Below are 230686 nucleotides of genomic sequence, written 5' to 3'. Positions count from 1 at the left end.
AGCATCGATTTTGCTCTTCAAAATCAATGTTTTAGTTACGCAAAATGGCGGAGAGACAGGGATTCGAACCCTGGGAAGGCTTGCACCCTCAACGGTTTTCGAGACCGCCCCGTTCGACCACTCCGGCACCTCTCCGCGGGGGTCAGCGGGGGTCGTTTAATCTGCCCTTTGGGGTGGTGCAAGGGAATTGTCCGACCAGGCTGATCTGTTAAACTGGCACAACCCCTGGCGGTCTGCCCCTTTCAAATCGGCCGCGCAGGGGGTACGCCGGGGCGGACTGTTGTAGGAGTGTATTAATGATCATGGGCATGCGTCGCACGTTTCGTTTCATCCGCTACACGCTGATACTCAGCCTCGCATGGGTCGCATCCTTTGCCCATGCAGAACCGCGCGCCGATGTCCGGGCCCTTTTTGACGCGCTGGATCTGTCCGGGATCGTCGAGATCATGCAGACCGAGGGGCGCGCCTATGGCGACTCCCTCGAACAGGAAATGTTCGTCGGTCGTGGCGGGGCTGCCTGGCGGGCAGTCGTGGCCGATATTTATCAGGCGGATGCCATGGAGTCCGTCGTGCTCGAGGCATTGGACCGCGAATTGGATGACCGCGACCTGTCCGGGATGCTTGCCTTCTTCACGTCCGAACGCGGCCAGAAAATCGTCAGCCTGGAACTCAGCGCGCGCGAAGCGCTGCTGGATGACGAGGTTGAGGCGCTATCTGAGCAGCAATATCACGACATGCTGGAAGCCAAGGATCCCCGGCTTGACCTGCTGTCAATGTTCATCGGCGCCAATGACCTGATCGAAGGCAACGTTGTGGGCGGGCTCAATTCCAGCTATGCGTTCTATCAGGGTCTGCTGGATGGCGGCGCGTTCGAGGACACTTTGACCGAAGACCAGATCCTGACCACTGTCTGGAGTCAGGAGGCGGATATCCGCGCCGACACGACCGAGTGGATCTATTCCTATCTGGCATTGGCCTATCAGCCGCTCGAAGACGCCGATATCGAGGCTTATACAGAATTCTCGCTGACGTCGGATGGCCAGGTTCTGAACCGGGCGCTGTTCGATGCCTTCGATGATATGTACACCGGGATCAGCCGGGCGCTGGGGCGTACCGCGGCCCAATATATGACGGGTGAGGATATCTGAGGCATGGCGCGCGCGCAGATGAAGGCCTCTCCGCAGGCGATTGCGGCATTGAAGGCCCAACTTGCTGCGGCCAATCAGGCGAATGAAGCGAAACGCCCGGACATCGCTCTGGAAAAAGCGGATAGGTTGTTGGCAACGCACCCGCGTTTGGCCCAGGCACATCTGGTTCGTGCCACCGCGTTGATGAGTTTTCGCAAGGTTGACCTTGCCCTGGCAGCCCTGAGCGAAGCGGCGAAATGCGCGCCGCAGGATGAAGCGATCTGGACACGCTATGTGACCGATCTGCATCGCGCAGGCCAAAAAGGCCGCGCTCGCCGGGTGGCAGAAAAGGCGCCGCTGAAGGGCTTGGCCAAGAAACGGCTGAAGGCCCTGGCCAAGGGCGGCCCCAACCTGGCGACAACCTCGCTTGGCGATGTTCCGCCGGAACGGGTGCACGAAGTTCGACGCGCAATCGAGGCGGGGCGTCTGGACGACGCGCGTGACCTGCTGGACCCCCTGATCGCTGACTGGCCCGAGGTTGCTTTTCTGCACAACATGCGCGGCATCATTCATATGGAATCCGGGTCCAATGGCGCGGCGGAACAGGCCCTTCGCCGCGCGCTGACTCTGTCGCCGGGCTTTGCCGAAGCACAAGCCAATCTGGGGGCCGCGCTTAGCCGCACCGGACAAATTCGCGAAGCTGTCGAGGTGTTGTCGGCGGCATTTTCTGCCAACCCCCTGGATTATGCCGCCAAATACAATCTGGCCGACGCGCTTTATCAGGCGGGGCGATTGAACGAGGCGCGCATTCTGGGCGAAGAAATGCGCGACCAGTCGCCCGACAACAATGATGTATTGACCCATCTGGCGCGGGTTTATGGCGGCATGGGTGAACACCAAAGGGTTGTCGAAACGATCCAAAAGGTCTGGGCATCGCGGCCTGTCGATATGGGCTGATTGTGTTGAAAAACTCCGAAATCAGAGCGTCGCGGATTTCTTGCGAAAACCTATGAAGCGAAATAGTCGGAAAGCTTTGACCACGAGACAGCGCATGGCTGCGCGTGAGCGCATGTAGGCGATTTGGGCCGACCCCCGCGCCAAAAATTTAGGATCGGGCTGCATGGAAAGAAAAATCATCGTTCAGGCCCTAAAACGGAGTTTTTCAACACAATCGGCGAAGTTCAGAACTATGTGACCAGCGTTGATGCGCTGGAAGGCATTGACGCGGCGCTGAAGGTCCTGGACGAGATTGACGAATGCGACGATCAACAGCGTATCAAGGCGTTGTTTCTGGGTCGGGCCGGGCGATTGGATGAGGCGGTTGAAATCTCTCGGCGTTTGATTGAGCGCAATCCGAACGATGGGGCGCGATATCGTCGCTATGGATCGTTCAGACCCTGGCTGCCTGACAATCCGCTTATTGACGATATGCGTGCGCTGTGGGCCAAACGCCAAAGCAGCCGACAGGATCGTGTCGAACTGGGGTTCGCATTGTCCAAGGCGCTTGATGATATTGGCGACTATACCGAAGGCTTTGAGGTCATCAGCGAAACAAACCGGCTGCAAAAGCAAGAAGTCGCGATCCCTCCGTCCGACCCAGGCGCACGGGTGGACCGGATCGCGAAACATTGGGACCGTGCGGCGGTCAGTTCGCTAAGGCGGGAAAGCTCGCCCGATGTCGCCTGCATTTACATCGTCGGGATGCCAAGGACCGGCTCTACCCTGATCGAGACAATGATTGGGCAACACCCAAAGGTCTATGAACTTGGCGAAGATGAATTTGCTGTCACCTCTGTGCGAAGGCTTTTTCAGCCCAATGCCGAGAATGTCAGCGAACTTTCCCGCGTGCTTCGCGAAAACCTTCGGGCACGTTCAAATGGTAATTCGGTGGTGACAGACAAACACCTGGGCAACGCCTATTATCTGGGTCCGTTATCTGCCGCCTTGCCAAATGCGAAATTCGTACTGGTTCGGCGCAATCCACGCGCCATTTGTCTTTCGATTTTCCAGAACAGGATGCGGCCAAACGGTCATTCCTATTCCATGGACCTCGAAGACCTCGGCCACCACTACGTTGCCTTCGACCGCCTGATGACCCACTGGAAATCCGTCATGGGCCCGGAGTTGATCGAGGTGCACTACGAAGACCTCGTCACCGACCCGGAAACCCAGACCCGCAAACTGATCGCTGATTTGGATCTGGCGTGGGACGATGCCTGCCTTAGCCCGGAAAAATCGACCAGCGCGGTCAGAACGCTTAGCATTGGACAAGTGCGGCAGGGATTTTACGACAGTTCGCGTGACCGTTGGCGCAATTACGAAGAAGAATTGCAGCCGCTGATCAGGATTCTGGAAGACCATGGGCTGTAACACCGCCGATCCGGGTTGACTTGGCCCCCGACGACGCTCATAAGCCCGGCTTCTGGCGGGCGTGAGTCTGGCCAGCTATTCGAAATTCGCCCCCAACGGGGCGCGCTGTTCGCAGGCGGCCCTTGGGTCACAAACGCCGGGCAACCGGGGCCACAGAACGCGGGATACAAAGGAACGACCCATGTTCGCGGTTATGAAAACCGGCGGCAAGCAATACCGGGTTCAGAGCGGAGATATCCTCCGTGTCGAGAAACTCGCAGCAAATGCCGGCGACACCATTCAATTCAACGACGTCCTGATGATCGGTTCGACCATCGGCACGCCCCTTGTGGCAGGTGCCGGGGTGCAGGCCGAGGTTGTGGATCAGATCAAGGGCGAAAAGCTGATCCATTTCGTCAAGCGCCGCCGTAAGCACGGCTCCAAGCGCACCAAGGGCCATCGCCAGCAGCTGACGCTGATCAAGGTCACCGATCTGCTGGAAAAGGGCGCTGACAAATCCGGCGTCATGGCCGCCCTCGGGGCCGGATCGGCCACTGCGCCAGCGCCTGCACCGAAGAAGGCTGCCAAGAAAGCCGCGCCCAAGAAGGCCGAGGCGAAGGCCGAAGCCAAGCCCGCAAAAGCCGCACCCAAGTCTGACGCCGCTGACGACCTGACGCAGATTTCCGGCGTCGGTCCGGTGATCGTCAAGAAACTTAACGCGCTGGGCATCACCAGCTTTGCGCAAATCGCTGCCTGGACCGCGGACGAGGTTGCCGACTTTGACGAAAAGCTTTCGTTCAAAGGCCGGATCGACCGGGACGACTGGATCACGCAAGCCAAGAAACTGGCGAAGTAAGGAGACGAACCCATGGCACATAAAAAAGCAGGCGGTTCATCCCGTAACGGACGCGACAGCGCCGGACGCCGTCTTGGCGTCAAGAAATTTGGTGGCGAAGCCGTCATTCCGGGCAACATCATCGTGCGTCAGCGCGGCACCAAGTGGTGGCCGGGCGAAGGCGTCGGACTGGGCCGTGACCACACGATCTTCGCGGTCGCGGAAGGTCACGTGACGTTCCACAAAGGCCTCAAAGGCCGCACCTTTATTTCGGTCCTCCCGGCAGCCAAGGCCGCTGAATAAGCCGACACTCCGCACATACAACCCTAGGGGGAACGGCGGAAACGCCGGTCCCCTTTTTCGTTCCGAAAGTCAGCCGTGTCACGCCACCAGATCACAACCGACCGCCTGATCCTGCGCCCGTTTAAGGCGGCAGACGCGGATGTCGTGGTCGCCTGTCTGAACGACTTTCAGGTGTCGCGCTGGCTGTCCCGGATTGCGCATCCGTTTACCCATGCTGACCTCGTGCTGTTCAATCCCGATGGCTCGACCATGTGGCCCGCGCGCGTTGCGATCACACTGGATGGCTCTGTTGTTGGTGGCATGGGCGCGTTGGATGAACTGGGCTATTGGCTTGCGCCCGAATTCTGGGGGCAGGGCATCGCGACCGAGGCCGCGCGCGCTGGTCGAATACCGGTTCGAAACCAGCGACATTGCCGCGCTGACCTCGGGCTATTTCGCCGCCAACGCAGCCTCAGCCCGGGTCCTGGAAAAAATCGGCTTCAGCGAAACTGGCCGAAGCCGCCGTTTCTCGCAAAGCAACGGCGCCGAGATACCGCACGTCGACATGCTGCTGACCCGCGCGCAGTGGGAGGCGTCCTGATGCCCGTTGCAACCGCCAGTTTCCTGGTCTTCGCGGCCAGCCAGGTCGGAACCCCCGGTCCGGCCAATATGGCGCTGCTGGCCAGTGGCGCAAAATTCGGGTTGCGTCGGTCATTGCCGTTTATCGCCGGGGTGATCCTGGGCAAACAGCTGATCATCTGGCCGCTTGGATTTGGGCTGATGTCCCTGGCCGCAACCGCGCCGCTGGTCCTGACGGTGATCAAGTGGATCTCGATCGCCGTGGTCCTGTGGGTCGCCTGGCGCATCGCCAACACCCGGCTAAGCCCCGGATCCGAAACCGGAAAACCCTTCAACTTCTGGCTGGGCCTGTTGATCCATCCGTTCAACCCCAAGGCCTGGGCGATGATCACGGCGGGCTTCACATCTTTTGTCGATCCCGGCACCCCAACCTTGCAGGCCACCGCGACCGTGGCCATCTGCCTGTTCATCACGCAGGCGGTCCTGCACCCGATCTGGACCTTGGGAGGGGACCGGATCGCGCGCCTCGTCGCCGGAACCGCGGCCGAGCGTACTCTTATGTGGACACTGGCGGGCCTGACGGTCCTCAGCGTCCTTGTCGTGCTGTTTCAGGGAGGGAACACATGATCCTCGAACCGATCACCAATCAGCCAACCATCACCGCCGACCGCTTCGTGCTGCGCCCGGTTCGCAAATCCGACAGTGGCTTGCTGCAGATGTATTCGGCGGATGAACGTATTGCGCGCGGCACCCGCTCGATCCCGCATCCGTTGCCGCCGGGGGCGATTGATGCCTTCGTAGCCCGTGCTCAGACCCAAAGTGCCGAGGATATCTGGGTTCTGGACGGCAATGCCATCGGCCTTGACGAAGTTCTGGGCGTGATCGCGCTGGAACGGATGGATCGCAATCAATCCGAAGTCTCGTTCTGGATCGCACCGGCCTGCTGGAATTCGGGCCTTGCGTCCGAAGCGGTTGAGGCCATCGTCCGCGCCAATCCGCAAAACAGTGAGACGCTGTTCGCCTCGGTGTTTCAGGACAACCCGGTTTCGGCGCGTGTACTGACCAATGCGGGGTTTGAGTATCTGGGCGATGCCGAGGCATTCTCGGTCGCGCGTGGTGCGACGGTCGCAACCTGGACCTACCTGAAGGCGATACGGTGAACCGGCCCGGCCACCTTGTGCTGATGCGGCAAACCTGCGCCGTCAATGGCTTGAGGGTCCGGGCGTTTTTCTCTATCGCTGAAACCTCAGCTGAGTTACGTGCGGTCCCATGAAATTCCTCGATCTCGCCAAGGTCTATATCCGTTCCGGCGCGGGCGGCGGCGGAGCGATGTCGTTCCGGCGTGAGAAGTATATCGAACACGGCGGCCCCGATGGCGGCGACGGCGGCGATGGCGGCGATGTCTGGGCCGAGGCTGTCGATGGCCTCAACACGCTGATCGACTTTCGTTATCAACAGCATTTCTTTGCCAAGACCGGGCAGGGGGGCATGGGCAAACAGCGCACCGGCAAAGACGGTGACGATATCGTGCTGCGGGTGCCGGTCGGCACCGAAGTGCTTGATGAGGATCAGGAAACCATCATCGCCGACATGACCGAAGTTGGGCAGCGCGCCTTGCTGGCCAAGGGCGGCAATGGTGGATTTGGCAACCTGCATTTCAAATCCTCGACCAACCGCGCCCCGCGCCGCGCCAATCCGGGCCAGCCGGGCGTGGAACGCACACTCTGGCTGCGCCTGAAGCTGATCGCCGATGCGGGGCTGCTGGGCCTGCCGAATGCGGGAAAATCCACGTTTCTGGCCGCAACCTCGAACGCGCGCCCCAAGATCGCCGATTATCCGTTCACCACGCTGCATCCGAATTTGGGCGTCGTCGGCGTGGACGAGGTTGAATTCGTGATCGCCGACATCCCTGGCCTGATCGCGGGTGCGTCCGATGGCAAAGGCATTGGCGACCGCTTTCTGGGCCACGTCGAACGTTGCGCCGTGCTGTTGCATCTGGTTGACGGAACCGCCGAAGATGTCGTCGCCGACTGGCAGACCATCATCACCGAACTCGAAGCCTATGGCGGCGCATTGGCCGACAAGCCGCGTGTGACCGCGCTGAACAAGGTGGACGCCCTGGACGACGCAGCCGTGGCTGCGGCTGTTGCCGCGCTTGAAACCGCCACCGGCGGCCCGGTGTTGCCGATGTCCGGTGTGTCCCGCGAAGGCGTCACAGACGTTCTGCGGGCCCTGCGCGCCGAGATTGACGACAACCGGCTTCGCACGCGCATCGCTGAATCTGAACCGGAAGAAACAGAAGAGGCCGCATCATGGCGTCCCTGAAAACTGCCCGCCGCGTGGTCATCAAGATCGGCTCGGCCTTGCTGGTCGAAGCTGGCAACCTGCGCACCAAATGGCTGGACGGGCTGGCGCGGGATGTGGCGGCCCTGTCAGAAGGCGGGGCCGATGTTCTGCTGGTCAGCTCAGGCTCTATCGCGCTGGGGCGCGGCGTGCTGGCCATGGGCGGCGGGGAACTGTCGCTAGAACAATCCCAGGCCGCCGCAGCCGTTGGCCAGATCCGCCTTGCGCGCGCCTATGAACAGGCGCTGGCCCCGGATACTGTTGAAGAAGTCGATGTTTTGGTCGGCGCGTTGTTGAGCGAGAGGCGGCCGCGCGCCGTTTTCTTTCACGTTGGCACTGTTGCTGGCACCAACTTCGCCAGTTTCCGGAGGTTTTGAGCTGTTGCTGCGAGTTGGAACTGTTCGGTTGCGCCTTTGGGTCCTCGAAGCCGCATCATCTGCACGCCGATGTATCGTTTCAGGTGGGCAAAGAGCATTTCAACCTTCCGCCTTTGGATGAACGACGTCATGTAGGCATCTGTTTTTCGGATATCGCGAGCGACGTCTCGGGCGGCTTCGTGAACGGACCGCATAAGGCGTCTGCCGTCGTCCTTCGGACAGCATTGCGACTTCAGAGGGCATGCGTCGCAATCGTGCTTTGAGGCTCGGTATCTGATGAACCCGTCTTTGCTGCCATTGGGCTTTCGCGGTTTTGAGAAGTTCCGCCGATATGTTTGCAAGGCTTTGCCGGTCGGGCAAGTATAGCTGTCGGTCGCCGGGTCGTAGACAAAGTCTTCGCGTGAGAATGTGCCGTCAGTTCGTTTTGACTTATCCCAGACCGGAATGTGGGGTTCGATTTGACGTTCGTCCACAAGCCAGCCCAACATCTCGGCTGATCCGTAACCCGTATCACCCACAAGCTTGTCAGGTTTGATGCCAAACCGCTCATGTACACGATCGATCATCTCCCTTGCTGCCCGCGCCTCTGCAGGCCGGATCGGAGCCGTCGGCTCGACGTCCACGATGACTGCATTATCCAAATCGACCATATAGTTAGTGGAATAGGCAAAGTAGGCGGCTCCCCCGTCAGCCCCAGTCCAACGCGCTGCTGGATCAGCCGGTGAGATGTATTTGGGGACGACCTTGGTCGCAGCACCGAAGGCCACATCATCCAGCGTCTCGAGATATTCGTCGACGGCACGGGACGTCAGATCTGCTGGCAGTCCGTCTTTGCTTTCAACGCCGCGCGTCTGGTTTGCATTCGCGGGGATCAGACTGGCATCAACACCAAAGCTGTGGCCGCCAACCAGCCCCTCATCCATGCAGCGCTGCAAAACGACCTCGAACAAATGTCGGAACAAACCGCTCTCGCGGAAACGGCCATGCCGGTTCTTAGAGAATGTCGAATGGTCGGGCACTGGATCAGCCAAATCAAGCTTACAAAACCAACGATACGCCAGATTGACATGAACCTCTTCGCAAAGCCGTCGCTCGGAACGGATGCCCTGACAATAGCCCAACAACAGCATGCGGATCATCAGTTCAGGATCAATCGAAGGGCGGCCATTGGCACTGTAGTATGAAGCGAGCAAGGGGCGCACACCTGTCAGATCAAGGAAGCGATCAATTCCCCGGACGGGATGATCCTTCGGCACAAAACTCTCGATCGAGAACTCATAGAACAGCGCGCCTTGCGCAACTTGCCTTGGACCCATCATCGCCGAACCCTCCACCCTCAAAACAAGTGAATCAGAGCGTGCGCGGCCAATCAACGGACTTTTTCAACAGTATCCCCGCATGGCATCACCTCGGCGCAGGTTCTGACGACACTGGAAGACAGCACTGATCGGCGCCGATACCTCAACACGCGCGCGACGCTGGAAACGCTTCTGGGCCTTGGCGTGGTGCCGATCATCAACGAAAACGACACCGTCGCAACGGACGAGATCCGATTTGGCGACAACGACCGCCTTGCCGCCCAGATCGCCGCGACGATCGGGGCCGATTGCCTTGTGCTGCTGTCGGATGTCGATGGCCTTTATACGGCTGACCCGCGCACCGACAAACGGGCCGAGCATCTGACCGTGATTGACCGCATCACTCCCCAGATTGAGGAATACGCCGGCGACGCAGGCAGCGGCCTTAGCCGTGGTGGCATGAAGACCAAGCTGATCGCGGCCCGCACGGCCACGGGTGCGGGCTGTGCCATGGCGATCACCGCCGGTGCGCCGATACAGCCGTTGAAAGCGCTGGACAATGGTGCAAAGGCCACCTGGTTTCTGCCCGAAAGTGATCCCCGGACAGCGCGCAAACGCTGGATCGCGGCGATGAAACCGCGTGGCACCGTGGCGATTGACCCCGGCGCGATGGCCGCGCTCGACAGTGGCAAATCGCTGCTGCCTGCCGGTGTCCTGTCGATCATCGGCGAATTCGGGCGCGGCGACCCGGTCGCGATCAAAGGCCCGGCGGGCGAGGTTCTGGGCACCGGCCTCAGCCGTTATACCGCGGTCGAGGCGGGCGCGATCCGGGGGCAGAAAACCTCGCAGATCGAGGCGACGCTGGGCTATCCCGGCCGCGCCGCCCTGATCCACCGCGATGACATGGCGCTGGACCCGCGCACCTCAGAGGACGCCGCCGCATTGCCCATGCTGCGCGCCGAACGGAGTTAACAATGAAGGACACGCAGGATATCCTGGCAATCATGGCTGACATCGGTGCGCGTGCAAAAGCCGCCGCCGCCGAACTGGCCTTTGCCACCGCCGAGCGTAAGCACGTCGCCCTGATCGGTGTGGCCGAAGCTGTTTGGACCCGCCGCGCCGAAATAATCGAGGCCAATGCCAGGGACCTCGACTTCGGGCGCGACAAGGGGCTGAGCGATGCCATGATGGACCGCCTGATGTTGGATGAAACCCGCATCCGCAGCATCGTCGACGGGCTGCGCACGGTGGCTGAACAGGCCGATCCTGTCGGGCAGATCATCAGCGAATGGGATATGGCCAGCGGGCTGCATATTCAGCGGGTGCGCACGCCGCTGGGTGTGATCGGCGTGATCTATGAAAGCCGCCCGAACGTCACGGCGGATGCGGGTGCGCTGTGCCTGAAGGCCGGAAATGCGGTGATTCTGCGCGGCGGCTCTGAAAGCTTCCATTCCTCGGGCGTGATCCACGCCTGCCTCGTCGATGGCCTGACATCGGCCAACCTGCCTGCCGATGCGATCCAGCGCGTCCCGACCCGTGATCGCGCGGCAGTCAGCGAGATGTTGACCATGACCGACACAATCGACGTGATCGTGCCGCGCGGCGGCAAGGGTCTGGTCGGCCTGGTGCAGCGCGAAGCCCGTGTGCCGGTGTTCGCGCATTTGGAAGGGATTGTTCACATCTATGTCGACAAATCCGCCGACCCCGAAAAAGTGCTGCCTATTGTCCTGAACGCCAAGACCCGGCGCACCGGCATTTGTGGTGCCGCCGAATGCCTGCTGATCCACCGCGACGTTGCCGGGACCATCGGTCAGGACGTCATTCGCGCATTGCTGGGCGCGGGGGTAGAGGTGCGCGCAGACCAGGAACTCGCAACCATTTCCGGGACGACACCGGCGTCAGAAGATGACTGGGGGCGCGAGTTTCTTGACATGAAGATCGCGGCGAAAACCGTTGATACCATTGATGAAGCCATCGCCCATATCCGCCAGTATGGCTCTGATCACACCGACTGTATCCTGGCCGAGGATGCCACCGTGGTTGCCCGCTTCTTCCAGCGCCTCGACAGTGCGATCCTGATGCACAACGCCTCGACCCAGTTCGCCGACGGCGGAGAATTCGGGATGGGCGCCGAGATTGGCATCGCCACCGGAAAAATGCACGCCCGCGGTCCCGTCGGGGCCGAACAATTGACCAGCTTCAAATACCTCGTCACCGGCGACGGGGCGGTGCGCGCCTGACGACCCGTTGCGTTTGACAGCCGTCGTTTTCGGTGCCGGTACGTCGAAACGACACCGGCGCCGCGACTCGCTGCTGCCGGGGGTTGGTGAATTCGAACAATTGGCCACTTGCCCCGCGTCGCGGGCTTGAGTTTGGGTGGCAGAGAAAACTCAGCGGGCTGTCGGTATCAAACCCGAAACACCGGCAGAACCGAATCCTCGCCCGAACACTCCAGAGCGTTTAGAAATCGACCTGAATCAGCTCCTCTGTCAGCTCTACAGTCACTTTGCGTGCCAACCGCAACGCAGCATCGAATGCCAGCGGGAACTGAACCTGTGCCGGTTCAATCGGGGTCGTGGCGACGGCGTTGCTGACAACCTCCCACAGGTCCGCTTCCAGCTTCAGCCGATCCGCCCGCGCCAGCAGCTTCCATGCCGTCCCTATGCGCGATATGCGGACCGTCCCGCCCCAGGGCATCGCCGTTTCGACGCACATCAGCAGCAGCAGCGCCAGTTTCGCCTCTGCACGGCTCGGATCGCCCTCGGCAGCCCAGGTGACGTCCAGTTTGCCGGTGCCGAATGTCTCGGCCAGGATCGCCTCAACCTCCAGCCGGGATAATAATTGACCGTCAACTGCTGCGCCAAAAGCAATGCGAAACAGACGGATACGCGCATTTGCTGATGTGATGCTGTCGCCGATCAACGACAACTCCTCACTATCGCTGGTGGTCAGCGACATCAGCTCAACCCCATTGCTGACAGCGCCCAAAGGGCTGATAAGATCGTGGCAGATACGCGATCCGATCAGGGATGGAATGTCGCGGACAATTCTGGTCATGGGCAAGCTCCGAAATAGGATGGGCAGAAATGGATGCGTTGAATGCGGCACTTGTTCCCGGAACAATCGTGCGCCACCCGGATCAACCCGACTGGGGGCCGGGACAGGTGCAATCGAACATTGGCGCACGGATCACGGTGAATTTTCGGCATCAAGGCAAGGTCGTGATTGATAGTCGTCAAGTCCTGCTGATCCCCGATTTCGACGCTTAAGGCGCGCATGCTGTGCGTTCTTCTAAGCATTGTTAACAGTATGTTGGTTAACGCAATGGAAACGGCCGTGTGAAACCCCGGTTGCGTGCCCCTTCTTCGGCCCATAGATAACGCCCGCAATGACCCCACGCGCCCCAGATTTTTCGCTCCGCCTGGCCCGGACAGCGGATGACCGCCGCGCCGCTGCGCGCCTGCGGTATCAGGTTTTTGTCGAGGAGTTGGGCGGCGACGGCCCGCTGGTGGATCATGCGCAGCGGCTGGAACAGGACGCCTTCGATCCGCTTTATGACCACATGATCCTGCTGGATCGCGCGCGGGCCGACGATGTCGCGGGGCAGATCGTCGGAGTCTATCGCCTGATGCTGGGCGCAAACCTGCCTGTGGGTCAGCGGTTCTATTCAGACGACGAATATGACTTGTCGGTCCTGCGCACCTCGGGGCGGCGCTTGTTGGAGCTTGGACGCTCCTGCGTCCATGCCGACTACCGGGGCGGAACCGCGATGCACGAACTGTGGCAGGGGCTGGCCGCATATGTGGTTCATCACAAGGTCGAGGTCATGTTCGGCGTCGCAAGCTTTCACGGAACCGATGTCAGCACGCTGGCCGCGCCGCTGTCGCTGCTGCATCACCGGCACCTTGCGCCACCGGACTTGCGGGTTCGCGCCGTCGACGGGGCTTTTCAGCGGATGGATCTGCTGCCCGAAGCGCACCTCGACCGGCGCGCCGCGATGGTGCAGGTGCCGGCGCTGATCAAGGCCTATCTGCGGCTGGGCGGATTCGTGGGCGAGGGGGCGTTCATTGACCACGCTTTCAACACCACCGATGTGTGCCTGGTGATGGACACGCGCCGCCTTGGCGCGGCTGCACTACGCTATACCAATGGCCGCACATGAACACCTGGTACGCTGAGCGCCCCGAACCGCCCCCGCCGCGCCCGGATGCGGTGGGTTGGCTGCGCGTTGCGCTGCGTGCGCCATTGCTGGCGGGGCTGGTGTTTGGTGGTCTGGTGGTGTTGCTGCTGGTCCGGGTGGTCGAAGGGCCGCTGTTCGGACCGCGCCGTCCCTGGACCCCGTTCATCACGCAAGCCGTTTGTCGCGGCGCGCTGCGCATTCTGGGGTTGGCTTGCTGCGTCACGGGCGGTCCGGTCAATGCCGGGGCGATGGTGGCGAACCATTCCAGCTGGCTCGACATATTCGTGTTGAATGCGGTGGCGCGGGTGACCTTCGTGTCGAAATCCGAAGTCGCAGGCTGGCCCGGCATCGGCTGGCTGGCCCGCGCCACCGGAACGCTGTTCATCCGCCGCGCACGGTCCGAGGCTGCCGGGCAGGCCAATGCGATCCAAGAACGCCTGCAGGCGGGGCAATTGCTGCTGTTGTTTCCAGAAGGCACGTCCAGCGATGGGCGGCAGGTTTTGCCATTTAAAACAATGCTCTTTCAACCGTTCCTGAGAAATAACATGAAGAATGGATCACAGGTTCAGCCGGTTTCGGTGGTCTATCACGCGCCGCCGGACCGTCCGGCGGACTTCTATGGCTGGTGGGGCGATATGGAACTGGCGCCGCATTTGCTGGCCCTGCTGGCGCAGCGGCGCGGCGGGTCAGTCTCGGTCATTCTGCATACTGCCTTGCAGCCGTTCGAGGCGACGGATCGCAAGGCGCTGGCAGCAGCAGCCGAGGCTGCGGTTCGGGGCGGGTTTGAGGCGCATCATCTGGCGGAATAAACCGCAACGTGTGACCGTTTCATTGCCGATAGAGTTGATGTGCCGCGTGTGATTTTGCACATAAGAATTTGATATTTAAGATATTAACCCAGAAATTGCTTTCAACGCCTGCGCCGGATCATCGGCCCCCCAGATCTCATCGCCAATGGCGAAGAAATCGGTCACACCGGCCAGCCGCTCATACTGTTCCGGGCCAAGACCGCCTTCGGCCACGACCGGAACCTCAATCATCTCGGACCACCAGGCAAACAGGTCCGGGTCCGCGACCGAGCCGTCGCCAAGCCCTGACGCGCCGACCGGGCCGAAGGCGACGTAATCCGCGCCAATCTCACCCGCTGTCATGCCATCGTGCTTCGAGGTGCCACAGAAGGCTCCGACAATGGCATCGCCCCCCAACGCCTTCCTGGCCGCGCGGACCGACCGTGCCCCATCGCCCAGGTGGACGCCGTCCAGACCCAGCCGTTCGACCATGCCTTGATGTTCGGCAATGACCAGCGCGATGTCGCGGGCATGCGTGATCTCGCGCAAGGTATCGGCGGCGCGGGCGATCCGGTCTTCATCACGGCTGGCCATGGACAGGCGCAGGCAAGCCACATCTGTTGCATCAAGAATGCCCTGCAACAGATTGGGAAAGGTTGATAATTCAAATTCTGGTGGTGTGATCAGATAGATCTGCGGCGCTGTCTCGTCGGCCATGGTTCGACCCTCTGCCAGAAATGCTTTGGCCGCTATAGCCGGGTTGGCCCGGAATTGCCAAGGCAGAGCTATTTCGGCGGCAGGCTTCGCGCGTTTTCAAGTGCCATGTCGATCAGCGGGCCGCGCACGGCGTCATCGGCCATCACTGCGTCGCTGACCTCGACCATGCCGCCCATGGGTCGGCCGGTGAAGCTGAGCTTTTCGACGCCTTTGATGGCCAGCGCGGCCTCGTACCGGGATTTGCCGACGCGAAACATGCCGCCACCCTTGTGGACGCCGCAGACCATGTTGCCGTTCAGTTGAAAGCATAAACCGCCGAACATCTTGCGCTGGGTCAGTCCTTCCAACGGCCCGAGGTCTTCGCGCATCTGTTCTGCCAGTCCTTCGTCGTATGCCATGTCAGCCCCTACTTGCATGGGCGTGTCGCGAACCCTATCACGCCGCCAAGGGAATGCGACAACGGGCGGACGGACAGCTGACACCTGCGATCATCCTTGTGCGGCCCCAGATGGGCGAAAACATCGGCGCTGCGGCGCGTGGCATGCGCAATTTCGGCTTGTCCGAGATGCGCCTGGTCGCTCCGCGCGATGGCTGGCCGAACCCGGCCGCCGTTGCCACCGCCAGCGGTGCGGGCCGGGTGCTGGACAGCGCACGGCTGCATGCCACAACGGCCGAGGCGATTGCCGATTGCCATGTGGTTTATGCAACGACGGCCCGCCCGCGCGATCTGATCAAACCGGTGCTGACACCCGAGGCCGCCATGGCCGAGGCGCGCGCCCGGATCGCGAAAGGCCAGAAAATCGGCTTCCTGTTCGGGCCGGAACGCGCCGGGTTGGAAAATGACGATCTTGCCGGGGCGCAGGCCATCGTCTCGGTTCCCGTCGATCCTGCATTCGCGTCGCTGAACCTGGCCCAATGCGTTTTGCTGCTGGCCTATGAATGGGCGCGCGGGGAAAGTACGCAGTCAGCGCGTGAAGACCCGGATCTGGCCACCCGCATCGAGGTCGAGAAGCTGGGCGACCGGTGGGAGGATGCGCTGAATGACGCCGGGTTCTTCTTTCCGCCCGAAAAAGCGCCCAGCATGAAGCTGCGTCTGCGGAACCTGTGGTCACGGATGCCGCTGGCAAGCGGCGAGGTTCAGATCCTGCATGGAATCCTGCGGCAGTTGGCGCGGCGCAGGTCCTAGGCCGGAATGGTTATCGTTCGGTTCGATTTGGGCGCAGATACGACCTCCACCGTGCGCGGCAATCGTCGCAAGGATGCGCCGCCTGACATGCGGCCAAATTTCCCCCACAACCCCGGTTTCGCATAAATCCATCATGCACTAGATAATTCCCGAAACACCCTGAGGGACCAAATGGCCAAGCGCAGTATCTTTGAAGAGGTCGGATCGGACACCCCGAAACCGACCGCCACAACCGGCGTGATTGACGCCGCAGGACAGGGCGCACGGGGCCCCATCCGCATCTGGCTGGTGGTTCTGTTTGTCATGGTCGCGGCGATGATCCTGATCGGCGGGCTGACCCGGCTGACCGACTCGGGCCTGTCGATTACCGAATGGGCACCGATTTCCGGGGCAATCCCGCCGCTGAACGAAACCGACTGGCAGGAGCAGTTCACCGCCTATCAGGCGACGGACGAATTCCGGCTGCAGAACAGCGCCATGACGCTGGCCGAGTTCAAGACGATCTTCTGGTGGGAATGGGGGCATCGACAGCTGGGCCGTCTGATTGGCGTGGTCTGGGCGATTGGGTTCCTCGGCTTCCTCTTCACCAAACGCATTCCGCGCCGCTGGACCGGGCGCTTGCTGTTGCTGGGCGCATTGGGTGGCGCGCAGGGGGCCGTGGGCTGGTGGATGGTCGCCTCGGGGCTGGGCGAAGGGGTCGTGGATGTCGCCAGCTATCGCCTGGCGATCCACCTGGGTCTGGCCTTCGTGATCCTGGGTCTGATTGCCTGGTACATCCTGCGGATGGCCCGCAGCGCCCATGAAACCATGACCGCGCGGCGCAATGGGGATGCCGGGCTGACCCGCCTGATGGGGGTCCTTGTCGCGCTGACCTTCGTGCAGATCCTGCTGGGCGCGCTGGTCGCGGGCATTGACGCGGGGCGCAACTACACCGACTGGCCGTTGATGGCGGGGGGGATCCTGCCGCCTGATCCACTGTCGCTGGAGCCGGTCTGGCGCAACTTCTTCGAAGACGACGGGCTGGTGCAGTTCATGCACCGTGTTGCCGGGTATCTGGTTGTTGCCGTCGGCGTCTTCGCGATGCTGCGCGGACGGCGCAGTGCGGTTGGCACGACACGCGGCGCCTTCCTTGCCATGGGTGCGATGCTGGTGCTGCAAATGGCGCTGGGGGTGATGACGGTGATTTATTCCGCGCCGCTGCTGCTGGCGATCCTGCATCAGTTGGGCGCTGTCGCGCTCTGGGTGTTGATCCTGCGTGCCCGGTTCCACGCCCGCTATCCCTATCCTCAATCGCTGAGAGGGCCGGTATGAGCGCCTATGACGATCTGATGGACTTCCAGTCGGAAACCGAGGCGTTGTCACAAGTCGCAGGTCGCCTGGGCTGGGATCAGGAAACCATGATGCCGAAAGGCGCCGCTGACCAGCGCGCCGCCGAAATGGCCGCGATGGAGGGCGTGTTGCACGCCCGGCGCATTGATCCGCGCGTCGGTGACTGGCTGGAAACGGCGAAGCCTGCCGACGATGTGGCGCGCGCGCAACTGCGCCACATCCGCCGCAGCTATGAGCGCATGATGAAAATCCCCGCCAGGCTTGCCGCCGATCTGGCGCGGCTGACCAGCAAGGCGCACGGCATCTGGGCCGAGGCGCGCAGCGACGAGAATGTCGCCGCGTTTTTGCCGACGCTGAAAGACGTGGTGGCGCTGAAGCGGGAAGAGGCAGCGGCGCTGGCGGATGGTGGCGACCTTTATGACGCGCTGCTGGATGACTATGAACCGGGCGCGACGGGCGCGTCCTTGTCGGCGATGTTCAGCGCCCTGCGTCCGGGCCTTGTGGACCTGCGCGCGCGGGTGCTTGGCAGCGACGTCCGGCCCGAACCGCTGACCGGGGTGTTTCCGGCCGAGGCGCAACTGGTACTGGCGGCGAAACTGGCCGAGACCTTCGGCTATGACATCTGTCTAGCCCCCAAGTTCTGGGCCATTTCTGATTAGAGTTTCTGGCATTGGTGGTCGCATGTTCAGAGCCTGGTGCGGACGTGTGTGGTTGTACTGCTTAAGCCAATGATTGATGACGATCTGTGCCTGTTTCGTTGTTGTGAACCATTCAGCGTTGAGGATCTCGTGCCGGAGAGTGCCGTTGAACCTCTCGTTGTATCCGTTTTCCCAAGGGGACCCCGGATAGATTCTAATTGGTCGAACACCAACGCGAACCAACCACTCCTGCATCGCCTTGGCTACGAACTCTGGGCCGTTGTCGGAGCGGATATACTCCGGCGTGCCATGGCAGAGGAGCAGCGGATATAGCGCCTCCAGAACATCTTCGGCGCCCATCCTGCTGCGAACTTCCACGGCCAGGGCCTGCCGGGTGTACTCATCCAGAACGGTCAGCATCTTGTAGCTCCGGCCATTGCTGAGCTTGTCGTGAACGAAGTCGATGCTCCAGATGTGGTTCGGATGCGTCGGCCTGAGGCGAATGATCGAGCTGTCCTTGTGATAAAGCCGTCTGCGCTTCCTGTGCCGCTGCGGGAGTTGCAGTCCTTCTTCCTGCCAGAGACGCTCAACCTTCTTATGATTGACCCGCCAGCCCTCGATGCGCAGGAGTTCCGAAACTTTACGATAGCCGTAGCGCCCATATTGCTTGGCCAGGCGGATCAAAGCGAGCCGTAGAGCATCATCGTCTTTTGGCGCGGGTCGATATTGCAGAGAGTTTCGCGCCAGACCGACGACCCGGCAGGTCCTCCGCTCCGAGGTCGCGAGCTTTTGGCGCGTATGAATAACGGCCTGACGGAGCTCCCCAGTCGTCAGGCCCTGGGCTTTAAGTAGTTCAGGCTTTCTTTGAGGATCAGCTTGTCCAATTCAAGCTCAGCGACGATCTTCTTGAGACGCCCATTCTCCTTTTCCAGGCTGCGCATCTCCGACAACTGCGACCGTCCCATACCACCAAACCGTTTCCGCCAGTTGTAATATGTCGCATCGCTGATGCCGACGCTACGACACGCCGATGCAACGTCACTTCCTCCCGTCAGCTTCAGCTCAATCTCACGCAGCAGCTTCAATACATCTTCGTCCGAATGCCGTTTCCGTGCCATTACATATTCCCCTCTCAAGACCAATGTAGTGGCCCAGTTTTAGGGGGGAAGGACAGTGGTGCATCCGTTCTGCTCGGGCTCGGGGCTGGATGTTCGGGTGACGACGCGGACCTCGCTGAGCGATCCGTTCAACTGTCTTTTTCCGACGGTGCATGAGGTTGGGCACGCCGGTTATGAACAGAACATCGACCGGGCCTATCTGCTGACCCCGCTTGGGCGTGGCGTGTCGATGGGCGTCCACGAAAGCCAAAGCCGGATATACGAGAATCAGTTGGGCCGGTCCCGCGCCTTCACCGGATGGCTGTACGGGCAGATGCGCGACGCCTTCGGCGATTTCGGCGTCGCAGATGAGGAGGCGTTTTTCGCCACCGTGAACCGGGTCAATTCCGGTTATATCCGCCCCGAGGCGGATGAGGTGCATTACAACCTTCACGTTCTGCTGCGCTTCGATCTGGAACGCGCACTGGTGGCGGGCGATCTTGAGGTGGCGGATCTTGAGGCGGCCTGGAACGACCGGTTCAAGGCGGACTTTGGGGTGGCGGTCGACAAGCCATCGAATGGGATGTTGCAAGATGTGCATTGGTCCGTCGGCCTGTTCGGGTATTTCCCGACCTATACGCTGGGCAACGTTTATGCCGGCTGCCTGTATCAGGCGTTGCGGGATGCGGTGCCCGGACTGGATGACCAGCTTGCGGCGGGCGATACATCCGCCGCGACCGCCTGGCTGGGCGACAAGGTCCAGCGCCACGGCGGGCTTTTTGAGCCGCGCGAGGTGATCGCGCGTGCGACCGGGGCCGAGCCGACGGAAGGGCCGCTGCTGGCCTATCTAGAGGCGAAATTCGGAGCGCTTTACGGGGTTTGATGGCGGTGCCGCGCGTCAGCCGGTGCGCATTTGGCAATGGGAACGTGCGCGCGGCGCGGCAGGTGTCGGTGCGCGTGGCCAGGTGCCTCCGGCGGGGATATTTAGGAACAAGAAGACGGGCAGGGTGCGGGCAGGTGCCTATGTTGCCTCAACCGGCCATTGTTGCTGCAAGTCGTCCAGCCCGGCACGGATCAGATCTTCCAGCGCCGTTTGATCTACATCCGCCAGCCGTTTGATGTACCAGCAGGATTTGCCGCGTGTGTGTGGGCCAAGCCGCGCGGCAATCTGGGGGAATTCGGAATACCCCGGCAGGATATGCAGGCTGATCTTGCTGGCCAGCGGGGAAAATCCGGTCGCCAGAAAGTCCCCCTCGCGACCCGAAGCATAGCGATAGTGGTATTGCCCATAGCCGATCAGCTTGCCGCCCCATTTCTTCGGCTGCCAGCCGGTCACACGGCGGAAGATCGTGTCCAGCGCGCGGGCCTCGGCCGCGCGCGCCTCTGGCAGGCTGTCGATGAAGTCGGCTGGTGACATAACTTCGCTCCCGGCTTGCCCTTTGTGGGATCACGGGTGAAACCTAGCAAATGACACCCAAAATGACAGCCGCCGCATTGCAGGACTTCCTGGCGACCGAATTCGCACAGGCCGCCCATTTTATCGTCGATGCGGTGACCGATGCGGGCGTGACTGTCCGGCGACCAGTGCAGCAGGCCGATCTGCGCCCTGGTGGCACCGTGCAGGGCCCGACGATGTTCGGGCTGGCCGATGTTGCCGCTTATCTGGCGATCCTGTCGCGGATCGGGCCGGTGGCGTTGGCGGTGACGACCAATGCCTCGATTGATTTCATGAGGAAGCCTGCCGCCGGTTCCGACCTGCTGGCCGAGGCACGCCTGCTGAAGCTGGGGCGGGTGTTGGCGGTCTGCGACGTGCTGATCTTTTCGAAAGGGGTCGCAGAACCCGTCGCGCGGGCCAGCCTGACCTATTCGATCCCGCCCAATCCGTAGATCATTAGCAACATAATCTAGGCCGCATCCAGTGCCGTGATGATCCCGCCGAAATCGCTGGCTTTCAGGGACGCCCCGCCGACCAGCGCGCCATCAACGTTCGAGGTCGCGAAGATCTCAGCCGCGTTGCCCGGTTTGACCGAGCCGCCATAGAGGATGCGCATCACCCCGGCAGTGTCGCCGCCAAAGCGGCTGGCCAATTCGGCACGGATGTAATCATGGACCTCAGCGATCTGATCCACCGTGGCCACTTCGCCGGTGCCGATGGCCCAGACCGGTTCATAGGCGATGACGGTGTTTACGCCGGTCGCGCCATCCGGCACCGAAACGGCCAGCTGAGCACCGATAACCTTCAGTGTGTCGCCCGCCTGGCGTTGCTCCAGAGTTTCGCCAATGCAGACGATTGCAACCAGCCCGGCGCCCCAGACCGCGCGGGTCTTCGCGGCGAAATCCGCGTCACTCTCCCCATGATCCGCGCGCCGTTCCGAATGGCCGGTGATGACATGGCTTGCGCCAACATCGGCCAGCATCGCTGCGGAAACGTCGCCCGTGTGGGCACCCGACACCGCCGCGTGGCAATCCTGCGCCCCGACGGCTATCCGCGCATCCGCGCGGCGTGACATCGCGTGGATCAGCGTCGCGGGCGGGCAGATCAGCACCTCGGATGTCGCCGATCCGTGGTCGCGGATCAGCGCGTCCACCTCGACCAGGTCGGCACGTTTGCCGTTCATCTTCCAGTTTCCAGCCGCCAGTTTGCGTCGCATCTTAGCCCTCCAATGCTGCCAGAGCCTGCCGCGCCAGATCGCAGGCCGCCTCGGGGTCGTCTAACGCCTCTCCGGGCAGGGTCCAATAGGGCATGGACGAGGTCTTGCCGGTGTCGCGAGTATAGGTCCACTGTGTGCAGCCCATATCGGCCAACTTGTCGGCAAACGGCCCCTTGGTGGCCTTGATCATATGGCCGTGATCCCCGTGGATAATCGCGAAGATTGTGCCTTCGGAATAAAGGCACAGGCCGCCCATCATCTTGCGGGTGGTCAGGTCGGGAAGCGCGCCGAATAGCTCCAGCGCGAATGCGATGTCGCTGTCGGATACGCTCATCCGTCGCGTTCGGCGCTGAGTTCTTCGACATCTTTGAACTTGATCGACTCGCCGCAGCCGCAGGCGTCTTCAACGTTCGGATTGATGAACTTGAAGCCGGAATCCAGCAGGCTGGTTTCATAGTCGATCTGCGTGCCGAACAGGAACATCTGTGCCATTGGCGCGATCAGCACCCGCGCGCCGTCCTGTTCGACGGCCTCGTCGTTCGGGTCCGCCTGATCTACGTAGTCCATGGTGTATTCCATGCCCGCGCAGCCGCCTTTTTTTACGCCGATGCGCAGGCCATCGACACCGTCGCGGTCCATCAGCTTGCGGATTTGTGCAGCGGCTTTCGGCGTGATCGATACGGCCTGTTTTCCGGGGATTGCGAACATCACATGAACCCCAGTTCGAGCCGCGCCTCGTCCGACATCATGTCCATGCCCCAGGGTGGTTCCCAGGTCAGTTCGACGTTGACCTGTTTGACGCCGGGCAGGGGTTCGATGGCATCGGCCAGCCAGCCGGGCATCTCTCCGGCGACGGGGCAGCCGGGTGCGGTCAGGGTCATGATGGCGTCCACCTCGCCCTCGTCACTGATCTCAAGCGTGTAGACCAGCCCAAGATCGTAAATATTCACCGGGATTTCAGGGTCATAGACGCTGCGGCAAGCCTCGACTACCGAGTCATACAGCGGGTGATCGGTGCTGGAGGGCCGGATCAGCGGCGCCCCTTCCATCGGTGCGGATTGGTCGGTCATTGTGCATCCATCAGATATCTGACTGAAAATATAGGGATTGTGGCGCGGCGCGTCCAGAGGGGTGGCTTGCACGGATCGCGGGTTTGGCGCAGATAGCGACGCATGAGCCGGTTTTCCTTTGAACGCACCGCCACCGATGGCATGGCCCGCACCGGGGTGATCCGCACGGCGCGGGGTGACATCCGCACACCTGCCTTCATGCCCGTCGGCACGGCGGCGACGGTGAAGGCGATGCTGCCAGAAAGTGTTCGTGCCACGGGCGCCGACATCTTGCTGGGCAATACATACCATCTGATGCTGCGTCCGGGGGCCGAGCGGGTGGCGCGCCTGGGGGGGTTACACAAGTTTATGAACTGGGATCGCCCGATCCTGACGGACTCGGGCGGGTTTCAGGTGATGAGCTTGTCTGACCTGCGCAAGCTGACCGAGACGGGCGTGACGTTCCGAAGCCACATCGATGGCTCGAAGCATGAGTTGACCCCGGAAAGCTCGATGGAGATTCAGCGGCTGCTTGGCTCGGACATCGTGATGGCCTTCGACGAATGCCCCTCGCTGCCGGCGGACCGGGCGCGTATTGCCGAAAGTATGCGCCTGTCGATGCGCTGGGCCGCCCGTTCGTGTGACGCCTTCGGCGATCGGCCGGGTCATGCGCTGTTCGGCATCCAACAGGGCGGGCTGGAGGAAGACCTGCGCGGTGAAAGCGCCGAGGCGCTGCGTTCGATCGGATTTGACGGCTATGCCATCGGCGGTCTGGCGGTGGGTGAGGGGCAGGAGAAGATGTTTGCAACCCTCGACTTCGCGCCCGGTCAACTGCCCGCCGACAAGCCGCGTTATCTGATGGGTGTGGGCAAGCCCGACGATATCGTCGGCGCGGTCAAGCGTGGCGTTGATATGATGGATTGTGTCCTGCCGTCCCGGTCCGGGCGCACCGGGCAGGCGTTTACCCGGCGCGGTGTGGTCAACATCAAGAACGCGCGGCATGCCGATGATCCGCGCCCGCTGGACGCGGCCTGTTCCTGTCCGGCATGCTCTGGCTATTCGCGCGCCTATCTGCACCACGTGTTCCGCGCCGGAGAAATGATCTCGGGCATGCTGTTAACCTGGCATAACCTGCATTATTTTCAAGAGCTTATGGAGGGCATGCGGCAAGCCATTCAGGCCGGGGAATTCGCAGGCTTTGTCACAGAATTCGAACGTCAGCGCCACCTGGGCGACCTGGAACCAGTCTGACGCCGGATGGGTTCGCTTTCAATTTGCGCGGATGCGGACTATGATCCAAACAACTTTGGCGACACGACATTCGATACCGCCGGTCCAGGTGCGATCAATTCGATATAGCCAACGTGCTGAGGTCAGCGCCCTTGCGCTGCGTATCAATGAGGATCGGGCATGACGACGATTAGCTTATGGGCACGCGGCGACGGAGCTAATGCCAATAATGCCGAGCTCAATGTCGACAATCTGGTGCAGCAACCCACGGTAGAGATCACTTTCGACAGCGGGGCAAACGGGGACGTATTGCTCGACTACAACGGTGGCAATGAAGATCCCGACACGACCGTTACGATCAATGGGACAAGCTATAATTTCACGGTTGAACTGACCGGCGGGCTGCCGCTGGGCAACAGCAAAGTTCCCGATCAATTCGAAGGCCTGGACGTGACCGTTATTTCGGTCGACATCGGCGGGACGATCACGCGGTTTTGGTTTGTCAACGACGGCAGCGCCTCGGAAGCTGACATGGATGACTTCGGCAACGGTGCGATTCCATTGACCGACGTCGATTACATGCCGCCGCCGGTCCTCATCTGTTTTTGCGCCGGGACCCTGATTGCGACACCGACAGGACAGTGCCGCGTCGAGGATCTTGTGGCCGGTGACATGGTTCTGACCCACAATGGTGCACATCGGCCGGTCCTTTGGGTCGGGTGTACGACTGTGCCACACCACATCGCGATCGAGCACCCGGAATTGCGGCCGATCCGGATTTTGGCCGGTGCGATCGCGCCAGGTGTCCCGTCAGCTGATCTGGATGTTTCGGCGCAGCATCGGGTGGTGTTGGAATCGGCGGGTGCCGCACTGATGTTCGATGCCGAAACTGTGTTGGTACCGGCAAAGCATCTGGTCGGGTCAATGGCGCAGCGGGTCATTCCTGACACGGATATCGCGTATTATCACGTTCTTTTGCGCGACCATGACATATTGATCTCGAACGGGCTGCCGAGCGAAAGTTTTCAGCCTGCGCAGCGCACCATGGATGGTCTGGACGTTGCGGCCAAAGATGAATTGCTAGGGGTTCTTGCCAAGCACGATTTGGCCGAGATTTGCGACCGGCCAGGCGGCATGCCCAGCCTGAAGCGGCACGAAGCGGCGGTTCTGGTCGACTGGATCGGCGCTCCAGATCCGGCTGAATTAGGGGCGTCCTGACTCGGGCATTGGCATCCTGTAGGATGCCGTTAGACCGCAAAATGTCGCCAGGACGGACATTGCCAGAACGCAGGCTGTCACGGCGACTGTGCCGTGCAAATCACCACGGGCACGGGCCACTCGGGCAGGTCAAGAGGTGCAGATTCCCGGAAGTCGGACGGTCCGGGGTGGCATCGCGCAATTATGATCTGCGGCGATCTTTGATTCTGCGCCTGTTGATTGCATTTGATGCCGGAATCGCGCGCGGATGGCAGGCTTTCTCTTGCCCTGAACGTCCGCTTTCGCCATTGTCCGCGCCAGAATGACACGGGTGATGGTTGAACGGGGCAGCGCCGCCCCCAATATCTTGAGACCATAAGCCGAAGACTGCCAGTGTTGCCGCAATCGCGGGGCCGGGCGGTCTTGCCAAGCAAGGAAGAAGAATGAGCGATACGTTTGACCAAGCCTTCCCGGTGTTGCCGTTGCGTGACATTGTCGTATTCCCCCACATGATTGTGCCCCTGTTCGTGGGTCGCGAAAAATCCGTTCGCGCCCTGGAGGAGGTGATGGCAGACGACAAGCAGATCCTGCTGTCGTCCCAGATTGATCCCAACGTCGACAACCCTGTCGCCGAAGGGATTTATGAGGCCGGCGTCCTGGCCAATGTTCTGCAACTGCTGAAACTGCCCGATGGCACGGTCAAGGTGCTGGTCGAAGGCAAGGCGCGGGTGCGGATCACCGAATACCTCGACAATGAATCCTTTTTTGAAGCCCGCGCCGTGCCGCTTGCCGAAACCGATGGTGATCCGGCAACTGTCGAAGCGCTGACCCGCAGCGTGACGGAAGAATTCGAACGCTACGCCAAGGTCAAGAAGAACATCCCCGAAGAAGCGCTGAGCGCGATTGCCGAATCCCGCGAAGCCGACCGGCTGGCCGATCTGGTTGCCGGGCATCTGGGCGTGGAAGTCGACCAGAAACAGGCGCTGCTGGAAACGCTGGACGTGGCCGAGCGGCTGGAAAAAGTGCTGGGCCTGATGCAGGGCGAAATGTCGGTTCTGCAGGTCGAAAAGAAGATCAAGACCCGCGTGAAATCGCAGATGGAGCGCACCCAGCGCGAATATTATCTGAACGAACAGATGAAGGCGATCCAGAAAGAGCTTGGCGACGGCGACGAAGGCCAGAACGAGGTGGCCGAGCTGGAAGAGAAGATCAAGGACACCAAGCTGTCGAATGAGGCGTTGGAAAAATCGGTGGCCGAGCTGAAAAAGCTGAAGGCCATGTCGCCGATGTCTGCCGAAGCGACGGTGGTTAGAAACTACCTCGACTGGTTGTTGGCGTTGCCCTGGGGCAAGAAAAGCCGCGTCAAAAAGGATCTGACCCGCGCCGAAAAAGTGCTGGATGACGACCATTATGGCCTGGAAAAGGTCAAGGAACGGATCGTCGAATATCTGGCGGTTCAGCAGCGTTCGAAAAAGCTGAAGGGGCCGATCCTGTGCCTTGTCGGCCCTCCGGGTGTGGGCAAGACGAGCCTGGGTAAATCGGTGGCCAAGGCGACCGGGCGCGAATTCATTCGCATTTCGCTGGGCGGCGTTCGTGACGAATCCGAAATTCGTGGCCACCGGCGGACCTATATCGGTTCGATGCCTGGCAAGATCATTCAGGCGCTGAAAAAGGCGAAGACGACGAACCCGCTGATCCTGCTGGACGAGATTGACAAGATGGGTCAGGATTTTCGGGGCGATCCGGCATCTGCGATGCTGGAAGTGCTTGATCCGGAACAGAATTCGACCTTCATCGACCACTATCTTGAAGTCGAATACGATCTCAGCGACGTCATGTTCCTGACGACGGCGAACTCGTACAACATGCCCTCACCCCTTCTGGACCGGATGGAGATCATTCCGCTGGCCGGCTATACCGAGGATGAAAAGCATGAGATTGCGCGCCAGCATCTGATCTCTAAGCAGGTCAAGAACCACGGGTTGAAGCCCAAGGAATTTGAACTGTCGGACGACGCCCTGACCGAGATCATCCGCACATACACCCGCGAAGCGGGCGTGCGGAATCTTGAGCGTGAGATTGCCAAACTGGCCCGCAAGGCGGTGACCAAGATCGTGCGCAAGGCCGAGGAAAAGGTGGTCATCAAACCGGACGATCTGGAAGAGTATCTGGGCGTCAAACGCCACCGCTATGGCCTTGCCGAGGCGGAGGATCAGATCGGTGTGGTCACTGGGCTGGCCTGGACTCAGGTCGGTGGCGATCTGCTGTCGCTTGAAGCGCTGCGCCTGCCGGGCAAGGGCCGGATGAAAACCACCGGCAAGCTGGGCGATGTGATGAAGGAAAGCATCGAGGCTGCGGCCTCCTACGTGCGCTCCATCGGGCCTAGCATCGGCATCAAGCCACCCCAGTTCGACCGCTGGGACATCCACGTTCACGTCCCCGAAGGTGCAACGCCCAAGGACGGGCCGAGTGCGGGCGTTGGAATGGTCACCTCGATCGTGTCGGTCCTGACCAAGATCCCGGTCAAGAAGGACATCGCCATGACGGGTGAGGTGACGTTGCGCGGCAATGTGCTGCCCATCGGTGGCTTGAAGGAAAAGCTGCTGGCGGCGCTGCGTGGTGGCATCACGACAGTGCTGATCCCGGCCGAGAACGAAAAAGACCTGACCGAAATCCCGGAAAACGTGAAAGACGGGCTGACGATCATCCCGGTTGCCCATGTCTCGGAAGTGCTGGGTCATGCCCTGACCAGAAAGCCAGAGGCTATCGATTGGGACGAAGCCGCTGAAGAGGCCGCATTGGTCGAAGCGGCGAAAGCCCGAGACGCCGAAGAACGCCCGGGCGCGACAAAGCACTAGGCGGATTGGTTGCAAGCGACGACGACAGGGGCCGGTCCAGTGCGGACCGGCCCTTTTTTGACCTGACAGCGCCAGAAAAGGCATCTGACATGACCGGAAAACCCGCTGCGAACGAACCCCGCAAAACGGCGACGAAATCAAAGCCGAAATCGGCACCCACCGCGCCCGGCAAGGTGACAACCCCGAAGGCGGCCACACCAGCGACAGCGGCCAGCAAAGCGGATCAGCACGGCCAGACGGCGGATCCGGATGGCAACGCCAAGCTGCGAAAGGCGGATTTCATTGAACGGGTCGCGACCCGGTCTGCCTTGAAGAAGAATCAGGTCAAACCGGTTCTTGAGGCCGCGCTGGCGGTGCTTGGCGATGCGCTGGACGCGGGTGAAACGCTTCAAATCCTGCCGCTGGGGCGGATCAAAGTGCGCAAGGTGAACGAGAACGACAAGGGCAAGACCATCGTTTGCCAGTTGCGGCGCAACCATGCGATGAATTCTGGCGCGATTGCCGTGGCCAAAGGGTTTGACGACGACTAACCCGGGCAATCCGTGACCCGCCAGACACGGACGCCACATCATCGCTGCGCGATTGGCGGTCGCGCCTTGAATGGACCGCCGAGTCATCACCCTATGCAATGGCCACAGCGCCTTGGGGGAACGATGACAGAGACCGACCGACGAAAGTTCTTGCTGACGGCACCGGCGGCCCTTGCGGCGCCGTTGTTGCTGACCGGTTGTGGTGAAGCCCCGGACGAGGGCGACGATGAACCGGGGGGCGGCGCGGGCGCGGCGCGGCAGACGCGCGGTCGCAATCCGACAGTGACCAAGGGGCCTGCGGACCAAAAGGTCGTCGCGTTGACCTTCGATGACGGGCCGCATCCGACGTTCACGCCCAGATTGCTCGATATTCTGGATGAAAAGAACGTGCGTGCCACATTTTATATGGTCGGTCACCGGGTGGCGCGCCATCCGGGGCTGGTTAAACGCATCCGGCGCGACGGGCATGAGATCGGCAACCACTCGTGGTCGCACGCCAATCTGGCCACCCGTTCCGATACCGCGCTGCTGGACGAGCTTGACCGAACAGCCAAGGCCATTCAGCAGGCTGGCGGCAAGCGCCCGAAAACCATGCGACCGCCTTTTGGATCCATGTCGCCGCGGCAAAGCCGCCTAGTGATGGCCGAAAGGAAGATGCCGACCGTGATGTGGTCAATTGACTCGCTGGATTATACCGGGTCGAGCAGTGCATCGATCACCAACCGCATCCTGCGCCGGGCACACAACGGGGCCATCATCCTGAACCACGACATCCACGCGCGCACCATCCGCGCGATGCCGGCGACGATTGACGGGCTGAAAGGGCGGGGGTTCAAGTTCGTCACCGTTTCCAAGCTGATTGGCTGAGCGATGGGCAACCACTGGCCCTTGCAGAAACCGCACCTTGGCGATAAATCCCGCCTCTGACGGGTGATTAGCTCAGTGGTAGAGCGCTTCGTTCACATCGAAGATGTCGGGGGTTCAAATCCCTCATCACCCACCATTTCACCATCGACCCCAAGCAACAGGTGCCCGAATGTTCCCACATGAGCTGCTGATTCTGCGCCACGGCCAGACCGAATGGAATGCGGTTGACCGGATGCAGGGGCGGCTGAACTCTCCGCTGACGGCGCTGGGGCGGGAACAGGCGGCGCGGCAGGGGGCGCTTCTGGCGGGGCTGGATCTGACCGGATGGGCCGCATTCGTCAGCCCGCAGGGCCGCGCCGTCCAGACCGCCGGGATCGCCCTGGCGGGCCATGTCGACATGATGCGCACCGATGACCGCCTGTGCGAGATAGATGTGGGCGATTGGAACGGCAAGTTGCGCGCCGATGTCATGGCCGCGCGGCCCGAATTGTTCGACGGCGAAGAAGGGTTGGACTGGTACGATCACGCGCCGGGCGGCGAAGGCTACGCCGGGCTTGAGGCGCGGTGCGCGGCGTTCCTGAGCGACCTGAGCGGCCCGTCGATCATTGTCGCCCACGGGATCACCAGCCGCATGTTGCGATGTCTGGCGCTGAACATCGCCCCCGAAGCCCTGTCCACTTTGCCGGGCGGACAGGGCAATATCTTCCACTATAGCGCGGGTGAGGTCGTCGAACTTACGTGACCCCTTGCACACCGCGCCGCGCGGCGTTAGCTGACGCGGACAGGGGCGATTAGCTCAGTTGGTAGAGCGCTTCGTTTACACCGAAGATGTCGGCGGTTCGAGCCCGTCATCGCCCACCATCCCCCACCATGGCCCGCAGCTTTGAAAATATCCTGCCTGCGCCCTCAAAGCCGCTTGACGCCCCCGAACCGCGCGCCTAGAACGCGGCACGCTTTGGGCATCGGTCCATCGCGGGCAGTGGGCGGTTGTAGCTCAGTTGGTTAGAGTACCGGCCTGTCACGCCGGGGGTCGCGGGTTCGAGCCCCGTCAACCGCGCCACCGCTGCCAGTTTTCCTGAAATTGTGGAAAACGTGACCGGGGCCTCCGGATTTGAAATCCGTCGGTTCGTGGCCGCGGGCGATGGCTGGGGGCCAGCCCCCAGACCCCCGGGATATTTTTGGGTCAATGATGGACGAAAGTCGGTTTTTGGGGCGGTAGTGGCGTATTGTTGGCGCGCTTTACGAATAGAGCGCGTCCAGTATCCGCGCCCAGCTGCGGATGCCTTTGTGGAAGGACTCCAGATCGTATTTTTCATTGGGTGAGTGTAGCTGATCATCATCGCGTCCAAAGCCGATCAGCATCGAATCGAGGCCGAGGATTTCCTTGAAATACCCGGCGATCGGGATCGATCCGCCTGCGCCGATGAACGCGGCGGGGCGTGGCCATTCTTCGGACAGGGCCTGGCGGGCAGCCTCGAACGCGGGATGGTCGGTTGCCATGACCGAAGCGGGCGCGGCGCCGTGATTTTTGAATGAGACTGTGCAGTCACCCGGTAGCATGCTTTCCACCATCGCGCGAAAGCTTTTGCGGATGGCCAGCGGATCCTGCGTGCCGACCAGACGGAAGCTGATCTTGGCGCTGGCCTGTGATGGCAGCACGGTTTTGAACCCTTCGCCGGTGTAGCCCGACCAGAGGCCGTTAACCTCGCACGTCGGGCGGGACCAGATCATTTCGAGGCCTGAACGACCAGCCTCTCCAGCCGGGATGCTTTGGCCAACCTCGCCCAGGAAGGCGGCCTCGTCAAAGCCAAGTGCGTCCCATTGGGCGCGCAGGCTGTTGGTCAGCTCGGGCACGCCGTCATAGAATCCGGGGACGGTAATGCGGCCCTGATCGTCGTGCAGGGCGGCGATGATACGTGACAGAACCCGTGCCGGGTTCATCGCGATGCCGCCGTAGTAACCTGAGTGGAGGTCTTTGTCGGGGCCTGTGATTGTCAGTTCCTCGCCCAGAAGACCGCGCAGCATGGTGGTGATTGCGGGGGTTTCGGGGTTGAACATGCTGGTGTCGCAGATCAGCACGATGTCGGGCTGGGACAGTTCCTTGGTGTGTTCCTTCAGGAACGGCACCAATGAGGGGGAGCCTGATTCCTCTTCCCCCTCAAAGAAGACCGAGATGCGCCCCGGAAGGCTGCCATTCACCGCTTTCCAGGCGCGCAGCGCCTCGATAAACGTCATCAGCTGGCCTTTGTCGTCATTGGCACCGCAGGCGCGGATGACCTCGCCTTTCGGCGTGTCCTGAACCGCGGGTTCGAACGGAGGGTTGTTCCATAGTTCCAGCGGATCAACGGGTTGCACATCGTAATGGCCGTAGAACATCAGGTGTATGCCGCCATTCCCGGCACTGCCCGTGACCATCGGATGCCCGGTCGTCGGGCGTTTTTCGGCGTCAAACCCCAGTTCCGCCAAGGTGTCGACCATCCAGTCGGCGGCCCGGTCGCAGTCGGCGATATGGGCGGGATCGGTCGAAATTGACGGAATGCGCAGCAGATCGAACAACCGATCGAGCGATTCGGGCAGTGAAGAATCAATCTGCGAGAGGGTTTTTTCCAGGCTCATTTTGGGGACGCTCCGATCTGTTTTGCGCCACCCTAGCTGCGCGGCGGCGACTGTCCAGCGCGGCGGTCTGACGCAAGCGTGAAGGCAGCGACCAAACGCCCACTTTCGCAGATCGAAGAGAGCGCTTAGGATTGTCAGGCAATACGGAGTGATCCCTTGAATTACGACCAGCATTTCGACGACGCGTTGCAACGGCTTCATGATGAGGGGCGTTATCGCACGTTTATCGACATCGCGCGCAGGCAGGGGCAGTTTCCGAATGCCGTCTGGCATGACCCATCGGGTCAGGAACGTCCGGTAACTGTCTGGTGCGGAAACGATTATCTTGGCATGGGGCAGCATCCCGATGTGCTGGCTGCGATGCATGAGGCGCTGGATGCCACTGGTGCGGGATCTGGCGGCACGCGCAATATTTCCGGCACGACGGTCTATCACAAGGCGCTGGAGGCTGAGCTGGCCGATCTGCATGGCAAGCCGGGGGCGTTGCTGTTTACCTCGGCCTATGTGGCAAATGACGCAACGTTGTCGACGCTGGTGCGGTTGTTGCCTGGGCTGGTGATTCTGTCGGATGCGCTGAACCATGCCTCGATGATCGAGGGGATTCGGCGCATGGGGGGCGAAAAGCGCATCTTCCGCCACAATGACCCCGAGCATCTGGCCGAATTGCTGGCGGATATCCCGGCAGATACGCCGCGCCTGGTGGCCTTCGAATCGCTGTATTCCATGGACGGTGATTTCGCGCCGCTGAAGGCGATGCTGGACGTTGCCGAGGCGCATGGCGCATTGACCTATGTGGACGAGGTTCACGCCGTCGGCCTTTATGGCCCGCGCGGCGGTGGCGTGGCGGAACGGGACGGGCTTTCGGACCGGATCGACATCATCAACGGCACCCTGGCCAAGGCCTTTGGTGTGGCAGGCGGATATATCGCCGCGAATGAAAATATCTGTGATGCCATAAGATCTTACGCACCGGGGTTCATCTTTACGACGTCGCTGCCTCCGGCGGTTGCTGCCGGGGCGCTCGCCTCGGTCCGGCATCTGAAATCGAATGACGCGCTGCGGCGTCAGCATCAGGAACAGGCGGCGACGTTGAAGCTGCGCCTGAAGAGTATGGGTCTGCCGCTGATCGACCATGGCAGCCATATCGTGCCGGTGCATGTGGGTGACCCGGTGAAGTGCAAGATGCTGTCGGATCGACTGTTGGAAGACCACGGGATTTACGTCCAGCCGATCAATTTCCCGACTGTACCGCGCGGGACCGAGCGGCTGCGATTCACGCCCTCACCGGTGCATGGTCCGCGGGAAATGGACGCCCTGATCGCCGCAATGGACGATCTTTGGTCGCAGTGTGCGCTGAATCGCGCCGAACTTTCCGCCTAGCCTCAATTCGTTCATATACTCGTTGGACCCCTGTGGTATCAGTGTTTATTAAGGCTGCGGCGCGTGATTGCCGTGACTTAGGGAACTGGATGAGTGATTAAATCGGTCGGGCACAAAGCCTTCCGCCGCAAGCCGAAGGTCGAGGAACCGTCAGAGCACCCCAAGGGCTTTGACGATTTTGAGTTGCGCCTGGGCGACATTATGCGTGGCGAACGCGCCACGCTGGGCAAGTCGCTGCTGGACGTCCAGCGCGAGCTTAAGATCAAGGCGGCCTATATCTCGGCCATCGAAAATTCGGACCCTACGGCCTTTGAAATTCCAGGATTCGTAGCAGGTTACGTGCGGTCTTATGCGCGTTACCTGAACCTTGATCCAGAATGGGCATACAAGCTGTTTTGTGACGAGGGCAAGTTTCAGACCGCCCATGGCATGTCACCGGCGGCATCCGGCCTGCGTAAGGCGGAAATCCCCGGCGGAAAGCCGCGCGTCGATCCTTTTTCCGACCCCAAAGCCTCTTTCGTGCCCAAAGCGCCGTCATTTCTTTCACGAATCGAACCTGCCGCCGTCGGCTCGGTCGCGGTGCTGGTCGCGCTGATCGGTCTGATCGGCTATGGCGGTATGGCGGTTCTGTCCGAGGTGCAAAAGGTCCGTATCGCGCCGGTTGAACAGGCGCCTGTCGTCGTGACCGAGCTTGATCCCATGGCCGGATCGCCCGAACCGATCGCTTTTGAGGTTGATTCGCAGCCCCCCTCGACCGGGTCATTCGACCGGATCTATCGCCCTGGCGCCCTGGACGTTCCGGTGATGACTGCGCGTGATGCGCCGATTGCAACGCTGGACCCGCGCGAGAACGGTGCGCTGGTCGATCAGCCGCGACTGGCCGCCAGCGAAGGCCCGCGCAATGTTCCGCGCGTCACGGGCGCGGCTGCGCCACGTGAATTTGCCGATCTGCGCCCCGATGTTGCTGTCGCTGAGGCTGAGGTCGTCGACACTCCGCAGGTGGTCGAAGATGCGCCACCGGGTGTTGTGATGTTTGCGGTGCGTCCGGCCTGGGTTCGGGTCAAATCAGCCTCGGGCGCGGTGATCTTTGAAAAAGTGATGGAGCCGGGGGATGAATTCGTCCTGCCCGCCACCGAAGAACCCGCGACCCTGCGCACCGGCAACGCCGGGTCGGTATATTTCCTGGTCGGGGGTGAAACCTATGGCCCCGCGGGCGAGGGGCCGTCGATCGCATCGAACGTTGCCATGGGGCCGGAAGACCTGCGCGGGACCTTTGCGATTGCCGATCTGGAAGCCGACAGCGCGCTGAAGCGATATGCCGAAGCACGTGCCGCTGCCGAAACGCCGGTGCCAGCCGCCGCTGCCGAGTAATCCGGTCGCATTGCGCGCCCGCACCTGCACCATTAGGTAGGGCGCGACCCATCCAAGGTGCCGTTTCATGTCGCTGAACCCGATCCGCCCCTGGCGCAATATCTATCGCCGCAAATCCCGCCAGATCATGGTGGGCAATGTCCCTGTCGGGGGCGATGCACCAATCTCGGTGCAGACGATGACCAACACCGATACCTGGAATGTTGCGGCCACGGTGGCGCAGGTTCAGGCGGCGGCAGATGCCGGTGCGGATATCGTGCGTGTCTCGGTCCCGGATCAGGCGTCATCGAAGACGCTGAAGGACATCGTGCGCGAAAGCCCGGTGCCGATCGTCGCCGACATCCATTTCCACTACAAACGCGGGATCGAAAGCGCGCTGGCCGGGGCCGCGTGCCTGCGGATCAATCCGGGAAACATCGGGGATGCCGCACGTGTGCGCGAAGTGATCGCGGCGGCCCGCGACAATGGCTGTTCGATGCGGATCGGGGTTAATGCCGGTAGCCTCGAAAAGCATCTGCTGGAAAAATACGGTGAGCCGTGCCCGGATGCGATGGTGGAAAGCGGTCTTGATCATATCCGCATCCTGCAGGACCATGATTTCCACGACTTCAAGATCAGCGTGAAGGCCAGCGATGTGTTCATGGCCGCCGCCGCCTATCAACAACTGGCCGAGGCGACGGACGCGCCGATCCATCTTGGTATTACCGAGGCGGGCGGCCTGATCAGCGGCACCGTCAAGTCGGCCATTGGTATGGGCAATCTGTTGTGGATGGGCATTGGCGACACGATCCGCGTGTCGCTTTCGGCTGACCCGGTGGAAGAGGTCAAGATGGGGTTCGAAATTCTCAAATCCCTTGGTCTGCGCCATCGCGGCGTCAACATCATCAGCTGCCCGTCCTGCGCGCGTCAGGGCTTCGACGTGATCAAGACAGTCGAAACGCTGGAAAAGCGGCTGGAGCACATCAAAACCCCGATGAGCCTGAGCATCATCGGCTGCGTCGTGAATGGCCCCGGAGAGGCGCTGATGACCGACGTCGGCTTTACCGGCGGTGGCAAGGGGGCGGGCATGGTCTATCTGGCGGGCCGGCAGAGCCACAAGCTGGATAACGACCAGATGGTCGATCACATCGTTGAACAGGTCGAAAAGCGCGCGGCTGAGATTGACGCGGCGGATGTGGCGGCGGAGTAGTGCGACCTGCAAAAGACGTATTTCAGGGGCGCAAGACCAAGCCGTGCGCTCGTCAGCCCGTGGGTTGGCGATCCAACAGAAGTTCGGGGCACTTGGATGGTCGCGTGATCCCGTCAAATCTGAAGGAGGCGCGGACCTCACCCATCGCCAACCCGCCCGGACGGGCTGGCGAGTGCACGGCGCCTTTGGCTCGATTCCGTGCACAAGGGGCGCTTTGCCAAACCCCAACAACAGGTAACGCAAATTGAAACCCTCCGCCCGATCCGCTGTCGATCCGTTCATCGTCATGGACGTGATGGAAGCCGCGCGCGCGGCTGAGGCGGCGGGGAGTCGCGTCATTCATATGGAGGTCGGCCAGCCCGGAACGCCGGCCCCGGCGGTTGCGCGCCGGGCGCTGACCGAAGCGATGGAGGCCGGGTCGCTGGGCTATACCGTGGCGCTGGGCCTGCCGGAATTGCGCGTCCGGATTGCTGCGCTTTATCGCGACTGGCATGGGATCGAGCTGAATCCGGATCGGGTCATTGTCACCGCCGGGGCCTCGGGCGCGTTTCTTCTGGCGTTCAGCGCATTGTTTGACGCTGGTGACCGGGTGGCGGCGGGTCTGCCGGGATACCCAAGCTATCGTCAAATCCTGAAGGCGCTGTCCTTGCAGCCCGTCGATATCGTGACCACGGCGGAAAACCGGTTTCAGCCGATTGTGTTGAAAAACTCCGAAATCAGAGCGTCGCGGATTTCTTGCGAAAACCTATGAAGCGAAATAGTCGGAAAGCTTTGACCACGAGACAGCGCATGGCTGCGCGTGAGCGCATGTAGGCGATTTGGGCCGACCCCCGCGCCAAAAATTTAGGATCGGGCTGCATGGAAAGAAAAATCATCGTTCAGGCCCTAAAACGGAGTTTTTCAACACAATCAGCCGGTGCCAGCGCAATTGCCCGATAACGTTGCCGGGCTGATCGTCGCCTCGCCCGGAAATCCGACCGGGACGATGCTGGACCAACCCGCACTTGCGGCGTTGATCGGCGCGGCGCAGGACCGTGGCGCGGCATTTATCTCGGACGAGATCTATCACGGCATCGATTATGACCGCGCCCCGGTGACGGCGCTTTCGGTCAGTGATGATGTCTGCGTGATCAACTCTTTCTCGAAATATTTCTCGAAGACAGGCTGGCGGGTCGGCTGGATGGTGGTGCCGGACCATATGATCCGCACCGTCGAGCGTTTGGCGCAGAACATGTTCATCTGCCCGCCGCATGCCAGCCAGGTAGCCGCGCTAGCGGCGATGGACGCAACGCCGGAACTGGAGGCGAACAAGGCGGTTTATGCCGATTGTGTTGAAAAACTCCGTTTTAGGGCCTGAACGATGATTTTTCTTTCCATGCAGCCCGATCCTAAATTTTTGGCGCGGGGGTCGGCCCAAATCGCCTACATGCGCTCACGCGCAGCCATGCGCTGTCTCGTGGTCAAAGCTTTCCGACTATTTCGCTTCATAGGTTTTCGCAAGAAATCCGCGACGCTCTGATTTCGGAGTTTTTCAACACAATCTGCCGAAAACCGTCGCTTGATGATCGAAGGCTTGCCCGCTGCCGGATTTGCCAGCTTCGCCCCGCCGGATGGGGCGTTCTATATCTATGCCGATGTGTCGGACCTGACCGAGGATTCGCTGGCGCTGTCGCGAGACATTTTGGATCAGGCCGGGGTGGCCGTGACGCCGGGCCTGGATTTTGATCCGGCGCGCGGCCATCAGACACTGCGGTTTTCCTATGCGCGGTCGACGGCGGATATCGTCGAGGGGCTGGCGCGATTGGCGAAGTGGCGCGCATCGCGCTGAACGGCGCGCTTCCCATCCGTGGCCCGACCCGGTAGAGGGAAAAGAAAACGGTGGCGGGTCATGAGCAGCCCTCGGCTTCTATCAATTCTGCTGGCTGCGCTGGTCTGGTTTGGCGCGCCACAAACGGCTGTTGCGCAAGGTTCGCAGGCGCGGCTGGACGCGGCTGCGACCAGCGTGCACGATCTTGGGCGCCGATCCGAAGTGACACTGGGACTGACCGCGCCTGTGCCATGGCGGTTGACGCTGCGCGACGGTCCACCGCGTTTATTGCTGGATTTCCAGGGGCTTGATCTGGGTGCAACGGGTCAGGCCGCATTGCAGATCAGTGATACGGTTGCAGCGGCGCGCACCGGTTTTTCGGACGACGGCTGGGCGCGATTGGTGTTGGAATTGGCGCGCCCGATGGCGGTAACCGCAGCGGCGATGGATACGTCGGGCGCAGAACCGCGCCTGCGACTGACATTGCGTCAAACCAGCGCGGCGGCGTTCGCGGCCCTGGCCGAACCGGCGCCCGCCGCCACTCAAACCGCGCCCGAAGCTGCCAATCGCCCGTTCCGTGTGGTTATCGACCCCGGCCACGGCGGCGTCGATCCGGGGGCCGAAGCGGGGGGCGTCAATGAAGCTGACCTGATGCTGACCTTCGCACAGGAACTTGGCGCGGTGCTGTCCGACGCGGGCATCGAAGCGATTCTGACGCGTCAGTCAGATACTTTCGTGTCGCTGGAGGCGCGCGTGCGCATCGCCCGTCGCGCTGGTGCGGGGCTGTTCATCTCGCTCCACGCGGATGCGCTCGAAGAGGGCAATGCCTCGGGCACGACGGTCTATACGCTGGCGGATGAGGCGGTGGACGAGGCGACCCAGAAACTGACCGAGCGCCACGAATCCGGTGACCTGCTGGGGGGTGTGACGCTGGAAGACAGCAGCGATGAACTGGCGCGTGTGCTGGTCGACATTGCGCGCACCGAAACCCGGCCGCGCACCCACGCGCTGGCCGATGCGCTGGTCGGGATGATCGACGATCAGGTGGGCGGGCTTCACAAGCAACCGCTGAGGACGGCAGATTTCTCGGTCCTGAAATCACCGGATATTCCGGCAGTTCTGGTTGAACTGGGGTTCCTGTCGAATGCCCGCGACCTGAAGCGGATAAAATCTGCGGATTGGCGCGCGAAAATGCAGCAAGCGCTGCGTGACGGGATCATCGAATGGCGCAATGAAGACGCGCTGCGGACGGCCCTGACGCGGCAGTAGGGTGATCGGGGACTGCCCGACACATTTACATCAACGAATGCTCAGGTTGGGTGCCCTTCAGGCCGGATTCCTGGTGCGAATTAAATCGAACTGCCGAGGGCGTCAGTCGTCGGTGCGTGGACGGAACCGGGCCAGCCAGACCGAATGACCGCGACAGGCGGGATCTTCGGGGGTAAAGGCGATCACCTCGAACCCGTTTTCGTTCAGCAACCGGGTGTAATCCTTCGGGTCCAGACTGGCGTGATAAACCGGCGTGCCTTCGACCCGGCCAATCCGCTCCCCCTCTTCAGGGCCCGAGGTGAACATAAGGGCCGCGCGCGGGTTGGCGTGGGCGGCGAAGACAGGGAACATCGCCCGCTGATCTGCCCGGCTGAGGTGGAAGAAACTGTTCCAAGCCAGGATCATGTCGAATTTTTCGCCCAGATCCAGCCCGCGCATATCGGCGTGGAGTGCGGTCGCATGCGGCAGGCTGGCACGGAACATCGCCACCATAGCCGGGGCGCCATCAACACCGGTGATTTGCGCGCGCCGGTCCGCCAGATATGAGGCGATCGGCTGGCCCGAACCACATCCCAGGTCCAGCACCTTGCGGCCCGGCGCATAGGACAGCATCCGATCAAGCCAGCGCCGTTCAAACAGCGTTCGATCACGGCGAATGGCCCAATTGCGGCCAACGCGGTTATAGGTTTCGAGGATGGCTTCGGGCGAGGAATCAGATGCTTTCATACCCAATGGAGTGGCCCGGCAGTGCGCGTCGGGCAAGTCCTGACATGGCGGCGTGGCTGGCACAGGCGGAACGTTGCCACAATCGTCTGAATCCGGCTTTTGACGCTGCCCGCCGACCTGCGTATACCGGGGTGTGTAGGGTGCCAGTTGGGGGCAGAGTTTAGTGACTCGGTTTGTTTTGTCATTTTTCGGGGCGGTATTCAGCTGGCTGACCCTGGGCGGTCTGTCTGCTGTCATTGGAATCAGTGCGATCCTGTGGATCTATGGCCGTGACCTGCCAAACCACGAAACACTGGCGCAGTATACGCCGCCGACGATCAGCCGGATTTATTCCGGCGAAGGGCGGATCATCGATGAATTCGCCAAAGAACGCCGCCTGTTCGCCCCGGCGGAAGAAATCCCCGATCTGGTCAAACACGCGTTCATTTCCGCCGAGGACAAAAACTTTTACCTCCACAAAGGGTATGACATGCGCGGGATCGCGGCGGCGGTGGTCGATGCGGCGCGCGGCGGGCGGATCAGGGGTGCCTCGACCATCACGCAGCAGGTGATGAAGAACTTCCTTCTGGGCGGTGAACGGCGCGCGGAACGCAAGATCAAGGAATTGATCCTGGCAACGCGGATCGAAAAGACACTCAGCAAGGAAGACATTCTGGAGCTGTATCTGAACGAGATTGATCTGGGTGAGCGCAGCTTTGGCGTGGCCGCAGCGGCGCAGGTCTATTTCAACAAACCCCTGTCCGATCTGGACGCAGCCGAGGTCGCCTATCTGGCGATCCTGCCAAAGGCGCCATATGGCTATCACCCTGTAAAGGATCAGGAAAAGGCAATCCGTCGGCGCAATTTCGTGCTGCGCGAGATGCTGGAAAACGGCTATATCGACCGGGTGACTTATGACGTGGCGCGGGTTTCGCCGCTGCGCACGGTCCAAAACGGCGATTACGAGGGGTTCAAGGCCAACCTGCCGCCGCGCGATTATTTCACCGACGAAATCCGCCGCCAGCTAAGCCAGGATTTCGGTGAGGGAGAGTTCTTTGCCGGGGGTCTGACCGTCCGCGCAACACTGGATCCCGATATGCAGTCAGCGGCCGCCAAGGCGCTGCGGCGCGGGCTTGAAAGCTATGACCGGGATCGCGGCGTCTGGCGCGGCACCGGTATCAAACTGCCCGAGGAAAGCCTTGGCCCCGAAGAAGTCTGGCGCCCGGCATTGGCCGATGTCGACATCGCACGCGATATCGAGGGGTGGTATCCGGCGGTGGTGCTTCAGGTGGGCAAAAGCTCGGCCAGGATCGGGATCGAGGGCGTCGAGAATGACGAAGATGGCCACTGGATACCCGCGGAAGATGTGAAATGGGCGCGCAAGCGGCTTGAGGATGGCAAGCTGGGCCCGGCAGCCGTGCGCGCCGCTGACCTGCTGGAGCTGGGCGACGTGGTGCATGTGCGCCGGATGACCCGCGATAGCGACGGGTCGTTCATGCGCTGGACCCTGCGCCAGGTGCCCGAGGTTCAGGGCGGCTTTATGGCGATGGACGTCAACACGGGCCGGGTGCTGGCGGTTCAGGGTGGGTTTTCTTATCAGGACAGCAGCTTCAACCGCGCCACACAGGCGGCGCGGCAGCCGGGATCCTCGTTCAAGCCCTTCGTCTTTGCCGCAGCGCTTGACAGCGGGTTCAGCCCGGCAACGATCATTGTGGATGCCCCGATTGAGATCGACACCGGCGACCGGATCTGGCGGCCCAAGAACGCGACCAACAAGTTCTATGGCCCGACACCGCTGCGCACCGGGATCGAATGGTCGCGAAACCTGATGACAATCCGCCTTGCGCAGGAGGTCGGCATCGACACCGTGGCGCAATATGCGGAACGGTTCGGTGTCTATGACAACATGGGGCGTTTTCTGGCCAATGCGCTCGGGTCCGAGGAAACCACGCTTTACAACATGGTGGCCGCCTATGCGATGTTCGCCAACGGGGGCGAGCGGGTGGAACCCACGCTGGTGGACCGTGTGCAGGACCGTTGGGGACGCACGGTATTCCGCCACGACCAGCGCGAATGCACCGATTGCACGGCCCCAACGTTAGAGGCGGGCAGCGCGCCGCGCATCCTGTCGAACCGCACGCGGGTGATGGATGCGGTGACCGCCTATCAGCTGACCTCGATGATGAAGGGCGTTGTCGATGTCGGAACTGCGTCGAAATACGTCAACCTGCCGGTGCCGATTGCCGGCAAGACTGGCACCACGAATGACGCCAAGGACGTGTGGTTCGTTGGCTTCAGCTCGAACATCGTTGCGGGCTGCTATATCGGCCATGACACGCCACGCTCACTTGGCAACAAGGCCGGTGGCGGCAGCACCTGTGGCCCGGTGTTCCAGTCATTCATGCAGCAGGCGATCAAGAAATACGGTGGCGGCCCGTTCGCGGTGCCCGAGGGCGGTCATTTCATCAAGATCGACCGGTTTACCGGCGCACGGCTTCCCGATGACGCCGAAGGCCCGGGTGTTGTGGCCGAGTACTTCCGCGATGGCGAGGAACCGATCTTTGGCATCACCTTTGACGGCGGCTTTGCGATGGGCACCAACCTGCCGCTGTTCGCGCCCGGCGAAGGGGAAATCTTCGACGCCTACGCAAGTGAAGAGATCCTGACCTCGGACGGTCGCGTAACCTCGATCCCCAAGAAGGCCGATTTCGGATCGCTGACGTCCGGGGGCCTCTACTGATCTTGCTGGTCCCGGTGGCGGCTGCTATCCCCGCCGGACAAAGATCAGGGCAGGGCGGCACATGCGCGCAGAAGCGGAAAAATCAGTCGAGGCGATCGAGAAATCCCTGACCCTGCTGCGTCAGCGCATGGATTGGGAAACCGCGCCCCATCGGCTGGAAGAATTCAACGCCCGCGTTGAAGATCCGACCCTGTGGGACGACCCGGAGAATGCGCAGAAACTGATGCGGGACCGGCAGGTTCTGGTCGACGCGGTCGAACGCGTGACCGCGATGGCGCAAGAGCTTTCGGACAGTGTCGAACTGATCGAACTGGGCGAAATGGAAGATGACGCCGAAGTCGTGTCCGAGGCCGAGGCGGCGCTTAAGGCACTGGTCGAACGGTCGGCTGCGGCCGAGCTTGAGGCGCTGCTGAACGGTGAGGCGGACGCCAATGACACTTTCCTTGAGATCAACTCGGGCGCGGGGGGCACCGAAAGTTGCGACTGGGCGTCGATGCTGGCGCGGATGTACCTGCGCTGGGCCGAAAAGCGCGGCTATAAGGTCGAATTGCAGTCGGAAAGCCCCGGGGAAGAGGCGGGGATAAAATCCGCTGCCTATAAGATTTCCGGGCATAACGCCTATGGCTGGCTGAAATCGGAAAGCGGCGTGCACCGGCTGGTGCGGATCAGTCCTTACGATTCAGCGGCGCGGCGGCACACGTCGTTTTCCTCGGTCTGGGTCTATCCGGTGGTCGACGACAATATCGACATCGAAGTGAACCCCTCGGACATTCGCATCGATACCTATCGGTCGTCCGGGGCGGGCGGGCAGCACGTGAACACAACGGATTCGGCGGTGCGGATCACCCACGAACCCACAGGCATCGTGGTGACCAGTTCCGAGAAATCCCAGCACCAGAACCGCGATATCGCCATGAAGGCGCTGAAATCGCGCCTGTATCAGATGGAGTTGGATCGCCGAAACGCGGCGATCAACGAAGCGCATGAAAACAAGGGCGACGCGGGCTGGGGCAATCAGATCCGCAGCTATGTTCTGCAGCCCTATCAGATGGTTAAAGACCTGCGCACGAATTATGAAACCAGCGATACGCAGGGCGTATTGGATGGCGACCTCGACGCCATTATGGCCGCAACCTTGGCAATGGATGTGTCCGGCAAAAGCCGTGCCGAGGCCCAGGGCGAGGATTAATGTGTTCGAGGCAGGCACTTCGGTCTGAATTGACGGACACCCCGTTCCCATAAATCGCGCCCAGCCACTGTTGCGACGTCAGCCCGTGGGTCCGGCGCGCCCTGCCAAGTTCGGGCTTTCGCCTTGGGACAAGGCGCGGATCAAGTGGATGATGCTTTAATTCACCAGATCGTAGTGTTTGATGCTGCGGGATTCGACCAGTTCTTCTTCGGCTGGATCGATGTGGGGCGTGGTGTAGTCTTCACCGACGAATGCCTTTAACGCCTCTAAAGCGTTTCGGCTTGAACCTGAATCGCGAGGGATTCCCTTGAGACCTGATCTGTGATTCATCCTGTTTGGGAGGATGGATCATGTCAGCACCTTTGCCATCTGCGCTTCGGATACGGTTTCAGAGATACATTGAAGAAGGGTTGAGCGGGCGCGCGGCGGCGTTGCGGTTGAAGCTGTCGCCTGCCACAGGCGCGCGGTGGGCGCGTCAGGTGAGGATGAAGGGTCATGCGGAACCTGCCCGGCAGGGACCGCCGCGCGGCAAGGGAAAGCTGGCTCCGCATCGGGAATTCTTTGAGGAGTTGATCGCACAAGACCCTGACATCACGCTCTTTGAGTTGCGTAATGCGCTGGCCGATGCAGAGGGTGTGCGGGTGCATCACTCCTCCATCGCCAACCTTCTGTCCCGGCTCGGCTTCACGTACAAAAAAAGTCGCTGGTCGCAACCGAGCGCCGCCGCGCCAAGGTAAGGCAGCAACGGGCCGACTGGTTCAGATACCGCTCGCCAGCCATTGCGACCTTTCCTGAGCGCGTTGTCTTTATTGACGAAACCGCAGTGAAGACAAACCTCACGCGCCTACGCGGCAGAGCCAAGCGCGGTAAGCGCCTGACGATGGATGCGCTCTTCGGAAGCTGGGGAACCCAAACCTTGATCGCGGGCCTGACCCAAGGCGCGCTGATCGCACCTTGGGTCATCAAGGGAGCGATAGATGGCCCCGCCTTCGCGGCCTACATCCGCGAAGTGCTGGTCCCCGAGATCAACCCCGGCACTGTCGTCATTCTCGACAACCTGGCAACCCACCGGAATAAGGAGGCGACGCAGGCTTTACGCAATCACGGCTGCTGGTTCCTTTACCTGCCACCGTACTCGCCCGACCTGAATCCCATCGAGCAGGCCTTCTCTAAACTGAAAGCCCATTTGCGACGGATCGGGGCCAGGTCCTTTACCCAGGTCTTCGAAGCAATCGGAGCAATCTGCGATCTCTACGACCCAGTAGAATGCTGGAACTACTTTAAGGCCGCCGGATATGTCTCAGGTTAATGTCGAAACGCTTTAGGCTTTCCCAAACCATTACGAAACTGAATTCGCGGGGGCTGTCTGGGCGGGGTGCGCCTGGCAGAACCTGCGCAATTCCTTTCGTCCCCTGCATCAACGGTATTGCGGTTTCGTAGAAGAATTTTGCAAACTCGGCTTCTTTGCCTGGCCGCGTCGTAAGTTGAAAAATGCGCATGACCATGCGGTCCCCTCCGTATATCGTTGGAGGTTGCCTGCCTGACGTCAGCCTGCCTTCGTTCTGTTCACATGAAGATCAAACAGATCTTCGATCGCGCTTAGCATAGTCGACTGCGCCGACTCCGAAAAGCGCGCTTCACAACGGTCTGATCTTCAGTCGCGTTATCCGCTGATCCTGCCGCGCGGCCACTTCAAACCGGAAACCGTGGAACGAGAATACCTGCCCCTGGCTGGGGATGGTCTGGGCTTCGTGGATGACCAGACCGGCGATGGTGTTGGCTTCTTCGTCGGGCAGCGACCACTCGGTCGCGCGGTTCAGGTCACGGATCGTCATGGCGCCATCGACGACGTAATCGCCCGCTTCGGTCTGGCGAAGGGGGTGATCTTCATCAATGTCGAATTCGTCGGTGATCTCTCCGACGATCTCTTCCAGAATATCCTCCAGCGTGATCAGCCCCTGCAACGCCCCGTATTCGTCCACCACCAGCGCGAAATGCGTGTGCAGGCGCAGGAACTGGCGCATCTGGTCGTCCAGAGTCGTCGTTTCCGGGACGAAATAGGGCTCCATCGCCACGGCTTTGATGTCGAGTTTCGCCGCATCCGCCGTATCGTTACCGGATTCGCCACGGGCATAGATTGAGCGCAGCAAATCCTTGGCGTGGATCACGCCGACGATGTTGTCCCGCTCGCCGCGGAATACCGGGAGGCGGCTGTGGAGCGAATTCAGGCATTGTTCCAGAATTGCCTGTGCGTCTTCGTCGGCGTCCACCATCTCGATGTTGGACCGGTGGAGCATGATTTCTTCCACCGCGCGGTCGGCCAGGTCCAGCGCGCCCAGGATACGGTCGCGATCTTCCTTTTCGACAACACCTTCGGCATGGCCGATGCTGAGCGCGCCGGCGATTTCCTCGCGCACCGCTAGGATCTGACTGTCGGGGTCGGTCGAGACGCCGAACAGCCCCAGAATGCCGCGCACCAGCGCGCGCACGGCGGTGACGACGGGCGCGAAAATCAGCACGACCAGCGATATTACAGGCGCCACCAGCGAAGCGGCCCGTTCCGCGTTGGTGATCGCATAGGTTTTTGGCAGCACCTCGGCAAAGACCAGCACCAGCGCGGTCATCACCAGCGTGGCCATGGCCACGCCGTTATCGCCGAACAGCCGCGTGAACAGCGCCGTGGCGAGTGAGGCTGCCAGGATATTGACGATGTTGTTGCCCAGCAGGACCGAGCCGATCAGCCGCTCATTATCGTCGGTGATCTTCAGCGCGCGCGCGGCCCCGCGCGATCCGCGATCCGCCTGGCTGCGCAGCTTGCCACGCGACGCGGCGGTCAGCGCCGTCTCGCTGCCCGAAAAGAAGGCCGACATCAGCAGCAACGCGACAATGGCGGCCACGGTGATCCAGAAGGCGGCGTCGAGCGCCAGAGATGCGTTTTCCATTTGGTCCTGTGTGAACAAAGAATTGCAGATAGTATAAAATGAATTCAGCGGCAAGGAAGGCCGGGTTGGTGAAACAGCCGGGTACGATCGGTTCAGATGCCGGTGGACTGCACCAGCGCTGTCATGGTTTCGCCAGTGGGTGGTGTTTGTGAACCAGCGCACGCAGGCGTTCATCCAGCACATGAGTATAGATTTCGGTGGTGCCCACATCGGCATGGCCAAGCAGCGTCTGGATCACCCGAAGGTCGGCCCCATGCGCCAGCAGATGCGTTGCAAAGGCGTGGCGCAGCGTGTGGGGCGTGACCTTATCGGGTGAGACGCCTGCCGAAACGGCGATTTCCTTGATCAGAACATAGAACCGATGCCGGGTCAGGTGGCCGGATTTGCCGCGTGAGGGGAACAGCGCGCGCGACGGTGGCGCGCCTTTTTCCACCGCCGCAGCCTCGGCCTTGTCGCGTTCTGCCAGCCAGACCTCAATCGCCGCTCGCGCCGCATCTGTCAGGGGAACCAGGCGTTCCTTGTCGCCCTTGCCGCGTACCAGCAACGTCTCGGGGTTGCCGCGTGTGGCGGCGACGGGCAGGGACACAAGCTCGGTCGCGCGCAGGCCGGTGGCATAAAGCACCTCGATCAGGCAGCTGTTGCGCGCACGGTCCGCGCGATTGCGCCCTGTCGTCGCGGCGGCGGCGATCAGGCGCGACACCTCAGCCTCGCTCAGCGTTTTGGGCAGGCGTTGTTCGCGTTTCGGACCGGCGATGCGCACGGCCGGGTCGTCGGCGCGCCAGCCTTCTTCGACCGCGAAACGGGTAAACTGGCGGATCGCCGACAGGCGGCGGGCGCGGGTGGCGCGGGACAGTCCTGCAGCATCGCAGGTCGTCAGATAGCTTTCGACGTCGGCGCGCCCGATCGTGTCGAAACTCAACTCGCGCCCGGCCATCCATCCGGCGAAATCCTTCAGATCGCGCGCATAGGCCAGTTGCGTGTTGCGCGCCGCGCCGGTTTCTGCGGCCTGCGCCTGCAGGAAGGTGGCGATGCGGCTGGCGGCGTCTGTCATGCCTCGGGCGCCAGCAGCAGGATTTGCAGGGCGGCCTGCTGTGCGAAGCGTTCAAGGCCGATGTGGCGCATCAGGGCGATGGCATCGGTCAGCTTGGCGACATCGCCTTCGGCCCCGGCCTCGACCAGGTTGATCGCTTCCAGCAAAGCCTCGCCCGAGCGATTGTCGGCAATCAGCGGCGCAAATCGTTCCGGAACGCCGATGGCACGGAACCCGGCCAGTATTGCGGTGCTGGCTTCGCCAGTGTCGCCGGACAGGTCGCCCTGGCCGCTGGCAAGGTACAGCAGAAGGGATTCACTGGCATCTTGCGGGTCTGCGACGGCAGGGGTGCTGTCGAACTGCGGTGACAGCAGGCTGATCTGCCAGGCCAGGCGATCCTCGGGCGGGGGCAATTCCAGCCGCGCCAGTTTGGCGGAATACTGGGCCGCGAAGGCCGTTTCCAGACCGACGGATTGCATCGCCGACCAGGCCATTGGCAGCGCTTTTGCCACGGCTGCGCCGTCGTTCGCCTCGGCCGCGCGATCCAGGGCCTGAAACGCAGCGATCCGATCCCAGATCCCGCCGGATGCGGCGGGCAGGCGGCGCATCCAGATGGTGCGCCAAGCCTCGGTGCTGATTGCGCCGACGCGCACCAATCGCTCGGCGGCGGCAACCTCGGCCTTCCAGCCCGCCAGTGGACGCAAGTCGGTATGGGCAAAGGCCAGCGGCAGGGGGCCGGTTGGGATGACCTCTCCAATAGCTTCATAGAGGCGATAATCCAGCGGCGAGGGGCGCGACGGCGGGGCCGGGGGAAAGGCGCCTTCGTAAAGTTCGGCATCAAGAAACTGCGCCAGCAACGCGCCCTCATTCGCGCTGAGGACGTCAAGCGTTTCAGCGGTTTCCAGCGTCAGCGCCGCGGCGGACCAGTCACCGCCACGGGCCAGACAGAAGACCCGCGCCGAATAGGTCGGGATCAGATCGGGAGAGCTGCGCAAACGCCGACAGGCCTTGTTTTCGGTGCCTTTCAGAAGCGTGACGTCAAACCAGCGGCGAAACCGGTCCGGGTCTGACAGGCCTGCCTGTTCCAGAAGCTGCTCGGCCGGGCCAAGCGCGCCCATCGCCAGCAGGGCGTCGACCCGCGCGAAATAAAGCGGTGTCGCCGGGTCCGCATCGGACGGCGGATCCAGTTCGGCAATCGCCAGCGCGCGTACCAGATCGCGCATCGCAGGCAGGCTGCGGCTGTGGTCTTTCGCAATCGCGCGCGCCAGCGCGGCACTGCTGGAACTGCCCCACAGGGTGCGCGGCAGGCCCAGGCTTGCCGCAGAAACCAGCCCCACCTCATCGGCTGAGGGCTGGCCGAGTGGGGTGACGGTTATCGCCTCGGGCAGGGCATTGGTCGATATGGCTGGTTCATTGCCCGTGGCGGGCAGCCGAGGCGGTGCAGCGGCATTATCTTCCGCGATACTGTCAGACAGCCAGTCGATGGCCGACAATGGGGCCTGCGCCTGTGCGTCCAACGCGAAGGCACCCAGCATCAGGCAGGCTGAGAATGCAACCCGGCTAATCGACATCCAGGGTTACCGGTTCGGATATGGTGGTCACATTGGGGGACAGGTCGCCCAGATAGGCGAACCCCACGAAGGCGATTCCGGCCAGAACCACCAGCAGAAACAGCAATTTGATCAACGTGCCCATATTCTGCCCTTGCGCAATTGCGCGGAAACCCGCACCGGGCCGCTTTCAGTTCGGCGACCTTCTGCGCATCGTTATATATGGCCTTTCCCGCAAGATCACGCCATTCAGGGGCAACGAAGTGAATTCTAGGCGGGACGCTGCCGGTTTGGGGCTGATGCTGCATAAAACTGTGGTCCTTGTTGGGATGATGGGCGCCGGGAAAACCGCCGTCGGGCTGGCGCTGGCGCGCCGCCTGGGTGTGCCGTTTCTGGATTCGGATGCCGAGATCGAGGCGGCAGCGGATCGCTCCATCGCCGAAATATTCGAACGCGACGGAGAGGATTTTTTCCGCAGCCGCGAATCCGAGGTCATTGCCCGTCTGCTGGACGGTGCGCCCGGCATTCTGTCCACCGGCGGCGGCGCCTATCTGGCCGAGGCAAACCGCGCGATGATATCCGCGCGCGGTGCGGCGGTCTGGTTGCGCGCGGATCTGGAACTGTTGTGGAACCGCGTTCGCCACAAGGATACGCGGCCCCTGCTTCGCACGGCCAATCCGAAACAGACGCTGGCAGAGATCATGCAGGCGCGGACGCCATTCTATGAACAGGCGGATCTGATCGTTGACGCCTCGGCGGATTACGCAATCGAAGACGCGGCTGAGGCGGTAGAGCGTGCCTTGCGCGCAAGACCAGATGTGCTGAGCGAGGCAGAGTGATGGAACAGGTTCGGGTAAATCTGGCAGAGCGATCCTATGATGTGCGCATCGGCGAAGGGTTGATCGCGGGGGCAGGGGCCGAGATTGCTCCGCTTCTGCAACGGCCGCGCGTTGCCGTGATCAGCGATGAAACGGTCGCCGCGCTGCATCTTGATGCGCTGCGCGACGGGCTGGGCGTTGCGGGGATCGAGGTCAGCGCGCTGACGTTACCCCCCGGGGAGGCCACCAAATGCTGGGCGCAGCTTGAGCGCAGTGTTGATTGGCTGCTGGAGCAGCAGATTGAGCGCCGCGACGTTGTTATCGCGCTGGGCGGGGGCGTTATCGGCGATCTTGTCGGATTTGCCGCCGCGATCCTGCGCCGTGGCGTGCGGTTCGTGCAGATCCCGACCAGCCTTCTGGCACAGGTCGACAGCTCGGTCGGGGGCAAGACGGGGATCAATGCGCGCGCGGGCAAAAACCTGATCGGTGCGTTTCATCAACCCGCGCTGGTGCTGGCGGATATTGGCGTGCTGGCAACGCTGACACCAAGGGATTTCCTGTCAGGCTATGGCGAGGTGGTGAAATACGGGTTGCTGGGCGACGCGGATTTCTTCGCCTGGCTGGAATCGAACGGACCGGCGCTGGCAACGGGCAACGCCGCGCTGCGGGCCGAGGCGGTGCGCCGCTCGGTCCAGATGAAAGCCGACATCGTCGCGCGGGATGAGACGGAACAGGGCGACCGCGCGTTGCTGAACCTGGGCCACACATTCTGTCACGCGCTTGAGGCTGCGACCGGGTATTCCGACCGGTTGCTGCACGGCGAAGGGGTGGCCATCGGCTGTGCGCTGGCGTTCGAGGTGTCGGCCAAGCTGGGCCTGTGCGCGCAGGAAGACCCGTCACGGGTGCGCGCGCATCTGCGTGCGATGGGTATGAAGACCGATCTGGCGGACATCGCCGGGGAATTGCCGGATGCAGACGGCCTGCTGGCGCTTATGGCGCAGGACAAGAAGGTCATCGACGGGCGGCTGCGCTTTATTATGGCACGCGGCATCGGCCAGGCATTCGTGGCCGAGGATGTCGGGCCAGACCCGGTCCGCGCGGTCCTGTCAGAGGCTTTGCGCACACGCGGTTGAGGTGAATTCCTGCTGGCGCGGAGGCATGACTAATGGGGCCGTGTTAGCGGTCAACCAGGACCGAAGCGCCCACAATGAGCTGACGCAAGACTGGCAGGGCCAGTCCGGTGTGCGCGCCATTCGCCTGAGGCGCGCACCGAGAAATTCGATAGCGATTCAGATAATCAGAATGGCGTTCTAGAACGGGATTTCGTCGTCCAGGTCCGAGGCCGCGCCGCCGCCCTGACCGCCAGAGGGGCCACTGTCATATCCGCCGCCGCGATCATCCTGATAGCTGCTGCCACCACCACCGCCACCGCCGGCATAATCGCCGCCACCACCACCGCTGCGCCCGTCAAGCATGGTCAGCGTGCCGCCGAACCCCTGGACGACGACTTCGGTAGAATATCGGTCGTTGCCCGACTGGTCCTGCCATTTGCGGGTTTGCAGCTGGCCCTCGATATACACTTTCGAGCCCTTCTTCAGGTATTGCTCGGCGACGCGAACCAATCCTTCGCCGAAAATCGCAACAGTATGCCATTCGGTTTTCTCGCGCCGCTCGCCCGTGTTGCGGTCTTTCCATGTTTCGGACGTGGCGATCCGCAGATTGGCCACCTTGCCGCCGTTCTGGAACGACCTGACCTCGGGGTCGCGCCCCAGATTTCCGATCAGGATGACCTTGTTGACTGATCCGGCCATGTGACTGCTTCCCCCGTTTATCTCGATTCTCAAGTCGCGCAGACGTTACATGGCCCCATCGTGGTTCACAAACAGCAAAGGCCCGCTGATGGGCTTGGCCTTGGCATATCCTGTGGGTAACATCGCGCCCAACACTGTATCGGGGGATATCTGATGATTTTGCGGGCCAGCCTGAGTGTTGGATTTCTGCTGGTTTTCACCGCTCTGGCGGTGGCGCAAACGTCGAATGGGGTGGTTTCGTCCAAGTCTCGGCCCGTATTGCTGAAGAACCAGCTGAGCATCCTCGATTCGCGCGCATCGACGCAATATCGGTCTTCGGTACGGCTGAAACCGGCAGAGACGGTTGTTCCCAAGGCAGCAGCGGTTCCCCGGTTCAGCGGCAAGTATCGCGGAAAGTATCTATCAACAGCGCAGGCGGCGGCGCGCAAGCACGGTGTGCCGGTCGATCTGTTTCTGCGCCTGGTGCAGCAGGAAAGCGGCTGGAACCCCGGAGCGGTGTCGCCCAAGGGGGCGCTGGGGCTGGCGCAGCTAATGCCCGGGACGGCGCAGCGGCTGGGGGTGGATCCGCATCAACCGACCCAGAACCTGGACGGCGGCGCACGCTATCTGCGCAAGATGTACAACCGCTTTGGCACCTGGCGGCTGGCGCTGGCGGCCTATAACGCCGGGCCCGAGGCAGTGGCGAAATACGGCGGCGTGCCGCCCTATAAAGAGACGAAGAATTACGTCCGCATCATCTGGGGCAGCTGACGCGCCACTCACCGTGGTGTGAAGTTCTTCACCGCGCCGTGAACAAGATCACCTGCAAGTTACTGTTATTGCAGTAATAATTCACGCGCTTTGGTGAGCAGTCGTGTTTTGCCTGTCGTCGGGTTTCTGGCCTATTCCGGCTGCACCAGAAACCTGAAGGAAGGACAGTTCCGATGCTTAAGACACTTCTAGCCACCGCTGCCATCGCCGTTTCGGCCAGTGCAGTTGCCGCTGAGACTTATTCGGTCACCGTGACCAACACGATGGAGACCGAGCTGCTGGCCCCCATCCTGATCACCAATGCCGCCAACGACGCGCATATTTTTGACGGCCACTATGTCACCAAGGAAGCTGAGGATCAGATTCTGACCGGTGATCCGAAGATGCTGGCCGAACGGATTGGCGCGGACGCAATGGTCGGCCACGGCATGGACGGCCCTCCGGGTGTGCTGCTGGCGCCGGGCAAATCGGTGACCTTTGATATCATGACCGATGCGACCAGCGTGCGCGTCATCTCGATGGTGGCACCGACCGAAGTGCCGGATAACTACGTCTCGGCGGTGTTTGATCTGACGGGCGTCATGATGGCTGCGGGGCAGTTGCCGCGCTTTGATATCGGCCATGATGAGGGCACGATGAAGACCACGAAACTCGAAGGTTTCGGTGGTGAGATCACGTTTGATCTGAAAATGTAGTCAGTTTGGGTTTCCCGGGGGAGGGCGTCTTTCCCCAGGCAACGCATAGCGTGGCGCGGCCCTCGGGCCGCGCTTTCGCATGGGATATTGCTGATTGGGTGTGTTGGCCTGGAACGGACAATGGCGAGGCGCTTCTACGCCCGGAATCAAGCCAGCGAGGGCGCCGGGCGATCGCCTGACCGTCCGTCGCACCAAAGGTGCGCCATGATTCATTGGCACGCCTCTGGCGTGACGGGCAAGCGATTTCGATGGGTCGCGAATCCTTCGTAGATTGGAGTTAACGCAGAACCATTAATTGCCACACATCACTGTTGCATCGCCTACCCCCGGTCAGGCGTTCGCCCGGCTTGGCGAGTGATCGCCAACGCCCCCTCCAGGCCGATTGTGTTGAAAAACTCCGTTTTAGGGCCTGAACGATGATTTTTCTTTCCATGCAGCCCGATCCTAAATTTTTGGCGCGGGGGTCGGCCCAAATCGCCTACATGCGCTCACGCGCAGCCATGCGCTGTCTCGTGGTCAAAGCTTTCCGACTATTTCGCTTCATAGGTTTTCGCAAGAAATCCGCGACGCTCTGATTTCGGAGTTTTTCAACACAATCGGCCAAAAGCCGACACACTCAGCCCCTCCCTTCGGGTCCTGAATAGCTGCGTTCCACCTTGGCCACGCGCAAACGATAGTGTTTGTACCAGCGTTCGCGCCCCAGACGCTGCGCGCCTTCGTGTTCGGCAACCTTCTTCCAGGCAAGCAGGTCATCCTCGGACTTCCAGTAACTGACTGTGATGCCTGTCCCGTCAGCCGCGCGAACCGATTCGATGCCGATATAACCCGGTTGCTTTGCCGCCAGCGCGTCCATCGCTTCGGCCATGGCCGCGTAACCGGCGTCATCCTCGTGACGCTGGTTGGTGAAAATCACCGCCCAGTACGGCGGATCGGGCAGGGGGGCGAAGCCATCCATAGTGCGCAAGGCTAGGCACAGGTTGCCCGGCGTGCAAGTGGCGTTGGCCCAGGTGCTGGCCCGGTCGCCGGCCTAGTCGCCAGCAACCTGACGCGCGTAGTCCTGCGCATCGAACCACCCGCGTGAAGCCTGCACCTGACCGGCATCGTTCAGATCCCATTCTTCCCAGCCGGAAACGCTCAACCGGTTGCCGGTGTCCGCGTCATGGCCGGTGAACGTCCACATAGACAACACATGCGCGCCTGCACTGCGAAAGCCGTCGCGGGTCAATTCAAGGTCAGGCACGGCGGTGTGGAAGCCCTTTGCCATCTCGGCAATTTCATCGCGGCCGGTGCTGATGCCATCGACGTTGATCACAATACTGCCACCCGGGGCGAAGAACGACGCGACCTGCGCCGGATCACCGGAGTTCCAGGCCGCCGTGTATCGCGCCGTCAGGTCGTCTATGTCCATTGGTCCACTCTGCCGCCTGTGTGAAAAACCGGTTCCATTCGCGCCAGTTGCGCGTCGGTCAGATGGCACTTGATCTGATGGCCTATGTCCAGAGTTTTCTGCGGCGGGACCTCTTTTTCACACAACCGGCCCGGAACCTGATCCTTTCAGCGGCAGCGGGTCTGGAACGGGCAGCCGGTGGGTAGATTTATTGCCGAAGGCGCGCTGCCGTCCAGCAGGATCCGGCGTTTTTTGACGTGCGGATCGGCGGCTGGCACCGCGCTTAGCAGCGCCTCGATATAGGGGTGGTAGGGGGGTGCAAAAATCTGATCGGTGCTGCCGGATTCGACCATGTGGCCAAGGTACAGAACCATCACCTGGTCAGAAAACTGCCGAACGCACGACAGATCCTGACTTATGAACAGCAGCGCCAGCTTTTCGGCCCGTAGAATCTCGATCAGCAGGTCGATGATGGCGGTCTGATTTGCGGGGTCGAGCGCCGCAACCGGTTCTTCCGCCACCAGAATCCGCGCCCCGCCCGAGATTGCGCGCGCGATGCTGACGCGCTGTGCCTGCGCGGCGTTCAACTGGTCCGGCAGCAGGCCGGCAACCGTATCGGGCAGGTTGACGCGGTTCAGCAGCTCCAGCATCCGATGGCGGCGGTCTGCGCAGCTGTTGCCATGGCCAAGGACCTCTAGCGCACGGATGATCTGTCGGCCAACGGGTATCGACGGGTTCAGCGTGTCGAACGGGTTTTGAAATATCATCTGGATCGCGCTGACCGTCTGGACGTTGCGCTTTGCGATCGGGGTGTTCTCGATGTTCAGATCATCCAGCAGAATTTGCCCGTCGGTCGCCGCCTCTAGCCCCGTCAGGACGCGGGCAAGGGCGGATGCGCCGCTGCCCGATTCCCCCACGATGGCCAGGGTTTCTGAGGCGCGGAGTTCAAAGCTCAGCGCCTCAATGGCCCTTACGCTTCTTCTTTTGGTGCCAGACCCGGCATTTTCCGTGGCCTTCTGGTCGGCGCTGAGGGTTTCCACCTTCAGGATGACATTGCCCGGGGGGATGATTGGATAGTCTGATCTGTGGAGAGGCGCGCTGACCTGCCGCGTACCGGTCGCGCGGTGGGGCGAAACTGCGCCTGCGTTTGGGCCTGCTGCGCCCGCCCGGCAATGTCGCCGGTCTGGCCTGTACCGGCCGTTTCGCCTGCGCGCATCACGCAGATCCGGTCACAGGTTTCCCGCACCAGATCAGGGTTGCGCGAAATGAACAGGATCGCGGTGCCGGATTTCTGGGCACGGGCCTTCACCAGGTCGATCACCCCGGCTGCGACCGTCGCGTCGAGCGTGGCTGTCGGGTCGTCGAGGATCAGCAGGCCGGGCCTGGACATCAGCGCCATGGCAATCGCGACGCGCAGTTGTTGCCCCAAATCCAGCTGATCCGGATAGGCGTTCAGGATGCCTTCCGGGTCGGGCAAGTTCACATCCGCCACAGCATCCAGCGCGCGCGCGGGCATTCATTCTGGCCGGGCTTCCTGGCGCAGCGCTTCGGCAATCAGGTTGAGGCCGAGAACGAAGCTCAACAATGCCAGGGCCGGTGGCAGCGCGAGGTGGGGAAATTCGCCAAGCGATTTGTACCCCTCGCCGATGGACGTTCCCCAGTCGGGGCTGTCCGGGCCAAGGCCCAGACCAAGCACGCCAAGGGCGCCAAGCAGGATCGTGGCATGGCCGGTGCGCGCGAAGAAATCGGCGATCAGCGGGCCGCGGGCATTTGGCAAAACCTCCCACAGCACGATGTACCAGCGGGTTTCGCCGCGCATCCGGGCTGCGGTCACGAAAGCACGGGGCGCGGTGCACTGTGCCAGCCCGCGCATATGGCCGAACACGGCGGGCGCGATGACGATGACGATTGAGGCGAAGATCAGCAGCGGGTGACCGGGGATGTCGAGCGGGTCAACGGCAGATGGCAGAATGCGGATCGCTGTGCCGGGCTGTGAAATCAGCGACAGACAGGCCCAGATGCCGATCAGCAGGATCACACCGACGACCACGCTGCGCCTGTGCGGTTGTGTGCGTAGCCGCGTGTTGAACAGCGCTGTCAGCAAGAAGATCGGAAAGGCGAACAGCACCATTGCCAGATAATTGGGGATGCCGGTCGCCGCGACCTCGGGCGTGACCAGAAGGAAGAACAGCAGGATCGCCGGAAACGCCAGAAAAAGGTTTGAGACGAAAGTCAGGACTGTATCGACCCTTCCGCCGAGGTATCCGGCGGGCAGGCCCAGCGTGATACCGACGGTAAAGGCAACGAGGGGGGCGAGGGGGGCGATCCGCAATACCTCAAGCGCGCCGGTGACCATGCGCAAAAAGACATCGCGCGCCATGGCATCTGCGCCAAGCAGGTGGTGGGGATAGATGCCATCGGCCAGCGGAGTGCCCACTGGGCTGCCGGGGGGTACTGGGATCATGGCCGACATCTGCGCCAGCGGGTTGTGGGTGGCGATCATGCCCATGGCAACGAAGATGCCGGTAAAGGCCCAGAACATCACCAGTGCAAGGCCGATCATTCCGCCGTTTGAGGTGAACAGAGTGCCATAAAGGCCCAATCGGCCCTTCCAGCGGATCGAGGCTGCAAAAAGCACCACCAGCGCGATCCAGACCGGCAGCAAACGGCGCGACACCCCGCCGATGATCCCGGCATTCAGGTTCAGAACAGCTCCGCCGACGATGAAGATCAGGGTCAGCGCGATCAGCGCGCGAAACGTCCATTTTGCGGCGGTTCCGACATGTACCGTAAAACCGCGTCCGGTGCTGAAGGTCCCATGCTGGTCGGCAGGCGTGGCCACGTCTGTGGCAAATATCGACATCACCGCGCGCAGAATGTGTGCAGCAAGCGTTGCCAAAGCGAGTGCCAGAAACGGCCAGTTCAGGAAGCCCAATGCGCCAGTCCAGCTGAGGTGTTCCACGACGCCCCCCATTACGCCAGCCGGATGCGAGGGTTCGCGATCATGGCCCCGACGTCGGATATCAGGCGCGCGATCAGAACCACCATCACCGCCACGGTTGCACAGCCCAGCAGCAACTCAATGTCATTGCTACGGGCCGCCTGCACCAGCGTCCAGCCGAGGCCCCTGTAATCGAACAAGGTCTCGACGATTACCACACCGCTCAGCAGCCAGGGAAAGTACTGCATAATCGACGTGATCGGTGCGATCAGCGCGTTTCTGAGCGCGTGTTTGAAGACGATTGTCCCAAAGCCGATGCCTTTAAGGCGCGCTGTGCGGATGTATTGGGTCGCCATAACCTCGGCCATGCTGGCCCTTGTCATCTGTGCGAAACGGCCCAGACCAAAGAACGCGATGCAAAAGGCTGGCAGCGCGACACGGGGCAGGGCGGCGCCCTCGGCAATGTTGGCCGCGCTGGACCAGGACCACGGCAGTCCCAGGGTGGAGGCGGTGAGCAGGGTGATCAGGATCGCGCCGGAAACAAATTCCGGCGTTGCGGCAGACAGGGTGGAAAGCGCTGACATCGAACGATCCGGGCCGGACCCTTGGCGAAGGCCAGTTAACACACCGAGCGTCAGCGCCGCAGGAACCATCAGGATCAGCGCCCACAACAGCAGTTTGCCGCTCTGCCACAGGCGCGCGGCCATAACGTCACCAACTTTTGCTTCAAAAACAGTGCTGTAGCCCCAGTTGCCCTGAAGAACACCGCAATAGTCCGGGGCGTCGTCGGGGTGCACACCGGCATCAATGCAGCGCCCGATCGTTTTGCCGCCATCCACAGGGCCACGAAATCCCGGCAGCAGGCCAAGCCATTCGCCGTAATTGCGGATCAGCCGCACATTGATCCCGGTGTCGAGCAGTGCGTCTTTTTCGGCCTGGCTGAGGTCATCGCTGTCAAGGGCGTCCAGCACATCGGGGTGTAGCGGTGCGCGATATCCACGATCGCTAAGCCAGATTGCGACCTGATGAGGCTCCATCCCCGGATCGCCATGGGACCGGGCCAGTTTTTCCAGGTTTGGATTGAGGTTGGTCAGACAAAACACGAATGCCGTCAGGCAGATCACCATCAGGATCATCACCCCCAGCCGTCGCAGGATGAACCGCCCCATTCCTAGCCCCCGAAGTTCCACTGGCGACAGCCTATCCGACCCCGGTACGACGGGCCATCGCTTGCCGGGACCGGACCGGCGAATGGGCGCCTGCCGTCACGGGCGATCAGATTGCAGGCCAATCAGGCCGTTTTGGCCATCTTGTAGTAATGGAATTCGTTCGAGGGGTGCTTTTCGACGCCGATCAAACCCGCGACGTGGTGATTATAGAGCGCGCGCCAATAGGGCTGAATGATGACGCCCTCATCACGCATGATCTGTTCGATTTTAGCCATGACCGCACGCCGGGTATCCGCGTCAGCGATGGAGTTTGCCTCGGCAACCAAAGCATCGAATTCGGGGTTTTCAAAGGCCGACTCGTTCCAGGCCTGGCCCGAGGTATAGGCCAGCATCAGGATCTGAACGTCCAGCGGGCGGTGGTTCCAATCTGTTGCGCTCAGCGGGTATTTGGTCCACTCGCTCCAAAAGATCGAACCGGGCAGGATGGTTCGCTTGACCGGGATACCGGCATCGCGCAGCTGGGCCGCGATCGCATCCCCGGTGTTGCGCTGCCAATCGTCATCTATCGTGATCAACTCATGCTCATAACCGCCCATTCCGGCGGCTTCCATCTGCGCTTTGGCAGCAGCGGGATCGACCTGCGGCAGGCCGATGTCTGTATAGGCGGGATGGATCGGGCAGACGTGATGGTTTTCCGCGACGATTCCGCGATCTGAATAGCCAAGCTCCAGGCAGATTTTGTTATCAACGGCCAGCGCAAGCGCGCGCCGCACGGCCACGTCGCCGTAAGGGGTCTTGCCGTCAACCTGGGCCTTCTGGTTGGCGCGCATGACAATCGTTGCGGCGGTCACCGCTGCCTCGGTCCGGACCCAGCCGAGCGCATCCATGACGTCGACAAAATCACCGACGGAATCGTACAGCAGATCAACCTCATCCGCCTTGGCGGCGGCAACCCAGCTTGACGGGTCGGTGCCATAGTCAAGCAGTTCGATACGGTCGAGGAACGGGCCGCCGTAAACCTCGGTCCCCCACCAGATGTGGTCAGGCACACGTTCAAGAATGCACCTGCTGCCCACTTCCATTTCAACGACCCTGTAGGGGCCGGTTCCCACCCATTCGGTCAGCGGCGATGCGGCGTCAAAGTCCTTATGCGTCATAGCTGCGGGATAGTCCGACATATCTGCGATCAGCGCGATATTGGGCGCCGAGAACGAGACCTGGACCGTGTGGCTGTCGATCACCGTCACCGCCCCGTCGCGGGCCTTGCCGGTCGTCTGGTCAATGATACCGGGCAGGCGACTGGCCATCGAGTTTGTTGCGATCGTGCTATCGGCCCAGCCGGTGATGTTTCGCGCGACATCTTCGGCGGTGAAATCGTCGCCGTTGTGCCATTTGACACCCTCGCGGACATGCAGCCTGTATTCGGTTGCATCCTCATTCGCGTCCCATCCGGTCAGCAGCATGCCGCGGAAGGTCCCGTCGCCGTTATATTCAACCAGATAATCCAACGTGCCGCGCATCTGGTTGCCGACCTCGCTCCAATCGGCCGAGCGTGGGTCCCGCTGCGGTTTCACAAGGGTTTCGATGCGCAGTGTTCCGCCTGTTTTTGCGTGTGTGGCGGCCTGAACCGTCGCCTTGAGCCCGATAAGCCCGTAGGCGACCGGGGCACTAACACCCAGCGCGGTGGCGCGGGTCAGAAATTCGCGCCGGCTGAGCGTTCCGTCCCGGGCTTCGCTTGCATACATCTGGACCGCCGCGTGAACCGGCTGTGCGTTGATTGACCTTTGGTTCATGCGTCGGGTCCTCCCTGTCAGACTGTGGTCTCGCTTATCCGCGCTGCGCAAGCTTCGACATGGGGCGCGCCGCCAACCGGGTGACCCCCGTGTCATCCTGGTCATGCAGTGCAACGCCATTCCCGCATTTTCAGCGGCATGACGTCAACGGGTGCGACGGCATTTCAAAGTCAAAACAACGGCATCAGACGATGCGCTGGTACGGCATTTCCTTGGCAGATATTTTGCCGGGTGAGTTGCCGTCAACACGAAATTAAGTCTCGGAAGGGGGATTGTGGATCTGTGGCGTGCTTTGTGCCGTGCCAGAGGTTTCCGGTATCACGAAAAGCGCTCAGACCCGAAGATGTTCGATAAGCGAGGTGATCAGTGTCAGCCGCAGCTGACAGCGCGTCAGGGGTTCTTGCGGAACGATGACGGGGTGCGGCCTGTCTGGGCCTGGAAGGCACGGCTGAAATAGGCGGCTGATGAAAACCCAAGTGCGGAGGCCACTTCCTTGATCGGCAAACGTGTTTCCGACAGCAGGCGGCGCGCTTCATAGTGGCGGCGATCCTGAAGCAGTTGCAGCGCCGGGCGGCCACAGGCGACGTTGCAGGCGCGCGTCAGATGGGTCGGCGTTACGTTCAGCATTGCGGCGTATTCGGCAACACCCTGATCGGTGCGGAAATGTTCCTCGATCAGGTTGGTATAAGCCGCCGCCAGGCGATCCGCGCTGGTGCCAGAGCGTTCGTCGCGCGCGTTGCCCTCTTCCAGCTGCCGCTGCAACCAGACCGAGAACAGGCCCGTCAGATGTTCGAGTGCGCGTTCGGATCCGGCGCGTCCAGCGTCCAATTCGCGCTGCATATTGTCGATCTGGGCGTTTACTTCGGCCTGCAATCCCGCATCAAGCAGACGCAGGTGCAGCGGCGCATCGGGAAGGTCGACGTTCGGCATGTCGCGCGGCAGGAACAGCGCGGTGCCATAGACCTGTCCGACCATATCAAAGCCGTGCATCACCTTGGGCGGGATATAGACCAGATTATGCGGGCCATAGCCGCGCGTCTGTCCGGCGACCGTGATCCGACCCTTGCCGCGCGTGAACCACAACAGAACGGGCGCCGAGTATCCACGCATGGCTTCGACCCGCCACCGCCCACCCTGCGCAAGCAGAGCAATCGGGACAATGCGGAACGGCGTTGAGGGTCCGGTTGTCGGTGTCATGTATTCCAGGCAGCAGATTCGGCAGTCATTAGCAGTGCCTTGCAGGCTAGGGACGGGGTGTGCGCATTCCCAGCGGTTTCGTGTTGAACTGTGACATCTGAGTGAAAAGTGTTGCGCTTGGGTCTCAGCCGTTGGCGGATTCAGGCTGTCGACTCAGCGTCCAGTTGTTTCCAGCCCGACATCCGGGCGCGAAACCAGGTGCGTTGCCGCTTGGCGTATTGCCGGCTGAGAATCACTGCGCGTTCGCGCGCCGCGTCCAGTGTCATTTGCCCGTTGAGGTAGGCGACCAGCTCTGCCGCGCCGATGGCGCGGGACGAAGGCCGGTTCGGGACCCAGGTCGGAAGCTGTGCGCGCACTTCTTCAAGGGCGCCGGATTTCAGCATGATGTCAAAGCGTTGCTCGATCCGTGGGGTCAACCATTCTGGCGCGGCGTTCAGCACGATCGGCTGCACCTGTTGAAGTGGCAGCAAGGGGGGCGGCGTTGCTGCCTGCCAATCGGTCAGGCCACGCCCGGTGGTTTCCAACACTTCCCATGCACGGCGAATTCGGGCCGGGTTGGCCGTGTCGATGCGCGCGGCGGTGGCGGCATCCAATGCGGCCAACAACTGGGCCGGATCGGCTGCATCGGCGCGGGCGCGGACATCGGCAGGGGTCTCCGGAATCTCGGCCAGACCCTCGGTCAGGGCGGTGAAGTTCAGCCCGGTGCCGCCAACGATGATGGGGCGCGCGCCGCCCAGCAGGGGCGCGATATCGCGCAGCCAATGGCCGACACTATAATGATAATGCACCTTGTTCGACACATGCCCGTAGAGGGCGTGGGGAAATGCGGCCTCATCCGCTGCAGACGGGCGCGCGGTCAGCACCCGCCAGCCCGAAAACACCTGCAATGCGTCGGCATTAATGATCACGCCGCCCTGTTCGGCCACCGCCATCGCCAGCGCGGATTTCCCGCTGGCGGTAGGTCCGGCGATCAGCACCGGGCGTTCGGCATCCAGACTGGCGATTAGCTGCTTCAAATCCTGTGTTCCCGATTGAACCTGACTGCGATTTGCGACAGTTTGCGCGGCAATGACAACCGGGCTGGGGCGCTGACACATGAATGACGTTGCAAATCAGACCCAAACACCTGCCGGATCAGCCACTTACGAACGCGTGCTGCTGAAAATCTCGGGCGAGGCGCTGATGGGCGACCAAGGTTATGGCCTGCATCCGCCGACAGTCGCACGCATCGCGCAGGAGGTTAAATCCGTCCACGACATGGGCGTCGAGATCTGCATGGTAATCGGCGGCGGCAATATCTTTCGCGGGCTGCAAGGCAGCGCGCAGGGGATGGAGCGGACGACAGCGGATTACATGGGCATGCTGGCCACGGTGATGAATGCTCTGGCGATGCAATCGGCCCTGGAAGAGCTGGAAATCCACACCCGCGTCATCAGCGCCATCCGCATGGACGAGGTCGCGGAACCCTATATCCGCCGCCGCGCCGTGCGCCATCTTGAGAAAAAGCGCGTCTGCATCTTTGCGGCGGGCACCGGGAACCCTTATTTCACGACCGACACGGCGGCGACGCTGCGGGCCTCGGAAATGTCGTGCCAGGCGATCTTCAAAGGTACGAAGGTTGACGGTGTCTATGACAAGGATCCCGAAAAACACGATGACGCCAAACGGTACGAGCGCATCAGCTATGACGACGTTCTGGCCAAACGCCTGGGCGTGATGGACGCCAGTGCGATTGCTTTGGCGCGCGACAACAACCTGCCGATCATCGTGTTTTCGCTGGATGAACCCGGCGGGTTCCGCGGCATTCTTGCGGGCGAGGGGACATCCACGACTGTGGGCGGCTGAACCGGGCCGCCGTGCCGAGCATCACACCTGTACAAACGGGTGCTTGAAGCGCTAAGAAGAACCACAACATCTAGGGTTGACGTTACGACAATGAGTGAAGATTTCGAACTTGATACCGACGATCTGAACCGGCGCATGGACGGCGCGATGACCGCGCTCAGGTCTGAATTTTCGTCGCTGCGCACCGGGCGCGCCTCTGCCTCGATGGTGGATTCGGTGGTGGTCGATGCCTATGACACGCCAACACCGATCAATCAGGTCGGCACGATCAACGTGCCCGAACCGCGCATGGTGACAGTGAATGTCTGGGATAAAAGCCTGATTGGCAAAGTCGAAAAAGCCATTCGTGACAGCGGTTTGGGAATCAATCCGGTGGTCGATGGCACAACCATCCGACTGCCGATCCCAGAGCTGAACGAAGAACGTCGGCGCGATCTTTCCAAGGTCGCAGGCACCTACGCCGAAAACGCGCGCATCGCGATCCGCAACGTCCGGCGCGACGGCATGGATCAGCTGAAGAAGGCGAAGAACGACGGCATGGGCGAGGACGATCACAAGATCTGGGCGGACGAGGTTCAGGACATGACCGACAAGGCCATTGCCGCGATCGACGCAGCGCTGGAGCAAAAACAAGAAGAGATCATGCAGGTCTGAGCAGGGCTGCGGGTTGATCTGCGCGGGGTGCGAACCGCGTGCAGCCAGGAAGGGACAATGAACATGGACACCGCGGTGCCCAAAGGCCCCGGCCACGTGGCTGTGATCATGGACGGCAACGGTCGCTGGGCGCAAAAGCGCGGTCGCCCGCGGCTGTTTGGCCATCAGGCCGGTGCGCGCCGTGTGCGCGAAATCGTCGCCGCCTGTCCCGAACTTGGCGTGAAATATCTGACCATTTTTGCCTTCTCGACCGAGAACTGGAAACGCACCCAGGCCGAGGTTTCCGGCCTGATGAGCCTGTTTCGCCGCTATATCGAGCGTGAAGCGCGCACGTTGTTCGAACGTGGCATTCGCGTGCGCTTTATCGGTGATCGCATGAAGCTGGATGAAAAGCTGGTTCGCCTGATGGATGAGCTTGAGCTGCTGACCGCTGACAATGATCTGGTGCATCTGACCGTGGCGTTGAATTATGGTGGCCGGGACGAGGTGGCGCGCGCCACAAAACGCCTTGCGCGCGAGGTTGCGGCGGGCCGGATCGATGCCGAGGCCGTGGACGCCGAAACGCTGGCGCGGTTCCTTGACACCTATGTTTTGCCAGACCCGGATCTGGTGATCCGCACGTCGGGCGAAGCCCGGATTTCAAATTTCCTGCTCTGGCAGTCCGCCTATTCGGAATACGAATTCATTGACACACTCTGGCCGGATTTTACCGCTGCCGAATTTGCAAAGCTTATCGCGGCGTATCAGCAACGAGAGCGCAGGTTCGGGGCCGTCGTGTCGTGAGTGCCGGGGCAAATTGGTCGGATCTGCCCAAGCGCATCGGGGTCGGCGTTATCGTGGCAGGCGTCACCTTTGCGGTGATGTGGATGGGTGGATGGCTGTTCGTCGGACTGGTGGCACTGATCTGCGCCGTTTTGATCTGGGAATTGGTGTCGATGGTCGAAAGCAGCTCGAACGCGGTGCCGCTTGCGGCGCTTGCGGCCTTGATCCTGCTGATCGCGGCGTTTGTGTCGCCGCCATATTCGCTTGCGCTTCTGGCGGTGCCGTCACTGGCGGGGCTGCTACGGCTGCGCGCCAATCAGGTGTTGTTCGCAATCTTTGCGGTTTTGATCATGATCTCGGGCTACGGATTGCTTGAAATCCGAACCGAATTGGGGCTGCAGTTCCTGGTCTGGCTGGCGCTGGTGGTGATTGCGACCGATGTCATGGGATATTTCGTCGGACGCACGGTTGGCGGCCCGAAATTCTGGCCGGCGGTCAGCCCCAACAAGACCTGGTCTGGCACGATTGGCGGCTGGGTGGGGGCAATGGCCATTGGCGCATTCTACATGTTCTGGGCCGGTTGGGGCCCATTTGTACTGGTGGCAGGTCTTCTGACCTCGGTTGCCAGTCAGTTTGGGGACATCGCGGAAAGTGCTGTGAAACGACGGATGGGCGTCAAGGACAGTTCGAACCTGTTGCCGGGACACGGGGGCGTGTTTGACCGTTTCGATGGTGTCCTCGGGGCGTCGCTTTTCGTCATTGTCGCATCGGCGGTTTCGGATTTCGCCCCGCTGATGGCCGGGTAAGGCCAAATCGGCATGCGACGAATCTCGGTTTTTGGGGCGACCGGTTCGGTTGGGGCCAGCACGCTGGACCTGATCCGCCGGGATCGCGACGCCTATCACATCGTGGCCTTGACGGGCGGGCGCAATGTCGCCGCGCTGGCCGAACTGGCGCGCGAGTTTCGCCCGGAACTGGCCGTGATTGCCGATGCAGTTCTGCTGGGCGAATTGCGCGATGCACTGGGCGGGGCCGGGGTAGAGGTTGCCGCAGGCCGCGCGGCGATTGTCGAATCTGCAACCCGTCCGGTCGATTGGGCAATGTCGGCAATTGTTGGCGCAGCCGGGTTGGAGCCGGGCCTGCGAGTGTTGGAGCAAGGCGCGACGCTGGCGCTGGCCAACAAGGAAACGCTGGTTGCCGCCGGGCCGCTGGTGATAGCGGCGGCGCGCGAACATGGTGCCACGATCCTGCCGGTCGACAGCGAACACTCTGCCGTGTTCCAGGCGCTGCGCGGTGAAGAACCCGCCTCGATCGAGCGGGTAATCATCACCGCGTCGGGCGGGGCGTTTCGCGATTGGCCGGTCGAGCGTTTGGCAGAGGCCACTGTGGCCGATGCCTCGACCCATCCGAATTGGGATATGGGACAGCGGATCACAATCGACAGCGCCAGCATGTTCAACAAGGCGCTAGAAGTGATCGAAACGCGGGAATTCTTTGGCATTGATCCGGGCCGGATCGAAGTGCTGGTGCACCCGGAATCGCTGGTCCATGCGCTGGTCGGATTTTCCGATGGGGCGCTGATGGCCCATGTTGGCCCGCCGGACATGCGCCACGCCATCGGGCATGCGCTGCATTGGCCAGACCGGCGTGCCGTGCCCGTCGAACGGCTGGATCTGGCCGCCATCGGATCGCTGAGTTTCCGGGCAGCCGACGAAGCGCGCTGGCCTGCGCTGCGATTGGCGCGCGAGGTTATGGCAGCAGGCGGCGGGGCAGGGGCGGTGTTCAACGCGGCCAAGGAACAGGCGCTGGACGGGTTCATCAGCGGGCGGATCGGGTTTGTCGATATGGCAGGTGTCGTAGAACAGGTTCTCGAAAATTTGCACAAGGTTGGCGGGGCGGTGTCACCGCTTGGCCTTGAGGATGTCTTGATGTTAGATCAACGTGCCCGACAAGAGGCACAGCGCCTGATCGGCGCATCAGAGCGGTAAGGGGTTTTCGTTGGATATTGTTGGACTGATCCCGTCATTCGGGGGTGTTATCTGGACGCTGGGCGCATTTGTTCTGGCGTTGCTGATCATCGTCGCCGTGCATGAATATGGCCACTATATCGTCGGTCGCTGGACCGGCATCCATGCCGAGGTCTTCAGCCTGGGGTTCGGCCCCGTGTTATGGTCGGGGTTCGACAAACACGGAACCCGCTGGCAGATCGCGGCGCTGCCATTGGGTGGCTATGTGCGATTTCTGGGGGATGCCGACGCCGCATCCGGCAAGGATGGCGAGGCGATCAAGGGGATGAACGCGCGTGACAGGCGCGCCACCATGCACGGCGCGCCACTCTGGGCGCGATCGCTGACCGTGGCGGCGGGACCAGCGTTCAATTTTGCCTTATCTATCATTGTTTTTGCGGCCATTTTGCTGGTCCGCGGCACCGCGTCTGACCCGCTGACCATTGCCGAGGTTCTGCCGCTGCCTGGCCCGGCGCAGGAGTTGCGGGTCGGCGACGAGATCCTGGCCATCAACGGCACGCCGACGCCGGCATTCGAAGAATTCGACAGCTTTGTTGCCGATCTGCCACGGGCAGAAGCGCTGGATTACACTGTGCTGCGCGACGGTGGCGAACAGGTGGTCCAGGCGCCGTTCCCCTATCCGCCGCTGGTATCAGGTCTGACGCCGGATTCGGCGGCTATGGATGCGGGCATGCAGGTCGGGGACGTGATCGTGGCCATTGATGGCACTCCGGTCGTCGCATTTGCGGACCTGCGCGAGATGGTCGGCGCATCTGGTGGCAAACCGCTGTTGCTGGATGTCTGGAACGAAGGCGATCTGCGCAAGGTAACGCTGGTGCCGCGCAGTGCGGACCTTCCGGTCGAGGGCGGCGGTTTTGAAACCCGCTGGCTTATCGGGATCTCGGGCGGGTTGATGTTTGAACCCGCGACTCAGCGGCCGGGCGTGTTTGAGGCGGTCGGCTATGGCGCGGAACGCACTGTTTTTGTTGTGACTTCGTCGATCTCGGGCCTTTACCACATGATTGCGGGGCAAATCTCGTCCTGTAACCTGAGGGGGCCGATTGGCATCGCCCAGACCTCAGGCGCGGCGGCCAGCCAGGGGTGGACCAGTTTCATTTGGTTCATTGCGGTGCTGTCGACCGCCGTGGGCCTGCTGAACCTGTTTCCGATTCCGGTTCTGGACGGCGGACACCTGGTATTTCATGCCTTTGAGGCGGTGACAGGCCGGCCCCCGTCTGACCGCGCGCTGCGCATCCTGATGGGCATCGGACTGACGGCGATCCTGGCGTTGATGGTCTTTGCGCTGTCTAATGATCTGTTCTGCCCCTAAGTATCCAGAACGTCACGATTTTTTCGGCGATCCCAAAGCAGTATGACCACGGCCGCACCGGTACATGACCGGCGTGTCCGCCCTGCGCCCGCGATTGTGTTTAATTGACCGTTAAGCCAACTCCGCGATGCTGCCCGTATCTTGACGCAATCGTGCCTCATTCCGGGGATATCACCCGTTTTGGAACCAATAGAAGCGACGATTGAGGCAACGGGGGCGCAGCGCATCATGCAACGGATCAAATACGGATACCGCGGCTTCTCACTTCTGGTTGGGCTTAACGCTGACCGGCTGATTTTCCTGTCGGCAATCGGCGCTGCGCTGACGGCTGGCGCGTTTCTGGGTTCACTCTGATAGCCCATTGAATTGCGGCGGATATCCGCCGCTTGCCCCCATCTGGACAACACTGATGCAACACCCTTTTCGGAACCGCCGAAAAGGGTGTTGTCGCTTTTGACAGTTGGCAGCTTTCGGGCTAGTCACAAGGTAAGTTTTTTGGGACGTGAATACGGATAGGGGCGAATGACACAAGACCTCGTGAGCAGCATACGGCGCAAAGCAGGCGTCATGACCCTGGTAACCAGACTGGTGATGGCGGCTTTGATTGCCGCACCGATCGCCGGAATGGGCCTTGTTTCCATGGCCGAAGCACAATCCTTCCGATTTTCGACGATCGCCATCGAAGGCAATCAGCGGATCGAGGATGGAACGATCCTCAGCTATGCCAAGCTGCCAAGGAATCAGTCCATCAGTTCCGGTGCCCTGAACGCCGCATATCAGCGTGTGAACAATTCCGGCCTGTTCGAAACGGTCGAATTTATTCCCGGCGGCAATCAGCTGACGATCCGGGTGCAGGAATGGCCGACGGTCAACCGCGTCAACATCGAAGGCAACAAAAAGCTGAAAGATGACTTTCTGCTTGGCCTTCTGCGCACGCAGCCGCGCCGCGTCTATTCGCCAACGATTGCTGAACAGGATGCTGCCCGTCTGACCGAAGCCTATCAGAACAATGGCCGTTTGGCTGTCGTCATCACGCCGCAGATCATCCGCCGCTCGAACAACCGGGTGGACGTGGTATACGCCGTTCAGGAAGGCAACATTGTCGAGAATGAGCGTGTTTCGTTCGTCGGCAACCGCCAGTATTCCGACCGGCGCCTGCGCAGCGTGGTCGATACCAAGCAGGCCGGATTGATTCGCCGCATCATCAAGCGCGACACTTTCATTTCCGAACGGATCGCCTTTGACAAAAGCCTGTTGCGGGATTTCTATCTGGCGCGGGGCTATGTGGATTTCGCGGTCCTGGACGTGACAAGCGAATTGTCGCGTGATCGGGCCGGAACGGTCATCACCTTCCGTGTGCGTGAGGGGCAGCAGTTCCGCTTCGGCGAAACAACGGCTGTGTCGGAAATTCCGGGCGTGAACGCGAATGAGTTCCTGGCCGAATCGCGCGTTAAGACGGGCCGCGTCTATACGCCGACGGCGGTTGCAATCTCGGTCGAGAAGATGGAGCGGCTGGCCCTGCGCAAAGGGCTGCGCTTCGTCCAGATTGAACCGGTGATCATCCGTGACGACCGGAACCTTGCCCTGAACATAGAATATCGCATCACCCGTGGAGAGCGTATCTTTGTTGAGCGGATCGATATCGAAGGCAACCAAACTACGCTGGACCGGGTTATCCGTCGCGAATTCAACACGGTCGAGGGCGATCCCTTCAATCCGCGTGAAATCCGCGAGTCCGCGAACCGGATCCGCGCTCTGAACTTCTTCTCGGTCGCCGAAGTAAACTCTCGCGAAGGGTCTTCGCCCGAGCATGTGATCATCGACGTCGATGTGGAAGAGGCGCCGACAGGGTCGCTGTCCCTTGGTGCCTCCTATAGCGCCGACCAGGGTGCTGCGCTGGCCATCGGTTTCTCGGAACGGAACTTCCTGGGTCGTGGTCAGTTGCTGTCGTTCGACCTGCAAACCGGCACCGACAACAAGAAGCTCGACTTTAAATTTGCCGAGCCATACTTCCTGGGTCGTGACCTGCGGTTTGGCGTCGACGCCTATTATCGCTCAACCGACAACGACAACGCGTCGTTCGATACGGAATCGATCGGGTTCTCGCCCAGTGTGGCATTCCCTGTCTCGGACAATGGTCGTCTGGCGCTGCGCTATGAAATCTCGCAGTTGGAACTGTCGGACGTAGATCCGGCCAGTTCGTCGATGATCCTGCAGGGTGAAGTCGGGAAAGAGATTACCAGCGCGCTTGGCTATACCTACAGCTGGGATACACGGCGCACAGGGATCGACCCGAACACCGGATATCTGCTGCGCTTTAGCCAGGATCTGGCCGGGCTTGGCGGCGATGCCAAATACATCAAGACGACTGCTTTGGCCAAAGCGCAGACCCGCGTCTGGAACGAGGAGATCAAGGTCAGCGCCACCATTGAAGGCGGGGCGATCATGGGCTACGACGGCTATGAAACCCGGATCACCGACCGGTTCCGCATGGGCAGCTCGGTCATGCGCGGGTTCGAGGCGAACGGTATCGGCCCGCGCGATCTGGATGCGCCGAACATGGATGCATTGGGCGGCAACTACTTCGCGGTTGCCCGGTTCGAGGCTGAATTCCCAATCGGCGTGCCCGAAGAATACGGCATCACCGGTGGCCTGTTTGCCGATGTCGGTACTGTCTGGTCGCTCGACGATACGGCGGGCGACATCGACGGTAGCGGCGGCGGCAGCGGACCTCCGGGCGACCCAGTCGACGACGGTGCGAACTTGCGCGCAACTGTTGGTGTAGCGCTGCACTGGAAAACGCCGATTGGCCCGCTTCGGTTCAACTTCACCAAGGCCGTGGTCAAGGAAGACTATGACGTTGAGCGTGACTTCGACCTGACAATCTCGACCCAGTTCTGAGGTCTGCGCGGTGATGCGCGCAGCCCTGGCAGCGGCGATTGCCCTGACACTTCTTGCGCCCGTGGCCCAACCGGCCCGGGCGCAAACCGTTTCGCCCGCCATCGCGACCGTCGATCAGGATCGTCTGTTCAACGATTCAATGTTTGGTCAGCGGGTCCAGCGCGATCACGAAGCGCGTGTTCAGGCGCTGAGCCGGGAAAACCGCCAGATCGAGGCGGCGCTGATTGAAGAGGAACAGGCGCTGACCGATCAGCGCAGTAACCTTCCGCCCGAAGACTTCCGCGCATTGGCCGACGCCTTCGATGACAAGGTTCAACGGATTCGGGCCGAACAGGACTCTAAGGCAAACACGCTCGGGCAATTGCTGGATGGTGACCGGCAGGCATTTCTGCGCCTGACCGGGCCGGTGCTTCGGGCGCTGGTCATCGAACGCGGCGCTGTGGCCCTGCTGGACCAGCGTGTGGTGATCCTGGCCGCTGAAAGCATCGATATTACAGCCGACGCAATTGCGCGGATCGACAGCAGTATTGGTGACGGAACGGACCAAAATCGCGCGCAGCCAGATGACAGCCCCAACACCGGCCCCAACACCAGCCCGGGTGTGCAGCCAGAACCGCGGCCAGATACCGACGACGGCGAAGACGCCGCAAATGAAACGGATGCGTCGGCGCCTTCAACAGACATCGATGGGGCATCCACCCCGGCCGAGCCACAGCCAACCCAGCCCACGGAATGATCGCAGTGTTGCGCTGTGTTACGACCTGCCGCCAAGGCAACTTGTCTGCCAATCGGCCAGTTGTTACAGCGGGTCAGGCATGTCGTAGGAAAATCCGCACCCGCAGGTGACGCCCAGCCGCTGCCGCGACCCGGCGCACCGCCCGAATTCAGAATTAAGGAGCCGCACCATGACCGACGACATCGCGCCGCAAAGCGCCGATATTCAGATTATCCAGCGAATCATTCCGCACCGGTATCCGTTTCTGCTGATCGACCGGGTCGTGGATATTGTCGGCACCGACAGCGCGACAGGCATTAAGAACGTGACCTATAATGAGCCCCATTTTCAGGGCCATTTTCCGGGCACGCCGATCATGCCGGGTGTGACGATTATCGAAGCAATGGCCCAGACCGCCGCCGTGATGGTTGGCGTGACCGAGCAATTGCAGGACACCAACATGCTGATCTATTTCATGGCCATCGACAGTTGCAAATTCCGCCGCAAGGTCGTGCCGGGCGATCAGCTGAAACTTCATATCAAGACTCTGCGCGGTGGCGGCAAGATCTGGAAGATCGAAGGTCGTGGCGAGGTAGACGGCGAACTCGCCGCACAGGCGCAATTCATGGCGATGATGGACCTGCCGAAAAAATGAGTGCGACACAAATTCACCCGGCTGCCATCGTCGAAGATGGTGCGGAACTGGGCGTTGGCGTCACTGTCGGCCCCTTCGCGGTCATCGGTCCCAAGGTGCGCCTTGGCGACGGTGTGACCATCAAAAGCCACGCGGTGGTAACCGGCATGACCGAGGTCGGGACCGACAGCGTGATCTTCCCTTTCGCCTCGGTCGGGGAAGTGCCGCAGGACGAGAAATTCGGTGGCGAGGAAACGCGCCTGGTCATCGGCGCGCGCAACCGCATCCGTGAAGGTGTGACGCTGAATACCGGCACCGCCGGGGGCGGCGGTGTGACCCGGATCGGCGATGATGGGCTGTTCATGGCGGGCGCGCATGTGGCCCATGATTGCCAGGTTGGGGACAGGGTGATCCTTGTGAACAACGCCGGGTTGGCGGGCCACTGTATCGCCGAGGATGACGTAATCGTCGGGGCCTATTCCGCAACGCATCAGTTTGTCCGCCTGGGACAAGGCGCGATCATCGGGGCGGTGACCTTCGTCACCCGCGATGTGATTCCCTATGGTCTGGTGCAGGGTCCGCGTGGAGAACTGGACGGCCTAAACCTGGTCGGGCTGAAACGCCGCGGCGTTCCGCGCGACGACATTACGGCGCTCAGGGCGGCGTATCAGGCACTCGCACAGGGCGATGGGGCATTTCAGGATCGCGCCCGACGATTGGGCGAGGAAACCGACAGCGACTATGTCCGCACCATTACCGAGTTTGTCTGCGGGGACAGCGACCGCTCGTTCCTGACGCCGGGCTAGGCGCGATGCTGGCGCTGATCGCGGGGCAGGGGCGGTTGCCGGCGCTGGTCTATGAACGGTTGCAGGCTGAGGGCCAAGCGCCGCTGGTGGCGGAGCTGGACGGGTTCAAGGCGGGAACTCCGGTTTCGGCCGACATCACCTTTCGGCTGGAAACTTTGGGCGGGTTCTTTGACGACCTGGCGGCGCGCGGCGTGACGCGGGTGGCTTTTGCCGGGCGCATTCGCCGCCCGATGCTTGATCCCGAACGGGTGGATCGCCGGACCAAACAGATGTTCGCAACGATAACCTCTGCACTGCGCGACGGCGATGATGGGGCGCTTCGGACAATTCTGAACCTGTTCGCCGACGCGGGGTTTGAGATTGTTACCCTGCCGCAGATCATGCCCGACCTGTTGCCGCCACCGGGCGCGGCCACGAAGAACAAGCCAGACCGCGACGATGACGAAGAAGCGCGGATCGGCATGCGCGTGATCGCGGCCATGGGGGCGGCGGATGTGGGGCAGGCCTGCGTCGTGGCCATGGGCACCGTCATCGCGGTTGAGGCGGCGCCAGGCACGGATTGGATGCTGGAGACACTTATAAAGCGCCCGGATGATCTGCCCCCCGGAGGCCTCCTGATCAAGGCAGCTAAACCGGGACAGGACCGGCGAGCCGACCTGCCCACAATCGGCCCCGCCACGATCCGCGCCGCGGCCGCTGCGGGATTGACCGGCGTGGTGATCGAGGCGGGCAGCGTGCTGGTGATTGACCCGGAAGAAGCCGTGGCCGAGGCGGATCGTCTGGGCCTGTTTCTGTGGACGCGCCTGTCGTGACTTCGCGCGCTTTCGTCATCGCCGGGGAACCGTCGGGCGACCGTCTTGGCGGTGCATTGATGGCGGGCCTGAAGACGCTGGCGGAAATGGAATTCGACGGGGTCGGTGGCAGCGCGATGCAGGCCGAGGGGCTGGTCAGCCGGTTCGACATGAAAGAACTGTCCGTCATGGGGCTGGTCGAGGTGCTGCCGAAGTACCGCCACCTGATGCGACGGGTGGATCAGATGGCAGAAGCGGTGATCGAGGCGCGCCCGGATGTGTTGATCACAATCGACAGCCCCGATTTCTGCCTGCGTGTGGCCAAACGCGTCAAAGCCGCCAGTGATGTTCGCGTCGTGCACTACGTTGCGCCCTCGGTCTGGGCATGGCGGCCAAAACGTGCCGAGAGGATGGTCGGCGTTGTCGATCAGGTGCTGTGCCTGCTGCCATTCGAACCCCCGTTTATGGAGGCCCACGGCATCCGCGCCGATTTCGTCGGTCACCCGGTGGTCGCCGAGCCGCAGGCCAATGCGGGCGAGGTTGCTGATTTTCGCGAACGGTACCGGATCGGCGATGCGCCAATGGTGCTCGCCCTGCCGGGCTCGCGCGCCGCGGAGGTGTCGCGGCTGTCCGAGGTTTTCGGCGCGGCGCTCGGCCAGGTTGTGGGCGCTGCACCCGGGACCCGCGTGATTGTTCCCGCTGCCGCGCCTGTGACCGATGCGGTTCTTGCCGCAACGGCGCGCTGGCCCGGTGAACCGGTTGTTCTGGACCCGCGTGGAATGGATTTGCCGCGAGCTCTGGCGATCAAACGGGCGGCATTTGCTGCTGCGGATGTGGCGCTGGCGGCCTCGGGCACCGTGTCGCTGGAACTGGCGGCGGCGGGCACGCCGATGGTCATTGCCTATGACATGAACTGGATCACGCGGGCGATCATGAAGCGTAAACTGCTGATCGACACGGTGACGCTGGTCAATCTGGTGAGTGAAACGCGGGTGGTGCCGGAATTCATTGGCGCGGATTGCAAGCCCGGCCCGATTGCCGATGCGTTGCGCGCGGTGCTGGCCGACCCGGCGGCGCAGACCAAGGCGCTGGACGTGACGATGGAGCGGCTGGGGCGCGGCGGCGAAGCGCCGGGGTTGCGCGCGGCGCGCGCCGTTCTGGATGAGGTGGGGCAGGGCGGACGCTAGAAACATGGGCGTAACCGGCGGGATGCACTTGGCATGGAGTGGACGCATCACCTATGCAGCGCAAGCAGGGCGCGTGCCGGGCCGGTGGGCTGGCGCTGTGCCATAGAGTTTGAATGATTTATGGCTCGGGTTTGGCCGTCAACTTGCTTGGAAGCACCAAGTTCAGACCAGCGCCTGACCGGTGGGACCGGTCCGGCGCGCGCCCTGCGCCTAACGGCGCGCACCGGGCGCAAGGAGAGCGGCCAACGTCCGCTCCCGGCCACAACAGACCATCATGGTTGTCGCGAAATATCTCGCCGCAACCGCAGGTACACGCTGTCGCACCACTCACCACCAATCTTGATGGTCCGCTCTGCCCGCCCGGTTTCAACAAAACCCAGCTTGTTCAGCAACGCCAGCGAAGGCGTGTTGCGCGGGTCTACGTCGGCGGTGATCGCAGGCAGGTCCATGACGGCGAACAGATACGGGATCAACGTGCCAAGTGCCTCGGCCATCAGCCCTTGCCGCCAGTGATCGCGGTGCAGCAGGAAGCCAATCTCGGGCGCGTTCCAGATGCCTGCCTTGCCGATGATTTGCCCGCCCCTGCGGATTGTGAACTCGCGGGTCGTTTCTGGCGGTGCTTCGGCACTGCGGCGCACCCAGCGCTCGGTTTCTGCCAACGAGGTATGCGGGTTGTCGAAATAGCGCATGACCTCAGGATCTGCGAAAATCGGGGGCAGGCCGGGCGCGTCCGTGGCGACTATCGGATCCAGCGTCAGCCGCGCGGTGGTCAGCGCGTCAGGCACCCCGCCAGATCCAGCCGCCACCCAACACGCGGGTGCTGCCGGTTTCGTAGAATACGCAGGCCTGGCCCGGGCTGACGCCTTCTTCGGGGCTTAGCAATTCGACCTCGGCCTCGGTATCCGAAACGGCGCGCAGGATCGCCTCGCGCGGGGGGCGGGTCGAGCGGATCTTGACCGAGACTTCGCGTTCCGCTGTATCTGCGAATGGCCCGTCGCCCAGCCAGTTGACCTCGCGCACCGGGACGCGGCACGTGGCGAGCATGTCTTTCGGGCCGACAACGACGCGGCGCGCCTCGACATCCAGTTTCACCACATAAAGCGGGTCGGCCAGGCCACCGATGCCAAGACCCCGGCGCTGGCCGACGGTATAGTGGATCACGCCGGGATGGGTGCCCAGAACCCGGCCATCGACGTGCACGATTTCACCCGGATCGGCGGCGCCGGGGCGCAGTTTTTCGATCACGGCGGCATAATCGCCGTTCGGGACGAAGCAGATATCCTGACTGTCGGGTTTGTCGGCAATCGACAGCCCGTGGCGTTCGGCCAATGCGCGGGTTTCCCCCTTGGAGGCGAGCCCCCCAAGCGGAAAGCGCAGGTATGACAGTTGTTCCGGCGTGGTCGAGAACAGGAAATAAGACTGATCGCGCACCGGATCGGCGGCCATGTGCAGTTCCGGCCCCGTCTCGCCGACTTCGCGGCGGATGTAATGGCCCGTTGCCATGCAGTCGGCATCCAAATCGCGCGCCGTTTCCAGCAGGTCGCGAAACTTCACCCGCTCATTACAGCGGATGCAGGGCACCGGGGTTGCGCCTGCCAGATAATTGTCAGCGAATTCGTCGATCACCGCCTCGCGGAACTTGTTTTCGTAATCAAGAACGTAGTGGGGAAAGCCCATATCCTCGGCCACGCGGCGGGCATCGTGGATATCCTGCCCTGCGCAGCAAGCACCCTTCTTGGCCAGCGCCGCGCCGTGGTCGTAAAGCTGCAGCGTCACGCCGACCACGTCATAGCCTTCGCGCGCCAGTTCGGCGGCGACAACCGAACTGTCCACGCCGCCCGACATTGCCACAACCACCCGCGTCTCAGCGGGCGATTTGGCGAAGCCAAGCGAATTCAGCGGGGCGGCGTCGAGGGCCATGGTGCACTCCGGGTTAAGGTGATGCGTTGGAATATAGGAAAATGCCACGCACTCACAAGCGTGCGTTTCATCATGTTTTAAGGCTGTTCGGGCCAGAACATCCGCGTGATGCCGAGGGAGTGAACAAGATGTACCTGCGAAAGATCGAGGGGCCGCGCACGGTCGAGATACCGGGTGGAAAACGGATGAGCCGGGCCGACCTGCCCAATCCGCGCACCCGTCGTTGGGTTGCCAGCCGCAAGGCGGCGGTGATTCGGGCGATAGATTGCGGTTTGATCAGCCGGGATGAGGCGATGGAGATCTATGCCTTGTCCGATGAAGAGCTTGACGGATGGGCCGCCGCGGTGCGCAAACACGGCGAAAAGGCGCTGAAAGCAACAGCGACACAAAAATATCGTCAACTCTAAAGCGTTTCGGCTTGAACCTGAATCGCGAGGGATTCCCTTGAGACCTGATCTGTGATTCATCCTGTTTGGGAGGATGGATCATGTCAGCACCTTTGCCATCTGCGCTTCGGATACGGTTTCAGAGATACATTGAAGAAGGGTTGAGCGGGCGCGCGGCGGCGTTGCGGTTGAAGCTGTCGCCTGCCACAGGCGCGCGGTGGGCGCGTCAGGTGAGGATGAAGGGTCATGCGGAACCTGCCCGGCAGGGACCGCCGCGCGGCAAGGGAAAGCTGGCTCCGCATCGGGAATTCTTTGAGGAGTTGATCGCACAAGACCCTGACATCACGCTCTTTGAGTTGCGTAATGCGCTGGCCGATGCAGAGGGTGTGCGGGTGCATCACTCCTCCATCGCCAACCTTCTGTCCCGGCTCGGCTTCACGTACAAAAAAAGTCGCTGGTCGCCACCGAGCGCCGCCGCGCCAAGGTAAGGCAGCAACGGGCCGACTGGTTCAGATACCGCTCGCCAGCCATTGCGACCTTTCCTGAGCGCGTTGTCTTTATTGACGAAACCGCAGTGAAGACAAACCTCACGCGCCTACGCGGCAGAGCCAAGCGCGGTAAGCGCCTGACGATGGATGCGCCCTTCGGAAGCTGGGGAACCCAAACCTTGATCGCGGGCCTGACCCAAGGCGCGCTGATCGCACCTTGGGTCATCAAGGGAGCGATAGATGGCCCCGCCTTCGCGGCCTACATCCGCGAAGTGCTGGTCCCCGAGATCAACCCCGGCACTGTCGTCATTCTCGACAACCTGGCAACCCACCGGAATAAGGAGGCGACGCAGGCTTTACGCAATCACGGCTGCTGGTTCCTTTACCTGCCACCGTACTCGCCCGACCTGAACCCCATCGAGCAGGCCTTCTCTAAACTGAAAGCCCATTTGCGACGGATCGGGGCCAGGTCCTTTACCCAGGTCTTCGAAGCAATCGGAGCAATCTGCGATCTCTACGACCCAGTAGAATGCTGGAACTACTTTAAGGCCGCCGGATATGTCTCAGGTTAATGTCGAAACGCTTTAGGGGGAACATGCCGTCCGTGGTACACCGGTAACCTGCAATTAACCTTTTGACGCAAATATTCGGCCTTATGTATCAAACGCACCAGGGGGGTCGGTGAAATGACTCCACATGGTACGCGCGGTGCGGCAAGATCGGCAGATGATTTCGGAATATGTCGCGCTCTATTTCAAACGTGTTCTGGCCCCTACTTTCAGGCTTACGGATGTGTTGGGCGTACTTCTGCCCCCAATAATTGCTGCGTATCAGGCTTATCGTGGCACTCCGATGTTGCCTGATAGCGGTCAAGACGCATTCGTTTTCATCGGCTACATTGCCGTTGCAGTTCTAGGTTTGCGCATTCTTGCAACCCCATACTTACTCTGGCGTGACGATCAGGCAAAGATCGGGGGGCTGACTCAAAGGATAAACGATCTAGAAGATATCCCCGCATCTGGCGCTCGTGACGCCGCGCGCGAGGCGCGAAAGCGTTTGGCCCACGACACTGCGACAATCCTAAGTATCGCCCAACAGTGGATTAGTCAGCCGCATCTGCCAGACATGGCGAACCCCTGGGAAATATTCTCAGAGATAGCAATCAAGCCATGTGCGGACCAGATTTTGTCAATGAATGTAAAGACTTCGTACAAGTCGCCAAAATTCTATTTTCCGCAGATCAAGTTTTGGCCGAGGTAATGGAATGCCGTAGGGAATTGGCGGGCCATCACAAGAATATCTCCGAAAGCCTTACTAGACCACTTCCACAGACTTCGCCCCAACTGCTTCTAGACAAAGCAGAAGAAACGACGCTGAGAATCCCCCGCGACTGATTTTGTTGTTTAGGTTTCTCTCGTTTTCCTGAACGCCCAACTCGCTAAGTAGTTCAGCAAGCTGGGAATAGGTCACGCCCCTACGTCTTAGTTCAGCTTTTAAAGCGTTTCGGCTTGAACCTGAATCGCGAGGGATTCCCTTGAGACCTGATCTGTGATTCATCCTGTTTGGGAGGATGGATCATGTCAGCACCTTTGCCATCTGCGCTTCGGATACGGTTTCAGAGATACATTGAAGAAGGGTTGAGCGGGCGCGCGGCGGCGTTGCGGTTGAAGCTGTCGCCTGCCACAGGCGCGCGGTGGGCGCGTCAGGTGAGGATGAAGGGTCATGCGGAACCTGCCCGGCAGGGACCGCCGCGCGGCAAGGGAAAGCTGGCTCCGCATCGGGAATTCTTTGAGGAGTTGATCGCACAAGACCCTGACATCACGCTCTTTGAGTTGCGTAATGCGCTGGCCGATGCAGAGGGTGTGCGGGTGCATCACTCCTCCATCGCCAACCTTCTGTCCCGGCTCGGCTTCACGTACAAAAAAAGTCGCTGGTCGCAACCGAGCGCCGCCGCGCCAAGGTAAGGCAGCAACGGGCCGACTGGTTCAGATACCGCTCGCCAGCCATTGCGACCTTTCCTGAGCGCGTTGTCTTTATTGACGAAACCGCAGTGAAGACAAACCTCACGCGCCTACGCGGCAGAGCCAAGCGCGGTAAGCGCCTGACGATGGATGCGCCCTTCGGAAGCTGGGGAACCCAAACCTTGATCGCGGGCCTGACCCAAGGCGCGCTGATCGCACCTTGGGTCATCAAGGGAGCGATAGATGGCCCCGCCTTCGCGGCCTACATCCGCGAAGTGCTGGTCCCCGAGATCAACCCCGGCACTGTCGTCATTCTCGACAACCTGGCAACCCACCGGAATAAGGAGGCGACGCAGGCTTTACGCAATCACGGCTGCTGGTTCCTTTACCTGCCACCGTACTCGCCCGACCTGAATCCCATCGAGCAGGCCTTCTCTAAACTGAAAGCCCATTTGCGACGGATCGGGGCCAGGTCCTTTACCCAGGTCTTCGAAGCAATCGGAGCAATCTGCGATCTCTACGACCCAGTAGAATGCTGGAACTACTTTAAGGCCGCCGGATATGTCTCAGGTTAATGTCGAAACGCTTTAGGAGGTTCTTGGCCTTTGCTTCATACTCGATGTTGACTGGGTCATTTTTCTTCATGTTTCACCTATATCATCACTTTTAATGGTATAGACCATTGAATGTGACTATACAAGTATCCATATCCAGTGAGTAACAACACCGGATATGATGACAATGGCCCAACACTTCCTTCTCTCAGCAGCAGCCCGGACACTCTCTCTGCGTTCGATCTACAAAGCTGGCGAGGACGTGGCCTATGAGACGTTCGGGGTGGTCACGTCTGTCAGAGTTGACGGCTAATACAGCACCAAAAAACGCATCTGTCCCTTGTTGCTGTGCCAGCCCGCCGGTCGGGCGCACGCGCTGCTTAGGACGGGCGTTCATCTTCCGGCATCGGTGCAGATCAAATGAATGAAGCTGTTAAAGAACTGCAGCACCAACCCTCTGCCCCGGCGGACCCCGCCTTGGGGCGATCATTGGCCTTCGGGCATTGTTGCAGGCTGAATGGACGGCGCTTTGGCGTTTTAATGCCCGATCGCAGATTCCAGTCAAACCAGGCGACAACTCAACCGGTGGTGCCGACCAGTTCAGCCGCGCCCCGTGATACCGATTGGCAAAGCGCCACTGCGGCGGTGACATATGCGCCTTAGCGTTTGGCGCTTCGCGCGTTGCGTTCGGCGACCACAAGAATTTCGCGTGTTTCGGCCAGAACCTGTTCACTCACGAATTTGGCTGCCGTGACCTGCAGGGTTTGTCCGCCGGGCGTGACCGCGCGATCCCGGGGCGGTGGCGCTGCGACGAAATGATAGGTCAGGATACCGCCCACCGGCACGCCTTCGTTCACTTCCAACAGATCGACCCCGTAGTAGCCGGTCGTCGGCGCGCTGCCTGAAACGCGGATCAACGCGCCGCCTGGTGACGGCTCGATCTCTAGCGTCGTGACCTGCTCCATCAGCGGGCGCGGGTCGCGCCGCCGGTCACGCGCTTCCAGCGGGGTCAGCATCTCGACATCTTCCGAGGTCTTGAACATGTTCATCGGGTTCAGCGCGCTAAGGCCGCCGCTACACCCGGTTACTGTCATCGCACCAACCAAAACCGCAATCGTGTGAATTCGCATTGCCAGCCTTCCCCTTTTCCGCCCATTGGCGTAGCCCATGGCGCGGGTTTTGAAAAGACCAAGAGGCCGCATCGACCACAAGGAAGGCAAGCAATGGCCAGTGCTGCGTTTGAAGACATCGTCGAAACCTTCGATTTTCTGGACGACTGGGAAGACCGCTATCGTCACGTGATCGAGCTTGGCCGCGCCATGCCCCCCCTGGATGAGGCATTCCGCGTGCCTGCCACCAAGGTCGACGGCTGCGCCAGCCAAGTTTGGCTGTTGCCCAAGATCGACGCAAACAATTTTGATTTCCAGGGAGAGAGTGACGCGATGATCGTGCGCGGGCTGATTGCCATCCTGCACGCGCTTTATTCCGGGCTGACCCCGGCGCAGGTGCTGGATGTGGACGCGGGGGCCGAATTTGCGCGGCTGGGCCTGACCGATCACCTGTCGGCGCAACGCTCTAACGGATTGCGCGCAATGATCGAGCGTATTCGCCTTCTGGCCTCGGACGCCTCAGCCTAGGGGTGCAAGGGCCGCTGACAGATCACCGTATCCGGTGAAACGCCGTTCATAGTCCAGCCCCAGACGACTGGCCAAAGCCTCGGCCCGCGCGTCCAGATCGGCATCTTCGACCTGCGCCAGATAGACCAGTTTTTCGTAGTTGCCGAAGTACATTTCCAGCAACTCGGGGTGCTTTTCCAGACCCAGCGGCTTCCAGACGAAGGCGTCGAACTGTCGGGCCAGGAAATCGGTCAGGTAGAAGGACGTGATTTCGTCCCGCGCAGCGAAGTGGTCGAGGCCATCGTAGAACGCATAACAATGCGGCCCCTTGACCATCGACACACCCAACCGATCGCAGGCGGCCTGCAACTGCCCGCCGGTGCCACAATCGGCGTAGACCACGAAGATCTGATCGTAATCGCGCTGATGCTTTTCCACTGCAGCCTCGACCCCCGGCACGATCCGTTCGGGATGGTTGTGAAAGATCGCCGGCAGACAGGTCAGATCCATATGCGTCCAGCCGTTCATGTCGCGCAGGGCCACAATCTCTCGGGCGAGGGCGCCGCAGGCGATCAGCAGAACGCGGCCTCCTTGGTCCGGGGCCAATCCATCCCGTGTCAGGATCTGATCGGGGGGCAGATTGGTCAATCGTCCACCTCTGGCTTGCGTTTTCGCGCGCGTCGGGCGCTCCAGCCGCGTACAACCAACGCGACAATCAGCGCGCCGGCCAGGACGCGCGGATTGATCTGTTTGTCGGTGTAGCCGCCGACAAACACCGCCAGCCAGATCGTCAGCGCCGCGCCAACCAGCACGATCGCAAGCGTTATCAGGATACGCGATATCGGCATGAGTTTCCCCCTGCCACCTATGTCGGTGCTGACGCCCGGCGGCGCAAGCCCTGCCGATGTCAGCCTGCGGCCAGTTCGTTGTGTTTGCGTGCCATGAATTGTTTGGCAGTTTCGACGGCGACAGCGGCGTCACGACAATAGGCGTCGGCGCCAATGGCCTTGCCAAATTCCTCGTTCAGCGGCGCGCCACCCACCAGGATGATATAGTCGTCGCGAATGCCGGTTTGGACCATCGTGTCGATGACCACTTTCATATAGGGCATCGTGGTGGTCAGCAGGGCTGACATACCCAGGATATCCGCTTCTTCCGCGTCCAGCGCCTCCAGGTATTTTTCGACGGCGTTGTTGATGCCAAGGTCAACGACTTCAAAGCCCGCGCCTTCCATCATCATACCGACCAGGTTCTTGCCGATGTCGTGGATGTCGCCCTTGACGGTGCCGATCACCATCTTGCCCATGCGTGGCGCGCCGGTTTCGGCCAGCAGTGGCTTCAGGATTGCCATGCCGCCCTTCATCGCGTTGGCGGCCAGCAAAACTTCGGGCACGAACAGGATGCCGTCCCGGAAGTCATCACCGACGATCTTCATGCCGCCGACCAGTGCCTCGGTCAGAACGCGGTATGGCTGCCACTTGCGCCCCAACAGGATGTTGACGCCTTCTTCGATCTCTTCTTTCAGACCATCGTAGAGGTCGTCGAACATCTGCTTGACGAGTTCTTCGTCGTCCAGGTCCGCCAGAATGATGTCGTCATCTTCGTCGGCCATGTCAGGTGTCTCCATCGGGCTTTCGATCCGTGATGAACCTGTTGGCGTGAAAGGACAATGTTGAATGCGACATAGGTAGGGTTAGTCCCGACCTGCGGGCGGATGTGGGCTTGTCTATGTTCTTTGTTTGTTCTATTTTGCCCGTATGGAAGCAGAAATTCCCATAGCCGGAGAAAACCGAAAGGGCCGTGCGGCGACCAGCAACCGGACCAATCGGTTCGAGCCCTATTCGATGATAGCCGTGGATGACGGCTGGGATCGCGACGAAGATTTGCCGCCGCTGCGCACCGAAGTCAGTGATGAGATCCCGCGCAGTGTGATTACAAAAAACACCTCGCCTGACCTGAGCTTTGATCGTTCGATCAATCCTTACCGGGGCTGCGAACACGGCTGTATCTATTGCTTTGCGCGCCCAACCCACGCCTATCTGGGCCTGTCGCCGGGGCTGGATTTCGAAACCCGTCTGGTGGCACGGCCTACGGCGCCGCAGGTGCTGGAGGCGGAATTGGCGCGCAAATCCTATCAGCCATCGACGATCGCGATCGGGACCAACACAGACCCCTATCAGCCGGTCGAGCGGGATCGGGGGATCATGCGCGGGCTGCTCGACGTGCTGAACGCCCACAACCATCCGGTCGCCATCGTCACCAAGGGCAGCTTGATCGAGCGGGACATCGACATTCTGTCGGATATGGCGGCGCGTGGGCTGGTGCGGGTCGGGATATCGGTCACAACGCTGGACCGGAACGTGGCGCGGGCGATGGAACCCCGCGTGCCACCCCCGGCGCGCCGGGTCGAGACGATCCGCAAGCTGAGTGCTGCTGGAATTGAGGTGCGGGTCATGGTCTCGCCCGTGGTGCCGGGGCTGACCTGTCATGAGGTGGAGCCGATTTTGGCCACCGCGCGGGCGGCGGGGGCGGTCGCGGCAAGCTCGATCATGTTGCGCCTGCCGCGAGAGGTCTCACCGTTGTTCCGTGACTGGCTTGAGGAACGATTTCCGGGGCGGGCGGCCAAAGTCATGGGGCATGTGCGCGACATGCACGGCGGTAAGGATTACGATGCAGAGTGGGGCAAGCGGATGCGGGGCAGCGGGCCCTATGCCGCGATTTTGCGCGCGCGCTTTGAACTGGCCTGTCGCCGGTTGGGCTTGGTCGAAAGATTGGCGCCGCTGCGTACCGACCTGTTTGCGGTGCCTGCGCGGGCGGGGGACCAATTGTCTTTGTTTTAGGATTGGAAGGGGCCTCGCTACGTTCGGGGCAGCCTTCGGCGTGCGTAGTTTGACAGGCTGAGAAGGCGTGTGGGAGTCAGCCCCGGCGTCGTCCCCGGCGCGGGGCGGGTGCGTTGCCGTCGGTGCCGTCGCTGGGCGAGGAAAAGCCGCCGAGCGCCGCTTCGATGGCGGCCAATTCCGGGCGCGGGCCGGGCGGGCGGGTTTCCAGTGCGGTGCGCATTTTGACCAGGTGATCCGGCGTCGTTCCGCAGCAGCCGCCGATAATCCGGGCACCGCTGTCACGCGCCAGGACCGCATAATCAGCCATCAGGTCAGGCGTGCCGTCATAATGAATATGGCCGTCGACATACTTCGGGATGCCCGCGTTGCCCTTGGCGACCAGCGGCAGGGGCGCCCCGGCGTCGGCAAATCCGAGCACGGTTCGCAACAGGTCCGACGCGCCGACCCCGCAATTTGCGCCAAACGCCAGCGGCGGGTGATGCAGCTTGCCGACCATGGCAACCATCGCTTTCGAGGTTAGCCCCATCATCGTGCGCCCGGCGGTATCGAAACTCATCGTGCCGACCCAAGGCATACCCGCCAGCGCCGCCGCTCTGGAGGCTGCGCGGTATTCTTCCGGCGCGGAAATCGTTTCAACCCACAGGACATCCGCGCCGCCGTCTTTCAGGCCCTCGGCCTGTTCGTGGAAAATTTCGGTTGCGTCGGATTCCGACAGCGGGCCAAGGGGCTCCATGATCTCGCCCGTTGGGCCAACCGATCCGGCGACAACCACGGGGCGGCCCGCCTTGTCGGCCAGGTCGCGGCCGATTTCGGCGCCTGCGCGGTTCAGCTCGGCCACGCGGGATTGGGCGTTGTGCAGTTTCAGGCGCGCGGCGTTGCCGCCGAATGTGTTGGTCAGGAACAGATCAGACCCGGCCCCGATTGCCCCGGAATACAACGCGCGCACCTTGTCGGGCGCGTCCACGTTCCACAGTTCGGGCGCATCACCGGCCTGCAGCCCCATGTTGAACAAGGTTGTGCCGGTGGCGCCATCGGTCAGGATCCAGTCGCGGCTGGCCAGCATATCGGAAAGGGCATTGGTCATCCGCGCGGCATGTCACGTGTTGCGCCTGCACGCAACGACCGGAATTCTCATGAAGATGATGAGGTGAATTCACGTTAATGAACGAATCGCAATTTGCCGAAATTACAAACTATTATAGAATGTGTTTAGTGTGAAATGTGAAGTTCGGAAAGTTCAGCATTCTCTGCGACGCAAAGTTCGCGGAGCGGTGCATGCGAATGGTGGACCCGGCCGAGCGGTTTCATGATCATTTTCGCGCGTCGCGGATGGCGGGGCGCAAAATGTTGCGGGCATCATGCCGGATGACACAATTTGGGCCTTTCGGACGCGCGCGGTCCATGCGATAGGAAAGCGCCAAACGAACCCCTCCGCAAAAGGATGCATCCCATGGAGATTCGCGAGGCCCTGACCTTTGATGATGTGCTGCTGGTGCCGGGGGCGTCCAGCGTTTTGCCCTCCACGGCGAATACAGCGACCTGGGCAACCAAGGACATTGCGCTGAACATTCCGTTGCTGTCCTCGGCCATGGATACGGTGACCGAGGCGCGGATGGCCATCGCCATGGCGCAGGCCGGTGGCATGGGCGTGATCCATCGCAACCTCGACACGGAATCACAGGCGCGCGAGGTTCGGCGCGTCAAACGTTTCGTTTCCGGCATCGTTTACAACCCGATCACCCTGACCGAGGATCAGACGCTGGCGGATGCCAAGGCATTGCAATCACGCTATAATGTCAGCGGCTTTCCGGTTGTCGGCGGCGACGGGCGGGTCGTTGGGATCGTCACCAACCGGGATATGCGGTTTGCGCGCGACGACGCGACGCCGGTGAAGGTGATGATGACCTCGGACAATCTGGCGATGCTGACGGAACCGGCCGACCTGGATGAGGCGCGCAGCCTGATGGAGGCGCGGCGGATCGAAAAGCTGCTTGTCACTGATGGCAAGGGCAAGCTGACCGGGTTGCTGACGTTGAAGGATTCCGAACAGGCGGTGCTGAACCCGGCGGCCTGCAAGGATGCCCTGGGGCGGTTGCGGGTGGCGGCGGCCACCACGGTCGGGGACGCGGGGTTTGAGCGTTCTGCGGCGATGGTTGAGGCGGGCGCGGATATGATTGTGATCGACACCGCACACGGCCATTCCGAAGGCGTTGCGGCGGCGGTGAAACGCGCCAAGTCGTTGAGCAATCAGGTACAAATCGTTGCCGGAAATGTCGCCACGGGCGAGGCGACGAAAGCGTTGATTGATGCCGGGGCCGATGCGGTCAAGGTCGGGATCGGGCCGGGATCCATCTGTACGACGCGGATGGTGGCCGGGGTTGGTGTGCCGCAGTTGACCGCGATCATGGACTGCGCTGCGGCGGCAGGCGATGTGCCGGTGATCGCCGACGGCGGCATTAAGTATTCGGGTGATTTCGCTAAGGCGATTGCGGCGGGCGCGTCCTGCGCAATGGTTGGCAGCATGATCGCAGGCACCGATGAAAGCCCCGGAGAAGTCATTTTGTATCAAAGGCGTAGCTTTAAAAGTTATCGTGGTATGGGAAGTTTGGGCGCAATGGCGCAGGGGTCTGCGGATCGGTATTTTCAGAAAGATGCGGCCTCGGACAAACTGGTGCCTGAAGGGATCGAGGGGCAGGTGCCCTACAAGGGATCAGCCGCGACCGTGGTGCATCAGATGGTTGGCGGACTGCGCGCGGCGATGGGCTATACCGGTTGTGCGACGGTGGACGAAATGCGGCAGAATTGCCGGTTCGTGAAGATCACCGGTGCGGGCCTGAAAGAAAGCCATGTCCACGATGTGCGGATCACGCGTGAAAGTCCGAATTATCGAATAATGTGATTGTGTACAGCAAATTGCGGGTTGAAGCGGATTTTATAAATGAGCTGTAAACTGCACAAGGTGCCGGCGGCATGACACCCGGGGCGCGGGTCGCTGCGGCGATCGAAATTCTGGACGCAATCCTATCCGGCGCGCCGGCTGAGCAGCAGTTGACACGCTGGGCGCGCGGCCATCGTTTTGCCGGGTCCGGTGACCGGGCTGCGATCCGGGATCACGTGTTTGATGCCTTGCGGCGACGACGCTCTGCCGCGGCGCTGGGCGGGGGCGAAAGCGGTCGCGCTGTGATGATTGGACTATTACGCGCTGACGGGGCGGATCTGGACGCGCTGTTCACCGGCCAGGGTTATAGCCCGCCGGTTCTGAGTGATGCCGAAAGGGCCGTGCCGCCCCAGCCCACAGGTGCCGCTGCGCTGGATTGCCCGGAGGCGGTGGAAGCAATGTTGCGCGAATCGCTCGGGCCAGAGTTTGAGGCGGTGATGGAGCTGATGCGGACGCGCGCGCCGCGGATGGGGTCGTGGCGCGGCCGCACTTATTGTCGAAGAACGCCCTGGAAGTGATTGACAACACGCGAAAAATCCGATCAAGTCAGGCGTTTCTGGACGGGCTGGTCGAGGTGCAGGATGCCGCGTCGCAAGCGGTCAGTGATCTGGTGCCCGTCGCCGTGGGCAGCCGCGTGCTGGATTACTGTGCCGGTGGTGGGGGAAAAACGCTGGCGCTGGCCGCGCGCGGTGCAGACGTGACGGCCCATGACGCGAACCCGGAACGGATGCGCGATCTGGCCACGCGCGCAATTCGCGCGCAACTTCAGGATCGCATCGTAACAGACTTTAATACATCGGTTAAATTTGATGTGGTGGTGACGGATGTTCCCTGTTCCAGCACCGGTGCCTGGCGGCGAAACCCCGATGCGAAATGGCGTCTTACCCAGGCCGGTGTCGCACAGTACGTAACGACACAGCGGCAGATACTGCGTCAAGTGGCCCCGATGGTCGCCGATGGCGGAACACTGGCGTACATCACATGCTCGCTCCTCGACGCAGAAAACCGGAGCCAGATCAATAACTTCCTGGATGCGCACCCGGATTGGCAGTGTGACTTTTCACGCGCGCTTAGCCCGCTTGAGGGCGGTGACGGGTTTTTTATTGCGTTGCTGCGCCGCAAATCTGCTTAGCTGGTGACAATTATTGATTGTGCAGCAACAGGCTTAATCGCCCATTAACTGTTATTCGGTCTGGCTATTGTGGATATGAATTTTCAACTGCGAGGCGCGGTGGAGCGGACAGATCCTTCGAACAAGGGCGGATTGCGCGGCAATACGTTGCAGACGGCCGCGCGGTTGCAGCCCGGCGCGGCGTGGCTGTTGCCGGTTGCGGCGGCGCTGTTCGGGGCGGCGATGATGGCGCCGCAACGTTGGATCTCGCTAGGTGGGCTGGCCGGTGGCGCGGCGCTGACGATGCTGGCGCTGTTGTTGATGATCCTGGCGCGGCAACGCTCTTTGATATTGGGCGATCAGGATGCGACAATTCTGACGCTGATCGCGGAGGAGGCCGACCCGGTCTTTGCCACGGATGCGCGCGGCGCCATTCGGGTGCAAAATCGAGCGGCGTTGCGCAGGTTCCGGGCGGAAAACGGCGGTGCGCTGGTGGCCGCACTCGACGCCCATGTTGCCGCGCCCGAGGCGATGTTGCGCCGCCTGTTGGAGACTGCTGCAAGCAAGGGATCCGCGCAGGAAGATGTTTTGCTGCGGCGTGGTCATCTTGGCATCGCGGTGACGCGCGTCGACCCAGAGGCGTTTTTGTGGCGTGTTGTTGAACAGGCGGACACCGTGCGTTCAAGCCGGGGCAGTGACGCAATCAGCTTGCCGATGCTGACGGTTTCGCGCTCGGGCACGGTGCTGTTCATGAATGAGGCGTTGAAACGCCTGATCGGCAGTCGCCAGGCGGCGCTGGACCGGATCGTCAATGATCTGCCGATCCGCCCCGGCGGCGTGCACGAGGTTGCCGGGACCGAGGGGCCATTGCAGGCGACGGTCGTGGAACTGGGTGTCGGTGCGCGGCGCGAGTTGTATTTCGTTCCATTAACGCGCGACGAGCCGGTCGATGACGGGCAATTCCTCGACGCGCTGCCTGTGCCGCTTCTGAAGATTGACGCGTCGGGCGCGGTGCGGCACGCAAACCGGCAGGCCTGTGACCTGCTGGCGGTAAACATGGGCGTAGATGCCAAGGATCCGGAAGCTGGCATGCCTCTGAAATCGCTGGTCGAAGGGCTGGGCCGTCCGGTCGAAGACTGGCTGGCGGATGCGGCCAAGGGGCGCGGGCTGGGCCGCCCCGAAGTGGTTCGCGCCACCCGCCCGGAGCATGAGACTTACTTGCAGATATCGCTTGGGCGCGTGGCCGCGGGCGATGGGCTGTCGCTGGTCGCAGTTCTGCACGACGCGACCGAGTTGAAGACGCTGGAAGCGCAGTTCGTCCAAAGCCAGAAGATGCAGGCGATCGGCCAATTGGCGGGCGGCATTGCGCATGATTTCAACAATCTGCTGACACCGATATCAGGGCATTGTGATCTGCTGCTGTTGCGTCACGATGCCGGCGATCCTGAATATGCCGATCTTATCCAGATCACCGAGAATTCGAACCGGGCGGCGAGTCTGGTCGGGCAGTTGCTGGCGTTTTCGCGCAAGCAGAACATGACTCCGCAGCAGCTGGATCTGCGCGATACGCTGACTGACCTCACGCATCTGCTGAACCGGCTGGTGGGAGAGACGGTCAGCCTGACACAGACATTTTAGCCTGGCCTGAAACGGGTGCGCGCCGACAAGCGGCAGTTTGAACAGGTGATGATGAACCTGGTGGTGAACGCGCGCGATGCGATGCCCGAAGGGGGCGAAATCCGCGTTGCGGCCACGGTCGAGATTCTGTCGCAGAAGCTTGAGAGGGATCGCGCCAGCGTGCCGCCCGGCGAATACGTGGTTTTGCGGGTTTCTGATGAGGGTGGCGGCATCGCGCCGGATCAACTTCCCAAGATATTCGAGCCGTTCTTCACCACCAAACCAACGGGCAAGGGCACCGGGCTTGGGCTGTCGACGGTCTATGGAATCGTCAAGCAATCGGGCGGATTTATCTTTGCGGACAGTCAGACCGGATCGGGCAGTTGCTTCACGCTGTATTTCCCGGCCCATGAACATGTGGCCGAAGCCCCCGTTCAGCCCTTGGCCGATGGTCAATTTGGTGTTTTGCCGGACCCGGCGTTGGTGGATCCGGAACCCCAGCGCGCCCTGCCGACCCCGTCGATTGGTGAAACCGTTGCGCCCGAAGCTGCGCATAGTGACAGGCCCGCCGCCCCGCCAGAAGTACCGGCCGAGGCACGCCCTGGCGCATCGCCAGACGACGCGGAAGAAACCCTGCGGCGGGTCGCAGACGCGGCTCGCGAAAGCGCAGAGGATGCAGCAGATGCCGCCCAACCCGAAACATATCCTGCGCGGCAGGCCAGTGACGGTTTGATTCAGGCGGGCAACGGTGAGGATGCCATACCCCGGCGCAATGCGTCCGCCGACAACCTGTTTCGTCAGATCGAAACGGCGGCAGGGTCTTCTGCGCCTGACAAGGATGGGCCTGAGGTGACCGATGGGGCCGATGCCGTCGTGCTATTGGTTGAGGATGAAGCGCCGGTCCGGGCCTTCGCCTCGCGCGCATTAAGGATGCGCGGATACCAGGTGATCGAGGCCGAGAATGCCGAGGAAGCGCTTGAAATGCTGGAGGATTCGGCACTTGAGGTTGATGTATTCGTGACCGATGTGATCATGCCCGGAATGGACAGGCCGGGCTGGGTCAGCCAGGCGTTGAAACAGCGCCCGGACACGCGTGTTGTGTTCGTATCAGGCTATTCCGAGGATTCCGTGGCAGACAGTCGCGCCAGGATTCCGAACTCGGTCTTTTTGCCGATTGTGTTGAAAAACTCCGTTTTAGGGCCTGAACGATGATTTTTCTTTCCATGCAGCCCGATCCTAAATTTTTGGCGCGGGGGTCGGCCCAAATCGCCTACATGCGCTCACGCGCAGCCATGCGCTGTCTCGTGGTCAAAGCTTTCCGACTATTTCGCTTCATAGGTTTTCGCAAGAAATCCGCGACGCTCTGATTTCGGAGTTTTTCAACACAATCTGCCCAAGCCATTTTCCCTGACAGATTTGACCGCAACCGTGCGCGACCAGCTGCACTGATTCTTTTGTAACCTACCGATCCAAAACGGTTTTCTTGCAGTAACGATGCGTTAACCTATTCGGGCGTTTACTGAGATAGAAAAATTTGTAGTTGCTTTGTTCGCTTTTTGATCTCATAAGCCAAATTAGAACAAAAAGCGAATATCAGCATCATTGCCGCCCCGCGGGTGGTGTGGAATAAGGATCGGAACAGATGGCAACGGCAGAAATCCTCGACATGACCGACAAGCGCTCAGGCGAAAAACAAAAGGCGCTGGACAGCGCGCTGGCCCAGATCGAACGGCAGTTCGGCAAGGGGTCGATCATGAAGCTGGGCGAAGGCCCGGTTGAGGCGATCGAGGCGACGTCGACTGGGTCGCTCGGGCTCGATATTGCGCTGGGCATTGGCGGCATTCCGAAGGGCCGTGTGATCGAGATTTACGGGCCCGAAAGCTCGGGTAAGACAACGCTGACGCTGCATTGCATTGCCGAAGAACAGAAGACTGGCGGCGTCTGCGCCTTCGTTGATGCGGAGCACGCGCTGGACCCGGGTTATGCCAGGAAGCTGGGTGTGAACCTGGATGAATTGCTGATCTCGCAGCCCGACACGGGCGAACAGGCATTGGAAATTACCGAGACACTGGTGCGTTCAGGCGCGGTGAACATGGTGGTGGTCGATTCGGTGGCCGCCCTGACGCCGAAATCGGAATTGGAAGGCGATATGGGCGACGCCCAGGTCGGTGCCCAGGCCCGGCTGATGAGCCAGGCGATGCGCAAACTGACCGGAGCGATCAGCCGGTCAAAATGCACCGTGATCTTCATCAACCAGATTCGGATGAAGATCGGCGTGATGTTCGGCAGCCCGGAAACCACAACTGGGGGCAATGCGCTGAAGTTCTACAGCTCGGTGCGGCTGGACATCCGCCGCATCGGCGCGATCAAGGACCGCGATGAAGTCGTCGGCAATGCAACGCGCGTGAAGATCGTCAAAAACAAAGTGGCCCCGCCGTTCAAGCAGGTCGAATTTGACATCATGTACGGCGAAGGCATCTCGAAAATGGGTGAGTTGCTGGACCTGGGCGTCAAAGCGGGCGTGGTTGAAAAATCCGGCTCGTGGTTCTCTTACGGGGATGAACGGATTGGTCAGGGGCGCGAGAATGCGAAAGTGTTCCTGAAGGAAAACGCCCGGATCGCCTATGAGATCGAGGATAAGATTCGCGCGGCACATGGGCTGGACTTTGACATGCCCGCGCCAACGCCGCCCGTGGCAAGCGACCCGGACGACGTTCTGGAGGGCTGACCGGTCGGAGATGGCCAACTCCGGCAAAGGGCCCGCGTCATTTGGTTTGTGGCAGAGAATATCTGGGAATGGTCGACCGAAAGGTCGGCCATTTTCGTGTGGAGGCTTGTCACATACATCCGGCCCCACGCCTGAAAATGGGCAGCTGATCGCGGCTGCGCAATGCAATCGAGCGTTGGCAGATCGGGGCGCGCTAAGTCGGGCGAACAACTTGCAGTTCTGCGGAACCGGGTGGTTAGGTGAACGTATCCCTTGCTGGTCGCAAGTGGCCGCGGCCCGGTGCGACTGCAAATTTTCGGTCTGCTCGGTGGGGCATGCCGCCAATGGATCGGTAAGCTGGTAACCTCGATAGCAAACGCACCGGAGTGCCCAGTGGACAGCCAAACGGTGCAAGGCTAAACCGGCGCGGAACACCCAGAAATCCGGACCGGACCCAAGATGCCCAGCCTGAACGACATCCGATCGACATTCCTCGACTATTATGCGCGCCACGGGCATGAAGTTGTCGCCAGCTCTCCGCTGGTGCCGCGCAATGACCCGACGCTGATGTTCGTCAACTCGGGCATGGTGCAGTTCAAGAACCTGTTTACAGGCGTCGAAACCCGCGACTATGTGCGCGCCACGACCAGTCAGAAATGCGTGCGCGCCGGCGGCAAGCACAATGATCTGGACAATGTCGGCTATACCGCGCGGCACCATACCTTCTTTGAAATGCTGGGGAATTTCAGCTTCGGGGACTATTTCAAGGGCGATGCGATCCCCTTTGCCTGGGATCTGATCACCAAGGAATTCGGCATCAATAAGGATCGCCTGCTGGTCACCGTTTATCACGACGATGACGAGGCGGCAGACATCTGGAAAAAACACGCTGGCCTGCCGGATGAGCGGATCATTCGCATCGCAACGGACGACAATTTCTGGATGATGGGGCCGACGGGGCCATGTGGGCCGTCATCCGAGATTTTCTATGACCACGGCGACCACATTCCGGGTGGCCCGCCGGGCAGCCCGGATGAGGATGGCGACCGGTTCATCGAAATCTGGAACCTGGTCTTCATGCAGTTCGAACAGTTCGAGGATGGCAGCCGCGCCCCCCTGCCGAACCAGTCGATTGACACCGGCATGGGGCTGGAACGGATTGGCGCGCTGCTGCAGGGGCATCACGACAATTATGACACCGATCTGTTCCGCACGCTGATCGAGGCTTCGGCCAATGCCACAAGCACTGAACCGGACGGGCCGGGGAATGTGCATCACCGGGTCATCGCGGATCACCTGCGCGCGATGTCTTTTCTGATCGCCGACGGGGTTCTGCCCTCGGCAGACGGGCGCGGTTATGTGCTGCGGCGGATCATGCGTCGCGCAATGCGCCACGGCGCGCTGCTGTGCGCGACAGATCCGCTGATGTATCGTCTGGTGCCGACGCTGGTGGGCGAAATGGGGCAGGCATATCCCGAACTTGGCCGCGCGCAGGCGATGATCGAAGAAACTCTGCGCAGCGAAGAAACCCGGTTTCGTAAAACTCTGGACCGCGGACTTCATCTTCTGGATGAAGAACTTGGCAATCTGCCCGATGGTGCCGCCTTTCCGGGCGCGGCCGCCTTCAAGCTCTATGATACCTTCGGATTTCCGCTGGATCTGACACAGGATGCCTTGCGCGAACGTGGCCGATCGGTGGACGAAGCGGGTTTTGATGCGGCAATGGCGGAACAAAAGGCCAAATCACGCGCCAGTTGGGCTGGCTCGGGCGAGGTTGCAGATGCGGCGATCTGGTACGATCTGGCCGACCAGCATGGCGCAACCGAATTCCTGGGCTATGACACGGAAGCTGCCGAAGGGCAGGTGCTGGCGCTGGTACAATCCGGCGCCGCAATTGAAACGGCAGGGCCCGGCGATGAGGTGGTTATCGTCACCAACCAGACGCCGTTCTATGCCGAATCCGGCGGGCAGGTTGGCGACACCGGGCGCGTGACCTGGGAAGGTGGCGCGGCCAAGGTCACGGACACGCGCAAGGTGGCGGATGTGGTGCAGCACGTTGCGCGCATTGCCGAAGGCAGCCTAACCCCCGGCACGGGCGTTGCCCTGCGCGTCGATCATGACCGGCGCAGCAAGATCCGCGCCAATCATTCGGCAACCCATTTGCTGCATGAAGCCCTGCGCGGCGCGCTGGGGGATCATGTCGCGCAGCGTGGGTCGCTGAATGCGCCAGACCGGCTGCGGTTTGATTTTTCCCATGGCGCAGCGCTTAGCCTTGCGGAAATTCGCGGTGTTGAGGACCAGGTGAACGCTTTCATCCGCCAGAACACGCCCGTCGAAACCCGGATCATGACGCCGGATGATGCGCGCGAGATTGGCGCGCAGGCGCTGTTTGGTGAGAAATATGGTGAGGAGGTTCGCGTCGTCTCGATGGGGCGGGCGGACACGGGCAAGGGCACTGACGGGCAGACATGGTCGATCGAACTGTGCGGCGGCACGCATGTGACGCGCACGGGCGATATCGGGCAATGCGTTGTGCTGGGTGACAGCGCGTCCAGTGCCGGGGTACGCCGGATCGAGGCGCTGACCGGGGCGGCGGCGGCTGTGTATCTGACCCAACAGGATCACCGCCTGGCCGAGGCGGCGCTGGCATTGAAAACTCAGGCCGCCGAAGTGCCCGACCGGGTGCGCGCGCTACTGGATGAACGCAAGGCCCTGCAGGCCGAAGTGGCTGATCTGCGCAAGAAACTGGCGACCTGCGGATCGGGTGCTGTGGCCGCGGAAACCGTGAACGGGATCGCGCTGACCGCGCAGGTGCTAAGCGATGTGTCACCCCGCGACTTGCCGGGTATCATCGACGATATCAAGGCGCGCGGGCCGGGCGCCGTGCTGCTGATTGCGGATACCGGCGGTAAGGCGGCCGTCGCTGCCGGCGTGACCGAGGATCTGACCGACCAGCTGAGCGCCATCGATATGGTCCGCGCCGCCGTCGCCGAACTGGGCGGCAAAGGCGGTGGTGGTCGCCCGGCGATGGCACAGGGTGGCGGCAGTTCGCCTGAGAATGCTCAAGCGGCCATCGCCGCTGTGAAAACTCTGATGGAGAACGCAACATGACGGCCCTGTGGATCGCCAACGTCGAGGTCAGCGACCCCGACACCTATGCCAAATACGCCGCCATCGCGACCGAAGCGATTGCCGAACACGGTGGCGTGTTTCTGGCGCGTGGCGGGCGTTATGTTCAACTGGAAGGCAATGACCGTGCGCGCAACGTCGTGGCGCGGTTCCCATCGCTTGAAGCCGCCGTCGAGTGTTACAATTCGGCGAAATACCAGAAGGCGGTTGGCCACGCCAAAGCCTCTTCCGTGCGCGATCTGGTGGTGGTGGAAGAAGGCTGACGCGGCGCTCGTTGAAATGCGCCACGCGCCCATGTCTTTTCGCCCCAAATACTCCCGCCGGAGGCATGGCGAGCGAAGCGAGCCCCCTTAAACCCAGACTTGCCGCGTCAGCGGCACTACTTAACTTGCAGCACGGGCCTGGCGTTTGCGCTCGTGCGGGTCGAGGAAGCGTTTGCGCATCCGCACGGCTTTCGGGGTGACCTCGACCAGTTCATCATCGTCGATATAGGCGATGGCCTGTTCCAGCGACAGTGTGATCGGGGTGGTCAGGCGCACCGCCTCATCCGTGCCCGAGGCGCGCACGTTGGTCAGCTTCTTGCCCTTCAGCGGGTTCACTTCCAGGTCGTTTTCGCGGGAATGCTCGCCAATGATCATGCCGCCATAAACGTCTTCCTGCGCACCGATGAACATCCGGCCCCGGTCTTCCAGATTGAACAGCGCAAAGGCGACCGACTGGCCGGCCTCCATCGAAATCAACACACCCGCGCGCCGACCAGGGATCGGGCCGCGCCAGGGTTGCCAGTCGTGAAAAACGCGGTTCAGCACGCCGGTTCCGCGCGTGTCGGTCATAAACTCGCCGTGGTAGCCGATCAGCCCGCGTGACGGGATTTGTGCCACGATGCGGGTTTTGCCAGCCCCGGCTGGGCGCATTTCAGCCAGTTCACCGCGACGCGGGCCGGTTAGCTTTTCAATGACCGCACCGGAAAAATTGTCGTCAACGTCGATGGTGACCTCTTCGATCGGCTCAAGCCGCTGGCCGTCAACTTCGCGGATCAGCACCTGCGGGCGCGAGATTGACAGCTCGAACCCCTCGCGGCGCATGTTTTCGATCAGCACGCCCATCTGCAATTCGCCGCGCCCGGCAACCTCGAAGGCCTCACCGCCTGGCGTGTCGGTGACCTTGATGGCGACGTTAACCTCGGCTTCGCGCAGTAGGCGTTCGCGGATGACGCGGGACTGGACTTTTTTGCCGTCGCGGCCTGCCAGCGGGCTGTCGTTGATGCCGAATTGAACGCTGATGGTGGGCGGGTCGATGGGCTGCGCGGGCAGGGGCGTGTCGAGCGCCACATCACACAGCGTATCGGCCACGGTTGCCTTCGACATGCCCGCGATGGTGACGATGTCGCTCGCCTCGGCAACGTCAATCGACTGGTGGCCGAGGCCCCGGAAGGCCTGGATTTTGGTGACGCGGAATTTCTCGATCAAGTCGCCGTCACGGGTCAGGGCCTTCAGCGTTTCGCCGGTCTTCAATCGCCCGCTTTCGACGCGCCCTGTCAGGATGCGGCCGATGAAAGGGTCGGCGCCCAGCGTGGTGGCAAGCATGCGGAAGGGTTCGCCCGACTGTGCGATCTGCGCAGGCGCGGGAACGTGGTCCAGGACCACTTTGAACAGCGCTGAAAGATCCTTGCGCGGGCCGTCCAATTCATCATCCGCCCAGCCGGACCGGCCCGAGGCATAGAGGACCGGGAAATCCAACTGGTCGTTATCGGCGCCAAGGGCGACGAACAGATCAAAGACTTCGTCCAGCGCTCGGTCGGGTTCTCCGTCGGGCTTGTCGACCTTGTTCAGCACAACGATGGGGCGCAGCCCAAGTGCCAGCGCTTTGGAGGTGACGAATTTGGTCTGCGGCATCGGCCCTTCGGCGGCATCGACCAGCAGGACCACCCCGTCGACCATCGACAGGATGCGTTCAACCTCGCCCCCGAAATCGGCGTGGCCGGGGGTGTCGACGATGTTGATGCGGGTGCCGTTCCATTCGACCGAGGTGGCCTTGGCCAGGATCGTGATGCCGCGTTCGCGTTCCAGATCGTTGCTGTCCATTGCCCGTTCGGCCACGGCCTGTCCTTCGCGGATCGCGCCGGATTGCGCCAGCATGGCGTCCACCAGCGTGGTTTTTCCGTGGTCAACGTGAGCAATAATCGCGATGTTGCGAAGGTCCATGACGTCCGTTCCTTGTGGGCTTGGCGCGCGCTTAACGCGGGCCAGACCCAAAGGCCAGCGGTTTTGTGGTCAGACAGGCAGGGCAGTGGTTTCTTTCAGCTCTTCCATGACGAAGCTGGCGGAAACATCGGCCAGATCGACCTGTTGGATCAGCCGCTGGTACAGGCGGTCATAGTCGGCGACATCGCGCACGCGGGCGCGGATCAGGTAATCCAGCTCTCCGGTCATGCGGTATGCACCCAGGATTTCCGGCATCGCGTTTGTGGCGCGGGCGAATTTGGCCAGCCAGTCGGCATCATGGGCGCTGGTGCGGACCTGGATGAATACCGTCAGGTTCAGATCCAGCGCTTCGGGATCGACCAGCGCAACACGGGCCCGGATCACGCCGCTGTCTTCCAACGCGCGGATACGCCGCCAGAGGGCGTTGCGCGACAGGCCGATCACCTGGCCCAGCGCGTCGAGCGCGGGCGTCGCGTCACGTTGCAGGGCGGTCAGAATCCGGCGGTCGATTTCATCAAGCGTCTTCATAAAATAACATATTGGTGGAAATCCTCCCAAAAGCAACTGATATTGCCCTGATTTTGGGAGCATTTCTCGCCCCGGACCTTGTATTCAGGACGAACTCAGCAGAGCAGGAGCGCCCTTCATGATTGCCAAAGTATTCCTCAACCATCCGCGCAACGTGGATGAGACCTATCTGGAACACGCGCGTTTCGCCGGTGGGTTCAGCCTGAAACTGTTAGGCGCGGCGGGTGCTGCGGCGGTTCATGCGGTGATCCCGTGTCTGTTTGAAAAAACCGCCAGCGGCATGATCGCCGAGATGTACGCCAAGACGCACAACCGGGGTCAATAATGTGCCGCTGGGCGGCGTGGATTGGCGCGCCGGTCTTTCTTGAGACGATCATCAGCGATCCCGAGCATTCGCTGATCGAGCAAAGCCACCACGCCGAGCATTGCAAATCGACGATCAACGCGGATGGCTTCGGCGTAGCATGGTACGATCACCGGGCCGAGCCTGGGTTGTACCGCGATACCTATCCGGCCTGGTCCGATCCGAACTTGCGGGCGATTGCTGGGCAGGTTCGCTCGCCCTTGTTTCTGGCGCATGTGCGGGCCTCGACCGGGTCCGCGACCAGCCGCAACAACTGTCATCCGTTCACGGTTGGCCGGTGGAGTTTCATGCACAACGGTCAGATTGGCGGGTTCGAAGCGTTTCGCAAGCGCGCCGATATGTCGATCCCGGATGCGTATTATGGCCACCGCAAAGGCGCGAGTGATAGTGAGGTTCTGTTCCTGACCGCACTGGGCCATGGGCTGGACCGTGACCCTGTCGCGGCGCTGTCCTGCGCGGTGGGTGACTTGGAGGCGATGTCGCGCGCCTATGGAACCGGCCCGCACATGCGGCTATCGGCCGCCGTGTCGGATGGCGAATGCCTTTATGCGGTGCGCTATGCGTCGGATCAATGGGCGCCGTCGCTCTATTACCGCTATTGCGAGCGGGCGCGCGGATGGTCAGTTGTATCAGAGCCATATGAGGCTGCGGATGACTGGACCGCCGTGCCCCCCGGCACGATTTGTCGGTTCGATGGGGACACGGTCGCGGCGGCACCGTTTGCGCCCGCAGCGCGATGCCGCGCAGCGGCCTGAGAGTCGCCTGATGTCGTTATCGCGTCGATTTACCCTGTAAGCGCCTTGTTCAGGTTCGCGTCGATCGCCTCCAGAAAGCCTTCGGTCGTCAGCCAGCTTTGATCCGGCCCGACCAGCAGCGCCAGATCTTTGGTCATCTGGCCGCTTTCTACGGTGCCCACCACGACCTTTTCCAGGGTTTCCGCGAATTCCTTCAGCTTGGCGTTACCGTCCAGTTTGGGCGGTGCTTCAGCCCGCCGGTCCAGGCATAGATCGAGGCGATGGAGTTTGTTGATGTCGCCTCTCCCTTCTGGTGCTGGCGATAGTGGCGGGTGACGGTGCCGTGGGCGGCCTCGGACTCGACGATCTTGCCGTCGGGCGTCATCAGCTGGCTTGCCATCAGGCCGAGTGATCCGAAGCCCTGCGCGACGGTATCAGACTGCACGTCGCCGTCGTAGTTCTTGCAAGCCCAGACATATCCGCCCGACCATTTGAGCGAGCTGGCGACCATGTCGTCGATCAACCGGTGTTCGTACCAGATCTTCGCCTCTTCGAATTTCTCGGCGAATTCAGCGTCATAGACTTCCTGAAAGATGTCTTTGAAGCGCCCGTCATAGGCTTTGAGGATCGTATTCTTGGTCGACAGATAGACCGGCCAGCCAAGGTTCAGCCCGTAGTTCAGCGAAGCGCGCGCAAAATCGTAGATCGAGGCGTCGAGGTTATACATCCCCATGAAAACGCCTGCTTCCTTGGCGTCATAGACCTCACGCTCGATCACTTCGCCATCGGCGCCAGTGAATTTCATGCTCAGCTTGCCGGCACCGGGGAAGGTGAAATCAGTGGCCTTATATTGGTCGCCGAAAGCGTGGCGGCCCACGACGATGGGTTTGGTCCAGCCGGGGACCAGACGCGGGACGTTGGAACACAGGATCGGCTGGCGAAAGATCACGCCGCCCAGGATGTTGCGGATCGTGCCGTTCGGACTGCGCCACATTTTTTTCAGGCCGAACTCCTCGACGCGGGCCTCATCCGGGGTGATCGTGGCGCATTTGACGCCGACGCCGACCTCCTTGATTTTTTCCGCCGCGTCGATGGTGATCTGGTCGTCGGTGCGGTCGCGTTCCTCCATCCCGAGGTCATAATATAGCAGGTCGACGTCAAGGTACGGCAGGATCAGCTTGTCCTTGATGAACTGCCAGATGATGCGCGTCATCTCGTCCCCGTCGAGTTCGACGATGGGGTTTTCGACTTTGATCTTGGACATTGAACACCTTCACGCTGCAAGAGATGGGCGCGGTCTAGCGGATGGACCCCGTGGGGGGAAGACGTGTCGCGGCGTCCGGCGGAATGACCCGGGTCAGTGATCTTCCTGCGCAGATTCCGGCACTGCGGGGGCTTCTCCGGCGATGCGGTCGGCCAGGTATTCGCGGGCGCGTGTTTCGGCGCTGCGGATGCGCACGGCCGTCAGAAATGCCTCCTCGGTGGTGGCAGAGGTGGCTCCGATCACCTTGGCGACATTTGCGACAAGCTGGTCATCGCCAAGTTTTTCGGCGGCGGCGATCGCCTCTTTCGCCAATTGGTCGGCAATGTCTTCAGTGATGCCCATGGCTGCTGTGTCCAGGCCTTTGATTGCGCTTGGTCCTGGCCCTGAGTACGATGCCCCTGCCGAAGCGTCCAGCCCCAGGGTCGGTCGCGGCAAATTGAACAGCAATTGGTATTTCGGGGCAAAGGGCGGTGACGAAACTGGGACGCCTTGTGCCTTGGTTGAGTGTTTCTGCCGCGCTTCTGGCGGTCAGGGCGGTGTTGTGGCTGCTTGGTCTGCGCCCCGCGTTCGACGTACTTGAGAGGAATTGGCAGACGCTTGATCTTGCGGTGTTGGCGGCTGATCCGCTGGGGTCGCTTTGGTATCTGCATTCGCAGGCACCGCTGTTCAACGCCGTGCTGGCCGTTATCATCACAATTGTCGGGCCCGATGCGACGCATGTGACGCTGGTGCTTTATGGTGTCTGGATCGCTCTGACGCTGATCGGGGCGGGGCTTTTGATCGCCATGTTACGCCGCCTGGGTTTTTCCCAGCTGTGGGCGGCTGTGTCGGCGTTCCTGATCTGCTGCACACCCAGCGTCCTGTATTATGAGACCTATGCATTCTATGCCCATCCCAGTGCGTTTCTGGTTTTGTGTTTCATGCATGCGCTTTTTGTGCCGCATCGGTATCGCGCGTTGCAGGGTTTTGGTACGCTGGTGGCGCTGGCGTGGCTTTGGGCGGTGTTTCATCCGGTGTTCATTGCCCTCGCCGGATACGTCTTTGGCCGCATGATTCTGATGGAGCGGCGCGCATTGATTGGCGCGGCGGTCATGGCGACAATTCTTGCCGCGGTTCCGACACTGAAAAACGCGGTGGTGTTTGGGGTGCCTTCGGCGTCAACCTGGTTGCCGCTGAACCTTGCGCAGACTGTTCGGATCGAGCCCGAGGATATGCGGCTCCTATGTCAGTTCAGTGCAATCATCAGGCAGTTGAAGGCCACCGATCCGGATGCGCCCGAAGCATTAACTGCCGGTGACCATCCGGTGCTGACAGCGACGACCAAGTCGGGCGGGGCGCCAAACATGAACTCTGCAATCGTCTTGGACAGGTCGCGCCAATGCCTTCCCAATGTCGTGACCGCGGCGCAGGCGGATCCGCTGCGTTACATCAAGAAACGCCTGCAACGCTTCTTGCGCACGCATTCGCTGCGGCCGCATCAGTATTTCCATGAGCCCGGCGGGTGGGAGCGTATTTCATCGCTCTGGCGGGTGATCGAGTGGACGTATCCGGTATCCGGCTTGCTGAACCTGCAGTTGTATTTCTGTCTGTTCAGGCTGTGCTGGCGTGCGGTGCGATCGGGCCCCTACCGACCTGAGATGTCAGCGCTGTTGCTGGTACTGATCTATTTCACTGCCGTGACCCATCTGATGAACGGCAGCGAACAGGAGCGGATGCGATACACGATCGAGCCGATTTACACGATCCTCGCCGTCTGGTGGCTGGGACCGCTGTGCGGGCCAGCCCGTGTCCGGGACTGGCTATATCGCGTGGTTTACCGTGTGGTTTCCGTCAGGCGGCGGCGCACGTAGCCGTCAACCTGGCCAATCATGTCGTCCATATGCGGATCTTCGAAGAAATGGGCCGCACCTTCGATTTCCGAATGGGTGATGGTGATACCCTTTTGTTCGTGCAACTTCTCGACCAGCAGGCGCGTATCGTTTGGCGGCGCCACCCGATCTGCGGTGCCGTTGATGATCAGGCCACTGCTGGGGCAGGGGGCGAGGAAGGTAAAGTCGTACATGTTGGCGGGCGGAGCGACCGAGATGAAGCCGGTAATCTCGGGCCGGCGCATCAGAAGCTGCATGCCGATCCAGGCCCCGAAGCTGAACCCGGCGACCCAGCAATGCTTGGAGTTCTGGTTCATCGACTGGAGGTAGTCGAGTGCGCTTGCCGCGTCTGACAACTCTCCGATGCCCTGATCGTATTCGCCCTGACTGCGCCCGACACCGCGGAAGTTAAACCGCAGGACCGTGAAGCCCATGTTGTGGAACGCATAGTGCAGGTTATAGACGACGCGATTGTTCATCGTGCCACCGAACTGCGGGTGCGGGTGCAGGATGATCGCGATCGGCGCATCCTTGGCCTTTTGCGGGTGGTAGCGCCCTTCCAGGCGACCTTCGGGGCCGGGAAAAATGACCTCGGGCATATGTGACTTCCTTACGATGTATCCGGCGACCGTATGGTTGACGGAAATTGTCGGATACTTTAGAACCGTTCTAATCTGACCCGTCCGATAGCTGGGGGAACGGGCGTTTCAAGTGACCTAAGCGGCGCGCCATTGCGCGTCAACCGCAAGCGGGGCGTTGATCGGGCGATGTTGCCATGAAACTAAGCACCAAGGGGCGATATGCGATGGTCGCGTTGGCCGATCTGGCGACGGCGGGCAAGCTGGTGTCTTTGACAGAATTGTCCAGGCGCCAGGATATCTCGTTGCCGTATCTGGAACAGCTGTTCGTCAAGCTGCGCCGGGCCGGGCTGGTGGATTCGGTGCGCGGGCCGGGCGGCGGGTATAGGCTGGCGAAGTCCCCGGATGCCATTCGGGTGGTCGACGTCCTTGCCGCCGTGGATGAGACTGTCAGCGCCATGCATACCGGGGCGGGGGCGTCGGGTGCTTTGTCGGGGACCAAGGCGCAATCGCTGACCAACCGCCTGTGGGAGGGGTTGAGCGCGCATGTCTATGTGTTCCTGCACCAGACCCGGTTATCGGACGTGATCGAGAATGAGCTGTCGCCCTGTCCGGCAGTGTCCACCCTGTTTGAAGTGGTGGACGAGGGATGATCGGGTTTGTGAAAGTGCCGCGCCTGCGGCGCGATTTCTTTTCAAAAGAGCGGCGCTGCGCGCCGAATGCCTCCGGCGGGGATATTTTAGGGTCAATGATGATGCCAGGGCTGCGTCATGGTTGAGCGGGTGTATCTTGACTGGAACGCCACCGCGCCGCTGCGCGCTGAGGCGAAGGCGGCGATGGTTGCGGCGATGGATGTCGTTGGCAACCCGTCGTCGGTGCATGGCGAGGGGCGCGCTGCGAAAGCCGTGGTCGAAAAGGCGCGCGCGCAGGTGGCGGCGGCGGTGGGTTGCGATGTGTCCGAGGTGGTCTTTACCTCGGGCGCGACCGAGGCGGCAGCGATTTTGGAAGGCTTGCCAGCGGGTCACGCGGTGTTTGTTCAGGATACCGGGCATGAGTGTCTGTGGGCGCATGCGGATTTTGATGGCGCGGCGGATCAGGGCCATGTGCTGGCGATGGGGCTGGCGAACGGTGAGACGGGCGTGGTGACGCAGCCCCCGGCCCGGGTAGACGGGCGATTTGCGTTTGGGGACCGATTTGCCGATTGGCTGGTGCAGGACATCACGCAAGCCGTGGGCCGAGTGCCATTTGCGTTTAACTGGTCCGAGGCGGATTTCGCGATCCTGTCGGCCCATAAACTCGGCGGGCCGAAAGGTGTTGGGGCGCTGATTGCGGGGTCGGGTAAGGAATTTGACCCGCTGCTGCGCGGTGGCGGGCAGGAGCTTGGGCGACGCTCGGGCACCGAAAATATCGTCGGGATCGCCGGGTTCGGCGCGGCGGCAGAGGCTGCGGTGGCCGAATTGGCCGATGGGACCTGGGAAAAAGTGGCTGAACGTCGCGATTTTCTGGAAAGCGCATTGGCGGCTGGATCAAAACAGACTATTTTTGTCGGGAATGAGTCGGAGCGCCTTCCCAACACCAGCTGTTTTGCAACGCCGGGCTGGAAGGGCGAAACGCAGGTGATGCAGATGGATCTGGCCGGGTTCGCGATCAGCGCCGGGTCGGCCTGTTCCAGCGGCAAGGTCAGGGCCAGCCGGGTGCTGGGCGCGATGGGTTTGGACGACGCGCTGGCCAGTTGCGCGGTGCGGGTGTCGATGGGGGCCACCACGACGGATGAGGATATTGAGCGGTTCGCCGATGCCTGGCTGGCCGCACATGAACGGATGCGGGCGCGGGCCGCCTGAAAGGAATGAAATGACGGTTTTGGATAGTGACGTACGTGAAGGTGTGGACCGCGAAACGGTTGAGGCGGTGCAATCGCTGTCGGGCAAGTACAAGCATGGCTGGGAAACCGAGATTGAGATGGAGTATGCGCCAAAGGGCGTGAACCCTGATATCGTGCGGCTGATCTCGTCCAAGAACGAAGAGCCTGAATGGATGACCGAATGGCGTTTGGGTGCGTTCGAGCGTTGGGAAAAGATGGACGAGCCTGAATGGGCGATGGTCCATTATCCGGCGATTGATTACCAGGATCAGTATTACTACGCCAAACCGAAAAGCATGGACGTGAAGCCGAAGTCGCTGGACGAGGTTGATCCCAAGCTGCTGGAAACATACGCGAAACTTGGTATTCCGCTGAAAGAGCAGATGATCCTTGCCGGGGTCGAAGGGGCCGAGGATGCGCCTGCCGAGGGGCGCAAGGTTGCCGTGGATGCGGTGTTTGATTCCGTGTCTGTGGGCACCACCTTTCAGGCAGAGTTGAAGAAGGCCGGCGTGATATTTTGCTCGATTTCTGAGGCGATCCGGGAGCATCCGGAGCTGATTAAAAAATATCTCGGCTCGGTCGTGCCGGTGACGGACAATTACTTCGCGACGCTGAATTCGGCGGTGTTTTCCGATGGCTCGTTTGTCTATGTGCCGCCGGGGGTGCGTTGCCCGATGGAACTCAGCACCTATTTCCGGATCAATGCGGAGAATACCGGGCAGTTTGAACGCACGCTGATCATTGCCGATAAAGGCAGCTATGTCAGCTATTTGGAGGGCTGCACCGCACCGCAGCGCGACACCACGCAGTTGCACGCCGCTGTGGTGGAGCTGGTGGCGTTGGAAGATGCCGAGATCAAGTATTCGACCGTCCAGAACTGGTTCCCGGGCGATGAAAACGGTGTTGGCGGGATTTTCAACTTTGTCACCAAGCGGGCGGATTGCCGGGGCGACCGCTCGAAGGTGATGTGGACGCAGGTGGAAACCGGCTCGGCGGTGACGTGGAAATACCCGTCCTGCATCTTGCGGGGCAATGACAGCCAGGGCGAATTCTATTCCATCGCCATCACCAATAACTACCAGCAGGCCGACACCGGCACCAAGATGGTGCATCTGGGCAGAGGTACGAAATCCCGCATTGTGTCCAAGGGGATATCGGCGGGCAAGGCGCAGAATACCTATCGCGGGCTGGTCAGCATGCACCCCAAAGCCAAGGACAGCAGGAATTATACGCAATGTGACAGCCTGCTGATCGGCGGCGACTGCGGTGCGCATACGGTGCCATATATCGAAGTGAAGAATAACTCCTCACGGGTCGAGCATGAGGCGACGACCAGTAAGGTTGACGAGGATCAGCTGTTCTATTGCCGTCAGCGCGGCATGGACGAAGAGGAGGCCGTGGCCCTGGTCGTGAACGGGTTCTGTAAGGAGGTTCTGCAAGCGCTGCCGATGGAATTTGCCATGGAAGCGCAGCAGCTTGTGGCAATCTCGCTTGAAGGATCGGTTGGCTGAGGATGGTTTCGGCTTTGCGATTAACGACATGTGACCGCGGTTGTTTAACCGCAATTCGTCACAATTTTGGCGTGTATGCGTCTTATGCCCGTCCAAAATGGTTACCAAATAGTTGCCAGTCGACGGGCAATAGGCAGAAAGATGCATTCGACCGATCAGCACCAGCGGGACGCCTTCCAGGATCGTATCGCGCGGATTTCGCAGCAGCGCGGAACCCCGGAGCGGACCGAAATCAAGCAGAACTATGCGGCCAACATGGCCTATCCGCTGAGTTTCATTGGTGCCGCCGCCATCGGGGCGCTTTCAGTGCTTCTGGCGCGCTATCTGCGGTTTCACATGGGCGCGGGCGGTATCGGCGGCGAGGGGGCGGAATCGTTGTTGATCATGGATGTTGTCATGGCCTCGGCGGCGGGATTGTTCCTGAAAATGATCTTTCGCATTCAGGCGCAGCATTACAAAACGGCGCAAACGGTCGGTGTATTGGCCATGGTTGCGCTGATGCACAACGCGGTTCATTTCGCACCGGGCGTGTTCAGCAAGGTGTATTCGGACGATTGGGTAGAAGAAGTTCTGATCGTCACGGACCCGAAGACGGCGATATTCGCGGGCTTTTCGGTCCCGCTCAGTCAGGATGGCGGGCAGGGCGGCGGTTCCGGCGCGGGGCGTTCGGGCGACGGGTTGCGCAAGGTCGTGATGCAGAACGGCGGCTAACGCCCGGGCTTTCCGACGTTTTTTCTACAATTCGGCGCGGTTATTTTCGCCCGGTCGGGCTGCCGGTTGAAGATAAGGTCCAAAGATGGCCTTAGCCCCGATTGTTTCCCATTTGCAGCCCAATTCCTGCCGCAGTCGAAAGCTAGTTTCCCTTAAGGAAGCAGCTAAGGACCACGGATATGGCAGGCATTGCGCGTTCGCATACGAGTTATCGCAAAAAACTTTTGCGCAACCAATCGGCACCCAAAGAGATTTTCGGGGCGATGCCGGAGAAGCGCGGTGGAGCGCAGTTGCGCCGGGGCGCGAAAGAACGCGCCGAGTTGCTGTGGATGCTCAAGGAAGTCGCGCTCAGCCCGATTGCATTCGTCCTTGGGTTCGCCGGATTGCTGGCGGGTCGCGTCATCGGATTCAAGCTGCTGGCGGCAGGGGGGATGTACCCATTGTCGCCAGGGACGCAGAAATGGCTGCCCCTGATCGAGGTTGTCCTGGGCGTTGCCCTGGCGATGGGCATCGCCCTGCTGATCGGTATGAACAAGGGCATTCGCCGCATCGCGCTGATCGGGGGGCTGGCGGCCGCGTTCTGGTTCGAACCCGCCTATATCGGCAAGATTCAGGCCGAATACGAAGGTCATTACCCCTACCAGACGCTGCGGGCGCAGATACTGGGCGGCTAAATGCACGGATCTGCGCGGGCCTGTCCGGCCTCTGGACGGCTGATCTCCGGTGCGCCGGAGGGGCAGCCGCCCCGCTTCCTGCGTCACAAGGTGCTGGCGATGATCAAAGCAAACAAAGCACACGATCAGGTGTTTCACGAGCGCCTTTCGCGTATTCACAGCGGGGCGCCGAAAACCGTCACCCGGCCTCCGGCCGGTGCAGACGATGCGCCGCAACCGCAAGAATCGTGGGTGCGCGCCGTTCTGGTGGATCTTTTGGTCTCTCCGGTTGGGCTGGCTGCCGGGATCGGCGCAATTCTGGGCGCGCGCATTGCGGCAATGAAGCTGTTTGCGCCCGATGGTTATTACCCGTTGGTTTTGGACCCGCCGGTCGTCTTCATGGGCATCGAACTGGCACTGGCCCTAATCCTGATGATCGTGCTGATGCTGGTGCTGGATCTGAACCGCGGATTGCGCAGATCAATCGTGTTCATCGGCTTCCTGGGCGCGATTCTGGCCGAAGAGGCGCTGCTGGATATCGCCCCGGACGCCCTGCGCGACAACTATCCGGCAGACATGATCCGCGACGCGATCATCGAAAGCTAAGCGACACGAGCCTCCAAGACGCTGGGTGCTGTGGTGCGGCCTTCCGGGTTGGGATGCGCCATGTTTGACCTCAAAGAAGCAATGGCGCTGGCCGCTGACCAAGGTCGCCTTGCATCCGAGGCGATGCGAATCTCATCCTTCGCGTATCAGAACCAGCGTGTTGCCTTTGCGGTGAATTCGCTGCGCGATGTCATTCAGCGCACTCATTTTTCGGGCCAGTTTTATGAGCCGGAAGAGCTGGAGATTCTGAGGCGGAATTTTCAACCCGGCCAGGTTTTCTGTGACGTGGGATCCAATGTCGGCAATCACACGGTCTATGCGGTGAAGATCATGGGCGCTTCGCGGGCCCATGTTTTTAAGCCCAATCCGGTTGCCTGCGAAGTTCTGCTTGCGAACCTGTTTCTGAACGGCCTGGAGGATCGGGTTGATTTTTCCTGCCTGGGCTATGCGGTCGGTGCGGCGCGCAGCGACGGAAATTCGATGGCGTTCATTGAGAAAAACATCGGCGGCGGGCGGGTCGAAAGTGGCGGCGGCGACCTGTCGGTTCGCACCGGTGACGACATGCTGGGCGGACGGCCCATCGACCTGATGAAGATTGATGTTGAGGGGATGGAGATTGACGTTCTGAAGGGGTTTGCCCAGACAGTCGCAACGCATCGCCCATCGATATTTGTTGAGGTCGACAACACGAACCGTGCGGAATTTGATACCTGGGTCGCCGAAAATACCTATGTCGTCACCGAACGTTTCAAGAGGTATCGTTCGAATGAGAACTTCATGATCGTTCCGCATGAAAGAACCACACCAGCGCTGGGCCATGCGACGCTGGCCAGCGTATGCCCGCCCGAAGTTGCGAAAAAATTCGCCACCGCCCGGGCGCAGCGCAAAAAGCCGAAACCCGTAACAGACTGAGATAGATCGCCACGATGGTGGTAGAATGACAACGACATATTTTCCGGAGCACTGAATGCTGAACATAACAAACCTCCACGTCGGCCTTGAAGAGGAAGACAAAGCCATCCTGAAAGGTGTCGACCTGAGTGTCGGTGCCGGGGAAGTGCATGCGATCATGGGGCCGAACGGGTCCGGGAAGTCGACGCTGTCCTATGTTCTGGCAGGGCGCAACGGGTACGAGGTAACGGATGGATCCGCGACGCTGGAAGGTTGTGACCTGCTTGAAATGGAGCCTGAGGAACGCGCCGCCGCCGGTCTGTTTCTGGCGTTCCAATACCCGATCGAAATTCCCGGTGTGGGCAACATGACCTTCCTGCGCACTGCGGTGAATGCGCAGCGCAAAGCGCGTGGCGAGGATGAGATGAGCGCGGCAGATTTCCTCAAAGCGATCAGCGACAAGGCCAAGACGCTGAAGATCGACCCGGACATGCTGAAGCGCCCGGTGAATGTCGGGTTCTCGGGTGGTGAAAAAAAGCGTAATGAAATCCTGCAGATGGCGATGCTTGAACCGCGCATGTGTGTGCTGGACGAGACGGATTCGGGCCTGGATGTTGACGCGATGAAGCTGGTCAGTGAGGGCGTGAATGCACTGCGCGATGCGGGGCGGTCATTCCTTGTGATCACACATTATCAGCGGCTTCTGGATCACATCAAACCGGACGTTGTTCACATAATGGCCGATGGGCGGATTGTGAAAACCGGCGGGCCGGATCTGGCGCTGGAGGTCGAAAACAACGGCTATGCCGACATCCTGGCTGAGGTGGCCTGATGGGCGCTGCTGAGCAAAGAACGGGCGCGGCCATCACGCCCGCCGACGGGCCCGCATGGGCGCAGTCGGCGCGTGACGATGCGGCGGCGCGGCTGGCAGCGACAGGTTTGCCGGGGCGGCGGGACGAGTATTGGAAATACACCGACCCGGCCAGCCTGACGGTGCCCAATGCGCCATCTGCGGCCCTGTTCAAAACCGATGAATCGCCGTTCTTCGACGGCATCGATAGGCTGCGGATCGTCTTTGTCGATGGTGTTTTTGATGCCGCCGCCAGCGATGACCTGACGCTGGAAGGGGTCGAGGTTGAACGCCTGGCCCAGGCAAATGCAGACATCCATTGGGCCAAAGGCATCTTCGGCGTGTTAGAGGCGAGCGGTCAGGTTCCGGTCGCGCGACCGCTGGCGGCCCTGAACACTGCCACTGCGGCAGATGGTGTGCTGATCCGGGTGACGAAGACGCCGAAGCGCCCGATTTCGCTGATATACCGCCACGCGGATGAGCGTTCGGATGCGGTACTGCACCATGTGGTTCGCGTCGAAAGCGGCGCCTCGCTGACTTTGCTGGAAAACGGCCCGGCGGCGGCGCGGTTCAACAAGGTCATGGAAATCGACGTGGCCGACGGGGCGGAATTCCACCATGTTCGCGCGCAGGGGCGCGACCATGAACGGCGCGCGGCGACGCATATGTTCGCGCGACTTGGCGGCGCATCCGTCTTCAAATCCTTTACGCTGACAATGAACGGTGTGCTGACCCGCAACGAGGTTGTGATTGAACTGACAGGCGACGACTCGGTGGCCCATGTAGCGGGCGCGGCGGTTGGGGACGGTGATTTTCACCACGACGACACCGTGTTCATCACCCATGACGCGCTGCGCTGTGAAAGCCGCCAGGTGTTCAAGAAGGTGCTGAGGAACGGCGCGACGGGGGTGTTTCAGGGCAAGATCCTTGTGAAAAAGGACGCGCAGAAGACAGATGGGTTCCAGCTGTCTCAGGCGTTGTTGCTGGACGACGACGCGCAATTCCTCGCCAAGCCCGAGCTGGAGATTTACGCCGACGATGTGCTGTGCAGCCACGGGTCGACCACCGGTGCGATTGATGAAGAGGCGCTGTTTTACCTGCGCTCGCGCGGTGTGCCGACGGTCGAGGCGCAGGATCTGCTGGTGCTGGCGTTTCTGGCCGAAGCGATTGACGAGGTTGATGCTGAAGACATCGCAGATGAGCTTATCACCCGCCTGACCGGCTGGCTGGAACGGCGGCGTTGAGGCGATGAGCATCGTCGCCGACATAACCCGCAGCTATGCGCAGCCCCGCGCAGTGATCCACGCCCGATTGACCGAGGGGCAGCGCGAGGATCGCGCGCTGATGCTGCTGATGCTGGGCTGCGGGCTTGTGTTCGTCGCGCAGTGGCCGGTTCTGGCGCGCGCGGCTGCATTGGACGAGGCTGTTCCGCTGGAAGCACGCCTTGGCGGGGCGCTGATGGCCTGGGGCGTGATCATGCCGCTGGCATGCTATGGAATTGCCGCCGTCAGCCATCTGATCGCGCGCAGCCTGGGCGGGCAGGGCGGGTATTACGGCGCGCGGCTGGCGCTGTTCTGGGCGCTTGTGGCGTCGGCCCCGGCGTGGTTGCTGAACGGGTTGGTTGCCGGGTTAATCGGCCCCGGAGCAGCCTTGAACATCGTTGGCTTCCTCGCCTTCGCGGCGTTCCTTTGGATCTGGCTGTCAGGCCTGGCCGAGGCGGAATGGCCGCGCCGGGTGGCAGCGCCATGAAGTTCGATCTGCCCACATTGCTTGGAATGGCGGCGCAAACCCTGCGCACCCCGCGCGAGTCCGCAGAAACGCTGTTGGCGATGGGCATTCCGCGCGCCGCCCTCGCGCCTGCACTGGCATTGGTGATCGTTCTGACGATCATCTTTGGTCACGTGAACGAATTTCTGGTTCCCACATCATCGGACGTCGAATTGCTGTTCGACCCGATGACACTTGGGCTTCTTCAGTTCGCCTCGCTGATGATCACGGCGATTGCAGTGTTCTGGATCGGGCGCGCCTTTGGTGGCACCGGGCGATTTGATGAGGCGCTGCTGCTGCTGATCTGGCTTCAGTATATTCTGCTGTGTCTGCAGGTGGTTCAGACGGTATTGCTTGTGATCTCGACCGCGATGGCCAGTCTGGTGGCGGTGGTCAGCGTGGTGCTGTTCCTGTTTCTGCTGACGCATTTCGTGGCTGCGCTGCATGGCTTCCGCTCGCTCGGCAAAGTGTTCCTGATGATCGTCGTGTCGGCGATCGGGCTGGCATTCGGCTTTTCGATTCTGCTGGCGATAATCGGCTTCAATATCGTGGACATGACCTGATGTATGACGTTGACGTGGTGCGCCGCGATTTCCCGATCCTGTCGCGGAAGGTGAATAACCGCCCGCTGGTGTACCTGGACAACGGGGCCTCGGCGCAGAAACCGCAAGTGGTGATTGACGCGGTGACGCGGGCCTATTCGGAAGAATACTCCAACGTTCACCGGGGTTTGCACACGCTATCGAACATCGCGACCGAGAATTATGAAGCCGTGCGTGGCAAAATCGCCGCGTTCCTTGGGACCACCGAAAACCAGATCGTGATGAACACCGGCACGACCGAGGGGATCAACACGGTCGCCTATGGCTGGGCGATGCCGCGGCTGGAGGCCGGCGACGAGATTGTGTTGTCCGTCATGGAGCATCACGCCAATATTGTCCCCTGGCATTTCCTACGTGAACGCCAGGGCGTGGTGCTGAAATGGGTCGAGACCGCCGCTGACGGGTCGCTTGATCCGCAGGCGGTGATTGACGCGATCGGGCCGAAAACCAGACTGGTCGCGGTGACGCATCTGTCCAACGTTTTGGGCACCGTGGTGGACGTGAAAGCGATCACAGCGGCGGCGCATGACCTGGGCGTTCCGGTGCTGGTTGATGGATCGCAGGCAGCGGTGCATATGCCCGTGGATGTGTCGGACATCGGCTGCGATTTCTACGCGATCACCGGACACAAACTCTATGGTCCGTCCGGGTCCGGCGCGATCTTCATCCGGTCCGAGCGGATGGCCGAAATGCGCCCCTTCATGGGCGGAGGGGACATGATCCGCGAGGTGCACCGCTATACCGTGACATGGAATGATCCGCCGATGAAGTTTGAGGCTGGAACCCCCGGTATCGTCCAGCAGTTCGGGCTGGGCGCGGCACTGGATTACATGACCGCGCTGGGGATGGAGAATGTCGCCGCGCATGAGGCCGCATTGCGCACCTATGCCAACGACCGACTGCATGGCCTCAACTGGTTGAACGTGCAGGGCAACGCGCCGGGCAAAGCGGCGATCTTCAGCTTCACGCTGGACGGCGCGGCGCATGCGCATGACATTTCGACGATCCTGGACAAGCGCGGCGTCGCAGTGCGGGCCGGGCACCATTGCGCGCAACCGCTGATGCAGCATCTGGGGGTGACTGCAACGGCGCGGGCGTCCTTTGGGCTGTACAACACCAAAGCCGAGGTGGACGTGCTGATCGACGCGTTGGAATTATGTCACGAGTTGCTGGCATAATCCGCGACTGATGAACGTCGGTATTGATTTGCAGGTGTGATGTCTGGACAGATCAATTCCGCACAGGGGAGGTCGTAGAATGAAGAAAGCCGATTCAAAGCCGCTTATCGTTCAGACGGGCAATCTGTCTGCTGTTTCGGCGTGCAAAAGCTCTAAATGCGATCCGCCTTGATCGACTGAACCTAGGCGCCATGTCGATGACACTGATCAGGCGTGCGCCAGTTCTGTCGTTCTTGGGTGTGGGGCATGATTTGGGCGCATGACTGCCGCGCTGTGCCTTTAGCGTTGCGGTGTCTGGTTGGCAAATATATAGACCACCAAGTGGACCGTTAGCTCAGCTGGATAGAGCGCTGCCCTCCGAAGGCAGAGGCCAGAGGTTCGAATCCTCTACGGTCCGCCAATCAGATATTTCAGCACTGTTTTCATTCATCTTTTGCGTCCGTGTTTCTAGAATTCCCGGCTCGTTTTCTGTTTCTTTTCGCGAAAGTGTCACGGGCTGTTCGCCATGGCATGGGCGCGATCATCTTCCAACAAGGCATTCACGGGCACATTGACCGGCACGCGCGGATAACCCGACGCACTCACCAGGTGATTTCTACGGCCAGGCCGCCCTTGTCCCTGTTGCGCAGGTTCAGGACCGCGCCCCGCTGGTTGGCCATATCCTCGACAATGGCCAGTCCAAGGCCGTGACCGTCGGCCTGTTCGCTTAGCCGCACGCCACGTTGTCGGGCGGCAGACAGGTTTGTGTCATGAATGCCCGGCCCATTGTCCAGAACGCGGATGAAACCCGCGGCGCGCGACCCGTCAATTTCAATAATGATCTGATCTTTCGACCACTTGATCGCATTGTCGATCAGATTGCCAAGGACTTCGACAAGGGCGTATTCGTCGAACGGGCACAGCGCGGACTGGCCGATATCGACCTGCCAGGAAATCGCCTCGGCGTTGATGCGGTGCTTTAGGGAGTTGACCAGCCTGTCGACAACCGGCGCGGGATCGCACCATGTCGCGCCCGAGGTTTCGTCGCGGGCCTTTGCAAGCTCACGCTCGACAAAATGGCGCATTGTGTCGATCTGTGTGTCGACCTCGGCCGCGATGTCGTCGCGCTGCATCTTGCCAAGTTCATGCGAAACGCCCTGCAGGATGGTCAGCGGAGTCTTCAGCCCATGCGCTAGATCACCGGCACGCGCACGGGCGCGTTCGAGGTTCTGTTCCTGTGACTCAAGCATATCGTTCATGCCCCCGACAAGCGGCAGCAGTTCCTGCGGGTGGTCGCTTGAAATCCGCTCGCGACGGGAATCGGCGACGGCTGCAACCTCGCGGCGGACCTGTTCCAGGGGGCGTAGGCCCAGCTGGATCTGCGCCCAGTTGGCGATCAGAAGCAGGCCGCCCAGGATGGCCATTGCGGCGATCAGGCCCGAGGTGAAACCAGAAACTGAGGCGTCGATCTGCGACTGGTCAATCGCGACCAAAGCGTTGACGGCGCGGTCTTGCCCTGCGTCATCAAAGGTGACGATCCAACTGGCGGCCAGAACGCGATCACCTTGCGTGGTGTCTCCGGTCTGGAATTCGATGATCCCGGGCGTCGTTGGCTGGTCGATCCGGATCGGTCCCGACCAGGAGGATGGCGACAGCACGGTCGGTTGCCCTTGGGTGTTCAATTGCCAGTAGTACCCGCTGAGCGGTTCTTCAAAGCGCGGATCAGACAGGGGCGCGACAAGGATCTCCCCGGTTGAGCTTAACGAGGTATGGTCGGTCAACTGGGCCAGAAAGACCTCAAGCTCGGCTTCGATCCGGGCCTGAAAATAGCCCTGAAACAGCAGTTTCAGGATAACCGCCGTCGCCACCAGCGCCAATGCCGTGGACAGCGCCGAAAAGAACAGCAGCCGCGCGTTCAGAGATCGGAACAACTGAGGTCCTCGGGTATGGAATAGCCAAAGCCGCGCTTCGTCTCGATCAGGTCGATGCCCAGTTTGCGCCGCAAGCGGCCCACCAGCACCTCGACTGCGTTGCTGTCGGGTTCCTGATCGCGAAAATAGATCACCTCGGCCAGTTTCTCGCGCGAGAGGGTGAGGCCGCGATTATGCATCAGGTAGTTCAGCAACCGGTATTCCAGCGGGGTCAGTTTCACCGGGCGGTCCGAGATCGTGGCGCGCATCTGTCGCAGGTCCAGCTTGAACTCACCGGCAACCAGAACGGTTGATTTCTGGGCCGAGTTGCGCCGCAGCAGGGCGCGCAGGCGCGCCAGCAATTCCTCCATATAAAAGGGTTTGGTCAGATAATCGTCGGCGCCCGCGTCGATCCCATCAACACGTTCATTCCAGCAGCTTTTCGCGCTGAGCAGCAGGACCGGCATGTTCACATTCTCTTCGCGCCATTTGCGCAGAACGCTGATCCCGTCGAGCCTGGGCAGGCTGATGTCCAGTATGGCGGCCGAATAGAACTCGGTCCCGCCCATGACCCAGCCTTCGTGGCCGTCGTGCGCAACTTCGGCAACGAAGCCTTCAGCGACCAGTACATCCGACAGCAGATCGGAGATCTTTTGTTCATCCTCGACGATCAGAATCCGCATCTAGCAACCATTCACGCTGGCGATCCGGCCCGTACCGGCATGTACCGAGATCGTCTGCACCGCACCGCCGGTCGAGACCATTTTCAACCGGTACAGCGGTTTTGCGCCTTTGTCCGGATACTGTTGAAGAAGTCGATGTTTTGGTCGGCGCGTTGTTGAGCGAGAGGCGGCCGCGCGCCGTTTTCTTTCACGTTGGCACTGTTGCTGGCACCAACTTCGCCAGTTTCCGGAGGTTTTGAGCTGTTGCTGCGAGTTGGAACTGTTCGGTTGCGCCTTTGGGTCCTCGAAGCCGCATCATCTGCACGCCGATGTATCGTTTCAGGTGGGCAAAGAGCATTTCAACCTTCCGCCTTTGGATGAACGACGTCATGTAGGCATCTGTTTTTCGGATATCGCGAGCGACGTCTCGGGCGGCTTCGTGAACGGACCGCATAAGGCGTCTGCCGTCGTCCTTCGGACAGCATTGCGACTTCAGAGGGCATGCGTCGCAATCGTGCTTTGAGGCTCGGTATCTGATGAACCCGTCTTTGCTGCCATTGGGCTTTCGCGGTTTTGAGAAGTTCCGCCGATATGTTTGCAAGGCTTTGCCGGTCGGGCAAGTATAGCTGTCGGTCGCCGGGTCGTAGACAAAGTCTTCGCGTGAGAATGTGCCGTCAGTTCGTTTTGACTTATCCCAGACCGGAATGTGGGGTTCGATTTGACGTTCGTCCACAAGCCAGCCCAACATCTCGGCTGATCCGTAACCCGTATCACCCACAAGCTTGTCAGGTTTGATGCCAAACCGCTCATGTACACGATCGATCATCTCCCTTGCTGCCCGCGCCTCTGCAGGCCGGATCGGAGCCGTCGGCTCGACGTCCACGATGACTGCATTATCCAAATCGACCATATAGTTAGTGGAATAGGCAAAGTAGGCGGCTCCCCCGTCAGCCCCAGTCCAACGCGCTGCTGGATCAGCCGGTGAGATGTATTTGGGGACGACCTTGGTCGCAGCACCGAAGGCCACATCATCCAGCGTCTCGAGATATTCGTCGACGGCACGGGACGTCAGATCTGCTGGCAGTCCGTCTTTGCTTTCAACGCCGCGCGTCTGGTTTGCATTCGCGGGGATCAGACTGGCATCAACACCAAAGCTGTGGCCGCCAACCAGCCCCTCATCCATGCAGCGCTGCAAAACGACCTCGAACAAATGTCGGAACAAACCGCTCTCGCGGAAACGGCCATGCCGGTTCTTAGAGAATGTCGAATGGTCGGGCACTGGATCAGCCAAATCAAGCTTACAAAACCAACGATACGCCAGATTGACATGAACCTCTTCGCAAAGCCGTCGCTCGGAACGGATGCCCTGACAATAGCCCAACAACAGCATGCGGATCATCAGTTCAGGATCAATCGAAGGGCGGCCATTGGCACTGTAGTATGAAGCGAGCAAGGGGCGCACACCTGTCAGATCAAGGAAGCGATCAATTCCCCGGACGGGATGATCCTTCGGCACAAAACTCTCGATCGAGAACTCATAGAACAGCGCGCCTTGCGCAACTTGCCTTGGACCCATCATCGCCGAACCCTCCACCCTCAAAACAAGTGAATCAGAGCGTGCGCGGCCAATCAACGGACTTTTTCAACAGTATCTCCGAGAAGCCGACATTGATCAGACGGCCGGGGTGGCGTTTCTTGACCTGGTTGACGACCTCGCGCAGGGGCAAGGCCCTGCCTTGGGAGATTGCGCGCTGGGCATCGCGCATGTCCGACCGGCTGATCGTGGCATGTTCGGGTACGGTGCCAAGCTGGCAGCCATCATCCTCGGCGCCCGAAGGCTGCGAGGGTTGCGAAGTCGTGCTGGCCTGTGACGCTGGCGAAGCCGGTGACGCAGCCGACGACCCGGAGGAACCGGATGAGGCCTGTGCGCGGCTGAGGCCAGTCATGGCCGGGGCGACATATGCGGCCCCTGCCGCCAGTCCCAGGCGCGCCAGCGCCTGACGTCTGGATATGGGTGATGCGGATTTCATCATTGCGCCGCCACATTGGCCAGATCGCAGGCGACGATCAAACGGTTCGCGGCGAAATCGCTGAGCGTGGCGCGGCAGTCCGTCGCGATCTGTTGTTCGGGCACGTCCGGAAACGCCCGGGACAGAAGGGTCGTGACCTCGGCCAGGTCTGTCGGTTCTTCCAGAAGATGCCAGATCGCGCCGGATGTTGGGTTCAGCCGGTGGACGCCCAACCCATCGGCATCGGCCAGATAGGTCGCTTCCCCGACTGTCACGCAGGTCGTTTCGCGGGCCTGCACATAGGGCAGGTGGGCCTGAAATGGGGGGGCGGGCGTGGCCAGGCGTTCCAGATCGGCGTCAGGTGGCGTTGACGCTGCCGCGTCGATGGCAACCGGGGGATCGTGCCTCCAACATGTCAGGCTGCGTTCCAGTAGATCAGCCGCCTGTTCGGCATTTGCATAGCTAAGCTGATACAATTCCGCCGCGTCGGTCACAGCGCTGGCCAGTCTGAGGATCCTTCCGGCGTGGGTGCTGCGGGCAAAGTTCTGGCTGACAACCTCGGTCAATGCGGTGGCTGCGTCGATCGGGTTCAGCGCGGTTGCGTTGTCTGCTTGGCGGTCCAGCAGCACGATCGCGCCGATCGGAAGACGTGTGCTGCGCGGTGCGAGGGGTTCGGTTTCAAGGTATTTGTATTGCGAATTGCTGGGGCCGGGATTCCGCTTCACCCATTGCGTGAATTCTGGCGACATCTCGTCAGGTTGCGGTAGGCGGATGCGGGGTAGAATGCCATTCGCAACACCTTCGATGTGGCCGGAATGCGCGGCATCGACGGGCAGGAAATCGTCGGTGAACACTCTGTGGCCACGATGGGCCAGCACTGCCGCCAACTGACTTTTTCCGGCGCGTCGGCGATTGGGGAAGATCACCAGGCGGCCATGGATTTCGACAGCGGCACAATGGATGCAAAGCCGCACTGGATGGCTTCGGATCTGCTCCCAGCTCAGCTCGGCAATCAGGTCGCAGACGGCGTTAAGCGCATTCCATCGGGTTGGAGTCGGACTGTCGGCGCTTTGGCAGGCATAGGTGCCGGTGCGGTCCCCGGTGATCGTCATGAACGGCGGTTTCGATGCGGCTGGGTCACGGGCGGGTGCATGCGGCCATTGCGCCAGCACCTGCCCGATCAGCGGCAATAGTTCGGACCCACCGTCGAGTTTCAACGGCGCGTTCAATTCCGCAAATTCAAGCAGTTCTGACACTTGGCCAACCCGATCACGATCTTCCGACAGGGATCTGTCGGCATTTCGCGCCACACTATACGTACGACCACCCGCCAGACCAAGGTGTGGCAGGTGGCTGTATCGGTCCCGGTTAATTCTCAGGTCGTGCAGAATCCGGGTGCGTTTGGATCAGTCTCATTAGGGTTGCAATTTTCGGCGCCTGACGGGCCGGATGCAGAACTGGCCCCAGAAGCCGCGCTTGCCGCTGACGCCGCACTTGCCCCCGATGCACCGCTTGCGCCCGAGGCCGCGCTAGCCGCAGAAGCGGGTGAGGCCGCGCTGGCGGGTGACGAGCCGCTGGATGAAGATGCGCCGCTGGATGCGTGTGCGGCACTCAGCTGGGTCAGCGACGGCGCGGCATAGGCGCCCAGCGCCAGCGCGCCGATGGTTCCCAGGGCCTTGCGGCGGTCGAGCTTTTTGTTTGGATTGTCTGTCATATGCTGTCCTCCATTCATGCAGGCGCTGATCAAATTGCACCTGTCGCGCCTTTATCGGACAGTCAGGCAAACAATCCGCTTAACGGCGATGTCAGCTTTTTGTCAGGATCGGATCGGCGGCGCTGAGGCGACCTGTTCGGGCTGATCATGGCGCTTTTTTTGAACCTGCTTTACACGAACACGAAGTCGTCGATTGTCAGCGCGGTGCCGTTGTCCAGTTCGGCGATCCGCTCTGCCGCCCCGGCACCATTGCCGTCCGCGTCAAAGAACAGGTCACCGGTTGCCTGGTCATAGGTGAACCGCGTGTCTGCCGTCGATGCGGCGCTGGCGAATTCGAACAGGGCCGCATCGAAGGCCGGGCCAACGTCAAAGGCTGCCGCGTCCAGCGCGATCTTGTCTACTCCGGCATCGAAATAGCGTATCCGGTCTTCGTTGGCGGCCCCGAATTCGCGGAATACGAAGGTATCGGCGCCCAATCCTGCATATTGCAGATCGTTGCCGATGCCGCCTTCCATCGTATTCGTACCTTCGTTGGCAAAAAGGCGGTCATTGCCCGCGCCTGCGTTCAGGTCATCGTCGCCACTTCCGGCGCGCAGATTGTCATTGCCGTCGCCACCGACGAGTGTGTCGTTTCCGGCATCACCATACATGTTGTCGTCGCCGTCGCCGCCGCTCATCATGTCGTTGCCGTCGCCGCCGTGCATATAGTCTGCGCCGTCGCCACCATCCATTTCGTCGTCGCCGCCGTCGCCATAAAGGCGGTCATCGCCTTCGCCGGCGTCAAGGTCATCGTCACCTTCGCCGCCGCGCAGATCATCGTTGCCGTCGTCACCGATCAGCACATCATTGTCGCCGCCGCCACGCAGGCGGTCATCGCCCAGGCCACCGGTTACAGTGTCTTCTCCGTCGCCGCCGCTGACGTAGTCATTGCCCAATCCGCCGGTCAGATCGTCGCCGCCGTCGCCTGTGATGATGTCGTTGCCTTCGCCACCGCGCAGGATATCGGCCATTGCACCACCGATCAGGGTATCCGCGCCCAGACCGCCGTAGAGGCTGTTCAGGCCCGCGCCGCCGACAAGGCGATCGTTGCCGTCGCCGCCCGACAAGCGGTCATCGCCGTCGCCGCCTTCCATGTCGTCGTCACCGTCCCCGCCATACATCCTGTCGTTTCCGGCCGCGCCTTTCAGCGTATCATCGCCGCCGCCGCCGGACAGACGGTCATCACCGTCACCGCCGTCAAGCTGATCATTGTCGTCGCCACCATAGAGGCTGTCATTGCCAAGGCCGCCTGTCACGACGTCTTCGCCCGCATAGCCGAGCATCCGGTCATCACCTTCGCCGCCGTCCACGGTGTCCGCCCCGGCACCCCCACGGGCATAATCATTGCCCGCGCCGCCGCTGAGCGTGTCATTGTCGTCGCCGCCCTTCATCCAGTCATTGCCAGCGCCGCCTAGGATTGTGTCTTCCCCGGCACCGCCGTAGGCGCTGTCGTCGCCCTCTCCTCCGTTGATGACGTCATTTCCGTTTTCGCCGAACGAACGGTCATTGCCCAGGCCACCGGTGATCTGGTCGTTGCCGTCACCGCCGCGCAAGTGGTCATTGCCCTCGCCGCCGTCCAGGTCGTCGTCGCCGGCGTCGCCATAAAGGCTGTCGTCGCCCGCGGCGCCACGCATGGTGTCATTGCCGTCGCCGCCGAAGGCACGGTCATTTCCGGCACCGCCGTCCATTTCATCGTCGTCACCATAGCCGTAAAGGTGATCGTCGCCGCCATGCCCCAGGATCAGATCGGCATCGTCATAGCCATGCAGGCTGTTGTTGCCCTCATCACCTTCAAGCAGGTTCGGACCAGGATCGCCGGGGTTTTCCACCAACGGCAGATCACCATCATAGAGGGCCGCCAGCGCGTCCAGATCGCCGCCAGCGTCGGACAGGAAGAATGCCTCATATTCGGTCAGGGGGCGGTCCAGCACCGCCAGATTGCCGATAGTTCCGGTGAAGAAATAGCGCAGGTTGTCGTTCGCGCCGACCCGTGTTTCGGTGGAAGCACCCAGAACGATATCTTCCGAGTTGCCAAGCATTCCGGCCGGGAAACCATCCGCATCGGCGACCAGTTCACCGTTTTGATAGAGCTTCAGCACACCGTTTTCGAAGGTGAAGGCGATTTGGGTTTCCACGCCAGCCTCTACCGTCTCACCATAGAGGTATCGCGTCTCGGTCTCGCTCTGGAAACGGACCTTCAGCTGGCCTGCGGGGCTGAGATAGACGGTCAGGTGGCCGCCATCCTTATAGTCGCTGTGATCCTTGGACAGCAGTGCCTGCCAGGTCGCGCCGTTAGGGTCATCGGCTGTGAAGGAAAACGCCCATGTCCCTTCGGCTTGCGCCATCGGGGTGGTATGGTCGATCTTCTTGGTGTCCGCTCCGCTGCCGTCAAATGTGCCGCCAACGTCCGTCATCACGATGGCGGGGGGATCAACCCCTTCGGGAATGGCGGATGCCAATTCCACATCGCCGTTCTGAAACCACGAGTTGGAAGAATAGCTCGCCGGATCCGCGCCGATCGGGTCGCCATCCACATCGCGGCTGTCATAGCCGAACAGCGCCTCTCCGTTAGGGCCGATCGAGGTCTTGGTCTCTCCGGTCGGGGCCAACGCTTCGTTCAAATCGTCGATGGTTTCGACAATGCCGTACATCACTGCGGCATTGGTTTGGACCATGCCTTCTTCCACCAGATCGCCATAGACAACGATATAGCCCAGGCTGTCTTCGTCATGCGCTCCGCCGCCGCCGCCTTGCTGCGAATAGGCGTGGATGATCGACACGATGTCGTCATTCAGACCGTCGCCGTTGGTGTCGATGGCCTTATAGCTAACCTCGATCTGGGTGGTGTGGCCAATGACCGAGATCGAATCTTCGGACGCATCGAAATCTGCAATGATATCAATGCCTAATGTATCGACCCAGTGATCGTGGATGCGATTATTCTCGCCCGCGACACCGGCCCAGTTGATGGTGCGGCCGTCATCCTGGATATGCTCCATGATGATGTCCATTTTGGCGTTGATGACGGTTTCAAAGTAGAAGTGGTCGGCGCCTTCGCCGCCGATCATCAGGTCATCGCCGACAATCGGCTGATCCACCCAGTCAATCAGCTTGAGGTATTCGTTGCTGATCGAGGGATCAGGGAACGGGCGCGAGGGTTCGCCAAGCACTAGCTGTCCGGCGCGCTGTTCGCCCGAATCCGCGCGGCTGATCAGCAGGTCGTCGCCCGCGCCACCCTCCAACTTGTCCGAGCCGCGCCCGCCATCCAGCGTGTCGTTGCCCGCGCCGCCTGCGAAGACATCGTCACCCGCCAGCATCGGGGCGGGACCGGACAGGTTGGTCAGCGCCGCGCCCGGGCCGTTGGCCATCAGCTCGGCGATTTCGGCGGCGTTCAGCGCGTCTTCGGCGTTCATACCGCCCCAGATCCCAACATCCTGGATCGCGCCTTCGAAGGCGCTGGCCAGGTCTTCGTGGTCGATGCCGAATTCCTGCGCCGTGTCGTTCCGTTCTGTCCGATGCGTATCCGCCCCCAGAACCCAGGGTTCTTCGTTGTTCAGCATGAAATAGCCGGTGAATTCATTGGGCGAGGGAACATCGCCTTCAACCGCCGTCCAGCCATCCGCGCCGATTGCCACGCCGTTCACATAGACTGTGACGCCTTCGGCGGTATAGGACACTGCGACTTGCGCCCATTCACCTTCGGTGAAGACCACATCGTTGCTGATCCACGCCTTGTTGGAATCGCCGTCGCCGGGTGCTGTCCGCAGATACAGGCGCCCGTCTTCGGCGTGGCCCAGCCGGAAGTGGCCCCCGTCAACGGTTCCGCTGTTATCCTTTGAAAGGAAGATGTCTTTGCCGCCCACCAGATTATCGGGGCGCACCCACAGGGCGATGGTGCCCTGGCTAACCTCGAACGTCTGATCGTGATTGATGAAGGCAAAGTCATCTTCGCCATCGAAATATAGCGCGGTGCCTTCGGTGCCGTCGCGCCCGGCGGTTGCGCCATCAGTGCGCAGCAGAGCCTGGTTTTCGTAAAGCGTATACGCGCGCAGTTCCTGGCCGCCGCGGGCATCATCAAAAACGCCGTCCGCGCCGCCTGCCAGCGTCCAATAGGCCAGTGCGCCTTGCAAACCTTCAGGCGCGGGGGCGGCATCCGGGGCAATCATATCATCGTTGGCGGTGGCCGCCTTGGCCGCGCCGGGGGCGGTGTTGTCTTCGCCCGCCACGGCAATAGTGCCAAGCTGATCGAAGGGTCCGCGCGTCAGCTCTGCCTCGTCGCCATGAACCGGGGTGACCAGCATGTCTTCGGTGAAAAACGGATTGTCGAAATACGCAGCCGGGTTTGCGGTGACCGGGCCGAGGTTGCCCTGATCGTCGCGGGTGTCATAGCCATAGACGGTCTGGCCCTCGATCTCGGTCATCTTCAGTTCGCCCTTGGGGAACAGCGCCTCGGGCAGGCCGGTGATGTCGTCTACAATGCCATAGGTGACACCAGCGTCGGTCTGAACGTCGCCAAGTTCGACTCGGTCGCCGTGCACGATCAACTGGCCGATCAGATCCTGGGTGTGCGCGCCACCGCCGCCGCCCTGATTGGAAATGACGGTGATGATGCTTTCTTCCGCCTCATCGCCCCAGACATCGGCATAGGTGATATGAATCGTTGCCGTGTGGCCGATAATGGCAATTGTATCCTCTTCGGCGTTATAGTCGGCGACCACGTCGATCCCGAAACTGTCGACCCAGTGGTCGTGAACCTCGTCGTTCTCTCCGGCAATGCCGCCACCCGACCAGTCGATGGACCCGTCATCCTTGATATGTTGCGCGATAATGTCGGCCTTGGCGTTGATCTGTGGTGCGATCAGGAAGGTGTCGCGCCCTTCGCCACCGATCAACAGGTCGTCGCCGATCAGCGGCTGACCCAGATAGGCGGTCAGCTTCTGGCGGTCTGGATCAACCTCTCCGTCCGGGTCGGGGCGCGTCGGGGCGCCAATCGCCAGTTGTCCGATGCGCTGTTCGCCCGCGTCCGAGCGCGAGATCAGCAGGTCATCGCCCGCACCGCCGTCCAATAGGTCCGATCCGCGTCCACCTTCCAGAACATCGTTGCCGTCGCCGCCCAGCAACTGATCGTTGTCATAGCCGCCGCGCAATTCGTCATCACCTCCGCCACCGATAAGCGTATCATCAGCCCCCTTGCCATCAATGACGTCGCGCCCTTCGGTGCCATTGCCGTCGACCGGGGTTTCCAGCGTCTCTTCGCCCAGGAAATAGGACGGGTGGTATTCGGCGACCGGGACCAGGGGGACATCCGCAGGCGGATCGGTGAAATCCTCAACCGATTGATAAAACGCGCTTTGATCCACCGGCAGACCGTCAATCGCCAGGCCAAGCGCCATCGCGCTGTAGGCGTCATAATAGGCCAGCTCAACAGCGTAGAGGCCACCATCGAATTCGGCGACGCGGGTGACGGATTCGCCGTGGGTGACACCATCTGCCGCGGCAAATTCGACCCCGCCCAGCGACAGGGCGAACCCATCGTCGGCATAGACGGTGATCGCGTGGGTGCCGGGCGGAATATAGATGAACCCGCTGAGTGTGATGCCCGCGGGGCCCATTTCAATCCCCGTGCCGTCGCCCGACAGGCTGTTTGCATCGTCGCGCAGAAATTCGGCCACGCTGGTTTCCGAGTGGCGCGCCATGTAGAATACTTCGGTCGAGGTGAAGGTCAGATCGGGATCCTGTGCGCCGATGATTGCGGCCAGATCAGCCAGTGACCGAATGGGGTCGCCCGGCGCATAGACCGCCCCGGCAAGTCCTGTGCCGGAACCCGGTATGCCACTGAACCCACCCAACGCGACGGCGGTGGTCATTCCGGCGGGCGTATCAACGACGCCAGGCTCGAAGGTTGGGATATAGGTGGTCATGGCATGTCCCTTTCGTGCGCACGCCGGTTCATCGGCGCACGTTCTGCGTGTGTGTCGCGCATGTTCGTAAAATCCTGACCGGCCCGCGCAATTCTCCCACCGGATCAGATTGCCTTACGTTAAGGCTGTTTCCCGCCCTCAGGGTATGGTCGTTTGTGTCAAAATAAAGACCATTTTGACGGAGTGTTCGCTATTTCGCCCATGGAATATCGGGTCAGGCAAATACTTGCTTGGTGGATTCGTAACTGACAGAAAATCAACAAGAAAAAATAGAACGGATTCTGTGATATACATTAATGAGGGAAAAGTTTTCACGAAAATACACTCATATTTCACGCGGTCAAATTAGTAAATGGTTCCGTCAGACCGGCAATTAATGCAGAAACTGCGGATTGTTCCGGAAATGCGAATTAAAATACAACCTTAGGTTGATTCGCAATAACTGCTGCCGCACAGCGCAGAGCGTACCAACGGCCGACCCGCAGGCGCAGCGGATTACGGAAATTCCCCTCAACCTTCGCGGAAGGCGCGGCTGAAATAATTGGTCAGTGGCTGCGTTAGATAAGACAGCGGCGTGCGTTCCTGGGTGCGCAGATAGGCTTCGACCGGCATGCCCGGCACGATCTTCAGCGCGGGCTGGGCGGCCAGCGCTTCCGGATCGGGCAGCAGGATCGCCTCGTAAGCCTGGGCATTGGTCACTTTGTCGGTGACGGTATCGGCTGATTGTGTTGAAAAACTCCGAAATCAGAGCGTCGCGGATTTCTTGCGAAAACCTATGAAGCGAAATAGTCGGAAAGCTTTGACCACGAGACAGCGCATGGCTGCGCGTGAGCGCATGTAGGCGATTTGGGCCGACCCCCGCGCCAAAAATTTAGGATCGGGCTGCATGGAAAGAAAAATCATCGTTCAGGCCCTAAAACGGAGTTTTTCAACACAATCGGCTGAAACACGCAGGACGATGCCCGCGATTTCCGGGATGGTACGCTGATCGAAATCGGTGAATCGCAGGCCGACGGGCTGACCCGCGAAGACCTGGTCCACATGAATCGGATCAATCAGCGCGCGGATCTGCAATGGCTGATCGCCGGGGACGACATACATCATCGGTTCCGCAGGCTGCACCACGGACTTCAACGCCGAGACACGGGTGTCAAAGATGACGCCATCCACCGGCGTGCGCACATCCATCCGCGCCAGCCGCTCTTTCAGCGACAACGCGCGCTGTTCCAGTTCGATCTGGTTATAGGATTGTGTTGAAAAACTCCGTTTTAGGGCCTGAACGATGATTTTTCTTTCCATGCAGCCCGATCCTAAATTTTTGGCGCGGGGGTCGGCCCAAATCGCCTACATGCGCTCACGCGCAGCCATGCGCTGTCTCGTGGTCAAAGCTTTCCGACTATTTCGCTTCATAGGTTTTCGCAAGAAATCCGCGACGCTCTGATTTCGGAGTTTTTCAACACAATCTATAGCGCAGGTCGCGCAGGCGGCTGATCGCTTCTTCGCGCCGGGTGTCCGACAGCTTCAGAATGCCGATCGACAGCCCCGCAATCTTGCCGCGTGCTTCCGCGACCGAGGCGTCGAGGCGCCCAATCTCGCCTGCAAGCCGGGCCTGATCGCGTTGCAGCTCCAGCACCCGTCCGACCGGGATCAGCTTCTTTTCGAACAGGGCGGTCTTATCGGCCAGTTCAGCTTCGACCACCCCAAGCTGCGTGTTCAGCGCGGCGATCTGTGCCTGCGCCCCGACGATCTGGTTTTCGATCTGCAAGCGCTGTTCGCCCAATTGCTCGACCTCGGCGGCGAGTGAGGTTCGACGCGCCTGAAACAGGTTCTGCTGGCCGTCGATCTGCGCCCTTGTCCAATCCGCATCCAGCGACAGGGCCGGGGGCAGGGTGGTCAGATCCAGGCCTTCTGCACCATCGCGTTCGGCAATGTGGCGCGCCTCACGCGCGGCAATCTCGAACATCTGGCGTTCCACGATGGCGAGTTCGGATTTCAGGAAGGTATCATCCAGCCGGACAAGGACGTCACCTGCCGCCACGGTGTCGCCGTTGCGCACATGGATTTCACCGACCACGCCACCATCGGGGTGCTGGATCACCTGCTGGTCAATCTCGACCTTCACTGTGCCCTGTGCGACAATGGCGCCGGCGATTTTGGTGCCCATGCTCCAGGCGCCCAACCCGCCGACCAGCAGGAAGATCGTGGCGAAGCCGATGGTCAGGGGCAGGCGCGCGCGCCAGGGTTGCGGGGTCATGAGGCTGCCTTTTTATTTGCTGCGGGATCGACGACACGTTGCACGTCACCGGCGTTTTTCATGATGGCGCGGATCACCTCATCCCGTTCACCGGCGGCAACGACCTTGCCGTTATCCAGTACGACCAGATTGTCACAGGCCGAGATTGCGGTCGGCCGGTGGGTCATGATGATGACCGCCTTGCCATCTGCCTTCATCTGGGTGATCGCGGCGTTCAACGCCTCGGACCCTTCTGCATCCAGTGCCGAGTTCGGCTCGTCCAGAATCAACGCAACCGGATCGCCATAGAGGGCGCGGGCCAGCGCCACCCGCTGAAGCTGCCCGCCAGACAGCGCCGCATTGGCCGGTCCGATGGGCGTGTCATAACCGTTCGGCAGCTTCAGGATGATGTCGTGCACGCGCGCTTTCTTTGCCGCTGCGATCACCTGCGCCGGATCCGGGTCCAGCGCCATATGGGCGATGTTCTCGGACACCGTCCCGTCGAAAAGCTGCACGGATTGGGGCAGGTAGCCGACGAATTTGCCCAGCCGCGTGGCGCTGTATTGATCGAGTGTCGCGCCGCCGATCCGCACCTCGCCCGCGTTCGGGCGTATCAGCCCGACCAGCACGCGCGCCAGCGTTGACTTGCCCGAACCACTTTTGCCGATCACACCCAGCGCCTGACCGGGTGCCACGCTTAGCGAGACACCGTTCAGCACCGGATCCGCGCCGGGATGGGGGATCATGGTGATCTGGGTGGCTGCGATATTGGCAGCGGGCGGCGGCAGTTCGGTCGCCGGATCTTCGCCAAGCGGGGTGGACAGCGTCTCGGACAGGCTGCGCCAGCCTGCAGTTGCGCGCTGGAACACCGGCCATTGCGCCAGCCCTTGTTCAATCGGGGCAAGGGCGCGGCCCAGCAGGATCGACGCGGCAATCATCGCGCCGCCGGTGATCTGGTTCTGCAGCACAAGCCATGCGCCAACCGCCAGCATGGCCGATTGCAGGAAGAAGCGGAACGCGCGGCTGAACGAGGCGAAGGATCCGGTCCAGTCTGCCGAATGAATGTTTTGCGCCAGGGCACCGTTGCGTATCGTCGCCCAACGGTCCGCCATCGCGCGGCCCATGCCTTGGGCCCAGACGACCTCTCCACCGTCTTCGACCTGCTTGGCAAAGCGCGCGGCCTGGGCGTTCATGCGCGCCGCCTCCAGCGTTTTCTTGCGCGTCATCACCTGGTTGATCAGGGTCGAGGTGATCAGGATGGCCCCCCCCACCAGCGCAAGACCGCCCAGCATGGGATGAAAGATATAGATCGCGGCCAGGAACACCGGCGTCCACGGCATATCGAACAGCGCCAGCAACATGGGCGAGGTGAACAGCGCGTTGATCGAATCCACATCCGAAATGGCGTTGTTGCCTTTCGGCTGACCCCGGACAAGCGCACTGCGCGCCAGAACCGCCTGGAATGCCTGATCGTCCAGCTGTGATTGGATCCGTGCGCCGACGCGGGCCATGACGCGCCCACGCGCGAAATCTAGCAGCCCGTAAAACAGGAACAGCACCGCCACCAGCCCGAACAGGGCGACCAGCGTTTCCTCGGCCCGGCTGCCCAGAACGCGGTCATAGACCTGAAGCATGAACAGCGGCCCGGTCAGCATCAGCAGGTTCACGAAAACGCTGAATATCAGCACTGCGGTGATCTGGCCGCGGCAATTGGCTCGGGCTTCGGCCAGCAGGTTGGTGGGTTGCGCGGGGCGGGCGTTGGTCGGTTTCAAAAGCACGTGTTCCTGTAATGTTTTCAGTCTGATCTGAACTCGGGTACCCTTAAACAACAGTCGCGCCGACCTGGCAGAGCGGGCTTACATGATGCCCTGTCGATAGATGCGCCCGCAGTCGTTCACCAGAGGTTCAATCAACTTGCGGTCGCAACGGCAACGGCTTGCCGACGTTAAGCGTGTGATATGGTTAAAAAATGGCGTAGAGGCACTTCATTCTTCCCCTTTTGCGTCAGATTTCGTGGCGATTTGGCAACCAATATTAACAAACGATGAATTGAGGCCCGAAAGCCTCGGATTTTGCAATTGGATTGCAATAACCTGATGGCCGACCGTCGGCAATATTGCTGGCAATTGGAGACTGCGACATGAAAAAAGCCTATATCAAACCGACCGCGGTGCGCGTTGCCAACCTTTCCGGGATTGCCCAGGGCTGCATCAGCTATAATAAGTTCTGCCTTAGACAAGGCAATTGAGCCGCGTTTGATCTGATTTGACCTGCCCGGGAACTATGCGGGTGGCCAAGTCACAGTGATAGATGTGCGCATATGTCGTGCACGTCAAAGAATGGGCCGCACTTATGCGGCCTTTTTGCTGTGTGTATCATCCTTAGATTGCGCAATTCCGCGCAGAAGAAAGCCCGCGTCAGTTTCCTGCGCGGGCTAAATCGTGATTGCCGGACTGGATTTGGGTTCAGCGTCCCCAGGTGCGCACTGCGCCACAATCGACATGGGTGAAGTTGCTGCCCGAATACCGGCCAACACCGCCGGAGTTACAGGCCGCCGCTGCACGCGCCACTTGCGAGACCGAGCGTGACTTCATCCGAAGATCGGCTGCCTGGCCTTTCATGTGCAGAGAATTCTTTGCAACGTTGCGCGACCGCGAACGAAGCATCGCGTTGGTTTTTGGCGAACGGTAGCCCGAAAGCAGCAGATACGGCTCACGCACACGCAGCAGGCGATGCGATGCTGACATGATGTCGATCGAACGCGTGTCGATATTGCGGATGTCGTTGGTGCGCCAGTCGCGCATGAAGAAGTTAATTTCGCGCAACGCCTCTTTGACGTATTTGCCGTCGACCCAGTAGATCGAATTCAGGCTTTCACCGGTGCGGCCATTGTACATGCGGACGCGGCGGACATCGCCTGCGCCGCGAAGGATGCCAAATGCGTTGGAGTATGTGGGGGCTGCGACAACCGCTGTCGCTGCGAAGATGCTTAGAAGTTTGCGCCTGCTCAGGCATTCGTTCGTTGTCATGATCAGCGTGTCCCGTCGCTTACCTGTTGCCGCATTATTCGCAGCGTTGCTACCACCTCATCCCCAGGTGCTCTCGGCTTATGACACAAGCGTAACGATTGACCAAGGGGGCTGGGGCCATATCACCGATTGGGGCGAAAGATAGGCGAAAAATTGCTGATCTGGCAAGTGATTTGAAATATTCGCAATTGTGCCTGCGGTTCAGGCGCAACGACATACCCGGGTTGGGCTTGTATTTCGCCGGGGCCGGGGGCAGTGAGGCCTGATGATGATGCTGCTGGCGTAACCGTGATCCGTCTCTATTGGACGGCTGTGTAAACTGGCTGTAATAGGACAGAGGAATCGCCCTGTCCGCACAGTTAGCCGAGTGAGTCACAATGCATCTGTCGTCCCTGATACGCCGCTTCACATTCGTTTCGACTGCCGCACTGATGGCAGGGGCATTTGTTCCCGCGCCGGGTGCCGCGCAATCAACGCATTCTTCGCCGACACCAGCCATTTCGGTGACCGATGCCGAGGTGACGGCTTTCAAACAGGCCGTCGCGGCGCGCGCTTCCGGGGACGAGGTTGTGGCGCAGTTCTACCGCGACACCGGGTATCAGGCGATCTGGACCGGTGCGGACGAAGATGACCGGGATCGCCGGGCGGCGTTGCTGTATGCAGTCTCCTCAGCGTCGATCCACGGGTTGCCGTCGGGGCGTTACCAGCCGGACGCGCTGGAAGCGCAGATGGCGGCCGCGCGCAGTGACCGCGACCGGGGTCGCCTGGAGGTTGATCTGACCATTGCGTTCCTGCGCTACGCTCAGGACATTCAGACCGGAATTCTGACGCCGGGCAAAGTTGTGCGCGATATCAAGCGCGACGTGCCGGTGCGTGACCGGCGCGAGATCTTGGACACGTTCCTCGATTCGTCGCCGACGACATTCTTCCGCACCCTGATGCCACGCGCGCCTGAATATGCGCGGCTGATGAAAGAAAAGCTGCGGTTGGAGACGCTGATCCAGCAGGGTGGCTGGGGCCCGAAAATCGGCAGCACCAGCCTGTCGCGCGGCGACACCGGAGAGGCCGTGATCGCGCTTCGTAACCGTTTGATCGCAATGGGGTATCTGGAAAACAACGCCCGTACCGAATTCGACGCAAACATCGAGCGTGCGATCTATGGGTTCCAGTTTGACCACGGGTTGGAAGCCGATGGCGAAGCCGGTGCCAGCACCATTGCCGAGTTGAACAAATCCGCCAAGGACCGCCTTGGCCAGATCCTGGTCGCGATGGAGCGTGAGCGTTGGATGAACATCCCGCGCGGCGACCGGCATGTCTGGGTCAACCTCACCGATTTCAGCGCCGCGATCATCGACGATGACAAGGTGACTTTCCGCACCCGCAGCGTGATCGGCAAGGATCAGTCAGGGCGTCGCAGCCCAGAGTTTTCGGACGAGATGGAGCATCTGGTCATCAATCCGCAGTGGTTCGTGCCCCGCTCGATCGTAACCAAGGAATACCTGCCCAAACTGCAGGCCAACCCTTATGCGGTCAGCCATCTGCGGGTGACGGATTCGCGTGGGCGCGTGGTCAACCGCGGCTCGGTCAATTTCAACGCCTATTCGGCGCGCAGCTTTCCCTTCGCGATGAGCCAGCCGTCCGGGCCGCGCAATGCGCTGGGCCGGGTCAAGTTCATGTTCCCGAACAAGCACAACATCTATCTGCACGACACCCCCGCCAAAAACCTGTTCGAGCGTGAGGTCCGCGCCTTCAGCCACGGCTGTATCCGCCTGAACGATCCGTTCGATTTTGCCTATACGGTGCTGGCGCGTCAGACCGATGACCCGATCAAGTTCTTCCACACGCGCCTTGAATCCGGGCGCGAGGCACGGGTCGATTTGGACCAGAAAATCCCGGTTCACATCGTCTATCGCACCGTCTTTACCGACGCGCGCGGCAAGGCGCATTATCGCCGCGATATCTATGGCCGCGATGCCGAGATTCTGCGCGCGCTGGAAGATCAGGGCGTCGTCGTTGGTGCCGCCAACAGCTGACGCCCGTTCATTGAATGTGCCGATTTAATGGCGCGCCGATTCGGCGCGCTGTTTTCATCCGGGACATTGTGTGGTGACAGCGCCCTGATTTGACGCCAGCGGTGTCGGATTAATGGGTCCTGACCCTAAGCAATTCGCCGTTCATTATCAGGCCATGGCGACGACCAACAGCCGGTCCAGCACCTACCCAGCAGCGCCACTCAGATTGCCGCCGGCCACAGCGAGGGCCTCAGCCAGGAACAGCGGATCGGGGAGGTGGGCGTCGTATCAAACGAAAGACCCCGGCGCCTGGCCGGGGTCAATCTGATCTTGCTTAGTTCTTCGCCTTGTCGACCATCCGGCCTTCGCTGATCCACGGCATCATGCCGCGCAGCTTCTCTCCGACTTCCTCGATCTGGTGGGCGTCGTTCATACGGCGGGTGGATTTGAACATGGGCTGGCCGACCATGTTTTCGGCCATGAAGTCGCGGACGAATTTGCCCTGCTGGATGTCGTCCAGGATGCCTTTCATCCGCTTCTTGGTCTCGTCATAGGGCAGCACGCGCGGGCCGCTGACGTATTCGCCATACTCCGCCGTGTTGCTGATCGAATAGTTCATGTTGGCGATGCCGCCTTCATAAATCAGATCCACGATCAGCTTCACTTCATGCAGGCACTCGAAATAGGCCATTTCGGGCGCGTAACCAGCCTCGACCAGGGTTTCAAAGCCCATGCGGATCAGCTCTACCAGGCCACCGCAAAGAACCGCCTGTTCGCCGAACAGATCGGTTTCGCATTCTTCTTTGAAATCGGTCTCGATGATGCCCGAACGCCCGCCGCCGATGGCCGAGCAATAGGACAACCCGATCTCCAGCGCCTTGCCGCTGGCGTCGTTGTCGACGGCCACAAGGCAGGGCACGCCGCCGCCTTTGGTGTATTCGCCGCGCACCGTGTGTCCGGGGCCTTTCGGGGCCATCATGATGACGTCGACACCGGCCTTTGGCTCGATCAGACCGAAGTGGATGTTCAGACCGTGGGCGAAGGCAATGGCCGCACCTTCACGGATATTGTCGTGGACGTATTTGCGATAGGTCTCGCCCTGAAGCTCGTCGGGCATGGTGAACATCATCAGGTCGCACCAGGCGGCGGCCTCGGCGATGCCCATGACCTTCAGGCCCTCGCCTTCGGCCTTGGCAGCCGAGGCCGAGCCTTCGCGCAGGGCAACGACCAGGTTTTTCGCGCCGCTGTCGCGCAGGTTCAGCGCGTGGGCGTGGCCCTGGCTGCCATAGCCGAGGATGGCCACTTTCTTGTCTTTGATCAGGTTAATGTCGCAGTCGCGATCATAGTAAACGCGCATTTGGATGCTCCCTTGGATGCGTTGGATCTGGCGGCAGCATAGGTGTCTGTGCGGGGGAACACAGTGTTAGGTTTGACAAATTCATCAGATGGAATGAAATATCATTCGCAATATCGCAAAAACTGGAAAAAACCATGCTAGACGATCTCGACCGCCGCGTTCTGCGCAATCTGCAGGCAGACCCGGATATCGGATCTGCGGAATTGGCCGAACGGGTCGGCACCTCATCCGCTGTTGCATGGCGTCGGGTGCAGCGGATGAAGGACGCAGGCGTGATCCGGGCGACGGTGGCCGATATCGACTGGGCGGCGCTGGGCTATTCGGTTGAGGTTTCGCTTAGGGTCACGCTGGACAAAACCGCCGCCAATGCCTTCGACGATGTGATGGCCGAGGCGCGGCGGATCCCCGAGGTGCTGGAAATCCAGACCTTCCTGGGCCGCGTCGATCTGCGCCTGAAGGTGATCGCGCGCGACATGACCCATTATCAGCAGGTCTGGCGCACCCGCATCCTACGCCTTCCCCATATCGCGGATATCGAGGCATTGATGCATGTCGCTACGATCAAGACCGCGACGGACCTGCCGATATGATCGACCTGGATGATACCGACCGGGCGATCCTGCGAGAACTTCGTCGCGATGCGGGGCAGGGGGCCGGGGCGCTGGGGCGTGCGGTCGGCCTGTCACAGCCAGCTGCATGGCGGCGGCTGAAACGTCTGAACGCGGCGGGGCTGATCGCCCGCAAGCGGCTTGATCTGGATCTGGAAGCGCTGGGCCTTGGCGTCACCGTGTTCCTGGGCGTCAAACTGGCGCTGCGCGGACGCACCGCGCTGGGCGATGTTGAACGCGCGCTAAGCGCAATTCCCGAGGTTCAGACCGTCGAACACGTCCTTGGTCTTTACGATTACCGCCTGCGCGTCGTGGCACGCGACATTGCAGATTTCGAACGCATCCTGCGCCGCCGCATCATGACCCTGCCGGGCGTCGGAGAGGTTGAGGCGAACGTGCTGCTGAGCGAAGAGCGGCTGACAGGGCCGATTGGGTAGGCTCTGGTCAGGAGCCGCGCCTCCCTTTGTGCGGCGGCATCGCGATCTGATCGAAGTGCCCACCAGCCCCCAGGCCCGCCCCGAAAATCAGCGTCCGACAACGGTTTGGCCGGTCCGCTCAGCTCCGCGATCGCCGCTATTGCACGACACCCGCAACGCGGCGCAGGCGGGTTTCAAACGCCATCGAAATATGCGCCCGCAACGCTGCATCCGCCGCATCGCCATCTCCGGCCCTGATTGCGGCGACAATCGCCGCGTGTTCGTCCAGCGCCACCGCGCCGCGCCCTTCCACCGCCAGCGAGGTTGTCGCCATCAGCGCCATTGATCGATGCACAAGGTTCAACTGCTGCACCAGATAGCGATTGTGCGAGGCCAGATGCACCTGTTCGTGAAACCGTCGATTGGCACGCGCCAAAGCGTCAGGATCGCCCAGTAACTGGCGGTCTTCTTCGACCAGACCGGCCAAAACGCGCACCTCTTCAACGGTGGCATGGCGGGCGGCCAGCCTTGCGGCCAGGGCCTCAAGCTCGGCGCGCACGGCGTAAAGCTCGGCCATTTGGTTGTGATCCAGCGACGCCACGATCAGGCTGCGCCCGTCGCGCACCAGCAGGCTTTGGGTTTCCAGCCGCTGCAGAGCCTCGCGGATCGGGGTGCGGGAAACCTCGAACCGGTCGGCCAGATCGCTTTCGACCAGCCGGTCGCCGGGGCGGAACGTGCCGGTGTCGATCGCAGCAAGGATCATTTCATAGGCGTCTTTGGGTGTCGGAGTGCGGGCCATTGCCAGACCTTTCAAAGCAGTGTCGCGCCACCCTAGGCGGCGTGAACAGGGCGCGGCAAGACGCGCTCTTGTCGCGGCCCCGGCGCGGGGATAGCGTCCGGCCCATGCCAGCATCCGCCTTTGCACATTTCCGCCATTGGGTCTTTGACCTGGACAACACGCTTTATCCGCCCAGCGCGGCCCTGTTCGATCAGATCGAGGTCAGGATGATCGCCTACGTGATGCGTGAACTGGGCGTGGACCATGATCGCGCAAACCATCTGCGCGCCAGCTATTGGGCGCAGCACGGAACCACGCTGGCCGGGCTGATGGCGCATCACGATGTCGACCCGGTGCCCTATCTGGCCGAAGTGCACGACATTTCGTTTGACGACCTGACCCCCGACCCTGTGCTGGCCGACCGTATCGCGGCCCTGCCGGGTCGCCGCATCGTGTTTACCAACGGTGATGTCGCCTATGCGCAGAACGTGTTAGAGGCGCGCGAGTTGGGCGCGACCTTCGATGCCGTCTATGGCGTGGAAGAGACGGGGTTTATCCCCAAACCCGAAGCCCCCGCGTTCGAGGCTATCTTCGGCCTCGACGGGACGGATCCTGCCAGTGCCGCGATGTTCGAAGATGACCCGCGCAATCTGGCCGTGCCGCATGCGCTGGGCATGCAATGCGTGCTGGTCGGCCAGGCCGAACCTGCCGACCACATCCACCATCAGACCACCGATCTGACGGATTTCCTGACCCGCGTGGCTCCGCCCCCGGGCGGCGCGGGCGGCGGCGCGTAGGCGATGCAGCATTGCGATATCCTGATTGCCGGCGGTGGTCTGGCCGGGCTGATCGCGGCAGCGGCGCTGGCGGATCAGGGGTTCGAGGTCATGCTGGTCGATCCCGGCGCGGATGGGTCTGACGCTGGTGGAGACACTCGTTCAACCGCCTATCTGCGCCCGGCGCAGGCGCTGCTGGACGACATCGGGTTTTGGGATCAGCTTGCACCGCTTGCGACCCCGTTGGCGCAGCTTCGTATCATCGACACTGCGGGCGATCCGCCGCGCGCCGTCGATAGCCGCACCTTCCAGCCAGAGGCCGAGGGGCCATTCGGGTGGAACCTGCCCAACGCCAGCACGCGCAGCGCCCTGTGCCGGGCGATCACGGATATGCCAAACGCCTCATTGCGTTTTGGCACCGCGCTGCGCGGGTTTCTGGCGCGCGATGCCTCGGTCCGGGCAACGCTGGATACCGGAGAGCGGATCGAGGCCCGGTTGCTGATCGGTGCAGACGGCCATGCGTCAGCCGTTCGCAAGGCCTGCGGGATCGAGGTTGCGACCACCCGCTACGGCCAGAAGGCGCTGGCCTTTGATGTAACCCATGAACTGGCGCACAGCGATATCTCGACCGAGGTTTATGCGAGTGGCGGGGCCTTTACGCTTGTCCCGCTGCCAGACCGGGATGGGCGGCCCGCCTCGGCCGTTGTCTGGATGGAGGACGGCCCGCGCGCGCTTGATCTGGCCTCTTTGGAGGACGCAGCATTTTCAGCCGCCGCAACCGCCCGGTCGTGCGGGGTTTTGGGCGCGCTGCAACTGGACAGCGCGCGCGCGGTGTTCCCGGTTGTCAGTCAGCGCGCGACCATGCTGACGGCACGACGGGTGGCACTGATTGCCGAGGCTGCGCATGTCATTCCGCCAATCGGGGCACAAGGGCTGAATACGTCACTGAAAGATGTTGCAGCGCTGGTCGATCTGGCGAAAAGCGACCCCGTTGCCCTTGGCAGTTCCGCGATGCTGGAACGCTATGAACGTGCCCGCATGGTCGACATACGTGCCCGGATGGCGGCAATCGACGCCTACAACCGCATTTGCCGCTCAGGGGCGGGCTGGGTGCGGAAGGTGCGGGTCGAAGGATTGCGGCTGGTGCATGATCTGGCGCCGGTCCGGCGCGCGGTCATCCGGGCCGGACTTGGCGGATAGGCGGCTTCAGAATACCCGATCAAAGGCTGCTTCAAGCCGCGCCACGCTGGCGTCCGCGTCTGCCAGCTTATCAAGCCCGAACAGACCAATGCGGAAGGTCGAAAACCCCTCACCCTCACCCACCTGCAATGGGACACCTGCGGCGACCTGAAACCCTTCGGCAGCGAAGGCCCGGCCAGACTGAACCTCGGGGTCCGAGGTATAGCTGACCACAACGCCCGGCGCGCCAAAGCCTTCGGCGGCGACAGACCGGACGCCGCGCGCGCTCAGCGCTGCGCGGACCCGGTTCCCCTGATCCCATTGCGCCGCTTTCAGTTCTTCAAAGCCGACCTCTGACGCTTCGACCATCGCATCGCGGAAGCCGCGCAGCGCGTCGGTGGGCATGGTGGCGTGATAGGCATGACCGCCGCCCTCGAACGCCTCCATGATCGACAACCATTTGCCCAGATCGGCCGAAAAGCTGGTCGATGCGCGCGCTTTCACCCGCTCGACGGCGGTCTGCGACAGCATCACCAGCCCGGCGGCGGGCGACGCGGACCAGCCCTTTTGCGGGGCCGAGATCAGCACATCGACACCCAACGCTTTCATGTCCACCCAGACACAACCCGACGCGATGCAATCCAGAACCAGAAGCGCGCCGACAGCGTGGGCTGCCGCCGCCACCTCTTTGATCCAGTCATCCGGCAGGATAATCCCTGACGAGGTTTCCACATGCGGCATGAACACGACTGCGGGCCGAACCTCGGCGATCTTCGCGGCAACCTCGGCTGCGGGGGGCGGCGCGAAGGGCGCTGTCGCCTCGTTCCCGGTGCGCCGCGCGGTCATCACATGTTCTTCCGACGGGATCGACCCGGCCTCAAAAATCTGGCTCCACCGGTACGAGAACCAGCCGTTGCGCACGACCAGCACGGTTTCATCCGTGGCAATCTGGCGCGCGACCGCCTCCATCCCGTAGGTGCCGCCGCCGGGAACGATTGCCACCGCGTCAGCGTTATAGACCTGGCGCAGCATCCCCGAGATATCGCGCATGACGGTCTGGAACTGCGCGCTCATGTGGTTCAGCGACCGGTCGGTAAAGACGACCGAGTATTCCAGCAAGCCGTCAGGGTCGATGTCGTTGCGCAGGGCGGGCATGGCAGATCTCCGGTTTTGGTTTGCACCCGGTTAGCGGGAAGCGATGTGCCTGTCCATGCGGTCGATTTGCACTGTCTGCGATTTAATCCGACACCGCTGGTTTGACAGATTTTCTGTCTGACAAGGATTAGGCTGAAGGAATAGTGTTTCTATTTCAAAGATCTAAGACGATGTCAGGCTGGAAATCCGTCAAATCCGAAGGACGTCAAATCTGCTTCATCTCAGCGGTTCAGGCCGCTTGAAAAGTGAACCACACTTCCCTGCGCGTCCCAAACCACTGATATTTCGCGGATTTGACGCCAGCGGTGCCGGATTAATGGGTCCTGACCCTAGGACGTCAGCGGAACGCCGGGCGCCAACAGGGAAGGATCGACGGCAACCTCGATCAGGTTCACGCCGCCGCGCCCGCGGGCGGCTGCAAGCGCGTGTTGAAACGACGCCAGATCATCAACTTTTTCGGCATGGGCCGTGAACGAGCGGGCAAAGGCGCAGAAGTCGGAGTTGATGAGGTCAGTGCCCGAGACGCGGCCGGGAAATTCACGCTCCTGATGGGCGCGGATGGTGCCGTAACGGGCGTTGTTGATGACGATGACGGTCAGGCGCAGGCCGTGGTGGCAGGCTGTTGCCATCTCTTGGCAGGTCATCATGAAACAGCCGTCGCCCGCAATCGCAAAGACTTCGCGTTCGGGCGTGGCGGTGGCAGCGGCAATGGCGGCTGGCAGACCATATCCCATCGAACCAGAGGTCGGTGCCAGTTGCGTTCCGGGTTCGCGGAACCGGAAATAGCGGTGCAGCCAGCCGGCGTAATTGCCGGCACCGTTGCACAGGATCGCGTCGCGGGGCAGGTCGGCCGCCATATGGGCGAACATCGCTGCAAGGGCATCACCCGCGTCGGGTTTTCCATAGGCCTCGAACGCGCGCCGCAGTCCGTTGCGGCGCGGCTCGAAACGGTCGGGCGCAATCGGGGCCCACTCGGCCACGGCGTTGCAGAAGCTTTCGGTGTCCGCGATCAGCGAGATCTCGGGCTCGAACACGCGGCCCGGTTCTTCGGCGGCGGGAAACACATGCGCCAGCGACTGGTGCGGCACGGGGGCATTCAGCAGCTTGTAGCCGCCGGTCGTGATCTCGCCCAGGCGGGGACCGATGGCGATCAGCAGGTCGCTTTCTGCCACGGCCATATCCAGAAACCCGGCCCGCCCGACGGCGAAGTGGCCGACATAGTTCGGATGATCGTTGTTCATCAGCGCCTGGCAGCGGAACGAGGCGGCGACCGGCAGGTTTTGCACCTTTGCGAAGCGTTCCAGACTTTCGATGCCGCGCGCCGTCCAACTGCCACCGCCTGCGATGATCATGGGGCGTTGGGCGTCAGAAAGCCGGTCCCGCAGCGCCCCGAGCGTCTTTGGCGAAGGCTGAAAGCGAGGCGGTTCGACCCGCCGCGGGGGCGTTGGCGCGGGCAGCATGTCATAAAGCATGTCTTCAGGCAGCGCCAGAACGACCGGGCCGGGCCGCCCGGACATGGCTGTGCGATAAGCGCGGATCAGGTATTCCTGAATACGCGCCGGATCGTCGATCTGCGCCACCCATTTCGCCATCTGGCCAAACATGCGGCGATAGTCGATTTCCTGAAACGCCTCACGCTCGACCATGCTACGGGCGACCTGGCCGATGAACAGGATCATCGGCGTCGAATCCTGAAACGCGATGTGAAGGCCCGCACTGGCATTCGTCGCGCCGGGACCACGGGTGACCATGCAGATGCCGGGCCGCCCGGTCAGCTTGCCATACGCATCGGCGGCCATCGCAGCACCGCCTTCCTGGCGGCAGGTGATGAATCCGATCTCGGAACCGCGCCCGTGCATGGCGTCCAGAACCGGAAGATAGCTTTCGCCGGGGACGCCGAATACATGGGTGCAGCCTTGCCCGACCAGAAGGTCAACAAGATGGTCGGCGGCGCGAATCTGGTTCGGTCTCATTCTGGCATCCTCGCCCTGTTTCCCAAGCCCCGGTTCGGGGTCCGTTCTGGCGCAACGCGCCGCCAGGGCCAATGGTTTTCTGGCGTTCACGGGCGCCCCCCCGCGCGGGGCTACGGACCAGCCACTGCGCGCTGCGGACCCGTCAGGCGCGCGCTGTCGAGTGGCGCTGAAGCAGGCGCAGATCACAGCGCTGGCGCGTCACCTCGTCGGTTTCGCTTCGCAGAAGGCGCAGCAGTTCCTGACCGGCCATGGTGCCTATGGTGCGCGCCGGAATCCTGACGGTGGTCAGCGCGGGCTCAATCTCGGACGAGCCCTTGAAATCACCGATACCGACAATCGACAGGTCGCGCGGCAGGCGCAGCCCGTGGCGCTGGGCCGCGAATATCGCACCCTGGGCGATGACATCGTTTCCGCACAGCAGCGCGGTTGGCTGATCGGGCAGGGCCAGGATCTCCAGACAGGCGCGCTTGGCCTCGGATATCAGATAGGGCGCGCGCGAGCGCCAGATCTCGGGCACGTCAATGCCTGCCGCGCGCAGCGTATCATCCGCGCCCTGCCACCGATCCCGCGCACGGTCATTTTGGTGGGTGTCGGGAAACAGCGTCGCGATCCTGCGATGGCCAAGGTCGATCAGATGCTGCGCGGCCAGTTTCCCCGCAAGCCGGTTGTCGGCCCCGACACAGGGCAATGCGCTGTCGGGATCAAAGTTCCACATCGAGATTGTGGGAACCTTCTGTTCCTCGATCAACTGGAAGGTTTCATCGGCGTGATGGAGCCCGATAAGGGCGATGCCATCGACGCGGTGTTCCAGAAATTTGCGCAACACCGAGTATTCGCGTTTCAGGTCAAATCCATGGCTGGCCATCAGGATTGTGAACCCTTCGTCATCCACCGCGTCCGAGAACGCCTGCACCACTTCGCCAAAGATCGCGTGGTCGATGGTGGGGACCACGACGCCGATGGTGGCAGAGCGTTTTCCGTGCATCGCCTGCGCCGCCCGGTTGCGGATATACCCCAGCTTTCGCACCGCCCGATCAATCTTTTTCCGAGTCGCCGGATTCACCAGATCGGGGTGGTTGAAGCTGCGCGATACCGTCGAAATTGACACGCCCGCAGCCCGTGCAACGGCATGGATGTCCGACTTAATATGCTGTTTTAATGTGGTAATATTGGATGCCTCCGCTCATTTTATGAAAACATTTGCATTACTGTTTTCATCCCATAGCCTGATGCATCAGTCAATGATTGGCATCATGCGGAGGGGCCATGGAGTTTCTTGGATATTTTGGTGAGGTTTTCACACCACTATCCTTTGGCCTGCTGCTGATCGGCACGATTGGCGGGCTGATCCTTGGCGCGACGCCGGGCCTGTCGCCGACGATGGCTGTGGCGTTGCTGATCCCGTTTACCTTCAAGCTTGAGGCGACGCAGGGGCTGATTCTGCTGGGGGCGGCCTATACCTCGACTGTGGCGGGGGGCGCTGTCAGTGCGATCCTGCTGAAGATACCGGACGCGCCGGCGAATATCGCAACGACGCTGGACGGGCATACGATGGCCACCCAGGGGCGCGGGGCCGAGGCGTTGCAAATCTCATTCCTTGCATCCGCCGTCGGGGGCATTTTCGGAGTGCTGCTGTTGATCTTCCTGACGCCGGTTCTGGCGGAATGGGCGCTGGCCTTCGGGCCGTCGCACCTGTTCTGGATGGCGATCCTGGGGGTGACGATCATTGGCTCGCTCGATGGGTCGTCCGTGGTCAAGGGGCTGCTGTCGGGCTGTATCGGCATGTGGCTGGCAACCATCGGGTTTGACGACATCATGGGTGCGCAGCGCTTCATCTTTCACAACAGTCTGAGCGGCGGCATCAACATCATCGCCGCGTTGATCGGGCTATTCGCAATCCCCCAGGTTCTGACCATGTTCGCCAAAGGGCGGCATCAGGTGAACATGGAGGTCATCAAGGTCGAAAAGCACGCCATCGGGGACGCCTTCAGAGAGGTTTTCCGCCGCGCCCGCGCGCTGTCCATCGGCACCGCCGTCGGATCGGTCATCGGACTGATCCCCGGTGTCGGCGGACAGATTGCCGGGCTGGTGGCTTATGACCAGTCGAAGAAATTCAGCCCGGAACGGGAAAAATTCGGCACTGGCCATTCCGAGGGCGTGATCGCCGCCGAAAGTGCCAATAACGCCATGGTCGGCCCGTCGCTGGTGCCGCTTTTGACGCTGTCGATCCCGGGCTCACCCACGGCTGCGGTACTGCTGGGTGGGCTGCTGATCCACGGGATTTTTCCGGGCAGTGATTTGTTCGACAATCACCCGGATGTGGCCTGGACCTTCATCAACTCGATGCTGATCGGGCAGGTGCTGATTTGCATCTTCGGCCTCTATGTCGCCGGACTGGCCGCGCGGGTCGCACAGGTGCCGCAATGTGTCATGGCCGCTGTTGTTCTGGGGCTGGCGGTGTTCGGCAGCTATTCGGTGCAATCCTCGATGGGGGATGTCTATGTGATGGCATCGCTCGGCGTGATGATGTTCTTCCTTGAACGCTTCGGCTTTTCCGCAGCACCGCTGGTTCTGGGCCTGATCCTTGGCCCGATTGCCGAGGCGAACTTCATCCAGGGCTCGATGATTGCCAATGCGACCGATGGGCTTGGGGTCTATTTCTTCGGTGGTCCACTGAACCTGGTTCTGATCGGCGTTGTCGTCGCCTCGATCATCTATTCGATCTGGATGGAGCTGCGCCACCGCCACGTCACCACCAAAGAGGATGCCCTGACATGAACCGCATGCAGCACATCATCCCTTCGGGCATCGTCGCTTTGGTCGGCATCTGGGTCGCCTATGTCAGCTACACGCAGACCCCGGCCGAGGCCTTCTTGTTCCCGCGCCTGATTGCGACCGTCTTCGTGATCCTGGCGCTTTGGACCTTTGGCAAGGCGGTGCTTGGACTGTCCAAGGTGGGCAGCGGCGTTTCGGTTGCGATGTGCCGCAATCTGGTGCCGGGGCTGCTGGTCATGGTGGTCTATGTCTTCTGGGCCGCCAAGGGGCTTGGGTTTTACACAGGCACGGCCATCGCGTTTTTCGTGGCCCTGTCACTTTATGATCCGGCCCCGCACGGAGCGGTCAAAAGCTGGGTCAAACGCCTCGTCATCACGGTGGGCTTCATCGCGGTCATGTACGCGTTGTTCGCCGTGGTTCTGAAAGTCTGGACCCCGAAAGAGGTTCTGTTCTAACCCGTTGAATTGGCGGGAAATTTCCAAGGGAGGAAACACCGATGAAGAAACTACTTGCAGGCGCCGCAATGGCCCTGATGGCCATGGGCGGTAGTGCCGTTGCCGACAGTCATGCGAATTACCCTGAACGCCCGGTGATGCTGATGGTCAGCTATGGCGCGGGTGGGGCGACGGACTTTCAGGCGCGCATCGTGACGATGACCGCCGGTAACGAAGACGCGCTGGGCATGCCGATTGCGATCCTCAACAAGGCCGGGGCCGGTGGGCGCGTCGGCTGGAACTGGCTGGCCACGCAGGCCGATGCCGATGGCTATACGCTGGGTGCTTACAACGTTCCGCATTTCATCGCGCAGTCGATTGAAGGCGGTGTGGAATATTCCACCGAAAGCTTTGAGCCGATTGCAAACTGGGGCGCAGACCCGGCGGTCTTCGTGGTTCCGGCAGACAGCGAGTTCAACTCGATGACAGAGGTTGTCGACTGGGCCAAGGCGAACCCCGGTAAGCTGACATTCTCGGGCGCTGGTTTGTTTGTGGGTCACCACATCGCGGCGCTACAGCTAGAGAAAGCAGCGGGCGTCAAGCTGGCCTATATCCCGAACAACGCAGGCGGTGCGGGCGCCATGAAGGCTGTGATCGCTGGTGAGGTTATGGGCGGCGTGAACAACCTGTCCGACGGTTTCCGCGCGGCTGAGGCTGGGAACGTCAAGATCCTGGGCGTGTTCGACCTGGAGCGGAACGAGTTCCTGCCTGACGTCCCGACCCTGAAAGAGCAGGGTTTTGACATCGACAACGCCTCGGTCAACTTTCGCGGCGTGATGGTGCCTGCGGGCACCCCTCAGGCGATTATCGATCAACTGGCCGCCACCGTGCCAGAGATGTTCGCCAATGGTCGCGTTGCCGGCAAGATGAAGGCGGGCGGTTCGCCGATGCACATCATGACCCGTGAAGAGGTTCAGGCGATGTGGGCCGAACGCGAAGCGACCCTGAAAGAGCTTTTGGCAGGCCTCTGAGCAGTGACAGGGGCGGGGCGCATGGGTGCCCCGCCCGACACCCAAGGAATTCTGACATGACTGACGATCTTGCAAGCGTTGATGACGTCGTGACGCGCGCCCGCGCCGCCCAGACGCGGTATGAAGATGGCGCGACGCAGGACCGTTATGACCGCGTCGCTCAGGCCGTTGCCTGGGCCATCATGGAACCCGCACGCAACCGCGATTTGGCCGCGCTTGCCGTGGCCACAACCGGTCTGGGCAACGTGCCCGACAAGATTACCAAGAACCATCGAAAGACGCTTGGCCTGATGCGCGACATCAAGGACGTGCGCACCCAGGGCATTGTGCGCGACGACAAGGCAAGCGGCATCACCGAAATCGCCCGGCCCGTTGGTGTAATTGGGGCGATCGTCCCTTCGACCAATCCCGCCGCGACCCCCGCCAACAACATCATCAACGCAGTAAAATGCGGCAACGCCATCGTGGTTGCGCCATCCCCCAAAGGCGTGGCCAGCTGTGAACGGTTGCTGGACTTCATTCACGCGGAATTCGCCAAGATCGGCGCGGACAGGGACCTTGTCCAGATGGTTCCCGCGCCGGGCAGCAAGGAAAAAACCCAACGCCTGATGGAGGCCTGCGACAAGATCATCTGCACTGGCAGCCAGAACAATGTCCACCGCGCGCAGACCGCTGGAACCCCTGCTGTTGCGGTTGGTGCCGGGAATGCCACCGTCATCGTTGATGAAACCGCCGATCTGGACGCCGCAGCCGAGAAGATCCGCGCCTCGAAAACATTTGACAATGCGACCTCCTGTTCGTCCGAGAATTCTGTCGTTGTTGTGGATGCCGTCTATGACGCCTTTGTTGCCGCCATGGCCCGGGCGGGCGGCGCGGTGGTCGATGATGAGGCCGGGATCGTCGCAAAACTGTGGTCGGATGGACATCTGAACCGCTCGGTAATTGCCCAGGACGCTGACAAGATGATCGCGGCACTCGACCTCGACGTGCCGGAGGGGACCGAATATGTCGCCGTACCGACCAGTGGCATAGGCCCTGACCATCCGCTGAGCGGGGAAAAACTGTCGCGTGTGCTGGCCTTCTATCGCGCGCGGGATTTCGACGACGCGGTGGCGATCACCCGAAAGATCCAGCTGCATCAGGGCGCAGGGCATTCCGTTGGCCTGCATTCGGCCGATGACACGCGCGCAATGATACTGGCCAATGCGATCCCGACCTGCCGTGTGATTGTCAATCAGGCGCATTGTTTTGCGGTCGGCGGGGCCTTCAACAACGGCATGCCGTTTTCGCTGTCGATGGGCTGTGGCACCTGGGGCGGCAACGCCATCGACGACAATCTGCATTGGCGGCATTTCCTGCAAAGCACCAGGATCGTTCGGGAAATCCCCCCGCGTGAACCCGCGCTTGAGGATATATTCGCCGACTACTGGGCCAGCGCCGGACAATGATCGCGCCACCCGAAGGTACTGTGCGCAGCTGGCTGGACGATCGCGCCGAGGGCGCGCAGCGCGATCGGCTGGCGTTTCGCTTCTTTGATGACGCGGTAACCACGCTCAGCTGGGGCGAGCTGCGTGACCGCGCGCGCCGACTCGCGGCAGGGTTGACTGCCGCAGGATATGCGAAAGGCGAAAGTGTCGCCATCATGATGCCCAATGGCAGCGCTGGCGTGATTGCCGTCTACGGCGCGCTTTACGGCGGGTTCCGGGCGACGGTTCTGAACCTTGCCGCCGGGGATGACGCGATTGCCTATGCGTTGGAACATTCCGAGGCGCGTGTGGCGCTGGTGGGGGCGGCGCAAACGGATCAGTTTGCCACCTGTTCAAAGGGCCTGCACATCGACACGTTCGATGGCGCCACCGGGGCGGCGGCGCTGCACCCTGTGTCGGGCAATGACGCTGCCCTTTTGATGTATACCTCGGGAACGACGGGGCGGCCAAAGGGTGTCTTGCACAGTCATCGCAGCCTGCTGGCCGGCGGGTGGACGACGACCATCGCGCATGATCTCGGCCCGGATGATTGCGGGCTATGCGTATTGCCGATCTGCCATATCAACGGTCTGTGTGTGACCGTAATCGGCGGGCTGATCTCTGGCGGGACCATCGCGATGGCTCCGCGGTTTTCGGCGCGCAAATTTTGGGGGCAGATTGCCGACGCGCAGGCCACATGGTTTTCGGTGGTGCCGACCATCATCTCTCATCTGTTGCATGGCGATGCGAACCCGAGCGTGGAATGCCAGCGCCGCCTGCGCTTTGGGCGGTCTGCATCCTCGGCCCTGTCGCCCGATATCCATCAGGCCTTTCAGGACAGGTTCGCGGTTTGTGTGATCGAAACCATGGGGCTTACTGAAACAGCGGCGCAGATCCTGTCGAACCCGCTGCCGCCGGGGGTGCAGAAAATCGGCTCTCCGGGGGTGGCGTTTGGCAATGACGTTAGAATTCTTGATGACAATCAACACCCGGTGCCGCCGATGACACAGGGAGAGATCGCCGTGCGCGGCCCCAATGTCATGGTCGAGTATTTCAAGAACCCCGATGCAACGGCTGCGACAATTGACGCCGCCGGGTGGTTGCGTACCGGCGATCTGGGTCATCTGGACGACGACGGCTATGTTTTTGTCACCGGCCGCCTGAAAGAGCTGATCATCAAGGGGGGCGAGAATATTGCGCCCCGTGAAGTCGACGATGCGCTCTATTCCCACGCAGATGTGGTCGAGGCTGCGGCCTTCGCGCGACCCTCGGATATTTACGGTGAAACGGTCGAGGCTGCGGTGGTGTTGCGCGACGGATCATCCCTGTCGGAAACTGACCTTCTGGAGGTCTGCAAATCCCGGCTGGGTTCTTTCAAATGCCCCGATGCGGTGCATTTTCTGGATGCGTTGCCAAAAGGTCCATCAGGCAAGATTCAACGCCGGAATGTCGCCAGTCTGACGTCCCTGCCGAAATGACGCTGCTCTGGTGCAATCGGGCTTTTTAGTGGACGAATAGTCGTCAAACTGGTCAACTTTGCCCGAAACAACCGATGAAAAGGTGGGTGGGCGCCGTTGGTCAGCCAGAACAGCAGCCTGCGGCCAATGCTGATCGCAGCGGTAGGAGGATCGTCACGACATCGCCAAGGTATTGCTAAAGCGTTTCGGCTTGAACCTGAATCGCGAGGGATTCCCTTGAGACCTGATCTGTGATTCATCCTGTTTGGGAGGATGGATCATGTCAGCACCTTTGCCATCTGCGCTTCGGATACGGTTTCAGAGATACATTGAAGAAGGGTTGAGCGGGCGCGCGGCGGCGTTGCGGTTGAAGCTGTCGCCTGCCACAGGCGCGCGGTGGGCGCGTCAGGTGAGGATGAAGGGTCATGCGGAACCTGCCCGGCAGGGACCGCCGCGCGGCAAGGGAAAGCTGGCTCCGCATCGGGAATTCTTTGAGGAGTTGATCGCACAAGACCCTGACATCACGCTCTTTGAGTTGCGTAATGCGCTGGCCGATGCAGAGGGTGTGCGGGTGCATCACTCCTCCATCGCCAACCTTCTGTCCCGGCTCGGCTTCACGTACAAAAAAAGTCGCTGGTCGCAACCGAGCGCCGCCGCGCCAAGGTAAGGCAGCAACGGGCCGACTGGTTCAGATACCGCTCGCCAGCCATTGCGACCTTTCCTGAGCGCGTTGTCTTTATTGACGAAACCGCAGTGAAGACAAACCTCACGCGCCTACGCGGCAGAGCCAAGCGCGGTAAGCGCCTGACGATGGATGCGCCCTTCGGAAGCTGGGGAACCCAAACCTTGATCGCGGGCCTGACCCAAGGCGCGCTGATCGCACCTTGGGTCATCAAGGGAGCGATAGATGGCCCCGCCTTCGCGGCCTACATCCGCGAAGTGCTGGTCCCCGAGATCAACCCCGGCACTGTCGTCATTCTCGACAACCTGGCAACCCACCGGAATAAGGAGGCGACGCAGGCTTTACGCAATCACGGCTGCTGGTTCCTTTACCTGCCACCGTACTCGCCCGACCTGAATCCCATCGAGCAGGCCTTCTCTAAACTGAAAGCCCATTTGCGACGGATCGGGGCCAGGTCCTTTACCCAGGTCTTCGAAGCAATCGGAGCAATCTGCGATCTCTACGACCCAGTAGAATGCTGGAACTACTTTAAGGCCGCCGGATATGTCTCAGGTTAATGTCGAAACGCTTTAGGGACTCAGTGCTTGCGAAGTGTCCGCGCTATCACGGGCTGAGGGCTCCCAAAAAAAACCTCCCGACGATGTCGCTTTCCTCTCGTATCCGTCGCTTTCCGCTCGTATTGGGGCGATATTCATGTTTGGTGCTGCGCACAATTTGATCCCGTGCGAAACAGCATGAGAACCACAGGGAGAATACTGATGAAAAACTATCTAGCAGGCGCAGTCGTTGCGGCGTCGGTCACCATGGGTGCAAATGCCGCGCAGGCCGAGTGTGGCAAGGTTTCGATCACCGAAATGGACTGGGCATCTTCGGCCGTTGTGACCGCCGTCGCCGCCTTCCTGATGGAACAGGGCTATGGCTGCGATGTGCAAAAGGTGCCAACGTCGCTTGTTCCGGCACTGACCTCACTCGCAGAAACCGGAGAGCCGGACATCCTGACGGAAATCTGGGTGAACACGACCCCGCCGTATCAGGGCATGATTGACGATGGAAAACTGGTCGAGCTGACACACGTTCTGTCTGATGGCGGTATCGAGGCTTGGTGGATCCCTGAGTATCTGGCCGAATCCAACCCCGAGCTGACCACATGGGAAGGCATCATGGCCAACCCGGACGCTGTCGGTGGCAGATTTCACGACTGCCCGACGGGCTGGGGCTGTGACGTCATCAACAACAACAACCTGATCGCTGCGGGCTACGAAAATTCCGGGCTAGAGCGGTTCCAGCACGGGTCCGGTGAGACGCTGCAAACCTCAATCGCGGCTGCCTATGCCGACAAGGCGCCGTGGTTTGGCTACTACTGGGCGCCGACTGCGGTGCTTGGGAAGTATCCGATGGTTCAGGTCGCTGTTCCCGACTTCAATGAAGAAGGGCACGCCTGCAACGGCGATGTCGATTGTGCAAACCCGGTGTTTTCGGCCTATCCGGCATCCAAGGTGACCACTGCCGTGTCCAACACCTTTTTTGAGCGCGAGCCAGAGGTCGTTGCGCTGATGAAGAATATGTCCTTCACCAATGCGCAGATGGGCGATGTTCTGGCCTGGCGCCTGGACAACACTGCATCCTATGACGAAGCCGCCGTCTATTTCCTGACCAGCTACAAGGACGTTTGGGCGACCTGGCTGAGCGATGAGGCCCGGGACAAGCTGTCAGCGGTCCTGAACTAATCGTTTCGACGAGACACAAGCCTTCCCGCCCGACCGGCGGGGAGGCTTCTTGGGGTTTGGGGGCGACACGGGATGGCATTTTACGACGGTTTGTTCAAAGCACTTGGACTATCTGACTGGTGCGGTGCGGGAAGTTCGGACGCCCCGATGTCGATGGCCGATCTTCTGGCACAAAGCAGTGGCAAGGATGCCAGGGGCGAGGTCTTTCCCTTCCCGTCGCTCGACAACCTCAACGAAAGCTGTTCAAGCATCATCCAGTCGCGCGATGTCACCAAAGGCATCGAAGATGGATTTCTGGCGGCCAAGCCAGCTCTGAAAACGGTGCTGGACCCGATCACGCAGCCGCTCAGCTGGTTGCTGGACGGCGCGCTTTGGACATTCGACACGATCCCCTGGTTCATCATGGTGCCGATCCTGGTGGCGATTTCCTGGTATGCTTCGCGTTCCAAGGCCGTGACGGGGTTTGTGCTGTTTTCGATTTTGTTGCTGGGGCTGGTCGATCACTATGATGTTGCCATGCAGACGCTGTCGATTATCTTTGTCTGTACCGGGATATCTGTGCTGCTGGGCGTTCCAATCGGGATTGCGATGTCCAAATCGGACCGGTTGCAACGCGGCGTGGTCCCGGTGCTGGATCTGCTGCAGACTCTGCCGACCTTCGTCTATCTGATCCCGCTGATCTTCCTGTTTTCGGTCACGGAATCCAAGCTTTATGGAATCGCGATCATTCTTTATGCTATCGTGCCGGTTGTGCGGCTGACCGATCTGGGCATCCGCCTTGTGGACAAAGACGTTATCGAGGCTGCGAATGCGTTCGGCATGACCGCGCGCCAGAAACTCGTGAAGGTGGAATTGCCGCTGGCCTTGCCCAATATCATGGCCGGGGTGAACCAGACGATCATGATGTCGCTGGCGATGGTGGTGATTGCGTCGCTGGTGTCGGCACCGGGATTGGGCGTGAACGTTCTGCGCGGAATTCGGAACCTGGAACTGGGCGTCGGGATCGTGGCGGGCATTGGCATCGTGCTGCTGGCGGTGATCCTGGACCGGGTCTCCAAAGCGGCGCTTTCACGGGTCGACATGACCCGCGTCAAACATTGATCGGCCGACCATGACCCAGGAACCCAAAGTCAGCCTGCGCGGGCTCTACAAGATCTTTGGCAACAGGGATACGGCGGCGCTGAAGCATGTTCTGGCGGGGATGGGCAAAGAGGATTTGCTGCTCAAACACCGCCATGTTCTTGGCCTGCGGGACATCAACGTCGACATGCAGGCGGCCGAGATCACAGTCGTCATGGGGCTTTCGGGGTCGGGCAAGTCAACCCTGATCCGGCACCTGAACCGACTGATCGAACCAACCGCGGGTGAGATTCTGGTCGACGGCGAAGATGTTACGGGGCTGTCCGACACCGGGTTGCGTCGTCTGCGCCAGAACAAGATGTCGATGGTGTTTCAGAAGTTCGCGCTTTTGCCACACCGGACCGTTTTGCAGAACGCCGGGCTGGCGCTGGCGGTGCGCGGCGAAGATGCGTCCGCCTGTGAGGCAGAGGCCCGCAAATGGCTGGACCGTGTCGGGTTGCAGGGGTTTGAAGACCACTATCCGGCGCAATTGTCCGGCGGAATGCAGCAACGGGTCGGCATTGCGCGCGCCCTGACCGCGAACACTGACATCATGCTGATGGATGAGGCTTTTTCGGCGCTCGACCCGCTGATCCGCACCGACATGCAGAACCTGCTGCTGGAATTGCAGGCGGAACTGCAAAAGACCATCGTGTTCATCACACATGATCTGGACGAGGCATTGAAGCTGGCAGATCATCTGGTGATCCTGAAGGATGGCGCGGTCATCCAACAGGGGGAGCCGCAGGGCATACTGCTGCAACCGTCCGATCCCTACATCGAAGATTTCGTCAGCGACATCAATCGCGCCCGCGTGTTGCGCGTGAAGTCGGTGATGGGACCGCTGACCGGGTCGGATTTCGCCGGCGATGTCAGCCTGCACGACAACCTGGAATCGATGATCGCCCGTTCGGGCGGTGATACGACGCTGCACTACCGGGTCATGGACGGCGACACAGCCGTGGGTGAGTTGCACATGCGCGATCTGGTGAAAGCGTTGGTGCCGCGCCTGTCGTCAGAGAAAAGCTGACGCGAAGGACGCGGCCTGCGCCTGCGGCGGGCACCGGGCGCAGACCATTCCGATAGCGGTTCAGGTATTCAGGATGGCGCTGTCAGGCCGGAATCGGATGACACTGCGAAGCCAGAAACGCGCATGGACATCCATCACGCAGCGTTCTGGTCAGGCTGCATCCGGGCCTTGCTGAGGTCCATAAAGTGGCGTTTTCGCCGACTGAATTCACGATCATTATAAACTTCGGATGCCAGCCAGATGAACCCTTGTTCCAGTTCCTCGACGCTCATCTTTGCAGGTTGAAAGTTCACGTCGAAAAGGGTGCATCTGTCCCAAAAACGCTCCTCCAGCAGGCGGCCTGCGTTTTTCAGCCGCTCAAACAGCGGGGTCCCGAGAAAGGGGGTCTGCACGGTCAGTTGCACTTCAACAAGGTTTGATGTGCGGATGAAATCGCGCAGTTCGGCAAAGACGGCATTGGTGTGGGAATCCAGACCCAGAACAAAGGTGCCGTTGACGGTGATCCCCGCCGCCTGGATGCGCGTGATTGCCGACAGGTAATTGTCGAAACGCTTCGCCTTCCAATTGTGCGGGTCCAGATCCAGAAGATCGCTTTGGCTGGGGCTTTCCAACCCGATCAGGATCTGCTTGCAATCGGCACGGGCCATCAGGTCCAGTAGCTCTGGGTCGTCGGCAACGGATATATCCGTTTCGGTAAACCAGCGCAGGTTGAGCGGTTCCATCTGCCGCAGCAGTGCCTTGCCCCATTTCTTGTTGATGAAAGTATTGTCATCGGCAAATTCGACAAATGGATTGTCGAAGACCTGCGTTGCGCTGCGCAACTCATCCATCACAAGGTCCACAGGCTTTTGCTGAAAGCTAGAGGTGATGCGCAGGCTTGCGGCGCAGAACTCGCAGGCGATCGGACAACCGCGTGAGGTCTGGACGGTGACGCGATTGTAGGGGCGTCCTTCCATCAGGTCGAACCGCGGCTTGGCATAATTTTCGGGTGCGAAAACGGCCTTGCGCAACCCGTGGTATCGCGTCTGCATCCGGCCCGCCCTGAAATCGGCGACAAGCTGCGGCCAGGCCCCTTCGGCCCCGTTCAGCACGATGGCATCCGCATGCATCTGCGCTTCATCAGGCATCAGCGTCACATGAAGACCGCCCAGAACGACCGGCACCCCCATGGCCCGATACCTGTCGGCCAGCTTATAGGTCGCCTCGATCCGGGCCGTGAAGGACGAGATGCCGACAAGGTCGAAACGCTCTAACGGCTCGTCTTCATCCGGCAGGGTGTCGAATTCGAGGTACTCAACCTCGACATCCGGTGGGGTCAGGGCAGCCACCGTCAGCGGGCCCAGACTTGGCAGAGAGGCGATGACCTTGCCCCGGTTGACGAACCCCGGAAGGGTCACGCCCAGTTCGGCCAGTTCCTGCGTGCGCACGCGGACCCCACTCATCGCGATCAATCCGATCCGCATCACGCCACCTTCGCGATTTTGGTTTGCGCCTGTTCGACAATGTCGAGCATTCCACCGATGGTCGAAGCCTTGTCGCTGTCGAGGTCAAGGATGGTCAGGTCGAAACGTTCCTCGATCTCTGACAGCAGCTCAAGTCGGCCCAGGCTGTCCAACGCGATTGCGGTGCCCAGATCGTCGTCCAGCCGCAGATCGGACGCATCCTTTTCGGTCAGCCGGGTGAGGGTTCTTCGAATCTCGGCCTCAATATCCTTGCGGTTCATGCCGGTTCTCCTTGATGTTGGCGAATTGCACTGAAGGCGGCGACGGTGATCGCCACGGCGATTGCTGTCGTGGGAATTGGGGTGAGGTATTTAAACGGCTCAGCCACGGCGGCGGCGATCAGGATGGTTGGCATCAGAACGTTGCCCAAGGCCATTGCCACCAGCCCCAACCGCCCGAGCGCGGGTTGAATTGGTGCTGCGGTGATCTGACGGGCGACCATCATGTGAAGGATGCCCAGGGCAAACATCGCCACATGGGCCAGGCGCAGGAATCGCCTTGGCAAGGCATCGTAATCGCCGATCCACTCGGGCGTCGGAAATGGGCCGTTGAAGGACCAAAGCCCCATGAGCATCCCGCTCAGCACTCCGGCGAGGATCGAACACCAGGCAATGACCGAGGCGCGGGACCGCGCGGCGGTCCAGGCGTCCAGTGGGGCGGCTATCGGGTTTCTCACGGGAATCTCCATTTTGATAAGCGACGCTTAATTTAGATAGTAAGTAAATAAGCACCGCTCAATAACCAGTTTGCGATTTTTATTGGAAATGGGTTAACATGCTGAATTATGGCCAGAAGATCAGATCATACGCGAACGGAACTCAGGCAATTGGCGCTGGAATCGGCGGAATCGATTGTTGTCGAGGGTGGGATTGACGCCTTGTCGGGCCGCAAGGTGACCAACCGCATCGGGTACACGATCGGCACGCTGTATCAGCTGTTTGACGGCATGGACGATCTGGTCGAGCAAATGAATGCGCGGACATTGGCGGCGCTGTACGAACATTGCCGCAAAGGCGCCGAACAGACCAACGTCGCAGATCAATTGCGCGCTTTCGGTATCCTGTTCATCGAGTTTGTGAAGGCGCATCCGAACCAGTGGGACGCCATCATGTCCTATCGCTTCAAGCCCGGGCATTCCCCGTCTGACGCCTACAACGATGAAATCATGCGCCTGTTTGGGCTGATGGAGGCGGCGACACGCCAGTTCTATGGTCCGGGCGAACAAGCGGATCACGGGGCAGATATGGCCGTTTTGTGGGCCAGTCTGACCGGGATATTCGGCGTCGCCAACTCCGAACGTCAGGTCGCAGGGTTGTCGCTGGAACAGATGCTGGACCGGCTTATCCAGATGTATCTGAAGGCCCGGTCCTGACCCGGAAGCGGCGGCTACAGCCGCCAAGATCGGGCAGGGGGTGCCCATATGGGCACCTGCGGCGGTGGCGTCCTATTCGGCGGGCAAATACCCGGTGATCAGTTGGCGAAGCCCGAATGCCGCGCCAAGGAATATGCACAACGCTGCAAGCGGCGCGCTGAACGCCAGCGTCGAAAAGGCCGATATCCCCTGACCGACACTGCAACCAACCGCAAGCACTGCGCCTGCGCCCATCATTGCGGCCCCGCCGATCTGGCGGCGCAACTCTCGCGGATCCTCGCAGGCCTCCCATCGGAAATGCCCTTTCGAGTATGATCCCAGCAAAGCCCCGACAAGAACGCCGGTGACCGACCCGACGCTGAACGACAGCGTATTGCCGATTGTGTTGAAAAACTCCGTTTTAGGGCCTGAACGATGATTTTTCTTTCCATGCAGCCCGATCCTAAATTTTTGGCGCGGGGGTCGGCCCAAATCGCCTACATGCGCTCACGCGCAGCCATGCGCTGTCTCGTGGTCAAAGCTTTCCGACTATTTCGCTTCATAGGTTTTCGCAAGAAATCCGCGACGCTCTGATTTCGGAGTTTTTCAACACAATCCGCCGGATGCGGTCATTGCATAAAGCAGCGTGTCGCCGATTGGGACGGCGAAGGTGTGGGTTTCGACCGGTTCGATGCCAAAGCCGGTTCGGGCGATCCACGCGGTGCCGACCCAGCCAGAGGTGACGGCAAGCCCGACGACGGCACCCCAGAATATGTGACCGGGTGAGCGTCGCATCGCGTGGCTGCCCAGCCCAAGGATCAGCAGGACGCCCGCAAACAGTAACCCGGTGACAAGCGGTTGCCAGCCAAGCAGGCTGGTTGCCAACTGGCTGAACCCCTGCGGGCCGGTCGGGTTGGTATCGACCGGAAACAGCCAGACGCGGGCATGGGCCAGCGGACCAGACATCACCACATAAGCCGACAGCCCCATGACGATGACAATCACAAGCGAGCGCAGGTCGCCACCACCCAGCCGCGCCAGCGCGCCATATCCACAATTGCCCGACATCGCCATGCCATAGCCGAACAGCAGCCCCCCGATGATCACCGCCAGCGGGTTCCAGACCTGACCCAGATAGGCCGTGTCCGCCGCGCTCAGTAGGCCAGTTTGCAGGGCCGACTGTGTTCCCGCAATCGCAACGGCCAGCGCGATGGCCCACATGCGCAACCGGCGATCATCCGAAGAATAGAGCGCGTCTTCGATCGCCCCAAGCGTGCAAAACCGCCCGATCCGGGCTGCCAGACCCAGTGCAATGCCGCCGGCAAGCCCGATCAGCGCGGCGGCGGTTTCTTCTCCGAAAGCCTCCAGCATATCAGTTCCATCCAGATTGCAAGGGGCGGGGCGGGCGTGCCCCGATGCTCAGCTTGATCTGCAAAACAGATCGTAGACAATCTCGATGATCTGGCGCGGGCGGTCGTCGGTCAGCCGGTAATAGATCGCCTTGCCTTCGCGGCGCGGGGTCACCAAACCCTCCAGCCGCAACCGCGACAGTTGTTGGGACACCGCTGCCTGGCGCGCGGACAGAAGGTCTTCCAGCTCGGTCACCGATTTTTCGCCCGACGCCAGATGGCACAGGATCATCAGGCGCCCCTCGTGGCTGATCGCTTTGAGGAAGGCAGAGGCGCGCATCGCGTTGCGCATCATCTTCTCCATATCCTCAGCGCAGGTGTTTTCGTCAAAGACCGGCAAGCGAGACGGCGCTGCGGTCGGATTATTTGCGTGCGATTCCAGCGACATATCGGTTACCCCGCTTCGTTCTGGGCGATCCCCGCCCGTTCCAGCATCATCGCCAAAAGGCCCCAGAAGAAATCTTCGCCGGGGTAGCCCTCCAGTCGGTCAACCTGGACACCGTCCTGAACCAGCAGGAAGGTCGGCGTGAAGCGGACACTTGATGTCAGTGAAATACCATCGGGGGGCGTGTCGTGAATATCATAGCGGCGCAGCGGCGCGGCTTTGCCTTCCGCCGTCTTCGGATAAATCACGGCGATTTCCGTGTTCCAGCGCTCACACCAGAAACAGCCGTCTTCCTCGGCCATCAGCAGGATGGCTTCGGCGCGCACTGTGGCTGGCAACGCGACGAGGACGGCCAGCAGGAAGGCTCTTACTGCGGTCAAAGAACGCTCCGATTGACGATCAGCTTGCTCAATCATAATCTAATATTTGAATTCTTCAACAATCCTGGGCCGCCGTCATGTTCGATGTCACCTTCTTTGGCGCCGTGATCGCAGGATTGTTATCGTTCCTGTCGCCCTGCATCCTGCCGATTGTGCCGTTTTACCTGTCGTATCTGGCTGGCGTCGGCATGAACCAGATCGCCGAGGGGGCCAGCGTCACCCCCGCCGTACGCCGCCGGGCGTTTTTCGCGTCGGTCCTGTTTGCACTGGGCATCATCACGGTGTTCATGGGGCTGGGCGCGACCGCCACTGCCTTCGGGCAGGTGGTGCGAGAGTATTTCGACATTCTGCGCTGGACTGCGGCAGCGATCATCATCGCGATGGGGCTGCACTTTCTGGGCGTGGTCCGGATCGGGCTGCTGTACAGGCAATTGCGCTCGGACGCGGGCGATACCTCGAACCTCGGGTATGTCGGGGCCTATGTCATCGGGCTGGCCTTTGCGTTTGGCTGGACGCCCTGCGTCGGGCCGGTTCTGGCGGCGATCCTGTTCACCGCTGCGGGTCAGGAGACGGTCGGGCAGGGGGCCTATCTTCTGTTTGCCTATGGTCTTGGCATGACACTGCCGTTCGTCGTCGCCGCCCTGTTCATCGGCCCGTTCATGTCCTGGATGGCGCGGTTCCGCCGCCACCTGGGTCTTGTCGAAAAGCTGATGGGCGTGCTGCTGATCGTCTTCGGCATCTTGATCGCCACCAATACAATCAACATCATTGCTCAATGGATGCTGGACACCTTCCCGTCGTTCAGCGCCGTGGGCTGACCACCGGAGGACTTCTTATGAAACGTTTGATCCTTGCACTACTCGCGGTGGCATTTGCCACCAACGTCGCGGCCGTCGAAGTCGGCGATGACGGGCTGCACAAGACGCCCTGGATGCGCGACACCTTCAAAGACCTGGACGAGGCCAATGCCGAAGGCAAGCGCCTGCTGATCATGTTTGAACAACGCGGATGTGGCTATTGTGCCAAAATGCATAATGAGGTGTTTCCGGATCCGGACGTGACGCAGATGATTGAAGCTAATTTTTTCGTCGTTCAGCTGAATCTCCATGGCGATACCGAGGTCACTGATTTCGACGGCGAAACGCTAAGCGAAAAGCAAATGGCCCGTAAGTGGGGCATCCTGTTCACGCCGACAATCATGTATTTGCCCGAAGCGGTGCCGCCGGGGATGTCAGCTACACAAGCTGCCGTTGCCGCCATGCCGGGCGCGTTTTCCAAAGGCACTACTCTGGATCTGATGACCTGGGTTCACGAAAAGCGGTATCTGCTTGATAGCGAGGAGGATTTCCAACGCTACCATGCGCGACGGATCAAGGAACGAGATGACGGATTCACGGATTGAGACGCTCTAAAATTCAAAAAAACGAATTTGTTGTTGCGATCACGGGATAGTGTACCGTAGTCTACGTAAAATCCGAGCTTAGGGAGGGCTCATGAAACGCATAGGATTGGCGACCGGATTCGCCGCAATTCTCGCATTTCCGCTGGCAGCCGAAGACGTGAAGCCGATGATGGTGGCGTTCGCTGACGGGGCCGTGGAAGACTCGCTGACCGGGCAGGCGGGTGACGCCGCCGAGGGGCGCAAGGTGGCCATGGGGCGCAAACTGGGCAATTGCCTGGCCTGCCACATGAACGCCGACATGGAGGAACAGCCATTCCATGGCGAAGTTGGCCCGCCGCTGGACGGTGTCGCCGATCGCTGGAGCGAGGCTGAGTTGCGCGGCATCGTGACGAACTCCAAGCAGATGTTCGAAGGCACGATCATGCCGGCCTTTTACATCGACGACGGGTACGAGCGTCCGTTGGATAAATTCGCAGGCAAATCCATCCTGACCGCCCAACAGGTCGAAGATGTGGTTGCCTATTTGTTGACACTCAAAGAATGACGTCGGGGAGGGAATGATGACACTCACACGTCGAGACGTATTTGTACTGGGGTCCGCCGCTTTTGCGGGCACGGCCTTCGCCGGTCTGCCTGCCTTCGCGTCGGCAACCGATGATCTGATCGCCGAGTTCACTGGCGGTGCGGAAACCGGCAGTGGCGCGTTGGTTCTGACCGCGCCCGAGATTGCCGAGAACGGCAATACAGTGCCCATCGAGGTCGAAGCCCCCGGTGCGGTTGCGGTGGCGATCTACGCCGATGGCAACCCGGTTCCGGCGGTCGCGACCGTCAATTTCGGCCCGCTGAACCCGTCGCGCAGTGTCTCGACCCGTATTCGTCTGGCCAAAAGCCAGAACGTCATCGCCATTGCGAAGATGGCAGACGGATCGTTCGTGCGTGCCGAAGCGGCCGTGAAAGTAACCATCGGCGGCTGCGGCGGCTGAGCGAGACGAAGGAGAAGTTAAATGGCAGACGGTGTAAAACCCCGCGTCAAAGTCCCGAAGTCCGCTTCGGCAGGTGAAACGATCACGATCAAGACTCTGATCAGCCACAAGATGGAATCGGGCCAGCGCAAGGATGGCGATGGCAACCCGATCCCGCGGTCGATCATCAATCGGTTTACGGCGGACTTCAACGGCCAGAACGTCATCGACGTGACGCTAGAGCCTGCAATCTCGACCAATCCGTATTTCCAGTTCGACGCGATCGTGCCGGAATCGGGCGAGTTTACGTTCACCTGGTATGACGACGATGGCTCGGTCTATGAGACGACCAAATCCATCGACGTAAGCTAAATGGCTGACGCGACAGGGAGGATAACAATGAACAAATACCTGATAGCCACGGCAGCCATGCTTTCGGCCTCGGTCGCATTCGCGGGCGAGGATTCGACGCTGGAAATCGAGGGTGAGGTCTTCGTGACCCAAGTGGACGCCCCGGCGCATATGGAAAATGTCAGCACGATCTATTCGGGCTGGACCTACCGAACCGACGAAACCCAGGCCTTGCAGCTTGATGACTTCGACAACCCGTCATTCCTGTTCCTCGATCAGGCCATTGATCAATGGGACACGGTTGAGGGGAGCGAGGGCAAATCCTGTTCAAGCTGCCACGACGATGTGGCCGATTTCGCGGGTCTGAAGCCATCGCTGCCGCGTGTCGAAGATGGTGAGCTGGTCACTTTGACCAACCTTGTCAACGAATGCGTGACCGAGCGTATGGGCGGCGAGGCGTGGAAATACTCCGGCGCCAAAATGTCGGCCATGACCGCGCTGATTGCGCACCAATCGCGCGGCATGACGATGAGTGTCGCCATCGACGGTGACGCCGCCCCCTTCTGGGAACGTGGCAAGGACCTCTACTATACCCGCGTTGGCCAGCTCGACATGGCGTGCTCCAATTGTCACGAGGACAACTACGGCAACATGATCCGCGCCGATCACCTGAGCCAGGGCCAGATCAACGGCTTTCCGCTGTACCGGCTGAAGAACGCCAAGATCAACACGACCCACGGGCGTTTCAAAGGCTGCATGAGCAACATTCGCGCGACGCCCTACAAGGAAGGTTCGCCCGAATTCAAGGCGCTGGAGCTTTACATCGCTTCACGCGGCGAAGGGCTGTCGGTCGAAACACCCGCCGTTCGCAACTAAGCCATATGGCCCGCCCTCGAATTGTCGGGGGCGGGCTTTTTTCTAAGCACACGCATTCAACAATGCGCATATGATTGGAGCCCTCCGATGATCTCGCGTCGCGATTTTCTGCAAGCGTCCATGGCCGCCTCGGCGATTGTCGGGGGGGCGGGGTTCGGAAACTGGGCGCGACTGGCCGCACAGCAGCGCCTGACACAGGACCAGTTGTTGCAGTTTGACACCTTCGGGAATGTCTCGTTGATCCATGTCACGGACATCCACGCGCAGATGGTGCCGATCTATTTCCGCGAACCTTCGGTCAATATCGGCGTCGGTGACAACAAGGGCGTGGTGCCCCATGTCACGGGCGCGGATTTCCGCAAACTCTATGGCATCGACGATGGCAGCCCGTCGCATTACGCGCTGAGTTCCGGGGACTTCACGGCGCTGGCCGAAGGCTATGGCCGGATGGGTGGCCTCGACCGGGTGGCCACCGTGATCAACGCGATCCGCGCCGACCGGCCCGACGCGCTGTTGCTGGATGGCGGCGACACCTGGCACGGGTCCTACACCTGCTATCAAACCGCCGGGCAGGATATGGTCAACGTGATGAACACGCTGAAGCCCGACGCAATGACCTTTCATTGGGAATTCACGCTGGGGTCCGACCGGGTGACCGAACTGGTCGAGGGGCTGCCCTTCGCCGCCCTGGGTCAGAATATCTTCGATGTCGAATGGGACGAACCGGTCGAGTTGTTCCCGCCCTACAAATTTTTCGAACGCGGCGGCGTCAAGATTGCCGTGATCGGTCAGGCCTTCCCCTATATGCCCATCGCCAACCCGCGCTGGATGTTCCCCGAATACTCCTTCGGGATCCGGGATGAACGGATGCAAGAGATTGTCGATCAGGTCCGGGCCGAGGGTGCGGAATGCGTCGTCTGCCTCAGCCACAATGGCTTTGACGTCGACAAGAAAATGGCGGAGATCGTCAGCGGCATCGACGTAATCCTGTCGGGCCACACCCATGACGCGCTGCCCGAACCGGTGCTGGCGGGCGAAACGATCATTGTGCCGTCAGGCTCGAACGGGAAGTTCGTCAGCCGCGTCGATCTGGATATTCAGAACGGTCGGATGATGGGCTTCCGCCACAAGCTGATCCCGATATTCTCGGACGTGATCGAACCGGACGCCGAGGTTGCAGCCGTGATCGAGGCGGAGCGCGCGCCGCACATTGACGCGCTGACCGAGGTCATCGGCCAGACCGATACGCTGCTCTACCGCCGTGGCAACTTCAACGGCACCTGGGACGATCTGATCTGCGATGCGCTGCTGTCCCAGCGCGATGCAGAGATTGCGCTGTCCCCCGGAGTGCGCTGGGGGCCGTCGGTCATTCCGGGGCAGGCTATCACCCGCGAAGACATCTGGAACGTCACTTCGATGACTTACCCCGAAGCCTACCGGACCGAGATGACGGGCGAGTTTCTGAAAATCGTTCTGGAAGACGTGGCCGACAACATCTTCAACCCCGACCCGTTCTTCCAGCAGGGCGGCGACATGGTGCGCACCGGCGGCCTCGGCTATCGGATCGACATCGCGAAACCACAGGGGGAACGGATCAGCGACATGACCCTGCTGTCCACTGGTGAGGCGATTGATCCCGCGCGCGCCTATGTCGTCGCGGGCTGGGCCAGCGTCAACGAAGACACCGAAGGTCCGCCGATCTGGGACGTGGTCGAAGCACACATCAAGGCCCAGGGCACCGTATCGCTTGCACCGAACAACTCTGTCGAGATCATCAACGCCTGAGGAGGACGCGATGAGCGAAAACAACACAACCCGACGCAGCCTGCTGCGCGGCGCGCTTGCCGGTTCAGCCGCGATGATGGCCGGGCGCGCCGCCGCTGCGCCCGACCCGCTGATTACCGACCTGCAGGACTGGGCGAGCTTTCCCGGCGACCCGGTGGACGCGACGCCCTACGGCCTGCCGATCCGGTTTGAAGCAGACGTGATCCGCCGCAATGTGCCCTGGCTGACGGCGGACCCGATCAGCTCGATCAACTTCACGCCGATTCATGCGCTGGACGGGACGATCACACCGCAGGGCTGCGCGTTTGAACGCCACCATTCCGGTGCGATTGAGCTGGCGAAAGAGAATTATCGCCTGATGATCAACGGGTTGGTCGACCGCCCGCTGGTCTTCACCTACGAGGATTTGGAGCGTTTCCCGCGCGAAAACCGCGTCTATTTCTGTGAATGCGCCGCCAATTCCGGCATGGAATGGGCCGGGGCGCAGCTGAACGGTGCACAGTTCACCCACGGCATGATCCACAACATGGAATACACCGGCATCCCGCTGCGCAGGTTGCTGGCCGAGGCGGGCGCAGATGTGTCAGCCGACAAATGGGTCTATGTCGAAGGGGCCGATGCGTCCTCCAACGGGCGGTCGATCCCGATGGAAAAAGCGCTGGACGATGTGCTGGTCGCCTTCAAGGCCAATGGCGAAGCCCTGCGCAAGGAACACGGATACCCCGTGCGACTGGTTGTGCCGGGGTGGGAAGGGAACCTTTGGGTCAAGTGGCTGCGCCGGATCGAAGTGACCGATGCGCCGGTCGAAAGCCGTGAGGAAACGAGTAAATACACCGACGTTTTGGCGGACGGCACGGCGCGGAAATGGACTTGGGTGATGGATGCGAAGTCCATCATCACCTCACCCAGCCCGCAGCAACCGATCACCCATGGGGCCGGGCCACTGGTCATCACCGGGCTGGCCTGGTCGGGCCACGGGCAGATCACCCGCGTTGACGTTTCCAAGGACGGTGGCATGACATGGGAAACGGCGCGGCTGGGGCGGCAGGGCGACGCCAAGGCGCTGACGCGGTTCTATCTGGACACCGAATGGAACGGCGAACCCTGGCTGCTACAGGCCCGCGCGATGGACGACACCGGCTATGTACAGCCGACCAAGGATCAACTGCGCGCGGTGCGCGGCGAGAACTCGGTCTATCACAACAACGCCATTCAGACTTGGGCGCTGAGCACGGATGGGAGGGCCGAAAATGTCGAAGTTTCTTAACCTTGCACTGCCCGCCGCCGGTGGCACCGCGCTGGTGCTTGGCGGGGCCTACGGCATCGCGACCAGCAGCTATGGCAATGACCGGATCGACGTGCTGGAGGCCAACCTGACCGCGGCGCAGGCCGTTGCCTCTGCGCAGGTGGCCGAAGCGGGTGAGCTGCGAACCGCGCTCGAAGCCTTGAGCGCGACGACCGAGGAACAGATGGCCGCGCTGCGTGCAGAGGCTGGCGCGCAGGCCAACGCTGCCGAGCGTCAGATCGCGGCGCTTCAGACACAACTGCAAACTGCGCAGGCAAAGACGTCCGATGCGCCCGCCACCGATGCCGCAACCCTTGTGACGGCGGCGCCTAAGCCGGATCAGGGTTTCGGCCTGGGCCGCACCGCGCTGCCCGAGGAAATCGCCGCATGGGACGTCGACGTCCTGCCTGATGGGCGCGGCTTGCCCGAAGGCGCGGGCGATGTGTGGACAGGTGAAGAGGTGTTCGGTGAAAAATGCGCGTCGTGCCATGGCGATTTCGCTGAAGGCCGCGACAACTGGCCGGTGCTGGCGGGCGGCTTCGACACGCTTGCCGATGAAAACCCGGTCAAGACCGTGGGGTCGTATTGGCCGTACCTTTCGACCGTTTGGGATTACGTTCACCGCTCGATGCCATTCGGAAATGCAGGCACGCTCAGCGATGATGAGGTTTACGCAATCACCGCCTATATCCTGTTCTCCAACGATCTGGTGGGCGATGACTTCACACTCAGCCAGGAAACATTCGCTGATGTGACACTGGGCAATGCCGATGGTTTCGTCGTGGATGACCGGGCAGAGGTTGAGTATCCCCAGTGGCGCGCGGAACCCTGCATGGAAAACTGCAAGACTGCTGCGGCGCAGATCACGCGCCGGTCCACGGATGTGGGTGTGACACCTGCGGATGACGGCTCGATGGCGGAAAGCCATATGGAACAACAGCTTGCGCTTCTGGGCGGTGTCGAATGGGGCAAGGAACGGGTTGCCGGAAGCGTGTTCATGGGCGCGGGCGGCGTGGCCGAGGATGAGCCGGTCGAGGAAATCGCCAGTCTGGACCCACCAGCTGAAGCGGCAGAGGCCGCGGACCCGGCGCTGGTGGCCCAGGGCGAAAAGGCATTCCGCCGCTGCAAGTCCTGCCATGCGGTCGGTCCGGGCGCCAAAAATAAGACCGGTCCGCATCTGAACAGCGTGTTCGGGCGCACCATCGGCGGGCTGGATGGCTTCAAGTATTCCAGCGCCTTTCAATCCGCTGCCGAGGCTGGCCGCGTCTGGGATGATGCCAGCATTGCCGCCTTCCTCGCCAAGCCGAAGTCCTACATCGACGGCACGAAAATGACCTTCGCGGGCCTGAAAAACGAAGCTGATATTGCGGGCATCATTGCCTACCTCAAGGCAATTTCGCAATGAGGTCCGCCAGCGGATGCCGGGTGATGGCGGCGAGTGTTGTGGCGCTTTGCGCGTTGGCAGCTGGGGCCTGGGCATCCGGTGATCCGGCGTCCGGCGAAAAGGTCTTTCGCAAATGCAAGGCCTGCCATCAGGTGGGCGAGGGCGCGAAAACCCGCGTCGGCCCGGTCCTGAATGGTGTTGTCGGGGCAGAGGTCGCGGCGCGCGATGACTATGCCTATTCCGATGTACTGACCGCGCGCGGCGCAGACGGCGCGATCTGGACCAGCGCGGATCTGGATCGTTTTCTGGAACGGCCGCGGGCCGACGCTCCGGGTACAAAAATGACCTTTGCGGGGCTGCGCAAGGCGTCGGATCGCGCCGACGTAATTGCCTATCTGGCGACATTTGCGGCACCCGATGCGCGCGCGGAAGAGTTTTCCGTGACGCCAGAAACACTCGCCATCGAAGGCGACACCGAATATGGTGAATACCTGTCCAGCGAATGCACGACCTGCCATCAGGCGGACGGCAGTTCCGATGGCATCCCGCCGATTGCAGGGCTGGATACCGCAACATTCGTGACCGCGATGCACGCTTACCGCGAAGGCGCGCGCGAACATCAGGTCATGCAGATGATTACCGGGCGGCTTTCGGACGAGGAAATCGCCTCGCTGGCCGCATATTTCGAAAGCCTCAAAGACTGAGGTCAACTTTAGGGAGGAAGACCATGTCACTGAACAGAAGAACTTTCCTTGGTGCGGCTGCGGCTGCAACTTTGCCGGCACCGATGGTGATGGCCGCCGGACACGCCAAACCGCGCGTCGTTGTGGTTGGCGGGGGTGCAGGTGGTGCGACCGCCGCGCGTTACATCGCCAAGGACAGCGACGGGGCGGTTGATGTCACGCTGATCGAACCAACGCGCACCTATTACACCTGCTTCTTTTCGAACCTCTATATCGGTGGCTTTAAAGAGATTGACGATATCGGCCATTCCTATGGCACGCTGGCCAGTGAATATGGGATCAACGTGGTGCATGACTGGGCGACCGGCGTTGACCGGGATGCCAAAACCGTGGCGCTGGCCGGGGGCGGCAATGTTCCATACGACAAGCTGATCCTGTCGCCTGGCATTGATTTCGTCGATGGTGCGGTGCCGGGCTGGGATCTGTCAGCCCAGAACGCCATGCCCCATGCCTATAAAGCCGGATCGCAGTCCGAGCTGTTGCGCGCGCAGCTGCGCGCCATGCCCGAAGGCGGCACCTATGCGATGGTCGCCCCGCCCAATCCGTTCCGCTGCCCGCCCGGACCTTATGAGCGGGTGTCCATGGTCGCCCATTGGCTGAAGGCCAACAATCCGACCGCAAAAATCCTGATCGCTGATCCGAAAGAAGGGTTCTCGAAACAGGGTCTGTTCGAAGAGGGTTGGGAAAAGCACTACCCCGGCATGATCACCCGCATCGGCCCGGATTTCGGCGGCGGCAATGTTACGGTCGATCCCGCAGCGATGACGCTGGAAATCGATGGCGAGGTCGAGAATGTCGACGTCTGCAACGTGATCCCGGCGATGATGGCGGGCAAGATTGCCCATGACGCCGGTGTGACGGATGGCAATTGGGCCCCGGTCAACGCCGCCGATATGTCCACCAAGGCGGATGCGGATATTCACGTGCTGGGCGATTCCAGTCAGCAGGGTGATATGCCGAAATCGGGCTTTTCGGCCAATAGTCAGGCAAAAGTCTGCGCCAATGCGGTGCGCGGCGCGCTGACCGGGTCACGGGTGTTCCCGGCGAAATTCGCAAACACCTGCTGGTCGCTGATTGAAACTAATGACGGCGTGAAGGTCGGCGCAACCTATGAAGCGACGCCCGAAAAGATCGCCAAGGTGGACGGCTTTGTCAGCCAGACCGGCGAAAGTGCCGAGCTGCGCGAGGCGACGTACATCGAATCCGAAGGCTGGTACGCCGGGATTACTGCCGACATGTTCGGCTGATCCGCAAACAGACCCGGGCCGTGTGACATGGATCAAGACGCGGCCCGCGTGACGTGCAAGATTGATCGCAGAAAACAGGAGGTGCGGCATGCTCAAGCACGCAGTTGCGATCATCGCGCTATCGTTCCCGCTGTCTGCGCTGGCAGAGGATGCGGTCACGACGGAATTCGAGGGCAGCTTTGACGATGCGACCTTTGCGGTCGAAAACGCGATCATCGGCCAGGGGCTGGTGATCGACTATGTCAGCCACGTTGGCGATATGCTGGCGCGAACCGGCGCGGATGTGGGCAGCGCGCAGCAGCTGTTCGTAGACGCCGATATCTTCCTGTTCTGCTCGGCCGTGGTCAGCCGCGAGGTGATGGAGGCGGACCCGATGAACATCGCCCACTGCCCCTATGGCATCTTCGTTACCGAAACTGCGGGCGGGGTATCCATCGGGCGCCGGGATTATCCCGACGGTCCGATGGACAAGGTCGAAGCGCTGCTTGACGGCATCATCGCCGAAGCGGCAGAGAACTGAGCGCGCGCGGCCCTCAGGCCGCGAGGGCAGCAGCGCGGTTGGTGCCGCTGAGGGCCACGCCCGTGGCCCAGCCGCCCAGTGCAATGGCCGACAGTGCGATTATCGCCGCAACGCTGCCCGATGCAATCCCGGACAGGCCCGCGCCCACGGTGCAACCGCCCGCCAGCACCCCGCCGACGCCCATCAGCGCGCCACCCGCACCGTAACGCAGGGTTTGGCGCGGGCTTTCAAAGCTGTGCAGCTTCAACTCGCCCCGTGCCGCAGCGCTGAGGAAACTTCCCCCCAGCACACCACCGATAAAGCCAACGCCAAAGCCAGCCGGAATCGCCGATGAGGCTATGGTCCAGAACAACGTGTCGCTCCACGGCAGAGTGAAGGCCGCGGACTGGACGGGCAGGGGATCGAATTCGTCAAGAAGCAAGACGCTGGTCGCCGCCCAGCCGCCCACGGCCACAAACCCGATCAGCGCGGCAAACGTCAGGTGCAATACGCTGGGCTTGGCCCGGATGACCAAAGTTGCGGCCAGACCGATCACCACCAGAAGCAAAACGGCCAGCCCGATTGGCGCAGCGGCAAGGCTGGCGATGGGCGTATCAACGGTGAAGGCGCCCAGTGTCGTGCGCAGTGGCGCAAGAACACCCTTCAGCGTGGCATGGGCGGTGATGGCAAAAACGCTCAGCACAAAGATCGCGCGCAGGTTTCCCGTCCCGCTTAGGACTGTCAGGCGCGACACACAACCGCGCGTCAGAACCATTCCCGCCCCGAACGCCAGCCCGCCAAAGACCAATGCGGCCAGCGGCAGGTCGGCTGACAGGAACCGGTGACCAGACAGATCGACAAAACCGAATGTTGCCGCCAGCGCAAACCCGACAACAGCGGCCACCAGTGCCGTCAGCCAAACCGCTCCGGCTGATGCACGCTCGTCCGATGGTCCGGCAACCGCCCGGCGCAAACAGAACCGGGTGATCTGGGCGGCGACGCCGAAAATCAGCCCAAGCAGCGCGCCCGCAATCAGGTGCAAGGTGCGCGGTTCCAGTCCGAAATCATACAGTTCAAGCAGCATGTTCTTGCCCCATCTCGTCTCTTTGATAGGGACATGTTTCCGCCATGCTGCCAAGTCAATGGAGGGGCAAAGGACAAAATTCCTTCGCGGCGCGGGTTATCGGGACGGTTTGCCGGATCGTCGTGATCTGTCAGAGATCGGTTCGGGCGCGGCGGCTGCGACGGAACCGCCGTTCCTAATCACTCAAACTCCATCTGCTCATACACGCGCCCGGCATTTCGGGTGGCCAGTTGCTCGAACGTGTCGAGGTGCGCATAGGGCGATTGATCGACGTAATACGCCTCGGCCAGGTCACCGCCAGCGTCCAGATGCGCGCCGATCTGTTCGCGCAGATAGATCAGATAATCGCGGGTATAGCGGCGCACCTGCGCCATGTTCGTCGGATGCCCATGACCGGGGATCACATAGGTCGCGCCAAGCGCCTCGAACGCGGTATCCCAGGTGTCCAGCCAGTCGGCGGTCATCGTGTCGTCGAAGATCGGCAACATGCGTTCATGGAAAGCCATATCGCCGGCAATGACCAACCCCTGTTCGGGCAACCAGACCGAGATGTCTCCGGGGCTGTGGGCCGGGCCAAGGTGCAGAACCTCAATGCGGAAATCGCCCATCTCGATGATGCGGCTGTCTTCGAAGGTCTGGGTCGGTCCGGCCAGAAACGTACCTTCGGCCTTGTCGCGATTATAGCGCTTCATGCCTTCAAGGATCTGGCCGCCGTATTCCTCGAACTCGGCAGCGGCATCTTCATGTGCAAGGATCGGCACGCCCTGTTCGGCCCAATAGGAATTGCCCAGCATCGCGTGACCCTGACCGTTTTCGTCAATCACCAGCTTCACTGGCTGGTCGGTGATCACCTTGATCTCGGCATGAAGCGCCTTGGCCAGCACATAGGCCGCGCCGCCATTCACCACGACCACCCCGTCGCCCGTGACGATGAAGCTAAGGTTGTTGTTGTGGCCGCTGTTCTCATAGGTCGGCGGCGCGGTGGCCCCGATGGCCGACCAGACATGCGGGATCACCTCGACCGGTTTCTGGTAAAGGGCCGAGCCGGGGTATTGATCGGCGATATCCTCGCTGGCCAGTGCCGGAGCGGCCAGCAGGGCGAGCGCAAGCGTCAGATGGCGCATCATGCACCCCCCGCCAGAAACCGAAAGCCATCGCCAGCGCGTTCAACCCGGCCGATACCGCCCTGCGGCAGGTGGAAACCGACAAGGCGCGTCTGCTCGCTGGCCAGCCTGTCCAGAAGCATCCCGCGCGCCGAAATCGCGTTGTTCTGATCCTGATCGGACCCGCTTGGCCAATCCGGGTGGGCAAAGGCGGCATGGTGATTGCCGATGGCATCTCCGACGATCAGCGCCGCATCGCCGCCGGCGCGGATTTCGAAGGCCATGTGTCCCGGCGTATGCCCATAGCTGGCAATCGCGGCGATGCCCGGCAACACCTCGTCCCCGTCGTCAAAGAATTCTACTGCGTCTTCAATGGCCTGCATGCGCCGCTTGGCCCCAACTGCGAAGACTGCGCGCGCCTCTCCAATGGTATCGACGGTTTCGGGGTTCCACCAATAATCCCATTCCGCACGGCCCATCATGTAGGCGGCATTGGCAAACATCGGATCATCAAAATCGTCGAGCAGCCCCCAGATATGGTCGGGATGCACATGGGTGAACAGCACATGGGTGATGTCGTCAGGCGTCAGGTCCATCGCGGCAAGACTGTCCTGCAATTTCCCCGCCGAGGGCATGAAATCCGGGCCAGAGCCGACGTCGAACAGCACCGTCCGATCATCGTCCCGGTACAGGGCCAGGTTGCAATCGGGCAGCAACGTATCGCCGCCCAGCCCAAACTCGGCCCGCAATTGCCCCAGTTGATCCTGTGGCATCGGGTCGAAAATGAAGCCGCTCGGCAAAACCAGATTACCATCGCTGAGGGTTGTCAGCCGCCCGGCGCCGATCTGAACCTGCGCAAGGGTTTGCGTGGCTGCGCCCAGAAGTGGCGCCGTCAATGCACCGGCCACGAATTTCCGCCGGTTGATCATGCCGCGACCTCCATCGAATTCGATTATCTGAATATGATTGGATCGCGCTTCATGATGCAAGGGGCAATTTTGGCCCGTGGTTCATCCGCCGCGTCGGTTCCCCGGCATGTCAGGCCGTACCAGCGCTCAGCGCGTTCGTGAAGTCGGCCCAAAGGTCTTCGGCGTCTTCTAAACCAAGGCTCAGCCGGACCAGATTGGGCGAGACGCCGAACCGTTGCATCGAATTCTGTTCGCCCGCCTGTGCCAGCGCGACACGCGCGGGCAACAGCAAGCTTTCAAAGCCGCCCCAACTGACACCCAGACGAAAACAGCGCAGGCTGTCGGCAAACCTTGGGATGTTGACGCTGTCGTCGAATTCGATCGACAACAGGCCGGACCGCCCGGTCAGCCCCGGCACCACATTCACGCCGGGGCTGTTGATTGTGCGCACCTGCGGGATCGCGGCCAGCCGATCCACGAACAGGTTTGCGGTCGCCTGATGCTGCATCATCCGCACATGCAGGGTGCGCAATCCGCGGGTCAGCAGGAACGCCTCGAACGGGGCGAGTTTCGCCCCCAACAGCGATAACGTCAGTTCGCGGATGCGGGCAATGCGGCTGTCTGAGGCGATAACAACACCCGCCACCGTATCCGAATGACCCGAGATATATTTCGAGGCCGAGTGGACGACGATGTCGATCCCTTCTGTCAGCGGGCGCTGGAACACCGGGCTTGCCCAGGAATTGTCAACGATGGTCGTCACCCCGTGCCGCCGGGCGCGACCGGCGACGCGCGCCAGATTTAGCGGTTTGAACACAATCGAGCTTGGGCTTTCCAGATAGGCCAGATCAACACCGTCCAGAAGCGCGTCATCCGTTTCGAAGGCCGCAGCCGGGTGATAGGTGACGTCCACACCAAAAGGACGCAGGATTTCCTCCATGAACCGGTAGGTGTCCGGATAGACATGTTCGACACAGGCAATGCGCTGGCCGGGCCTCAGGAACGCCATCAGCGTCGAAGCGATCGCCGCGATGCCGGATGCGAACCCAACGGCCGCTTCGCCAGCCTCGGCCTTGGCCATCAGCCCCTCGAACGCCGCAACAGTCGGGTTCTGCACGCGGGTGTAAATCGGCTGATCTGTCCGCGCGGCCATGCGGTCTTCAAAAGCCTGATAATCATTGAACGCGAATAGGGAGGTTTGGACAATCGGCGGCGTAATCGACCCGTCGCCGTCTTCCAGAACTCCGGCCAGAAGCGTGGCGAGGCTTTTGTCGTCAGTCATTCTGACCCTCCATGAAACTCAGAACCTCGGCTTCAACCATGTCCATGATCTGGGTCATGATTTTTGCAGCCTGATCGGCGTTGCCGTCCGCGATGGCCTGCGCCAGCCCCGGATGCAGCGGGATGGTCGCCAGACCAAGATGTGGCTGATCAAATGGCGCTTGATAGATGGCGTGAAAAGCGTCCTGGATCTGGCGGATCAACTGTTCAAACAGCGGATTGCCAGAGGCGGCGTATATCGCGCGATGAAACCTGTAGTCCGCTGGTCGCCAATCCTCGCCCGAGTCAAACACGGCCATCAGTTCTGCGGCCCGCGCGATCAACGCGCGACGCTGCTGCGCATCCGCCTGGCGCGCAGCAAGGCGCACCACCTCAATCTCCAACGGTCTGCGCACCGCGTGGGTGCGCAGCAGGCTTTCGGCTTCAAGAACCAGCGTGACGGGCAGGTGAATGGATTTTGTCGACACCTCAACCGCAAGCCGCGTGCCGGCCTTCTTGTTGCGCGTCACGATGCCCATGTTCTGCCACGCGATCAGCGCCTCGCGCACTTTGGAGCGTCCGACGTTCAGCTTTCTGGCAATCTCAATCTCCGGCGGCAGCTTGTCCCCGATCCCCAGACCCGCACGCTCAATCATCAGCGACAGCGCCTCAAGCACGTCGCGCCCGGAGCCTTCAAGATGTGCAAGCGCATCCGAAGCACCGGTCTTGGCCGATTGTGTTGAAAAACTCCGAAATCAGAGCGTCGCGGATTTCTTGCGAAAACCTATGAAGCGAAATAGTCGGAAAGCTTTGACCACGAGACAGCGCATGGCTGCGCGTGAGCGCATGTAGGCGATTTGGGCCGACCCCCGCGCCAAAAATTTAGGATCGGGCTGCATGGAAAGAAAAATCATCGTTCAGGCCCTAAAACGGAGTTTTTCAACACAATCGGCCGATTCCGGTTCTGAAGCTGGACCCATGGGTGCGCGCCGATATCTTGATTGCTGCGGTTTTTAGACTGGATATAGTTAATGTCCTACAAAATCAATATAATGTGTGACAATAAAAAAGACGAGATATCAGTGGATTGAAGGCGCTTAATGCCTGGTTGCAAACAATTGGTGACCAGCACATTGCGCGGGAACTGGTCGATGATGACCGCACCGTCGGACAGCAGCAACCTCTGAGCCAGCGATGTTTGGAATGCCTTCTTGCCAAAACCACCCTGAATCCCCGCCGGGATGGCCATCTTTCGGACCACGTCCGGACCTGCTTAATCTTAGCACCCGGAATGGGGCGAATAAGTTTGGCAACGTAAGGAAATCTGGCGGGTAAGAGTGTGGCAGCCCGTAGGGGAATCGAACCCCTCTTTCCAGGTTGAAAACCTGGCGTCCTAACCGATAGACGAACGGGCCACGGCGCTCTTTGTGGGCGGGGTTTTAGGGATCGCGGCTGCCAAGGGCAAGGGGATTCTTTGGGCGATTTTCATCCCCCTTAATCCGGTGCCGGATTGCGCCGTCACGCCGTCGGTGCTGCATCTTCCAGACGCATCTGAACCCGCGTGCGACCCTGCCAGTGGTTGACCTCCAGCCGACCGGCAAGATGGAACCGCCGCCCGCCGTGATCCTCCAGCGCGGGGCCAAGCGGGCCATCGAATGCGCCGAATGTGATCGTATCCAGCGTCGGGCCGCTGCCTGCACTGACGCTGAGCTTCAGGTGATTTGCGCCGACGCGCCGGGCATGGGTGATCCGCATATCGGGCATCGCCCAACGCGGGGCTGGGGCCGAGGCGCCGAACGGGCCAGCGGCCTCGATCGCCTCGATCAGGTCAACCGTGGCGGCATCCGGCATCAGCAACCCGTCAATACGCAGATCGGCCGCGCCACCGACGCCCGCCCCCTGTTTGTCCAGCAAGCCTTCCAGCCGCGCCATTGCCGCGTCCAGTTGATCGCGCGACAAACTCAGCCCGGCGGCCATCTTGTGCCCGCCACCCTTTTCCAGCAGCCCTTCGGCCACCAAACGCTGGACAGAGGCACCCAGATCGACACCGCTGATCGAACGCCCGGACCCATTGCCGTCTTCACCATCAAAGCCGATCACCACGGCGGGGCGGTGAAACCGATCCTTCAGGCGCGAGGCGACGATCCCCACCACACCGGGATGCCAGCCATCGCCCGCCGCCCAGACAAGCGCGGCATCGGTCCCGCGCGCCTCGACCTGATCGAAGGCGGCGGCCTGAACTTCGGCCTCGACCGTGCGGCGGTCGGCGTTGAGCTCTTCCAGCTTGTCGGCCAGCGCCCGCGCTTCGTGGGGGTCCGGTGTCGACAGCAACCGCGCACCCAGATCGGCCCGCCCGACGCGGCCACCGGCGTTGATCCTTGGCCCCAGGACATAGCCCAGAGAATAGGAGGTCGGCGCCCGGTTCAGCTTGGCCGCGTCAGCCAATGCCACCAACCCGGGGCGTTCACGCCGCGCCATGACAACCAGCCCCTGCCGGACCAGGGCCCGGTTCACCCCGATCAGCGGCGCCACATCCGCAACCGTGGCCAGTGCCACAAGATCAAGCATGGCCATCAGATCAGGGCCCGCCGCGCCGCTGGCGCGCAATTGGCGATTGGCCTCGACCAGCATCAGAAAGACAACTGCCGCCGCACAAAGATGCCCCAGCGCACCGTCTTCGTCCTGCCGGTTCGGGTTCACAACCGCCGCCGCTGCGGGCAGCGTTTCGCCGCCCAGATGGTGATCCAGCACGATGACGTCTGCCCCGGTCGCAGCCGCAATCGGACCATGGGACAGCGTCCCGCAATCTACACAGATGATCAGGTCATGGTCCGCCGCCAGCGCTGCCATCGCGCCCTCATTCGGGCCGTACCCCTCATCAATCCGGTCGGGGACATACAGCGTGGCCTGGTGGCCGATCCCGCGCAGCCACCATTGGATCAGCGCCGCCGACGCACCGCCATCAACATCATAATCCGCGAAGATGGCGATTTTCTGCTGTGCCGCGACGGCTGCAAGAAAAATCTTGGCGGCCTGTTCCATGTCCTTCAGACCACGCGGGTCAGGCAGCAGATCGCGCACCGCCGGGGTCAGAAACCCCTCAGCCTCGGCCGCATTGACGCCCCTTGATGCCAGTATGCGCGCAATGGCCGGATGCAGCCGGGTCGCCTGCAGCAATGCTTCGGCCTGGCGATCATCCTCGGCCGTTGGACCCACCCATCTGCGCCCCGACAAAGACGCCTCAACCCCCAGAAAATGGCTCATCAGGGTGGCGTTGTATGATCGGCGCGGCGCATCCCACAGCCCTAGCGCAAGCGCAGGGCGAAGGAAAAGCCCAACTTGGTTTGACAAGCAGCGATCCGACCCGGAAAATCACGCTATAATCAGGAGGGCACAGATGGAATTATACGGATTGTCGGCGGCATTGCTGGTCTATGTCGCGTTTGCCTTTGACGTGTCCGGGTTTCTGGCCCGTGACGAATTGGTGCTGCGTGTGCTGATGCTGGCCGCGATGGTGTTTTACATTCTCTATTACCTGTTCGTAACCGATACCCCCCTTTGGGAGGCGATCATGACCGATAGCGTCCTGATGGTTGTGAACATCGCGATGATCATCATCATCACAATGGAACGAACGACGCTGTCGATGAATTCGGACCGGGTGCGCCTGTTTGAAAAGTTCGAGATGCTGACGCCCGGGCAGTTCCGAAAGCTTTATAAATTCAGCCACTACGCAATTGCCCCCAATGAGGTTGTGCTGTGCCGCCAGGGCGAGGCCGTAAAGCGGCTGACCTATATCGTTGAGGGGTCTGCGACCCTGGTCAAAGACGGCGCGCGCTATTCGATGAATGCCGGTCAGTTCGTGGGCGAGATCGGGTTCCTGACCGGTGACGCTGCAACCGGCGACGTGACGCTGTATGCCGGGTCCGAGTATCTGTCCTGGGATGTCGGCAAGCTGCAACAGACGTTCGACAAGCAGCCAGCGCTTCGCGCAGCGATGCTGGCGCAGTTCAACCTGGATCTGGTGGGCAAGGTTGCGCGGGGCGTTCCTTTGGGATCGATCTCGGCCACGGTCTGACCCGTCGGGGCGGACGCAAATCACGAAGGCAATACTGCGGGGCGACCCGATGCTTCCCCTTGGGGCAACACCCTGAATTCATTGACTTGGTGGCCTGAATGAACGATCCCCGAAACTGGTCATTCGGCCATGGGGGTTCTGATGCTTGGATTGTCGGTCGCGGTATTTGTCTATGCCGCTTTCGTGTTTGATGTTTTCGGGTTTCTCGCGCGTGACGAGCTTTGGTTGCGCCTGCAGATGATGGCGGCCATGATGCTGTACATCATCTATTACTACCTGGTTGCGGATGCCCCGCTGTGGGATGCGATCATCACCAACGGGACACTTGCTGCGGTCAATCTGGCCATGATCTTCGTTGTCATTGCCGAACGCACGACATTTTCGATGACCAGCGAAACAGCGCAATTGTACAAAAAATTCACAATGCTGTCGCCGGGCCAGTTTCGCCGCCTGCTGCGGCTTGGAGCACGCGCCACGACCATCGACCCCAAGGTTCTGGTGACCGAAGGGGCACCGATCGACACGGTCTATTTCGTCATCAACAACACCGCCCGGCTTGAGAAAAATGACGAGGTTTTCCCCCTGGAATCCGGATCCTTTGTCGGAGAGATCGGATTTCTGACCGATCAGCCGGCCTCGGCGACCGTATCAGTCGACGCGGGCACCGAGTATTTCGCCTGGGATGTGGCAGAGCTCCACCGCGTGTTCGCACGCTCGACAGGTTTGCGTAACGCGCTATTGGCACAGCTGAACAAGGATCTGGCCAACAAACTGTCGCGCAGCGTTCCGATCCGCACAGGCATCCAAACAGCCTGAGCCGGTCAATCAGTCCAGCTTGTGACGATAGGAAATCCGCCGCACCGACCCGGTCTTGGACCGCATAAGGATTGTCTCAGCCGTCAGATACCCCGGTTCGCGCTGAATGCCCGGCAGGATTGATCCGTCGGTCACGCCGGTGGCGGCAAAGATGACATCCTGCGTGATCATGTCATCGCGGGTATAGACCCGGTCCAGATTTTCGATCCCGACCTTGCGCGCGCGGCCGCGTTCATCATCGTTGCGGAACATCAGCCGGCCGAAGATCTGGCCGCCCATGCATTTCAACGCCGCTGCGGCCAGCACACCCTCGGGCGCGCCGCCAGACCCCATATAGATGTCGATCCCGGTCTTTTCGGCTTCTGCGCAATGGATCACCCCGGCCACGTCGCCATCGGTGATCAGCCGGATCGCCGCCCCGGTTGTGCGCAACTCTGCAATCATTGCCTCGTGACGGGGGCGTTCCAATACGCAGACGGTGATATCGCGCGTGCTGCACCCTTTGGCGGCGGCGAGTGCCGTGATCCGCTCGGACGGGGACATATCCAGCGTTACCACCCCGGTGCGAAAGCCCGGCCCGATCGCCAGCTTGTCCATGTAAACATCGGGCGCATGCAGCATCGACCCGCGCGGCCCCATTGCGATCACCGCCAGCGCGTTGGGCATGTCCTTGGCCGTCAGGGTCGTCCCCTCAAGCGGATCAAGCGCGATGTCGACGGCGGGGCCGTTGCCGCTGCCAACCTCTTCACCGATATAAAGCATCGGCGCCTCGTCACGCTCTCCCTCTCCGATGACGACGACGCCGTTGATGTCCAGCAGGTTCAATTGCGTGCGCATCGCGTCCACCGCCGCCTGATCGGCTGCTTTCTCGTCCCCGCGCCCGATCAGATTGGCCGAGGCGAGCGCCGCCGCTTCGCTGACACGCGCCAACCCAAGGGACAGCATCCGGTCTTCAAATATCTCATTGGCGGGCATCGCGATCTCCATTCTCATCACTCCGTCCGACCGGCCTAACGCGCCGGGGCCACGGGCCGCAAGTGGGCGTGCCAATGATAGCGTCGGACAGGCGGATCCGGCGCACCAGACGCATGCCCCTTGATCCGCGCGATCACATCCGGCACTCCAAGGCAATGAAACCATTTCTGATCCTGCAACTCAGGCCCGAAGACGAAGCTTCGGATGACGAGTATCTGGCGATCCTCGACAAGGCGGCGTTGGTGGCGGATGACACTCATCGCATCCGGCTGGATCAGCAAACGCTGCCCGACGCGCTGGATCTGGCGTCCTATTCAGGTGTGATCGTCGGCGGTGGTCCGGGCTGCGTCAGCGATGCGCCGGATGAAAAGACCGCGGTCGAGGCCCGCATCGAAGCCGCCGTGCTGTCGCTGATGCCCGCAGTCACTGACGGCGACGTGCCATTCATGGGCTGCTGCTATGGTATCGGCATATTGGCGCATCATCTGGGCGCGCCGGTCGGCAAACAGCAATTCGCGGAACCTGTCGGGCCGGTGCGCTGCAACGTGACGCCCCAGGCAATTGGCGATCCGATTCTGGCGGGGCTGCCCGGCCAGTTCGACACATTCGTCGGCCACAAGGAAGCGGTGCAAAGCTTGCCTGACGGTTGCGTGCATCTGATGACCTCGGCCCCATGTCCGTTCCAGATGATCCGTTACAAATCAAACGTCTATGCCACGCAATTCCACCCGGAAGCGGACGGCGCCGTGTTCGAGACTCGTATCCGGCTGTACCGCGACAAAGGCTATTTCCCGCCCGGCGATGCCGACCGCCTGATCGCCCTGTGCCGGGCCGCGGATGTAACCCAACCCGAACGCATCCTGGCCAATTTCGCCGCCCGCTACAGGCGCGACTGACGCCGCATTAGGGCAATCGCCGCGATCACATCCCGCGCCCACCCGTTGCAAGCCCGCCGCCACAGGCGTATCGACAGATGAACCCAATCCTTGCCTTTGCGGAGCCTTGCCATGCCCGACACCAGCCAAACCAACAGCCACCTCGACCAATTGCGCGACATGACCGTGATCGTCGCCGATACCGGCGATATCGAGGCGATCCGCAAGGCCGAACCGATTGATGCCACGACCAACCCCTCGTTGATCCTGAAGGCCGCCAAAGTCGAAGCCTATGCGCCACTGATCGCCGAAGCAATCGCCGCCACCCAGCGCGAGGGGAAAACAGAAGACCAGATCATTGACGATGCCATCGACCGGATCACCGTCCGGTTCGGGACCGAAATCCTTGGCATCATTCCGGGGTGCGTCTCGGTCGAGGTTGACGCCCGCCTGTCCTATGACGCCGCCGCAATCGTCGCCAAAGCGCAAAAGCTGATCGGCCTGTTCGCCGATGCCGGGATCGGACCGGACCGGGTGCTGATCAAGACCGCCGCGACCTGGGAAGGCATCCGCGCCGCCGAGATTCTGGAAGGCGAGGGGATCAATTGCAACATCACGCTGCTGTTCGCCTTTGCCCAGGCGCGCGCCAGTGCCGAGGCAGGCGTCTTCCTGATCTCGCCCTTTGTGGGGCGCATCCTCGACTGGTACAAAAAGGCCAACCCGGATGTGACCTATACGGCCGAAAATGATCCCGGCGTCGCCTCGGTCACCGAGATCTACAATTACTACAAGGACCACGGCTTTGCGACCGTGGTGATGGGCGCAAGTTTCCGAAATTCCGACGAAATTCGCGCGCTTGCCGGGTGTGATCGCCTGACGATCAGCCCCGACCTTCTGGCTGAACTTGACGACGCGCAAGGCCCGCTGCCGCGCAAGCTGGAAGACAACGGTGCCTCACAAACGCCTGAACCCAAAATGACCGAGGCTGAATTCCGCTGGGAAATGAACCAGGACGCCATGGCGACCGAAAAACTGGCCGAAGGCATTCGCGGATTCGCGGGCGCGCATGATGAATTGGTCGCAATTGTCCGCAAACTTCTCTGAGGTTGCGGGCGCTCACCGCGCCCGGACGTCCCTGAGGGCACAGCATCGCAGGCCGTGCGCCGGTTACTCGGCGCGCCGCAATCGCCGCTGTTCGCGAAAATAATCCCGCGCGACGGGCAGGGTGCGAACCTCGCGGATCGGCAGCGACAGCAGGTGAAGCGGGCGCGTCAGCAGCGCCATCCAGGTCAGATTACGGCTCCAACGCAGGGCGTCGTCCCAGGTGTTGGCGCTGTCACCGGCGCGGTATCCGTCGCGCAGGGCGTCCAGTTCTGCACAGGGGCCCTGCATCGCCATCAGCCCGTTGATGAACAACAGAACCACATCGCGCGCCCGTCCCCGCGGATGATCCAGCGAAGGATGCGAACGTTCCAGATCAATGACGGTGACCCGCCCGTCGCGCCAGCACAGATCGCGAAGGGCCGGTCGCCCGTGTGTGTGGTCCATGCCATGCAACCGGGCCAGCGCCAGCCCCGCGTCGTGAAACTTGTCGCACAGCGCGTCATCTTTCTTGAACCGGCGATGAAACAGAAGGTCACGTCCGCAATCCTCGACCACGATCAACCCGGGCAGATCGACCATCAGACGCGGCACCGGCGCGCCCATCGGCCCCAGTTTGCGCAGCGCATCCCGCTCACGCTCGAACGCGGCTTCGGGGCTGCCCTTTTGCATCCGCATGCGCGGTTTCAGGGTTTCGGGGCGTTTCACCCAATAGGCCGCCCCGCCATAGCTGAACTGCTCGATCCGGCGGGTGGTATTGCGCGCGCAGTTGATCAGGCCGTCGTCGGGTGGGGTCATCTCGGTCATCGGCGCGCACATTAGGGCGCGGAATGCGAAACACAATCGCAGGATTGCCCAACGGGCTGCGTCAAATGGCCTTTTATCCGGGCTGCGGCTGACTTAGGTGGGGATGACCCCGATAACCCCGAGCATACGGACCCGCACGCCATGGCCTTTTTTCGCAAACTGAAAGACCGGCTGTTCAAGTCGTCCTCGAAGATCGAGGAGGGGCTGGACGCGATTGTCGAGGATGGCGGGGAAGTGGCCGCGCCAGAGGAGGTTGTGGAAGCGATCGACCCCGCGCCCGCTGAACCTGCGCCAGCACCAGTTGAGCCAGCGCCTACGCCCGATGAACCGGAGCAAGCGCCAGTTGAGCCAGCGCCTACGCCCATTGAACCGGAGCACGCGCAAGCGCCTGTTGAGCCAGAGTCAGAGCCAGCGAATGTCAGTCCGACGCCTGAGGCAGAGCCAGAGGCTGAGCCCGCCCCCTATGATCCCGTCGCAGACCAGGCTGAATACGACGCCCTGATGGCCGAATTAGCCACCGTCACCCCCGAACAGGCGGCAGCGGCAGAAGCAGAAATGCCCTGGGTCGACCCCGAGGGCGAAGACAGCATCGACGCATTCCTTGATGCCGAACTGGACGAGATCGAGACAGCCATTGACAAGATTGCCTCGGCAAAACAGTCCCCCGAACCCGAACCCGAACCGCAACCACAAACGGAACCGGAACCTGCACCCGAAGCGCAACCACAAACGGAATCCGCGCCCGAACCGGCCGCGAAACCGGGGTTTCTGGGCCGACTGCTGGGCCGCAAAACCGCCGCCCCGGTCATGCGCCGGGTGCTGGACGACGCCATGCTGGAAAGCCTGGAGGAATTGCTGATCACCGCCGACATGGGCGTCGATACGGCCCTGCGCGTGACGGCAAACCTTGCCGAAGGGCGGATGGGCCGCAAGATGTCGACGGAAGAAATCAAGCAGGCGCTTGCCTCGGAAATCGCGCGGATCATGGAGCCGGTGGCCCGGCCCCTGCCGATCTATCCCAAGACGCCTCAGGTGGTGCTTGTCGTCGGGGTCAACGGCTCGGGCAAGACCACGACCATCGGCAAGCTGGCCAGCCAGTTCCGCGCCGCGGGCAAGCAGGTGGTGATCGCGGCGGGCGATACTTTCCGCGCTGCGGCGGTCGAACAGCTTCAGGTCTGGGGTGATCGCGCCGGGGTGCCGGTGCTGACCGCGCCGGAAGGGACCGACCCCGCCAGCCTTGCCTTCGACGCGCTGACAAAGGCGCAGGCGGACGGCGCCGATCTGCTGATGATCGACACCGCCGGGCGGTTGCAGAACCGCGCCGATCTGATGGAGGAACTGGCCAAAATCGTTCGCGTCATCCGCAAGATCGACCCGGACGCGCCGCACAACACTCTGTTGGTGCTGGATGCGACAACGGGGCAGAATGCGCTGTCTCAGGTCGAGACGTTCCAGAAACTGTCGGACGTTAGCGGGCTGGTGATGACCAAGCTGGACGGCACCGCCAAGGGCGGTGTGTTGGTGGCGCTGGCCGATAAGTTCGGCCTGCCGATCCACGCCATCGGCGTGGGCGAACAGATCGACGACTTGCAACCTTTCGACCCCGAAGAATTCGCCGCCGCACTGACCGGGCTGGATGTTGAGGGGTGAGTGATACCCTGATCGCGCTGGCCGGCACGCCCGAGGGCGCGCGGCTGGCGACCCTGCTGGCGCTGATGTCCGCCTTTGCGCACGCGCTGTTCGGCGCGCTGCAAAAAGGCCGGCACGACCCATGGGCGACGCGCGGGGCGATTGATGCCTGGATATTTCTGCTGTCGCTGCCCGTGGCCCTGTTCCTGGTGCCCTGGCCGGAAGGACAAATCTGGTGGCTGCTGGGCGGCGCGCTGATCCTGCATATGGCCTATAAGATCGTCGTCGCGCTGTCTTACGCCCGCGCGCCCTATACCGTGTCCTACCCAATCGTGCGCGGCACCGGCCCGCTGGTCACCGTGGCGGTGGCTGCTGTGGTCTTTTCAGAACATTACGGCTGGGTGCAATGGGCGGGTGTCGGGCTGCTGTCCGGGGCGATCTTCACGTTGGCGGCGGTGAACCTGAATGCGAAATCGGTGGATGTCGCCACCCTGCGGATCGGGATTGCCTGGGCGGTGCTGGGCGGCGTTCTGGTGGCGCTCTATACCACCTACGACGCATACGGGATCCGCGCGACGGCGAATCCGTTCACCTTTCTGGCGTGGTTCTTCCTTGTCACCTCGGTTGACATGCCGGTGATCGCCTGGGTGCGTCAGCGCGGCAGGCCACCGCCGCCGCCGGGGCTGATGCTGAAGGGGTTCACCGGCGCGCTGATCGCATTTTTCAGCTTTGGTGGTGTGATGTTGGCAACCTATCTTGATAAAGTGGGTGAGGCTGCCGTGCTGCGCGAAACCTCGACCGTGTTCGCGGCGTTGATCGGCTGGTTGCTGCTGGGCGAACGGGTCGGGCGCACCCGTGCCGCGCTGATGGCATTGATCGCAGCGGGTGCCGTGTTAGTAGAGTTGGGCGGATGAACAAGGACGCAGGAATGACCGAGAAAACCATCGACCCGAAAATGAAAGCTCTGCTGGATTTCGGCCCAATCGCAGCGTTTTTTCTCGGCTACCTGACGCTGCGCGACCGCAGCTTCACCATCGGGGGGACTGAATATGACGGTTTCATCCTGATCACCGCCTGTTTCGTCCCCCTGATCGCATTGACCACCTTCCTGCTGTGGCGGCTGACCGGCGCGGTCTCGAAAATGCAGCTGGTCACGCTGGTGCTGGTGGTCGTGTTTGGCGGATTGACAGTCTGGCTGAATGACGAGCGGTTCATCAAAATGAAACCGACGATCCTCTACCTGATATTCGCAGGCATCCTGGGCTTTGGCCTGCTGCGTGGGCGAAGCTATCTGCAAACCGTAATGGACGAGATGATGCCCCTGAAACCCGAAGGCTGGATGATCCTGACCAAGCGTTTTGCGCTGTTCTTCCTTGGCCTTGCGATTGCCAACGAATTCGTCTGGCGCACCATGTCCACCGACGCCTGGGTCAACTTCAAGACCTTCGGTTTAACCCTTGCAATCTTTGGGTTTTTCATGTCGCAGGGGAAGTTGTTGCAAACCTATTCGACCGCCCCTGACGACAGTGCCTGAGGTGCGATTCGGAGCCTCCGGCGGAGGTATTTAGAGACTGATAATGGGCCGGAGTGGCGTCAGTCCTTGATCCCGAAGAACATTTTTTGCTGCTCTGGGGTCATTGGCTTGTCCGAGCGTAGCTCCTCTCCAACCTGCTGACCTTTGGCGGTTGCCGGGCGCGCGCCGACCCGGTCCAGCCAGGCGGCAAAGTTCGGTTTGTCATCCAGCGTCTGTTCCTGACCTTCCCATCCCTTTGCCCAGGGCCAGATGGCCATGTCGGCGATGGAATAGAAATCCCCGGCGACGAAATCCTGACCTTCAAGTTGTGTGTCAAGAACGCCGTACAAACGCTCGACTTCATTGCGATACCGATCCTGCGAATAGGGCAGAACCTGCAGTGGCGTCAGGGTGGGGCTGTATTTCAGAAAGTGGTGCGCCTGACCCGCCATCGGGCCTACGCCGCCCATTTGCCACATCAGCCATTGATCGACGGCGATGCGGTCCCGTTCCGTCGCGCCGCAGAATTGCCCGGTCTTACGGGCGAGGTATTGCAGAATCGCGCCACTTTCGAAGATCGAGATGGGTTTGCCATCCGGCCCGTCGGGATCAATGATCGCGGGCATCCGGTTGTTGGGCGAAAAGGCCAGGAATTCGGGCGCGAACTGGTCGCCTTGATTGATATTGATCGGATGGATTTCATAGGGCAGGCCCATTTCTTCCAGTGCGATGGTGATCTTGCGGCCGTTCGGGGTGGGCCAGAAATATAGGGCGATCGGGTCTGTCATGGGATCCTCCGGGATTGACCACCAACATGGGCGACGCGTCGCCAAGTGCAAGGGGCCTTGACCTTGCTGTGACATCGGCGCATTCAATACGGGCTTCGTGGCGATTTGTTCACCGGATTGCGGGCCACGTAAAACATTCCGCTAAAGAGGTCAGGGTCAGTGCCCCCGACGCTCAACCGCGGTGGGGGTTTTCTTGTGGGAAAGGACTGCACCCCATGACTGATAACTGGAACGACAAGACCAAACTGGTTCACGCCGGCGTACGGCGTTCAGGCTATGGCGAGGTTTCCGAGGCGATCTTCCTGACCCAGGGTTTCGTCTATGACTCCGCCGAGATGGCCGAGGCGCGGTTCATCGAATCCGGCCCGGATGAGTTCATCTATGCCCGCTATGGCAACCCCACTGTGCGGATGTTCGAAGACCGCATCGCCGCGCTGGAAGGGACCGAGGACGCCTTTGCCACTGCCAGCGGCATGGCGGCTGTGAACGGGGCGCTGGTTTCGATGCTGAAGGCGGGGGATCGCGTGGTGTCGTCGCGCGCGCTGTTCGGGTCGTGCCTGTATATTCTGGAAGACGTATTGCCGCGTTTCGGGGTCGAGGTTGAGTTTGTCGACGGCACCGATCTGGCGGCCTGGGAAAAGGCCGTGACGCCCGGCACCAAGGCGGTGTTCTTCGAGTCAATTGCGAACCCCACGCTGGAACTGATTGATATAAAATCGGTTTGCGACATTGCGCATAAGGCAGGCGCGACGGTTGTGGTGGACAATGTCTTCTCGACACCAATGTTTGCGCGCCCCCTGGATCTCGGCGCGGATGTCATCGTTTATTCCGCAACCAAACATATCGACGGGCAGGGCCGTGTTCTGGGCGGTGTCGTTCTTGGCACGCAGGAGTTCATTCGAAAGACGCTGGAGCCCTATCTGAAGCACACTGGCGGCGCGCTCAGCCCGTTCAATGCCTGGGTGCTGCTTAAGGGTATGGAAACGCTGGATCTGCGCTGTCGGGCACAGGCGGCTTCGGCCCAGGCGATTGCCGAAGCGTTGGAGGGCGACGCGCGGTTGAACCGGGTGATCTTTCCGCATCTGGCCAGCCACCCGCAATACGACCTGGCGCGCCGGCAGATGTCGGCGGGCGGAACGGTCCTGTCGCTGGATATCAAAGGCGGCAAGGACGCAGCGTTCCGGGTGCTGAACGCGCTGAAGATCGTCACAATCTCGAACAACCTTGGCGACGCGAAAAGCATCGTCACCCATCCGGCGACGACAACGCATCAGCGGCTGACCGAAGAACTGCGCGCGACGCTGGGGATCACGCAGGGGCTGATCCGTCTGTCCGTGGGGCTCGAGGATCTGGACGACCTGATCGGTGATCTGAAACAGGCGCTGGACGCGATCTGAGGCGATTGTCATGGAAATGACACCCTGAACCGCCTATCTGGTCACAAGATCATTTTGCAGGAGGGGCCGCGATGACCCTCGATACGCCCAAGGCCGAGGTTGACCGCGACGGCGCAGAACGTGCGCTCAGCACGCTGCGCGACTGGGCCAGCACCGCAACCCCGGAAGAGGTTGCCGCGCTGGATCCGGCGATTGCCCGGTTGCTGCCTGACTCGGCGGTTACAAATTATCCAGATCTGGCAAGGGATTACCCGGCGGAGTTCACGCCGGATGCGAATTACCTCGCCTCGATGCCAGATTTGCAGAACGGTCCGACCTCGCTGATCCGGGGGGCGCATAAGGCGATCCAGCACGTTGGAATTTCCAACTTCCGCTTGCCGATTCGGTATCGCACGCGCGATGGCGGCGACGTGACGCTGGAGACCAGCGTGACCGGCACCGTCAGCCTGGAAGGCACCCGCAAAGGCATCAACATGTCGCGGATCATGCGGACGTTCTATGCCCATGCGGAAAGCGATTTCAGCTTTCGCGTGATGTCGGCGGCACTTGATGACACCAAGGCTGATCACGACAGCATTGATGCGCGCCTGCAGATGCGGTTTGCGTTCCCGACGCGGGTTGCAAGCCTGCGCTCCGGCCTGTCTGGGTTCCAGTATTACGACATCGCGATGGAGCTGATCGAACGCGCCGGGGTGCGCCGCCGGGTGTACCATTTCGATTATGTCTATTCGTCGACCTGCCCATGTTCGCTGGAACTGTCGGAGCATGCCCGCCAGCATCGCGTGCAATTGGCGACGCCGCATTCGCAACGTTCAGTAGCGCGGATTTCAATGGAATTGGTCAGCGACAGCCGGGTCTGGTTCGAAGACCTGATCGACCTGTGCCGGGCCGCTGTGCCAACGGAAACCCAAGTCATGGTCAAGCGCGAGGATGAGCAGGCGTTCGCAGAGCTCAACGCCGCCAATCCGATGTTCGTGGAAGATGCGGCACGGCTGTTTGCGGACCGGCTTCTGGCGGACAACCGGATCGGCGATTTCCGCGTGGTCGCCAGCCATCTGGAAAGCCTGCACAGCCATGACGCAGTCTCGATCCTGACCGAGGGTGAGACGTTTGCGAACGAAAGCATTGATCCGCGATTGTTTGATACGCTGGTGCCACGGGGATAATGCGGACAATCAGACGCCCGCCTGGCGCCTTTCGGGCTTGATTTCTGGCGGATGAAGATGGCTCTGAATTCCGCGCTGGAGAGCGTTCAAACACCGCTCTGTGTTGACACCGTCCCGCGCCCGGCCCAAGCCTGCGCCCCATGATTGATCTGCGTCCAGTCGGTTATGTCGTCGGTCTGATGGTTGCGATCCTCGGGGCGTCGATGCTGATCCCGATGGCGCTGGACTGGTGGATGGCGAACGGCCACGCCACGGTCTTCCTGGTCTCGGCGATAATCACGGCACTGATTGGCGGGCTGGTGGCACTTGCGTCCTCTAACGGGGTCGGGCCGCGCCTGTCGATCCAACAGACCTTTCTGCTGACCACCGGCGTCTGGCTGGCGCTGCCGGTTTTCGGCGCTGTGCCCTTTGCCTTTGGCCCCGGTGAGGTGCGCCCCGTCGATGCGTTTTTCGAGGCGATGTCAGGGCTGACGACCACCGGGTCCACGGTCTTCACCGATATCGAATTGCTGCCCGAAGGCGTGCGGCTGTGGCGGGCCATGCTGCAATGGTTCGGCGGCATCGGGATCATTGTTGTGGTGATGGTGTTCCTGCCGGAATTGCGCGTGGGCGGCATGCAGATCTTCCGATCCGAAGGCTTTGACACATTCGGCAAGATCCTGCCCCGCGCGACCGAGATCGCACAGCGGATCTCGGTCATATACGCCGGGCTGACGCTGGCTTGTGTTCTGGCCTATCTGGGGCTTGGAATGGGGCCGCTGGATGCGATTTGCCACGCGATGACCACCATCGCGACCGGGGGGTTTGCCAATTACGACAGCAGCTTTGCCGACTTCGGCAACGGCATCGAATACGCCGCTGCGGTATTCATGCTGTTGGCCGCACTTCCCTTCGTGCGATTTGTCCAGCTGGCCGCAGGCAGCGCGCAACCATTGCTGAGCGATCCGCAGATCCGCGCCTTCTTTGGCATTGCTTTGGTGCTGGTGCTGGCGATGACCCTGTGGCTGTGGGTGTCATCCCCACTGACCGGAGAGGTCGGGTTCAGGAAGGCGCTGTTCAACATCGTCTCGATCCTGACGGGCACCGGATACGCCAGTGCCGATTACGACCATTGGGGCGCCTTCCCGGTGGTGCTGTTTTTCTTCGTCGGGCTGATTGGCGGCTGCGCTGGTTCGACCAGCTGTTCGATCAAGGTGTTCCGCTATCAACTTCTGATCTCGGCGATCAAGGCGCAGGTGCGGCTGATCCATTCGCCGCATGGGATATTTTCGCCGCGCTATGGTGGCCGGTCGGTGGGCGAGGATGTGTTGTCTTCGGTCATGGCGTTTTTAGTGCTGTTCGTGGTCACACTCGGCGTCGTCGCCGTATTGCTGAGTTCGACCGGGCTGGACTTCATCACCTCGGTATCCGGCGCGGCGGCAGCATTGGCCAATATTGGCCCCGGATTGGGGCCTGAGATTGGGCCATCAGGCAACTTCAAGGGGCTGGGTGATACGGCCAAATGGATCCTGATCGCCGCGATGCTAATCGGGCGGCTGGAACTGATGGCCGTCTATGTGCTGTTCACACTGAAATTCTGGCGGACCTGACGGCGCGGGCGTTGGGGGCGGGATTGCCGCGATGCTGATGTATCGGGGGATTGAGGATGCCGGGGGTCATCCATCTTCTTGCTCGTCATCTGGCGCGCCACAAAGGTGGCGCGGTTGCGCATTTCCGACAGGACTGGCCCGGTGCGCGCCAAAGGTGCTTGGCGTGTGCGCCTACTTCCAGCAGCTCACCAGAACGGTCATCCCGATGGCCTGGCGGGTCAGATCTTCGGGCGGGATCGGGGCGTCCGCGCTGGCCGCTGCCGGATCGCCACCTGCATTGGACAGGAAGGTCGCAATCGCGGCCGCGCCTGTGGCAAAGCTGACGTCGGGGGGCAGTTGCTGGCCCGTGGCACTGCTGGTCGGGACCAGCATTCCGATGACGGCGCCGGAATTGTCGAACACCGGCCCGCCCGCGTCGCCGGGCTGTGTTGCCAGTGCCAGGCGGGCCAGCGTGTCATTGCCGTCCAGCCCGCGAATGTCGGCCAGCTGACCAAAGGTCATCGTCGGCGTGCCCAGGACACCGCCATAGCTGTAGCCTGCCACCGAAACTTCGGATTGCAGGCGTGGCGCGCCGGGGCGGAAGCGGGCGATGCGGGTCGGTGACAAGGGGTTAGCGGGCGTCAGCAAGACAAGCCCCAGATCATCGTCAACGGTGGCGACCGTGGCGTCGGATTCGCTGTCCAGCGTGATGCGGGTGCAGCTGTCCACGGCCTCGGTCGTGGTCAGGACCGATCCGGCGCGGTCGACGTAGAAACCAGACCGGGTGATCGCGGGTCGGCGGATTTTCAGGCCCGCGACCAGATCGATCGACTGATCCTCTCCGGTGACATCGGGCAACACGCCGTCCAGCCGGGTAAAGCTGGCGCGCATGTTTTCCAGCACCCGCAAGCGGCGTTTTTCGTCGCCGATGGGCCAGATCAGGGTATAGCCCTTGATCTCTCCGTTCTCCAACTCGGCATAGGTTTCCGAGATGATGCGGCTGTCCTGACCTTCCAGCCGGAAAGAGCTGTTGCCGCGATCGCGCAAGCCTTCGGGCGGCACGATTTCCAGCGTCTGCATGATGTCGTAGAGGCCATAAAGGCTGGCCTGATCACCGCTTTGGCTGATCAGGATGACGCGGGTCGGGTCGCCCTCGGTCACCGGATCGTAATGGGCGAAGGGCGGCACATAGCGGTCAAACCTGACCAAGGCAGTGGGCATGTTGACCGAGATTCCGGCGCGTGCGTCCGTCACCAGAGCCAGGTCGAGGCCGTCCAGAATTGCGTTATAATCGGCAATCAGCCGCCCGCGCTGAGCTGTGGTCAGAACGCCGGTCGGCTCGATCCCTTTGGATTCCTGCCAGGCGGACATGGCGCGGCGGCTGATCCGGCCAAGCGCGCCGTCGATACCGCCATCATAGTAACCTTCCCATTTCAGGGCGGTCTGGAGCAGCTTCTTTGCCTCTTTTGTCAGTTCCTTTTCGCTGGCGCGGGCCTCTTCGACGGTTTCATCCGGCACAGGTGGCGCCGGCGGGTCGAGTGGTACGGCGGCGGCGGTGTCGCTGCTGTCGGTTGCTGCATCCGCGCCGGACGCCGACGCGATATCGGCAGCGATGGCGGCTGCGGCGGCGTTCGCCTCGGCTTCGGCGGCTTCTGCCGCGGCGGCGGCTGCAATTTCAGCGGCTGCGGCGGCTTCGGCTTCGGCCTGTGCCGCTGCCTGGGCTGCGGCCTGATCTGCGGCTTCAGCCTCGGCGCGGGCGGCGTCTTCGGCAGCAGCTTCTGCGGCGGCCTGTGCTGCGGCTTCCGCAGCCTCGGCTTCGGCGGCTTCCAGGGCCAGTTGCTGTTCCTGCGCCTCGATCGCGGCGGCAAGTTCAGAATCGGCGGTGCCCTCGACCGGGTCTTCGGTCGCAGCGGTATCCGTGGTCGCAGAATCAGCGTCCGTCTCGCTGATGTCGGTGGAAACGATGGCTCCGTCACCGGCCTCGTCGGAGCCTTCGGCAGGCTGCGCATCATCCAGCAGGCTGATTTCTACATCCTCGGGCGAGGCACTGTCGGCTGTTCCGCTGACGGTCGCGCCGCCAGCGCTGACCCCGGCGCGGGGCCAGAATTGTGCTTCGAATGTGCCACCATCGGACAGAAAGCTGTCGCGCGGGATCAGGTTGGCGCCGATCAGGCGCGACATCTCATCCTCGGCCTGGTCAGGCGGGAATGGGCCGACGACCAGCGCGAACCAGCCCGATGTGCCAAGCTGATATCCGGCCAGCGGCAAATCCTGCCCGCCATAGCTTTCGGCGCGCGACTCAGCGGTGCTGACCCTTGGGTATGCCTCAATCTGAATCCAGGCGCTGTCCTGCGCCGATACCTGCGAACCAAGGCCGAACACGAAAAGCGTGATGACCCAGAAAATACGATGAATGCTCAACCTGTCTTACCTCAATACGTCTAAGTTGCGTGTTTGCGCCGACAATATCATGCGCGTCGACGGATGCACGTACTTCCTGAGCGTCCGGCGATGGACAAGGTTGGATGTGTTGCCTATGCAGAACGCGCCTTCTGACTGGGTCGCAAAACATGCCTGAATCGTTCAAAAAACCGCGCAGCTTTCAAGAGATCATCCTGCGCCTGCAGGCCTATTGGGCCGGGCAGGGCTGCGCGATCCTGCAGCCCTATGATATGGAGGTTGGTGCGGGCACCTTTCACCCGGCGACCACTTTGCGCGCGCTGGGCCCGAAGCCTTGGGCGGCGGCCTATGTCCAGCCCTCGCGCCGGCCAACCGACGGGCGTTATGGCGACAGTCCGAACCGCTGGCAGCATTATTACCAGTTTCAGGTCATCATCAAACCCAGCCCGCCGGATTTGCAGGCGCTGTACCTTGGGTCGCTCGACGCTATCGGGATCGATAGTGCGATCCACGATATCCGCTTTGTCGAGGATGACTGGGAGAGCCCGACGCTGGGCGCCTGGGGCCTGGGCTGGGAGGTTTGGTGCGACGGGATGGAGGTCAGCCAGTTCACCTATTTCCAGCAGGTCGCGGGCCATGATTGCGCGCCGGTTTCTGGCGAACTGACCTATGGTCTGGAACGCCTCGCGATGTACGTCCTCGGTTTCGACGACGGCAACAAGATGCCGTTCAACGACCCCGACGATCCGATCCCGCTGACCTATGGCGATGTGTTTCAGGAGGCCGAGGCGCAATACGCCCGCTGGAATTTCGACGTGGCCGACACCGGCGCGCTGGAACAGCACTTCAAAGATGCCGAGGCCGAGGTTGCGCGCATCCTCGACCAAGCGCCCGTTGATCCGAAAACCGGACGCACGATTGTAATGGCCCAGCCCGCCTATGATCAGGCGATTAAGGCGAGCCACCTGTTCAACCTGCTGGATGCGCGCGGCGTCATCTCGGTCACTGAACGGCAGGCTTATATCGGGCGGGTGCGCGCACTGACCAAGGCCTGCGCGGATGCCTGGCTGGACACAGCGGCGGGCGGCGCAGCTTGAAAACGCTGTCGCGCATATTGCCAAAACCTGCCGTCATGTTCCTGCTGCAAAACCTGGAACATCGCGACACGGATTTGGGGCGTCGGGCGCGGCGGCGGCTGGGCCGGCTGCGGCGGCGCGCCTCTGTCCAGGCGTTCGACAGACATATTGCGCGTCTGAAACAGGGTGATACCTGCATGGATTGCGGTGCCAATGTCGGCGTGGTCACGAAACAGCTGGCCGCAACCGGCGCGACAGTCCACGCTTATGAACCTGACCCCGATACGTTCCGACAGTTACGCGAAAACGTCGACCATTTGCCCAATTGTCGCTGCACCAGGTCGCCCTGGCAAGCAAGCCGGGTCACGCAACCCTGCGCCGCGTTCATGAAGCGCTCGGCACGCCCCAACAGCGCAGCCAGGCATCGTCGATATATTTCAGCGATCCGGAGCAGTTCGTCGAAGACGGCGTCAAGGTGGAACAGCGCGCCTTCGCGGATGAGGTTGCGCGCCTTGGCGGCAATGTGGCGCTGGTCAAGATGGATATCGAAGGGGCAGAGTTCGACATTCTGCCCCAGATATTTGCCGATCCGGCGCGGCAGGGCTTTGACGCGCTGTTCGTGGAAACGCACGAGCGTATGAAGCCGTCGCAAACCCCCGTCGTCGCACAGATGCGGCGTGACGCGGCAAAACTGTCCAAGCCGTTTATCAGTCTGGACTGGCCATGACCGGCAAACTGGTGGCAAGCGGGATCGTTCTGGCGGCGCTGATCGGCGGCGCAGCCATGTGGTATTTGCAGGTCTATGGCTATTATCGCGAGGTTGCGCTGGGGCAGGGCGGGCTGAAAGACGGGCTGACCACGATCCAGTTGGTCGATGCGGCGGGCGAATATGTGGCGCTGGACCCGAAAGCGTTTCAGGGCATCACCTCGGACAGCTCTCCGATCCGGTTCCGGGGGTGCATGACGCTGGATGACCCGGAAGCGGCGATTGCCATGGCCCCGCCTGCAAAAGATGCCGAACCGCTGGTCGCGCCGTTCTGGTTTGACTGCTTTGACGCAGTGGCCATCGGCGGTGATCTGGAAGCAGGGCGCGCCACCGCGATCATGGCCGAGGAAAATATCGAGGACGGCATCGACCGGGTGCTGGCCATTTACCCTGATGGGCGGGCCTTTGCCTGGCATCAGTTGAACGCGACTTTCAGGAAGTGAACCGATGCCGGATCTGTTGATCGAACTCTTTTCCGAGGAAATCCCCGCCCGGATGCAGGCGCGCGCCAGCGATGATCTGAAGCGGTTGGTGACAGACGGTCTGGTTGCGGCTGGTCTGACCTATGCCAGCGCCGCCGCCTTCGCGACGCCCCGCCGGTTGTGCCTGACGGTTGAGGGGCTGAGCGATCGGTCCGCCGACACCCGTGAAGAACGCAAAGGCCCGCGCGTCGATGCGCCCGAAAAGGCGGTCGAGGGGTTCTTGCGCTCCACCAGGCTGACCAGGGACCAGTTGGAGGCGCGGGACGACAAGAAGGGGCAGGTCTGGTTCGCGGTGATCGCCAAGCCCGGGCGCGACGCGGGAGAGATTGTGGCCGAGGTGTTGGAGGCCACGGTGCGCGGCTTTCCCTGGCCCAAATCGATGCGCTGGGGCGCGGGGCCACTGAAATGGGTGCGTCCGCTACATTCGATCCTGTGCATCCTGAGTGATGAGGGCGGGGCGGAGGTCGTGCCGCTGACCATCGACGGGATCACGGCTGGTGACAGTACCGAAGGGCATCGCTTCATGGTGCCGGGGCAGTTTTCTGTCACGGGGTTCGAGGATTATGAGGCGAAGCTGAAGCGCGCCAACGTGATGCTGCGCCCTGAGGAACGGGCCGAGGCGATCTGGAACGACGCCACGCAACAGGCGTTTGCGCGGGGCCTTGAAGTGGTTGAGGATAAGGGCCTGCTGGCAGAGGTTGCCGGGCTGGTCGAATGGCCGGTGGTGCTGCTGGGCGCGATTGACGCGGCGTTTCTGGGGCTTCCAGCAGAGGTGCTTCAAACCTCGATGAAAGAGCATCAGAAATTCTTCTCGGTCCGGAACCCGAAGTCGGGGCGGATCGAGGGCTATGTGACCGTCGCGAACCGGGAAACCTCGGATGATGGTGCGACGATCCTTGAAGGTAACGGGCGGGTGCTGTCGGCACGTCTGGCCGATGGCGCGTTCTTCTGGGAGAACGACCTGCGCGTCGCCAAGGCGGGTATGGACGAGTGGCGCGCGGCGCTGGAAAACGTGACGTTCCACGCCAAGCTGGGGTCACAGGCGGAACGGGTGGACCGGATCGCCGCGCTGGCGAAGGAAATCGCGCCGAGCGTCGGGGCGAATCCGGATGATGCTGCGGAGGCGGCACGGCTGGCCAAGCTCGATCTGGCGTCCGAAATGGTCTATGAATTCCCGGAACTTCAAGGGGTTATGGGGCGGTACTACGCGGAAGCGTCCGGTGCCTCGGCAGAGGTCGCGGCGGTGGCGCAGGACCACTACGCCCCCCTCGGCCCGTCCGACGATGTGCCCACCGCCCCGCTGAGCGTCGCCGTAGCGCTGGCCGACAAGATCGACACGCTGACCGGGTTCTGGGCGATTGATGAGAAGCCGACCGGCAGCAAGGACCCCTATGCACTAAGGCGGGCCGCGCTGGGGGTTATTCGGTTGGTTTTGCAAGACCGTCGAGATGATCGTTCAGTGAGTTGGGAAACGGTCAGACCAATTGCTGTTCGCATTCGTGCTGATATGGATGTCGCGAACGAAAAAGAGAAGATTGCAGAAGAACTGATTAGTAACAGTGCACTATCGGATGCATTGCAACCAAACAAGCAATTTGGCGTCGGCACATTTTATCAGGCACTGACAAAAACGGCACTGGCCGATGATCTGAATGTAGCAGGCGAGAGTGCAACAGAGCTGTTGGCAAAACTTAAAACTCATCATGCAAATCTTGTTGCCGAATTTAAAAATCAACATGTGCAAGAACTTTCTCAAGCGACCGACAGCCTCCTCGCCTTCCTCCACGACCGCCTGAAAACCTACCTCCGCGACCGGGGCATTCGCCATGACGTCATCGACGCCTGCCTGGCCATGCCACAGGCGGACAACCTGACCCTGTTGGTCAAACGGGCGGAGGCTCTGTCGGAGACCCTCAAGACCGACGACGGGGAAAACCTCGTGCAGGGGTTCAAGCGGGCCAACAATATTCTGGCGCAGGCTGAGGACGCGGACGGGGTGGAATACTCCTACGGTGCCGACCCGAAGTTCGCCGAGACCGAGGAAGAACGCGCCCTGTTCGCCGCCCTCGACGCCGCCGAGGCCAAAATTGCCCCGGCGATGGAGGCCGAGGATTTCGGCGCCGCGATGACCGCCATGGCCGGACTGCGCGCCCCGATTGACGGGTTCTTCGATGCTGTTCAGGTGAACGCCGACAGTCAGGTCCTGCGCCGCAACCGCCTGAACCTGCTCAGCCGGATCAGGACGATCTGCCTGAGTGTCGCCGACCTGACCAAGCTGGACGGGTAGGGGCCGCGGGCAAGCCGGGTGAGCGTCTGTCTGGGGGTAGGCGTTCACGCCGGGTGCGTTGGGCAATTTATGGCGCCGCGTTAGCCTGAAGGTCTGTGAATAGCGATCCGTCGCGAAAGCGCCTGCCCGCCGGGCAGACAGGCGCTCGCCCGGCGCCCTGACGGGCTTGATCCGGGGCGAAAAGGAACGGTCGGCGACGGTCACTTCGCGCCGTTCAAAAAAACAATGATCCTGACATTGTTGTCTGATCCTGCATTGAACGCCTTCACCCTTGCCCGACCATCAATCCTCGCTATGCTGCGGCGCGAAAGGATGCCGCGGTGCAGCATAGCGACCTGAGCCAGATGACCGAGATCACGCCGACGGCCCCCATGTCGGCGGCGCTGCATGGTGGGCGCGCGAAATGTCTGCAACGCCTGATCCGGCTGGACCTGCCGGTGCCGCGCACCGTGGCGCTGCCGTTCCCGACCGTTCGCGCAATCGCTCAGGGCCAGATGCCCGATCTTGCCGCGTTGCTGGGCCAGTTCGATGCAGGCGCGCTGCTGTCGGTGCGACCTTCAAGCGAAGATCCCGACTGGGGCGGTCCCGGCGCGATCCTGAATATCGGCATGAATGATGCGCATCACGCCGCACTAAGCGAAACATTGGGAGAGGCCGCCGCAACCGCGCTCTATGTGCGGTTTCTGCAAGCCTATGCAGTGGATGTCGCCCATCTGGACCCGGATGAGTTCGAAACCGACCAGACAGATGCCGACACTCTGCAACGTCTGCTGGCCGCCTACAAAGACGAAGCGGACGAACCCTTCCCGCAGGATCACGCGCATCAGCTTGCCGCGGTGCTGTCCTCGATGGCGCGGGCATGGGAAGGCACCTCGGCCCGTATCCTGCGCGAAGCACGCGGCGCGCCCGCCGACGCGGGGCTGGGCCTTGTGGTGCAGGAAATGGCGCTGGGCGTGGGGCCTGCGGAAAGCGGCTCTGGTGTGATCCAGTTTGTCAGCTCGGACACGGGCCAGGATATCGTGACCGGGCGCTACCTCAGCCAAAGCCAGGGGCGCGATGCGCTGACGGGTCTCGAGGGCGCCATATATCTGACGCGTGATGAGCGTGGCCCCTCGCTTCAGGAACTGTGCCCGGATGTTTTCGCCGATCTGATCCGCATCGGCGGCATTTGCCGCCAGCGCCTGCGTGAAGAAATGCAAGTGGAATTCACCGTCAGCGACGGGCGCCTGTTTGTTCTGGACGCGGTGCGTATCGCGCGCAACAGCCGTGCGGCGGTGCGGATTGCGGTGGCGCTGGCCGAAGATGGCGTGATCCCGAAGGCCGAAGCGCTGCTGCGGATCGAACCGCGCGCCTTGAATGAACTGCTGCACCGGCAGGTTGATCCATCGGGCGCGCGCGACGTCGTGGCGCAGGGCATCGCGGCCAGCCCGGGCGCGGCGACCGGCGTGCTGGTGTTCACGGCCGAGGCGGCGCAGGCCAATGCGGCGCGGGGCGAACCCTCGATCCTGGTGCGCCATGAAACCACGCCCGAGGATATTCGCGGCATGCACGCCGCCGTCGCGGTGCTGACGGAACGCGGCGGCAGGACCAGCCACGCGGCCATGATCGCACGCGGGCTGGGCCTGCCCTGTGTGGTGGGCGCATCGCGCATCGCTATCGACGCCGCCGACCAGACGCTGACGACGCGTGACGGGCGGGTGCTGAACGCCGGCGACGTGGTGACGCTTGACGGAACAGCGGGTGAGGCGCTGGCCGGGGCCGCGCCGCTGCTGGAACCGGCGCTTGGCGACAGTTTCCGCACCCTGATGGATTGGGCCAGCGATCATCAGGATATCGACGTGCGCGCCAATGCCGATACCGTCGCAGAAGCGCAGGTTGCCGCCACCTTCGGGGCCAGCGGCATCGGGCTGTGCCGGACCGAGCACATGTTTTACGAAGCTGACCGCCTGACTGTGATGCACGAGATGATCTTTGCCGATGGTCCCGATGACAGGCAGGGCGCGCTGGACCGCTTGCTGCCGATGCAGCGGGCCGATTTCGCGCAGCTGTTCCGCATTATGGAGGGGCGGCCCGTCTGCATTCGCCTGCTGGATCCGCCGCTGCATGAATTCCTGCCGAATTCACGCTCGGGCCTGCGCGAATTGGCGGATGCCTTGGGGATGCCGTTGAAGGACGTGACGCGTCGCGTCGCCTCGCTGACCGAATTCAACCCGATGCTGGGGATGCGCGGGGTGCGGCTGGGCGTGGCCATGCCCGAGATCTATGAAATGCAGGCACGCGCCATTTTCGAGGCAACGGTCGAAGCGACCCGCGCCGGCAACCCCGTGGTGCCCGAGGTGATGATCCCCCTGGTTTCGGCCTTTCGGGAGGTTGAGTTGGTCAAAAGCCGCATCGACGCGGTGGCCGCCGCCGTGCGGGCCGAAAGCGGCACAGAATTCTCGTTCCGCCTTGGGGTTATGGTCGAAACCCCGCGCGCCGCGCTGCGCGCGGACGAGATTGCGCGCTATGCTGAATTCCTGAGCTTTGGGACCAACGACCTGACGCAGATGACCTATGGCCTGTCGCGCGACGATGCCGGACGCTTCATGAGCGAATATGTCAGCCAGGGTGTCTTCCCCGAAGACCCGTTCCACCGCCTGGACGAAGACGGCGTGGGCGAATTGTTACGCATCGGCGCGCAGCGTGGGCGGGCGGCGCGTCCCGATGTGACCCTGTCGATCTGCGGCGAACATGGCGGCGACCTCGAAAGCATCGAGTTTTGCCGCCGCGCGGGGTACGATTACGTCAGCGCCTCGCCCTTCCGGGTGCCGCTGGCGCGGCTGGCGGCGGCGCAATTGGCGATCCGGGCTGGCACGAAATCCGCACAACTTTAGCGTGGGGTGACAACTTGACGCGGGCGTAAAGCGCGTTTTGTCGCCAGTTCTGGGCCAAAAAGCGCCCATATTGGATGATTGTCGTCCCACAATGCGCCGAAATCACGCGGGTGTTTACGCACCGGGGGTGGATTTGCAAGATTAACTCCTTTAAGGCCCCCCACGGCGATCGGGGAGATTGGGTCGCCAGAATGTATGGATGCAGGGCGCCGGGACGGTTGGCGCGACAGATGTAGGGACGAAAGACATGGACGGCTCTCGCCAGGTTGCCACCCTCGGGGTGGCATTGGTTGCCTTTTGCGGTGGATTGACCACCGCTTTGATGATTCAGGAATTTACCGGGGACACGTCGGCACCGAATACGCGCCCTGTGGTGACAATGACGCCGACTGCTCCGACAGTGACCGAACAGGTCGTCGAGGCCAGCGTGATCGTGCCGATGGTGCCCGCGCCATCGCTGGCCGAGAATCTGGCCGGACTGCTGGGCGACAAGACCCAGCCGCTGACGGCGTCAGTGCCCGACACGATGACCAAGATGATCCGGCCACACCCGGTGCAAGGCCCGGTCAAGGGGCCAGGCCCGGTGCAATACACTCGCGCCTATGTTGACAGCCTGCCGGTTGCCAAAGGCGGGCGTGACTGGCGCTGCATGACCGAAGCGCTGTACTTCGAAGCGCGCGGCGAAAGCGTCAAGGGCATCTTTGCCGTGGCCGAGGTGATCCTGAACCGCGTCGACAGCAAGCGTTTTCCGAATTCGGTCTGCGGCGTCATCAAGCAGGGCGTAAACAACCCGCGCGGTTGCCAGTTCTCTTACGCCTGTGACCGCTATCCGGAGGTTTACCGCGAAAAAGGGGCACGCGCACTGGTGGGCAAGATTGCCCGCGTGATGCTGGATGGTGCGGACCGCAAGTTGACCAAGGGGTCGGATCATTACCACACCAAGGCGGTAAACCCGCGTTGGGCGCGTGCGTTCGACCGGACCGTGATCATCGGCGTGCACAAATTCTATCGCTCATAATCGTTTATCCGGCTCAGTTGATCTGACGGATTGAATGGCAGGCCCGGGCAAGTCCCGGGCCGCTTTTTTGCGTGATGTGGACATTGGTGGACCTTTTTGCATTCACTGGCTTGCCCGGCGATCCTCGGACATCCAGACCAGCAGCGCCGCATCCCAAACCGATCATCTCGCCCGCCTTTTCTGGTTCATCCCGGACCGATCATACGCTAACCCGGCTTTGATGACCGACTCCGTCTCACTCAGCTTCGGCCCGCTTGAGGATCGCGCCCGCGCGGATGCGCCGGATGCAGATCGGATTTCCTTGCGCGACTTCCCTGTCGACGTCGAAATCGGCGCGTTCGAGGTTGAGCGTGGCACGAAACAGCGCCTGCAATTTTCGGTTGTCGTGGCCGTTGCCCCGCCGGATGCGGAGGTCGGCGACGACGTCGACCGCATCCTGTCCTATGATACCATCGCCGATGCGATCCGGGCCGAGCTTGCGGCAGAGCGCCTTGCCCTGCTGGAAACGCTGGCCGAGCGTATCTCGCTTCGCCTTCTGGCTGAACCACAGGCGCGACAGGTCTGGATTCGCATTGAAAAGCTGGACCGTGGACCGGGCGCTCTGGGGATCGAGGTTGTGCGCCAAAGCAGCAAACAGGCGGCCAGCGGTGCGACCCCGCCTGTCGTCGTGGACCTTGGCGCGCTGACCGGCGCGCCCGAGGCTGCGGTCAAATGGCTGGACTATCTGCATCATCAGGAAAAACCGGTTCTGGTTTGCGCTGATGCGGATATCGCCGCGCCATCGAACGAAGCGCAGCGCCGCATCGCCCTGCTGACCCGCGACGCCGCGACCTGGGCGCTGTCGATGCTGCACGCCAAGGCCCATGTCGCCGCCACCCGTACCGAAGTTGACTGGGCGCTTGCACAGGGGCGGCTAACACTCTGGGCGCCGGGGAAAATACTGCTCGACACGCCGGGGGCGCCGGATGCGGCCGCTGAAGGGGCCGTCCTGGCGGGTTGGATGGCTGACCGGCTGGGTGCGCAGAAACTGGTGGTCGTCGGCAGGGATTTGCCCGCAGGCGTCAGAACTCCGGCGATTTCTGTCGAAACTGAAACACTCTCTCTGGGGTGATCCTTGCCAAGGCGGGGCCGATTGCCGATAGCCGTGGCATGAACAGCTATTACCGCCCCCTTGTCCAGATCGACGCCGCCCGGCCTGCCGGTGCGCAGCCCGTGGCCGGGGGCTGGGGCTGGTTTACCCATGCCGAGCGGATCGAGCGAGGCGGTGTGCGCAAGGTCGTGGCTACGTCGGAAATTCCGGACGACACGCTTGCTGCAATCACCGCGCCCCGCGCGCCGCTGGCCGGACTTGATCTGACCCAGCCGCGCCTGATGGGCATTCTGAATGTGACGCCGGACAGTTTTTCGGACGGCGGGCGGTTCTTCGACCCTGACGTGGCGCTGGCCCATGCCCGCGCGATGGCTTCGGGCGGGGCGGATATCCTCGACATCGGCGGCGAAAGTACCCGCCCCGGCGCGGCCGAGGTTTCAGTGGCGGATGAGATTGCACGCACGGCGCCGGTAATCGAGGCGCTGCGGCACGGGTATGACGGCGCGCTGTCAATCGATACGCGCAAGGCCTCCGTGGCGCAGGCGGCTTTGCAGGCAGGGGCCGATATCGTCAATGACGTGGCCGCGCTCGGCTTTGATCCGGCACTGGCCACCGTGGTCGCCGACGCGAACGCCCCGGTGATCCTGATGCATGCGCAGGGCGATCCGGCGACGATGCAGGACGCGCCGCGCTATGACGATGTTCTGCTGGACGTATATGACTACCTCGCCGGGCGGGTCGCTGCGGCGCGCGCAGCAGGGATTGCGGCGGACCGGATCGTGGTTGATCCGGGTATCGGATTTGGCAAGACGGTGGATCATAATCGGGCGCTGCTGCGCGGGCTGTCGCTGTTTCATGGCCTTGGCTGTCCGATCCTGCTGGGGGCGTCGCGCAAGCGCTTTATCGGAACGCTGGCGGGGGCCGCGGATGCGGATGACCGGATGCCGGGATCACTCGCCGTCGCGCTGGCAGGGCTGGCGCAGGGCGTGCAGATCACCCGCGTTCATGATATGGAAGCGACAAAACAAGCCGTCACCCTGTGGCAGGCGGCAACGGGAATGGGACAGGCATGAGCAAACCATTGTTTGGAACCGACGGCGTGCGCGGCAGGGCTAATGAGTGGCCGATGACCGCCGATATGTGCTTGCGACTTGGCGCGGCGGCGGGGCGGTATTTTCGCACCGATGGGCAGATCCGGCACCGGGTGGTGATCGGCAAGGACACGCGCCTTAGCGGTTACATGATCGAAAACGCGCTGACTGCGGGCCTGACCAGCACCGGCATGGATGTGCTGCTGCTAGGCCCGGTGCCGACCCCGGCGGTTGGCTTGCTGACACGGTCCATGCGCGCCGATCTGGGGATCATGATCTCGGCCAGCCACAATCCGCACCAGGACAACGGCATCAAGTTCTTCGGCCCCGATGGTTTCAAGCTGAGTGATGAGGCCGAGGCCGAGATTGCCGCCATGGTGCAGGGCGACGTGGCCCCCGTGCCGCCGGCCGAGATTGGCCGCGCCACCCGGATCGACGATGGCCGGGGGCGCTATGTGGAACGGACCAAGGCCAGCTTTCCCCGCGGGCTGCGGCTGGACGGGCTGAAGGTCGTGGTGGATTGCGCCAACGGGGCCGCCTATCGCGCCGCGCCCGAAGTCCTGTGGGAGTTGGGGGCCGAGGTGATCCCCGTCGGGGTCAGCCCGAATGGCACCAATATCAACAATGGCTGCGGGTCGACCAATACCTCGCTGGCCGCTGAATCCATTGTGGCGCACGGCGCGGATGTGGGCATCTGCCTGGACGGGGATGCCGACCGGGTGATGATCCTGGATCAGAACGGGCGTGTGGCGGACGGCGATCAGCTGATGGCGCTGCTGGCGGCGCGCTGGGCGGACGAGGGGTGGCTGAACGAAAACATGCTTGTCGCCACGGTGATGAGCAATCTGGGGTTGGAACGCTTCCTCAAAAAACGCGGATTGGACCTGATGCGCACTGCCGTCGGCGACCGCTATGTGGTCGAAGCGATGCGTGCAGGCGGCTTCAATCTGGGTGGTGAGCAATCGGGCCATATCGTCATGACCGATTTCGGCACAACCGGCGACGGGCTGGCCGCCGGGCTGCAATTCCTTGCCGAGATGGTACGTACCGAGGTCAAGGCCAGCGTGCTGACGCAAAGCTTCACCCCCGTGCCACAGCTGTTGAAGAACGTCCGCTATGCAGGCCCTGACCCGACCAATGCAGTACCGGTACAGGCGGCGATTGCCGATGCCGAACACCAGTTAAACGGCACCGGTCGCCTATTGATCCGCAAGTCGGGAACCGAGCCTTTGATCCGCGTCATGGCCGAGTGTGAGGATGAGGGGCTTCTGGCCGAAGTCGTTGACGGTGTGGTCGCAGCGGTTGAGGCAGCGGCCTGAGCACGATGTCTGAAAGCCCGCAACAGATGACCACATTCACCCTGGCCGATATTGCCAGCGCGCTGGGCGCGCCGGTTCTGGGCGACGGGACATTGCCGCTCAGCGGGGCGGCGGAACCGGCGGATGCCGCGCCTGACCAGTTGGCGATGGCGATGAACCCGGCCTATGCCGACGGTCTGACCAAGGGCCGCGCGCGCGCCGCTCTGGTCTGGCCCGGGGCGGACTGGCAGGCGCTGGGCCTGTCGGGCGCTGTGGAGGTGCCCCGCGCGCGCCTTGCAATGGCGGGCGTCACCGCGCTGTTCGATCCGGGCCCCGAGGTTGCGCCCGGCATTCACTCCAGCGCCGTGATCGACCCAAGCGCGCAGATCGCGGCCGGGGCCGCCATCGGCCCCTTTGTCGTCATTGGGCGCGGCGTGCGCATCGGGGCAAACGCCCGCATTGCTGCCCATGTCAGCATCGCCGAAGGCGCGCAGATCGGCGACGACGCGTTGATCCATCCCGGTCTGCGGATCGGCGCGCGGGTAAAGATCGGCGACCGCTTCACCGCCCAACCCGGTGGTGTCATCGGAGCGGACGGATTCTCGTTCGTGACGGCGGAAAAATCGGCCGTCGAAACCGTGCGCGAAACGCTGGGCGCGGACACCCCGACAGACGCCCAACCCTGGGAGCGTATCCATTCGCTGGGCACGGTCGAAATCGGCGATGATGTCGAATTCGGCGCAAATTCAACCATCGACCGGGGCACTATCCGGGCGACCACCATTGGCGACGGCACCAAACTCGACAACATGGTGCATGTCGGCCACAACTGCCGGATCGGCCGTAACGTGTTGTTATGCGGGCAGGTCGGGATAGCCGGATCGGTTGAGATTGGCGATCAGGTCGTGCTGGGTGGGCGCGTCTGTGTGCAGGACAATATCTTCATTGGTGACGGCGTGATTGCCGGTTTCGGCAGCGTCATCATGTCGAATGTCCCCGCCGGGCGGGCCATGCTGGGCTATCCCGCGGTGCCGATGCAGACCAGTATCGACAGCTACAAGGCCCTGCGCCGCCTGCCGCGTCTGGCCCGCGACGTTGCGACGCTTAAGAAAGCGGTTCAAAAGCCCGCTGCGAACGACTAAATCAGCCGCGACAGCAGGTTCATTTCTGATCGGGGCAGTTCATGTCGCAGAGTGTGAAAGACAGGGTCATTCGCATTTTAGCCCAACAGGCGGTGCTGGAACCCATCGACGTTTCGACGGACCATTCCCTGGAAGACCTTGGTATCGACAGCATCGGCCTGGTCGAGGCGATCTTCTCGATCGAGGAAGAATTTGACGTCGAAGTGCCATTCAACACCAACACTCCACAGGACAGTGCTTTCGACATTTCGTCGGTTGCCGCCATCATCGGGGCTGTCGAAGGCCTGATCGCGGCGCGCGCTGCATGAAACGGGTTGCAATCACCGGCGCCGGGACGATCAACGCGCTGGGCCATTCAGTCGAACAAACGCATGCCGCCATGGCCGAGGGGCAGTGCGGCGTCGGCCCGCTGGACCTGCGCGATGCGGACCGTCTGCAGGTGCGCATTGGCGCGCAGGTTAAGGGCTACGACGAAGACGAACATTGGTCGCGCCAGCAGATCGCGCTTTACGACCGGTTCACGCAGTTTGCACTGATCGCGGCCCAGCAGGCGGTTGCCGCCTCTGGCCTGAGGTTTGAGGGCGACCTTGCGGATCGTTCGGGCGCGATTATCGGCACCTCGGGCGGCGGGCTTGGCACCCAGGACGAAAATTTTCGCCTTGTCTATGAAGACGGCAAGAACCGGGTGCATCCCTTCGTTGTGCCGCGCCTGATGGCCAATGCGGCGGCCAGCCATGTGTCGATGATCCACGGGCTGCGCGGCCCGACTTACGCAGTCAGCACGGCCTGTGCGTCGTCCAATCACGCAATGGGGCAGGCGTTCCATTTGGTGCGCTCGGGCGCGGCGCCGGTGATGCTGACCGGCGGGTCCGAGGCGATGCTGTGTTTCGGCGGCATCAAGGCCTGGGAAGGGTTGCGCGTGATGTCCCGCGATGCCTGCCGCCCGTTCTGCGCCACCCGCAACGGGATGGTTCAGGGCGAAGGCGCAGCGGTCTATGTTTTTGAGGAATGGGACCACGCGGCGGCCCGTGGCGCCGATATCCTGGCCGAGGTTGTCGGCTTTGCCATGACCTCGGACGCGTCCGACATCGTGATGCCGTCGCAGGATGGTGCGGCGCGGGCGATATCAGGTGCGTTGCGCGATGCCGGAATCGCGCCCGCGGACGTCAGCTATGTCAACGCGCATGGCACCGGCACGGCGGCCAACGACCGGACAGAATGCGCCGCAATTGCGCAGGTGTTTGGGGATCACGCCGCAGATCTGATGGTTTCCTCGACCAAGGCGATGCACGGGCACTGCATCGGTGGCACTGGCGCGGTCGAGTTGCTGGCCTGTCTGATGGCGCTGCGCGACGGCGTGGTGGCCCCGACAATCGGCCATCAAAAGGCGGACCCGGATTGTCCGCTGGACGTTGTCCCAAACGACGCGCGCGACGCCCGGGTGGACGTCGCGCTGTCGAATGCATTTGCTTTTGGCGGGTTGAACGCTGTACTGGCGCTCAGGCAGGCTTAGCCGGCGCCGCCTCAGTTGGTGCCGTTGGCGGCGTTCACGGCGTCAAAACCAGCGGTGAACCCTTTCAGGGATACCGACAGATCAACCGTCTTATTCTCAGCGGCCGCCGGTACGATTTGCAAATCCGCCTTGGCGCCGCGCTTGAACGCCGCGACTTCGGCTTCAGCAAGGCCAAACCGCGAAAAACACCCGATCGCTGCGCAGAAGGTAAACGGCCGGCGTGTCACCTTGCCATTGTCCACTTTCATCGCGATGCCCGGTGGCAACATCGTGGCCAGCGGCGTAATGATCGTGACCCCGGCAGCGGCCTTGCCGCCCTTGGCCAAGCCGAAGATAGAAATCTCGGCCACCGAATTGTCGTTGGAATCCTTCAGCAACTGGTACAGATGGCAGCGATCTTCCCCGTCCGGGACCGCCTGACACCGCATTTCCCAGTCGTCAAAGTTTCCTGCCAGATAGGGCCCTTTGGGCGCTTCGCCCTCGGCCGTTGCGCCCGCTGGCGCGGCTGCATTTTCGTCCTGCGCCCAGGCTGCGCCGCCAAAGGCCAGTGCCAGGCCAAGTACCAGGGATTTCATCAGATCAGACATCGGTGCCTCGTCATTCGTTAAAAGTCGTGTTTCCCGGGGGGATTTATCATGCCGTCACGCCAGTGTCAGGCCACAAATGCGCGACTGCGGCGGGGCAGGCGCCAGACACAAAAAAAGGGTCGAATTCGACCCTTTTTCCGCATTCTTTTCTCCCCGTCGGACTGGCCGACTTAGTCATTGGCGCAGAAACTAAGGGCAAGACAGCGTTGCGTCAACAGTGAATTCCGTGACGTTAAGTAATGCCGACAAGCCGCTGAAAACAATCGGCGAATTTGGCGGTGGATTGTCCATTTTTCAGACGGGCCACCCAGACAACAAACCAACACACGCGCTGCCCGGGCTGTAACAACACTGGCAGGTTTGGGTTAAGTTTGTATGTTGGGCGAAGTGAGTTTTCTTTCAGGGGGCGGGCGGTGTGTCTGACACAATTTTTATCGGTGGTGGCGGCGAAGAGTACCGTGATCCGCAGGGCATGTTGCTGGAATATGCCAACCGTCACGGCCTGATCGCAGGGGCGACCGGAACCGGCAAAACGGTGACGTTGCAAATCCTGGCCGAAAGCTTTTCGGCCCAGGGGGTTCCGGTGTTCCTGTCGGATGTGAAAGGCGATCTTTCCGGCCTGGCCGAGGCTGGCAGCGCTGAATTCAAGCTGCAGGAGGCCTTTACCAGCCGCGCCGAAAAAATCGGCTTCACCGACTATGTTTACGAATCCTTCCCGGTGACTTTCTGGGATCTGTTTGGCGATCAGGGTCACCCGATCCGCACCACGGTTGCCGAAATGGGGCCGCTGCGGCTGGCCCGCCTGATGGAATTGACGGACGCACAGGAAGGCATCCTGAACATCGCATTCCGCGTCGCCGACGACGAAGGCATGCCGCTGCTGGACCTCAAAGATCTGCGCGCACTGCTGATCTGGGTGGGCGAGAATAAGGCCGAGTTGAGCTTGCGTTACGGCAATGTCTCGACCAGTTCCATCGGCGCGATCCAGCGCCAATTGCTGGTGCTCGACAATCAGGGTGGCACCAGGTTGTTCGGGGAACCTGCGCTGGAAATCTCGGACATTTTCCGCACTGACACCGATGGGCGGGGCCGCATCTCGATCCTGGCGTCCGACAAGCTGATGTCGTCGCCGCGCCTCTATTCGACCTTCCTGCTGTGGCTGCTGAGTGAGCTGTTCGAGGAACTGCCCGAAGTCGGCGACCCCGAAAAACCCAAGCTGGTGTTCTTCTTTGACGAGGCGCACCTGCTGTTCGACGATGCCCCCAAGGCGCTGGTCGACAAGGTGGAACAGGTGGCGCGGCTGATCCGCTCTAAAGGGGTCGGGGTGTTCTTCATCACTCAGAACCCGGCGGACGTGCCTGAGGATATTCTGGGTCAGCTTGGCAACCGCATCCAGCATGCCCTGCGCGCCTTCACCGGGCGTGATCAACGCAACCTTGCGCGCGCAGCGCAGACCTATCGCGCCAATCCGCGCTTCGATGTGGAATCCGCCATTCGCGAGGTTGGCGTGGGCGAGGCTGTGACCTCGATGCTGGAACGAAAGGGCGCGCCCGGCGTCGTCGAACGCACGCTGATCCGCCCGCCGTCGTCGCGGCTGGGCCCGATCGAGCACTCGGCCCGTGAAGCGCTGATCAAGACGTCACCGATTGCCGGGAAATACGAACATCTGAAAGACCGCGAAAGCGCCTTCGAGATTCTGACAGCCCGCGCCGAAAAAGCCGCGAAAGAAGCGGCTGAGGCCGAAGCGCGAGAGGAGGAGGCCGAGGCGGCCGAGGCGGCCGAGCGCGAATACCGCACCGGGCGGCGCTATAAGGGAGAGCGGGTCGAGCGCTCCACCTCTCGCAGGCGAATGCGCAAGGACGACAGCTTTGGCGGGGCGCTGGCCAAGGTGGTCGTGAAAGAGCTGAAGGGAACCACCGGGCGGCGCATCGTGCGCGGCATCTTCGGAACGCTGTTCAAGGGACGATAGGGCGCGCGCGCCCGACCGGCCCCGCCGGTCAGGCGCTGGTCTGAACTTGGCGCATCCAGGCGAGTTGGTGGCCAAACCGGCGCCAAAAATCATGCAAACTCAACGGTGCAGCGCCCGCTCACCGGTCCAGCACGCGCCCGGCTTGCGGTGTATCGGTGAATACCCGTTTCAGGCCGAAACGAACTGAAAGACAAGCAAGCAGCCGTCCAGCCTCAGACGTCGCAAAGCCCGCACCATTTACGTCAATTGAAGCTTGCCCGTAGCGCTGCAATCTGCCGAGATGGCAACCGCATCAGCCCTCAGCTTTCCACCGTCGCCCGCGCAATCGCGCGGGGCTTGCCCGCGGCGTTCAGCGGATCATCCTGACGCTGGACCGAGCCTTCGAAATGCGCGCCGCTTTCGATCGCGATGGTCTTGTGAACGATATCACCTTCGACCCGCGCCGTGGCCGTCAGGCGCACTTTCAAACCGCGCACTTTTCCGATCACCCGGCCATGCACAACCACATCGTCGGCCAGGCATTCACCCTTGATCGTGGCGCTTTCGCCGATGGTCAGCAGATGGGCGCGGATGTCGCCTTCGATCTTGCCCTCGATCTGAACATCGCCTGATGTCTTGATGTTCCCGACAATTGTCAGATCCGCCGCCAGCAGCGATGCGGGCGGCTTGCCGCGCGTCGCCGGAAGCGCTGCGGGCGAGGCTTCGGATGCGATGCTTGCAGGTGGCGGCCCACCTTCGCCGCTTGCCGGCCCATCGACCGGTGTTGCACCTTCGTTGGTGGATTTGTTCTTAGAAAACATCTCGCGCTGCCTTGATATATCGCATTGGATTGATGGCCTTGCCGCCGATCCGAATTTCATAATGGAGGTGTGTGCCGGTCGACCGGCCTGTGTTCCCCATAGCAGCGATACGATCCCCGCGCGAGACCCTCTGCCCGACTTTCACATAAATTTTCGAGGCATGCGCATAGCGTGTTTCGTAACTGTATGCGTGTTGGATTTTCACCAGGTTCCCATAGGCGCCTGCGCGCCCGGCATGGGTCACGACGCCGTCAGCGGTGGCATGAATGGGCGATCCGTGCGCACCTGCGAAGTCAGTTCCCGAATGCATCCGGCCCCAGCGCGGGCCAAACCCCGAGGTATAGCGGAAAGACTGCGTAAGCGGGATCATGAACGGCGTCTTTTCGACCGCCAGCCGGTACAGGTTGATCTGGTCAAGACTGGACAGGATCTCATTGGCGCGCAGGGTCATTTCATCGGGCGCCTCGCCCTTGGTTGAAAACGTCAGCGGCGCCAGCGGCCCGCCCTGACCGGAATAATCCCGGCGCACCTGCTCGATCAGGTTGTCAGTGTTAACCCCGGCGGAACTGAACATTTTCTCCAGCGGTTGAACCGATACGGTCAGCGCCTCTTCCAGCTGCGCAAAAATCCGGTCCGTGCGATCATTCTCGATCCGCTTTTTGCGCAGAAGTTCTTCCAATTCCGAACGCGCCGCCTGGGATTCGACGGATTCGATATCACGCTCGGCAGCGGTGACATCCAGCAGGTCCGCCAGCATATCGACGGTTGTCGCAATCTCGCGCGTGCGGCTGGTGGTGCCGGTTCTTGCCGTGCCATCATCGGTCAGCAGCCCCGACAGCATCTCACCTTCGGCCATCGCGGCGTCACGTTCCAGAATGGTCCGGCGCAGAGCAGTCTGAACAACTTTGATCCCGGTTTCCAACTCACGGCGGCGGTCTTCACTGGCCAGCAGCTCTGACTGCATGTTCGAGACTTGCTGCAAAGCGGTGTTGAACCGTTCCTGTGCCAGCCGCGCTTCTTCGGCGCGGGCGTCGCGGGATTGGCTCATCGTGGCCAGACGCTTTTCATAAAGCAGCTGATCGCGGGCAACCTGATCGCGAACGTTTCCGACACCGACTGAATCCATCAACAGGATTGCGGTGGCAACAATCGTCCAGCCAAGCACCAGCGCGCAGCCGGTCAGCGCAATCAGCTGAATTTTAGGCGTGAAGCGAAGGTAACGGGTTTCCCCTTCCGATCGCAAAAACAGGCGCTGTTCGGGAAAGGCGCGTTCCAGCGCCGAATCCTGCCGTCGGTGTCCGTGGTGGTAATTTGACCTCACATCCCCGTCCTGTGCTCGTTCCTGTCCCCGGTGCTCATTTGTCCGGGTTCCCCAACCCGCACGGCACGCGCCCTTCGTAACGACCAATACATGCAATCGCAACGATTCTGACTGTGGTTTTCCGGCATCGGCAAAGCGGCGTTGGCGTTGGCGGATTTCCGCCGAACCCTCAGCGCGCCGCTTCGGTTAGGGGCCAGTAGAAGTCCGGCGGCATCCCGGCTTCGGCGCGTTTTTCTTCGTTGAAGGGCGGGCGCAGGTGGCTGTGGAAGTAGCGTCGCACCAGATCGTGGAAGGTGTCACGGGGGTCCATCTCGTGCCGGCCACACAGAAAGTGGAACCATTTGGAGCCATAGGCCACATGCCCGACTTCTTCGCTGTAAATCGTTTCAAGCGCCGCGACCGCATCGGTCAGCTCGGCCTGGCGAAACACCTTGATCATACCGGGCGTCACATCCAGCCCGCGCGCCTCTAACACCATCGGGACAACGGCAAGGCGGCCCATGAAATCCCCCTGAGTGTCCGTGGCCGCGCGCCACATACCGGCATGGGCGGGCAGGGCCCCGTAATAGCTGCCGAGGTCTTCAAGGCAATTACACATCAGATTGAAATGTTTGGATTCTTCATCCGCAGCGCGCACCCAGTCGTCATAGAATCCCAGCGGCATCCTGACATCCGAAAACCGCACGATCAGGTCCCAGTGCAGATCGACTGCGTTAAGCTCGATATGCGCGACAGCATGCAGCAGCGCAAGGCGCCCGGCCTCGGATCCAGGCTTGCGATGGGGTACATCGCGCGGGTCTTTCAACTCGGGCCGGTCCGGCCGGGCCGGGAAGGATGGCGGCGCGGCATCCCCCAGCGCCAGCGGCTGCCCTTGGCCCCGCGCCGCCTGCCAGCGCTGCGCATGGGCACGCGACAGCGCCGTCTTGGCGCGCCCGTCAGCGGTGGTCAGAACCTCGACCGCCATTTGAGTCAGCGTGGTCATGCGTCGTCGCGCAGATGGGCCAGGATATCTTCCACATGCCCCTTCACCCTGACCTTGTTCCAGACCCGCTCGACCCGCCCATCCGGGCCGATAATCAGTGTCGTTCGAATAATGCCAAAATAGGACTTTCCATACATCTGCTTTTCTGCCCACACGCCGTACCGGTCGCAAACATCGCCGCCCGCATCCGACAAAAGCGGAATCGCCAGCCCGTGTTTGTCGCGAAATTTGTCATGCTTTGCGACGGTGTCTTTCGAAATGCCCAGCACCTGAACACCGGCTGCATCGAAGTCCTTGCGATGGGCGGTGAAGGCCAGTGCCTCGGCCGTACAGCCCGACGTGTCGTCCTTTGGATAAAAGAACAACACAACCCGCGCGCCGCGCAGATCGCTCAGACAGATTGTTCCGCCACCATCGCGGGGCAGGGTGAAATCCGGGGCGATATCGCCTTTTGTCAGCATGGGGTCTCCGAACATCTGAATGGTCTGGCGCAATCTGTCCCAGTCTGGCGTGTGCCGCTGGCGGGGTCGAGTCGATTGCACCCTGCGCCTGCGCCGAATGTCTTTTCGCCGTAAATACTCTCGGGGGGTGTCGAGGGCCCGGCCCTCGACTTCGGGGGGCAGACAGCGTCCCGCCACCGCCTGCGGTCCTCCGCATGCAATGCTTGCAAGCGCCTGCGTTTCCAGCCAGATGCATGCGCCATGAAACTCAGCGATTTTGACTTTGATCTGCCCGAGGGTCTGATCGCCACGCGGCCCGCCAAGCCTCGGTCTTCGGCGCGCCTTCTGGTGGCCGAGCGGGGGCGCCTGACGGACGCGCATGTCACGGATCTGCCCGACTGGTTGCGCCCCGGCGATCGGCTGGTGCTGAACGATACGCGGGTGATCCCTGCCAGGTTGACCGGGTTGCGCCACCGCGCCTCTACCCAGGGTCCCGTGGCCGCGAAGATCGAGGTGACCCTGCTGGAGCCTATGGCCGATGGGCAATGGCAGGCGCTTGTCAAACCGCTCAAGAAGATACGCGACGCTGAGGATATCGTTTTCTCCGAAGCACTTAGCGCCACGGTGACTGGGCGCGCCGATGGTCAGGCGACACTGCAATTCAACGTCGTGGGGGACGAATTTGATACCGCATTGGCCAAGGCTGGCGCGATGCCATTGCCGCCCTACATCGCCGCCTTGCGTGCGCCGGACGCGCAGGATCACGACGATTATCAGACGGTCTGGGCGCGCGCAGCGGGGGCGGTGGCGGCCCCGACCGCCTCGCTTCATTTTGACGATGAATTACTGGCGGCATTGCGTCGGCAAAACGTCGGCATAACCTATGTCACGCTGCATGTCGGCGCAGGCACGTTTCTGCCGGTGAAGGTGGATGATATCGCGGACCACAAAATGCATGCCGAACGCGGCGAGGTGACCGCGCAGGCCGCATCCGAGATTGCCGCCACCCGCGCTGCGGGAGGGCGCATCATCCCTGTCGGCACAACCGCCCTGCGCCTGCTGGAAACCGCCGCGCGCGAAACAGGCGAGGTTGCCCCGTGGAAAGGTGCGACGGATATCTTCATCACACCGGGATTCCGGTTCCGCGCCACCGACGCGCTGATGACCAATTTCCACCTGCCGAAATCAACGCTGATGATGCTTGTCGCCGCGTTTCTGGGGGTCGAGGAAATCCGCGCCGCCTATGCCCATGCGATCGCGCAGGGGTATCGGTTCTTTTCGTACGGAGATGCGTCGCTGTTGATGCCGGTGCGGGACAAGTAAGCGCGGCAGATTCACCAGTCTCAAACAGCGCTTTATGCCATCAACGCAATCCACCAAGCCCGGTCAGAGCATGTCTTTATCGGCGACATTCCAAGACTGCGAACCAATCGCGCGTAATCGACACCGGCGCGCATGCGCCATGCTCGCCCTACCTCAAGCATCATCCTTTCAATCTGCAACGATGCCCAAAGACGAACACCCGCGCTTAGCCGGGCGCGCGCCGGACCGGCGGGCTGGCGTAGCAACGTTGGATGGGCATGTTTTATGGCGAGGTGTTAGCCGTCAACTATCCAGGATGTGCCAACCTCGAACCGACGCCAGACCGGTGGGGCCGGTCCGGCGTACGCCCTGCGCCTTTGGCGCGCACCGGGCGCAGGGAATTCCGGTGGCGATCGAGGTATTTGGGATAGCGCTCTAAGTCGTGCACAAAGCATGCGCCCATGACCGACACATTCAATCTGGACACACTGCGCAAATAGTCTTGTCGATAGTCGTGGCTGCTCTGCTTGGGTACCGGCCCAAACTTCACCCGCCGGTGTGGCTCATATGTCGGCTGACCTGACCGTCCGGCTTCTGGCGGGAATAGTCGAAATCATGCCCCTTGGGTTTCAGCGAGATTGCGCGCCGGATCGCCGCTTCCAGCGGCGCATCCGATTCGCTGCCGCGAAGCGCGCTGCGCAGGTCGGCGTTGTCTTCCTGGCCCAGACACATGAACAACTCACCCGTGCAGGTCAGGCGCACGCGGTTGCAGCTTTCGCAGAAATTATGGGTCAGCGGGGTGATCAGGCCGATCTTCTGGCCCGTCTCTTCCACCCGGACATAGCGCGCCGGGCCGCCGGTGCGTTCGGGCAGGTCAGTCAGGGTGAACCGGCTGGCCAGTTGCGTCTGCAAATCGTTCAGCGACCAATATTGCCCGACCCGGTCCTCGCCACCCAGATCGCCCATCGGCATCACCTCGATAAACGTCAGGTCCATATCGCGCTTGGCACACCAATCCGCGATGCTGAACAGCTCATCCTCATTAAACCCTTTCAGGGCCACAACGTTGATCTTGACCCGCAAGCCTGCTGCCTGCGCCGCATCAATCCCTTTCAGCACCTGCGGCAGGCGCCCCCAACGGGTGACGCGGGCAAACTTCGCCTCGTCCAGCGTATCCAGCGATACATTCACCCGCCGCACGCCCGCCGCAAACAGGTCATCCGCGAACCGCGACAATTGCGACCCGTTTGTCGTCAGCGTCAGTTCCTGCAACGCGCCGCTGTCCAGATGACGGCCCATCGAACGGAAGAAGGTCATGATGTCGCGCCGCACCAGCGGCTCACCGCCGGTGATCCTCAGCTTGTTGACGCCAAGACCCACAAAAGCCGAACACATGCGGTCCAGCTCCTCCAGCGTCAAAAGCTCTTTCTTGGGCAGGAAGGTCATGTTTTCCGACATGCAGTACACACAGCGGAAATCGCAGCGGTCGGTGACCGAAACCCGAAGATAGCTGATCGGGCGCTGGAACGGATCAATGAGGGGGGCAGCCTGTGACATGGGCCGGACCCTAGGCGCGTCGGCGGTTCACCACAAGGGCAGGGGGCCATGCGCACAATGCGTTGAACCCGCCGTGATTGTCGCCTAGTTTGCCGCGATGCGACTCGTATTTTTGCCCCTGCTGGCCCCGCTTGCCCTGACTGCCTGTACTGAAGGCACGTTTTTCGACAACCTTTTTGCGCCCTATGAGGCACCTCCGATTGAAGAGGTCGCAGCGCCTGCGGCCGGGACGCAGGATCCGACCTTTGTGGCCCCGCGCGTGGCCTCGGCCCCAGTTGATCCGGAAATCGCCGAACAACGCGCGGCATGGGTGTCTGCTGCGGCGGCCAACAAGGGGGCCCGGCTGGGCAGCACCATCGCCTCGCTCGGTGATCCGACCGAAGGCGGGCTGTGGATTGAAACACCGCTGGTGTCGGCGCCGACCACCGGCAAGATCGAATACCCGATCACCCGCAAAACGGTCGAGGTTCAGCTGCGGCCCGCAGGGTCCGGCGGCAGCCGTGCCTCGCTGGCGGCGTTCCGCGCGCTGGATGCGCCGCTGACCGGCTTGCCAGAGTTCGTGATCTACGGACAGTAAGCCCCATGGCCGACCGGCCACTTTCAACGGTCGGCGACTGGGACGATATGTGCGCGCGTTTTCAATGGCGCGTGCCGGATGATTTCAATATTGCCGCCGCCTGCTGCGACGTTTGGGCCAATGCGGAACCTGACCGCCTGGCACTGATCGAGCAGCGCGGTGACGGGATCCGCAACTGGACGTTCGGGCAGCTGCGCGACGCCTCGGACCGGTTTGCCAACGTGCTGTCGGCGGATGGCGTCGGGCAGGGCGACCGCGTCGCGATCCTGCTGCCACAAACGCCCGAGGTGCTGATCACGCATTTCGCCGCGATGAAGTTGGGCGCGGTCACGGTGCCGCTGTTTTCGCTGTTCGGCCCCGATGCCCTGCACTTCCGGCTTAGCGATTCTGGCGCCAAAGCAATCATAACCAATGCCGAGGGGGCGGCGAAGCTGACCGGTTTGGATCTGCCGGGCCTGTCGCGGATCTATGTAACGGATCAGCCCATCAGCCCGGCGCGCGATTTCTTGGGCACGCTGAACAACGCGCCTGCAACGCCACGACCCCCCGTAGCCGGGGCCGCGGATCCGGCGATGATTATCTATACCTCTGGCACAACCGGGCCGCCCAAAGGGGCGCTTCACGCGCACCGGTTTCTGTTGGGCCGATTGTGTTGAAAAACTCCGTTTTAGGGCCTGAACGATGATTTTTCTTTCCATGCAGCCCGATCCTAAATTTTTGGCGCGGGGGTCGGCCCAAATCGCCTACATGCGCTCACGCGCAGCCATGCGCTGTCTCGTGGTCAAAGCTTTCCGACTATTTCGCTTCATAGGTTTTCGCAAGAAATCCGCGACGCTCTGATTTCGGAGTTTTTCAACACAATCGGCCATCTGCCGACACTGCAACTGTGTTATGAGGATTTTCCGAAACCCGGTGACATCGGCTGGACCCCGGCAGATTGGGCCTGGATCGGCGGGCTGATGGATCTGGCGCTGCCGTGCCTGTATTTCGGCGTGCCCGTGGTGTGTCACCGGATGGCGAAGTTCGATGCGCGCGCTGCGTGGGACTTGATCGCCCGGCACCGCGTGTCGGTTCTGTTCCTGCCGCCCACCGCGCTGAACCTGCTTCGCGAGGTGCCGGTCCCCGATTGCCATGCGGTCCGGGCCATCGGCTCGGGCGGAGAGGCCCTGTCGCCCGCGCTCCGCGCCTGGGCGCGCGATCAGATTGGCGCGCCGATCAACGAGTTTTACGGCCAGACCGAATGCAATCTGGTCATCACCGGGTGTTCCGCCGTCCTGCCCCTGCGTGACGGCGCAATCGGTCGCGCCGCGCCGGGGCACGATGTTGCCGTGATCGACGCTGCCGGGCAATGCGTCGCGCAAGGAGAGATTGGTCAGATCGCCATCCGCGCCACCAAGGATGCGCCAGACCCGGTGATGTTCTTGCGATACTGGAACGCGCCCAAGGCGACGGCCGCCAAGTTCATTGGCGACTGGATGGTGACCGGCGATCTGGGGCGGATGGACGCCGACGGTTACATCAGCTTCGTGGCGCGCGACGACGATGTCATAACCTCTTCCGGCTACCGGATCGGCCCGGCCGAGATCGAAGCCTGCCTGACCAGCCACCCAGACGTGACCCTAAAGCGTTTCGACATTAACCTGAGACATATCCGGCGGCCTTAAAGTAGTTCCAGCATTCTACTGGGTCGTAGAGATCGCAGATTGCTCCGATTGCTTCGAAGACCTGGGTAAAGGACCTGGCCCCGATCCGTCGCAAATGGGCTTTCAGTTTAGAGAAGGCCTGCTCGATGGGATTCAGGTCGGGCGAGTACGGTGGCAGGTAAAGGAACCAGCAGCCGTGATTGCGTAAAGCCTGCGTCGCCTCCTTATTCCGGTGGGTTGCCAGGTTGTCGAGAATGACGACAGTGCCGGGGTTGATCTCGGGGACCAGCACTTCGCGGATGTAGGCCGCGAAGGCGGGGCCATCTATCGCTCCCTTGATGACCCAAGGTGCGATCAGCGCGCCTTGGGTCAGGCCCGCGATCAAGGTTTGGGTTCCCCAGCTTCCGAAGGGCGCATCCATCGTCAGGCGCTTACCGCGCTTGGCTCTGCCGCGTAGGCGCGTGAGGTTTGTCTTCACTGCGGTTTCGTCAATAAAGACAACGCGCTCAGGAAAGGTCGCAATGGCTGGCGAGCGGTATCTGAACCAGTCGGCCCGTTGCTGCCTTACCTTGGCGCGGCGGCGCTCGGTTGCGACCAGCGACTTTTTTTGTACGTGAAGCCGAGCCGGGACAGAAGGTTGGCGATGGAGGAGTGATGCACCCGCACACCCTCTGCATCGGCCAGCGCATTACGCAACTCAAAGAGCGTGATGTCAGGGTCTTGTGCGATCAACTCCTCAAAGAATTCCCGATGCGGAGCCAGCTTTCCCTTGCCGCGCGGCGGTCCCTGCCGGGCAGGTTCCGCATGACCCTTCATCCTCACCTGACGCGCCCACCGCGCGCCTGTGGCAGGCGACAGCTTCAACCGCAACGCCGCCGCGCGCCCGCTCAACCCTTCTTCAATGTATCTCTGAAACCGTATCCGAAGCGCAGATGGCAAAGGTGCTGACATGATCCATCCTCCCAAACAGGATGAATCACAGATCAGGTCTCAAGGGAATCCCTCGCGATTCAGGTTCAAGACGAAACGCTTTAAGGCCGACCTACTTGCCCTATTCCGCGATCACGGCCTGATCTGAGGACGGCGGTAGGGGGTGTTGCGATTGCTCCTGTGCGCCCCACGCGCCCAGTCCCCGCGACGAAACACACCGCTCCGGCGTTTGCAGAAAACGCGGCACCCAGACAAAAAGCGTTTCGCCTGACGCTGCTCGTCGGAGCCTCCGGCGGGAGTATTTGGGGCGAAAAGACAATGCCAAAAGACTTGTGAGGTGCCGCACCGAACGGCCACCCAAGGCGGAGCGTCCGATGCGGCACTGTCTTCACGCACGGCCATCAGCTCTCCAGCCTGTACCGCATGTTCATCCTATGTTCTGATTGTTAATAAAACGTATATGCCCGGTCTTTTCGCCAAAAATACTCTCGGGGGGGTCGGGGGGCAGACAGCCCCCCCGCCACCGTCTTATCCGGGATCGCCGAGCTTGACGTGAACCTCGTCAAGATCAACTTCGCGAACCGGCATCTTGTTGGCGGGATCGTCGAAATCATATCCGAACAGCTTGAAATCGCGATGATAGATTTCCCACATCAGGTGGCGTGACAGGTCATCGAAATAGTCTTCGACGGGATGGGCACGTTTTGGTCCGTGCCCTTCGCTTTCGTTGAACCGCGGCACCGATTTCAGGTCAATCGCCACCGGCGTTTCGATTGCACCCAGAACTTCGGCCATGCCTTTTGCGAAATCCTCGGTGTGGATCATCTTGTCATAGCGTCCGCCGTTGACGATGAAGGTCGACACATGCCCCGCCATTGCCGACCAGTGGATGTCGGGGTCCATCGGTTTGCGGAACTTTACGGTGTCGCGCACGAACAGCAGAAATCGACGGAACGAGGCGATCTGGTCAAAGTCGCCCTCAACCTCGATCCCGTAGGTCTGGATCAGCTTGGGGACCAGATTGCCGCGGTACCGACTGCCATTGCGCTGAATGCCGCAGATCTTGTGATACTGTTGAAGAAGTCGATGTTTTGGTCGGCGCGTTGTTGAGCGAGAGGCGGCCGCGCGCCGTTTTCTTTCACGTTGGCACTGTTGCTGGCACCAACTTCGCCAGTTTCCGGAGGTTTTGAGCTGTTGCTGCGAGTTGGAACTGTTCGGTTGCGCCTTTGGGTCCTCGAAGCCGCATCATCTGCACGCCGATGTATCGTTTCAGGTGGGCAAAGAGCATTTCAACCTTCCGCCTTTGGATGAACGACGTCATGTAGGCATCTGTTTTTCGGATATCGCGAGCGACGTCTCGGGCGGCTTCGTGAACGGACCGCATAAGGCGTCTGCCGTCGTCCTTCGGACAGCATTGCGACTTCAGAGGGCATGCGTCGCAATCGTGCTTTGAGGCTCGGTATCTGATGAACCCGTCTTTGCTGCCATTGGGCTTTCGCGGTTTTGAGAAGTTCCGCCGATATGTTTGCAAGGCTTTGCCGGTCGGGCAAGTATAGCTGTCGGTCGCCGGGTCGTAGACAAAGTCTTCGCGTGAGAATGTGCCGTCAGTTCGTTTTGACTTATCCCAGACCGGAATGTGGGGTTCGATTTGACGTTCGTCCACAAGCCAGCCCAACATCTCGGCTGATCCGTAACCCGTATCACCCACAAGCTTGTCAGGTTTGATGCCAAACCGCTCATGTACACGATCGATCATCTCCCTTGCTGCCCGCGCCTCTGCAGGCCGGATCGGAGCCGTCGGCTCGACGTCCACGATGACTGCATTATCCAAATCGACCATATAGTTAGTGGAATAGGCAAAGTAGGCGGCTCCCCCGTCAGCCCCAGTCCAACGCGCTGCTGGATCAGCCGGTGAGATGTATTTGGGGACGACCTTGGTCGCAGCACCGAAGGCCACATCATCCAGCGTCTCGAGATATTCGTCGACGGCACGGGACGTCAGATCTGCTGGCAGTCCGTCTTTGCTTTCAACGCCGCGCGTCTGGTTTGCATTCGCGGGGATCAGACTGGCATCAACACCAAAGCTGTGGCCGCCAACCAGCCCCTCATCCATGCAGCGCTGCAAAACGACCTCGAACAAATGTCGGAACAAACCGCTCTCGCGGAAACGGCCATGCCGGTTCTTAGAGAATGTCGAATGGTCGGGCACTGGATCAGCCAAATCAAGCTTACAAAACCAACGATACGCCAGATTGACATGAACCTCTTCGCAAAGCCGTCGCTCGGAACGGATGCCCTGACAATAGCCCAACAACAGCATGCGGATCATCAGTTCAGGATCAATCGAAGGGCGGCCATTGGCACTGTAGTATGAAGCGAGCAAGGGGCGCACACCTGTCAGATCAAGGAAGCGATCAATTCCCCGGACGGGATGATCCTTCGGCACAAAACTCTCGATCGAGAACTCATAGAACAGCGCGCCTTGCGCAACTTGCCTTGGACCCATCATCGCCGAACCCTCCACCCTCAAAACAAGTGAATCAGAGCGTGCGCGGCCAATCAACGGACTTTTTCAACAGTATCTCCGCATGTCGTAAGTTCGAACTCGGTGCAGCGAAGGTCGCCTTGTCCTGAACCGGCCATTCGTAGTCTGCGCAGCGAAAGTCGGCAACGAGTCGATTCTGTGGAAAAACAACGTGTTGCGGGCGCAGAAAGTAGCGATTTGAACATAGCGCGAGCGCCTTTCTGATCAGGCTTTGCGCGTTTGCTGCGGTGCAGGAAAGATCTTTGCCAGTTTGCGAAGGTTTTGGGCAGTGGCGGCGAGCAGGAATTCGTCATTTGCGCCGCATGGTCCACGTAATCGGAGCCGTCCCAGGCCGAGAATGCGCTTGAGGTGGGCAAAGAGCATTTCGACCTTCTTCCGGAGCTTCACCGAGATCTTGTATTGCGGCGTTTTGGCGATTGCGCGGGCGATGTCGCGAGCGTCCTCATGTTCCTCACGGGTGATCTTACGGGCGTCGGCATTCGGGCAGCACTTCGGCTTGGAAGGACAGGATTGGCAGGTGTGCTTCAGCGCTTGGTACTTGGCCACGCCCTTGCCGGTTGGGCCGCGATTGGGGTCGGAGTAGTTTCGGCGGAACTGCTTCAGAGCCTCGCCTTCCGGGCAGATGTATTGATTGTTCTCGGCATCCCATTCGAAGTCAGCTCGGGACCAGGTGCCATCGGTGCGCCCGGCTTTGTCGAAGACCGGGATGTGCGGTGCGATCTTTTCACCCACCAGCCATCCGAGCATGGGTCCCGATCCGTAGGCGGTGTCGGCGATCAGCCGTTCGGGATGAAGATCGAAGCGCTCTTTGGCCCGCTTCAGCATCGTCTTGGTTGACCCCACCTCGGCTTGACGGATCGACCGTGTCGCTTCCACGTCGACGATGACACCATGATCGGTATCGATGAGATAGTTGTCGGAGTAGGCAAAAAATGCGGGACCCTTACGCGCCGCCGTCCACTGGCTGGCTGGGTCGGAATAGGACGTGAACTTTGGCTCGACCGGTGTCGCTGCTCCGAATGCGGCCTCATCCAGAGTGTCGAGATACTCGCGGACCGCGCGGGGTGCAGCGTCTGCATCGATCCGCGCAATGTCCCATTCTTCCTTTGGCGCAGAGTACTGCTTGTTGGCATCCGCCTCGATCAAGCTGGCATCGACGGCCAGGCGCTGACCGCTGACGAGACCTTCGGCGATGCATCGCGCGACCGTGGTCTCGAAGAGATGGCGCAGCAGCTCACTCTCGCGGAACCGACCATGCCGGTTCTTTGAAAAGGTCGAGTGATCCGGCACCCGATCGGCCAGGTCGAGCCGACAAAACCACCTGTACGCGAGGTTCAAGTGTACCTCTTCACAGAGCCGCCGCTCGGACCGGATGCCGAAGCAGTAACCGACGATCAGCATCCGGATCAGCAGTTCAGGATCGATCGAAGGACGACCGGTGTGGCTGTAGAAATCGGCAAGATGGGCGCGGATGCTGCTCAGATCGACGAAACGATCAATCGATCGCAGCAGGTGATCTTGCGGGACATGGTCTTCCAGCGAGAACTCATAGAACAGCGCCGCCTGTGCTTCCTGCCTCGGTCCCATCATGGCTGATCCTCCCGCTTGTTGAGAGGATTGAATCAGCGCCATAGCCCTCGATCAAGCAGGAGTTTTTCAACAAAATTTGTCCATTGCGGAAGTGCCAGTTTTTCGCTGCAAGCGCGCGCCGCTCGGCTGATGCAACAACTGCCAAGTTATTGTTGACGCACCGCGAAGTGAAAACCCGCCGTTCGCACAACATGCGGCAAGGAAGCGGTGGCTATACGAGCAACCTATACGTCGACCTATCGGCTTTCCCGAGCGGGATTTTCATATACAGCGCTCCATCCTTATTAATGCAAGCCTAAAGCGTTTCGACATTAACCTGAGACATATCCGGCGGCCTTAAAGTAGTTCCAGCATTCTACTGGGTCGTAGAGATCGCAGATTGCTCCGATTGCTTCGAAGACCTGGGTAAAGGACCTGGCCCCGATCCGTCGCAAATGGGCTTTCAGTTTAGAGAAGGCCTGCTCGATGGGATTCAGGTCGGGCGAGTACGGTGGCAGGTAAAGGAACCAGCAGCCGTGATTGCGTAAAGCCTGCGTCGCCTCCTTATTCCGGTGGGTTGCCAGGTTGTCGAGAATGACGACAGTGCCGGGGTTGATCTCGGGGACCAGCACTTCGCGGATGTAGGCCGCGAAGGCGGGGCCATCTATCGCTCCCTTGATGACCCAAGGTGCGATCAGCGCGCCTTGGGTCAGGCCCGCGATCAAGGTTTGGGTTCCCCAGCTTCCGAAGGGCGCATCCATCGTCAGGCGCTTACCGCGCTTGGCTCTGCCGCGTAGGCGCGTGAGGTTTGTCTTCACTGCGGTTTCGTCAATAAAGACAACGCGCTCAGGAAAGGTCGCAATGGCTGGCGAGCGGTATCTGAACCAGTCGGCCCGTTGCTGCCTTACCTTGGCGCGGCGGCGCTCGGTTGCGACCAGCGACTTTTTTTGTACGTGAAGCCGAGCCGGGACAGAAGGTTGGCGATGGAGGAGTGATGCACCCGCACACCCTCTGCATCGGCCAGCGCATTACGCAACTCAAAGAGCGTGATGTCAGGGTCTTGTGCGATCAACTCCTCAAAGAATTCCCGATGCGGAGCCAGCTTTCCCTTGCCGCGCGGCGGTCCCTGCCGGGCAGGTTCCGCATGACCCTTCATCCTCACCTGACGCGCCCACCGCGCGCCTGTGGCAGGCGACAGCTTCAACCGCAACGCCGCCGCGCGCCCGCTCAACCCTTCTTCAATGTATCTCTGAAACCGTATCCGAAGCGCAGATGGCAAAGGTGCTGACATGATCCATCCTCCCAAACAGGATGAATCACAGATCAGGTCTCAAGGGAATCCCTCGCGATTCAGGTTCAAGCCGATTGTGTTGAAAAACTCCGTTTTAGGGCCTGAACGATGATTTTTCTTTCCATGCAGCCCGATCCTAAATTTTTGGCGCGGGGGTCGGCCCAAATCGCCTACATGCGCTCACGCGCAGCCATGCGCTGTCTCGTGGTCAAAGCTTTCCGACTATTTCGCTTCATAGGTTTTCGCAAGAAATCCGCGACGCTCTGATTTCGGAGTTTTTCAACACAATCAGCCGAAACGCTTTAACAGTGTGGGAAAAGCTTCTAATTGATGGCCCATTTTCAATAGCGGCACTTGGGAACTCCGAAATTAATTAGATATTCTTCCGGACAAGTTTCCAGATCGCTTAGTTTCCAACCGCAAAGTGTCTGATGAATGCCATGTCCGGCTCGACACCAATACCTGGCGCATCCGGAATGTCGACGTATCCACCTGTGTTTTTAATCTGACCCTGAATATCCAGCGGGACTTGCTGCAATTCATCGCGGAACTTGTTGTCGGTGGTGTCGAATTCCAGCATCGGTTGGATACTGTTGAAGAAGTCGATGTTTTGGTCGGCGCGTTGTTGAGCGAGAGGCGGCCGCGCGCCGTTTTCTTTCACGTTGGCACTGTTGCTGGCACCAACTTCGCCAGTTTCCGGAGGTTTTGAGCTGTTGCTGCGAGTTGGAACTGTTCGGTTGCGCCTTTGGGTCCTCGAAGCCGCATCATCTGCACGCCGATGTATCGTTTCAGGTGGGCAAAGAGCATTTCAACCTTCCGCCTTTGGATGAACGACGTCATGTAGGCATCTGTTTTTCGGATATCGCGAGCGACGTCTCGGGCGGCTTCGTGAACGGACCGCATAAGGCGTCTGCCGTCGTCCTTCGGACAGCATTGCGACTTCAGAGGGCATGCGTCGCAATCGTGCTTTGAGGCTCGGTATCTGATGAACCCGTCTTTGCTGCCATTGGGCTTTCGCGGTTTTGAGAAGTTCCGCCGATATGTTTGCAAGGCTTTGCCGGTCGGGCAAGTATAGCTGTCGGTCGCCGGGTCGTAGACAAAGTCTTCGCGTGAGAATGTGCCGTCAGTTCGTTTTGACTTATCCCAGACCGGAATGTGGGGTTCGATTTGACGTTCGTCCACAAGCCAGCCCAACATCTCGGCTGATCCGTAACCCGTATCACCCACAAGCTTGTCAGGTTTGATGCCAAACCGCTCATGTACACGATCGATCATCTCCCTTGCTGCCCGCGCCTCTGCAGGCCGGATCGGAGCCGTCGGCTCGACGTCCACGATGACTGCATTATCCAAATCGACCATATAGTTAGTGGAATAGGCAAAGTAGGCGGCTCCCCCGTCAGCCCCAGTCCAACGCGCTGCTGGATCAGCCGGTGAGATGTATTTGGGGACGACCTTGGTCGCAGCACCGAAGGCCACATCATCCAGCGTCTCGAGATATTCGTCGACGGCACGGGACGTCAGATCTGCTGGCAGTCCGTCTTTGCTTTCAACGCCGCGCGTCTGGTTTGCATTCGCGGGGATCAGACTGGCATCAACACCAAAGCTGTGGCCGCCAACCAGCCCCTCATCCATGCAGCGCTGCAAAACGACCTCGAACAAATGTCGGAACAAACCGCTCTCGCGGAAACGGCCATGCCGGTTCTTAGAGAATGTCGAATGGTCGGGCACTGGATCAGCCAAATCAAGCTTACAAAACCAACGATACGCCAGATTGACATGAACCTCTTCGCAAAGCCGTCGCTCGGAACGGATGCCCTGACAATAGCCCAACAACAGCATGCGGATCATCAGTTCAGGATCAATCGAAGGGCGGCCATTGGCACTGTAGTATGAAGCGAGCAAGGGGCGCACACCTGTCAGATCAAGGAAGCGATCAATTCCCCGGACGGGATGATCCTTCGGCACAAAACTCTCGATCGAGAACTCATAGAACAGCGCGCCTTGCGCAACTTGCCTTGGACCCATCATCGCCGAACCCTCCACCCTCAAAACAAGTGAATCAGAGCGTGCGCGGCCAATCAACGGACTTTTTCAACAGTATCGTTGCCAAGGATGCAGTCCGCCGGGCAAGGGCGGCATGGCGGCCAGCAGGTGCAGGTTGGTGGCAACTGCAATGGCGCTTCCCCAAACGTGGTTGATCACCGGCGTGTGGTGTGCGTGGCACAAGGCCAGTACGCGCAGATATTCAGAAATGCCACCAAGCGCGCAAACCTCGGGTTGCGCGATGTCCAGCCCGCGATTTTCGAGGATCTGCCGCCAGCCCCAGCGGTTGAATTCAGCCTCACCGCCCGAAATGTTGACGGTCAGGCCAGAGCGTAGTTCCCGATACCCATCGTAATCTTCGGGCGCGACGGGTTCTTCGAACCAATAAGCATCCATTTCTTCCAACGCGCGACCGACGTAGAATGCGTCAGACGTCGTATAACAATGGTTGGCATCCACCATAAAGCGCCCCCTGTCGCCGACACCTTCGGCGACAGCTTGTGCCAGTTTGACGTCGTTGCGCGGGCCTAAACCGACCTTCATTTTGGTCGCCACGAATCCCATGTCGAGGATCGCCGCAGCTTCATCCCGGAAGCGTGCCACATGATCGTCTACGCATTCACGTTTCAGCATCATACCGTAGCCATAGGCCTGCACCTTCGTGCGATGCGCACCACCAATCAGCTTGTGAATCGGCAGACCGGCGACCTTTCCGGCAATGTCCCAAAGCGCGATGTCGACACCCGACAGCGCTTGCATGGACATACCTTTTTGTCCGTGATCGCGTAGCAAATTATATACCTTGTGCCAGATCACATCGCGATCCATCGGATCGTCGCCTAGGACCATCGGCTGGATCACCTGTTCCACAATGCTCTTGTTGGCCAGCGCCACATTGCCTGGGCCAAAGCATTCGCCCCAGCCGGTCACGCCCTCGTCGGTGTGAACCTCGACCAAATGCGCGGTGCGTTTACAGTAGTATTGCTGCGAATAACCAAGCTCTTCGAGCAAGTCATAAGCAAGCACATGACTGATAATTTTGGTAATTTTCATACCGTGCTCCGATCTAGTGCTCGAGAGATGCGTTTGACGACCAGATAATCGTTCAGCGCCAGGGCCGAGCAATCGTGCCCGATGCCCGACTGGCCGATACCGCCGTGTGGCAGGTCAATGTCGTATTTGACGCCGTTGATCTGGATCTCGCCATAGCGCAGTCCAGCAGCGTAGCGTTCGGCCCGCGCCAGGTCGCGGGTGAAGACATAGGCCGTCAAGCCGCCATCGTCGCAGTCGTTAGCCTTGTCCATCAGGTCTGTGTGATCGTCGAATGTGATCAGGCTGACAATCGGGCCGAAAGTTTCTTCGCGGTAGACGGCCATGTCTTCAGTCACATTCCCCAACACGGTGGGGGCCATGAAATGCCCACTCGGCTGGCCCCGCGGACGGTCGCCCCCTGCGAGCAGCACGGCGCCATCCGCAATCGCTCCGTCAATCAGCGCCTTGATCCGCCTCCACGCGCGTCCGTGGATGACTGGGCCGGTCTGGACGTTCGCCGACTTGTCGAACCCGGTTTTTGCGGCCGTTGCCCGCGCGACGACCTTTGCGGTAAACGCCTCCAGCACATCGGTATGAACAAACACCCGGTTAGGAGAGACGCAGATTTGCCTGGCGTTGCTGAATTTCACGCCGCACACGATATCAGCCGCCAGATCCAGATCAGCGTCGTCAAAGATCAGCACCGGGGCATTGCCACCTAGCTCCATCTAGTAGCGCTTTATCGTGCTCGCCCCGGTTCGCATAATGTGTTTGCCGGTATTGGTGGACCCGATCAGCGTCACCACCGCCGGAATTGGCGAGGCTGTCAGCGCGTCTGCAACCTCATGTCCATCGGTGCACAGGATCTGCACGACGCCCTTTGGCAGGCCGATCTTTTCGCACAACGCGCCCACTGCATAGGCCGAAATCGGCGTCGCTTCGGACGGGCGAATGATGATCGGGCAACCTGCGGCCATCGCGGGGCCGATCTTAAAAGCCAGGTTCAGCAGCGGAAAATTCCAGGCGATGAAAGCCAGCGCGACGCCCGCTGGTTCATGCACCAGCCGATGCGTGTGTGTGCCCGCGCGGTCAGCCAGGCCGATATCGTGAACACGGGCAATTTCTTCGGCATAATAGTCCAGCGAGACAACCAGCCGGTCCCAATCCTCATGGGTCTGCGCCCAGGGTTTGCCCATCTCGTGATGAATGCATGTTCGCAAATGGTCTTCAGCAGCAACCACCGCGTCCCTCAATTGCCGCATCCAGTCTTGCCTGGCGCTGATCGGTGTGGCGGCCCAACCCGGAAAGGCGTCTTTTGCCGCCTGCAACGCGCGATCGGCATCGGCCATCCCGGCGGTTGCGACGGTGGCCACCACCCTTTCGGTCGCCGGTTTCAGCACGTCCAACTTGCCGCTGCCGCTGGTTAGCGCGCCGTCGATATACATTTGCGTTGGAAAGTTCATCGGGGCCTCAATCAAACAGGGTTTCGATGTTGGTCTTGATGCTGTCGCCAATATAAAGCGCCAGCGCCTGGATGGTTGAGGTCGGGTTGACCGCGCCTGCCGTCACAAAGATTGAACCGTCGACGATGAACAGGTTCTTCACGTCGTGGCTGCGCCCCCAGCCGTTCACAACCGAGGCTTCGGGGTCATTGCCCATCCGACAAGTACCCATCTGGTGCCAGCCGGCGCGCCACCAGACGGCGTCGTCGCCCTTGGCAAGCACGCGTTTTGCGCCTGCGGCCAGCAACACCTCTGCCGCTCGCTCCTCACCATGGCGCAGCATCCGGCGGGTGTTCTCGCCCAGTCGATAGGCGATTTTCGGCGCGGGTATACCGTCGCTGTCGGTCAGATCGGGATCCAGCGTGACGCGGTTGTGTTCCTCGGGCAGATCCTCAGACACGATGGTCAGCCCGGCAAGATATGGGTAGACGCCATCCATGGTCTCGCGATGCTCCGACCCCCAGGGGATTGGAGCGTCGATGCCGTATCCGCCCAAAGCATATGTCATCGGTGTGGTGGATCGACCCGAATGCAGG

Annotated in this window: 211 protein-coding genes, 6 tRNA genes, 18 pseudogenes and 1 riboswitch (1 of these 236 cut by a window edge); of the genes and pseudogenes, 140 read left to right on the top strand and 95 right to left on the bottom strand. The window is 61.3% G+C overall.

Features of this window, described 5'->3' with window-relative positions; all coding sequences use genetic code 11:
• Nucleotides 1-45: 45 nt before the first annotated feature.
• Nucleotides 46-135: transfer RNA gene (locus tag GKR99_20065), tRNA-Ser, on the bottom strand.
• Between the two features lie 161 nt (nt 136-296).
• On the opposite strand from GKR99_20065, the gene GKR99_20060 reads away from it, so the two are divergent.
• The 10 genes from GKR99_20060 (at nt 297) to GKR99_20015 (ending at nt 7892) form a co-directional block, all read left to right on the top strand.
• Nucleotides 297-1148 (top strand): DUF2059 domain-containing protein, encoded by an 852-nt coding sequence (locus tag GKR99_20060; GenBank protein ID NKB29720.1) that lies wholly within the window; start codon nt 297-299, stop codon nt 1146-1148.
• A gap of 3 nt (nt 1149-1151) precedes the next feature.
• Complete coding sequence (locus GKR99_20055) at nt 1152-2084, top strand: tetratricopeptide repeat protein (protein NKB29719.1); 933 nt, start codon at nt 1152-1154, stop codon at nt 2082-2084.
• A complete protein-coding gene (locus GKR99_20050) occupies nt 2032-2202 on the top strand; it encodes a hypothetical protein (protein NKB29718.1) in 171 nt (56 codons plus the stop codon). The genes GKR99_20055 and GKR99_20050 overlap by 53 nt, the downstream gene beginning before the upstream one ends.
• Before the next feature lie 116 nt (nt 2203-2318).
• Nucleotides 2319-3497: a hypothetical protein gene (locus GKR99_20045; protein NKB29717.1), complete on the top strand. Its 1179-nt coding sequence runs from the start codon at nt 2319-2321 to the stop codon at nt 3495-3497.
• Between the two features lie 181 nt (nt 3498-3678).
• On the top strand, nt 3679-4332 hold the full coding sequence (locus GKR99_20040; GenBank protein NKB29716.1) for a 50S ribosomal protein L21: 654 nt from the start codon (nt 3679-3681) through the stop codon (nt 4330-4332).
• A gap of 12 nt (nt 4333-4344) precedes the next feature.
• Nucleotides 4345-4614 carry a 50S ribosomal protein L27 gene (rpmA, locus tag GKR99_20035; protein NKB29715.1) on the top strand — a complete coding sequence of 90 codons (270 nt, stop codon included), beginning with the start codon at nt 4345-4347 and terminating at the stop codon, nt 4612-4614.
• A 75-nt stretch (nt 4615-4689) separates the two neighbouring features.
• Nucleotides 4690-5799 carry a GNAT family N-acetyltransferase gene (locus GKR99_20030; protein NKB29714.1) on the top strand — a complete coding sequence of 370 codons (1110 nt, stop codon included), beginning with the start codon at nt 4690-4692 and terminating at the stop codon, nt 5797-5799.
• Nucleotides 5796-6332: a GNAT family N-acetyltransferase gene (locus GKR99_20025; GenBank protein ID NKB29713.1), complete on the top strand. Its 537-nt coding sequence runs from the start codon at nt 5796-5798 to the stop codon at nt 6330-6332. The genes GKR99_20030 and GKR99_20025 overlap by 4 nt, the downstream gene beginning before the upstream one ends.
• 109 nt (nt 6333-6441) lie before the next feature.
• Nucleotides 6442-7497: a GTPase ObgE gene (gene obgE, locus GKR99_20020; protein ID NKB29712.1), complete on the top strand. Its 1056-nt coding sequence runs from the start codon at nt 6442-6444 to the stop codon at nt 7495-7497.
• Nucleotides 7485-7892, top strand: a complete 408-nt coding sequence (locus tag GKR99_20015; protein NKB29711.1) for a hypothetical protein — start codon at nt 7485-7487, stop codon at nt 7890-7892. Before obgE ends, GKR99_20015 begins: the two co-directional genes overlap by 13 nt.
• Here the strand turns inward: GKR99_20015 and GKR99_20010 are convergent.
• Nucleotides 7841-9211 carry a transposase gene (locus GKR99_20010; protein ID NKB29710.1) on the bottom strand — a complete coding sequence of 457 codons (1371 nt, stop codon included), beginning with the start codon at nt 9209-9211 and terminating at the stop codon, nt 7841-7843. The genes GKR99_20015 and GKR99_20010 overlap by 52 nt on opposite strands.
• Before the next feature lie 30 nt (nt 9212-9241).
• On the opposite strand from GKR99_20010, the gene GKR99_20005 reads away from it, so the two are divergent.
• Both GKR99_20005 and GKR99_20000 read left to right on the top strand, forming a co-directional pair.
• Complete coding sequence (locus GKR99_20005) at nt 9242-10162, top strand: glutamate 5-kinase (protein ID NKB29709.1); 921 nt, start codon at nt 9242-9244, stop codon at nt 10160-10162.
• A 2-nt stretch (nt 10163-10164) separates the two neighbouring features.
• Nucleotides 10165-11430 (top strand): glutamate-5-semialdehyde dehydrogenase, encoded by a 1266-nt coding sequence (locus GKR99_20000; protein NKB29708.1) that lies wholly within the window; start codon nt 10165-10167, stop codon nt 11428-11430.
• A 220-nt stretch (nt 11431-11650) separates the two neighbouring features.
• On the opposite strand, the gene GKR99_19995 is transcribed toward GKR99_20000, so the two are convergent.
• The gene (locus GKR99_19995) at nt 11651-12247 is read right to left on the bottom strand and encodes a histidine phosphotransferase (GenBank protein NKB29707.1); all 597 of its coding nucleotides are present in this window, start codon (nt 12245-12247) and stop codon (nt 11651-11653) included.
• 29 nt (nt 12248-12276) lie between these two features.
• On the opposite strand from GKR99_19995, the gene GKR99_19990 reads away from it, so the two are divergent.
• The 3 genes from GKR99_19990 (at nt 12277) to GKR99_19980 (ending at nt 14179) form a co-directional block, all read left to right on the top strand.
• A complete protein-coding gene (locus GKR99_19990; protein NKB29706.1) occupies nt 12277-12459 on the top strand; it encodes a DUF3553 domain-containing protein in 183 nt (60 codons plus the stop codon).
• 119 nt (nt 12460-12578) lie between these two features.
• Nucleotides 12579-13352: a GNAT family N-acetyltransferase gene (locus GKR99_19985; protein NKB29705.1), complete on the top strand. Its 774-nt coding sequence runs from the start codon at nt 12579-12581 to the stop codon at nt 13350-13352.
• Nucleotides 13349-14179, top strand: a complete 831-nt coding sequence (locus tag GKR99_19980) for a 1-acyl-sn-glycerol-3-phosphate acyltransferase (protein NKB29704.1) — start codon at nt 13349-13351, stop codon at nt 14177-14179. Before GKR99_19985 ends, GKR99_19980 begins: the two co-directional genes overlap by 4 nt.
• Nucleotides 14180-14254: 75 nt before the next feature.
• Here the strand turns inward: GKR99_19980 and GKR99_19975 are convergent, their stop codons facing one another.
• Together GKR99_19975 and GKR99_19970 are read right to left on the bottom strand one after the other, a co-directional pair.
• Nucleotides 14255-14875, bottom strand: a complete 621-nt coding sequence (locus tag GKR99_19975) for a thiamine phosphate synthase (protein NKB29703.1) — start codon at nt 14873-14875, stop codon at nt 14255-14257.
• A gap of 68 nt (nt 14876-14943) precedes the next feature.
• Entirely contained in the window at nt 14944-15273 is a 330-nt protein-coding gene (locus tag GKR99_19970; GenBank protein ID NKB29702.1) for a hypothetical protein, read from the bottom strand.
• Between the two features lie 53 nt (nt 15274-15326).
• Between GKR99_19970 and GKR99_19965 the strand changes: the two genes are divergently transcribed.
• The 3 genes from GKR99_19965 (at nt 15327) to GKR99_19955 (ending at nt 18049) form a co-directional block, all read left to right on the top strand.
• Nucleotides 15327-16061 (top strand): RNA methyltransferase, encoded by a 735-nt coding sequence (locus GKR99_19965; protein ID NKB29701.1) that lies wholly within the window; start codon nt 15327-15329, stop codon nt 16059-16061.
• 171 nt (nt 16062-16232) lie between these two features.
• Nucleotides 16233-17372 (top strand): heme A synthase, encoded by a 1140-nt coding sequence (locus tag GKR99_19960; GenBank protein NKB29700.1) that lies wholly within the window; start codon nt 16233-16235, stop codon nt 17370-17372.
• Nucleotides 17369-18049 carry a hypothetical protein gene (locus GKR99_19955; GenBank protein NKB29699.1) on the top strand — a complete coding sequence of 227 codons (681 nt, stop codon included), beginning with the start codon at nt 17369-17371 and terminating at the stop codon, nt 18047-18049. Before GKR99_19960 ends, GKR99_19955 begins: the two co-directional genes overlap by 4 nt.
• Here the strand turns inward: GKR99_19955 and GKR99_19950 are convergent.
• Entirely contained in the window at nt 18017-18913 is an 897-nt protein-coding gene (locus GKR99_19950; GenBank protein ID NKB29698.1) for an IS3 family transposase, read from the bottom strand. The genes GKR99_19955 and GKR99_19950 overlap by 33 nt on opposite strands.
• A complete protein-coding gene (locus GKR99_19945) occupies nt 18859-19146 on the bottom strand; it encodes a transposase (protein NKB29697.1) in 288 nt (95 codons plus the stop codon). Before GKR99_19945 ends, GKR99_19950 begins: the two co-directional genes overlap by 55 nt.
• A 58-nt stretch (nt 19147-19204) precedes the next feature.
• Between GKR99_19945 and GKR99_19940 the strand changes: the two are divergent.
• Nucleotides 19205-20008: pseudogene (locus GKR99_19940) on the top strand (carboxypeptidase M32).
• A 138-nt stretch (nt 20009-20146) separates the two neighbouring features.
• Here GKR99_19940 and GKR99_19935 read toward each other — a convergent pair.
• Nucleotides 20147-20542: a DUF1801 domain-containing protein gene (locus GKR99_19935; protein ID NKB29696.1), complete on the bottom strand. Its 396-nt coding sequence runs from the start codon at nt 20540-20542 to the stop codon at nt 20147-20149.
• A gap of 50 nt (nt 20543-20592) precedes the next feature.
• Here GKR99_19935 and GKR99_19930 point away from each other — a divergent pair, with 50 nt between their 5' ends.
• Nucleotides 20593-21012, top strand: a complete 420-nt coding sequence (locus GKR99_19930) for a thioesterase (GenBank protein ID NKB29695.1) — start codon at nt 20593-20595, stop codon at nt 21010-21012.
• A 17-nt stretch (nt 21013-21029) separates the two neighbouring features.
• On the opposite strand, the gene GKR99_19925 is transcribed toward GKR99_19930, so the two are convergent.
• Genes GKR99_19925 through GKR99_19910 form a run of 4 tightly spaced genes read right to left on the bottom strand, consistent with a single transcriptional unit; the run spans nt 21030 to nt 22846 of the window.
• Complete coding sequence (locus GKR99_19925; GenBank protein NKB29694.1) at nt 21030-21776, bottom strand: triose-phosphate isomerase; 747 nt, start codon at nt 21774-21776, stop codon at nt 21030-21032.
• A 1-nt stretch (nt 21777) separates the two neighbouring features.
• Nucleotides 21778-22110, bottom strand: a complete 333-nt coding sequence (locus tag GKR99_19920) for a TfoX-like protein (GenBank protein ID NKB29693.1) — start codon at nt 22108-22110, stop codon at nt 21778-21780.
• On the bottom strand, nt 22107-22484 hold the full coding sequence (locus tag GKR99_19915) for an iron-sulfur cluster assembly accessory protein (protein ID NKB29692.1): 378 nt from the start codon (nt 22482-22484) through the stop codon (nt 22107-22109). The genes GKR99_19920 and GKR99_19915 overlap by 4 nt, the downstream gene beginning before the upstream one ends.
• Nucleotides 22484-22846 carry an SUF system Fe-S cluster assembly protein gene (locus tag GKR99_19910; protein ID NKB29691.1) on the bottom strand — a complete coding sequence of 121 codons (363 nt, stop codon included), beginning with the start codon at nt 22844-22846 and terminating at the stop codon, nt 22484-22486. The genes GKR99_19915 and GKR99_19910 overlap by 1 nt, the downstream gene beginning before the upstream one ends.
• A 102-nt stretch (nt 22847-22948) precedes the next feature.
• Between GKR99_19910 and tgt the strand changes: the two genes are divergently transcribed.
• The 9 genes from tgt (at nt 22949) to GKR99_19865 (ending at nt 30567) form a co-directional block, all read left to right on the top strand.
• Nucleotides 22949-24076: a tRNA guanosine(34) transglycosylase Tgt gene (gene tgt / locus GKR99_19905; GenBank protein NKB29690.1), complete on the top strand. Its 1128-nt coding sequence runs from the start codon at nt 22949-22951 to the stop codon at nt 24074-24076.
• 159 nt (nt 24077-24235) lie between these two features.
• Nucleotides 24236-25273 (top strand): hypothetical protein, encoded by a 1038-nt coding sequence (locus GKR99_19900; protein NKB29689.1) that lies wholly within the window; start codon nt 24236-24238, stop codon nt 25271-25273.
• 422 nt (nt 25274-25695) lie between these two features.
• Nucleotides 25696-28110 (top strand): endopeptidase La, encoded by a 2415-nt coding sequence (locus GKR99_19895; protein ID NKB29688.1) that lies wholly within the window; start codon nt 25696-25698, stop codon nt 28108-28110.
• Between the two features lie 89 nt (nt 28111-28199).
• The gene (locus GKR99_19890; GenBank protein ID NKB29687.1) at nt 28200-28640 is read left to right on the top strand and encodes a hypothetical protein; all 441 of its coding nucleotides are present in this window, start codon (nt 28200-28202) and stop codon (nt 28638-28640) included.
• A gap of 93 nt (nt 28641-28733) precedes the next feature.
• Nucleotides 28734-29507, top strand: a complete 774-nt coding sequence (locus tag GKR99_19885; GenBank protein NKB29686.1) for a polysaccharide deacetylase family protein — start codon at nt 28734-28736, stop codon at nt 29505-29507.
• Between the two features lie 61 nt (nt 29508-29568).
• Nucleotides 29569-29643 (top strand) — tRNA-Val (locus GKR99_19880).
• Nucleotides 29644-29676: 33 nt separating this feature from the next.
• Nucleotides 29677-30249 carry a histidine phosphatase family protein gene (locus GKR99_19875; GenBank protein ID NKB29685.1) on the top strand — a complete coding sequence of 191 codons (573 nt, stop codon included), beginning with the start codon at nt 29677-29679 and terminating at the stop codon, nt 30247-30249.
• A gap of 43 nt (nt 30250-30292) precedes the next feature.
• Nucleotides 30293-30368, top strand: a tRNA-Val gene (locus GKR99_19870).
• Nucleotides 30369-30490: 122 nt separating this feature from the next.
• Nucleotides 30491-30567: transfer RNA gene (locus tag GKR99_19865), tRNA-Asp, on the top strand.
• A gap of 179 nt (nt 30568-30746) precedes the next feature.
• Here GKR99_19865 and GKR99_19860 read toward each other — a convergent pair.
• Nucleotides 30747-32123, bottom strand: coding sequence for a M20/M25/M40 family metallo-hydrolase (locus GKR99_19860; GenBank protein ID NKB29684.1), 1377 nt, complete (start codon nt 32121-32123; stop codon nt 30747-30749).
• A 156-nt stretch (nt 32124-32279) separates the two neighbouring features.
• On the opposite strand from GKR99_19860, the gene hemA reads away from it, so the two are divergent.
• From hemA to GKR99_19825, 7 genes and pseudogenes are all read left to right on the top strand, one after another.
• Nucleotides 32280-33503, top strand: a complete 1224-nt coding sequence (gene hemA, locus GKR99_19855) for a 5-aminolevulinate synthase (GenBank protein NKB29683.1) — start codon at nt 32280-32282, stop codon at nt 33501-33503.
• 201 nt (nt 33504-33704) lie between these two features.
• Entirely contained in the window at nt 33705-34874 is a 1170-nt protein-coding gene (locus GKR99_19850) for a DUF4115 domain-containing protein (GenBank protein ID NKB29682.1), read from the top strand.
• Nucleotides 34875-34941: 67 nt separating this feature from the next.
• On the top strand, nt 34942-36063 hold the full coding sequence (gene ispG, locus GKR99_19845; protein NKB29681.1) for a flavodoxin-dependent (E)-4-hydroxy-3-methylbut-2-enyl-diphosphate synthase: 1122 nt from the start codon (nt 34942-34944) through the stop codon (nt 36061-36063).
• Between the two features lie 286 nt (nt 36064-36349).
• A complete protein-coding gene (locus GKR99_19840; protein ID NKB29680.1) occupies nt 36350-36814 on the top strand; it encodes an aminotransferase class I/II-fold pyridoxal phosphate-dependent enzyme in 465 nt (154 codons plus the stop codon).
• 234 nt (nt 36815-37048) lie between these two features.
• Nucleotides 37049-37420, top strand: a complete 372-nt coding sequence (locus tag GKR99_19835) for an aminotransferase class I/II-fold pyridoxal phosphate-dependent enzyme (GenBank protein NKB29679.1) — start codon at nt 37049-37051, stop codon at nt 37418-37420.
• A gap of 186 nt (nt 37421-37606) precedes the next feature.
• Nucleotides 37607-37891, top strand: a pseudogene (locus tag GKR99_19830) (aminotransferase class I/II-fold pyridoxal phosphate-dependent enzyme).
• Between the two features lie 60 nt (nt 37892-37951).
• Nucleotides 37952-39139: an AMIN domain-containing protein gene (locus GKR99_19825; GenBank protein ID NKB29678.1), complete on the top strand. Its 1188-nt coding sequence runs from the start codon at nt 37952-37954 to the stop codon at nt 39137-39139.
• 102 nt (nt 39140-39241) lie between these two features.
• Here GKR99_19825 and GKR99_19820 read toward each other — a convergent pair whose 3' ends face one another.
• Complete coding sequence (locus tag GKR99_19820; protein NKB29677.1) at nt 39242-39865, bottom strand: methyltransferase domain-containing protein; 624 nt, start codon at nt 39863-39865, stop codon at nt 39242-39244.
• A 163-nt stretch (nt 39866-40028) separates the two neighbouring features.
• On the opposite strand from GKR99_19820, the gene GKR99_19815 reads away from it, so the two are divergent.
• From GKR99_19815 to GKR99_19805, 3 genes and pseudogenes are all read left to right on the top strand, one after another.
• Entirely contained in the window at nt 40029-42584 is a 2556-nt protein-coding gene (locus GKR99_19815; GenBank protein ID NKB29676.1) for a PBP1A family penicillin-binding protein, read from the top strand.
• Between the two features lie 61 nt (nt 42585-42645).
• Nucleotides 42646-43773 (top strand): peptide chain release factor 2, encoded by a 1128-nt coding sequence (locus GKR99_19810; GenBank protein NKB29675.1) that lies wholly within the window; start codon nt 42646-42648, stop codon nt 43771-43773.
• A 350-nt stretch (nt 43774-44123) separates the two neighbouring features.
• Nucleotides 44124-45082 (top strand): annotated as a pseudogene (locus GKR99_19805) (IS630 family transposase).
• A 328-nt stretch (nt 45083-45410) separates the two neighbouring features.
• Here the strand turns inward: GKR99_19805 and GKR99_19800 are convergent.
• The 3 genes from GKR99_19800 to GKR99_19790 form a co-directional block, all read right to left on the bottom strand.
• Nucleotides 45411-46715, bottom strand: coding sequence for a DUF21 domain-containing protein (locus GKR99_19800; GenBank protein ID NKB29674.1), 1305 nt, complete (start codon nt 46713-46715; stop codon nt 45411-45413).
• Nucleotides 46716-46836: 121 nt separating this feature from the next.
• Nucleotides 46837-47766, bottom strand: coding sequence for a tyrosine recombinase (locus tag GKR99_19795; protein ID NKB29673.1), 930 nt, complete (start codon nt 47764-47766; stop codon nt 46837-46839).
• On the bottom strand, nt 47763-49280 hold the full coding sequence (locus GKR99_19790) for a hypothetical protein (GenBank protein ID NKB29672.1): 1518 nt from the start codon (nt 49278-49280) through the stop codon (nt 47763-47765). The genes GKR99_19795 and GKR99_19790 overlap by 4 nt, the downstream gene beginning before the upstream one ends.
• A 305-nt stretch (nt 49281-49585) precedes the next feature.
• Between GKR99_19790 and GKR99_19785 the strand changes: the two genes are divergently transcribed.
• Both GKR99_19785 and GKR99_19780 read left to right on the top strand, forming a co-directional pair.
• On the top strand, nt 49586-50134 hold the full coding sequence (locus GKR99_19785) for a shikimate kinase (GenBank protein NKB29671.1): 549 nt from the start codon (nt 49586-49588) through the stop codon (nt 50132-50134).
• Complete coding sequence (locus GKR99_19780) at nt 50131-51246, top strand: 3-dehydroquinate synthase (GenBank protein NKB29670.1); 1116 nt, start codon at nt 50131-50133, stop codon at nt 51244-51246. The genes GKR99_19785 and GKR99_19780 overlap by 4 nt, the downstream gene beginning before the upstream one ends.
• Nucleotides 51247-51423: 177 nt before the next feature.
• On the opposite strand, the gene GKR99_19775 is transcribed toward GKR99_19780, so the two are convergent.
• Nucleotides 51424-51924, bottom strand: coding sequence for a single-stranded DNA-binding protein (locus GKR99_19775; protein ID NKB29669.1), 501 nt, complete (start codon nt 51922-51924; stop codon nt 51424-51426).
• Between the two features lie 153 nt (nt 51925-52077).
• Here GKR99_19775 and GKR99_19770 point away from each other — a divergent pair, with 153 nt between their 5' ends.
• Nucleotides 52078-52674, top strand: coding sequence for a transglycosylase SLT domain-containing protein (locus GKR99_19770; protein ID NKB29668.1), 597 nt, complete (start codon nt 52078-52080; stop codon nt 52672-52674).
• Between the two features lie 173 nt (nt 52675-52847).
• The gene (locus tag GKR99_19765; protein NKB29667.1) at nt 52848-53369 is read left to right on the top strand and encodes a hypothetical protein; all 522 of its coding nucleotides are present in this window, start codon (nt 52848-52850) and stop codon (nt 53367-53369) included.
• Nucleotides 53370-53847: 478 nt separating this feature from the next.
• Here the strand turns inward: GKR99_19765 and GKR99_19760 are convergent, their stop codons facing one another.
• The 9 genes and pseudogenes from GKR99_19760 to miaA form a co-directional block, all read right to left on the bottom strand.
• Nucleotides 53848-53985 (bottom strand): hypothetical protein, encoded by a 138-nt coding sequence (locus GKR99_19760; protein ID NKB29666.1) that lies wholly within the window; start codon nt 53983-53985, stop codon nt 53848-53850.
• A complete protein-coding gene (locus GKR99_19755) occupies nt 53986-54324 on the bottom strand; it encodes an antibiotic biosynthesis monooxygenase (GenBank protein ID NKB29665.1) in 339 nt (112 codons plus the stop codon).
• A gap of 72 nt (nt 54325-54396) precedes the next feature.
• On the bottom strand, nt 54397-54777 hold the full coding sequence (locus GKR99_19750) for an SgcJ/EcaC family oxidoreductase (GenBank protein NKB29664.1): 381 nt from the start codon (nt 54775-54777) through the stop codon (nt 54397-54399).
• A pseudogene (locus GKR99_19745) lies at nt 54768-56272 on the bottom strand (ATP-binding cassette domain-containing protein). Before GKR99_19745 ends, GKR99_19750 begins: the two are co-directional and overlap by 10 nt.
• On the bottom strand, nt 56273-57718 hold the full coding sequence (locus GKR99_19740; protein ID NKB29663.1) for an ABC transporter permease subunit: 1446 nt from the start codon (nt 57716-57718) through the stop codon (nt 56273-56275).
• 11 nt (nt 57719-57729) lie between these two features.
• The gene (locus tag GKR99_19735; GenBank protein NKB29662.1) at nt 57730-58866 is read right to left on the bottom strand and encodes an ABC transporter permease subunit; all 1137 of its coding nucleotides are present in this window, start codon (nt 58864-58866) and stop codon (nt 57730-57732) included.
• 122 nt (nt 58867-58988) lie between these two features.
• The gene (locus GKR99_19730) at nt 58989-60659 is read right to left on the bottom strand and encodes a diguanylate cyclase (protein NKB29661.1); all 1671 of its coding nucleotides are present in this window, start codon (nt 60657-60659) and stop codon (nt 58989-58991) included.
• 390 nt (nt 60660-61049) lie between these two features.
• Nucleotides 61050-61856, bottom strand: a complete 807-nt coding sequence (locus GKR99_19725; protein ID NKB29660.1) for a helix-turn-helix domain-containing protein — start codon at nt 61854-61856, stop codon at nt 61050-61052.
• Between the two features lie 140 nt (nt 61857-61996).
• On the bottom strand, nt 61997-62953 hold the full coding sequence (miaA, locus tag GKR99_19720) for a tRNA (adenosine(37)-N6)-dimethylallyltransferase MiaA (protein ID NKB29659.1): 957 nt from the start codon (nt 62951-62953) through the stop codon (nt 61997-61999).
• Here miaA and GKR99_19715 point away from each other — a divergent pair.
• The 12 genes from GKR99_19715 to lpxB all read left to right on the top strand — a co-directional run bounded on the left by GKR99_19715 (nt 62952) and on the right by lpxB (nt 75487).
• Nucleotides 62952-63701, top strand: coding sequence for a UMP kinase (locus GKR99_19715; GenBank protein NKB29658.1), 750 nt, complete (start codon nt 62952-62954; stop codon nt 63699-63701). The genes miaA and GKR99_19715 overlap by 2 nt on opposite strands.
• 90 nt (nt 63702-63791) lie before the next feature.
• Nucleotides 63792-64355 carry a ribosome recycling factor gene (locus GKR99_19710; GenBank protein NKB29657.1) on the top strand — a complete coding sequence of 188 codons (564 nt, stop codon included), beginning with the start codon at nt 63792-63794 and terminating at the stop codon, nt 64353-64355.
• Nucleotides 64356-64412: 57 nt separating this feature from the next.
• Nucleotides 64413-65138, top strand: a complete 726-nt coding sequence (gene uppS, locus GKR99_19705) for a di-trans,poly-cis-decaprenylcistransferase (protein NKB29656.1) — start codon at nt 64413-64415, stop codon at nt 65136-65138.
• Nucleotides 65135-65923: a phosphatidate cytidylyltransferase gene (locus tag GKR99_19700; protein NKB29655.1), complete on the top strand. Its 789-nt coding sequence runs from the start codon at nt 65135-65137 to the stop codon at nt 65921-65923. Before uppS ends, GKR99_19700 begins: the two co-directional genes overlap by 4 nt.
• Before the next feature lie 12 nt (nt 65924-65935).
• Nucleotides 65936-67105 carry a 1-deoxy-D-xylulose-5-phosphate reductoisomerase gene (locus GKR99_19695; protein NKB29654.1) on the top strand — a complete coding sequence of 390 codons (1170 nt, stop codon included), beginning with the start codon at nt 65936-65938 and terminating at the stop codon, nt 67103-67105.
• A gap of 10 nt (nt 67106-67115) precedes the next feature.
• Nucleotides 67116-68453: an RIP metalloprotease RseP gene (gene rseP, locus GKR99_19690; protein ID NKB29653.1), complete on the top strand. Its 1338-nt coding sequence runs from the start codon at nt 67116-67118 to the stop codon at nt 68451-68453.
• 567 nt (nt 68454-69020) lie between these two features.
• Nucleotides 69021-71354 (top strand): outer membrane protein assembly factor BamA, encoded by a 2334-nt coding sequence (gene bamA, locus GKR99_19685; protein NKB29652.1) that lies wholly within the window; start codon nt 69021-69023, stop codon nt 71352-71354.
• A gap of 13 nt (nt 71355-71367) precedes the next feature.
• On the top strand, nt 71368-72090 hold the full coding sequence (locus GKR99_19680; protein ID NKB29651.1) for an OmpH family outer membrane protein: 723 nt from the start codon (nt 71368-71370) through the stop codon (nt 72088-72090).
• Between the two features lie 169 nt (nt 72091-72259).
• On the top strand, nt 72260-72724 hold the full coding sequence (fabZ, locus tag GKR99_19675) for a 3-hydroxyacyl-ACP dehydratase FabZ (protein NKB29650.1): 465 nt from the start codon (nt 72260-72262) through the stop codon (nt 72722-72724).
• Nucleotides 72721-73509, top strand: a complete 789-nt coding sequence (gene lpxA, locus GKR99_19670; protein ID NKB29649.1) for an acyl-ACP--UDP-N-acetylglucosamine O-acyltransferase — start codon at nt 72721-72723, stop codon at nt 73507-73509. The genes fabZ and lpxA overlap by 4 nt, the downstream gene beginning before the upstream one ends.
• Before the next feature lie 5 nt (nt 73510-73514).
• Nucleotides 73515-74321 (top strand): DUF1009 domain-containing protein, encoded by an 807-nt coding sequence (locus GKR99_19665; protein ID NKB29648.1) that lies wholly within the window; start codon nt 73515-73517, stop codon nt 74319-74321.
• Nucleotides 74318-75487, top strand: coding sequence for a lipid-A-disaccharide synthase (gene lpxB / locus GKR99_19660; GenBank protein ID NKB29647.1), 1170 nt, complete (start codon nt 74318-74320; stop codon nt 75485-75487). The genes GKR99_19665 and lpxB overlap by 4 nt, the downstream gene beginning before the upstream one ends.
• A gap of 272 nt (nt 75488-75759) precedes the next feature.
• Here the strand turns inward: lpxB and GKR99_19655 are convergent, their stop codons facing one another.
• Both GKR99_19655 and mnmA read right to left on the bottom strand, forming a co-directional pair.
• Nucleotides 75760-76272: a GNAT family N-acetyltransferase gene (locus GKR99_19655; protein NKB29646.1), complete on the bottom strand. Its 513-nt coding sequence runs from the start codon at nt 76270-76272 to the stop codon at nt 75760-75762.
• Nucleotides 76265-77407, bottom strand: a complete 1143-nt coding sequence (gene mnmA, locus GKR99_19650) for a tRNA 2-thiouridine(34) synthase MnmA (GenBank protein NKB29645.1) — start codon at nt 77405-77407, stop codon at nt 76265-76267. Before mnmA ends, GKR99_19655 begins: the two co-directional genes overlap by 8 nt.
• Before the next feature lie 128 nt (nt 77408-77535).
• Here mnmA and GKR99_19645 point away from each other — a divergent pair, with 128 nt between their 5' ends.
• The 4 genes and pseudogenes from GKR99_19645 to GKR99_19630 all read left to right on the top strand — a co-directional run bounded on the left by GKR99_19645 (nt 77536) and on the right by GKR99_19630 (nt 80817).
• Complete coding sequence (locus tag GKR99_19645) at nt 77536-77814, top strand: DUF1153 domain-containing protein (GenBank protein NKB29644.1); 279 nt, start codon at nt 77536-77538, stop codon at nt 77812-77814.
• Nucleotides 77815-77894: 80 nt separating this feature from the next.
• Nucleotides 77895-78853, top strand: a pseudogene (locus tag GKR99_19640) (IS630 family transposase).
• Nucleotides 78854-78977: 124 nt separating this feature from the next.
• Nucleotides 78978-79541 (top strand): hypothetical protein, encoded by a 564-nt coding sequence (locus tag GKR99_19635; protein NKB29643.1) that lies wholly within the window; start codon nt 78978-78980, stop codon nt 79539-79541.
• A 317-nt stretch (nt 79542-79858) separates the two neighbouring features.
• Nucleotides 79859-80817, top strand: a pseudogene (locus GKR99_19630) (IS630 family transposase).
• A gap of 638 nt (nt 80818-81455) precedes the next feature.
• Here the strand turns inward: GKR99_19630 and GKR99_19625 are convergent.
• The gene (locus GKR99_19625) at nt 81456-81926 is read right to left on the bottom strand and encodes a hypothetical protein (protein ID NKB29642.1); all 471 of its coding nucleotides are present in this window, start codon (nt 81924-81926) and stop codon (nt 81456-81458) included.
• A gap of 93 nt (nt 81927-82019) precedes the next feature.
• Here GKR99_19625 and GKR99_19620 point away from each other — a divergent pair, with 93 nt between their 5' ends.
• The gene (locus tag GKR99_19620) at nt 82020-82433 is read left to right on the top strand and encodes a cysteine desulfuration protein SufE (protein NKB29641.1); all 414 of its coding nucleotides are present in this window, start codon (nt 82020-82022) and stop codon (nt 82431-82433) included.
• Here GKR99_19620 and GKR99_19615 read toward each other — a convergent pair.
• From GKR99_19615 to GKR99_19605, 3 genes are all read right to left on the bottom strand, one after another.
• Nucleotides 82425-82940, bottom strand: coding sequence for a DUF1638 domain-containing protein (locus GKR99_19615; protein ID NKB29640.1), 516 nt, complete (start codon nt 82938-82940; stop codon nt 82425-82427). The two genes, GKR99_19620 and GKR99_19615, sit on opposite strands and share 9 nt — an antisense overlap.
• Nucleotides 82941-83056: 116 nt before the next feature.
• On the bottom strand, nt 83057-83260 hold the full coding sequence (locus GKR99_19610; protein ID NKB29639.1) for a hypothetical protein: 204 nt from the start codon (nt 83258-83260) through the stop codon (nt 83057-83059).
• Nucleotides 83261-83319: 59 nt separating this feature from the next.
• Entirely contained in the window at nt 83320-84024 is a 705-nt protein-coding gene (locus GKR99_19605) for a cobalamin-binding protein (protein NKB29638.1), read from the bottom strand.
• A gap of 145 nt (nt 84025-84169) precedes the next feature.
• Between GKR99_19605 and GKR99_19600 the strand changes: the two genes are divergently transcribed.
• Entirely contained in the window at nt 84170-85252 is a 1083-nt protein-coding gene (locus tag GKR99_19600; protein ID NKB29637.1) for a PA0069 family radical SAM protein, read from the top strand.
• Nucleotides 85253-85328: 76 nt separating this feature from the next.
• Here GKR99_19600 and bmt read toward each other — a convergent pair whose 3' ends face one another.
• Nucleotides 85329-86336 carry a betaine--homocysteine S-methyltransferase gene (bmt, locus tag GKR99_19595; GenBank protein ID NKB29636.1) on the bottom strand — a complete coding sequence of 336 codons (1008 nt, stop codon included), beginning with the start codon at nt 86334-86336 and terminating at the stop codon, nt 85329-85331.
• A 366-nt stretch (nt 86337-86702) separates the two neighbouring features.
• Between bmt and guaB the strand changes: the two genes are divergently transcribed.
• From guaB to GKR99_19560, 7 genes and pseudogenes are all read left to right on the top strand, one after another.
• Nucleotides 86703-88151, top strand: a complete 1449-nt coding sequence (guaB, locus tag GKR99_19590; GenBank protein ID NKB29635.1) for an IMP dehydrogenase — start codon at nt 86703-86705, stop codon at nt 88149-88151.
• Nucleotides 88152-88222: 71 nt separating this feature from the next.
• Nucleotides 88223-89322, top strand: a pseudogene (locus tag GKR99_19585) (RsmB/NOP family class I SAM-dependent RNA methyltransferase).
• Nucleotides 89323-89397: 75 nt separating this feature from the next.
• Nucleotides 89398-90939 carry a PAS domain-containing protein gene (locus tag GKR99_19580; GenBank protein NKB29634.1) on the top strand — a complete coding sequence of 514 codons (1542 nt, stop codon included), beginning with the start codon at nt 89398-89400 and terminating at the stop codon, nt 90937-90939.
• Between the two features lie 48 nt (nt 90940-90987).
• Entirely contained in the window at nt 90988-92130 is a 1143-nt protein-coding gene (locus GKR99_19575) for a response regulator (GenBank protein ID NKB29633.1), read from the top strand.
• Between the two features lie 430 nt (nt 92131-92560).
• Nucleotides 92561-93646, top strand: a complete 1086-nt coding sequence (gene recA, locus GKR99_19570) for a recombinase RecA (GenBank protein NKB29632.1) — start codon at nt 92561-92563, stop codon at nt 93644-93646.
• Between the two features lie 438 nt (nt 93647-94084).
• Nucleotides 94085-96736, top strand: coding sequence for an alanine--tRNA ligase (gene alaS / locus GKR99_19565; GenBank protein NKB29631.1), 2652 nt, complete (start codon nt 94085-94087; stop codon nt 96734-96736).
• The gene (locus GKR99_19560; GenBank protein ID NKB29630.1) at nt 96733-97017 is read left to right on the top strand and encodes a DUF1330 domain-containing protein; all 285 of its coding nucleotides are present in this window, start codon (nt 96733-96735) and stop codon (nt 97015-97017) included. Before alaS ends, GKR99_19560 begins: the two co-directional genes overlap by 4 nt.
• 120 nt (nt 97018-97137) lie before the next feature.
• Here the strand turns inward: GKR99_19560 and typA are convergent, their stop codons facing one another.
• Together typA and GKR99_19550 are read right to left on the bottom strand one after the other, a co-directional pair.
• Entirely contained in the window at nt 97138-98958 is a 1821-nt protein-coding gene (gene typA / locus GKR99_19555) for a translational GTPase TypA (GenBank protein ID NKB29629.1), read from the bottom strand.
• A gap of 69 nt (nt 98959-99027) precedes the next feature.
• A complete protein-coding gene (locus tag GKR99_19550) occupies nt 99028-99486 on the bottom strand; it encodes an AsnC family transcriptional regulator (protein NKB29628.1) in 459 nt (152 codons plus the stop codon).
• Between the two features lie 118 nt (nt 99487-99604).
• Between GKR99_19550 and GKR99_19545 the strand changes: the two genes are divergently transcribed.
• Both GKR99_19545 and GKR99_19540 read left to right on the top strand, forming a co-directional pair.
• The gene (locus GKR99_19545; GenBank protein ID NKB29627.1) at nt 99605-99811 is read left to right on the top strand and encodes a hypothetical protein; all 207 of its coding nucleotides are present in this window, start codon (nt 99605-99607) and stop codon (nt 99809-99811) included.
• Nucleotides 99811-100605 carry a class II glutamine amidotransferase gene (locus GKR99_19540; GenBank protein NKB29626.1) on the top strand — a complete coding sequence of 265 codons (795 nt, stop codon included), beginning with the start codon at nt 99811-99813 and terminating at the stop codon, nt 100603-100605. Before GKR99_19545 ends, GKR99_19540 begins: the two co-directional genes overlap by 1 nt.
• Before the next feature lie 29 nt (nt 100606-100634).
• On the opposite strand, the pseudogene GKR99_19535 reads toward GKR99_19540, so the two are convergent.
• Both GKR99_19535 and GKR99_19530 read right to left on the bottom strand, forming a co-directional pair.
• Nucleotides 100635-101848 (bottom strand): annotated as a pseudogene (locus tag GKR99_19535) (NADP-dependent isocitrate dehydrogenase).
• A 93-nt stretch (nt 101849-101941) separates the two neighbouring features.
• Nucleotides 101942-102190, bottom strand: coding sequence for a hypothetical protein (locus GKR99_19530; GenBank protein ID NKB29625.1), 249 nt, complete (start codon nt 102188-102190; stop codon nt 101942-101944).
• A 128-nt stretch (nt 102191-102318) separates the two neighbouring features.
• Between GKR99_19530 and GKR99_19525 the strand changes: the two genes are divergently transcribed.
• Nucleotides 102319-103698, top strand: a complete 1380-nt coding sequence (locus GKR99_19525) for a hypothetical protein (protein ID NKB29624.1) — start codon at nt 102319-102321, stop codon at nt 103696-103698.
• Here GKR99_19525 and GKR99_19520 read toward each other — a convergent pair.
• Complete coding sequence (locus GKR99_19520) at nt 103662-104315, bottom strand: alpha/beta fold hydrolase (GenBank protein NKB29623.1); 654 nt, start codon at nt 104313-104315, stop codon at nt 103662-103664. The genes GKR99_19525 and GKR99_19520 overlap by 37 nt on opposite strands.
• A 176-nt stretch (nt 104316-104491) precedes the next feature.
• Here GKR99_19520 and GKR99_19515 point away from each other — a divergent pair, with 176 nt between their 5' ends.
• The 13 genes from GKR99_19515 (at nt 104492) to GKR99_19455 (ending at nt 115324) form a co-directional block, all read left to right on the top strand.
• Complete coding sequence (locus tag GKR99_19515) at nt 104492-104947, top strand: Rrf2 family transcriptional regulator (GenBank protein ID NKB29622.1); 456 nt, start codon at nt 104492-104494, stop codon at nt 104945-104947.
• Between the two features lie 117 nt (nt 104948-105064).
• Nucleotides 105065-106135 (top strand): aminotransferase class V-fold PLP-dependent enzyme, encoded by a 1071-nt coding sequence (locus tag GKR99_19510; protein NKB29621.1) that lies wholly within the window; start codon nt 105065-105067, stop codon nt 106133-106135.
• A 10-nt stretch (nt 106136-106145) separates the two neighbouring features.
• Entirely contained in the window at nt 106146-107666 is a 1521-nt protein-coding gene (gene sufB / locus GKR99_19505; protein NKB29620.1) for a Fe-S cluster assembly protein SufB, read from the top strand.
• A gap of 141 nt (nt 107667-107807) precedes the next feature.
• Nucleotides 107808-108377: a hypothetical protein gene (locus tag GKR99_19500; GenBank protein NKB29619.1), complete on the top strand. Its 570-nt coding sequence runs from the start codon at nt 107808-107810 to the stop codon at nt 108375-108377.
• Between the two features lie 179 nt (nt 108378-108556).
• Nucleotides 108557-109051: a hypothetical protein gene (locus GKR99_19495; protein NKB29618.1), complete on the top strand. Its 495-nt coding sequence runs from the start codon at nt 108557-108559 to the stop codon at nt 109049-109051.
• 99 nt (nt 109052-109150) lie between these two features.
• Nucleotides 109151-109636, top strand: coding sequence for a hypothetical protein (locus GKR99_19490; GenBank protein NKB29617.1), 486 nt, complete (start codon nt 109151-109153; stop codon nt 109634-109636).
• 60 nt (nt 109637-109696) lie between these two features.
• On the top strand, nt 109697-110548 hold the full coding sequence (locus GKR99_19485; GenBank protein ID NKB29616.1) for an FkbM family methyltransferase: 852 nt from the start codon (nt 109697-109699) through the stop codon (nt 110546-110548).
• A gap of 55 nt (nt 110549-110603) precedes the next feature.
• Nucleotides 110604-111359 (top strand): Fe-S cluster assembly ATPase SufC, encoded by a 756-nt coding sequence (sufC, locus tag GKR99_19480; GenBank protein ID NKB29615.1) that lies wholly within the window; start codon nt 110604-110606, stop codon nt 111357-111359.
• Nucleotides 111359-112621 carry a Fe-S cluster assembly protein SufD gene (gene sufD / locus GKR99_19475; protein NKB29614.1) on the top strand — a complete coding sequence of 421 codons (1263 nt, stop codon included), beginning with the start codon at nt 111359-111361 and terminating at the stop codon, nt 112619-112621. The genes sufC and sufD overlap by 1 nt, the downstream gene beginning before the upstream one ends.
• 4 nt (nt 112622-112625) lie before the next feature.
• On the top strand, nt 112626-113126 hold the full coding sequence (locus GKR99_19470) for a YIP1 family protein (protein NKB29613.1): 501 nt from the start codon (nt 112626-112628) through the stop codon (nt 113124-113126).
• The gene (locus GKR99_19465) at nt 113123-113707 is read left to right on the top strand and encodes a YIP1 family protein (protein ID NKB29612.1); all 585 of its coding nucleotides are present in this window, start codon (nt 113123-113125) and stop codon (nt 113705-113707) included. The genes GKR99_19470 and GKR99_19465 overlap by 4 nt, the downstream gene beginning before the upstream one ends.
• Nucleotides 113707-114924, top strand: coding sequence for a SufS family cysteine desulfurase (gene sufS, locus GKR99_19460; protein NKB29611.1), 1218 nt, complete (start codon nt 113707-113709; stop codon nt 114922-114924). The genes GKR99_19465 and sufS overlap by 1 nt, the downstream gene beginning before the upstream one ends.
• A 323-nt stretch (nt 114925-115247) precedes the next feature.
• Nucleotides 115248-115324: transfer RNA gene (locus tag GKR99_19455), tRNA-Arg, on the top strand.
• 181 nt (nt 115325-115505) lie between these two features.
• Here the strand turns inward: GKR99_19455 and GKR99_19450 are convergent.
• The 3 genes from GKR99_19450 to GKR99_19440 all read right to left on the bottom strand — a co-directional run bounded on the left by GKR99_19450 (nt 115506) and on the right by GKR99_19440 (nt 119054).
• On the bottom strand, nt 115506-116834 hold the full coding sequence (locus GKR99_19450; protein NKB29610.1) for a hypothetical protein: 1329 nt from the start codon (nt 116832-116834) through the stop codon (nt 115506-115508).
• The gene (locus GKR99_19445) at nt 116819-117496 is read right to left on the bottom strand and encodes a response regulator (GenBank protein NKB29609.1); all 678 of its coding nucleotides are present in this window, start codon (nt 117494-117496) and stop codon (nt 116819-116821) included. The genes GKR99_19450 and GKR99_19445 overlap by 16 nt, the downstream gene beginning before the upstream one ends.
• 187 nt (nt 117497-117683) lie before the next feature.
• Nucleotides 117684-119054 carry a transposase gene (locus GKR99_19440; GenBank protein ID NKB29608.1) on the bottom strand — a complete coding sequence of 457 codons (1371 nt, stop codon included), beginning with the start codon at nt 119052-119054 and terminating at the stop codon, nt 117684-117686.
• Between the two features lie 116 nt (nt 119055-119170).
• On the opposite strand from GKR99_19440, the gene GKR99_19435 reads away from it, so the two are divergent.
• Nucleotides 119171-119476, top strand: a complete 306-nt coding sequence (locus tag GKR99_19435) for a hypothetical protein (protein ID NKB29607.1) — start codon at nt 119171-119173, stop codon at nt 119474-119476.
• Between the two features lie 28 nt (nt 119477-119504).
• Here the strand turns inward: GKR99_19435 and GKR99_19430 are convergent, their stop codons facing one another.
• The gene (locus GKR99_19430; protein ID NKB29606.1) at nt 119505-120740 is read right to left on the bottom strand and encodes a PqqD family peptide modification chaperone; all 1236 of its coding nucleotides are present in this window, start codon (nt 120738-120740) and stop codon (nt 119505-119507) included.
• Between the two features lie 93 nt (nt 120741-120833).
• Here GKR99_19430 and GKR99_19425 point away from each other — a divergent pair, with 93 nt between their 5' ends.
• Nucleotides 120834-121124, top strand: coding sequence for a hypothetical protein (locus GKR99_19425; GenBank protein ID NKB29605.1), 291 nt, complete (start codon nt 120834-120836; stop codon nt 121122-121124).
• Between the two features lie 244 nt (nt 121125-121368).
• On the opposite strand, the gene GKR99_19420 is transcribed toward GKR99_19425, so the two are convergent.
• The 12 genes and pseudogenes from GKR99_19420 to GKR99_19365 form a co-directional block, all read right to left on the bottom strand.
• Nucleotides 121369-122208, bottom strand: a complete 840-nt coding sequence (locus tag GKR99_19420) for a calcium-binding protein (protein ID NKB29604.1) — start codon at nt 122206-122208, stop codon at nt 121369-121371.
• Between the two features lie 366 nt (nt 122209-122574).
• Nucleotides 122575-122628, bottom strand: a pseudogene (locus GKR99_19415) (hypothetical protein).
• Nucleotides 122629-122685: 57 nt separating this feature from the next.
• Nucleotides 122686-122817, bottom strand: a pseudogene (locus GKR99_19410) (hypothetical protein).
• 51 nt (nt 122818-122868) lie between these two features.
• Nucleotides 122869-122925 (bottom strand): annotated as a pseudogene (locus GKR99_19405) (hypothetical protein).
• Nucleotides 122926-123141: 216 nt separating this feature from the next.
• Nucleotides 123142-124305: pseudogene (locus tag GKR99_19400) on the bottom strand (hypothetical protein).
• A gap of 144 nt (nt 124306-124449) precedes the next feature.
• A pseudogene (locus tag GKR99_19395) lies at nt 124450-124797 on the bottom strand (hypothetical protein).
• A gap of 1476 nt (nt 124798-126273) precedes the next feature.
• A pseudogene (locus GKR99_19390) lies at nt 126274-127158 on the bottom strand (hypothetical protein).
• A 510-nt stretch (nt 127159-127668) separates the two neighbouring features.
• Entirely contained in the window at nt 127669-127857 is a 189-nt protein-coding gene (locus GKR99_19385) for a hypothetical protein (GenBank protein ID NKB29603.1), read from the bottom strand.
• A gap of 207 nt (nt 127858-128064) precedes the next feature.
• The gene (locus GKR99_19380) at nt 128065-128457 is read right to left on the bottom strand and encodes an HlyD family efflux transporter periplasmic adaptor subunit (GenBank protein NKB29602.1); all 393 of its coding nucleotides are present in this window, start codon (nt 128455-128457) and stop codon (nt 128065-128067) included.
• 154 nt (nt 128458-128611) lie between these two features.
• Entirely contained in the window at nt 128612-129412 is an 801-nt protein-coding gene (locus GKR99_19375; GenBank protein ID NKB29601.1) for a biotin/lipoyl-binding protein, read from the bottom strand.
• On the bottom strand, nt 129409-131121 hold the full coding sequence (locus GKR99_19370; GenBank protein NKB29600.1) for a type I secretion system permease/ATPase: 1713 nt from the start codon (nt 131119-131121) through the stop codon (nt 129409-129411). Before GKR99_19370 ends, GKR99_19375 begins: the two co-directional genes overlap by 4 nt.
• Nucleotides 131122-131856: 735 nt before the next feature.
• Nucleotides 131857-132420 (bottom strand): DUF882 domain-containing protein, encoded by a 564-nt coding sequence (locus GKR99_19365; GenBank protein ID NKB29599.1) that lies wholly within the window; start codon nt 132418-132420, stop codon nt 131857-131859.
• Nucleotides 132421-132851: 431 nt separating this feature from the next.
• Here GKR99_19365 and GKR99_19360 point away from each other — a divergent pair, with 431 nt between their 5' ends.
• Nucleotides 132852-134453, top strand: a complete 1602-nt coding sequence (locus GKR99_19360; GenBank protein NKB29598.1) for a L,D-transpeptidase family protein — start codon at nt 132852-132854, stop codon at nt 134451-134453.
• 313 nt (nt 134454-134766) lie between these two features.
• Here GKR99_19360 and ilvC read toward each other — a convergent pair whose 3' ends face one another.
• A complete protein-coding gene (ilvC, locus tag GKR99_19355; protein ID NKB29597.1) occupies nt 134767-135789 on the bottom strand; it encodes a ketol-acid reductoisomerase in 1023 nt (340 codons plus the stop codon).
• A 134-nt stretch (nt 135790-135923) separates the two neighbouring features.
• Here ilvC and GKR99_19350 point away from each other — a divergent pair, with 134 nt between their 5' ends.
• Together GKR99_19350 and GKR99_19345 are read left to right on the top strand one after the other, a co-directional pair.
• Nucleotides 135924-136379 carry a winged helix-turn-helix transcriptional regulator gene (locus tag GKR99_19350; GenBank protein NKB29596.1) on the top strand — a complete coding sequence of 152 codons (456 nt, stop codon included), beginning with the start codon at nt 135924-135926 and terminating at the stop codon, nt 136377-136379.
• The gene (locus GKR99_19345) at nt 136376-136834 is read left to right on the top strand and encodes an AsnC family transcriptional regulator (protein NKB29595.1); all 459 of its coding nucleotides are present in this window, start codon (nt 136376-136378) and stop codon (nt 136832-136834) included. Before GKR99_19350 ends, GKR99_19345 begins: the two co-directional genes overlap by 4 nt.
• A gap of 136 nt (nt 136835-136970) precedes the next feature.
• Here GKR99_19345 and GKR99_19340 read toward each other — a convergent pair whose 3' ends face one another.
• On the bottom strand, nt 136971-137612 hold the full coding sequence (locus tag GKR99_19340; protein ID NKB29594.1) for an FCD domain-containing protein: 642 nt from the start codon (nt 137610-137612) through the stop codon (nt 136971-136973).
• A gap of 104 nt (nt 137613-137716) precedes the next feature.
• On the opposite strand from GKR99_19340, the gene GKR99_19335 reads away from it, so the two are divergent.
• Nucleotides 137717-138388 carry a pyrimidine 5'-nucleotidase gene (locus GKR99_19335; GenBank protein ID NKB29593.1) on the top strand — a complete coding sequence of 224 codons (672 nt, stop codon included), beginning with the start codon at nt 137717-137719 and terminating at the stop codon, nt 138386-138388.
• 3 nt (nt 138389-138391) lie between these two features.
• Entirely contained in the window at nt 138392-139567 is a 1176-nt protein-coding gene (locus GKR99_19330) for an NAD(P)-binding protein (GenBank protein NKB29592.1), read from the top strand.
• Nucleotides 139568-139573: 6 nt separating this feature from the next.
• Here GKR99_19330 and GKR99_19325 read toward each other — a convergent pair whose 3' ends face one another.
• The 3 genes from GKR99_19325 to GKR99_19315 all read right to left on the bottom strand — a co-directional run bounded on the left by GKR99_19325 (nt 139574) and on the right by GKR99_19315 (nt 143842).
• Nucleotides 139574-140701 carry an aminotransferase class V-fold PLP-dependent enzyme gene (locus GKR99_19325; GenBank protein ID NKB29591.1) on the bottom strand — a complete coding sequence of 376 codons (1128 nt, stop codon included), beginning with the start codon at nt 140699-140701 and terminating at the stop codon, nt 139574-139576.
• Between the two features lie 329 nt (nt 140702-141030).
• Complete coding sequence (locus GKR99_19320; protein ID NKB29590.1) at nt 141031-142674, bottom strand: thiamine pyrophosphate-binding protein; 1644 nt, start codon at nt 142672-142674, stop codon at nt 141031-141033.
• Nucleotides 142675-142816: 142 nt separating this feature from the next.
• Nucleotides 142817-143842, bottom strand: coding sequence for a substrate-binding domain-containing protein (locus tag GKR99_19315; GenBank protein ID NKB29589.1), 1026 nt, complete (start codon nt 143840-143842; stop codon nt 142817-142819).
• Nucleotides 143843-143940: 98 nt separating this feature from the next.
• Between GKR99_19315 and GKR99_19310 the strand changes: the two genes are divergently transcribed.
• From GKR99_19310 to GKR99_19270, 9 genes and pseudogenes are all read left to right on the top strand, one after another.
• Entirely contained in the window at nt 143941-145452 is a 1512-nt protein-coding gene (locus GKR99_19310; protein ID NKB29588.1) for a C4-dicarboxylate ABC transporter permease, read from the top strand.
• On the top strand, nt 145449-145904 hold the full coding sequence (locus GKR99_19305; GenBank protein ID NKB29587.1) for a tripartite tricarboxylate transporter TctB family protein: 456 nt from the start codon (nt 145449-145451) through the stop codon (nt 145902-145904). The genes GKR99_19310 and GKR99_19305 overlap by 4 nt, the downstream gene beginning before the upstream one ends.
• A gap of 41 nt (nt 145905-145945) precedes the next feature.
• A complete protein-coding gene (locus GKR99_19300; GenBank protein ID NKB29586.1) occupies nt 145946-146914 on the top strand; it encodes a tripartite tricarboxylate transporter substrate binding protein in 969 nt (322 codons plus the stop codon).
• Nucleotides 146915-146970: 56 nt separating this feature from the next.
• Complete coding sequence (locus GKR99_19295) at nt 146971-148362, top strand: aldehyde dehydrogenase family protein (GenBank protein NKB29585.1); 1392 nt, start codon at nt 146971-146973, stop codon at nt 148360-148362.
• On the top strand, nt 148359-149858 hold the full coding sequence (locus GKR99_19290) for an AMP-binding protein (GenBank protein ID NKB29584.1): 1500 nt from the start codon (nt 148359-148361) through the stop codon (nt 149856-149858). The genes GKR99_19295 and GKR99_19290 overlap by 4 nt, the downstream gene beginning before the upstream one ends.
• Nucleotides 149859-150117: 259 nt before the next feature.
• Nucleotides 150118-151076 (top strand): annotated as a pseudogene (locus GKR99_19285) (IS630 family transposase).
• A 201-nt stretch (nt 151077-151277) separates the two neighbouring features.
• Entirely contained in the window at nt 151278-152246 is a 969-nt protein-coding gene (locus tag GKR99_19280) for a glycine/betaine ABC transporter substrate-binding protein (protein NKB29583.1), read from the top strand.
• Nucleotides 152247-152318: 72 nt separating this feature from the next.
• Nucleotides 152319-153347: an ABC transporter permease subunit gene (locus GKR99_19275; GenBank protein ID NKB29582.1), complete on the top strand. Its 1029-nt coding sequence runs from the start codon at nt 152319-152321 to the stop codon at nt 153345-153347.
• A gap of 10 nt (nt 153348-153357) precedes the next feature.
• A complete protein-coding gene (locus GKR99_19270; protein ID NKB29581.1) occupies nt 153358-154395 on the top strand; it encodes an ATP-binding cassette domain-containing protein in 1038 nt (345 codons plus the stop codon).
• Nucleotides 154396-154529: 134 nt separating this feature from the next.
• On the opposite strand, the gene GKR99_19265 is transcribed toward GKR99_19270, so the two are convergent.
• Genes GKR99_19265 through GKR99_19255 form a run of 3 tightly spaced genes read right to left on the bottom strand, consistent with a single transcriptional unit; the run spans nt 154530 to nt 156573 of the window.
• Nucleotides 154530-155858, bottom strand: a complete 1329-nt coding sequence (locus tag GKR99_19265; GenBank protein ID NKB29580.1) for a radical SAM protein — start codon at nt 155856-155858, stop codon at nt 154530-154532.
• Nucleotides 155858-156118: a hypothetical protein gene (locus tag GKR99_19260; GenBank protein ID NKB29579.1), complete on the bottom strand. Its 261-nt coding sequence runs from the start codon at nt 156116-156118 to the stop codon at nt 155858-155860. The genes GKR99_19265 and GKR99_19260 overlap by 1 nt, the downstream gene beginning before the upstream one ends.
• Entirely contained in the window at nt 156115-156573 is a 459-nt protein-coding gene (locus tag GKR99_19255) for a hypothetical protein (GenBank protein ID NKB29578.1), read from the bottom strand. Before GKR99_19255 ends, GKR99_19260 begins: the two co-directional genes overlap by 4 nt.
• Before the next feature lie 108 nt (nt 156574-156681).
• Here GKR99_19255 and GKR99_19250 point away from each other — a divergent pair, with 108 nt between their 5' ends.
• Nucleotides 156682-157269, top strand: coding sequence for a TetR family transcriptional regulator (locus tag GKR99_19250; GenBank protein NKB29577.1), 588 nt, complete (start codon nt 156682-156684; stop codon nt 157267-157269).
• 72 nt (nt 157270-157341) lie between these two features.
• On the opposite strand, the pseudogene GKR99_19245 reads toward GKR99_19250, so the two are convergent.
• The 4 genes and pseudogenes from GKR99_19245 to GKR99_19230 form a co-directional block, all read right to left on the bottom strand.
• Nucleotides 157342-157647, bottom strand: a pseudogene (locus GKR99_19245) (YeeE/YedE family protein).
• Nucleotides 157648-157854: 207 nt separating this feature from the next.
• The gene (locus GKR99_19240) at nt 157855-158619 is read right to left on the bottom strand and encodes a YeeE/YedE family protein (protein NKB29576.1); all 765 of its coding nucleotides are present in this window, start codon (nt 158617-158619) and stop codon (nt 157855-157857) included.
• Between the two features lie 48 nt (nt 158620-158667).
• Nucleotides 158668-159045, bottom strand: coding sequence for a metalloregulator ArsR/SmtB family transcription factor (locus GKR99_19235; protein ID NKB29575.1), 378 nt, complete (start codon nt 159043-159045; stop codon nt 158668-158670).
• A gap of 5 nt (nt 159046-159050) precedes the next feature.
• Nucleotides 159051-159458 carry a hypothetical protein gene (locus tag GKR99_19230; protein NKB29574.1) on the bottom strand — a complete coding sequence of 136 codons (408 nt, stop codon included), beginning with the start codon at nt 159456-159458 and terminating at the stop codon, nt 159051-159053.
• A gap of 41 nt (nt 159459-159499) precedes the next feature.
• On the opposite strand from GKR99_19230, the gene GKR99_19225 reads away from it, so the two are divergent.
• The 12 genes from GKR99_19225 (at nt 159500) to GKR99_19170 (ending at nt 169977) form a co-directional block, all read left to right on the top strand.
• Nucleotides 159500-160240: a cytochrome c biogenesis protein CcdA gene (locus GKR99_19225; GenBank protein ID NKB29573.1), complete on the top strand. Its 741-nt coding sequence runs from the start codon at nt 159500-159502 to the stop codon at nt 160238-160240.
• A gap of 17 nt (nt 160241-160257) precedes the next feature.
• Entirely contained in the window at nt 160258-160824 is a 567-nt protein-coding gene (locus GKR99_19220; protein NKB29572.1) for a thioredoxin fold domain-containing protein, read from the top strand.
• 91 nt (nt 160825-160915) lie between these two features.
• Nucleotides 160916-161368: a sulfur oxidation c-type cytochrome SoxX gene (gene soxX / locus GKR99_19215; protein NKB29571.1), complete on the top strand. Its 453-nt coding sequence runs from the start codon at nt 160916-160918 to the stop codon at nt 161366-161368.
• Between the two features lie 16 nt (nt 161369-161384).
• The gene (soxY, locus tag GKR99_19210; GenBank protein NKB29570.1) at nt 161385-161807 is read left to right on the top strand and encodes a thiosulfate oxidation carrier protein SoxY; all 423 of its coding nucleotides are present in this window, start codon (nt 161385-161387) and stop codon (nt 161805-161807) included.
• A 21-nt stretch (nt 161808-161828) separates the two neighbouring features.
• On the top strand, nt 161829-162158 hold the full coding sequence (gene soxZ / locus GKR99_19205; protein NKB29569.1) for a thiosulfate oxidation carrier complex protein SoxZ: 330 nt from the start codon (nt 161829-161831) through the stop codon (nt 162156-162158).
• Between the two features lie 27 nt (nt 162159-162185).
• Nucleotides 162186-163013, top strand: a complete 828-nt coding sequence (gene soxA, locus GKR99_19200) for a sulfur oxidation c-type cytochrome SoxA (GenBank protein NKB29568.1) — start codon at nt 162186-162188, stop codon at nt 163011-163013.
• An 87-nt stretch (nt 163014-163100) separates the two neighbouring features.
• Entirely contained in the window at nt 163101-164798 is a 1698-nt protein-coding gene (gene soxB / locus GKR99_19195; GenBank protein ID NKB29567.1) for a thiosulfohydrolase SoxB, read from the top strand.
• A gap of 10 nt (nt 164799-164808) precedes the next feature.
• Nucleotides 164809-166065, top strand: a complete 1257-nt coding sequence (gene soxC / locus GKR99_19190) for a sulfite dehydrogenase (protein ID NKB29566.1) — start codon at nt 164809-164811, stop codon at nt 166063-166065.
• Complete coding sequence (locus tag GKR99_19185) at nt 166049-167488, top strand: c-type cytochrome (GenBank protein NKB29565.1); 1440 nt, start codon at nt 166049-166051, stop codon at nt 167486-167488. The genes soxC and GKR99_19185 overlap by 17 nt, the downstream gene beginning before the upstream one ends.
• Nucleotides 167489-167511: 23 nt before the next feature.
• Nucleotides 167512-168171 (top strand): c-type cytochrome, encoded by a 660-nt coding sequence (locus GKR99_19180; GenBank protein NKB29564.1) that lies wholly within the window; start codon nt 167512-167514, stop codon nt 168169-168171.
• A gap of 23 nt (nt 168172-168194) precedes the next feature.
• On the top strand, nt 168195-169457 hold the full coding sequence (locus tag GKR99_19175; GenBank protein ID NKB29563.1) for an NAD(P)/FAD-dependent oxidoreductase: 1263 nt from the start codon (nt 168195-168197) through the stop codon (nt 169455-169457).
• Between the two features lie 88 nt (nt 169458-169545).
• On the top strand, nt 169546-169977 hold the full coding sequence (locus GKR99_19170) for a DUF302 domain-containing protein (protein ID NKB29562.1): 432 nt from the start codon (nt 169546-169548) through the stop codon (nt 169975-169977).
• Nucleotides 169978-169990: 13 nt separating this feature from the next.
• On the opposite strand, the gene GKR99_19165 is transcribed toward GKR99_19170, so the two are convergent.
• From GKR99_19165 to recJ, 8 genes are all read right to left on the bottom strand, one after another.
• Nucleotides 169991-171040 carry a YeeE/YedE family protein gene (locus GKR99_19165; GenBank protein ID NKB29561.1) on the bottom strand — a complete coding sequence of 350 codons (1050 nt, stop codon included), beginning with the start codon at nt 171038-171040 and terminating at the stop codon, nt 169991-169993.
• A gap of 179 nt (nt 171041-171219) precedes the next feature.
• Nucleotides 171220-172164 (bottom strand): MBL fold metallo-hydrolase, encoded by a 945-nt coding sequence (locus GKR99_19160; GenBank protein NKB29560.1) that lies wholly within the window; start codon nt 172162-172164, stop codon nt 171220-171222.
• Complete coding sequence (locus GKR99_19155; GenBank protein ID NKB29559.1) at nt 172164-173072, bottom strand: MBL fold metallo-hydrolase; 909 nt, start codon at nt 173070-173072, stop codon at nt 172164-172166. Before GKR99_19155 ends, GKR99_19160 begins: the two co-directional genes overlap by 1 nt.
• Nucleotides 173073-173181: 109 nt before the next feature.
• On the bottom strand, nt 173182-174333 hold the full coding sequence (locus GKR99_19150; GenBank protein ID NKB29558.1) for a hypothetical protein: 1152 nt from the start codon (nt 174331-174333) through the stop codon (nt 173182-173184).
• Entirely contained in the window at nt 174326-174967 is a 642-nt protein-coding gene (locus GKR99_19145) for an FCD domain-containing protein (protein NKB29557.1), read from the bottom strand. The genes GKR99_19150 and GKR99_19145 overlap by 8 nt, the downstream gene beginning before the upstream one ends.
• Before the next feature lie 380 nt (nt 174968-175347).
• Nucleotides 175348-175560, bottom strand: a complete 213-nt coding sequence (locus GKR99_19140; protein NKB29556.1) for a hypothetical protein — start codon at nt 175558-175560, stop codon at nt 175348-175350.
• A gap of 91 nt (nt 175561-175651) precedes the next feature.
• Nucleotides 175652-175726 (bottom strand) — tRNA-Glu (locus GKR99_19135).
• Nucleotides 175727-175829: 103 nt separating this feature from the next.
• The gene (recJ, locus tag GKR99_19130; GenBank protein ID NKB29555.1) at nt 175830-177575 is read right to left on the bottom strand and encodes a single-stranded-DNA-specific exonuclease RecJ; all 1746 of its coding nucleotides are present in this window, start codon (nt 177573-177575) and stop codon (nt 175830-175832) included.
• A 133-nt stretch (nt 177576-177708) separates the two neighbouring features.
• Between recJ and GKR99_19125 the strand changes: the two genes are divergently transcribed.
• Together GKR99_19125 and GKR99_19120 are read left to right on the top strand one after the other, a co-directional pair.
• Nucleotides 177709-178389 carry a cyclic nucleotide-binding domain-containing protein gene (locus tag GKR99_19125; protein ID NKB29554.1) on the top strand — a complete coding sequence of 227 codons (681 nt, stop codon included), beginning with the start codon at nt 177709-177711 and terminating at the stop codon, nt 178387-178389.
• A gap of 129 nt (nt 178390-178518) precedes the next feature.
• Complete coding sequence (locus tag GKR99_19120) at nt 178519-179205, top strand: cyclic nucleotide-binding domain-containing protein (GenBank protein NKB29553.1); 687 nt, start codon at nt 178519-178521, stop codon at nt 179203-179205.
• A gap of 9 nt (nt 179206-179214) precedes the next feature.
• On the opposite strand, the gene glpX is transcribed toward GKR99_19120, so the two are convergent.
• On the bottom strand, nt 179215-180180 hold the full coding sequence (glpX, locus tag GKR99_19115; GenBank protein NKB29552.1) for a class II fructose-bisphosphatase: 966 nt from the start codon (nt 180178-180180) through the stop codon (nt 179215-179217).
• A gap of 155 nt (nt 180181-180335) precedes the next feature.
• Between glpX and GKR99_19110 the strand changes: the two genes are divergently transcribed.
• On the top strand, nt 180336-181076 hold the full coding sequence (locus GKR99_19110; GenBank protein NKB29551.1) for a glutamine amidotransferase: 741 nt from the start codon (nt 180336-180338) through the stop codon (nt 181074-181076).
• 111 nt (nt 181077-181187) lie between these two features.
• Nucleotides 181188-182159: a transaldolase gene (gene tal, locus GKR99_19105; protein ID NKB29550.1), complete on the top strand. Its 972-nt coding sequence runs from the start codon at nt 181188-181190 to the stop codon at nt 182157-182159.
• Between the two features lie 63 nt (nt 182160-182222).
• Here tal and GKR99_19100 read toward each other — a convergent pair whose 3' ends face one another.
• Nucleotides 182223-182963, bottom strand: coding sequence for a hypothetical protein (locus GKR99_19100; protein ID NKB29549.1), 741 nt, complete (start codon nt 182961-182963; stop codon nt 182223-182225).
• A gap of 141 nt (nt 182964-183104) precedes the next feature.
• Here GKR99_19100 and ftsY point away from each other — a divergent pair, with 141 nt between their 5' ends.
• Genes ftsY through GKR99_19085 form a run of 3 tightly spaced genes read left to right on the top strand, consistent with a single transcriptional unit; the run spans nt 183105 to nt 186126 of the window.
• Nucleotides 183105-184613: a signal recognition particle-docking protein FtsY gene (ftsY, locus tag GKR99_19095; protein NKB29548.1), complete on the top strand. Its 1509-nt coding sequence runs from the start codon at nt 183105-183107 to the stop codon at nt 184611-184613.
• Nucleotides 184610-185506 carry an EamA family transporter gene (locus GKR99_19090; protein NKB29547.1) on the top strand — a complete coding sequence of 299 codons (897 nt, stop codon included), beginning with the start codon at nt 184610-184612 and terminating at the stop codon, nt 185504-185506. Before ftsY ends, GKR99_19090 begins: the two co-directional genes overlap by 4 nt.
• Nucleotides 185507-185520: 14 nt before the next feature.
• Nucleotides 185521-186126 (top strand): septation protein A, encoded by a 606-nt coding sequence (locus GKR99_19085; protein ID NKB29546.1) that lies wholly within the window; start codon nt 185521-185523, stop codon nt 186124-186126.
• Between the two features lie 59 nt (nt 186127-186185).
• On the opposite strand, the gene GKR99_19080 is transcribed toward GKR99_19085, so the two are convergent.
• Entirely contained in the window at nt 186186-186893 is a 708-nt protein-coding gene (locus GKR99_19080) for a glutathione S-transferase family protein (protein NKB29545.1), read from the bottom strand.
• Between the two features lie 87 nt (nt 186894-186980).
• A riboswitch (SAM riboswitch) is annotated at nt 186981-187059 on the top strand.
• A gap of 49 nt (nt 187060-187108) precedes the next feature.
• Here GKR99_19080 and metZ point away from each other — a divergent pair.
• From metZ to GKR99_19065, 3 genes are all read left to right on the top strand, one after another.
• Nucleotides 187109-188290, top strand: a complete 1182-nt coding sequence (metZ, locus tag GKR99_19075) for an O-succinylhomoserine sulfhydrylase (protein ID NKB29544.1) — start codon at nt 187109-187111, stop codon at nt 188288-188290.
• Nucleotides 188291-188361: 71 nt separating this feature from the next.
• On the top strand, nt 188362-189456 hold the full coding sequence (locus tag GKR99_19070; GenBank protein ID NKB29543.1) for a GTP cyclohydrolase I FolE2: 1095 nt from the start codon (nt 188362-188364) through the stop codon (nt 189454-189456).
• A gap of 140 nt (nt 189457-189596) precedes the next feature.
• The gene (locus GKR99_19065; protein ID NKB29542.1) at nt 189597-191045 is read left to right on the top strand and encodes a potassium transporter TrkH; all 1449 of its coding nucleotides are present in this window, start codon (nt 189597-189599) and stop codon (nt 191043-191045) included.
• 171 nt (nt 191046-191216) lie between these two features.
• On the opposite strand, the gene GKR99_19060 is transcribed toward GKR99_19065, so the two are convergent.
• Nucleotides 191217-193445, bottom strand: coding sequence for a hypothetical protein (locus tag GKR99_19060; protein NKB29541.1), 2229 nt, complete (start codon nt 193443-193445; stop codon nt 191217-191219).
• 149 nt (nt 193446-193594) lie between these two features.
• Between GKR99_19060 and GKR99_19055 the strand changes: the two genes are divergently transcribed.
• The 12 genes from GKR99_19055 to GKR99_19000 all read left to right on the top strand — a co-directional run bounded on the left by GKR99_19055 (nt 193595) and on the right by GKR99_19000 (nt 208060).
• Nucleotides 193595-194521, top strand: coding sequence for a glycine--tRNA ligase subunit alpha (locus GKR99_19055; protein NKB29540.1), 927 nt, complete (start codon nt 193595-193597; stop codon nt 194519-194521).
• Nucleotides 194522-194825: 304 nt separating this feature from the next.
• Nucleotides 194826-195227 carry a hypothetical protein gene (locus GKR99_19050; protein ID NKB29539.1) on the top strand — a complete coding sequence of 134 codons (402 nt, stop codon included), beginning with the start codon at nt 194826-194828 and terminating at the stop codon, nt 195225-195227.
• Nucleotides 195224-195709 (top strand): histidine kinase, encoded by a 486-nt coding sequence (locus GKR99_19045; protein NKB29538.1) that lies wholly within the window; start codon nt 195224-195226, stop codon nt 195707-195709. Before GKR99_19050 ends, GKR99_19045 begins: the two co-directional genes overlap by 4 nt.
• A gap of 4 nt (nt 195710-195713) precedes the next feature.
• A complete protein-coding gene (locus GKR99_19040; protein NKB29537.1) occupies nt 195714-198035 on the top strand; it encodes a glycine--tRNA ligase subunit beta in 2322 nt (773 codons plus the stop codon).
• A gap of 344 nt (nt 198036-198379) precedes the next feature.
• Entirely contained in the window at nt 198380-200908 is a 2529-nt protein-coding gene (locus GKR99_19035; protein NKB29536.1) for a pyruvate, phosphate dikinase, read from the top strand.
• Nucleotides 200909-201347: 439 nt separating this feature from the next.
• Entirely contained in the window at nt 201348-201926 is a 579-nt protein-coding gene (locus tag GKR99_19030; protein ID NKB29535.1) for a cell wall hydrolase, read from the top strand.
• A gap of 220 nt (nt 201927-202146) precedes the next feature.
• Nucleotides 202147-203037 carry a diguanylate cyclase gene (locus GKR99_19025; protein ID NKB29534.1) on the top strand — a complete coding sequence of 297 codons (891 nt, stop codon included), beginning with the start codon at nt 202147-202149 and terminating at the stop codon, nt 203035-203037.
• A gap of 38 nt (nt 203038-203075) precedes the next feature.
• Nucleotides 203076-204089, top strand: a complete 1014-nt coding sequence (folP, locus tag GKR99_19020) for a dihydropteroate synthase (GenBank protein NKB29533.1) — start codon at nt 203076-203078, stop codon at nt 204087-204089.
• Complete coding sequence (locus tag GKR99_19015; GenBank protein NKB29532.1) at nt 204086-205426, top strand: phosphoglucosamine mutase; 1341 nt, start codon at nt 204086-204088, stop codon at nt 205424-205426. The genes folP and GKR99_19015 overlap by 4 nt, the downstream gene beginning before the upstream one ends.
• A gap of 26 nt (nt 205427-205452) precedes the next feature.
• Nucleotides 205453-206547: a UDP-3-O-(3-hydroxymyristoyl)glucosamine N-acyltransferase gene (gene lpxD / locus GKR99_19010; GenBank protein ID NKB29531.1), complete on the top strand. Its 1095-nt coding sequence runs from the start codon at nt 205453-205455 to the stop codon at nt 206545-206547.
• 41 nt (nt 206548-206588) lie between these two features.
• Nucleotides 206589-206855 carry an acyl carrier protein gene (locus GKR99_19005; protein ID NKB29530.1) on the top strand — a complete coding sequence of 89 codons (267 nt, stop codon included), beginning with the start codon at nt 206589-206591 and terminating at the stop codon, nt 206853-206855.
• Entirely contained in the window at nt 206852-208060 is a 1209-nt protein-coding gene (locus GKR99_19000; GenBank protein ID NKB29529.1) for a beta-ketoacyl-ACP synthase II, read from the top strand. Before GKR99_19005 ends, GKR99_19000 begins: the two co-directional genes overlap by 4 nt.
• Before the next feature lie 11 nt (nt 208061-208071).
• Here the strand turns inward: GKR99_19000 and GKR99_18995 are convergent, their stop codons facing one another.
• Nucleotides 208072-208647 (bottom strand): invasion associated locus B family protein, encoded by a 576-nt coding sequence (locus GKR99_18995; GenBank protein ID NKB29528.1) that lies wholly within the window; start codon nt 208645-208647, stop codon nt 208072-208074.
• Nucleotides 208648-209062: 415 nt separating this feature from the next.
• Between GKR99_18995 and GKR99_18990 the strand changes: the two genes are divergently transcribed.
• On the top strand, nt 209063-210616 hold the full coding sequence (locus GKR99_18990) for a DUF853 family protein (protein NKB29527.1): 1554 nt from the start codon (nt 209063-209065) through the stop codon (nt 210614-210616).
• 299 nt (nt 210617-210915) lie between these two features.
• Here GKR99_18990 and GKR99_18985 read toward each other — a convergent pair whose 3' ends face one another.
• From GKR99_18985 to GKR99_18970, 4 genes are all read right to left on the bottom strand, one after another.
• Nucleotides 210916-211416 carry a polymer-forming cytoskeletal protein gene (locus GKR99_18985; protein NKB29526.1) on the bottom strand — a complete coding sequence of 167 codons (501 nt, stop codon included), beginning with the start codon at nt 211414-211416 and terminating at the stop codon, nt 210916-210918.
• Nucleotides 211406-212692 (bottom strand): peptidoglycan DD-metalloendopeptidase family protein, encoded by a 1287-nt coding sequence (locus GKR99_18980; protein NKB29525.1) that lies wholly within the window; start codon nt 212690-212692, stop codon nt 211406-211408. The genes GKR99_18985 and GKR99_18980 overlap by 11 nt, the downstream gene beginning before the upstream one ends.
• Nucleotides 212693-212906: 214 nt before the next feature.
• The gene (locus GKR99_18975) at nt 212907-213719 is read right to left on the bottom strand and encodes a DUF455 family protein (GenBank protein ID NKB29524.1); all 813 of its coding nucleotides are present in this window, start codon (nt 213717-213719) and stop codon (nt 212907-212909) included.
• Nucleotides 213716-214180 (bottom strand): thioredoxin-dependent thiol peroxidase, encoded by a 465-nt coding sequence (locus GKR99_18970; protein NKB29523.1) that lies wholly within the window; start codon nt 214178-214180, stop codon nt 213716-213718. The genes GKR99_18975 and GKR99_18970 overlap by 4 nt, the downstream gene beginning before the upstream one ends.
• 240 nt (nt 214181-214420) lie before the next feature.
• Here GKR99_18970 and queA point away from each other — a divergent pair, with 240 nt between their 5' ends.
• A complete protein-coding gene (gene queA, locus GKR99_18965) occupies nt 214421-215482 on the top strand; it encodes a tRNA preQ1(34) S-adenosylmethionine ribosyltransferase-isomerase QueA (protein NKB29522.1) in 1062 nt (353 codons plus the stop codon).
• Between the two features lie 525 nt (nt 215483-216007).
• Here queA and moaA read toward each other — a convergent pair.
• On the bottom strand, nt 216008-217018 hold the full coding sequence (gene moaA, locus GKR99_18960) for a GTP 3',8-cyclase MoaA (protein ID NKB29521.1): 1011 nt from the start codon (nt 217016-217018) through the stop codon (nt 216008-216010).
• A gap of 112 nt (nt 217019-217130) precedes the next feature.
• On the opposite strand from moaA, the gene GKR99_18955 reads away from it, so the two are divergent.
• Genes GKR99_18955 through GKR99_18945 form a run of 3 tightly spaced genes read left to right on the top strand, consistent with a single transcriptional unit; the run spans nt 217131 to nt 219259 of the window.
• Nucleotides 217131-217595, top strand: a complete 465-nt coding sequence (locus GKR99_18955; protein NKB29520.1) for a hypothetical protein — start codon at nt 217131-217133, stop codon at nt 217593-217595.
• A gap of 5 nt (nt 217596-217600) precedes the next feature.
• Nucleotides 217601-218251 (top strand): AMP-binding protein, encoded by a 651-nt coding sequence (locus GKR99_18950; protein NKB29519.1) that lies wholly within the window; start codon nt 217601-217603, stop codon nt 218249-218251.
• Between the two features lie 57 nt (nt 218252-218308).
• Nucleotides 218309-219259: an AMP-binding protein gene (locus GKR99_18945; protein ID NKB29518.1), complete on the top strand. Its 951-nt coding sequence runs from the start codon at nt 218309-218311 to the stop codon at nt 219257-219259.
• On the opposite strand, the gene GKR99_18940 is transcribed toward GKR99_18945, so the two are convergent.
• The 10 genes and pseudogenes from GKR99_18940 to GKR99_18895 all read right to left on the bottom strand — a co-directional run.
• Nucleotides 219231-220189, bottom strand: a protein-coding gene (locus GKR99_18940; protein ID NKB29517.1) for an IS630 family transposase whose coding sequence is annotated in 2 segments (ribosomal slippage) — nt 219231-219845 and nt 219848-220189 — 957 coding nt in all. Because the reading frame shifts where the segments join, the coding sequence is not laid out codon by codon here. The genes GKR99_18945 and GKR99_18940 overlap by 29 nt on opposite strands.
• Before the next feature lie 507 nt (nt 220190-220696).
• Nucleotides 220697-221254, bottom strand: a pseudogene (locus tag GKR99_18935) (hypothetical protein).
• Nucleotides 221255-221306: 52 nt separating this feature from the next.
• A complete protein-coding gene (locus GKR99_18930) occupies nt 221307-222677 on the bottom strand; it encodes a transposase (GenBank protein ID NKB29516.1) in 1371 nt (456 codons plus the stop codon).
• A 240-nt stretch (nt 222678-222917) separates the two neighbouring features.
• The gene (locus GKR99_18925) at nt 222918-224303 is read right to left on the bottom strand and encodes an IS1182 family transposase (GenBank protein NKB29515.1); all 1386 of its coding nucleotides are present in this window, start codon (nt 224301-224303) and stop codon (nt 222918-222920) included.
• A gap of 311 nt (nt 224304-224614) precedes the next feature.
• A protein-coding gene (locus GKR99_18920) for an IS630 family transposase (GenBank protein ID NKB29514.1) occupies nt 224615-225573 on the bottom strand; the annotation gives its coding sequence in 2 pieces (ribosomal slippage) (nt 224615-225229 and nt 225232-225573; 957 coding nt in all).
• 406 nt (nt 225574-225979) lie between these two features.
• Nucleotides 225980-226234, bottom strand: a complete 255-nt coding sequence (locus GKR99_18915) for a hypothetical protein (protein NKB29513.1) — start codon at nt 226232-226234, stop codon at nt 225980-225982.
• Nucleotides 226231-227601 (bottom strand): transposase, encoded by a 1371-nt coding sequence (locus tag GKR99_18910; GenBank protein ID NKB29512.1) that lies wholly within the window; start codon nt 227599-227601, stop codon nt 226231-226233. Before GKR99_18910 ends, GKR99_18915 begins: the two co-directional genes overlap by 4 nt.
• Nucleotides 227602-227664: 63 nt before the next feature.
• Entirely contained in the window at nt 227665-228669 is a 1005-nt protein-coding gene (locus GKR99_18905) for a mandelate racemase/muconate lactonizing enzyme family protein (protein ID NKB29511.1), read from the bottom strand.
• Nucleotides 228666-230111 (bottom strand): annotated as a pseudogene (locus tag GKR99_18900) (aldehyde dehydrogenase family protein). Before GKR99_18900 ends, GKR99_18905 begins: the two are co-directional and overlap by 4 nt.
• A 7-nt stretch (nt 230112-230118) precedes the next feature.
• Nucleotides 230119-230686 carry the final stretch of an NAD(P)-binding protein gene (locus tag GKR99_18895; GenBank protein NKB29510.1) on the bottom strand. Its footprint extends 1052 nt past the window's final position, so 568 of the gene's 1620 nt are visible here — the last part of the coding sequence; its start codon lies beyond the right edge, outside the window; its stop codon occupies nt 230119-230121.

This window comes from Paracoccaceae bacterium (assembly GCA_012103375.1).
In the GTDB taxonomy this organism is placed as follows: Bacteria; Pseudomonadota; Alphaproteobacteria; order Rhodobacterales; family Rhodobacteraceae; genus WLWX01.
This window is presented reverse-complemented; position numbering and strand designations above follow the sequence as displayed.

Excerpts from the sequence above, each read along its gene's own strand:
- GKR99_20060 (NKB29720.1), top strand. The coding sequence starts at position 297 with ATGATCATGGGCATGCGTCGCACGTTTCGTTTCATCCGCTACACGCTG.
- GKR99_20055 (NKB29719.1), top strand. The coding sequence starts at position 1,152 with ATGGCGCGCGCGCAGATGAAGGCCTCTCCGCAGGCGATTGCGGCATTG.
- GKR99_20040 (NKB29716.1), top strand. The coding sequence starts at position 3,679 with ATGTTCGCGGTTATGAAAACCGGCGGCAAGCAATACCGGGTTCAGAGC.
- rpmA (NKB29715.1), top strand. The coding sequence starts at position 4,345 with ATGGCACATAAAAAAGCAGGCGGTTCATCCCGTAACGGACGCGACAGC.
- GKR99_20025 (NKB29713.1), top strand. The coding sequence starts at position 5,796 with ATGATCCTCGAACCGATCACCAATCAGCCAACCATCACCGCCGACCGC.
- obgE (NKB29712.1), top strand. The coding sequence starts at position 6,442 with ATGAAATTCCTCGATCTCGCCAAGGTCTATATCCGTTCCGGCGCGGGC.
- GKR99_20015 (NKB29711.1), top strand. The coding sequence starts at position 7,485 with ATGGCGTCCCTGAAAACTGCCCGCCGCGTGGTCATCAAGATCGGCTCG.
- GKR99_20010 (NKB29710.1), bottom strand. The coding sequence starts at position 9,211 with ATGATGGGTCCAAGGCAAGTTGCGCAAGGCGCGCTGTTCTATGAGTTC.
- GKR99_20000 (NKB29708.1), top strand. The coding sequence starts at position 10,165 with ATGAAGGACACGCAGGATATCCTGGCAATCATGGCTGACATCGGTGCG.
- GKR99_19995 (NKB29707.1), bottom strand. The coding sequence starts at position 12,247 with ATGACCAGAATTGTCCGCGACATTCCATCCCTGATCGGATCGCGTATC.
- GKR99_19990 (NKB29706.1), top strand. The coding sequence starts at position 12,277 with ATGGATGCGTTGAATGCGGCACTTGTTCCCGGAACAATCGTGCGCCAC.
- GKR99_19985 (NKB29705.1), top strand. The coding sequence starts at position 12,579 with ATGACCCCACGCGCCCCAGATTTTTCGCTCCGCCTGGCCCGGACAGCG.
- GKR99_19980 (NKB29704.1), top strand. The coding sequence starts at position 13,349 with ATGAACACCTGGTACGCTGAGCGCCCCGAACCGCCCCCGCCGCGCCCG.
- GKR99_19975 (NKB29703.1), bottom strand. The coding sequence starts at position 14,875 with ATGGCCGACGAGACAGCGCCGCAGATCTATCTGATCACACCACCAGAA.
- GKR99_19970 (NKB29702.1), bottom strand. The coding sequence starts at position 15,273 with ATGGCATACGACGAAGGACTGGCAGAACAGATGCGCGAAGACCTCGGG.
- GKR99_19965 (NKB29701.1), top strand. The coding sequence starts at position 15,327 with ATGCGACAACGGGCGGACGGACAGCTGACACCTGCGATCATCCTTGTG.
- GKR99_19960 (NKB29700.1), top strand. The coding sequence starts at position 16,233 with ATGGCCAAGCGCAGTATCTTTGAAGAGGTCGGATCGGACACCCCGAAA.
- GKR99_19955 (NKB29699.1), top strand. The coding sequence starts at position 17,369 with ATGAGCGCCTATGACGATCTGATGGACTTCCAGTCGGAAACCGAGGCG.
- GKR99_19945 (NKB29697.1), bottom strand. The coding sequence starts at position 19,146 with ATGGCACGGAAACGGCATTCGGACGAAGATGTATTGAAGCTGCTGCGT.
- GKR99_19935 (NKB29696.1), bottom strand. The coding sequence starts at position 20,542 with ATGTCACCAGCCGACTTCATCGACAGCCTGCCAGAGGCGCGCGCGGCC.
- GKR99_19930 (NKB29695.1), top strand. The coding sequence starts at position 20,593 with ATGACACCCAAAATGACAGCCGCCGCATTGCAGGACTTCCTGGCGACC.
- GKR99_19925 (NKB29694.1), bottom strand. The coding sequence starts at position 21,776 with ATGCGACGCAAACTGGCGGCTGGAAACTGGAAGATGAACGGCAAACGT.
- GKR99_19920 (NKB29693.1), bottom strand. The coding sequence starts at position 22,110 with ATGAGCGTATCCGACAGCGACATCGCATTCGCGCTGGAGCTATTCGGC.
- GKR99_19915 (NKB29692.1), bottom strand. The coding sequence starts at position 22,484 with ATGTTCGCAATCCCCGGAAAACAGGCCGTATCGATCACGCCGAAAGCC.
- GKR99_19910 (NKB29691.1), bottom strand. The coding sequence starts at position 22,846 with ATGACCGACCAATCCGCACCGATGGAAGGGGCGCCGCTGATCCGGCCC.
- tgt (NKB29690.1), top strand. The coding sequence starts at position 22,949 with ATGAGCCGGTTTTCCTTTGAACGCACCGCCACCGATGGCATGGCCCGC.
- GKR99_19900 (NKB29689.1), top strand. The coding sequence starts at position 24,236 with ATGACGACGATTAGCTTATGGGCACGCGGCGACGGAGCTAATGCCAAT.
- GKR99_19895 (NKB29688.1), top strand. The coding sequence starts at position 25,696 with ATGAGCGATACGTTTGACCAAGCCTTCCCGGTGTTGCCGTTGCGTGAC.
- GKR99_19890 (NKB29687.1), top strand. The coding sequence starts at position 28,200 with ATGACCGGAAAACCCGCTGCGAACGAACCCCGCAAAACGGCGACGAAA.
- GKR99_19885 (NKB29686.1), top strand. The coding sequence starts at position 28,734 with ATGCAATGGCCACAGCGCCTTGGGGGAACGATGACAGAGACCGACCGA.
- GKR99_19875 (NKB29685.1), top strand. The coding sequence starts at position 29,677 with ATGTTCCCACATGAGCTGCTGATTCTGCGCCACGGCCAGACCGAATGG.
- GKR99_19860 (NKB29684.1), bottom strand. The coding sequence starts at position 32,123 with ATGAGCCTGGAAAAAACCCTCTCGCAGATTGATTCTTCACTGCCCGAA.
- GKR99_19850 (NKB29682.1), top strand. The coding sequence starts at position 33,705 with ATGCGTGGCGAACGCGCCACGCTGGGCAAGTCGCTGCTGGACGTCCAG.
- ispG (NKB29681.1), top strand. The coding sequence starts at position 34,942 with ATGTCGCTGAACCCGATCCGCCCCTGGCGCAATATCTATCGCCGCAAA.
- GKR99_19840 (NKB29680.1), top strand. The coding sequence starts at position 36,350 with ATGGACGTGATGGAAGCCGCGCGCGCGGCTGAGGCGGCGGGGAGTCGC.
- GKR99_19835 (NKB29679.1), top strand. The coding sequence starts at position 37,049 with ATGCTGGACCAACCCGCACTTGCGGCGTTGATCGGCGCGGCGCAGGAC.
- GKR99_19825 (NKB29678.1), top strand. The coding sequence starts at position 37,952 with ATGAGCAGCCCTCGGCTTCTATCAATTCTGCTGGCTGCGCTGGTCTGG.
- GKR99_19820 (NKB29677.1), bottom strand. The coding sequence starts at position 39,865 with ATGAAAGCATCTGATTCCTCGCCCGAAGCCATCCTCGAAACCTATAAC.
- GKR99_19810 (NKB29675.1), top strand. The coding sequence starts at position 42,646 with ATGCGCGCAGAAGCGGAAAAATCAGTCGAGGCGATCGAGAAATCCCTG.
- GKR99_19800 (NKB29674.1), bottom strand. The coding sequence starts at position 46,715 with ATGGAAAACGCATCTCTGGCGCTCGACGCCGCCTTCTGGATCACCGTG.
- GKR99_19795 (NKB29673.1), bottom strand. The coding sequence starts at position 47,766 with ATGACAGACGCCGCCAGCCGCATCGCCACCTTCCTGCAGGCGCAGGCC.
- GKR99_19790 (NKB29672.1), bottom strand. The coding sequence starts at position 49,280 with ATGCTGGGTGCCTTCGCGTTGGACGCACAGGCGCAGGCCCCATTGTCG.
- GKR99_19775 (NKB29669.1), bottom strand. The coding sequence starts at position 51,924 with ATGGCCGGATCAGTCAACAAGGTCATCCTGATCGGAAATCTGGGGCGC.
- GKR99_19770 (NKB29668.1), top strand. The coding sequence starts at position 52,078 with ATGATTTTGCGGGCCAGCCTGAGTGTTGGATTTCTGCTGGTTTTCACC.
- GKR99_19765 (NKB29667.1), top strand. The coding sequence starts at position 52,848 with ATGCTTAAGACACTTCTAGCCACCGCTGCCATCGCCGTTTCGGCCAGT.
- GKR99_19755 (NKB29665.1), bottom strand. The coding sequence starts at position 54,324 with ATGGATGGCTTCGCCCCCCTGCCCGATCCGCCGTACTGGGCGGTGATT.
- GKR99_19750 (NKB29664.1), bottom strand. The coding sequence starts at position 54,777 with ATGGACATAGACGACCTGACGGCGCGATACACGGCGGCCTGGAACTCC.
- GKR99_19735 (NKB29662.1), bottom strand. The coding sequence starts at position 58,866 with ATGGGGCGGTTCATCCTGCGACGGCTGGGGGTGATGATCCTGATGGTG.
- GKR99_19730 (NKB29661.1), bottom strand. The coding sequence starts at position 60,659 with ATGAACCAAAGGTCAATCAACGCACAGCCGGTTCACGCGGCGGTCCAG.
- GKR99_19725 (NKB29660.1), bottom strand. The coding sequence starts at position 61,856 with ATGACACCGACAACCGGACCCTCAACGCCGTTCCGCATTGTCCCGATT.
- GKR99_19715 (NKB29658.1), top strand. The coding sequence starts at position 62,952 with ATGAATGACGTTGCAAATCAGACCCAAACACCTGCCGGATCAGCCACT.
- miaA (NKB29659.1), bottom strand. The coding sequence starts at position 62,953 with ATGTGTCAGCGCCCCAGCCCGGTTGTCATTGCCGCGCAAACTGTCGCA.
- GKR99_19710 (NKB29657.1), top strand. The coding sequence starts at position 63,792 with ATGAGTGAAGATTTCGAACTTGATACCGACGATCTGAACCGGCGCATG.
- uppS (NKB29656.1), top strand. The coding sequence starts at position 64,413 with ATGAACATGGACACCGCGGTGCCCAAAGGCCCCGGCCACGTGGCTGTG.
- GKR99_19695 (NKB29654.1), top strand. The coding sequence starts at position 65,936 with ATGCGACGAATCTCGGTTTTTGGGGCGACCGGTTCGGTTGGGGCCAGC.
- bamA (NKB29652.1), top strand. The coding sequence starts at position 69,021 with ATGACCCTGGTAACCAGACTGGTGATGGCGGCTTTGATTGCCGCACCG.
- GKR99_19680 (NKB29651.1), top strand. The coding sequence starts at position 71,368 with ATGCGCGCAGCCCTGGCAGCGGCGATTGCCCTGACACTTCTTGCGCCC.
- fabZ (NKB29650.1), top strand. The coding sequence starts at position 72,260 with ATGACCGACGACATCGCGCCGCAAAGCGCCGATATTCAGATTATCCAG.
- lpxA (NKB29649.1), top strand. The coding sequence starts at position 72,721 with ATGAGTGCGACACAAATTCACCCGGCTGCCATCGTCGAAGATGGTGCG.
- GKR99_19665 (NKB29648.1), top strand. The coding sequence starts at position 73,515 with ATGCTGGCGCTGATCGCGGGGCAGGGGCGGTTGCCGGCGCTGGTCTAT.
- mnmA (NKB29645.1), bottom strand. The coding sequence starts at position 77,407 with ATGGCCCTCGACGCCGCCCCGCTGAATTCGCTTGGCTTCGCCAAATCG.
- GKR99_19645 (NKB29644.1), top strand. The coding sequence starts at position 77,536 with ATGTACCTGCGAAAGATCGAGGGGCCGCGCACGGTCGAGATACCGGGT.
- GKR99_19635 (NKB29643.1), top strand. The coding sequence starts at position 78,978 with ATGGTACGCGCGGTGCGGCAAGATCGGCAGATGATTTCGGAATATGTC.
- GKR99_19625 (NKB29642.1), bottom strand. The coding sequence starts at position 81,926 with ATGCGAATTCACACGATTGCGGTTTTGGTTGGTGCGATGACAGTAACC.
- GKR99_19620 (NKB29641.1), top strand. The coding sequence starts at position 82,020 with ATGGCCAGTGCTGCGTTTGAAGACATCGTCGAAACCTTCGATTTTCTG.
- GKR99_19615 (NKB29640.1), bottom strand. The coding sequence starts at position 82,940 with ATGAACGGCTGGACGCATATGGATCTGACCTGTCTGCCGGCGATCTTT.
- GKR99_19610 (NKB29639.1), bottom strand. The coding sequence starts at position 83,260 with ATGCCGATATCGCGTATCCTGATAACGCTTGCGATCGTGCTGGTTGGC.
- GKR99_19605 (NKB29638.1), bottom strand. The coding sequence starts at position 84,024 with ATGGCCGACGAAGATGACGACATCATTCTGGCGGACCTGGACGACGAA.
- GKR99_19600 (NKB29637.1), top strand. The coding sequence starts at position 84,170 with ATGGAAGCAGAAATTCCCATAGCCGGAGAAAACCGAAAGGGCCGTGCG.
- bmt (NKB29636.1), bottom strand. The coding sequence starts at position 86,336 with ATGACCAATGCCCTTTCCGATATGCTGGCCAGCCGCGACTGGATCCTG.
- guaB (NKB29635.1), top strand. The coding sequence starts at position 86,703 with ATGGAGATTCGCGAGGCCCTGACCTTTGATGATGTGCTGCTGGTGCCG.
- GKR99_19580 (NKB29634.1), top strand. The coding sequence starts at position 89,398 with ATGAATTTTCAACTGCGAGGCGCGGTGGAGCGGACAGATCCTTCGAAC.
- GKR99_19575 (NKB29633.1), top strand. The coding sequence starts at position 90,988 with ATGATGAACCTGGTGGTGAACGCGCGCGATGCGATGCCCGAAGGGGGC.
- recA (NKB29632.1), top strand. The coding sequence starts at position 92,561 with ATGGCAACGGCAGAAATCCTCGACATGACCGACAAGCGCTCAGGCGAA.
- alaS (NKB29631.1), top strand. The coding sequence starts at position 94,085 with ATGCCCAGCCTGAACGACATCCGATCGACATTCCTCGACTATTATGCG.
- GKR99_19560 (NKB29630.1), top strand. The coding sequence starts at position 96,733 with ATGACGGCCCTGTGGATCGCCAACGTCGAGGTCAGCGACCCCGACACC.
- typA (NKB29629.1), bottom strand. The coding sequence starts at position 98,958 with ATGGACCTTCGCAACATCGCGATTATTGCTCACGTTGACCACGGAAAA.
- GKR99_19550 (NKB29628.1), bottom strand. The coding sequence starts at position 99,486 with ATGAAGACGCTTGATGAAATCGACCGCCGGATTCTGACCGCCCTGCAA.
- GKR99_19545 (NKB29627.1), top strand. The coding sequence starts at position 99,605 with ATGATTGCCAAAGTATTCCTCAACCATCCGCGCAACGTGGATGAGACC.
- GKR99_19540 (NKB29626.1), top strand. The coding sequence starts at position 99,811 with ATGTGCCGCTGGGCGGCGTGGATTGGCGCGCCGGTCTTTCTTGAGACG.
- GKR99_19530 (NKB29625.1), bottom strand. The coding sequence starts at position 102,190 with ATGGGCATCACTGAAGACATTGCCGACCAATTGGCGAAAGAGGCGATC.
- GKR99_19520 (NKB29623.1), bottom strand. The coding sequence starts at position 104,315 with ATGCCCGAGGTCATTTTTCCCGGCCCCGAAGGTCGCCTGGAAGGGCGC.
- GKR99_19515 (NKB29622.1), top strand. The coding sequence starts at position 104,492 with ATGAAACTAAGCACCAAGGGGCGATATGCGATGGTCGCGTTGGCCGAT.
- GKR99_19510 (NKB29621.1), top strand. The coding sequence starts at position 105,065 with ATGGTTGAGCGGGTGTATCTTGACTGGAACGCCACCGCGCCGCTGCGC.
- sufB (NKB29620.1), top strand. The coding sequence starts at position 106,146 with ATGACGGTTTTGGATAGTGACGTACGTGAAGGTGTGGACCGCGAAACG.
- GKR99_19500 (NKB29619.1), top strand. The coding sequence starts at position 107,808 with ATGCATTCGACCGATCAGCACCAGCGGGACGCCTTCCAGGATCGTATC.
- GKR99_19495 (NKB29618.1), top strand. The coding sequence starts at position 108,557 with ATGGCAGGCATTGCGCGTTCGCATACGAGTTATCGCAAAAAACTTTTG.
- GKR99_19490 (NKB29617.1), top strand. The coding sequence starts at position 109,151 with ATGATCAAAGCAAACAAAGCACACGATCAGGTGTTTCACGAGCGCCTT.
- GKR99_19485 (NKB29616.1), top strand. The coding sequence starts at position 109,697 with ATGTTTGACCTCAAAGAAGCAATGGCGCTGGCCGCTGACCAAGGTCGC.
- sufC (NKB29615.1), top strand. The coding sequence starts at position 110,604 with ATGCTGAACATAACAAACCTCCACGTCGGCCTTGAAGAGGAAGACAAA.
- sufD (NKB29614.1), top strand. The coding sequence starts at position 111,359 with ATGGGCGCTGCTGAGCAAAGAACGGGCGCGGCCATCACGCCCGCCGAC.
- GKR99_19470 (NKB29613.1), top strand. The coding sequence starts at position 112,626 with ATGAGCATCGTCGCCGACATAACCCGCAGCTATGCGCAGCCCCGCGCA.
- GKR99_19465 (NKB29612.1), top strand. The coding sequence starts at position 113,123 with ATGAAGTTCGATCTGCCCACATTGCTTGGAATGGCGGCGCAAACCCTG.
- sufS (NKB29611.1), top strand. The coding sequence starts at position 113,707 with ATGTATGACGTTGACGTGGTGCGCCGCGATTTCCCGATCCTGTCGCGG.
- GKR99_19445 (NKB29609.1), bottom strand. The coding sequence starts at position 117,496 with ATGCGGATTCTGATCGTCGAGGATGAACAAAAGATCTCCGATCTGCTG.
- GKR99_19440 (NKB29608.1), bottom strand. The coding sequence starts at position 119,054 with ATGATGGGTCCAAGGCAAGTTGCGCAAGGCGCGCTGTTCTATGAGTTC.
- GKR99_19420 (NKB29604.1), bottom strand. The coding sequence starts at position 122,208 with ATGGCCGATATCCTGCGCGGTGGCGAAGGCAACGACATCATCACAGGC.
- GKR99_19380 (NKB29602.1), bottom strand. The coding sequence starts at position 128,457 with ATGGAAAGAAAAATCATCGTTCAGGCCCTAAAACGGAGTTTTTCAACA.
- GKR99_19375 (NKB29601.1), bottom strand. The coding sequence starts at position 129,412 with ATGACCCCGCAACCCTGGCGCGCGCGCCTGCCCCTGACCATCGGCTTC.
- GKR99_19365 (NKB29599.1), bottom strand. The coding sequence starts at position 132,420 with ATGACAACGAACGAATGCCTGAGCAGGCGCAAACTTCTAAGCATCTTC.
- GKR99_19360 (NKB29598.1), top strand. The coding sequence starts at position 132,852 with ATGGCAGGGGCATTTGTTCCCGCGCCGGGTGCCGCGCAATCAACGCAT.
- ilvC (NKB29597.1), bottom strand. The coding sequence starts at position 135,789 with ATGCGCGTTTACTATGATCGCGACTGCGACATTAACCTGATCAAAGAC.
- GKR99_19350 (NKB29596.1), top strand. The coding sequence starts at position 135,924 with ATGCTAGACGATCTCGACCGCCGCGTTCTGCGCAATCTGCAGGCAGAC.
- GKR99_19345 (NKB29595.1), top strand. The coding sequence starts at position 136,376 with ATGATCGACCTGGATGATACCGACCGGGCGATCCTGCGAGAACTTCGT.
- GKR99_19340 (NKB29594.1), bottom strand. The coding sequence starts at position 137,612 with ATGGCCCGCACTCCGACACCCAAAGACGCCTATGAAATGATCCTTGCT.
- GKR99_19335 (NKB29593.1), top strand. The coding sequence starts at position 137,717 with ATGCCAGCATCCGCCTTTGCACATTTCCGCCATTGGGTCTTTGACCTG.
- GKR99_19330 (NKB29592.1), top strand. The coding sequence starts at position 138,392 with ATGCAGCATTGCGATATCCTGATTGCCGGCGGTGGTCTGGCCGGGCTG.
- GKR99_19325 (NKB29591.1), bottom strand. The coding sequence starts at position 140,701 with ATGCCCGCCCTGCGCAACGACATCGACCCTGACGGCTTGCTGGAATAC.
- GKR99_19320 (NKB29590.1), bottom strand. The coding sequence starts at position 142,674 with ATGAGACCGAACCAGATTCGCGCCGCCGACCATCTTGTTGACCTTCTG.
- GKR99_19310 (NKB29588.1), top strand. The coding sequence starts at position 143,941 with ATGGAGTTTCTTGGATATTTTGGTGAGGTTTTCACACCACTATCCTTT.
- GKR99_19305 (NKB29587.1), top strand. The coding sequence starts at position 145,449 with ATGAACCGCATGCAGCACATCATCCCTTCGGGCATCGTCGCTTTGGTC.
- GKR99_19300 (NKB29586.1), top strand. The coding sequence starts at position 145,946 with ATGAAGAAACTACTTGCAGGCGCCGCAATGGCCCTGATGGCCATGGGC.
- GKR99_19295 (NKB29585.1), top strand. The coding sequence starts at position 146,971 with ATGACTGACGATCTTGCAAGCGTTGATGACGTCGTGACGCGCGCCCGC.
- GKR99_19290 (NKB29584.1), top strand. The coding sequence starts at position 148,359 with ATGATCGCGCCACCCGAAGGTACTGTGCGCAGCTGGCTGGACGATCGC.
- GKR99_19280 (NKB29583.1), top strand. The coding sequence starts at position 151,278 with ATGAAAAACTATCTAGCAGGCGCAGTCGTTGCGGCGTCGGTCACCATG.
- GKR99_19275 (NKB29582.1), top strand. The coding sequence starts at position 152,319 with ATGGCATTTTACGACGGTTTGTTCAAAGCACTTGGACTATCTGACTGG.
- GKR99_19270 (NKB29581.1), top strand. The coding sequence starts at position 153,358 with ATGACCCAGGAACCCAAAGTCAGCCTGCGCGGGCTCTACAAGATCTTT.
- GKR99_19265 (NKB29580.1), bottom strand. The coding sequence starts at position 155,858 with ATGCGGATCGGATTGATCGCGATGAGTGGGGTCCGCGTGCGCACGCAG.
- GKR99_19260 (NKB29579.1), bottom strand. The coding sequence starts at position 156,118 with ATGAACCGCAAGGATATTGAGGCCGAGATTCGAAGAACCCTCACCCGG.
- GKR99_19250 (NKB29577.1), top strand. The coding sequence starts at position 156,682 with ATGGCCAGAAGATCAGATCATACGCGAACGGAACTCAGGCAATTGGCG.
- GKR99_19240 (NKB29576.1), bottom strand. The coding sequence starts at position 158,619 with ATGCTGGAGGCTTTCGGAGAAGAAACCGCCGCCGCGCTGATCGGGCTT.
- GKR99_19235 (NKB29575.1), bottom strand. The coding sequence starts at position 159,045 with ATGTCGCTGGAATCGCACGCAAATAATCCGACCGCAGCGCCGTCTCGC.
- GKR99_19230 (NKB29574.1), bottom strand. The coding sequence starts at position 159,458 with ATGATTGAGCAAGCTGATCGTCAATCGGAGCGTTCTTTGACCGCAGTA.
- GKR99_19225 (NKB29573.1), top strand. The coding sequence starts at position 159,500 with ATGTTCGATGTCACCTTCTTTGGCGCCGTGATCGCAGGATTGTTATCG.
- GKR99_19220 (NKB29572.1), top strand. The coding sequence starts at position 160,258 with ATGAAACGTTTGATCCTTGCACTACTCGCGGTGGCATTTGCCACCAAC.
- soxX (NKB29571.1), top strand. The coding sequence starts at position 160,916 with ATGAAACGCATAGGATTGGCGACCGGATTCGCCGCAATTCTCGCATTT.
- soxY (NKB29570.1), top strand. The coding sequence starts at position 161,385 with ATGACACTCACACGTCGAGACGTATTTGTACTGGGGTCCGCCGCTTTT.
- soxZ (NKB29569.1), top strand. The coding sequence starts at position 161,829 with ATGGCAGACGGTGTAAAACCCCGCGTCAAAGTCCCGAAGTCCGCTTCG.
- soxA (NKB29568.1), top strand. The coding sequence starts at position 162,186 with ATGAACAAATACCTGATAGCCACGGCAGCCATGCTTTCGGCCTCGGTC.
- soxB (NKB29567.1), top strand. The coding sequence starts at position 163,101 with ATGATCTCGCGTCGCGATTTTCTGCAAGCGTCCATGGCCGCCTCGGCG.
- soxC (NKB29566.1), top strand. The coding sequence starts at position 164,809 with ATGAGCGAAAACAACACAACCCGACGCAGCCTGCTGCGCGGCGCGCTT.
- GKR99_19185 (NKB29565.1), top strand. The coding sequence starts at position 166,049 with ATGTCGAAGTTTCTTAACCTTGCACTGCCCGCCGCCGGTGGCACCGCG.
- GKR99_19180 (NKB29564.1), top strand. The coding sequence starts at position 167,512 with ATGGCGGCGAGTGTTGTGGCGCTTTGCGCGTTGGCAGCTGGGGCCTGG.
- GKR99_19175 (NKB29563.1), top strand. The coding sequence starts at position 168,195 with ATGTCACTGAACAGAAGAACTTTCCTTGGTGCGGCTGCGGCTGCAACT.
- GKR99_19170 (NKB29562.1), top strand. The coding sequence starts at position 169,546 with ATGCTCAAGCACGCAGTTGCGATCATCGCGCTATCGTTCCCGCTGTCT.
- GKR99_19165 (NKB29561.1), bottom strand. The coding sequence starts at position 171,040 with ATGCTGCTTGAACTGTATGATTTCGGACTGGAACCGCGCACCTTGCAC.
- GKR99_19160 (NKB29560.1), bottom strand. The coding sequence starts at position 172,164 with ATGCGCCATCTGACGCTTGCGCTCGCCCTGCTGGCCGCTCCGGCACTG.
- GKR99_19155 (NKB29559.1), bottom strand. The coding sequence starts at position 173,072 with ATGATCAACCGGCGGAAATTCGTGGCCGGTGCATTGACGGCGCCACTT.
- GKR99_19150 (NKB29558.1), bottom strand. The coding sequence starts at position 174,333 with ATGACTGACGACAAAAGCCTCGCCACGCTTCTGGCCGGAGTTCTGGAA.
- GKR99_19145 (NKB29557.1), bottom strand. The coding sequence starts at position 174,967 with ATGATTGAGCGTGCGGGTCTGGGGATCGGGGACAAGCTGCCGCCGGAG.
- GKR99_19140 (NKB29556.1), bottom strand. The coding sequence starts at position 175,560 with ATGGCCATCCCGGCGGGGATTCAGGGTGGTTTTGGCAAGAAGGCATTC.
- recJ (NKB29555.1), bottom strand. The coding sequence starts at position 177,575 with ATGAGCCATTTTCTGGGGGTTGAGGCGTCTTTGTCGGGGCGCAGATGG.
- GKR99_19125 (NKB29554.1), top strand. The coding sequence starts at position 177,709 with ATGGAATTATACGGATTGTCGGCGGCATTGCTGGTCTATGTCGCGTTT.
- GKR99_19120 (NKB29553.1), top strand. The coding sequence starts at position 178,519 with ATGGGGGTTCTGATGCTTGGATTGTCGGTCGCGGTATTTGTCTATGCC.
- glpX (NKB29552.1), bottom strand. The coding sequence starts at position 180,180 with ATGCCCGCCAATGAGATATTTGAAGACCGGATGCTGTCCCTTGGGTTG.
- GKR99_19110 (NKB29551.1), top strand. The coding sequence starts at position 180,336 with ATGAAACCATTTCTGATCCTGCAACTCAGGCCCGAAGACGAAGCTTCG.
- tal (NKB29550.1), top strand. The coding sequence starts at position 181,188 with ATGCCCGACACCAGCCAAACCAACAGCCACCTCGACCAATTGCGCGAC.
- GKR99_19100 (NKB29549.1), bottom strand. The coding sequence starts at position 182,963 with ATGACCGAGATGACCCCACCCGACGACGGCCTGATCAACTGCGCGCGC.
- ftsY (NKB29548.1), top strand. The coding sequence starts at position 183,105 with ATGGCCTTTTTTCGCAAACTGAAAGACCGGCTGTTCAAGTCGTCCTCG.
- GKR99_19085 (NKB29546.1), top strand. The coding sequence starts at position 185,521 with ATGACCGAGAAAACCATCGACCCGAAAATGAAAGCTCTGCTGGATTTC.
- GKR99_19080 (NKB29545.1), bottom strand. The coding sequence starts at position 186,893 with ATGACAGACCCGATCGCCCTATATTTCTGGCCCACCCCGAACGGCCGC.
- metZ (NKB29544.1), top strand. The coding sequence starts at position 187,109 with ATGACTGATAACTGGAACGACAAGACCAAACTGGTTCACGCCGGCGTA.
- GKR99_19070 (NKB29543.1), top strand. The coding sequence starts at position 188,362 with ATGACCCTCGATACGCCCAAGGCCGAGGTTGACCGCGACGGCGCAGAA.
- GKR99_19065 (NKB29542.1), top strand. The coding sequence starts at position 189,597 with ATGATTGATCTGCGTCCAGTCGGTTATGTCGTCGGTCTGATGGTTGCG.
- GKR99_19055 (NKB29540.1), top strand. The coding sequence starts at position 193,595 with ATGCCTGAATCGTTCAAAAAACCGCGCAGCTTTCAAGAGATCATCCTG.
- GKR99_19045 (NKB29538.1), top strand. The coding sequence starts at position 195,224 with ATGACCGGCAAACTGGTGGCAAGCGGGATCGTTCTGGCGGCGCTGATC.
- GKR99_19040 (NKB29537.1), top strand. The coding sequence starts at position 195,714 with ATGCCGGATCTGTTGATCGAACTCTTTTCCGAGGAAATCCCCGCCCGG.
- GKR99_19035 (NKB29536.1), top strand. The coding sequence starts at position 198,380 with ATGACCGAGATCACGCCGACGGCCCCCATGTCGGCGGCGCTGCATGGT.
- GKR99_19030 (NKB29535.1), top strand. The coding sequence starts at position 201,348 with ATGGTGCCCGCGCCATCGCTGGCCGAGAATCTGGCCGGACTGCTGGGC.
- GKR99_19025 (NKB29534.1), top strand. The coding sequence starts at position 202,147 with ATGACCGACTCCGTCTCACTCAGCTTCGGCCCGCTTGAGGATCGCGCC.
- folP (NKB29533.1), top strand. The coding sequence starts at position 203,076 with ATGAACAGCTATTACCGCCCCCTTGTCCAGATCGACGCCGCCCGGCCT.
- GKR99_19015 (NKB29532.1), top strand. The coding sequence starts at position 204,086 with ATGAGCAAACCATTGTTTGGAACCGACGGCGTGCGCGGCAGGGCTAAT.
- lpxD (NKB29531.1), top strand. The coding sequence starts at position 205,453 with ATGACCACATTCACCCTGGCCGATATTGCCAGCGCGCTGGGCGCGCCG.
- GKR99_19005 (NKB29530.1), top strand. The coding sequence starts at position 206,589 with ATGTCGCAGAGTGTGAAAGACAGGGTCATTCGCATTTTAGCCCAACAG.
- GKR99_19000 (NKB29529.1), top strand. The coding sequence starts at position 206,852 with ATGAAACGGGTTGCAATCACCGGCGCCGGGACGATCAACGCGCTGGGC.
- GKR99_18995 (NKB29528.1), bottom strand. The coding sequence starts at position 208,647 with ATGTCTGATCTGATGAAATCCCTGGTACTTGGCCTGGCACTGGCCTTT.
- GKR99_18985 (NKB29526.1), bottom strand. The coding sequence starts at position 211,416 with ATGTTTTCTAAGAACAAATCCACCAACGAAGGTGCAACACCGGTCGAT.
- GKR99_18975 (NKB29524.1), bottom strand. The coding sequence starts at position 213,719 with ATGACCACGCTGACTCAAATGGCGGTCGAGGTTCTGACCACCGCTGAC.
- GKR99_18970 (NKB29523.1), bottom strand. The coding sequence starts at position 214,180 with ATGCTGACAAAAGGCGATATCGCCCCGGATTTCACCCTGCCCCGCGAT.
- queA (NKB29522.1), top strand. The coding sequence starts at position 214,421 with ATGAAACTCAGCGATTTTGACTTTGATCTGCCCGAGGGTCTGATCGCC.
- moaA (NKB29521.1), bottom strand. The coding sequence starts at position 217,018 with ATGTCACAGGCTGCCCCCCTCATTGATCCGTTCCAGCGCCCGATCAGC.
- GKR99_18950 (NKB29519.1), top strand. The coding sequence starts at position 217,601 with ATGGCCGACCGGCCACTTTCAACGGTCGGCGACTGGGACGATATGTGC.
- GKR99_18930 (NKB29516.1), bottom strand. The coding sequence starts at position 222,677 with ATGATGGGTCCAAGGCAAGTTGCGCAAGGCGCGCTGTTCTATGAGTTC.
- GKR99_18925 (NKB29515.1), bottom strand. The coding sequence starts at position 224,303 with ATGATGGGACCGAGGCAGGAAGCACAGGCGGCGCTGTTCTATGAGTTC.
- GKR99_18910 (NKB29512.1), bottom strand. The coding sequence starts at position 227,601 with ATGATGGGTCCAAGGCAAGTTGCGCAAGGCGCGCTGTTCTATGAGTTC.
- GKR99_18905 (NKB29511.1), bottom strand. The coding sequence starts at position 228,669 with ATGAAAATTACCAAAATTATCAGTCATGTGCTTGCTTATGACTTGCTC.